The sequence below is a fragment of the Bradyrhizobium sp. USDA 372 genome (assembly GCF_053629095.1).
Genome location: NZ_JBRJHR010000001.1, coordinates 2,595,795 through 2,823,214, shown reverse-complemented (window position 1 = coordinate 2,823,214; position 227,420 = coordinate 2,595,795). Strand labels below are relative to the sequence as shown.

The 227,420-nt window shown below is 65.5% G+C and carries 200 protein-coding genes, 2 tRNA genes and 4 pseudogenes (2 of these 206 cut by a window edge); 111 read left to right on the top strand and 95 right to left on the bottom strand.

The window, feature by feature from the left end; translation table 11 throughout:
* Positions 1-56: the 3' end of a CobW family GTP-binding protein gene (locus tag AB7M16_RS13390; RefSeq protein WP_453944183.1), read on the top strand. It extends 874 nt beyond the left edge of the window; the window shows 56 of its 930 coding nt (coding positions 875-930); its start codon lies beyond the left edge, outside the window; the stop codon is at positions 54-56.
* A 77-nt stretch (positions 57-133) separates the two neighbouring features.
* Positions 134-1,003 (top strand): urea carboxylase-associated family protein, encoded by an 870-nt coding sequence (locus AB7M16_RS13385; protein ID WP_453944182.1) that lies wholly within the window; start codon positions 134-136, stop codon positions 1,001-1,003.
* Positions 1,004-1,040: 37 nt separating this feature from the next.
* Here the strand turns inward: AB7M16_RS13385 and AB7M16_RS13380 are convergent, their stop codons facing one another.
* The gene (locus tag AB7M16_RS13380) at positions 1,041-1,418 is read right to left on the bottom strand and encodes a tautomerase family protein (RefSeq protein ID WP_453944181.1); all 378 of its coding nucleotides are present in this window, start codon (positions 1,416-1,418) and stop codon (positions 1,041-1,043) included.
* A gap of 155 nt (positions 1,419-1,573) precedes the next feature.
* On the opposite strand from AB7M16_RS13380, the gene AB7M16_RS13375 reads away from it, so the two are divergent.
* Positions 1,574-2,170 (top strand): TetR/AcrR family transcriptional regulator, encoded by a 597-nt coding sequence (locus tag AB7M16_RS13375; RefSeq protein WP_453944180.1) that lies wholly within the window; start codon positions 1,574-1,576, stop codon positions 2,168-2,170.
* Between the two features lie 3 nt (positions 2,171-2,173).
* Here the strand turns inward: AB7M16_RS13375 and AB7M16_RS13370 are convergent, their stop codons facing one another.
* A complete protein-coding gene (locus AB7M16_RS13370; RefSeq protein WP_172788461.1) occupies positions 2,174-2,650 on the bottom strand; it encodes a hypothetical protein in 477 nt (158 codons plus the stop codon).
* Positions 2,651-2,664: 14 nt separating this feature from the next.
* Positions 2,665-3,165 (bottom strand): hypothetical protein, encoded by a 501-nt coding sequence (locus tag AB7M16_RS13365; RefSeq protein WP_260382238.1) that lies wholly within the window; start codon positions 3,163-3,165, stop codon positions 2,665-2,667.
* A 288-nt stretch (positions 3,166-3,453) separates the two neighbouring features.
* Between AB7M16_RS13365 and AB7M16_RS13360 the strand changes: the two genes are divergently transcribed.
* The 4 genes from AB7M16_RS13360 to AB7M16_RS13345 all read left to right on the top strand — a co-directional run bounded on the left by AB7M16_RS13360 (position 3,454) and on the right by AB7M16_RS13345 (position 12,423).
* A complete protein-coding gene (locus tag AB7M16_RS13360; RefSeq protein ID WP_453944179.1) occupies positions 3,454-5,136 on the top strand; it encodes a methyl-accepting chemotaxis protein in 1,683 nt (560 codons plus the stop codon).
* Between the two features lie 159 nt (positions 5,137-5,295).
* Positions 5,296-7,014 (top strand): AMP-binding protein, encoded by a 1,719-nt coding sequence (locus tag AB7M16_RS13355; protein ID WP_453944178.1) that lies wholly within the window; start codon positions 5,296-5,298, stop codon positions 7,012-7,014.
* A 12-nt stretch (positions 7,015-7,026) separates the two neighbouring features.
* Positions 7,027-10,332: a carboxyl transferase domain-containing protein gene (locus AB7M16_RS13350; protein WP_453944177.1), complete on the top strand. Its 3,306-nt coding sequence runs from the start codon at positions 7,027-7,029 to the stop codon at positions 10,330-10,332.
* A 237-nt stretch (positions 10,333-10,569) separates the two neighbouring features.
* Positions 10,570-12,423 (top strand): sigma-54-dependent Fis family transcriptional regulator, encoded by a 1,854-nt coding sequence (locus AB7M16_RS13345; protein WP_453944176.1) that lies wholly within the window; start codon positions 10,570-10,572, stop codon positions 12,421-12,423.
* Between the two features lie 200 nt (positions 12,424-12,623).
* Here AB7M16_RS13345 and AB7M16_RS13340 read toward each other — a convergent pair whose 3' ends face one another.
* Positions 12,624-13,145 carry a flavin reductase family protein gene (locus AB7M16_RS13340; protein WP_453947176.1) on the bottom strand — a complete coding sequence of 174 codons (522 nt, stop codon included), beginning with the start codon at positions 13,143-13,145 and terminating at the stop codon, positions 12,624-12,626.
* A 122-nt stretch (positions 13,146-13,267) separates the two neighbouring features.
* Positions 13,268-14,365, bottom strand: a complete 1,098-nt coding sequence (locus AB7M16_RS13335; RefSeq protein WP_172788468.1) for an LLM class flavin-dependent oxidoreductase — start codon at positions 14,363-14,365, stop codon at positions 13,268-13,270.
* Positions 14,366-14,616: 251 nt separating this feature from the next.
* On the opposite strand from AB7M16_RS13335, the gene AB7M16_RS13330 reads away from it, so the two are divergent.
* The 4 genes from AB7M16_RS13330 (at position 14,617) to AB7M16_RS13315 (ending at position 19,663) form a co-directional block, all read left to right on the top strand.
* Positions 14,617-15,531, top strand: coding sequence for a 2-dehydro-3-deoxygalactonokinase (locus AB7M16_RS13330; protein WP_453944175.1), 915 nt, complete (start codon positions 14,617-14,619; stop codon positions 15,529-15,531).
* 14 nt (positions 15,532-15,545) lie between these two features.
* Complete coding sequence (locus tag AB7M16_RS13325) at positions 15,546-16,178, top strand: 2-dehydro-3-deoxy-6-phosphogalactonate aldolase (protein WP_453944174.1); 633 nt, start codon at positions 15,546-15,548, stop codon at positions 16,176-16,178.
* A gap of 110 nt (positions 16,179-16,288) precedes the next feature.
* Entirely contained in the window at positions 16,289-18,025 is a 1,737-nt protein-coding gene (gene poxB / locus AB7M16_RS13320; protein ID WP_453944173.1) for a ubiquinone-dependent pyruvate dehydrogenase, read from the top strand.
* A 201-nt stretch (positions 18,026-18,226) separates the two neighbouring features.
* Entirely contained in the window at positions 18,227-19,663 is a 1,437-nt protein-coding gene (locus AB7M16_RS13315; RefSeq protein ID WP_453944172.1) for a DUF1254 domain-containing protein, read from the top strand.
* Between the two features lie 167 nt (positions 19,664-19,830).
* Here the strand turns inward: AB7M16_RS13315 and AB7M16_RS13310 are convergent, their stop codons facing one another.
* Positions 19,831-20,196: a hypothetical protein gene (locus tag AB7M16_RS13310; RefSeq protein WP_453944171.1), complete on the bottom strand. Its 366-nt coding sequence runs from the start codon at positions 20,194-20,196 to the stop codon at positions 19,831-19,833.
* 67 nt (positions 20,197-20,263) lie between these two features.
* On the bottom strand, positions 20,264-21,172 hold the full coding sequence (locus AB7M16_RS13305; protein WP_453944170.1) for a PaaI family thioesterase: 909 nt from the start codon (positions 21,170-21,172) through the stop codon (positions 20,264-20,266).
* 134 nt (positions 21,173-21,306) lie between these two features.
* On the opposite strand from AB7M16_RS13305, the gene AB7M16_RS13300 reads away from it, so the two are divergent.
* On the top strand, positions 21,307-21,627 hold the full coding sequence (locus AB7M16_RS13300; RefSeq protein ID WP_172788450.1) for a hypothetical protein: 321 nt from the start codon (positions 21,307-21,309) through the stop codon (positions 21,625-21,627).
* A gap of 240 nt (positions 21,628-21,867) precedes the next feature.
* Here AB7M16_RS13300 and AB7M16_RS13295 read toward each other — a convergent pair whose 3' ends face one another.
* Both AB7M16_RS13295 and atzD read right to left on the bottom strand, forming a co-directional pair.
* Complete coding sequence (locus AB7M16_RS13295) at positions 21,868-23,337, bottom strand: amidase (protein ID WP_453944169.1); 1,470 nt, start codon at positions 23,335-23,337, stop codon at positions 21,868-21,870.
* A 119-nt stretch (positions 23,338-23,456) separates the two neighbouring features.
* Positions 23,457-24,560: a cyanuric acid amidohydrolase gene (gene atzD, locus AB7M16_RS13290; protein WP_453944168.1), complete on the bottom strand. Its 1,104-nt coding sequence runs from the start codon at positions 24,558-24,560 to the stop codon at positions 23,457-23,459.
* A gap of 1,267 nt (positions 24,561-25,827) precedes the next feature.
* On the opposite strand from atzD, the gene AB7M16_RS13285 reads away from it, so the two are divergent.
* The 4 genes from AB7M16_RS13285 (at position 25,828) to AB7M16_RS13270 (ending at position 30,774) form a co-directional block, all read left to right on the top strand.
* Positions 25,828-28,164 carry a Tex family protein gene (locus AB7M16_RS13285; RefSeq protein WP_453944167.1) on the top strand — a complete coding sequence of 779 codons (2,337 nt, stop codon included), beginning with the start codon at positions 25,828-25,830 and terminating at the stop codon, positions 28,162-28,164.
* 301 nt (positions 28,165-28,465) lie between these two features.
* Positions 28,466-28,921 carry a hypothetical protein gene (locus tag AB7M16_RS13280; RefSeq protein WP_212259847.1) on the top strand — a complete coding sequence of 152 codons (456 nt, stop codon included), beginning with the start codon at positions 28,466-28,468 and terminating at the stop codon, positions 28,919-28,921.
* 97 nt (positions 28,922-29,018) lie between these two features.
* On the top strand, positions 29,019-29,711 hold the full coding sequence (locus AB7M16_RS13275; RefSeq protein WP_453944166.1) for a response regulator transcription factor: 693 nt from the start codon (positions 29,019-29,021) through the stop codon (positions 29,709-29,711).
* Positions 29,698-30,774 (top strand): sensor histidine kinase, encoded by a 1,077-nt coding sequence (locus AB7M16_RS13270; RefSeq protein WP_453944165.1) that lies wholly within the window; start codon positions 29,698-29,700, stop codon positions 30,772-30,774. Before AB7M16_RS13275 ends, AB7M16_RS13270 begins: the two co-directional genes overlap by 14 nt.
* 11 nt (positions 30,775-30,785) lie before the next feature.
* On the opposite strand, the gene AB7M16_RS13265 is transcribed toward AB7M16_RS13270, so the two are convergent.
* Together AB7M16_RS13265 and AB7M16_RS13260 are read right to left on the bottom strand one after the other, a co-directional pair.
* On the bottom strand, positions 30,786-31,157 hold the full coding sequence (locus tag AB7M16_RS13265) for a response regulator transcription factor (RefSeq protein WP_453944164.1): 372 nt from the start codon (positions 31,155-31,157) through the stop codon (positions 30,786-30,788).
* A complete protein-coding gene (locus AB7M16_RS13260; protein WP_453944163.1) occupies positions 31,154-32,020 on the bottom strand; it encodes a S1C family serine protease in 867 nt (288 codons plus the stop codon). Before AB7M16_RS13260 ends, AB7M16_RS13265 begins: the two co-directional genes overlap by 4 nt.
* A gap of 210 nt (positions 32,021-32,230) precedes the next feature.
* Here AB7M16_RS13260 and AB7M16_RS13255 point away from each other — a divergent pair, with 210 nt between their 5' ends.
* The 4 genes from AB7M16_RS13255 to AB7M16_RS13240 all read left to right on the top strand — a co-directional run bounded on the left by AB7M16_RS13255 (position 32,231) and on the right by AB7M16_RS13240 (position 37,861).
* Positions 32,231-33,196, top strand: coding sequence for a VOC family protein (locus tag AB7M16_RS13255; RefSeq protein WP_453944162.1), 966 nt, complete (start codon positions 32,231-32,233; stop codon positions 33,194-33,196).
* A 65-nt stretch (positions 33,197-33,261) separates the two neighbouring features.
* Entirely contained in the window at positions 33,262-34,137 is an 876-nt protein-coding gene (locus AB7M16_RS13250) for a dihydrodipicolinate synthase family protein (protein WP_453944161.1), read from the top strand.
* A gap of 171 nt (positions 34,138-34,308) precedes the next feature.
* Positions 34,309-35,412: a S1C family serine protease gene (locus tag AB7M16_RS13245; RefSeq protein ID WP_453944160.1), complete on the top strand. Its 1,104-nt coding sequence runs from the start codon at positions 34,309-34,311 to the stop codon at positions 35,410-35,412.
* Positions 35,413-35,536: 124 nt separating this feature from the next.
* Positions 35,537-37,861: a xanthine dehydrogenase family protein molybdopterin-binding subunit gene (locus AB7M16_RS13240; RefSeq protein ID WP_453944159.1), complete on the top strand. Its 2,325-nt coding sequence runs from the start codon at positions 35,537-35,539 to the stop codon at positions 37,859-37,861.
* Between the two features lie 212 nt (positions 37,862-38,073).
* On the opposite strand, the gene AB7M16_RS13235 is transcribed toward AB7M16_RS13240, so the two are convergent.
* From AB7M16_RS13235 to AB7M16_RS13225, 3 genes are read right to left on the bottom strand one after another with little or no spacing between them, the layout of a single operon-like run.
* The gene (locus AB7M16_RS13235) at positions 38,074-39,270 is read right to left on the bottom strand and encodes an acyl-CoA dehydrogenase family protein (RefSeq protein WP_453944158.1); all 1,197 of its coding nucleotides are present in this window, start codon (positions 39,268-39,270) and stop codon (positions 38,074-38,076) included.
* 13 nt (positions 39,271-39,283) lie between these two features.
* Complete coding sequence (locus AB7M16_RS13230) at positions 39,284-40,432, bottom strand: acyl-CoA dehydrogenase family protein (protein ID WP_453944157.1); 1,149 nt, start codon at positions 40,430-40,432, stop codon at positions 39,284-39,286.
* A gap of 5 nt (positions 40,433-40,437) precedes the next feature.
* Complete coding sequence (locus AB7M16_RS13225) at positions 40,438-41,292, bottom strand: enoyl-CoA hydratase (protein WP_453944156.1); 855 nt, start codon at positions 41,290-41,292, stop codon at positions 40,438-40,440.
* Positions 41,293-41,434: 142 nt separating this feature from the next.
* Between AB7M16_RS13225 and AB7M16_RS13220 the strand changes: the two genes are divergently transcribed.
* The 6 genes from AB7M16_RS13220 (at position 41,435) to AB7M16_RS13195 (ending at position 46,868) form a co-directional block, all read left to right on the top strand.
* A complete protein-coding gene (locus tag AB7M16_RS13220; RefSeq protein WP_212259825.1) occupies positions 41,435-42,043 on the top strand; it encodes a LemA family protein in 609 nt (202 codons plus the stop codon).
* A 132-nt stretch (positions 42,044-42,175) separates the two neighbouring features.
* The gene (locus AB7M16_RS13215; RefSeq protein WP_453944155.1) at positions 42,176-43,075 is read left to right on the top strand and encodes a TPM domain-containing protein; all 900 of its coding nucleotides are present in this window, start codon (positions 42,176-42,178) and stop codon (positions 43,073-43,075) included.
* A gap of 3 nt (positions 43,076-43,078) precedes the next feature.
* Positions 43,079-43,576, top strand: a complete 498-nt coding sequence (locus tag AB7M16_RS13210; protein WP_453944154.1) for a TPM domain-containing protein — start codon at positions 43,079-43,081, stop codon at positions 43,574-43,576.
* A gap of 398 nt (positions 43,577-43,974) precedes the next feature.
* Positions 43,975-44,976 (top strand): hypothetical protein, encoded by a 1,002-nt coding sequence (locus AB7M16_RS13205; RefSeq protein WP_453947175.1) that lies wholly within the window; start codon positions 43,975-43,977, stop codon positions 44,974-44,976.
* A gap of 93 nt (positions 44,977-45,069) precedes the next feature.
* Positions 45,070-46,608, top strand: coding sequence for a hypothetical protein (locus AB7M16_RS13200; protein WP_453944153.1), 1,539 nt, complete (start codon positions 45,070-45,072; stop codon positions 46,606-46,608).
* Positions 46,609-46,703: 95 nt separating this feature from the next.
* Positions 46,704-46,868, top strand: coding sequence for a hypothetical protein (locus AB7M16_RS13195; RefSeq protein ID WP_212259817.1), 165 nt, complete (start codon positions 46,704-46,706; stop codon positions 46,866-46,868).
* Positions 46,869-46,877: 9 nt separating this feature from the next.
* Here the strand turns inward: AB7M16_RS13195 and AB7M16_RS13190 are convergent, their stop codons facing one another.
* The 3 genes from AB7M16_RS13190 to putA form a co-directional block, all read right to left on the bottom strand.
* Entirely contained in the window at positions 46,878-47,525 is a 648-nt protein-coding gene (locus tag AB7M16_RS13190; protein ID WP_172788428.1) for a glutathione S-transferase family protein, read from the bottom strand.
* 153 nt (positions 47,526-47,678) lie between these two features.
* Positions 47,679-48,884 carry a CaiB/BaiF CoA transferase family protein gene (locus AB7M16_RS13185; protein WP_453944152.1) on the bottom strand — a complete coding sequence of 402 codons (1,206 nt, stop codon included), beginning with the start codon at positions 48,882-48,884 and terminating at the stop codon, positions 47,679-47,681.
* Positions 48,885-48,999: 115 nt separating this feature from the next.
* On the bottom strand, positions 49,000-51,999 hold the full coding sequence (gene putA, locus AB7M16_RS13180) for a bifunctional proline dehydrogenase/L-glutamate gamma-semialdehyde dehydrogenase PutA (protein ID WP_453944151.1): 3,000 nt from the start codon (positions 51,997-51,999) through the stop codon (positions 49,000-49,002).
* 114 nt (positions 52,000-52,113) lie between these two features.
* Between putA and AB7M16_RS13175 the strand changes: the two genes are divergently transcribed.
* Positions 52,114-52,575 (top strand): Lrp/AsnC ligand binding domain-containing protein, encoded by a 462-nt coding sequence (locus AB7M16_RS13175; protein WP_036009699.1) that lies wholly within the window; start codon positions 52,114-52,116, stop codon positions 52,573-52,575.
* Between the two features lie 170 nt (positions 52,576-52,745).
* Here AB7M16_RS13175 and AB7M16_RS13170 read toward each other — a convergent pair whose 3' ends face one another.
* The 4 genes from AB7M16_RS13170 to AB7M16_RS13155 all read right to left on the bottom strand — a co-directional run bounded on the left by AB7M16_RS13170 (position 52,746) and on the right by AB7M16_RS13155 (position 56,619).
* Complete coding sequence (locus AB7M16_RS13170) at positions 52,746-52,946, bottom strand: cold-shock protein (RefSeq protein WP_008563500.1); 201 nt, start codon at positions 52,944-52,946, stop codon at positions 52,746-52,748.
* Between the two features lie 208 nt (positions 52,947-53,154).
* Complete coding sequence (gene sorB / locus AB7M16_RS13165) at positions 53,155-53,463, bottom strand: SorB family sulfite dehydrogenase c-type cytochrome subunit (RefSeq protein WP_172788425.1); 309 nt, start codon at positions 53,461-53,463, stop codon at positions 53,155-53,157.
* A 12-nt stretch (positions 53,464-53,475) separates the two neighbouring features.
* Positions 53,476-54,675, bottom strand: a complete 1,200-nt coding sequence (gene sorA, locus AB7M16_RS13160) for a SorA family sulfite dehydrogenase catalytic subunit (protein ID WP_453944150.1) — start codon at positions 54,673-54,675, stop codon at positions 53,476-53,478.
* Positions 54,676-54,888: 213 nt separating this feature from the next.
* A complete protein-coding gene (locus AB7M16_RS13155) occupies positions 54,889-56,619 on the bottom strand; it encodes an adenylate/guanylate cyclase domain-containing protein (protein ID WP_453944149.1) in 1,731 nt (576 codons plus the stop codon).
* A gap of 389 nt (positions 56,620-57,008) precedes the next feature.
* Between AB7M16_RS13155 and AB7M16_RS13150 the strand changes: the two genes are divergently transcribed.
* On the top strand, positions 57,009-58,514 hold the full coding sequence (locus AB7M16_RS13150; RefSeq protein WP_453947174.1) for a glycosyltransferase family 39 protein: 1,506 nt from the start codon (positions 57,009-57,011) through the stop codon (positions 58,512-58,514).
* Between the two features lie 183 nt (positions 58,515-58,697).
* Here AB7M16_RS13150 and AB7M16_RS13145 read toward each other — a convergent pair whose 3' ends face one another.
* Positions 58,698-59,726 carry a YcjF family protein gene (locus AB7M16_RS13145; protein ID WP_172788422.1) on the bottom strand — a complete coding sequence of 343 codons (1,029 nt, stop codon included), beginning with the start codon at positions 59,724-59,726 and terminating at the stop codon, positions 58,698-58,700.
* Positions 59,723-61,192, bottom strand: coding sequence for a YcjX family protein (locus AB7M16_RS13140; protein WP_453944148.1), 1,470 nt, complete (start codon positions 61,190-61,192; stop codon positions 59,723-59,725). Before AB7M16_RS13140 ends, AB7M16_RS13145 begins: the two co-directional genes overlap by 4 nt.
* 182 nt (positions 61,193-61,374) lie before the next feature.
* On the opposite strand from AB7M16_RS13140, the gene trhA reads away from it, so the two are divergent.
* Positions 61,375-62,070 (top strand): PAQR family membrane homeostasis protein TrhA, encoded by a 696-nt coding sequence (trhA, locus tag AB7M16_RS13135; protein WP_453944147.1) that lies wholly within the window; start codon positions 61,375-61,377, stop codon positions 62,068-62,070.
* A 59-nt stretch (positions 62,071-62,129) separates the two neighbouring features.
* Positions 62,130-62,924, top strand: coding sequence for an SDR family oxidoreductase (locus AB7M16_RS13130; protein ID WP_453944146.1), 795 nt, complete (start codon positions 62,130-62,132; stop codon positions 62,922-62,924).
* A gap of 151 nt (positions 62,925-63,075) precedes the next feature.
* On the opposite strand, the gene AB7M16_RS13125 is transcribed toward AB7M16_RS13130, so the two are convergent.
* Positions 63,076-63,528: a MarR family winged helix-turn-helix transcriptional regulator gene (locus AB7M16_RS13125; RefSeq protein ID WP_453944145.1), complete on the bottom strand. Its 453-nt coding sequence runs from the start codon at positions 63,526-63,528 to the stop codon at positions 63,076-63,078.
* 77 nt (positions 63,529-63,605) lie between these two features.
* Here AB7M16_RS13125 and AB7M16_RS13120 point away from each other — a divergent pair, with 77 nt between their 5' ends.
* Complete coding sequence (locus tag AB7M16_RS13120) at positions 63,606-64,382, top strand: SDR family NAD(P)-dependent oxidoreductase (RefSeq protein ID WP_453944144.1); 777 nt, start codon at positions 63,606-63,608, stop codon at positions 64,380-64,382.
* A 24-nt stretch (positions 64,383-64,406) separates the two neighbouring features.
* Here AB7M16_RS13120 and mdlC read toward each other — a convergent pair whose 3' ends face one another.
* The 4 genes from mdlC to AB7M16_RS13100 all read right to left on the bottom strand — a co-directional run bounded on the left by mdlC (position 64,407) and on the right by AB7M16_RS13100 (position 69,313).
* Positions 64,407-66,029, bottom strand: a complete 1,623-nt coding sequence (mdlC, locus tag AB7M16_RS13115) for a benzoylformate decarboxylase (protein WP_453944143.1) — start codon at positions 66,027-66,029, stop codon at positions 64,407-64,409.
* A gap of 137 nt (positions 66,030-66,166) precedes the next feature.
* Positions 66,167-67,018 (bottom strand): FAS1-like dehydratase domain-containing protein, encoded by an 852-nt coding sequence (locus tag AB7M16_RS13110; protein WP_453944142.1) that lies wholly within the window; start codon positions 67,016-67,018, stop codon positions 66,167-66,169.
* A gap of 15 nt (positions 67,019-67,033) precedes the next feature.
* Complete coding sequence (locus AB7M16_RS13105) at positions 67,034-68,134, bottom strand: CaiB/BaiF CoA transferase family protein (RefSeq protein WP_453944141.1); 1,101 nt, start codon at positions 68,132-68,134, stop codon at positions 67,034-67,036.
* A 9-nt stretch (positions 68,135-68,143) separates the two neighbouring features.
* Entirely contained in the window at positions 68,144-69,313 is a 1,170-nt protein-coding gene (locus tag AB7M16_RS13100; protein ID WP_212260435.1) for an acyl-CoA dehydrogenase family protein, read from the bottom strand.
* 125 nt (positions 69,314-69,438) lie between these two features.
* Between AB7M16_RS13100 and AB7M16_RS13095 the strand changes: the two genes are divergently transcribed.
* Positions 69,439-70,359, top strand: a complete 921-nt coding sequence (locus AB7M16_RS13095) for a LysR substrate-binding domain-containing protein (RefSeq protein ID WP_172788413.1) — start codon at positions 69,439-69,441, stop codon at positions 70,357-70,359.
* A 286-nt stretch (positions 70,360-70,645) separates the two neighbouring features.
* On the opposite strand, the gene AB7M16_RS13090 is transcribed toward AB7M16_RS13095, so the two are convergent.
* Positions 70,646-71,920: a cytochrome P450 gene (locus tag AB7M16_RS13090; protein ID WP_453944140.1), complete on the bottom strand. Its 1,275-nt coding sequence runs from the start codon at positions 71,918-71,920 to the stop codon at positions 70,646-70,648.
* A 25-nt stretch (positions 71,921-71,945) separates the two neighbouring features.
* Complete coding sequence (locus tag AB7M16_RS13085) at positions 71,946-73,211, bottom strand: cytochrome P450 (protein ID WP_172788411.1); 1,266 nt, start codon at positions 73,209-73,211, stop codon at positions 71,946-71,948.
* Positions 73,212-73,604: 393 nt separating this feature from the next.
* Here AB7M16_RS13085 and AB7M16_RS13080 point away from each other — a divergent pair, with 393 nt between their 5' ends.
* Entirely contained in the window at positions 73,605-74,750 is a 1,146-nt protein-coding gene (locus AB7M16_RS13080) for a YjgN family protein (protein WP_172788465.1), read from the top strand.
* Between the two features lie 3 nt (positions 74,751-74,753).
* Positions 74,754-75,863 (top strand): M48 family metallopeptidase, encoded by a 1,110-nt coding sequence (locus AB7M16_RS13075; RefSeq protein WP_453944139.1) that lies wholly within the window; start codon positions 74,754-74,756, stop codon positions 75,861-75,863.
* Positions 75,864-75,881: 18 nt separating this feature from the next.
* On the opposite strand, the gene AB7M16_RS13070 is transcribed toward AB7M16_RS13075, so the two are convergent.
* The 4 genes from AB7M16_RS13070 to AB7M16_RS13055 all read right to left on the bottom strand — a co-directional run bounded on the left by AB7M16_RS13070 (position 75,882) and on the right by AB7M16_RS13055 (position 79,429).
* Positions 75,882-76,094 (bottom strand): hypothetical protein, encoded by a 213-nt coding sequence (locus AB7M16_RS13070; protein WP_172788409.1) that lies wholly within the window; start codon positions 76,092-76,094, stop codon positions 75,882-75,884.
* Positions 76,095-76,161: 67 nt separating this feature from the next.
* On the bottom strand, positions 76,162-76,791 hold the full coding sequence (gene upp, locus AB7M16_RS13065; RefSeq protein ID WP_172788408.1) for a uracil phosphoribosyltransferase: 630 nt from the start codon (positions 76,789-76,791) through the stop codon (positions 76,162-76,164).
* Between the two features lie 137 nt (positions 76,792-76,928).
* Positions 76,929-78,167 (bottom strand): URC4/urg3 family protein, encoded by a 1,239-nt coding sequence (locus AB7M16_RS13060; protein ID WP_172788407.1) that lies wholly within the window; start codon positions 78,165-78,167, stop codon positions 76,929-76,931.
* Between the two features lie 5 nt (positions 78,168-78,172).
* Positions 78,173-79,429 (bottom strand): GTP cyclohydrolase II, encoded by a 1,257-nt coding sequence (locus AB7M16_RS13055; protein ID WP_172788406.1) that lies wholly within the window; start codon positions 79,427-79,429, stop codon positions 78,173-78,175.
* A 347-nt stretch (positions 79,430-79,776) separates the two neighbouring features.
* Here AB7M16_RS13055 and AB7M16_RS13050 point away from each other — a divergent pair, with 347 nt between their 5' ends.
* Positions 79,777-80,904, top strand: coding sequence for a threonine synthase (locus AB7M16_RS13050; protein ID WP_453944138.1), 1,128 nt, complete (start codon positions 79,777-79,779; stop codon positions 80,902-80,904).
* Between the two features lie 93 nt (positions 80,905-80,997).
* Positions 80,998-81,804 (top strand): class I SAM-dependent methyltransferase, encoded by an 807-nt coding sequence (locus AB7M16_RS13045; protein WP_212260427.1) that lies wholly within the window; start codon positions 80,998-81,000, stop codon positions 81,802-81,804.
* A gap of 191 nt (positions 81,805-81,995) precedes the next feature.
* Here AB7M16_RS13045 and AB7M16_RS13040 read toward each other — a convergent pair whose 3' ends face one another.
* On the bottom strand, positions 81,996-82,811 hold the full coding sequence (locus tag AB7M16_RS13040) for a DUF2927 domain-containing protein (protein WP_409241888.1): 816 nt from the start codon (positions 82,809-82,811) through the stop codon (positions 81,996-81,998).
* Between the two features lie 240 nt (positions 82,812-83,051).
* The gene (locus AB7M16_RS13035; RefSeq protein WP_453944137.1) at positions 83,052-83,627 is read right to left on the bottom strand and encodes a L,D-transpeptidase; all 576 of its coding nucleotides are present in this window, start codon (positions 83,625-83,627) and stop codon (positions 83,052-83,054) included.
* Here AB7M16_RS13035 and AB7M16_RS13030 point away from each other — a divergent pair.
* From AB7M16_RS13030 to AB7M16_RS13000, 7 genes are all read left to right on the top strand, one after another.
* The gene (locus AB7M16_RS13030) at positions 83,536-83,844 is read left to right on the top strand and encodes a hypothetical protein (RefSeq protein ID WP_212260444.1); all 309 of its coding nucleotides are present in this window, start codon (positions 83,536-83,538) and stop codon (positions 83,842-83,844) included. The genes AB7M16_RS13035 and AB7M16_RS13030 overlap by 92 nt on opposite strands.
* A gap of 46 nt (positions 83,845-83,890) precedes the next feature.
* Complete coding sequence (locus AB7M16_RS13025; protein WP_172788401.1) at positions 83,891-85,438, top strand: acetolactate synthase large subunit; 1,548 nt, start codon at positions 83,891-83,893, stop codon at positions 85,436-85,438.
* Positions 85,439-85,476: 38 nt separating this feature from the next.
* On the top strand, positions 85,477-85,995 hold the full coding sequence (locus tag AB7M16_RS13020; RefSeq protein ID WP_172788464.1) for a hypothetical protein: 519 nt from the start codon (positions 85,477-85,479) through the stop codon (positions 85,993-85,995).
* Positions 85,996-86,168: 173 nt separating this feature from the next.
* Complete coding sequence (locus AB7M16_RS13015) at positions 86,169-86,507, top strand: hypothetical protein (RefSeq protein ID WP_172788400.1); 339 nt, start codon at positions 86,169-86,171, stop codon at positions 86,505-86,507.
* Positions 86,508-86,572: 65 nt separating this feature from the next.
* Positions 86,573-87,058, top strand: coding sequence for a hypothetical protein (locus tag AB7M16_RS13010; RefSeq protein WP_212260423.1), 486 nt, complete (start codon positions 86,573-86,575; stop codon positions 87,056-87,058).
* Positions 87,059-87,115: 57 nt separating this feature from the next.
* Positions 87,116-87,598 (top strand): transcription elongation factor GreA, encoded by a 483-nt coding sequence (gene greA, locus AB7M16_RS13005; RefSeq protein WP_260382282.1) that lies wholly within the window; start codon positions 87,116-87,118, stop codon positions 87,596-87,598.
* 126 nt (positions 87,599-87,724) lie between these two features.
* Positions 87,725-88,402 carry an SNARE-associated domain-containing protein gene (locus AB7M16_RS13000; protein ID WP_172788397.1) on the top strand — a complete coding sequence of 226 codons (678 nt, stop codon included), beginning with the start codon at positions 87,725-87,727 and terminating at the stop codon, positions 88,400-88,402.
* Between the two features lie 118 nt (positions 88,403-88,520).
* Here AB7M16_RS13000 and AB7M16_RS12995 read toward each other — a convergent pair whose 3' ends face one another.
* From AB7M16_RS12995 to AB7M16_RS12980, 4 genes are all read right to left on the bottom strand, one after another.
* The gene (locus tag AB7M16_RS12995; RefSeq protein ID WP_453944136.1) at positions 88,521-89,294 is read right to left on the bottom strand and encodes an SDR family NAD(P)-dependent oxidoreductase; all 774 of its coding nucleotides are present in this window, start codon (positions 89,292-89,294) and stop codon (positions 88,521-88,523) included.
* Positions 89,295-89,340: 46 nt separating this feature from the next.
* Entirely contained in the window at positions 89,341-89,736 is a 396-nt protein-coding gene (locus tag AB7M16_RS12990; RefSeq protein ID WP_453947172.1) for a (R)-mandelonitrile lyase, read from the bottom strand.
* 109 nt (positions 89,737-89,845) lie between these two features.
* The gene (locus AB7M16_RS12985) at positions 89,846-90,628 is read right to left on the bottom strand and encodes a carboxymuconolactone decarboxylase family protein (RefSeq protein ID WP_453944135.1); all 783 of its coding nucleotides are present in this window, start codon (positions 90,626-90,628) and stop codon (positions 89,846-89,848) included.
* On the bottom strand, positions 90,625-91,830 hold the full coding sequence (locus tag AB7M16_RS12980; RefSeq protein WP_453944134.1) for an arabinose transporter: 1,206 nt from the start codon (positions 91,828-91,830) through the stop codon (positions 90,625-90,627). The genes AB7M16_RS12985 and AB7M16_RS12980 overlap by 4 nt, the downstream gene beginning before the upstream one ends.
* A 99-nt stretch (positions 91,831-91,929) precedes the next feature.
* Here AB7M16_RS12980 and AB7M16_RS12975 point away from each other — a divergent pair, with 99 nt between their 5' ends.
* From AB7M16_RS12975 to AB7M16_RS12955, 5 genes are all read left to right on the top strand, one after another.
* Positions 91,930-92,829, top strand: a complete 900-nt coding sequence (locus tag AB7M16_RS12975; protein ID WP_453944133.1) for a LysR family transcriptional regulator — start codon at positions 91,930-91,932, stop codon at positions 92,827-92,829.
* A 395-nt stretch (positions 92,830-93,224) separates the two neighbouring features.
* Positions 93,225-96,803, top strand: a complete 3,579-nt coding sequence (locus AB7M16_RS12970) for a GAF domain-containing protein (RefSeq protein ID WP_453944132.1) — start codon at positions 93,225-93,227, stop codon at positions 96,801-96,803.
* The gene (locus tag AB7M16_RS12965; RefSeq protein ID WP_453944131.1) at positions 96,800-97,189 is read left to right on the top strand and encodes a response regulator; all 390 of its coding nucleotides are present in this window, start codon (positions 96,800-96,802) and stop codon (positions 97,187-97,189) included. Before AB7M16_RS12970 ends, AB7M16_RS12965 begins: the two co-directional genes overlap by 4 nt.
* A 114-nt stretch (positions 97,190-97,303) precedes the next feature.
* Positions 97,304-98,143, top strand: coding sequence for a universal stress protein (locus AB7M16_RS12960; protein WP_453944130.1), 840 nt, complete (start codon positions 97,304-97,306; stop codon positions 98,141-98,143).
* Positions 98,144-98,208: 65 nt separating this feature from the next.
* A complete protein-coding gene (locus tag AB7M16_RS12955; RefSeq protein WP_439401485.1) occupies positions 98,209-98,751 on the top strand; it encodes a 2'-5' RNA ligase family protein in 543 nt (180 codons plus the stop codon).
* A 290-nt stretch (positions 98,752-99,041) separates the two neighbouring features.
* Here the strand turns inward: AB7M16_RS12955 and AB7M16_RS12950 are convergent.
* The 3 genes from AB7M16_RS12950 to AB7M16_RS12940 all read right to left on the bottom strand — a co-directional run bounded on the left by AB7M16_RS12950 (position 99,042) and on the right by AB7M16_RS12940 (position 101,300).
* Positions 99,042-99,116, bottom strand: a tRNA-Val gene (locus AB7M16_RS12950).
* 159 nt (positions 99,117-99,275) lie between these two features.
* Positions 99,276-100,574: a coiled-coil domain-containing protein gene (locus AB7M16_RS12945; RefSeq protein ID WP_172788391.1), complete on the bottom strand. Its 1,299-nt coding sequence runs from the start codon at positions 100,572-100,574 to the stop codon at positions 99,276-99,278.
* 120 nt (positions 100,575-100,694) lie between these two features.
* A complete protein-coding gene (locus tag AB7M16_RS12940; protein WP_172788390.1) occupies positions 100,695-101,300 on the bottom strand; it encodes a DUF1134 domain-containing protein in 606 nt (201 codons plus the stop codon).
* 139 nt (positions 101,301-101,439) lie between these two features.
* On the opposite strand from AB7M16_RS12940, the gene AB7M16_RS12935 reads away from it, so the two are divergent.
* Complete coding sequence (locus tag AB7M16_RS12935) at positions 101,440-101,925, top strand: YHS domain-containing (seleno)protein (RefSeq protein WP_212260416.1); 486 nt, start codon at positions 101,440-101,442, stop codon at positions 101,923-101,925.
* Between the two features lie 10 nt (positions 101,926-101,935).
* Here the strand turns inward: AB7M16_RS12935 and AB7M16_RS12930 are convergent, their stop codons facing one another.
* The gene (locus AB7M16_RS12930; protein ID WP_453944129.1) at positions 101,936-102,766 is read right to left on the bottom strand and encodes a 3'(2'),5'-bisphosphate nucleotidase CysQ family protein; all 831 of its coding nucleotides are present in this window, start codon (positions 102,764-102,766) and stop codon (positions 101,936-101,938) included.
* A gap of 198 nt (positions 102,767-102,964) precedes the next feature.
* Between AB7M16_RS12930 and chpT the strand changes: the two genes are divergently transcribed.
* From chpT to AB7M16_RS12900, 6 genes and pseudogenes are all read left to right on the top strand, one after another.
* Positions 102,965-103,618: a histidine phosphotransferase ChpT gene (gene chpT / locus AB7M16_RS12925; RefSeq protein WP_212260414.1), complete on the top strand. Its 654-nt coding sequence runs from the start codon at positions 102,965-102,967 to the stop codon at positions 103,616-103,618.
* A 198-nt stretch (positions 103,619-103,816) separates the two neighbouring features.
* A pseudogene (locus AB7M16_RS12920) lies at positions 103,817-106,616 on the top strand (hybrid sensor histidine kinase/response regulator).
* A gap of 27 nt (positions 106,617-106,643) precedes the next feature.
* Positions 106,644-107,114: a chemotaxis protein CheW gene (locus tag AB7M16_RS12915; RefSeq protein ID WP_260382291.1), complete on the top strand. Its 471-nt coding sequence runs from the start codon at positions 106,644-106,646 to the stop codon at positions 107,112-107,114.
* 71 nt (positions 107,115-107,185) lie between these two features.
* The gene (locus tag AB7M16_RS12910) at positions 107,186-107,551 is read left to right on the top strand and encodes a response regulator (RefSeq protein WP_007600538.1); all 366 of its coding nucleotides are present in this window, start codon (positions 107,186-107,188) and stop codon (positions 107,549-107,551) included.
* Between the two features lie 75 nt (positions 107,552-107,626).
* Positions 107,627-108,823 carry a protein-glutamate methylesterase/protein-glutamine glutaminase gene (locus tag AB7M16_RS12905; protein ID WP_453944128.1) on the top strand — a complete coding sequence of 399 codons (1,197 nt, stop codon included), beginning with the start codon at positions 107,627-107,629 and terminating at the stop codon, positions 108,821-108,823.
* Positions 108,820-109,692 (top strand): CheR family methyltransferase, encoded by an 873-nt coding sequence (locus AB7M16_RS12900; protein WP_172789633.1) that lies wholly within the window; start codon positions 108,820-108,822, stop codon positions 109,690-109,692. Before AB7M16_RS12905 ends, AB7M16_RS12900 begins: the two co-directional genes overlap by 4 nt.
* A gap of 155 nt (positions 109,693-109,847) precedes the next feature.
* Here the strand turns inward: AB7M16_RS12900 and AB7M16_RS12895 are convergent, their stop codons facing one another.
* The 4 genes from AB7M16_RS12895 to ctrA all read right to left on the bottom strand — a co-directional run bounded on the left by AB7M16_RS12895 (position 109,848) and on the right by ctrA (position 112,677).
* On the bottom strand, positions 109,848-111,008 hold the full coding sequence (locus tag AB7M16_RS12895; RefSeq protein ID WP_172789634.1) for a glutathionylspermidine synthase family protein: 1,161 nt from the start codon (positions 111,006-111,008) through the stop codon (positions 109,848-109,850).
* Between the two features lie 2 nt (positions 111,009-111,010).
* A complete protein-coding gene (locus AB7M16_RS12890; protein ID WP_453944127.1) occupies positions 111,011-111,406 on the bottom strand; it encodes a hypothetical protein in 396 nt (131 codons plus the stop codon).
* A 1-nt stretch (position 111,407) separates the two neighbouring features.
* A complete protein-coding gene (locus AB7M16_RS12885; RefSeq protein WP_172789636.1) occupies positions 111,408-111,812 on the bottom strand; it encodes a DUF350 domain-containing protein in 405 nt (134 codons plus the stop codon).
* 163 nt (positions 111,813-111,975) lie between these two features.
* Positions 111,976-112,677, bottom strand: coding sequence for a response regulator transcription factor CtrA (gene ctrA / locus AB7M16_RS12880; RefSeq protein ID WP_016848562.1), 702 nt, complete (start codon positions 112,675-112,677; stop codon positions 111,976-111,978).
* A 448-nt stretch (positions 112,678-113,125) separates the two neighbouring features.
* Here ctrA and fliI point away from each other — a divergent pair, with 448 nt between their 5' ends.
* The 6 genes from fliI to AB7M16_RS12850 all read left to right on the top strand — a co-directional run bounded on the left by fliI (position 113,126) and on the right by AB7M16_RS12850 (position 119,582).
* Positions 113,126-114,451, top strand: a complete 1,326-nt coding sequence (gene fliI, locus AB7M16_RS12875; protein ID WP_453944126.1) for a flagellar protein export ATPase FliI — start codon at positions 113,126-113,128, stop codon at positions 114,449-114,451.
* A 121-nt stretch (positions 114,452-114,572) separates the two neighbouring features.
* Entirely contained in the window at positions 114,573-114,992 is a 420-nt protein-coding gene (gene fliJ, locus AB7M16_RS12870; protein ID WP_172789638.1) for a flagellar export protein FliJ, read from the top strand.
* A gap of 316 nt (positions 114,993-115,308) precedes the next feature.
* Positions 115,309-115,854 carry a sigma-70 family RNA polymerase sigma factor gene (locus AB7M16_RS12865; protein ID WP_453944125.1) on the top strand — a complete coding sequence of 182 codons (546 nt, stop codon included), beginning with the start codon at positions 115,309-115,311 and terminating at the stop codon, positions 115,852-115,854.
* A 37-nt stretch (positions 115,855-115,891) separates the two neighbouring features.
* Positions 115,892-116,953: an anti-sigma factor gene (locus tag AB7M16_RS12860; protein WP_453944124.1), complete on the top strand. Its 1,062-nt coding sequence runs from the start codon at positions 115,892-115,894 to the stop codon at positions 116,951-116,953.
* A 149-nt stretch (positions 116,954-117,102) separates the two neighbouring features.
* A complete protein-coding gene (locus tag AB7M16_RS12855) occupies positions 117,103-118,062 on the top strand; it encodes a helix-turn-helix transcriptional regulator (protein WP_172789641.1) in 960 nt (319 codons plus the stop codon).
* Positions 118,063-118,361: 299 nt separating this feature from the next.
* A complete protein-coding gene (locus AB7M16_RS12850) occupies positions 118,362-119,582 on the top strand; it encodes an NAD(P)/FAD-dependent oxidoreductase (RefSeq protein WP_453944123.1) in 1,221 nt (406 codons plus the stop codon).
* A 282-nt stretch (positions 119,583-119,864) separates the two neighbouring features.
* Here the strand turns inward: AB7M16_RS12850 and AB7M16_RS12845 are convergent, their stop codons facing one another.
* The 8 genes from AB7M16_RS12845 to AB7M16_RS12810 form a co-directional block, all read right to left on the bottom strand.
* Entirely contained in the window at positions 119,865-120,065 is a 201-nt protein-coding gene (locus AB7M16_RS12845; protein WP_172789643.1) for a hypothetical protein, read from the bottom strand.
* A 294-nt stretch (positions 120,066-120,359) separates the two neighbouring features.
* On the bottom strand, positions 120,360-122,501 hold the full coding sequence (flhA, locus tag AB7M16_RS12840) for a flagellar biosynthesis protein FlhA (protein WP_453944122.1): 2,142 nt from the start codon (positions 122,499-122,501) through the stop codon (positions 120,360-120,362).
* Positions 122,502-122,849: 348 nt separating this feature from the next.
* The gene (locus AB7M16_RS12835; RefSeq protein ID WP_453944121.1) at positions 122,850-123,152 is read right to left on the bottom strand and encodes a copper-binding protein; all 303 of its coding nucleotides are present in this window, start codon (positions 123,150-123,152) and stop codon (positions 122,850-122,852) included.
* A gap of 17 nt (positions 123,153-123,169) precedes the next feature.
* Entirely contained in the window at positions 123,170-123,625 is a 456-nt protein-coding gene (locus AB7M16_RS12830) for a cupredoxin domain-containing protein (protein ID WP_453947171.1), read from the bottom strand.
* A gap of 32 nt (positions 123,626-123,657) precedes the next feature.
* Complete coding sequence (locus tag AB7M16_RS12825) at positions 123,658-124,992, bottom strand: copper oxidase (RefSeq protein ID WP_212260449.1); 1,335 nt, start codon at positions 124,990-124,992, stop codon at positions 123,658-123,660.
* 14 nt (positions 124,993-125,006) lie between these two features.
* On the bottom strand, positions 125,007-126,434 hold the full coding sequence (locus tag AB7M16_RS12820; RefSeq protein WP_453944120.1) for a TolC family protein: 1,428 nt from the start codon (positions 126,432-126,434) through the stop codon (positions 125,007-125,009).
* A 9-nt stretch (positions 126,435-126,443) separates the two neighbouring features.
* Positions 126,444-126,725 (bottom strand): hypothetical protein, encoded by a 282-nt coding sequence (locus tag AB7M16_RS12815; protein ID WP_453944119.1) that lies wholly within the window; start codon positions 126,723-126,725, stop codon positions 126,444-126,446.
* A gap of 77 nt (positions 126,726-126,802) precedes the next feature.
* The gene (locus AB7M16_RS12810) at positions 126,803-127,195 is read right to left on the bottom strand and encodes a hypothetical protein (protein ID WP_453947169.1); all 393 of its coding nucleotides are present in this window, start codon (positions 127,193-127,195) and stop codon (positions 126,803-126,805) included.
* Here AB7M16_RS12810 and AB7M16_RS12805 point away from each other — a divergent pair.
* On the top strand, positions 127,182-127,442 hold the full coding sequence (locus AB7M16_RS12805; protein WP_172788125.1) for a hypothetical protein: 261 nt from the start codon (positions 127,182-127,184) through the stop codon (positions 127,440-127,442). The genes AB7M16_RS12810 and AB7M16_RS12805 overlap by 14 nt on opposite strands.
* Positions 127,381-128,646 (top strand): MFS transporter, encoded by a 1,266-nt coding sequence (locus AB7M16_RS12800; RefSeq protein ID WP_453947168.1) that lies wholly within the window; start codon positions 127,381-127,383, stop codon positions 128,644-128,646. The genes AB7M16_RS12805 and AB7M16_RS12800 overlap by 62 nt, the downstream gene beginning before the upstream one ends.
* 53 nt (positions 128,647-128,699) lie before the next feature.
* Here AB7M16_RS12800 and AB7M16_RS12795 read toward each other — a convergent pair whose 3' ends face one another.
* Positions 128,700-129,104, bottom strand: coding sequence for a DUF4864 domain-containing protein (locus AB7M16_RS12795; RefSeq protein WP_453944118.1), 405 nt, complete (start codon positions 129,102-129,104; stop codon positions 128,700-128,702).
* 222 nt (positions 129,105-129,326) lie between these two features.
* Here AB7M16_RS12795 and AB7M16_RS12790 point away from each other — a divergent pair, with 222 nt between their 5' ends.
* Positions 129,327-129,704, top strand: coding sequence for a PRC-barrel domain-containing protein (locus tag AB7M16_RS12790; protein WP_172788132.1), 378 nt, complete (start codon positions 129,327-129,329; stop codon positions 129,702-129,704).
* A 175-nt stretch (positions 129,705-129,879) separates the two neighbouring features.
* Here the strand turns inward: AB7M16_RS12790 and AB7M16_RS12785 are convergent, their stop codons facing one another.
* Entirely contained in the window at positions 129,880-131,346 is a 1,467-nt protein-coding gene (locus AB7M16_RS12785) for an FAD-dependent oxidoreductase (RefSeq protein WP_439364537.1), read from the bottom strand.
* A 195-nt stretch (positions 131,347-131,541) separates the two neighbouring features.
* Between AB7M16_RS12785 and AB7M16_RS12780 the strand changes: the two genes are divergently transcribed.
* Positions 131,542-132,357, top strand: coding sequence for a class I SAM-dependent methyltransferase (locus AB7M16_RS12780; protein WP_453944117.1), 816 nt, complete (start codon positions 131,542-131,544; stop codon positions 132,355-132,357).
* A 112-nt stretch (positions 132,358-132,469) separates the two neighbouring features.
* On the opposite strand, the gene AB7M16_RS12775 is transcribed toward AB7M16_RS12780, so the two are convergent.
* Positions 132,470-133,447 (bottom strand): ABC transporter substrate-binding protein, encoded by a 978-nt coding sequence (locus AB7M16_RS12775; protein WP_453944116.1) that lies wholly within the window; start codon positions 133,445-133,447, stop codon positions 132,470-132,472.
* A gap of 1,072 nt (positions 133,448-134,519) precedes the next feature.
* Positions 134,520-135,155 (bottom strand): TetR/AcrR family transcriptional regulator, encoded by a 636-nt coding sequence (locus tag AB7M16_RS12770; protein ID WP_260382305.1) that lies wholly within the window; start codon positions 135,153-135,155, stop codon positions 134,520-134,522.
* Positions 135,156-135,406: 251 nt separating this feature from the next.
* On the opposite strand from AB7M16_RS12770, the gene AB7M16_RS12765 reads away from it, so the two are divergent.
* Genes AB7M16_RS12765 through AB7M16_RS12755 form a run of 3 tightly spaced genes read left to right on the top strand, consistent with a single transcriptional unit; the run spans position 135,407 to position 139,210 of the window.
* Complete coding sequence (locus AB7M16_RS12765; RefSeq protein WP_172788138.1) at positions 135,407-135,904, top strand: (2Fe-2S)-binding protein; 498 nt, start codon at positions 135,407-135,409, stop codon at positions 135,902-135,904.
* Positions 135,901-136,956 (top strand): FAD binding domain-containing protein, encoded by a 1,056-nt coding sequence (locus AB7M16_RS12760; RefSeq protein WP_453944115.1) that lies wholly within the window; start codon positions 135,901-135,903, stop codon positions 136,954-136,956. Before AB7M16_RS12765 ends, AB7M16_RS12760 begins: the two co-directional genes overlap by 4 nt.
* Positions 136,949-139,210 (top strand): xanthine dehydrogenase family protein molybdopterin-binding subunit, encoded by a 2,262-nt coding sequence (locus AB7M16_RS12755; RefSeq protein WP_453944114.1) that lies wholly within the window; start codon positions 136,949-136,951, stop codon positions 139,208-139,210. Before AB7M16_RS12760 ends, AB7M16_RS12755 begins: the two co-directional genes overlap by 8 nt.
* 103 nt (positions 139,211-139,313) lie before the next feature.
* Here the strand turns inward: AB7M16_RS12755 and AB7M16_RS12750 are convergent, their stop codons facing one another.
* Complete coding sequence (locus tag AB7M16_RS12750; RefSeq protein WP_008561958.1) at positions 139,314-139,862, bottom strand: cupin domain-containing protein; 549 nt, start codon at positions 139,860-139,862, stop codon at positions 139,314-139,316.
* A gap of 148 nt (positions 139,863-140,010) precedes the next feature.
* Here AB7M16_RS12750 and AB7M16_RS12745 point away from each other — a divergent pair, with 148 nt between their 5' ends.
* Together AB7M16_RS12745 and AB7M16_RS12740 are read left to right on the top strand one after the other, a co-directional pair.
* A complete protein-coding gene (locus AB7M16_RS12745; protein ID WP_453944113.1) occupies positions 140,011-141,339 on the top strand; it encodes an aminotransferase class III-fold pyridoxal phosphate-dependent enzyme in 1,329 nt (442 codons plus the stop codon).
* A gap of 66 nt (positions 141,340-141,405) precedes the next feature.
* Positions 141,406-142,671, top strand: coding sequence for a D-amino acid dehydrogenase (locus AB7M16_RS12740; protein WP_453944112.1), 1,266 nt, complete (start codon positions 141,406-141,408; stop codon positions 142,669-142,671).
* Between the two features lie 149 nt (positions 142,672-142,820).
* Here the strand turns inward: AB7M16_RS12740 and AB7M16_RS12735 are convergent, their stop codons facing one another.
* Positions 142,821-143,465 (bottom strand): helix-turn-helix domain-containing protein, encoded by a 645-nt coding sequence (locus AB7M16_RS12735; protein ID WP_453944111.1) that lies wholly within the window; start codon positions 143,463-143,465, stop codon positions 142,821-142,823.
* A gap of 168 nt (positions 143,466-143,633) precedes the next feature.
* On the opposite strand from AB7M16_RS12735, the gene AB7M16_RS12730 reads away from it, so the two are divergent.
* The 4 genes from AB7M16_RS12730 to AB7M16_RS12715 are packed head-to-tail and all read left to right on the top strand — an operon-like array spanning position 143,634 to position 147,114.
* Positions 143,634-144,392, top strand: coding sequence for an ABC transporter substrate-binding protein (locus AB7M16_RS12730; protein WP_212259265.1), 759 nt, complete (start codon positions 143,634-143,636; stop codon positions 144,390-144,392).
* Between the two features lie 45 nt (positions 144,393-144,437).
* On the top strand, positions 144,438-145,091 hold the full coding sequence (locus tag AB7M16_RS12725; RefSeq protein WP_172788145.1) for an amino acid ABC transporter permease: 654 nt from the start codon (positions 144,438-144,440) through the stop codon (positions 145,089-145,091).
* Positions 145,088-145,819, top strand: a complete 732-nt coding sequence (locus AB7M16_RS12720; protein ID WP_172788146.1) for an amino acid ABC transporter ATP-binding protein — start codon at positions 145,088-145,090, stop codon at positions 145,817-145,819. The genes AB7M16_RS12725 and AB7M16_RS12720 overlap by 4 nt, the downstream gene beginning before the upstream one ends.
* Before the next feature lie 11 nt (positions 145,820-145,830).
* A complete protein-coding gene (locus AB7M16_RS12715) occupies positions 145,831-147,114 on the top strand; it encodes an NAD(P)/FAD-dependent oxidoreductase (RefSeq protein WP_453944110.1) in 1,284 nt (427 codons plus the stop codon).
* A gap of 51 nt (positions 147,115-147,165) precedes the next feature.
* Here AB7M16_RS12715 and AB7M16_RS12710 read toward each other — a convergent pair whose 3' ends face one another.
* Together AB7M16_RS12710 and AB7M16_RS12705 are read right to left on the bottom strand one after the other, a co-directional pair.
* On the bottom strand, positions 147,166-147,396 hold the full coding sequence (locus AB7M16_RS12710) for a hypothetical protein (RefSeq protein WP_453944109.1): 231 nt from the start codon (positions 147,394-147,396) through the stop codon (positions 147,166-147,168).
* A gap of 155 nt (positions 147,397-147,551) precedes the next feature.
* Complete coding sequence (locus AB7M16_RS12705; protein ID WP_453944108.1) at positions 147,552-149,141, bottom strand: gamma-glutamyltransferase family protein; 1,590 nt, start codon at positions 149,139-149,141, stop codon at positions 147,552-147,554.
* A gap of 119 nt (positions 149,142-149,260) precedes the next feature.
* Here AB7M16_RS12705 and AB7M16_RS12700 point away from each other — a divergent pair, with 119 nt between their 5' ends.
* Positions 149,261-150,034 carry an enoyl-CoA hydratase-related protein gene (locus tag AB7M16_RS12700; protein ID WP_453944107.1) on the top strand — a complete coding sequence of 258 codons (774 nt, stop codon included), beginning with the start codon at positions 149,261-149,263 and terminating at the stop codon, positions 150,032-150,034.
* Between the two features lie 149 nt (positions 150,035-150,183).
* On the opposite strand, the gene AB7M16_RS12695 is transcribed toward AB7M16_RS12700, so the two are convergent.
* Complete coding sequence (locus tag AB7M16_RS12695) at positions 150,184-150,360, bottom strand: hypothetical protein (protein ID WP_172788150.1); 177 nt, start codon at positions 150,358-150,360, stop codon at positions 150,184-150,186.
* A gap of 9 nt (positions 150,361-150,369) precedes the next feature.
* A complete protein-coding gene (locus AB7M16_RS12690) occupies positions 150,370-150,603 on the bottom strand; it encodes a DUF6894 family protein (RefSeq protein WP_025032002.1) in 234 nt (77 codons plus the stop codon).
* Between the two features lie 200 nt (positions 150,604-150,803).
* Here AB7M16_RS12690 and AB7M16_RS12685 point away from each other — a divergent pair, with 200 nt between their 5' ends.
* The 3 genes from AB7M16_RS12685 (at position 150,804) to AB7M16_RS12675 (ending at position 154,943) form a co-directional block, all read left to right on the top strand.
* Positions 150,804-152,891, top strand: a complete 2,088-nt coding sequence (locus AB7M16_RS12685; RefSeq protein ID WP_453944106.1) for a PQQ-dependent sugar dehydrogenase — start codon at positions 150,804-150,806, stop codon at positions 152,889-152,891.
* Positions 152,848-153,786: an SMP-30/gluconolactonase/LRE family protein gene (locus AB7M16_RS12680; protein WP_453944105.1), complete on the top strand. Its 939-nt coding sequence runs from the start codon at positions 152,848-152,850 to the stop codon at positions 153,784-153,786. The genes AB7M16_RS12685 and AB7M16_RS12680 overlap by 44 nt, the downstream gene beginning before the upstream one ends.
* A 131-nt stretch (positions 153,787-153,917) precedes the next feature.
* Positions 153,918-154,943: a histone deacetylase family protein gene (locus AB7M16_RS12675; protein WP_453944104.1), complete on the top strand. Its 1,026-nt coding sequence runs from the start codon at positions 153,918-153,920 to the stop codon at positions 154,941-154,943.
* Between the two features lie 30 nt (positions 154,944-154,973).
* Here the strand turns inward: AB7M16_RS12675 and AB7M16_RS12670 are convergent, their stop codons facing one another.
* From AB7M16_RS12670 to AB7M16_RS12660, 3 genes and pseudogenes are all read right to left on the bottom strand, one after another.
* Complete coding sequence (locus AB7M16_RS12670; RefSeq protein ID WP_453944103.1) at positions 154,974-155,705, bottom strand: 4'-phosphopantetheinyl transferase family protein; 732 nt, start codon at positions 155,703-155,705, stop codon at positions 154,974-154,976.
* Positions 155,706-155,925: 220 nt separating this feature from the next.
* Positions 155,926-156,099: a hypothetical protein gene (locus AB7M16_RS12665; protein WP_172788155.1), complete on the bottom strand. Its 174-nt coding sequence runs from the start codon at positions 156,097-156,099 to the stop codon at positions 155,926-155,928.
* Positions 156,100-156,238: 139 nt separating this feature from the next.
* Positions 156,239-162,683 (bottom strand): annotated as a pseudogene (locus AB7M16_RS12660) (amino acid adenylation domain-containing protein).
* 136 nt (positions 162,684-162,819) lie between these two features.
* Here AB7M16_RS12660 and AB7M16_RS12655 point away from each other — a divergent pair.
* The 4 genes from AB7M16_RS12655 to AB7M16_RS12640 all read left to right on the top strand — a co-directional run bounded on the left by AB7M16_RS12655 (position 162,820) and on the right by AB7M16_RS12640 (position 169,016).
* Positions 162,820-166,290 (top strand): ATP-binding protein, encoded by a 3,471-nt coding sequence (locus AB7M16_RS12655; protein ID WP_453944102.1) that lies wholly within the window; start codon positions 162,820-162,822, stop codon positions 166,288-166,290.
* Positions 166,287-167,081, top strand: coding sequence for a protein-L-isoaspartate O-methyltransferase family protein (locus AB7M16_RS12650; RefSeq protein ID WP_453944101.1), 795 nt, complete (start codon positions 166,287-166,289; stop codon positions 167,079-167,081). Before AB7M16_RS12655 ends, AB7M16_RS12650 begins: the two co-directional genes overlap by 4 nt.
* 102 nt (positions 167,082-167,183) lie before the next feature.
* Entirely contained in the window at positions 167,184-167,450 is a 267-nt protein-coding gene (locus tag AB7M16_RS12645) for a type II toxin-antitoxin system Phd/YefM family antitoxin (RefSeq protein WP_212259253.1), read from the top strand.
* A gap of 615 nt (positions 167,451-168,065) precedes the next feature.
* Positions 168,066-169,016 (top strand): DUF6492 family protein, encoded by a 951-nt coding sequence (locus AB7M16_RS12640; protein WP_453944100.1) that lies wholly within the window; start codon positions 168,066-168,068, stop codon positions 169,014-169,016.
* Between the two features lie 2 nt (positions 169,017-169,018).
* On the opposite strand, the gene AB7M16_RS12635 is transcribed toward AB7M16_RS12640, so the two are convergent.
* Positions 169,019-170,086 carry an endo-1,4-beta-xylanase gene (locus AB7M16_RS12635; RefSeq protein ID WP_453944099.1) on the bottom strand — a complete coding sequence of 356 codons (1,068 nt, stop codon included), beginning with the start codon at positions 170,084-170,086 and terminating at the stop codon, positions 169,019-169,021.
* Positions 170,087-170,433: 347 nt separating this feature from the next.
* Here AB7M16_RS12635 and AB7M16_RS12630 point away from each other — a divergent pair, with 347 nt between their 5' ends.
* Positions 170,434-171,870, top strand: a complete 1,437-nt coding sequence (locus tag AB7M16_RS12630; RefSeq protein ID WP_453944098.1) for a lipopolysaccharide biosynthesis protein — start codon at positions 170,434-170,436, stop codon at positions 171,868-171,870.
* Between the two features lie 239 nt (positions 171,871-172,109).
* A complete protein-coding gene (locus AB7M16_RS12625; protein ID WP_453944097.1) occupies positions 172,110-173,660 on the top strand; it encodes a L,D-transpeptidase family protein in 1,551 nt (516 codons plus the stop codon).
* A 29-nt stretch (positions 173,661-173,689) separates the two neighbouring features.
* Here the strand turns inward: AB7M16_RS12625 and AB7M16_RS12620 are convergent, their stop codons facing one another.
* The 5 genes from AB7M16_RS12620 to AB7M16_RS12600 all read right to left on the bottom strand — a co-directional run bounded on the left by AB7M16_RS12620 (position 173,690) and on the right by AB7M16_RS12600 (position 177,338).
* Positions 173,690-174,502 (bottom strand): class I SAM-dependent methyltransferase, encoded by an 813-nt coding sequence (locus tag AB7M16_RS12620; RefSeq protein WP_453944096.1) that lies wholly within the window; start codon positions 174,500-174,502, stop codon positions 173,690-173,692.
* Positions 174,503-174,802: 300 nt separating this feature from the next.
* Complete coding sequence (locus AB7M16_RS12615) at positions 174,803-175,312, bottom strand: DoxX family protein (RefSeq protein WP_260382325.1); 510 nt, start codon at positions 175,310-175,312, stop codon at positions 174,803-174,805.
* Positions 175,309-176,091: an HvfC/BufC N-terminal domain-containing protein gene (locus tag AB7M16_RS12610; protein ID WP_453944095.1), complete on the bottom strand. Its 783-nt coding sequence runs from the start codon at positions 176,089-176,091 to the stop codon at positions 175,309-175,311. The genes AB7M16_RS12615 and AB7M16_RS12610 overlap by 4 nt, the downstream gene beginning before the upstream one ends.
* Positions 176,081-176,995 carry an MNIO family bufferin maturase gene (gene bufB, locus AB7M16_RS12605; protein WP_453944094.1) on the bottom strand — a complete coding sequence of 305 codons (915 nt, stop codon included), beginning with the start codon at positions 176,993-176,995 and terminating at the stop codon, positions 176,081-176,083. Before bufB ends, AB7M16_RS12610 begins: the two co-directional genes overlap by 11 nt.
* Positions 176,996-177,032: 37 nt before the next feature.
* Entirely contained in the window at positions 177,033-177,338 is a 306-nt protein-coding gene (locus tag AB7M16_RS12600; protein WP_212259244.1) for a BufA1 family periplasmic bufferin-type metallophore, read from the bottom strand.
* 311 nt (positions 177,339-177,649) lie between these two features.
* On the opposite strand from AB7M16_RS12600, the gene AB7M16_RS12595 reads away from it, so the two are divergent.
* The 4 genes and pseudogenes from AB7M16_RS12595 to AB7M16_RS12580 all read left to right on the top strand — a co-directional run bounded on the left by AB7M16_RS12595 (position 177,650) and on the right by AB7M16_RS12580 (position 182,747).
* Positions 177,650-179,746, top strand: a complete 2,097-nt coding sequence (locus AB7M16_RS12595) for an adenylate/guanylate cyclase domain-containing protein (RefSeq protein WP_453944093.1) — start codon at positions 177,650-177,652, stop codon at positions 179,744-179,746.
* Positions 179,747-179,923: 177 nt separating this feature from the next.
* Positions 179,924-180,877 carry an alpha/beta fold hydrolase gene (locus AB7M16_RS12590; protein WP_453944092.1) on the top strand — a complete coding sequence of 318 codons (954 nt, stop codon included), beginning with the start codon at positions 179,924-179,926 and terminating at the stop codon, positions 180,875-180,877.
* Positions 180,852-181,436: a HutD/Ves family protein gene (locus AB7M16_RS12585; RefSeq protein WP_453944091.1), complete on the top strand. Its 585-nt coding sequence runs from the start codon at positions 180,852-180,854 to the stop codon at positions 181,434-181,436. The genes AB7M16_RS12590 and AB7M16_RS12585 overlap by 26 nt, the downstream gene beginning before the upstream one ends.
* 104 nt (positions 181,437-181,540) lie before the next feature.
* Positions 181,541-182,747: pseudogene (locus AB7M16_RS12580) on the top strand (adenylate/guanylate cyclase domain-containing protein).
* On the opposite strand, the gene AB7M16_RS12575 reads toward AB7M16_RS12580, so the two are convergent.
* The 3 genes from AB7M16_RS12575 to AB7M16_RS12565 form a co-directional block, all read right to left on the bottom strand.
* On the bottom strand, positions 182,734-183,027 hold the full coding sequence (locus AB7M16_RS12575; protein WP_453944090.1) for a hypothetical protein: 294 nt from the start codon (positions 183,025-183,027) through the stop codon (positions 182,734-182,736). The pseudogene AB7M16_RS12580 and the gene AB7M16_RS12575 overlap by 14 nt on opposite strands.
* Positions 183,028-183,190: 163 nt before the next feature.
* Positions 183,191-183,370 carry a hypothetical protein gene (locus tag AB7M16_RS12570; RefSeq protein WP_036035855.1) on the bottom strand — a complete coding sequence of 60 codons (180 nt, stop codon included), beginning with the start codon at positions 183,368-183,370 and terminating at the stop codon, positions 183,191-183,193.
* A gap of 45 nt (positions 183,371-183,415) precedes the next feature.
* A complete protein-coding gene (locus AB7M16_RS12565) occupies positions 183,416-183,622 on the bottom strand; it encodes a hypothetical protein (RefSeq protein WP_210342456.1) in 207 nt (68 codons plus the stop codon).
* 148 nt (positions 183,623-183,770) lie between these two features.
* Between AB7M16_RS12565 and AB7M16_RS12560 the strand changes: the two genes are divergently transcribed.
* Together AB7M16_RS12560 and AB7M16_RS12555 are read left to right on the top strand one after the other, a co-directional pair.
* On the top strand, positions 183,771-184,568 hold the full coding sequence (locus tag AB7M16_RS12560) for an adenylate/guanylate cyclase domain-containing protein (protein ID WP_439364507.1): 798 nt from the start codon (positions 183,771-183,773) through the stop codon (positions 184,566-184,568).
* Between the two features lie 157 nt (positions 184,569-184,725).
* Positions 184,726-187,797 (top strand): EAL domain-containing protein, encoded by a 3,072-nt coding sequence (locus AB7M16_RS12555; protein WP_453944089.1) that lies wholly within the window; start codon positions 184,726-184,728, stop codon positions 187,795-187,797.
* A gap of 57 nt (positions 187,798-187,854) precedes the next feature.
* Here the strand turns inward: AB7M16_RS12555 and AB7M16_RS12550 are convergent, their stop codons facing one another.
* A complete protein-coding gene (locus AB7M16_RS12550; protein WP_453944088.1) occupies positions 187,855-188,427 on the bottom strand; it encodes a hypothetical protein in 573 nt (190 codons plus the stop codon).
* 276 nt (positions 188,428-188,703) lie between these two features.
* Here AB7M16_RS12550 and ku point away from each other — a divergent pair, with 276 nt between their 5' ends.
* Positions 188,704-189,645, top strand: a complete 942-nt coding sequence (gene ku / locus AB7M16_RS12545) for a non-homologous end joining protein Ku (protein ID WP_453944087.1) — start codon at positions 188,704-188,706, stop codon at positions 189,643-189,645.
* A gap of 45 nt (positions 189,646-189,690) precedes the next feature.
* On the opposite strand, the gene AB7M16_RS12540 is transcribed toward ku, so the two are convergent.
* Entirely contained in the window at positions 189,691-189,960 is a 270-nt protein-coding gene (locus tag AB7M16_RS12540; protein ID WP_453944086.1) for a hypothetical protein, read from the bottom strand.
* Between the two features lie 246 nt (positions 189,961-190,206).
* Between AB7M16_RS12540 and AB7M16_RS12535 the strand changes: the two genes are divergently transcribed.
* The 4 genes from AB7M16_RS12535 (at position 190,207) to AB7M16_RS12520 (ending at position 193,335) form a co-directional block, all read left to right on the top strand.
* On the top strand, positions 190,207-190,683 hold the full coding sequence (locus AB7M16_RS12535; RefSeq protein WP_453944085.1) for a DUF3833 family protein: 477 nt from the start codon (positions 190,207-190,209) through the stop codon (positions 190,681-190,683).
* A 152-nt stretch (positions 190,684-190,835) separates the two neighbouring features.
* A complete protein-coding gene (locus tag AB7M16_RS12530; RefSeq protein ID WP_453947167.1) occupies positions 190,836-191,258 on the top strand; it encodes a hypothetical protein in 423 nt (140 codons plus the stop codon).
* A gap of 502 nt (positions 191,259-191,760) precedes the next feature.
* Positions 191,761-192,345 carry a hypothetical protein gene (locus AB7M16_RS12525; RefSeq protein WP_246571837.1) on the top strand — a complete coding sequence of 195 codons (585 nt, stop codon included), beginning with the start codon at positions 191,761-191,763 and terminating at the stop codon, positions 192,343-192,345.
* Between the two features lie 213 nt (positions 192,346-192,558).
* The gene (locus AB7M16_RS12520; RefSeq protein ID WP_453944084.1) at positions 192,559-193,335 is read left to right on the top strand and encodes a helix-turn-helix transcriptional regulator; all 777 of its coding nucleotides are present in this window, start codon (positions 192,559-192,561) and stop codon (positions 193,333-193,335) included.
* On the opposite strand, the gene AB7M16_RS12515 is transcribed toward AB7M16_RS12520, so the two are convergent.
* The 6 genes and pseudogenes from AB7M16_RS12515 to AB7M16_RS12490 form a co-directional block, all read right to left on the bottom strand.
* The gene (locus tag AB7M16_RS12515; protein WP_453944083.1) at positions 193,332-194,804 is read right to left on the bottom strand and encodes an HlyD family type I secretion periplasmic adaptor subunit; all 1,473 of its coding nucleotides are present in this window, start codon (positions 194,802-194,804) and stop codon (positions 193,332-193,334) included. The two genes, AB7M16_RS12520 and AB7M16_RS12515, sit on opposite strands and share 4 nt — an antisense overlap.
* Positions 194,801-196,538, bottom strand: a pseudogene (locus AB7M16_RS12510) (type I secretion system permease/ATPase). Before AB7M16_RS12510 ends, AB7M16_RS12515 begins: the two are co-directional and overlap by 4 nt.
* Before the next feature lie 136 nt (positions 196,539-196,674).
* A complete protein-coding gene (locus AB7M16_RS12505; protein ID WP_453944082.1) occupies positions 196,675-197,133 on the bottom strand; it encodes a hypothetical protein in 459 nt (152 codons plus the stop codon).
* Positions 197,134-197,384: 251 nt separating this feature from the next.
* Positions 197,385-198,689, bottom strand: coding sequence for a hypothetical protein (locus AB7M16_RS12500; protein ID WP_453944081.1), 1,305 nt, complete (start codon positions 198,687-198,689; stop codon positions 197,385-197,387).
* A 423-nt stretch (positions 198,690-199,112) separates the two neighbouring features.
* Positions 199,113-199,188, bottom strand: a tRNA-Ile gene (locus AB7M16_RS12495).
* Positions 199,189-199,525: 337 nt separating this feature from the next.
* Complete coding sequence (locus AB7M16_RS12490; RefSeq protein ID WP_453944080.1) at positions 199,526-200,500, bottom strand: Bug family tripartite tricarboxylate transporter substrate binding protein; 975 nt, start codon at positions 200,498-200,500, stop codon at positions 199,526-199,528.
* A 107-nt stretch (positions 200,501-200,607) separates the two neighbouring features.
* Between AB7M16_RS12490 and AB7M16_RS12485 the strand changes: the two genes are divergently transcribed.
* Entirely contained in the window at positions 200,608-201,570 is a 963-nt protein-coding gene (locus AB7M16_RS12485) for a TAXI family TRAP transporter solute-binding subunit (RefSeq protein ID WP_453944079.1), read from the top strand.
* 196 nt (positions 201,571-201,766) lie between these two features.
* On the opposite strand, the gene AB7M16_RS12480 is transcribed toward AB7M16_RS12485, so the two are convergent.
* On the bottom strand, positions 201,767-202,981 hold the full coding sequence (locus AB7M16_RS12480; RefSeq protein WP_212259226.1) for an ABC transporter substrate-binding protein: 1,215 nt from the start codon (positions 202,979-202,981) through the stop codon (positions 201,767-201,769).
* Positions 202,982-203,084: 103 nt separating this feature from the next.
* A complete protein-coding gene (locus tag AB7M16_RS12475; protein WP_271501963.1) occupies positions 203,085-203,978 on the bottom strand; it encodes a helix-turn-helix transcriptional regulator in 894 nt (297 codons plus the stop codon).
* Positions 203,979-204,062: 84 nt separating this feature from the next.
* On the opposite strand from AB7M16_RS12475, the gene AB7M16_RS12470 reads away from it, so the two are divergent.
* From AB7M16_RS12470 to AB7M16_RS12455, 4 genes are read left to right on the top strand one after another with little or no spacing between them, the layout of a single operon-like run.
* Complete coding sequence (locus AB7M16_RS12470) at positions 204,063-204,242, top strand: hypothetical protein (protein WP_453944078.1); 180 nt, start codon at positions 204,063-204,065, stop codon at positions 204,240-204,242.
* 17 nt (positions 204,243-204,259) lie between these two features.
* Complete coding sequence (locus tag AB7M16_RS12465) at positions 204,260-205,087, top strand: substrate-binding domain-containing protein (RefSeq protein ID WP_453944077.1); 828 nt, start codon at positions 204,260-204,262, stop codon at positions 205,085-205,087.
* Positions 205,088-205,140: 53 nt separating this feature from the next.
* Complete coding sequence (locus AB7M16_RS12460; protein WP_453944076.1) at positions 205,141-206,247, top strand: molybdopterin-binding protein; 1,107 nt, start codon at positions 205,141-205,143, stop codon at positions 206,245-206,247.
* 13 nt (positions 206,248-206,260) lie between these two features.
* Positions 206,261-208,210 (top strand): molybdopterin biosynthesis protein, encoded by a 1,950-nt coding sequence (locus AB7M16_RS12455; RefSeq protein ID WP_453944075.1) that lies wholly within the window; start codon positions 206,261-206,263, stop codon positions 208,208-208,210.
* A 13-nt stretch (positions 208,211-208,223) separates the two neighbouring features.
* On the opposite strand, the gene AB7M16_RS12450 is transcribed toward AB7M16_RS12455, so the two are convergent.
* From AB7M16_RS12450 to fdhD, 3 genes are all read right to left on the bottom strand, one after another.
* On the bottom strand, positions 208,224-208,460 hold the full coding sequence (locus AB7M16_RS12450; RefSeq protein WP_172785699.1) for a hypothetical protein: 237 nt from the start codon (positions 208,458-208,460) through the stop codon (positions 208,224-208,226).
* Positions 208,461-208,525: 65 nt separating this feature from the next.
* Positions 208,526-209,173, bottom strand: a complete 648-nt coding sequence (gene mobA / locus AB7M16_RS12445) for a molybdenum cofactor guanylyltransferase MobA (protein WP_453944074.1) — start codon at positions 209,171-209,173, stop codon at positions 208,526-208,528.
* Between the two features lies 1 nt (position 209,174).
* Positions 209,175-210,065 carry a formate dehydrogenase accessory sulfurtransferase FdhD gene (gene fdhD, locus AB7M16_RS12440; RefSeq protein ID WP_439401410.1) on the bottom strand — a complete coding sequence of 297 codons (891 nt, stop codon included), beginning with the start codon at positions 210,063-210,065 and terminating at the stop codon, positions 209,175-209,177.
* A gap of 209 nt (positions 210,066-210,274) precedes the next feature.
* On the opposite strand from fdhD, the gene mobB reads away from it, so the two are divergent.
* From mobB to AB7M16_RS12405, 7 genes are all read left to right on the top strand, one after another.
* Entirely contained in the window at positions 210,275-210,802 is a 528-nt protein-coding gene (gene mobB, locus AB7M16_RS12435) for a molybdopterin-guanine dinucleotide biosynthesis protein B (protein ID WP_453944073.1), read from the top strand.
* 9 nt (positions 210,803-210,811) lie between these two features.
* Positions 210,812-212,068: a molybdopterin molybdotransferase MoeA gene (locus tag AB7M16_RS12430; protein ID WP_172785702.1), complete on the top strand. Its 1,257-nt coding sequence runs from the start codon at positions 210,812-210,814 to the stop codon at positions 212,066-212,068.
* A gap of 47 nt (positions 212,069-212,115) precedes the next feature.
* Positions 212,116-212,349: a sulfurtransferase TusA family protein gene (locus tag AB7M16_RS12425; RefSeq protein ID WP_036011410.1), complete on the top strand. Its 234-nt coding sequence runs from the start codon at positions 212,116-212,118 to the stop codon at positions 212,347-212,349.
* 267 nt (positions 212,350-212,616) lie between these two features.
* A complete protein-coding gene (locus AB7M16_RS12420) occupies positions 212,617-214,323 on the top strand; it encodes an NADH-ubiquinone oxidoreductase-F iron-sulfur binding region domain-containing protein (protein WP_453944072.1) in 1,707 nt (568 codons plus the stop codon).
* Positions 214,320-217,088, top strand: a complete 2,769-nt coding sequence (gene fdhF / locus AB7M16_RS12415; protein WP_453944071.1) for a formate dehydrogenase subunit alpha — start codon at positions 214,320-214,322, stop codon at positions 217,086-217,088. Before AB7M16_RS12420 ends, fdhF begins: the two co-directional genes overlap by 4 nt.
* 112 nt (positions 217,089-217,200) lie before the next feature.
* Positions 217,201-217,674, top strand: coding sequence for a Cys-tRNA(Pro) deacylase (gene ybaK, locus AB7M16_RS12410; protein ID WP_271501980.1), 474 nt, complete (start codon positions 217,201-217,203; stop codon positions 217,672-217,674).
* Between the two features lie 18 nt (positions 217,675-217,692).
* Positions 217,693-218,778 (top strand): HupE/UreJ family protein, encoded by a 1,086-nt coding sequence (locus AB7M16_RS12405; RefSeq protein WP_453944070.1) that lies wholly within the window; start codon positions 217,693-217,695, stop codon positions 218,776-218,778.
* A 13-nt stretch (positions 218,779-218,791) separates the two neighbouring features.
* Here the strand turns inward: AB7M16_RS12405 and AB7M16_RS12400 are convergent, their stop codons facing one another.
* Positions 218,792-219,475, bottom strand: coding sequence for a GntR family transcriptional regulator (locus tag AB7M16_RS12400; protein WP_453944069.1), 684 nt, complete (start codon positions 219,473-219,475; stop codon positions 218,792-218,794).
* A 148-nt stretch (positions 219,476-219,623) separates the two neighbouring features.
* Between AB7M16_RS12400 and tcuA the strand changes: the two genes are divergently transcribed.
* Together tcuA and tcuB are read left to right on the top strand one after the other, a co-directional pair.
* Positions 219,624-221,015 carry an FAD-dependent tricarballylate dehydrogenase TcuA gene (gene tcuA / locus AB7M16_RS12395; protein ID WP_453944068.1) on the top strand — a complete coding sequence of 464 codons (1,392 nt, stop codon included), beginning with the start codon at positions 219,624-219,626 and terminating at the stop codon, positions 221,013-221,015.
* Positions 221,002-222,102 (top strand): tricarballylate utilization 4Fe-4S protein TcuB, encoded by a 1,101-nt coding sequence (gene tcuB, locus AB7M16_RS12390; RefSeq protein ID WP_453944067.1) that lies wholly within the window; start codon positions 221,002-221,004, stop codon positions 222,100-222,102. Before tcuA ends, tcuB begins: the two co-directional genes overlap by 14 nt.
* Positions 222,103-222,137: 35 nt before the next feature.
* Here tcuB and AB7M16_RS12385 read toward each other — a convergent pair whose 3' ends face one another.
* Positions 222,138-225,542 (bottom strand): acyl-[ACP]--phospholipid O-acyltransferase, encoded by a 3,405-nt coding sequence (locus AB7M16_RS12385; RefSeq protein ID WP_453944066.1) that lies wholly within the window; start codon positions 225,540-225,542, stop codon positions 222,138-222,140.
* Between the two features lie 238 nt (positions 225,543-225,780).
* Here AB7M16_RS12385 and AB7M16_RS12380 point away from each other — a divergent pair, with 238 nt between their 5' ends.
* The gene (locus AB7M16_RS12380; RefSeq protein ID WP_453944065.1) at positions 225,781-225,903 is read left to right on the top strand and encodes a hypothetical protein; all 123 of its coding nucleotides are present in this window, start codon (positions 225,781-225,783) and stop codon (positions 225,901-225,903) included.
* On the opposite strand, the gene AB7M16_RS12375 is transcribed toward AB7M16_RS12380, so the two are convergent.
* Positions 225,896-226,162 carry a hypothetical protein gene (locus AB7M16_RS12375; protein ID WP_453944064.1) on the bottom strand — a complete coding sequence of 89 codons (267 nt, stop codon included), beginning with the start codon at positions 226,160-226,162 and terminating at the stop codon, positions 225,896-225,898. The two genes, AB7M16_RS12380 and AB7M16_RS12375, sit on opposite strands and share 8 nt — an antisense overlap.
* Before the next feature lie 51 nt (positions 226,163-226,213).
* Here AB7M16_RS12375 and AB7M16_RS12370 point away from each other — a divergent pair, with 51 nt between their 5' ends.
* Complete coding sequence (locus AB7M16_RS12370) at positions 226,214-226,849, top strand: TetR/AcrR family transcriptional regulator (RefSeq protein WP_453947166.1); 636 nt, start codon at positions 226,214-226,216, stop codon at positions 226,847-226,849.
* A 10-nt stretch (positions 226,850-226,859) separates the two neighbouring features.
* Here the strand turns inward: AB7M16_RS12370 and AB7M16_RS12365 are convergent, their stop codons facing one another.
* Positions 226,860-227,420, bottom strand: the end of a protein-coding gene (locus AB7M16_RS12365; RefSeq protein WP_453944063.1) for an autotransporter outer membrane beta-barrel domain-containing protein. Its footprint extends 1,524 nt past the window's final position; the window shows 561 of its 2,085 coding nt (coding positions 1,525-2,085); the start codon falls outside the window, past its right edge; its stop codon occupies positions 226,860-226,862.

The window sequence follows — 227,420 nt, the reverse complement described above, 5'->3', positions numbered from 1 at the left end:
TGCTCTCGAAAGCCGAGCTTGACGGGATCATGGAGGGGTGTGTTGCGGGGGGCTGAGGCAAGGCGGTAGGGTCAACTGCTACCCCCTGGAGGCACCGCCCCCTTCTCTTGCTGCGTCGATCCGAGACCGAACAATGCCCCCAAATATCCCACCCGCCCCCGCCGATGCCGCCGCGCGCCGCGCCGCCAAGCCGGCCATCGTCTATCCCGCCGGGACGATGCCCGGGCCGGATATGGCCACGCTCGAAGCTGCCCGCCGTGCGATGATCAAGACGCACGAGCTCATCGTGCCGCCACGCGATGCCCGTGCCTTTCGCGTGGCGCGCGGCCAGTTCTTCCGCATCGTCAGCATCGAAGGCCCTCAGGTCGGCGACCTCAATCTCTGGAACGCGGACAATCTCTCCGAGCGCTTCTTCAGCGGCAAGACGCGGGCGCTCCATGGCACGCATGTCGGCATCGGTGACCGGCTCTGGAGCAATATGCCCTATCTTCGGCCGATGGCGACCATCAGTCACGATACGCTCGGCTGGTACGGCTTCGACGCGGACGGCGCCGGCATTCACGATGTGATCGGCACGCGCTGCGATCCGTATACGAATCTCCTCTTGAACGGCACGGCTTACGATTTTTGCTGCCACTCCAACCTGTCGCGTGCGCTGGCGACCGAACTGAAGATGGAGCCGCATGCGGTGGAGCATCATGTCCACGACGTGCTCAACGTCTTCATGTGCACCGGCTTCACCAAGGACACGCACCAGTATTTCATGAAGGCAAGTCCGGTCCGTCCCGGCGACTTCATCGAGTTTTTCGCGGAGATCGACCTGCTCGGCGCGTTGTCGGCCTGTCCGGGTGGCGACTGCAGCGCAACCCATTCCAGCGATGCCGCGGCATGCCATCCGCTCAAGATCGAAATCTTCGAGTCGGATCGAACGACCCTGAAGGGCTGGACCTGGCCCTCGCCGAGTGCTTATCACCGTCACCACGGGACGCATGCGGGAAGCTGAATCTCAGTCCTCGACCGGTAGTCCGTCGCCGTGCACATCATGCGAATTGCGCGATGCCGTGCCCCACCGACCAGTTCTCCTTGGGGGCGTCGAGCACGTTCACGAACACGTCCTCGGTCCGGATGCCCGGGTTCTCGCCGAGCAACTCGGCGATACGCCGGTACAGCGCCTTTTTCTGCTCGGGGGTGCGCGAGGCGAATACGGTGATCTGGATCAGCACGGCGTCCTCGCTGCGCGTCACGCCGTAAGCGTTGCCGCAGCGGAAGTTCGCTGCTTCATGCTCGGTGATTGCCATGAACGCGTCGCCCTCGGGCACGTTCAGCGCCTCGCGCATGGCGCGATAGAGACTGTCGAGGATGGCCTGGCGGTAGTCGTCAGGCTTTCCGGCACGCATCGAGATGTGGAGGAGAGGCATCGTACGTCCCTTTGCATGCGGGCCTGATCGGCCGGGCACATGGTCCGCGCCGGCCGTCGGCTTGACGAAACGGGATATCAATCCCAATTTGTTTTTGACACGATGTCGAGAAAGCATGTTCTTGACGGAGTGTCAAATACTTTGAGGAGCAACATTTGAGGCCACGCGAGTTCGACCATGACGAAGTGCTGCGCATCGCGTTCGACCAGTTCTGGCGCAAGGGCGTGCGCGGCAGCTCGCTGTCGGACATCGCGCGCGACGCCGGTGTGCAGCGCGGCAGCCTCTACAATGCGTTCGGCAGCAAGGAAGCGCTGTTCCTGCAGGCCTATGAGCGCTACGCCGGGGACTATCTGCTCGCCCTGCAAAAAGCGCTCGGGACGGGGTCTTTGCGCAAACGCCTCACCGCGTTCTTCGACCTCACCATCACCAATTTCCGTTCCGGCTCGCCGCCGCGGGGATGCCCGACCACGCGCGGCCTGATGGAGCTCGGCGCGGCGGAAGGCGAAGGGTTGGACGAAGAGGCGCGCCAGGCCTTTGCGAGCCTCGTTTCCCGCATCACCACGCTGGTTCAGGACACCTTGTCGGCGGGCGCCAAGCGTGGCGAGTTCAAGGGCAATCCGGCGGCCGCAGCGCTGCACATCATCACGGTGACGCGCGGCCTTGCCGTGCTCGAACGCGCCTATGGCGACGAAGCCCAGCTGCGCAAGATCGCCGCGCACGCGATCGATCTCGTGCTCGAGAAGGGAGGTTAGGTGTCAGCAGCAGGCCAGCGCCAGCGCGTTGATCGCCTGCGTTGTCGCATCCTCTTTCCCGGAGCCGACGAATTGGCAGACCACCGACCCGAGCTCGCCCGGCTGCTTGCGGCGCGCGACTGCCAGCAGGCGCATCAATTCCGCCTCGTCCTTGGAAAGCCGCCTGCAGGACGGCGGCATGAAGCACAGCTCGCAGGGCCGGTCGCCGCGCAGGATCCTGACGAGCGCTGCCGCGCGCGCAACCAGCAGCGGGCTGTCGGCAATGCCGGGAGCGTCCTCGGCAAAGCGATAGGCCGCTTCCCAGCAATCCGATGCGCCGGTCGCATAGGCCGCTCCGATGAAGCGGAACAGCGCCAGCGCGACGCGGGAAAAATCATCGTAGCTGTCGATGCTCGGCCGGGTCGCCAGCGCGGCTTGAAGCGGACAGAGCAGCGGCTCGCCCGCGTCCGGCTTCGGCGCAGAATCGCAAATGGCCCGCATCGTGAGTGATCTCGTTAATGCAACGTCGCGCTGCCCACGAACCAGCTCTTCATCGCCATCATCCGGTCATGCTCGAAAGATTGCACGTGACGGTCGGGCAGGATGAGGCCGGCCATGCGGAAGATCGTTGCAAGCCCCCCAACCGGCGCGAGTGCCCAATCGGCGCCGACCGGCGGCAGCCAGCGCTCGAACTGCTCGCGCGCGACATCGACGCGGTCCTGCTGGGCCGCGGCAATCGCGCGCAAGATGCCGTGCTCGCTGTCGGACATGCGCGGACAGGTGGGGCAGTGCACTTCGATCGCCGTATGCGCGGTGCAGGCAAAGATCTCGATGATGGATTCCAGCGACAGCACGGCATCGCCGACGCGGAAATGGTCGTACACCTGCTTGATATCGGCCGCCGTCGGGACGGCGCTTCCGCTGCGGGCCTTCGCGCGAAATCCCCAGATGAAGAGCCGCTCCGCCGCGCACAGCGCAGGAAGGTCGAGCTGCCTTGTGTCTGTCGATCGATGCATTGTGCCTCTCGCCTCTGGCTGCGCTCACGCCAGCGCTGGCGCGGATGATCTGCGCCGATCGTTCTGCCAGAGAGCTCTCCAAGTCAACGCGCGGAGAGGCGATGTCGAGGTGTTCTAGTTTGGAAGAATTCGTATCTCGGACGCGGTCGGTCGCTCGCCCGCAGCGATGAGCAGCGGGGCCGCCCGCCCCGCACAATTGCGGGGATGCCGGAACCCGAATGCTTAAGGCTTTGCTAAGGGGCCAGGGATAAACTGGCATATCAGCCCTTCCAATTCCTGTGAGCACCGATGATTTTCTCCCGCATCAGTTTCAAGCTGGTCCTGATTGTCGGCATCAGCCTCCTCGGCATGATCGCGCTGGCGCCGGTCGCGCTCTCGACCCTGCGCACGCAGATGGTCGCCGACCGCCAGGCCAAGACGCAGCACATGGTCGACGTCGGCTACGGCATCCTGGCGCACTACCAGAAGCTCGAGAGCGAAGGAAAACTCTCGCGCGAGCAGGCGCAGGCCGGCGCCATGACCGAGATCAAGAGCCTGCGCTACGACAAGGTCGAGTATTTCTGGATCAACGACATGACCCCCAGGATGGTCATGCACCCGATCAAGCCCGAGCTCGACGGCAAGGATCTCTCCGCGATGAAGGATCCGGCCGGCAATGCGCTGTTCATGGGCTTCGTTGACGTCGTCACCAAGCAGGGTGCGGGCTTCTACGGCTATCTCTGGCCGAAGCCCGGCTTCGACCGGCCGGTCGGGAAAATCTCCTATGTGAAGGGCTTTGCGCCCTGGGGCTGGATCATCGGCACCGGCATCTATCTCGATGACGTCGACGCCGCCTTCCGCCAGAACGCGATGACCTTCGCCTATATTTGTCTCGCGGTGCTGGTCGTGGTGCTCGGCGCCTCGTTCCTGATCGGCCGCAGCGTCACCCGGCCGCTGGCCCGGATCACCGCCCTGACCGAGCGCCTTGCCGGCGGCGACAGCGCCTTCGACGTGCCCTACACCGACCGCCGCGATGAGGTCGGCGGCCTCGCCAAGGCGCTCGCCGTGTTCAAGGACAACGCATCGGCCGTGAGCCGGATGCATGCCGAGCAGCAGGAGCTGAAGCAGAAGGCCGACGACGAGAAGCGCAAGACGATGGCCGATCTCGCCGGCAAGTTCGAGGCGAGCGTCCAGGCCGTCGTCCGCGACGTCTTCGACGAGGCGCGCGCGATGCAGCAGGCCGCGCAGGGCATGTCGGAAACCGCCAACAAGGCGAGCGATCGTGCCAGCTTCGTCGCCACCGCGTGCCAGCAGGCCTCGAGCAACGTGCAGACGGTGGCCTCCGCCGCCGGCGAATTGTCGGCCTCGATCGCCGAGATCAGCCAGCGCGTGGCACAGGCCGCGACAGTGGCCGACAAGGCCGCCGCCGACGGCCAGCGCACCAACGACACCGTGCAGGGCCTTGCCGCCGCCGCGCACAAGATCGGGGAGGTCATCGACCTCATCAACCAGATCGCCTCGCAGACCAATCTGCTCGCGCTCAACGCCACCATCGAGGCGGCTCGCGCGGGCGAAGCGGGCAAGGGCTTTGCGGTGGTCGCGAGCGAGGTGAAGTCGCTGGCGAGCCAGACCGCAAAGGCGACCGACGAGATCGGTGCGCAGATCACCGCGATCCAGGCCGAGACCAATCAGGTCGTCGGCAACATCGAGAGCATCCGCGCCACCATCATGGAGGTCAACGAGATCTCCTCGTCGATCGCCGCCGCGGTCGAGGAGCAGGGCGCCGCGACGAAGGCGATCGCGCACAGCGTGCAGGAGGCGGCCTCCGGCACCGACCAGGTCTCGCACAACATCGCCGGCGTCACCGATGCGACCGCCGAGACCGGCCAGGCCGCCGGCCTCGTGCTGCAATCGAGCGGCCGGCTGACGCACAAGCTGCAATCGCTGCAGGACGAAGTCAGCGCCTTCGTTGCGGGCGTGCGGGCAGCGTAACTGAAGCGCTGCAGGTGATCTTTTTCCGCGTCGCGGCATCGGCCGTGATGCGGAGACTGTTTTCCTTGACATGAAGTCTGCCGTGCTCGACGTGTAACGACGTCGACTGGCGGCACGTGCGTGCCGTCCCGAAAAGAAAAGCAACACGGGAAGGACGTCATGAACACGGGCCTCGACGAGAAGGACTACCTCGCCAATTTGCGCGGCCTGTGGGACAAGGCCTGGCCGACGGGCCTGCCGCGCTCGCCGAACTATCTACATGGCGAAGTTCCCCTGACGGAATATCTGCGCGCCTGGGCGAAGCGGAGTCCGGAGCGGCCCGCCGTGATCTTCTACGGCCATGTGACCACTTATGCCGATCTCGATCGGCAGAGCGATCGTTTTGCGGCGCTGTTGCAGGCGAAGGGCGTGCGCAAAGGCGATCGCGTCGCGGTCTTCCTGCCGAACTGCCCGCAATTCCACGTCGTGTTCTTCGGTATCCTGAAGCTTGGCGCGGTCCACGTTCCCATCAGCCCGCTGTCGCGCGCGTTCGAGCTGTCCTACCAGCTCAACGACACCCAGGCCGATGTGATCGTGGCGCTCGACCAGCTCATCCCCGTCGTCGAGCAAGTGAGTGGCGAGGTGAAGCTGCGCGAGATCATCGTCACCAGCTTTGCCGATGTCGTGCCGGCCGCGCCTGCCTTTCCCGCGCCGGACTCGATCCGCACGCCGCGCGTTGCGATCGCTGCCGCGACTGATCTCCTGCCGGCGCTTGCGGCAATGCCCGCACCGACGCCGCTGCCGCCGCCTCACCTCGATGATGTCGCCGCGCTCAATTACACCGGCGGCACCACCGGCATGCCCAAGGGCTGTGTCCACACCCATCGCGACATGGTCTATACGGCCGCCGCCAATTACGGCATCTCGTTTCCCTCGGACGAGAGCAGTGTGTTCCTGTCGTTCTTTCCGGAGTTCTGGATTGCGGGCGAGAATTCCGGCCTGATCTTTCCGCTGTTCTCGGGCGGCACGCTGGTTCTGCTCGCGCGCTGGGACGCCGTCGGCGCGATGGCGGCGATCGACAAGTACAAGGTCACGATCACGGCGATGCCGGTCGACAGCGCGGTCGAGATGATGGACCATCCGCGCTGGAGCGAGTTCGACCTGTCGTCGCTGCAACAGGTGCGCGTGGTCTCCTTTGTCAAGAAGCTCAACGCCGGCTATCGCAGGCGCTGGAAGGATCTCACCGGCACGATCCTGATGGAGGCGGCCTGGGGCATGACCGAGACCCACACCTCCAATACTTTCACCGCTGGCTTTCAGGACGGGGATTTCGACCTCAACAGCCAGCCGATCTTCGTCGGCCTGCCGGTGCCCGGGGCCGAGTTCAAGATCACCGATTTCGAGACCGGCGCGCTGCTGCCGCTGGGGGCAGAAGGCGAGATCCGCGTGCGCACGCCGTCGCTGCTCAAGAGCTACTGGAACAAGCCGGAGGCGACGGCGGAGTCGCTCGTCGACGGCTGGTTGCGCACCGGCGATATCGGCACGATCGACAAGGACGGCTTTCTGCACTTCCTCGGGCGACGCAAGGAGATGCTGAAGGTCAAGGGCATGAGCGTGTTTCCGCCGGAGATCGAGGCGCTGCTGGGCCAGCATCCGAAGGTGCTGGGCTCGGGCGTGGTCGGCCGCGACGATCCTGACAAGGGCCAGGTGCCGGTCGCCTATATCCAGCTCAAGCCCGAAGCGATCGGCACGGTCTCGGAACAGGAACTGCGTGCCTGGTGCGCCGAGCGCATGGCCGTCTACAAGGTTCCCGAAGTCCGCATCATCGATGCGCTGCCCCTGACGGCCACGGGCAAAGTCAGGAAGCAGGACCTCAACCCAAATCCTCCTGCCGTATAGTTGAGAGAGACGATGTCGTTCAAGAAGCTCCTGATCGCCAATCGCGGCGAGATCGCCATCCGCATCGCACGCGCGGCGGCCGATGCCGGCATCGCGACGGTCGCGATCCATCCCGCCGATGACGCGCTGTCGCTGCATGTGCGCGTTGCGGATGAGGCGATCGAGATCCCCGGTCGCGGTGCGCGGGCCTATCTCGACATCGAAGCCGTGGTGAAGGCGGCCAAGACGGCCGGCTGCGATGCCGTGCATCCAGGCTACGGCTTTCTCAGCGAGAACGCCGCCTTTGCCAAAGCCTGCGCCGATGCCGGTATCGTCTTCGTCGGGCCGAAGCCGGAGGCGCTGGAGTTGTTCGGCGACAAGGTCGCTGCCCGGCAGCTGGCGAAACGCTGCGGCGTGCCGATCATTGCCGGCACCAGCGGGCCGTCGAGCCTCGAGGAGATCACGGCATTCTTTACCTCGCTCGGCAGCAGCGCTGCGATCGTGATCAAGGCGATGGCCGGCGGCGGCGGCCGCGGCATGCGCGTGGTGGAGAACGCGTCCGATCTTGCGGAAGCCTATGCGCGCTGTCAGTCCGAAGCCAAGGCGGCGTTCGGCTTCGACGGCGTCTATGCCGAGCGGCTGATCCGGCAGGCGCGCCACATCGAGGTCCAGATCATCGGCGATCGCCATGGTGCGACCTCCCATCTCTGGGAGCGCGAATGCACCATCCAGCGCCGGCACCAGAAGCTGGTCGAGGTGGCGCCGAGCCCGTCGCTGAGCGATGCCGTGCGCGGCCGGATCATCGAGGCTGCGAAGCAGCTGGCGGGTGCGGCGTCTTACGACAATCTCGGCACGTTCGAGTTTCTGGTCGACGGCACCGCGGAGGACAGCTTCGCCTTCATCGAGGCCAATCCGCGGCTCCAGGTCGAGCACACCGTCACGGAAGAGGTGCTCGGCGTCGATCTCGTCCGCGCCCAGCTTGCGGTCGCCGCAGGCAGCACGCTGGCTTCGCTGGGTCTTGCGCAAACATCCATTCCGAAGCCGCGCGGCTATGCCATGCAGCTTCGCGTCAACATGGAAACGCTGGACGAAACCGGCGCCACGCATCCGACCGGAGGCGTGCTCGCCGTGTTCGAGCCGCCGTCGGGGCCCGGCGTGCGCGTCGATAGCTTCGGCTATGCCGGCTACAAGACCAGCGCCGCTTTCGACTCGCTGCTGGCGAAGGTGATCGTGCACACGCCAGGCGAGGCCTGGCATGACGTGGTCGCGAAAGCCTCGCGGGCGCTACGCGAGTTCCGGATCGACGGTGTCGTCACCAACATTGCCTTCCTTCAGGCGGTGCTCGCACATCCCGATTTCAGGACCAACCGCATCGCGACCGATTTCATTGACCGCAACATTACCAAGCTCGTGGAAGCATCGGATGGCGCGGCCAAGCCGCTCTATTTCGCAGCAGCCGAGCGTAGCGGTGGCCACAGCGCGGAGGTGCACGTCGCGCAAGCCGTGCCCGAAGGCGCGGTGATGGTCGCGGCGCCCCTACAAGGCACCATCGTCACCATCCAGGTGAAGGAAGGCGAGATCGTACGCCCCGGCCAGCAGCTTGCCGTGATCGAGTCCATGAAGATGGAGCATCTGGTGATGGCCGAGCAGGGCGGCCGGGTCATGAAGCTCGTCGCCGGCGACGGGGTCACGCTGATGCATGGCGAGCCGATCCTCTATCTCGAGCCCCTCGACGTCGCCGCCGACAGCACGACGGCGGAAGCCGATGTCGATCTCGATCACATCCGCCCCGACCTCGCCGAGCTGATCGCCCGCCAGGCCAACACGCTCGACGAGAACCGCCCCGCTGCGGTCGAGCGCCGTCGCAACACCAACCAGCGCACCGCGCGCGAGAACGTCGCCCAGCTCGTCGATGACGGCTCGTTCATGGAGTACGGCAGCCTCGCGATCGCGGCGCAGCGCCGCCGGCGCAAGCTCGACGACCTCATCAAGAACACGCCGGCCGATGGCCTCGTCATGGGCGTCGCCACGGTAAATGCAGAGAAGTTCGGGCCTGAAGGCGCGCGTTGCATCGTCGTCGCCTATGACTACACCGTGCTTGCGGGCACGCAGGGCCACATGAACCACAAGAAGATCGACCGCATGCTGAGCCTCGCGGAAGACTGGCGCGTGCCGCTGGTGTTCTATGCCGAGGGCGGGGGCGGCCGGCCCGGCGATACCGACCGGCTTGGCATGACAGGCCTCGACGGTCCGTCCTTCGTGCAATTCGCCCGGCTCTCGGGCCTCGTTCCAGTGGTCGGTGTCGTTTCCGGCTATTGCTTCGCCGGTAATGCCGCGATGCTCGGCTGCTGCGACGTCATCATTGCGACCAAGAACGCCTCGATCGGCATGGGCGGCCCGGCGATGATCGAGGGCGGCGGCCTCGGTGTCTATCATCCGGCCGAAGTCGGCCCTGTCTCGTTCCAGTCGCCGAACGGCGTCATCGACATCCTGGTCGAGGATGAGGAGGAGGCGACATCTGTCGCGCAGAAATACCTGTCCTATTTCCAGGGCGCGGTGACGCAGTGGGAGGCCGCCGACCAGCGCCTGCTCCGCCGCGCCATTCCCGAGAACCGCCTCCGCGTCTATGACATCCGCAGCGTCATCGATCTCGTCGCGGACAAGGACAGCGTGCTGGAGCTGCGCCGTGACTACGGCGTCGGCATGATCACTGCGCTGATCCGCATCGAGGGCAAGCCGTTCGGCCTGATCGCCAACAATCCGCGCCATCTCGGCGGCGCTATCGATGCCGACGGCGGCGACAAGGCTGCGCGCTTCCTCCAGCTCTGCGACGCCTTCGATCTGCCTGTTGTCTCGCTGTGCGACACGCCCGGCTTCATGGTCGGCCCGGAAGCGGAGAAGACCGCGATCGTGCGCCACGTCTCCCGCATGTTCGTGACCGGCGCCAGCCTCACCGTGCCGCTGTTCGGCATTGTGCTGCGCAAGGGCTACGGTCTCGGCGCGCAATCGATGATCGGCGGCGGCTTCCACGCCTCGTTCTTCACGGCGGCCTGGCCGACCGGCGAGTTCGGCGGCATGGGCTTGGAGGGCTATGTCCGCCTCGGCTTCCGCAAGGAGATGGAGGCGATCGCCGATCCCGAGGAGCGCGAGACCTATTACCGCAACAAGGTCGCCGAGCTCTACGCCAACGGCAAAGCGGTCTCGATCGCCTCCGTGTTCGAGATCGACAACGTCATCGATCCCGCCGAGACGCGGCGCTGGATCATGGCCGGTCTGCGCACAGTGCCGAAGCCCGCGCCGAGGACGGCGAAGAAGCGGCCGTGCATCGACACGTGGTGAGCGCAGTGCAGCACTAGTTGCATGATGATAGAGACGATCTATTTCCACGTCGTCATGCCCGGGCTTCCGGGCATCCACGTTCTTTCGCATTCGCGGTAACACGTGGATGGCCGGGACGAAGCCCGGCCATGACGGCGCTGGGCCATCGCGCCATACAACTGCGTCCCCGGTTCCCGATTGACATCCCCGCCTGCGGTGCCAGACTTTGCACAATAATACAGGGTGGAGACGTCCGCGATGGCCAGCCTCTCGGCCTCGAACCATGTCGCCCGTGTCTTGTCCGTCGCCAATCATGTGGCCGACGTCGATGCCTCCTCGCGGATTGCCAATTCCTGGCGACGCTGCCTCGTCAATCACAAGCTCGATCCCGCCCGCCAGGGCCCGCCGCAGACGCTCACCGAAGCCGAGATCCGTCATGTCGCCGGGCCGATGGAGGAGACGATCCGGCTCGTCACGCCCGAGCTCGACGATCTCGCCCGCGTGCTGCGCGACGCCGGCTATTGCGTCAATCTCGCGGATGTGAACGCGACCATGCTGTTCAGCCGTCTGCCGGGCGAAGCCGACGCAAGGATGTTTCTGGACTGGAAGATCTACACCGGCTCGAACTTCGCAGAGGCTTGCGAGGGCACCAATGGGCTCGGCACCGCGCTGGCCGAGGAGAAGCCGATTCTGGTGCATCGCGACGAGCATTTTCGCGCGCAATGGCACATGTTCTCCTGCGCCGTGGCGCCGCTGTTCGACCAGGCCGGCCGGCTCGCCGGTGCCATCAACATCACCTCCTGCCGCGAAGACCTGGAGCGCGCCGCGCATCAGCTTGCACTCGCGGTGACGATGGAAGCTACGCGGCGGATGGAGGGTGCGATCTTCCGCGGTCATTTCCGCAATGCCTGGATCGCAACCGTGCCCGGTGACGGCGGCAGCGGCCTCGTCGCTTACGACGACGACCGCCGCATCGTCGGCGCCTGCCGCTCGGCGCGTGCGCTGCTCGGCCTCACCGACGGCATGATCGGCTCCGGCATCGACCTGTCGCGCTACGTCAAGTTCGATCATCACGCCGCGCGTGGCACCGGCGAGATCGTCGAGCTGCACCATGGCGATGGCCGTCCGTTGGGGCAGGGCCATGTTGCGCCGCCCCTGCGTGCGAGATCGCAGGCGTCGCGCCGCGATGCGCAAGTCGATCGCTTCGACGCGTTGCATCGGCTTGCCGGCCGCGACCCCGGCCTGATCCGAAGCGTCAAGCGGCTGCGAAGCATCGGCGATCACAATCTGCCGGTGCTGCTGCATGGCGAGACCGGCGTCGGCAAGGACGTGTTCGCGCGGGCCATTCACGGTGCGAGCAATCGCGCGCGCAACAATTATGTCGCGCTCAATTGCGCGGCGATGCCGGAAAGCCTGATCGACGCCGAGCTGTTCGGCTACGAGGCGGGCGCCTTCACCGGCGCGCGGCGCGAGGGCTCGAAGGGCCTGATCGTGCAGGCCGACGGCGGCACGCTGTTCCTCGACGAGATCGGCGACATGCCGATCGGCTTGCAGACGCGCCTGTTGCGCGTTCTGGAAAACCGCGAGGTCTGGCCGCTCGGTGCGCTCAAGTCTGTCGCTGTCGATATCTGCCTGATCAGCGCCACGCATCGCGATCTCGGCCGCATGGCGGAAGCGGGAGCCTTCCGCGCCGACCTCTACTTCCGCCTGCGCGGCATCGAGGTGCGCCTGCCCGCCTTGCGCGAGCGTGCCGACCGCGGCGACATCATTCGCCAGATCGCGCGTGAGGAGGCGCCGAACTGCCGGCTCTCGGACGAGGCCTGGTCGCAGCTCGCGGCCTATCCGTTTCCCGGCAACATGCGCCAGCTCCGCCACGTGCTGCGGCTTGCCGGCTGCACGGCGGAAGATGGCGTCATCACCGATGCCGATCTCGATCTGCCGCCGTTCGGCGGACCGACGGAGCCCGACCTTGAAGCGGCCGAGCGTGCGACCATCGTCGCGGCGCTACGTAAGCATGGTGGCCGCGTGACGGAAGCGGCGCGTACACTCAAGCTGAGCCGCGCGACGCTCTATCGCAAGATCAAGCAGCTGAAGATCGAGACGGCGCAGTAGCGCTCGATTCCACGCAGCGTGCGTCCTTTCCCTCTCCCCTTGTGGGAGAGGGTGGCTCGCCGCGCAGCGGCGAGACGGGTGAGGGGTTCTCTCCGCGAGCACGTCTCTCATCGGAGTTCGCGGAGACATACCCCTCATCCGGCGCTTCGCGCCACCTTCTCCCGCAAGGGGAGAAGGTGCACCGAGCGCGCGGCGCCCCTTTACGAAAAATCCGTCCAGCTCAGGTGCCGTGCATCGAGATCGCCGATCGCGACCGTCTCGCGGATTTCTTGCGGCGTGTGGAAATTGCTGCGCAGGTACACCAGCGGCGTGGCCGCAGCGGAATGCGAGGCGCTGCGGATCTCGCCGACGAAGATCGAATGCGTCGTGGTCTCGAACTCTTGCGCCAGCACGCAGTCGAACGCGGCGACCGCATCCGCCAGCACCGGCGCGCCGGTCACGCCACGCGTCCATTGCCCGAAGGCGAAGCGATCGTCGCCGTTGACGCCCTTCTGGCCGCTGAAGGTGAGGGCGAGCAGCGCGTGATCCTCGTGCAGGAAGTTGATGGCGAAAGCACCTTCCTCTCGGATGCGGGCATGTGCGCTGGCGTTGCGGTTGACGCAGACGATCAGCGAGGGCGGCTTGTCCGACAACGAGCAGGCCGAGGTCACCGTCAGCCCCGTGCGCTTGCCGTGATCGGCGCCCACCGTGACCAGCGCCACGGCACCGGCACATTGGCGCATCGCCTGCTTGAAATGCGTAGCGTCGAAAGAATTGGCGTCGAAAGAACTGGCGTCCACCGTCACGCGGAAATCTCCGACAATAGAAGCGGGTGCGGCACGATCGCGCCGCACCCGCTATCAGGTCAAGCCGCCTTCTTCGCGGAGCCGAGATGCGCAAGGCGCGGCATCACCTCGTTCTTCAGCAGCGAGAGCGAGTGATGCCAGGCCTCCGCCTTGTGCTTGTAGTCGAAGCCGAACACCAGGAGCACACCGAAGCCGCCGACCTCGTCGTAGATCTTTTCGATCTTCTCGGCGACGGTTGCGGGCGAGCCGACGATCCAGTTCCGCTTGGCGCAATATTCCACCGTGACGTCGCTGTCGGGCACGTCAGGGGCGTGCTTCAGATAATCCTTGAAGCCGAAATGGCCGAGCAGCGGCAGGAAGTACTCGCTCATCATCCGGCCCATCATGTCGCCGGTCGAGAGCTTCCAGGCCTCTTCGTCCGTGTCGGCGACGAACACCTCGCGCACCAGCCGCCAATCCTGCCGGTTCGGCTTGCGTCCGGTCTTGGCCGCGCCGATCTCGACCGAGTCCCAGTGGCTGCCGACATAGGCCGGATTGAGGTTGAGGCTCATCGGGATGAAGCCGCGCTCGCCGGCGAGCTTCAGCGTGTCCGAGTTCTTGGATAGGCCCGCAACGCCGATCGGCGGATGCGGCGCCTGCAGCGGCTTGATGTGGGGCTTGAGGAAATCGAACATGGTGTCCGGCTTGGTCACCGTCCAGTACTTGCCCTTGTGGGTGAAGGGCGCCGGCTCGGTCCACAGCTTCAGGATGATCTCCAGCGCCTCGCGCGTCATGTCGCGGTTCTGTCCGCTCATGCCGTCGACGTTGAACATCGCCCAGTCGCTCGGAAGGCCGCTCGCCGCGACGCCGAAATTGAGCCGGCCCTCGGAGAGATGGTCGAGCATGGCAACGCGGTTGGCGAGCTCGGCGGGGTGGTGATAGGGCAAGAGGAAGCCGCCCGGCCCGATGCGCAAGCGCTTGGTCTGCATCAAGGCCTGCGCGATCAGAAGGTCCGGCGTGGGATTGGGTTCCCAGGGCGCGGTGTGGTGCTCGCCGACCCAGGCCTCCTGGTAGCCGAGCTCGTCGAGCCAGCGCATGACCTGCAGGTCCCAGTCGTTCCCTTCCTTCAGCCCGCACTCCGGCGGATGCGAGGGCATCGTGAAATAGCCGATCTCCATGGGTTTCCTCATCTGATGTTGACGCGTCTTGTCGCGCGTTGACGGAGTTGAGTGATGAAGCCTGTTGAGTGATGAAGCTTGTTGAGTGATGAACCTTGAGCAAGCGGTGTGCCAGCGCGGCGGAGCCTCGAATTGAAGAGAAAGGACTGGTTTGCCCGCGCAATAGCCGGTATCTCGACGGGAGCCTGCTGGACATCGTCTCATCTGTCGCGAGACGGCGTCTTGGCCATGAGACGAGGACGAGACCTGATATGACCGAACCCGCTTATGTCGCGGTGGATTGGGGCACCAGCAGCTTCCGGCTCTGGCTGGTCGATCGCGCTGGGCAGGTGATTGCCGAGCGCCGCAGCGGCGAGGGCATGCTGGCGGCGGCGAAGACCGGCTTTCCCGCCGTGCTGCAAGCGCATCTGGCCGCGGTCGAAGCGCCGGATCATCTGCCGGTTCTGGTCTGCGGCATGGCCGGCGCCAAGACCGGCTGGGTCGAGGCCGGCTACGTCGACACGCCGGCACAGCTCCTGGCCGTCCTGAAACAGGCCGTGCGCGTGCCGGGCGAGGCGCGCGACATCCGCATCCTGCCGGGCATCGCCCAGCGCGACGCTAAGGCGCCGGACGTCATGCGCGGCGAGGAGACGCAATTGCTCGGCGCGCTCGGCCTCGATGCCGCGGGCGAGGCGCTGGTCTGCATGCCCGGCACGCATTCGAAATGGGTTCGCGTGAAGGACGGCGCGGTCGAACGGTTTTCCACCTTCATGACCGGCGAGCTGTTCAGCGTCGTCTCGCGCGAGACCATCCTGTCGCTCGCAGTCGCCGGCGCTGATGACGCCGAAGATATTGCGAGCTTCAAGGCGGCCGTGACAGCCGCGTTCGAGGCTCCGGCCTTCGCCGCCAACCTGCTGTTCACGGCGCGCGCGCGCCAGCTGCTGTTCGGCGGCACGCCCGCCGCGGCGCGCGAGACGCTGTCGGGCACGTTGATCGGCGTCGAGCTGGCGGCAGGGCTTTCCGGCGCAGTACCGAAAGAAGGTGTCACGCTGATTGCCTCGGGCCGGCTTGCAATGCTGTATCGGCTGGCTTTCGAGGCGTTGTCGATGACCGCCAAGCCGGTCGATGCGGATGAAGCCGTCCGTCGCGGTCTGTCGATGGCGGCTGCCGCGATCTGGACGAAGTAGAAGGACTGCGAGAGATGAGTGTTCCCTTTCCGCCGATGCAGCGGCCGCTGGTCGCGATCCTGCGCGGCATCAAGCCCGAGGAGACCGAGGCGATCGTCGGCGTGTTGATCCAGGCCGGCATGACCGCGATCGAGATCCCCCTGAACTCGCCCGATCCGTTCCGCTCGATCGGGCTTGCCGTGAAGCTCGCGCCATCAGGCGTGCTGATCGGCGCGGGCACGGTGCTGACGACGGCAGACGTTGATCGCCTCAACGACGTCGGCGGCAGGCTGATGGTCTCGCCCAATGTCGACACCGAGGTGCTGGCGCGCGCGCATCAGCACGGCATGGTGACCATGCCCGGCGTCTTCTCTCCGACCGAAGCGCTGCTGGCGGCGCGCTCGGGCGCGTCGAGCTTGAAATTCTTTCCGGCGAGCGTGCTCGGCGCTGCCGGCATCGCCGCGATCCGCGCCGTGCTGCCGGCAGGCGTGATGATCGCCGCCGTCGGCGGCGTCTCCGACCAGAACTTTGCCGAATACATCAAGGGCGGCGTGACCGCATTCGGGCTCGGCTCCAGCCTCTACAAGCCCGGCATGAGTGCAGCGGATGTCGCAGCTCGCGCAGAGGTGACAATTGCCGCTTACGATCGGGCAATTCAGAGCGATTGAAATCGACAATAAACTAGCCGTGATCCTGACCTGGCTTATTCTGCCATATGGTGGCGCGATGCCGACATGCGCGCATCATCTTATGCGACTGGCTGAATCAGGAGACCGACATGGCGATCAACAACGTGGCCGACCTGTTCGTGGCAACGCTCGAGCAGGCCGGCGTCAAGCGCATCTACGGCATCGTCGGCGACAGCCTGAACGCGCTGACCGAGGCGCTGCGCCGCCGCGGCACGATCGAATGGATCCATGTCCGGCACGAAGAGGTCGCGGCCTTCGCAGCGGCCGGCGAAGCCGAGATGACCGGCAGCCTCGCGGTCTGCGCGGGCTCCTGCGGCCCCGGCAATCTGCATCTGATCAACGGCCTGTTCGATGCGCATCGCAGCCGCGTTCCCGTGCTGGCGATCGCGGCGCAGATCCCGACCGCCGAGATCGGCGGCGGCTATTTCCAGGAGACGCATCCGCAAAACCTGTTCCGCGAATGCAGCCATTATTGCGAGCTGGTCTCGGACCCGAGCCAGCTGCCTTACGTGCTGGAGAACGCGATTCGCGCGGCGGTGGGCTTGCGCGGCGTTGCCGTCGTCGCGATGCCCGGCGATGTCGCGTTCCGTAGTCCTCCGAAGCGCGCGCTGTCGACGACGCGCAGCCTTGCGCTGGCTTCGCCACAGGTCGTGCCGCAGGCGGACGAGCTGAAGGCCCTCGCCGATCTTCTCAACGGCGCCGAGCGCATCACCCTGTTCTGCGGCCGCGGCTGCGCCGGCGCGCATGCGCCTTTGATGCAGCTCGCCGAGACCCTGAAGAGCCCGATCGTGCACGCGCTCGGCGGCAAGGAGCATGTCGAATACGATAACCCCTATGACGTCGGCATGACCGGCTTCATCGGCTTCTCCTCCGGCTACGCCGCGATGCACGCCTGCGACGCGCTGGTGATGCTCGGCACCGATTTTCCCTACAAGCAGTTCTTCCCTGATGATGCCAAGGTCGCGCAGATCGACATCCGCCCGGAAAATCTGGGACGGCGCTGCAGGATCGATCTCGGGCTCGTCGGCGACGTCAAGCTCACCATCGAGGCACTGCTGCCGCTGCTCAAGACGAAGCCACAGCGCAAGCATCTCGACGAGGCCGTCGCGCATTACAAGAGAGCCCGCGAGGGTCTGGACTCGCTCGCCAAGGGCACGCCCGGAGCCAAGCCGATCCACCCGCAATATCTCGCCAAGGTGATCAGCGACCATGCCTCCGACGATGCCGTCTTCACCGCCGATGTCGGCACGCCGACGGTGTGGGCGGCGCGCTATCTCGACATGAACGGCCGCCGCCGCCTGATCGGCTCTTTCGTGCACGGCTCGATGGCCAACGCCATGCCGCAGGCGATCGGCGCGCAGGCCGCCCAGCCCGGGCGCCAGGTCATCTCGCTCTCCGGCGACGGCGGGTTCACCATGCTGATGGGCGACCTGATCACGCTGACGCAAGAAAAGCTGCCGGTGAAGGTGGTCGTCTTCAACAACGGCGTGCTCGGCTTCGTCGCGCTGGAGATGAAGGCCGCGGGCTTCGTCGATACCAATGTCGACCTGGAGAACCCGGACTTCGCCGCGATGGCGCGCGCGATGGGCATCTTTGCCAGGCGCGTCGAGGATCCCGGCGAGCTTCCGGGCGCGATGAAGGAGATGCTGGCGCACAATGGGCCGGCGCTGCTCGACGTCGTCACCGCCAAGCAGGAGCTGTCGATGCCGCCGACCATCACGGCCGAGCAGGTCAAGGGCTTCAGCCTCTGGGTGCTGCGCGCGGTGATGAACGGGCGCGGCGACGAGGTGCTGGACCTCGCGAAGACGAATCTGTTGCCGCGGTAAGGGGTGATGAAATTAAGATTCAGCCCGTCGAAAATGACCCAAAGCCGACTTGGCGCGGCTCGGCCGACGACCGCCAATGACCCCGGTAGACACCTGTTGATCTGAATCAATGGAACGGTTTGTTTCAAGCGTCTATTTCGGCGTGCTTACCTGAACCCACTACCTCCCACGGTTGTCTAGGAGACGGAAAGGGTGGACAGTATGAACGCGATTGATCGACGTATTTTTCTCGCTGTTAGCTTTGCCGTATCGATTTGCTTCGCGGCCACCGTACCGTCGCGCGCGCAATCCGTATCGCCCGCGGAAGCGCAGCAGATCGCCACCGATGCCTATGTCTATGGCTATTCGCTGATCACGACCGAAGTAACCCGCGTGCAGATGAGCAACGTGCCAAAGGTCGAGGGATTCACGAGTCCGACCGGTCAATTCGTCAACGTTCCGCGCTATCCGCCCGCGGATTATCGCGGAGTCTCCGCGCCCAATGCCGACACGCTGTACTCGGTTGCCTGGCTCGATCTTGCAGAGCCGCAGGTGTTCAGTCACCCGGATATGGGCAATCGCTTCTATCTCTTCGAGATCACTGATCTTTGGATGTCGGATTCCGAGCACTCGCCGAGCAAGCGGACGGCCAGCGGAAAGGCCGCCAATTACCTGTTCACCGCTCCGGGCTGGAAGGGCGAGGTACCGGCCGATATGAAACACTTCCCAATGGCGACACGCTACATGGTCATTCTCGGCCGCACCTATGCCGACGGTAGCGAGGCTGACTACAAGGCCGTCAACGCGCTGCAGACACAGTACAAGATCACGCCGCTTTCCGCTTGGGGCAAGCCGTACACGCCCGTGGCACCGTCGGTAAATCCCAGTCCGGGCTTCAGCATGACCGACAAGCCGCAGACGGTCATTCTCGCCATGGGGACGGAGGGATACTTTAATCTGATGGCCAAGCTGATGGCGGCGGCGGCTCCCGCGCCAGCGGCGGATGCACCGATGCTCGCGAGCATGGCGAAGATCGGTATCGTGCCCGGCAAGTCGTTCGAGATGAGCAAGCTTGATCCGGCAATTCAGCAAGCGCTGAAGGACATTCCCCAGACGGCTCTGAAGAAGATCGAGGCTAATAAGGACAACCTCGGTGGGATAGTTGACGGCTGGTCGATTACCAAGGGGCTCGGTACCTACGGCCCTTCCGATTACATGAAGCGAGCGGTGGTGGCAGCCTTTGGCTGGCCCGCTAACCAGGAGCGCGACGCCGTCTATCCGAACACCGAAAAGGATTCGACAGGACAGAAGCTGAGCGGCGCAAACAAGTACACCTTGACCTTCCCGAAGGATGCGACACCTCCCGTCAACGGTTTCTGGTCGTTCACCATGTACATGATCGACCAGGGCTGGTGGTTCGTCCCAAATCCTCTCAATAGGTTCACCGTCAGCATGCGCGACAATCCGAAGTTCAATGCCGACGGCTCACTGACCCTCTACTTCCAAAACGAGTCGCCGGGCGCAGACAAAGAAGCCAACTGGCTGCCGGCGCCGAAGGGCGACTTCGTCCTGATGCTGCGGATGTACTGGCCGAAGGACACTCCGCCTTCGATCATCGATGGGAGCTGGAAGGTGCCGCAGGTAGTCAAGGTCAACTGAACAAACACAACAGAACTCGGTCGGCGCGGAAGCACCGCGTCGGCGGAGACTTTTACGGCCGCTTATCCATCGCGACATATTGCGCCGCCGCACGAACTCAGCCGCTATAGGGGCGAAGCGGACATTGCGTTCGTTGCATCACGCCGCCGGGTTTATGGGTACACGGCCTAGCCGCGCTTCGGCGAAGGCGCGGGCAGCTGCTCGTGGCGGCGTTGGAGGCGTTGCCAGTGCAGCACGATGCCGATCAGCAGCGCCGGCACGAAGCCGAGCGCGATCAGGAAATGCGGCAGCTCCTTCGGCGAGATGAAGGCGATGGCGATATCGGAGATCAGCCACAGCGCTGCGAACATCACCGCAAAATCCGTTCGCGGGCAGCGCAGGTAGTAGAACACGGCGGTGACGACGATGGCGGGTCCGATCGCGATGCCGATCATGATCGCCGTCAGCTCCTTCGGCGTCAGCGCGTCGAGCACCATCGACGCCAGCAGCCAGAGTGCGGCGAACATGGCGACGATGTCGAGCGGATGCCGCAATCCAATTCCTCTCGCGAAGGCGCGCTATCGTTGTGGCCGGACCTGCGGCCGTCAAGTCAAAATGAGCTTATTCCTCGTCGCTTCCAGGCGTCGGACGCAGCATGAAGTGACCGAAAGCGGTGGCGATCGGCCTCTCCGCATCGTCCTGCCAGGCCCGCGCCTCGAAGGCGACGATGCGTCGGCCCTGCTTCACGATCGAGACGTCGGCAAACGTGTCGAGTGCGCGACCGGAGCGCAAATAGTTGACGGTGAGGCCGATCGGCTTGGGCGGTGCGGCAGCGCCGAGCTCGCGCGCCACCCCGATGATGGCGGTGGTCTCGAGGAAGGCGCCGGTCATGCCGCCGTGGATCGCGGGCAGGATCGGATTGCCGATGATCTGCGGCGAGAACGGCATCGTCAGCGTGCCGTCATCGTTGATGCGGATGCCGAGCGCGCGTGCGAACGGGCTGCGCGCAAACGGCCCGTCCGGATCCTCCGGCGCCTCCAGCGTCGGGATGCTGCGCGCATCCATCCGGCGGTCGGCGAGCATGTTGGTGCGGTTGGCACCGATCATGAAGCAGGCGGTTGCGGTCGCGACCGGATCGTCTTCGGACTCCTGATAGGCCGTGGAGCGCACGAAGGCGATCGAGCGCGTGGTGCGGTAGCAGACCGAATGCGCCTTGATGTCGAGACCGGGCGTCGCCGGCTTCTGGTAGTCGATACGCAGATCGAGGGTTGCGATGGCGCGCGTGCCGTCGAGCGCAAGTTGCACCGCCATGCCGCAGCTCTCGTCCAGCATCGCAGTGACGACGCCGCCGTGCAGCACGCCGGTCTCGGCGTCGCCGACGAAGACCGGACGATAGGGCAGGCTGGACCAGGCCTCGGCCGGCGCGAAGCGGTCGAGCTGGAGCCCGCTGATGTGGCCATAATCGGAGCGGCGGTCCTTGATGGCCTCGGCGAGTTCCTCGAAGGCAAGCGTGGTCGGTAAGGTGCTCATGGGGACGTTCTAGACCAGTGCCGGGCCGCGCAAAACCCCGAATGGGCCCCGCACGGGGCGGTTTGGTCTCGACAGGGCGGGCCGAAGCGCCGATGGTGGACGCTTCGTTCGTCGATGACCTGCAAGGAGCGCCCATGGCCGACCCCGAAACGCCCGCCACCAATCAGGGGCCCGTCACCATTTCGAGCTCCAGCTCGGAGCGGGCGCCGATCATCTATTTCGACGGCGCATCCTGCTTCGGCCACCACAACGGCGCGATCCAGATCGAGCTCGCCGCGAACCTGTTGATGCCGGTCGGCGCCGCCGTCAGGGTCGACGTGGTCCAGACCGCGCACTTACGTTGCAGTGTGGCTGCGGCGCTGGCACTGCGCGAAGCCCTCGACAAGGCGCTGGCGATGTATCAGCAGGGTCAGAAGCAGCCGGTGGCGGAGGAGATACCGGCAGTGAAGAACTGAAGGCGGTTGCGATCGCGTGTCGTGCGATCGCACACTTGCTAAAGCGGAATGGCTTTAGGTTGAATCGATGCCACGGGCTCGCTGCAACCTCTCCCGCTTGCGGGAGAGGTCGCGCCGAAGGCGCGGGTGAGGGCTTTCTCCTCTAGGGGATTGTCCCGTCGCGGAAACACCCTCTCCCGCAAGCGGGAGAGGGAGTGCACCTCCGCTGCAGCGATCGAACTGATCTCATCACGCTCTAATTTAGCTCACATGCACCTTCGGCTTCTTGCCGCCGTTCCACTTGCCGTCGAGCGCGCGCTCGATCTGGGCGGCGAGCTGCAGCAGCAGGCCGTCATTGGCCTGCTTGGCGATGGCCTGGATGCCGAGCGGCAGGCCGTGGTCTTGCGCCGCCATCGGCATCGAGATCGCGGGCATGCCGCAGAGATTGGCGAGCGGCGTGAAGGCGAAGAAGCGCCAGAGGTTGTCGAACCAGTCGCGCACATCGGGGTTGTCGGAGATGGTGAGATATTCCCTGGTGCCGACCTTCGGCGTCGGCAGCGCCGTGATCGGCGTCAGGATCACGTCCCATTGCTCGAAGAAGCTGCCGAAGCCGCGCGAGGTCGTGTTGAACACGGCCTGCATCTTCGCCCGCTCGGCGAAGCTGGTGTGACGCCCGGCCTCCCAGATGCGGATGTTCATCGGCTCGATCAGATCCTCCGGCGGCTTTTCCAGTCCGCGCGCGGCGAGCATGTTGGAGATCACCACCGCGAAGTTCGAGATGTAGCAGGTGGTCTGCGCCTCGAAGGCGGCGGGGAGGTCGATCTCCGGCAGCGCGTAGTCGACGTGATGGCCGAGGCCTTCGAGGAAGCGTCCGGTCTTCTCCAGTTCAGTGGCGATCTCGGGCGTCGCGGTGTAGTTGCCCCATGTGTGAGACAGCGCGATGCGAAGCTTTGCCGGGTCGCGCTTGATCATCTCGCAATAAGGCTGCGCCGTGGTCCAGAACGGCATGAACTCGCCGGGCGCAGGCCCGCGCGCATGATCGACGAAGGCGGCAGTGTCGCGCACGCGGCGCGACTGGCAGCCCTGGATCGAGACGAGGCCGGTGAGGTCGGACATGTGCGGCGCCAGCGAGAACACGCCGCGCGAGACCTTCAGGCCGATATTGCCGTTGACGCCGGCGGGAATGCGGATCGAGCCGCCGCCGTCGGTCGCATGCGCGATCGGCACCACGCCCGCGGCGACCATCGCGGCGCTGCCTGCCGACGAGCCGCAGGTGGTGTAATCGGTATTCCAGGGATTGCGGGTGACATAGACGGCGGGATTGTCGGCCGACGAGCACACGCCGAATTCCGGTGTCGTGGTGCGTCCGATCAGGTTGAGCCCCGCCTGGCGGAATTTACCGGTGAGGAACGTATCGGCGCTCGCGCGATTGCCGCGCATCAGCAGCGAGCCCATTTCCTGCAGCCGGCCCTTCATGGTCGGCCCGAGATCCTTCATCAGGAAGGGCAGGCCGGCGAAGGGACCTGCGAGATTGGCGCCGTCCTTGGCGGGATCGGCGATCACGTCCTCGAACAGCTCGACCACGCCCGACAGCGCCGGATTGACCTTGGCAACGCCGGCGGCGGCCTGGCGCGCCAGCTCCTTCGCCGTCAGCTCGCCCTTGCGGACACGCCCCGCCAGCGCGACGCCATCGTGCTGCGCCCATTCATTCCAGCTCATCGGCAAAGTCATGAAGTCAAAGTCCCCTTAAGGTGCGGCGTCACCTTTTTCGCAAGGGACCGCGTGAATCAACCGAGCCGCCGCGAGGGGCAGGGTTGCATGGGATGGAGGGGTCGCAGAGGCAGGCTGTATCAATCCGACAGTCGTGCGATCACTGCAACCGGTCCGCCACCGGCGGGCCCCTGATGCTCGGCGCCGCCGGAGACATAGACCGCGCCGGTGCCGGCAAGGCCCGCGATCAGGCCGCCGACCGCGGCGCGGGCGTGGCGGGTCGAGCTGATGTCGGTGTCCTCCAGCATGGTGTGGCGAAGGCCGCGCACGCTGCCGTCAGGCGAGGCCTCGGCCTTGGCGAAGATGTTGACTAGCGCGCGGCCCGGCCGCGGATTTGCACCAAGCCCGACGCTCTCCAATGCCGCGGTCACCGCCGCCGCATCGATGGCATCCTTCATTACCGCATGCCCGATCTCGAACGCACTCGCTGAAGATACCGAATTGCCGAGCACGATGACGACGTTGTGCATCAGCTCGATCCCCGACGAGGTCGAGGCGACCTTCGAGAACAGGTCGTAGCGCCGCAGCACGTCCTCGTCCCTGATGTTGGAGGCGATCTCGCCGAGCGCGGCCGCAACGCCGAGCGCGGAGGCGCCGCGCGAATAGGCCATCGAGCTGTAAGAGCTCGTCGTCGCCGTCGTGTTGCCGCGCGCATGTGCCGCCGCGCCGCGGTCGCTGGTCAGCAGCGGGCATTTGATCTGCACGAAATGGACGTCCGCGGGATCGCTGATGCCGGCATCTGCCATCGCAGCCTTCACGGCCCTGGCCGTCTCGGTGATCTGCGCCGAGCGCCCGAGCTCTTCCGGCAGAAAATCCCGCGTGTGCGCCATGCCGATGCTCAGGCGCTTGCCGGACAGGCCCGCCGGGCGCTCGGCCTCGCTGCGCGTGAACACCGTGATGTGCGGGCTCAGCACGCCCTCGGTGCCGCCGGACATCACGAAGGCGATGCGCTGCTCGACTGCCTCCGGCGACAGGCCGAGCTTGGGCGCCAGCGCCGTGCATAGCGCGGCCACCGCGTATTCCCGGGTAAAATCATTGACGCCGCCATTGCCTTCGGTCTTGCCGAGAACGGCGAGGATCGCGTGGGGTTCGATCGCGCCGGACCCGATCAAGTCCATCAGGCCGGAGACGTCGCCGGGGCCCGTGGTGGCGATCCTGAAGACGCCGACCGATGTCGTACGCATGATTGGTCCTTGGAATTCGGTGGTCCGGCGAGCCCACCAGCCGTGGAACGGGGGTGATGTCAAGGTGCAAGTGCGTAGGTCGGATTAGCGAAGCGTAATCCGCCTCTTCTGTCTCCGCGGGGACCAAAGCGGCGGATTACGCCTTCGGCTAATCCGCCCTACAAGATCTTGCGTTGCCCGACGGGCAAAACACCCGATCGGCTGGTCAATCCGCATGCGCGAAAATATTCGCCTTTACAGAATTTCCGATTTGTCGCATTCTCCCGCCACCTCATCCCGGTCAGAGGGGCGTATCGCGATCGTCACGAACGTGGGGTGAGCCGTGGTGGACGCTCGTTACACCGGCGCGAAGGGTTTTGCAGGGCGGGCAACCGTGAGCGAAATACCTCGCGCACACGACCGGTGTGATCGGCGTACGGCAAAACCGTGTCGTCCTGACGCCCGGGGTCTGTGCGTCAAGTCTTGCGGTGATGTGGCGGTCCAACCGGACGCGCGCGTCAGCTATCGGCAAGGCGACGGGGGCAATAGTGCAACGCTCCCCGGGGAGAGCTCGGCATAAGCCGTAAAACCACTGCGCAGGGAAGGCCGGTTGTTTGGCTTCACCTGTATGCCGCTGTGCAGCCTCTTGTAGCGCAACCTTCGCACAGTGGACCGTGGGTGCCCGGCCGGCACCCGGTCTTCCCTGCGCCCTCTGACAGAGGGTGTCGTGACCAGGCAAAGCTCGGGCCTATTCCGCCGCGAGGATGCAAAGGCATGTCTGCGCGTTGAATGTGGATTGGAAGCTGGCGATGCGGCCCCTTGTTCCCGTCATTGCGAGGAGCGAAGCGACGAAGCAATCCAGAATCCCTCCGCGGAAAGACTCTGGATTGCTTCGCTTCGCTCGCGATGACGAGGAGGAGAGTGTGCGCGACATATTCCGCTCTCGTGCCCCGAACGCCATCAGCGCGTTTACGCGCGTCTTCGACGCGCTATGGCAGCGTCCCTTCGACGGTGCGCTGCAGAGCCGGGGCCCATCTCGCCGTATTCCCGTGCCGCCTCTGGGTCCCGGCTCTGCACCGCATCGCTGGCGCGCTGCGCTGCGTCCGGGACACGAGAGCGCGGCCTCAAATCGACGAATGTGGCGAGATCGCATCGGTCGGGCAAAAAAATCCTCTGTCGACGATTGCGCGCCGCACCTTGATGAATCAACCTTGGTTGGTCCATAAGCGGCGTCCCGCGGCCGGTGGTTCGCCCCTGCGCCCGCGTGCTAGGATAGAGGGAATCTCGCGTGGCCAACATCAACCAGAAGATTGCGCAGGAGCTTGGGGTTCGCGCCGAGCAGGTCGAGGCGGCGGTGACGCTGCTCGACGGCGGCGCCACGGTTCCCTTCATCGCCCGCTACCGCAAGGAAGCGACCGGTGCGCTCGACGACGCGCAATTGCGCACCCTGGAGGAGCGCCTGGTTTACCTGCGCGAGCTCGAGGACCGTCGCAAGGCCATCCTCGAATCGGTCCGCGAGCAGGGCAAGCTCGATGCCGCGCTCGAGGCCTCGATCATGGCGGCCGACAGCAAGGCCCGCCTCGAGGACATCTATCTGCCGTTCAAGCCGAAGCGCCGCACCAAGGCGGAAATCGCCAAGGAAGCCGGCCTCGAGCCGCTCGCCAATCAGCTCATGGCCGAGCCCGGCAATGATCCGAAGGTCGTGGCGGAAGGCTTCATCAACGCGGAGAAGGGCGTCGCGGACGCGGCTGCTGCACTCGATGGTGCGCGCGCCATCCTGGTCGAGCGTTTCGACGAGGACGCCGACCTGATCGGGAGCTTGCGCGAGGAGATGTGGACCAATGCGCGCATGGCCTCCAAAGTGCGCGACGGCAAGAAGACCGAGGGCGAGAAATTCGCCGACTATTTCGATTTCTCGGAGCCGCTGACGAAACTGCCCTCGCACCGCATCCTCGCGATGTTCCGCGGCGAGAAGGAAGAGATCCTCGATCTCCAGATCCAGGCCGAGGCGGAAGCGCCGCCGCCGGGCGTGCCGAGCGCCTATGAATTGAAGATCATGAAGCGGTTCGGCATTGCCGACCTCAAGCGCGCCGGCGACCGCTGGCTGATCGACACCGTGCGCTGGGCCTGGCGCACCAAGATCCAGGTGCATCTCAATATCGATCTACGCATGCGGCTGTGGAACTCGGCCGAGGCCGAGGCCGTGCGCGTGTTCGCCTCGAACCTGCGCGACCTGCTGCTGGCCGCGCCCGCCGGCACCCGCGTCACCATGGGGCTCGATCCCGGCTACCGCACCGGCGTCAAGGTCGCCGTCACCGACGCGACCGGAAAGGTCGTCGATACCGCCGTGATCTATCCGCACGAGCCGCAGCGGCAGTGGAACGAGTCGCTGGCGACCCTCGGCCGGCTCGCGATCAAGCACCGCGTCGAGCTGATCGCGATCGGCAACGGCACCGCCTCGCGCGAGACCGACAAGCTCGCGACCGAGCTGGTCAAGGGGCTGCCCGAGCTGAAGATGAACAAGATCGTAGTGTCGGAAGCCGGCGCATCGGTCTATTCGGCCTCGGCCTTCGCCTCGGAGGAGCTGCCTGGCCTCGACGTCACCCTGCGCGGCGCGGTCTCGATCGCGCGGCGCCTGCAGGACCCGCTCGCCGAGCTCGTCAAGATCGAGCCGAAGGCGATCGGCGTCGGCCAATATCAGCACGACCTCGGCCAGGCCAAGCTCGCCAAATCGCTCGATGCCGTGGTCGAGGATTGCGTGAACGCGGTCGGTGTCGACGTCAACACCGCCTCCGCGCCGCTGCTGGCGCGCGTCTCGGGCGTCGGCTCCGGCCTCGCCCAGAGCATCGTGGCGCATCGCGACGCCAACGGTCCGTTCAAGTCGCGCAAGGCGCTCAAGGACGTGCCGCGGCTCGGGCCGAAGGCGTTCGAGCAGTGCGCGGGCTTCTTGCGCATCCTCGGCGGCGAGGATCCGCTCGATGCCTCCGGCGTGCATCCCGAGGCCTATCCCGTGGTGCGCCGGATTCTCGAAGCGACCAAGAGCGACATCAAGGCGCTGATCGGCAACGGCGACGTCGTGCGCACGCTGAAGCCGAAGGATTTCGTCGACGAGACCTTCGGTCTGCCGACCGTGACCGACATCCTGCGCGAGCTCGAAAAGCCGGGCCGCGACCCGCGCCCGGCGTTCAAGGCTGCCGTGTTCAAGGAAGGCGTCGAGGAGATCAAGGACCTCAAGAAGGGCATGATCCTCGAGGGCACAGTGACCAACGTCGCCGCCTTCGGCGCCTTCGTCGACATCGGCGTGCACCAGGACGGCCTCGTGCACATCTCGGCGATGTCCAAGACCTACATCAAGGACCCGCGCGAGGTGGTGAAGCCCGGCGACATCGTCAAGGTGAAGGTGCTGGACTTCGAGGTCGCCCGCAAGCGCATCTCGCTGACGCTGCGCCTCGACGACGAGGTCGGGCCTAAGAAGGACGCGCCGGGCATGCAGCGCGACAACAATCAGCGCAACGCCAGCCGCATGACCTCGTCCGCGCCGCGCAAGCAGGAGTCTTCGGGCGGCGGCGCGCTCGCCGAAGCGCTGCGCCGCGCGGCGGAGAAGAACAACGGCAAGCGGGCGTGACCGCTTAACCTCTCCCCGCTCTCTGCGGGGAGAGGTCGGACCTCGCTCCATCCACATCGTCATTGCGAGCGCAGCGACTTGTCCGCCGAAGCCTTCGGCGAAGGCGGAAGCAATCCAGAATCCCACCGCGGAAAGACTCTGGATTGCTTCGCTGCGCTCGCAATGACGAGGTGAGAGTAGCGCCTCCTAACTCCCGCGTCAGAATCTGGCGCGTTTGTAAGTTGAAGATGCCGGTCCCTTGTTCTCATCTGATCGTCCGCGGGCGGCGCCAAGGCGGCCGCACTGCAAGGAGGACGCTTCGATGAACAACAGGCTTCTCAAAGGCCTCACGGCGAGCGTGATCGCGGCCATGATGGCGGTCGCGTCACCGGCGCTCGCGCGCGGCGGCTTTGGCGGTGGCGGCCATGGCGGCGGCGGGCATGGTGGCCATTTCGGCGGCGCTGGGCATTTCGGCGGTGGCATGCACGCCGGCGGCTTTGGCGGTATGCGGGCTGGCGGCATGGGCGGTGCGCGCTTCGCTCACGTCGGCGGTTCCGGCTTCGGCGGCGCCCGCTTCGCGCATGCGGCGATCGGGCCGCGCTTCGCCGGCGCGGGCTGGCATGGCCATCACGGCTTCCGCCATCACCACCATTTCCGTCGGTTCGCCGTCTTCGGCGCCCCCTATGTCTACGCCGGCTACAATGACGGCTGCTGGCGCAGGAGCTGGACGCCCTATGGATGGCAATGGGTCAATGTGTGCGGAGACTATTGGTACTAGCATCGCCGTGCCGCACCATTGTCGCGATCGCCACCGGGCGGTTCCGTCCAGCCCCGGAACGGGATAGTCTGGTGGCGATTGTCGCGCGGAGTTTTGCATGACCGGAGGTCACCGTCGCATCCTGGTCGTCGAGGACGATCCGGAGACCGCAGGCCAGCTCGTCGAGGAGCTGACGGTTTCGGGCTACGACGTCGACCTCGCCGCCACGGGGCGCGAAGCCCTCAGCCATGGCGCCGCGCGCGACTATGCGGTGATCACCATCGACCGCATGCTGCCCGATATCGACGGCATCAGCGTGATGCGCCAGCTGCGCCACGACGGCGTTGCCGCCCCCTTCCTGATCATCTCCGCGCTCGGCGAAGTCGACGACCGCGTGCGCGGCCTGCGCGCCGGCGGCGACGACTACCTCGTCAAGCCGTTTTCCTTCACCGAATTGCTGGCGCGGCTCGAGGCGCTCGGCCGCCGCAGCGAGACCATCGCCAAGGAGACGCTGCTGCGCGTCGGCGATCTCGCCGTCGACCTGATCGCGCGCAGCGCCTCTCGCCGCGGCCGCAAGATCCCGCTGCTGCCGCGGGAATTTCAGCTGCTCGAATATCTCGTCCGCAACGAGGGCCGCGTCGTCTCCCGCGCGATGCTGCTGCAGCACGTCTGGGACCTGCATTTCGATCCCTCCACCAACATCATCGATGTCTATGTCGGCCGCGTCCGCCGCAAGGTCGACGATGCCCAGGCCTATCCGCTGATCCACACCATCCGCGGCATCGGATATTGCCTCCGTGCTCCTGGTTAAGACGCTTCGCTCCTCGACCTTCCGCCTGGCGCTGATCGCGATCGCAGCGTTCGGAATGATCGTCGCGGCGATCATGGCGTACGTCTATTTCGGCACCTTGGCCTATGTGGAGAGCCGGCTCGGCACGGTCGGCGATCATGACGGCTTCACCGGCATGATCGAGCTCGCGATGGCCGCCGTCGCCGCGCTCCTGCTGGTGCTCGCCGGGCTCGCGGCCGTGCTGGTGACGCGGCGCACCGTGGGGCGGATCGAGCAGATCAATGCCACCAGCCGCGCCATCATGCTCGCAGGCCTCGACCAGCGCATCCCCTTGCGCGGCAGCAACGACGAGTGGGATCGCGTCGCCGAAAACCTCAATCAGATGCTCGACCGTATCGAGACGCTGATGGGCGAGGTCAAGCAGGTCAGCGACAATGTCGCGCACGATCTGCGCACGCCGCTGACGCGGATGCGCGGCCGGCTGGAAAAGGCCTATCACGCCCCGCGCAACAGCGAGACGGACGCGGCACTGATCGGCGACACCATCGCCGATCTCGATGCCGTGCTCGGCATGTTCGCCTCGATCACGCGGATCTCGGAGATCGAGACCCGCGCCCGCACCGGCGCCTTCCGCATGCTTGATCTTGCCGAGATCGCCGCCGAGGTGGTCGAGCTCTACGATGCCGCCGCCGAGCAAATTGCCACGCGCCTCAGTTTCGACGGCGACCGCGAGGTCGCGATCACCGGCGACCGCGACCTTTTGTTCGACGCCATCGCCAATCTCGTCGACAACGCGATCAAGCACGGCCGCAAGGGCGGGCAGGTGATCGTGAGCTGCCGCGGGACCGATGGCGGTGCGGTGATCTCGATTGCCGACGACGGTCCTGGCATTCCCGCCGAGCAGCGCGATCATGTCTTCAAGCGCTTCTACCGGCTCGAGCAGAGCCGCTACACGCCGGGCAACGGCCTCGGTCTCAGCCTCGTCGCCGCGGTCGCGCGGCTTCATGGCGCCGAGATTGCGCTGCATGACAATGCGCCGGGCCTGAAGGTCGAGCTCTGCTTCCCGCCGATTTCGGCGAAGTGAGGCTCGGTGACTCAGAGCTCGATCACGCCGCGGCGTGCCGCATGCGCGACTGCATCGGTGCGACCGGTGGCATCGAGCTTGTCGAGCAACGAGCCGACATGGAATTTCACGGTGTGCACGGAGATGCCGAGCTGCCGCGCGATCATCTTGTTGGAGGCACCCTCGGCCATCAGCGCCAGCACGTCGAGCTCGCGCTGCGTCAGCGCGATGTCCGCAGGGCTGATGCGCGGATCGCGGGCGACAATCGTCGCCGCGGCGGCTTCGCCGGGCGCAGCGAGGCGCAGCCCGGCGACATTGCCGAGCAGGGCCGACAGGCGATCGGTGAGGGCGGGATCGTCGATCTCCAGGGCGAGTACGATCTCGGCCGTCTTGTCCTCGCTCACGCCTCCGGCCTCTCGCCGACCGTGACCTTGAAGCTGACCGGCTCGCCGCCGCGGCGCGCGGCGACCTCGACCACCGCGCCGACGCTCGCAGGTCCCAGCGCCTGCGACAGCGCGCGCACGCCCGACAGCTTTTGATCGTTGACCGCCACGATCACGTCGCCCTGTCGGATACCGGCCGCGGCGGAAGGCCCGGCCTTGTCGACATTCATCACCATCGCGCCGATGCCGTCGTCGAGGCGCACCGGCTGCAGCCCGAGGCCGAGATAGCCGCGCGCGATGCGGCCGCGGCTTTCCAACTGCGGCGCGACGCGCTCGATCGTTGCCGTCGGTATGACGAGCACCCGCCGCGGCCCCAGCACGGCCATGCCGAAGGCGTCGCCCGATGCGTTGAGCGCGAGGCCACCCTGCTGACCACGGCTGAGGCGAACGTCGAGCTCGATCCGCGCATCGATGTCGCCGCCGCGCAAGGAGCGCCAGCTCTTGCCGGACGCCGATACCATTCCGAGCGCCGCGCTCGGTGTCTCGCGGTTGGTGGCGACAACGATCGACAACGTGCCAAGCGGTGGGACCGTGGTGGCAAGCTTGACCGGCGTGACCGCGGCCTCGGTGCGCAGCAGCGCAATGTCGGTCGTGTGGTCGCGCCCGGCGATCGTGGCGGCGGCCCGGCTGCCGTCGGCGAGGCCGATCTCGACCGCGCCCTCGTCGGCCAGTGCCTCGTCGGCGGTGACGATCAGGCCGCTCTTCCAGGCAAAGCCGGTGGCGCGGGAACGATGCGAATGCACGGAGACGACGGACGGCGCGGTCCGCGCCACCAATTCCGCGAGCGCGGACGACAGTGAGGACAGGGGACTAAGATCGGTCATGGCGGGCTCCTGTAAGTTGCCCTCAATCTGGGATGCCGCGGGCGATTGCGAAACTGGCCGGGTGGCCAGGAGCAGAACGAGGACCAGAACAGGGGATAGCGGCGGACCTCCGTAGGACCACGGCCGACGAACATGTGATTGGGAGCGCCTCACGGGAACGTGTAGCAATCCCGAAATTGCGCCCCGTGGCCTCTAGGATTTCGAGCCCTCATGACAATCGACCTCACCCGCCGCACCCTGCTGCAACTCGCCGGCGCCACCTCGCTCGCGATGGCCGCCGCAGCCGCAGCCCGTGCCGAGGGCACACCGCAGGGCGGCGGCCCGACCTTTGCCAGCCGCACGCCGATGCGGGTCGGCATGGTGACGCTGCGGGTGAAGAACCTCGACAAGGTTGCCGATTACTACCGCGACGTGATCGGCCTCACCGTGATGGAGCGCTCGGCGGCCACAGCCAGGCTCGGCACATCAGGCCTCACGCTGCTGGTGCTGGAGGCCCGGCCCGATGCCGCGATCGAGCCGCGCAGCGCCGCCGGCCTCTACCACACCGCCTTCCTGATGCCAACGCGCAAGGATCTGGCGCGCTGGCTGGTTCATGCCGCCTCGCACCGCGTGCCGTTGTCGGGCTTCGCCGATCACCTCGTCTCCGAATCCGTCTATCTCGACGATCCCGAAGGCAACGGCATCGAGGTCTATGCCGACCGCGATCCCTCGCAATGGCAGTGGAGCGAGGGCAGCGTGAAGATGGCGACCGACGAGCTCAACATTCCCGACCTGCTGTCGCTGACCAATCCGCGCGTCCCTGATTACGCCAAGGCGCCGGACGGAATGCGCATCGGCCACATGCATCTGCGCGTCGGCGATCTCGCGCAGGCCGAGAGCTTTTATCACGGCACGGTCGGCCTCGACCCGACCCGCAAGCGCAACGGCGCCGCGTTCCTGTCGTCGGGCCGCTATCACCATCACCTCGGAATGAACGTCTGGCAGAGCCAGGGCGCCGGCCAGCGCGACGAGTCCGCGACCGGCCTTGCCTGGTTCTCGCTGGTGATGGCAAAGCCGGAGCTGCTCGCCGCGCAGGAAGAACGGCTGCGCAAGGGCGGCGCGAAAGTCACGCCGCTCGCGGACGGGGTGGAGGCGGTCGATCCCTGGGGCACGCGGGTGCGTCTGCTCAGGGTTTGATCGCCGGCGCCGGCATTGGTAAGAGCAGTCAGACGCAAACCAATCGACCGGGATCCGCGCCGACAATGTCCGAATTCCACGGTGTCTTTCCGTACCTCGTCTCGCCCGTCGATGCCGATGGCACGGTGCGGACCAACGTGCTGGCAAAACTCTGCGACGACCTGATCGGCGCCGGCGTGCACGGGCTGACGCCGCTCGGCTCGACCGGCGAATTCGCCTATCTCAACGCCGCGCAACGCACGGCGGTCGTGCAGACCACGATTGAGGCCGCGCAAGGCCGCGTGCCTGTTGTCGCCGGCGTCGCCTCGACTTCGACGGCGGATGCGGTGGCGCAAGCGAAAGCCTACCAGGCGTGTGGGGCCGACGGCATCCTGGCGATCCTGGAGGCGTATTTCCCGCTGGCTGATGCGCAGGTCGAATCCTACTTCCGCGCCATCGCCGATGCCGTGGACATTCCCGTCGTCATCTACACCAATCCGCAATTCCAGCGCTCCGATCTCACCCTCGACGTCATCGCGCGTCTCGCCGAGCATCCGCGCATCGGCTACATCAAGGATGCCTCGACCAACACCGGTCGGCTGCTCTCGATCATGAACCGCTGCGGCGACGCCTTGCGCGTGTTCTCCGCCTCCGCCCACATTCCGGCGGCGGTGATGCTGATCGGCGGCCGCGGCTGGATGGCGGGACCTGCCTGCATCATCCCGCGCCAGAGCGTGATGCTCTACGAGCTCAGCAAGGCCGGCCGCTGGGACGAGGCGATGGCGCTGCAGCGCCGGCTCTGGCGGATCAACGAAGCCTTCGCCCGCTTCAATCTCGCGGCCTGCATCAAGGCCGGCCTTTCGATCCAGGGCTATGACGTTGGCGAGCCCATCCCGCCGCAGGCACCGCTGACGGCCGAGGCGCGCAAGGTGGTGGAAGCGGCGTTGCGCGAGCTGACATAGCTGTTTGCCACGCGGCAATATGCCCCGGCACCCCTGCGGGAGCCAAAAAGGCCCTTACCTGCCCAACCGAGAAACTTCCGTCCGTTTGCGACGTTGCTGCGTCAGCGACCTCTGTCGCCTACGCATGCGCATGTCAGAGCCCGCGTTCAGCACAAGACACGGTGGTCACCAATGAATCGTCGCTACGCGATTGCCGCGGCCGCCTTCGCCGCCCTGCTGCTCGCCGTCACGGCAGCGAAGATCCTGCATGTCCCGATCTCGTATGTCCCATGGGCGGCGCCCTCCGCACGTGCCGTCGAGCAGCGCGGCCCGCTGTCGGATGGCGAAAAGGCAACCATCGACATCTTCGAACGCGTATCGCCGTCGGTCGTTCAGGTCGCGGCCAGGTCGGCGGCAAGTCCCCTCATGGGCGAGGAGAGCCAGGGCGGTGGCGCTTCCGGCACGGGATTCGTCTGGGACGGCGAGGGTCACCTAGTGACGAACAATCACGTCATCGCCAATGGCGGCGAGATCGCCGTGCGCTTTGCGTCGGGTGAAGTGGCCCAGGTCGACCTGGTCGGCACGGCGCCCAATTACGATCTCGCGGTGCTGCGCATTCGCAGCGTGCGCCAGCTTCCGTCGCCGATCGCTCTCGGCAGCTCGAGCGACCTGAAGGTCGGGCAATCCGCCTTCGCGATCGGCAATCCCTTCGGGCTGGATCAGTCGATGACCTCCGGCATCATCAGCGCGCTCAAGCGCCGGCTCCCGACCCATGGCGGCCGGGAGATCGCCAACGTCATCCAGACCGATGCCGCCATCAACCCCGGCAATTCGGGCGGGCCGTTGCTGGATTCCGCCGGCCGGCTGATCGGCGTCACCACCGCGATCATATCGCCGTCCGGCTCGAACGCCGGTATCGGCTTTGCGGTGCCGGTCGATGTCGTGAACCGGATCGTGCCCGAGCTCATCCGCAACGGCCGGGTGCCGACGCCCGGCATCGGCATCGTGGCCGCCGGCGAGGATGTCGCGACGCGGCTTGGCGTCGAGGGGTTGATCGTGGTGCGCACGGCCCCCGGCAGTCCTGCCGAGCGGGCAGGCATTCGTGGCGTCAACTTTTCGACGGGCGCGGTCGGAGACATCATCACCGCGGCCGAAGGCAAGCCGGTGCGCCGCCTCTCCGATCTGACCGATGCGCTGGAGCAGGCCGGGGCCGGGAAGACCGTTCGGCTCACGGTCAAGCGCGGCTCCGACAGCCGCGATGTCAATGTGGGCATCGTCGATATCGACCGGTCCTAGCCATCCAATCCGCGCCTGCAAGGGGCCTTGATGCGCATTGCAGATGTGCCGGTGCTCGGTTGTCTGGCGCGCAAAATCGGTTAAAACCGCCGCGGTCGTTTTCCGGTCTCGAGGATACAGCGGAATGAACATTCTTCCCGGCAATTTGCGTTTCGGAGCGGGGCAGCCCGTCAAGCGTTTGGAAGATCAGAGGCTACTCACCGGGAAGGGACAGTTCATCGACGACAAGCCGGCGGACGGCGCCTTGTGGTTGCACGTGCTCCGCTCGCCGCACGCCCACGCGAAGATCGTCTCGATCGACACCAGTGCCGCGGCCTCGATGCCCGGCGTCGCCGCGATCTACACCGGCGCGGACCTCATCAAGGACGACATCGGCACGATCCCGACGCTGAACATCTTCAAGCGCCCGGACGGCAAGCCGATGACTGTGCCGCCGCGCCGGCTGCTCGCCCACGAGGTCGTGCGCTATGCCGGCGAGGCCGTGGCCGCGGTGGTGGCATCATCGCGCGTGGAGGCGCAGACCGCGGCTGAGGCGATCTCGGTCGAATACGACGTGCAGCCCGCGGTGGTCGATCCCGTCGAGGCGGTGAAATCAGGCGCGCCCGTGGTGTGGCCGGAGGCGCCCGACAACATCGTCGGCGCCATGGCTTACGGCGATGCCGCCAAGGTCGACGAGGCCTTTGCCAAGGCGGCGCACACCGTCGAGCTCGACATCGTCAGCCAGCGCCTCGTGCCATCGGCGATGGAGCCGCGCTCGACTATTGCCGAGATCGACAAGAAGTCCGGCCGTCTCCTTCTGCACGTGCAGTCGCAGACGCCGGCCTCGACCCGCGACGTGCTGGCGGAAGCCGTGCTCAAGCGCCCGAAGGACAGCGTCCGCGTGCTGGTCGGCGACATCGGCGGCGGCTTCGGCCAGAAGACCAATCTCTATCCCGAAGACGGCATCGTCGCCTATGCCGCGACCAAGCTGAACGAGAAGATTCGCTGGCGCGGCGATCGCACCGACGAATTCGTCGGCGGCACCCACGGCCGCGATCTGACCTCGACGGCCTCTTTCGCGCTGGACGAGAAGGGCAAGGTGCTGGCCTATCGCGTCAAGTCGATCGGCTGCACCGGGGCCTATTCCTCGGGTGCGGCGAACATCATCCCGCTGGTGCTCGGGCCGTTCGTGCAGACCGGCGTCTACGACCTGCCGCTGGTGCACTTTGAGGTGAAGACGGTGATGACCCACACCGCGCCTGTCGGCGCCTATCGCGGCGCGGGCCGGCCTGAGGCCGTCTTCATCGTCGAGCGCCTGTTCGACGCTGCTGCTCGAAAAATCGGCATGGATCCGCGTGCGATCCGCAAAGCCAATTACATCAAGCCGGCGCAGCTGCCCTACACCAATGCGGCCGGGCAGGTCTACGATTCCGGCGCCTTCGCGCACATGCTCGATCGCGCCGTGAAGCTTGCCGACTGGGACGGCTTTGCCGCGCGCAAGAAGGCGGCGAAGAAGAAGGGCCTGCTCTACGGCCGCGGCCTCACCTCCTACATCGAGTGGACCGGCGGCCGCGCCCACACCGAGAAGGTCAGCCTGCACGCGACCTCGCAAGGGCGCGTCGTTCTGCATTCCGGCACCATGGCGATGGGGCAGGGCTTGCAGACCACCTACACCCAGATGATCTCCGACTCGCTCGGTATCCCCATGGACAAGATCGACGTCGTGCAGGGCGACACTGATCTGGCCATGGGCTTCGGTAGCGTCGGCTCGCGCTCGCTGTTCGTCGGCGGCACCGCGGTCGCGGTATCCTCCAACGATCTGATCCAGAAGGCGCGCGAGAAGGCGGCGAACGTGCTGGAGACCTCGGTCGAGGACATCGAATATCAGGGCGGCATGCTCACCGTGGTTGGCACTGACCGCCGCATCAGCCTGTTCGATCTCGCCGAGAAGGAGAGCGGCGCCAAGCTCAGCGTCGATTCCGAAGGCGAGGTCGATGGTCCGAGCTGGCCCAACGGCACCCATATCTGCGAGGTCGAGATCGACCCCGAGACCGGCGTCTCCAAGGTCGTGCGTTACACCACCGTCGACGACGTCGGCGTTGCCGTGAACCCGATGCTGGTCACGGGGCAGATCCATGGCGGCGTCGCGCAGGGCATTGGCCAGGCGCTGTATGAGGGCGTCTCCTACGATGCCGACGGCCAGCTGCTGACCGCGAGCTACCAGGATTACTGCATCCCGCGCGCCGACGACGTGCCGCCGATCGTGGTGACGCTCGACGACACCGCGCCCTGCCGCACCAATCCGCTCGGCGCCAAGGGCTGCGGCGAATCCGGCGCCATCGGCGGCCCGCCTTGCGTCACCAACGGCGTGATGGACGCGCTCGCCGAGCTCGGCATCGCCCAGCTGAATACGCCCCTGACGCCGCAGAAGATCTGGCAGGCGATCCGGGACGCGAAGGCGGTGGGGTAAGCGCAACGCTGTGTTGCGCTAGCTGTCGCAACAAACTCAGCTGTCGTCCCGGGGCGCGCGCAGCGCGAGCCCGGGACCCATAACCACAGCGAGTAGCCGTGGCGCGAAGCTGGCAACTCCGAGTCCCCATAACCACAGCTCCCTGTGGTTATGGGTCCCCGCCTTCGCGGGGACGACACCGAGCGAGTAGCTCTATCCGCGCCGTCTCGCCCTCAAATCCCCAGCATCATCTTCGCGATGATGTCGCGCTGGATCTCCGAGGTGCCGCCGAAGATGGTGTAGGCGCGGCCGTTGAGATATTCCGGCATCACCGTCAGCATCTCCTCAGGCGTCGCCGGCTCGTGGTTGAGCTTGTAGAGCGGGCGCATCGACTCGACGGCGAGGGCGTCGTGGCCGATCACGTCGGCCCCGAGCCGCGTCACGGCCTGGCGGATCTCGCTGTTGCGCAGCTTCAGGATCGACGACACCGCACCGGGATTCTGGCCGGTCTGGAGTGCCGACAGCACGCGCAGCTCCGTCATCTCCAGCGCGTCGATATCGACCTCCACCTCCGAGATCCGCGTTGCGATGTCGGGGCTGTCGATCGCGCGGCCCGTGAGGTCGGACTCGGCGAGATCCGCGATCGCCTTCAATCCTTCGCGCAGCTTGGCCGAGGCGATGCCCGCGCCGCGCTCGAACTCCAGCAGATATTTGCCGTAGGTCCAGCCCTTGCCTTCCTCGCCGACGCGGTTGGCGACGGGCACGCGGACGTCATCGAAGAACACCTGGTTGACCTCGTGGTCGCCGCCGATGGTCAGGATCGGGCGCGTGGTGATGCCCGGCGTCTTCATATCGATCAGGATGAAGCTGATGCCGTCCTGCTGCCGCGGCCCGTCGCTGGTGCGCACCAGCGCGAACATGCGGTTGGCGTGATGGGCGTGCGTGGTCCAGATCTTGGTGCCGTTGATGATGTAATCGTCGCCGTCGCGCACCGCGCGGGTCTTGAGCGACGAGAGATCGGAGCCGGACCCCGGCTCGGAATAGCCCTGACACCAATAATCCTCGCCGGAGAGAATCCGCGGCAGGTAGAAATTCTTCTGCTCCGGCGAGCCGAAGCCGATGATGACGGGCCCGACCATCTTGACGCCCATCACGTTGACATTGGGCACGCCGGCGCGGGCGCATTCGGTCTCGAAGATCCAGCGCTGCGCCGGCGTCCAATCGGGGCCGCCATATTCGACCGGCCAGCCCGGCGCGCCCAAGCCTTGGGCGTGCAGCGCGCGCTGCCAGGCCATGCCGATATCAGGATCGGAGAACACCGATGGCGTCAGCGCGGTCGCGCGCTTCATCTCCTCGGTGAGGTTCTTGGCAATGAATCCGCGCACCTCGTCCTGGAAGGCGCGCTCCTCGGCATTGAACGACAAGTCCATGATGCGCTCCTTGTTAGGCCGAGTTGCCCCTGCGGCCCAGCTCGGCGTGGCGGGCATAGTGATGCGCGGTGCCGCCGAACAACGTGTCGAAGGCGACCAGCCGCTTGAAATAGGCGCCGACCTCGAGCTCCTCGGTGACGCCCATGCCGCCATGGAGCTGGATCGACTGCTCGCCGACGAAGCGCGCGCATTTTCCGATCTTCGCCTTCGCGCCCGACGCCGCCCGGGCCCGCTCGATCGCAGCGCTATCGGCCTTCAGCGCAGCCCGCAGCGCCATCGAGCGCGCCTCGTCGACCTGCATCGCCATGTCGGCGAGGCGGTGGCGGATCACCTGGTTGGCGGAGAGCGGCCGGCCGAATTGTTTTCGGATCTTGGTGTAGTCGAGCGTGGTGTCGAGCAACGTCTGCATGATGCCGACAGCTTCCGCCCCCAACGCGGCCATGGCGCGATCGACCGCCCATTCGATCGCGGGCAAGGCGTCGCTGCCGTCGCCGAGCAGGGCGTCTTCCGGCAGATGCGCCTCGAGCAGCTCGATGTTGCAGGCTCGTCCGCCGCCGAGGCGCGGATAATCGCTGATGGCGAGGCCGGGCGTCGTCGCCTGCACGAGGAACAGGCCGATCCGCCCCTGGGGTCCCCGATGATCGTGGATATGGGCGGAGACGATGATCTCGTCGGCGGCATGTCCGTCAAGTACGGCGATCTTGCTGCCGGAGAGGCGCCAGCCTTGTCCTGTCTTGTTGGCGCTGGTCGTGACCCTGGCAAGATCGAACCGGGCGGCGCGCTCGGCATGCGCAAAGGCAAGCTTCAGCGATCCATCCGCCACCTTGGGCAGGCTCGCCTGCTTCTGCTCGCTGGTGCCGCATCTGGCGATCAGCGCGGCCCCGAGCACGACCGTTGCGACATAGGGCTCCGACACCAGGCCCCGGCCAAAGGCCTCCATCAGGATGCCGATATCGACCGCGTTGCCGCCGAGCCCGCCATACTCTTCGGGAAGCGGCAGTGCCAGCCAGCCGAGCTCGGCGAATTGCTTCCAAACGGCCGGGCTGAAGCCGAGTGGGTCATTCGCCATCTTGCGGCGATGATCGGCGTCATAGCTTTCGGCCACGAACCGTTCCGCGCTTTCGCGCAGCAACTTTTGCTCGTCACTGAGATTGAGATCCATCGCGTCTACTCCGCGGCGGCCGGCGGCTTGCGCACGGAGGGATGCAGGCCGGATGGATCGACGATCATGCCGAACTCCTGGAGATTGTGCGCGTGGCAGAGCTGATGCAGCGCGAAGGCCTGGTCGATCGCGGCCGGCTGGCCCATGACGTCGACCGAGCGGTTGACCGCCTCCTTGGTCAGCTTCAGCGCAAAGGACGGTTTTGTCGCGATCCTTCGCGCCAGCTCCAGCACGCGCGACGACAGCTCGGCGCGCGGCACGATTTGGTTGACCATGCCGAGCTGGTGCGCCTCCTGCGCGCTCCAGCTATCGGCGGTGAACAGGAACTCCTTGGCCTTGCGCGCACCCAGCTCCCAGGGATGCACGAACCATTCGACGCCGCAGACGCCCATGGTGACGACGGGATCGCAGAACTGCGCATCGTCGCTGGCGACGATGAGGTCGCAGGCCCAGGCCAGCATCAACCCGCCGGCGATGCACTTGCCGTGGACCTCGGCAATGGTGGGTTTTGCCAGATTGCGCCAGCGCCGCGTGATCTGGAGATATATTTCCTGCTCGCGGGCGAAGCGGCCGTGGGCGTTCGGCTCGGCGAAGCCGCCCCAATTTCCGATCGGCGGGAAATCGACCCCTGCGGTATTCTTGTCTCCGGGGCGCAGGTCGTGGCCGGAGGAGAAGTGCGGCCCGTTGCCGGCGAGAATGATCACCTTGACTGCGTCGTCCTGCACCGCCGCATCGAACGCGGCGTTGAGGTCGTAGGTCATTTGCAGGTTCTGCGCGTTGCGCGCCTCGGGCCGGTTCATCACGACACGGACGATCGCCGGCTCCGGCCGTTCCACGAGGATGGTCTCGAACGAGGACATCGCGTTCCCCCTGGCGTTTCCGCTTTTGTTTTGCGGAGTTGACTATGTCGGCCCGTGCGAGGCAAGAGGCTTGCGTCAGCCGGCTGCTTTTCTCGGGCGCGCAATCTGGTAGTTTGCGATGGATTCCACCGGGAGAAATTTAATGCGCAAGATCCTGACCGTGCTGGCCGCCCTGGCCTCGCTGAGCCTGACCAATTGCGGCTACAACGCGATCCAGAGCGAGGACGAGCAGATCAAGGCCAATTGGTCCGAGGTCGTGAACCAGTATCAGCGCCGCGCCGACCTCGTGCCCAACCTCGTCAACTCGGTGAAGGGCTTTGCCCAGCAGGAGAAGGACGTGCTGCTCGGCGTCACCAATGCGCGGGCCAAGGTCGGCAGCATCCAGGCGACGCCTGAGGTGCTGAACGATCCCGCCGCGTTCCAGAAATTCCAGGCCGCGCAGGGCGAGCTCTCCAGCGCGCTGTCGCGGCTCCTGGTCGTCACCGAGAACTATCCGCAGCTGAAGTCCGATGCCTTGTTCAAGGATTTGATGTCGCAGCTCGAGGGCACCGAGAACCGTATCACGGTCGCGCGCAACCGCTACATCAAGGCGGTGCAGGACTATAACGTCACCATCCGATCGTTCCCGACCAACCTCACCGCGATGGCGTTCGGCTACAAGGAAAAGCCGAACTTCACGGTCGAGAACGAGAAGGCGATCTCGACCGCGCCCAAGGTGGACTTCAATCCGGCACCGGCGCCGTCGAAGTAAGCGCGTTCGGTCCCGATGCGCGTCCCACCCACCACTGTCATTCCCCGCGAAGGCGGGGAATCCAGTACGCCGCGGCCTCTCCGCATCCCGCCGGCGTCTCTGGAATACTGGATCGCCCGGTCCAGCCGGGCGATGACAGCGAGGGTGTGGTGCGCGGTCCTCGCCATCGCACTCCTCCTCACCTTTGCCTTCCCCACCCACGCCGACGTCGCCGTCCCCCAGCTCACCGGCCGCGTCGTCGATCAGACCGGCACGCTCTCAAGCAGCGACATCGCCACGCTCACGCAAAAGCTGCGCGATTTCGAGAACCGCAAGGGCAGCCAGATCGCCGTCCTGATCGTCCCGACCACGCAGCCGGAGACGATCGAGCAATTCTCGATCCGGGTCGCGGAGGCCTGGAAGATCGGTCGCAAGAAGGTCGACGACGGCGCGATCCTCGTCGTCGCCAAGAACGACCGGCATTTGCGCATCGAGGTCGGCTACGGTCTCGAAGGCGTGCTCACCGACGTCACCTCGCGGCGCATCATCGACGAGGATATCACCCCCAAGTTCAGGAGCGGCGATTTCGCCGCGGGCATCAGCGCAGGCGTCGACCGCATGACGCGGGTGATCGACGGCGAGCCGCTGCCGTCACCCTCGCGCAGCGTCAACTTCGCCCACAATCTGGACGACCTCGCGCCGGTGTTCGCGGTGGCGCTGTTCGCCTCGATCGGCGTCGGCGGGTTTTTCCGCGCGATCCTGGGGCGGCTGCTCGGATCATTGGTGACCGGGGGCATCATTGCAGCGGTGACCTGGGTCATCCTCGGCTCCGCTGCTCTCGCCGCGGCCGTCGGCGTGCTCGGCTTCATCATCGGATTTATCGCCGATCTGTTTTCGGCGATCACGCCGGGCACAGGTCGCTCGCGCGGCGGCTCGTGGTCGAGCGGTTCCTCGGGTGGCTGGAGCAGCGGATCTTCCAGCAGCAGCGACAGCGGCAGCTTCAGCGGCGGTGGCGGCAGTTTTGGCGGCGGCGGTGCCTCGGGGAGCTGGTAGGACATGAGCATCAAGCGCATTGCCACGCATCTTGTGCAGCATCATTGGCGGGCGAAGCAGATTTTCCCGCAAGCCGTGCTCGACCGCATCGAGCAGGCGATCAAGCGCGGCGAAGCCACCCATTCCGGCCAGGTCCGCTTCGTCGTCGAAGGGGCGCTCGACGGCCGTCCACTGTTCCGCAACCAGCCGGCCCGCGCGCGCGCCCTCGATGTGTTCTCGCATCTGCGCATCTGGGACACCGCGCACAACAGCGGCGTCCTGATCTATCTCCTGCTCGCCGACCGCGACGTCGAGATCATCGCCGATCGCGGCATCGATGCGAAGGTTGGCGCGGACGGTTGGGAGACGATCTGCCGCGCGATGGAGGCCGAGTTCAGGTCGGGCCGGTTCGAACATGGCGTCATCAATGGCATCGAGGCAGTGTCGCGCGAGCTGGCAAGGCATTTCCCGCCGCAAGGGCCGCATGCGAACGAACTGCCGGATGCTCCGGTCGTGATGTGACGGAGTGTGATGTGAGAGGGGCGGGAGCCACTCCACAACCGTCATTGCGAGCGTAGCGAAGCAACCCAGGCTGCCGCCGCGGAGGAATTCTGGATTGCTTCGCTGCGCTCGCAATGACGCTGGAGGAGCAGCGCGCTCAACGCTCTCCGTCATCCTGAGGCGCGAGCGTAGCGAGCCTCGAAGGATGAGCGGCCCAGCGCCCATTCCGCCTCCGTTCATCTTCCCCCGATTACGAATTGTTTCACGCCCGCCACACCGGTTCCACTTTCCCGGCCCAATTCGGCCCCGGATAACTTCCTAAAATTTCGGTAAGCGGGTCCCGAGGTAAGGATTTCGCAAGCAATGAAAGTTACCAAAAGGTCAACCGAGACTGGAGTATTTGAGCCGTGAGCGAACCCATGCCCGAGCAGGCTGCCCAGGATTCCGGTGCTGTCGACGCCACAGCGCCGCAGGTCCTCGAGGTTGCCGCCGGTATCGACGCCCCCTCGATCGCCCCCGACCACGAAGCACCGCCCAAACCGGATCCCATCAAGCCGGATCCGGTCAAGGCGGACGCCCCGAAGATTGAGCCGCCGCGGATCGAAGTGCCGAAGGTCGAAGCCAAGACTGAGGTCAAGACTGAGGCCAAGCCCGAGCCGAAGCCCGGCAAGCTGATTGTCATGGCGCCCTCGAATCGTTCGTGGGACCGTGAGGACTTCGCCCCCCATGTGAAGGCGGACGAACCGCGCGAGGCCGGCAGCAAGCGTCGCCTGTCGGCCATGGCCGCGGTGGTGGCGATTGCCGCCAGCGTCGGCGCGATCAGCGGCGCGCTTGCGACCGCCGGCATGATGCATTTCGCTGCTCCAGCCCAGGCGCCGGTCCAGGTCGCCGACACCAATGCGCTGGATGCCTCCGTCGCGCGGATCGATGCCGACCTTGTCGCACTGAAGGCCAATGTCGAGCAGAGCTCGAAGTCCGGCCTGAGCCAGTTCAACCGCGCCAACGACCGGCTGGACAAGCTCGAAAAGGCGCAGGCCGAGCCGCTGGCCAGGATCGCAAAGCTGTCCGAGACCGTCGACAAGCTCCGCGCCACGCCGCCTGCCGCGCCCGCGCAGGCCGCAGCAGCGATGCCCAAGGAGACCACCGGCTCGATCGCGCCGACCCAGCCCCAGACCCAGGTCGCGACCGCGGCGGCCCCGGCGCCCGCAGCTCCCAAGACCGAAGTCGGACGTCTGCCGACGATCGAAGGTTGGCGGCTGCGCAACGCCAGCAATGGCGGCGCGCTGATCGAGGGCCGCGACGGCCTCTACGAGGTCTATCCCGGCGATCCCATTCCCGGCGTCGGCCGTGTCGATGCGATCCGCCGCCAGGATGGCCGCTGGGTGGTCGTCACCAGCAGGGGGCTGATCACCGGACGCTGAGCGTCCGGTATCCGACTTTCGAAGAGGCGCTTCACCGCGATGTGAGGCGCCTTTTTGCTTGAATAGGCATCCCTGCGCGGTGTTACCTCAGGCATGGGTCGCTTCTTGCGAATTCTCGTTGCTGCCGCCGCATTGCTGGGCGGTGTCGTTCCGCTCTTCGCAGCGGACAGCACTGCGCTGACCCGCGGCACCGCGATCACCGACCCCGCTCTCCTGCGCAAGTTCGACCAGACTAATGCGCTGACGATCTCGCGTCTTTTGTCGCCGGAGCGGAATTCCGACGTTCCGCTCACGACCGAGCTGATGTTCGCCTCGCTGCCGCAGCTGAAAGCGATTCTGCCCGCGATCGATGCCGAATTCGAACGGTACGCCGCCTGGTACAAGGCGACCTATCCTGGCGAGACCATCGGCGTCGGCGAGGGTTTCGACGCGCAATTGTTCGATCGGGCCAATCTGAAATCGCGCGAGGCGCGGTTCGTGCTCGCCGGCATCGTCAATCGCATGGACCGTGCCTATGTCTCGCAAGAGTCCTGTGGCGAGATCCGGCTGATCTTTCGTCTCGCGCGGTTCGACAGCGGGCCGGATGGCAGCAAGACCGCAACGCGCCTGCCGATGACGTTCAATCTCGTGATGAAGGCGCGCGACGCGCGCCGGACGGATGCGAACGGCAAGCCGGTCAGCTGCGCCGAGATCGCGCGGCGCTGGCTCGACAATGGCGACTGGCAGGGCTTGATCGGCAGCCGCTTCCCGCCTGACGACGCCATGCTCGACCAGATCGAGACCAATATCCAGGTCTCGGTCGCGCCGAAATCGGCGCTGCACGATTTCCGCTCGGATTATCTTCTGAAGGTGTTCAAGTACGACGCCGCCACCAGTACGTTCGGGGAATCGACGCTGGAGAACCAGATCGACCGCGACCGCATTCTCGCCGACGATGCGCTGCGGCGCGACTTCAAGGCCTGGCTGCTCGCGCCCGAGAACTTGCGCGAGTTCGATCGCGGCACGGTGCTGATCCCGGAGAGATTCCTGGCCAAGGCCGCAATGGTGCCGACCCCAGCCGGCCTCGACGCTTCGGCCTTGCAGCCGGAGTTCGGCTTGATGCAGGGGGAGGGCAAAGGCGATCCCGTCTTCACTGACAATGACGTGGTTGGCGCGCTGAAGCAGGCGGCCGCCCGCGGCCTCGACCTGCAGAACGTCCGTTCGGTCGCAGGCTTCCAGCGCCGCCTCAACGACATCACCTGTGCCGGCTGCCACCAGACCCGAGGCATCGGCGGCTTCCATTTCCCGGGCGTCGATTGGCTTGCGGACAAGCCGTCTAATTCCACCATCGTGCCGGCCTCGCCGCATTTCTTCGGCGACCAGCTCCGCCGCCGCGACATCCTGACCGCGTTCGCGGCCGGCAAAAGCCCTGATTTCTCACGCGGATTTGCCGATAGGCCGCAGACCCGCGGCAGAAGCGAGCTGGCCGGCAGCGAATATCAGGACGGCTGGGGCGCGCATTGTTCCCTGCAAGATCCGGGATCGGGAACGCCGGACAAGAGTTTTACGTCATGGAGCTGTGCTAACGGTCTGACCTGCCAGGCCGCCGCGGCCTCGCGCCGCATCGGCATGTGCTTCATCAAGACGCGTTAGCGCGTGATCCGGACCCGGAGGGCCGCGCCAGCGCAAGTGTGTAGCCGTTTTCGGAAAAGATCACGCGCAAGCTAACAGATCGATTTGGATGACCCATGACGGACACGAGCGAAGCCAACAAGATGCGCAATCGCGAGATTGCGCGCAATGAGGAAGCCAAGCAGATCACCGGCAGCGCGCGTGTCAGCATCTGGGCGGTCGCGGTGGCTGTCATCATCGGCGGGATTCTGCTCACGCTGGGCTGGCTGTCGCTGAGGTGATCGGAGCCGTCACGTCGCGTAATTCGTCATCCGCTTGCCGGGTAGCAGCTCGTAGGCCGGCTTCCAGCCCGGCAGCGCGGCCATGCGGCCGAGCCAGGCATGGATGGCCGGATGGCTCGCGGCGAAATCGAAGCCGTGCTCATCGCTCGGATAATGCAGATAGGCCATCATCGAGATGTCGGCGACCGTCGGCCTTGCGCCGATCGCGAAAGCATTGTGCTGGAGATGACCGTCGAGGATACCGAGAAAGTCTTCGAGTCGCCGGCGAAAATGCTTCAGCACCTGCGGGTCGTTCTTCTCGGTGAAGGCGCGCATGAAGCGGTAGGTCGCCATGTAGCCGGTGAGCTTGTGGTTGTCCCAGAACAGCCAGCGCAACAGCTCGAACTTCTCGTCCTCCGTCTCGGCGCCAAAGCGGCCGTATTGCTCGGCCAGTTTCAGCAGCAGCGGCGCGGTCTGCGTCATCTTCACGCCGTCGACCTCGAGCACGGGAATCTCGCCCATCTCGTTGACGGCCTTGCGCCACTCCGCCGTGCGCGTGACGCCGCCGGCGAAATCGGTCCAGACCGGCTCGAACGTCTCGCCGCAGAGCGTCAGCATCAGCGCCAGCTTGTAGCTGTTGCCGGATTCGGGGAAGTAGTGAAGGCGATAGCTGGGCATGAGACCTCGCGGCATCTGTGTGTTGCCGGTTGTTATAGCGAGATAGTCCAGCATCGTCATTGCGAGCGCAGCGAAGCAATCCAGCAATGCATCCGCGGAGACACTCTGGATTGCTTCGCTGCGCTCGCATGACGGGGTTAGAGCGGCGCGCTCCTAGCCGACAGCCCCCGACGACCTCAGCTGCTTGATCGCCGCCTCGTCATATCCCGCCCCGCGCAAAATCTCGTCACTGTGCTCGCCGACGGCCGGCGGCTTGCGCGGCTGCACCTTCTTGGCGCCGTCGATCCAGATCGGGCTGTTGATGGTGAGCATGGTGTCGTTCTCGAACGGCACCAGCACCTCGTTGTCCAGCATCTGCTTGTCGCTCGGGATGTCGTCCAGGATGGCGACGACGCCGAACACGAGGCCATTGCCGTCGAGGATCTTTCGCCATTCGGCGAGATCCCTGGTGGCGAAGGTCTCGTCTAGGATCTTGATCAGCTCGACCGAGCGGGCGTGGCGGTCGGCCTTGGTGACAAAGCGGGGATCGGCGATCAGGTCTTCGCGCCCCACGCACTTGGCCAGCGTCGGAAACTGCTTCTCTTCGTTGAGCAGCGACAGGATCAGCCAGCGACCGTCCTTGCACTGATAATGGTTGGCGACCGCGTTGAGCGCGCGCTCGCGCGGACGCCGCTCGCCGAACTTGGCGCCGCAGAGTCTTGCCTGCGCCAGCACGCTCGCCGCCCACACCCCGTTCGCCATCAGGTTGGAGGCGACGTGCGAGCCCTTGCCGGTCTTCTCGCGCTGATACAGCGCGGTGACGATCGCGCCGTAGAATGCCATGGCGCAGGGATGATCGCCCATGCCGGCGACCGAGCGCGCCGGCGTGGTGTCGGTGTCGGCGCGGACGAGATCCATCAGGCCGGAGCGCGCCCAATAGGCGTTGCTGTCGAAGCCGGGCTTGTTGGCTTCCTCGCCCTTCTCGCCATAACCGGTGAAGGAGGCGTAGATCAGCCGGTCGTTGAGATGAGCGAGATGGTCATAGGTGATGCCGAGCTTGATGCGCACCGGCGGCGGCATGTTGGTGATGAAGACATCGGCCTCCTCCACCAGTCTATAGAGCACGGCCTGTGCCTCCGGCTTCGACAGGTCGAGCGCGATGCTCTTCTTGTTGCGCGCCTCCAGCAGCCAGGCGAAATTGTGCTCGCCTGAGGGATAGCCCGGCAGGTTCGGCAGGTTGCGATAGGGGTCGCCAGTGCCGGGCGGCTCGATCTTGATGACGTCAGCACCGAAATCCGACAGCACGGTCGCGGCCGCGGGCGCTGCGATGAAGCTCGCGCAGTCCAGAACCTTCAGGCCGGCAAAAATGCCCTTCTCCATCGCAGCGTCGCTCCCTCGCTTCAGTCGTTTCCCGCGCGCTGGAATTGGCGCGGGCAGGTAGTGGGAGCATTAGACCGATGTTTTGCCGGGATGCAACGGCGCCTGGCGCAGGGCCTCACTCCTCTCCCGCAAGCAATGCGGCATTGCCGCCGGCCGCAGCCGTGTTGATCGTCACGGTCTGCTCGGTGGCGAAGCGCGCGAGGTAGTGCGGGCCGCCGGCCTTGGGGCCGGTTCCGGACAGGCCGCTGCCGCCGAACGGCTGCACGCCCACCACGGCGCCGATCATGTTGCGGTTGACGTAGATGTTGCCGACCTGGACGCGGTCGATGATGGCCTCGATCGTATCGTCGATGCGGGAATGGATGCCGAGCGTGAGCCCGTAGCCGGTGCGCGCGATCGATTGCAACACACGCTCGAGGTTTTCCGCGCGGTAGCGAACGACATGCAGGATCGGGCCGAACACCTCCTCGGTGAGTTGACCAGCCTCCTTGAGCTCGAAGATATGTGGCGCGACGAAGCAGCCATCCGGCGCGTGGCCTGCAAAGTGCAGCCGCGCCTCGCGCTTCATCCGCGCGACATGCGCATCGAGGCGTTGCTTGGCCTCGTCATCGATCACTGGACCGACGTGAGTCGCAGCATCTGCGGGATCTCCAATCCTGAGTTCGCGCGCGGCGCCCGCGATCATCTCGATCATGCGGTCGGCGACATCCTCCTGCACGAACAGGAGCCGCAGCGCCGAGCAGCGTTGGCCGGCGGAACGGAACGCGGAGGTGACGACGTCATCGGCCACCTGCTCGGGCAGCGCGGTGGCATCCGCGATCATGGCGTTGATGCCGCCGGTCTCTGCGATCAGCGGCACGATCGGCCCGTCCTTAGCCGCGAGCGTTCGGTTGATGCCGCGGGCAACCTCGGTCGAGCCGGTGAAGACGATTCCGGCGACATCAGGATGCGCGGTGAGGACGGCGCCGATACGGCCATCGCCGGTGACGAGATGCAGCGCGCTTCTGGGGATGCCGGCCTCGTGCAGCAAGGCGACGGCCTCGCGCGCGATGCGCGGCGTCTGCTCGGCGGGTTTTGCCACCACACTGTTGCCGGCCATCAGCGCCGCGGTCACTTGGCCCAGGAAGATCGCCAGCGGAAAATTCCACGGCGAGATTGCGACGAACACGCCACGGCCGCACATGACGAGCGCGTTGCTCTCGCCGGTCGGGCCCGGCATGGTCGTATCAACGCCGAACAGCTTGCGGCCCTGCGCGGCGTAATAGCGGCAGAAGTCGGCGGCCTCGCGCAGCTCGGACATCGCGTCGTCGAGCGTCTTGCCGCCCTCGGCTTGCAGCAGCGCGATGAAACGGGCGCGGCGGCTTTCCAGGAGATGCGCGGCCTGCTCCAGCGCCGCCGCGCGTGAGCCCGCCGGCGTCCGGCTCCAGCCGGCAAAGCCGGCGCGCGCAGCCGTCACCGCCGCATTGGCTTGATCCGGTGTTGCGTCAGCGACAGGCTTGAGATCGACCACCTCGGCCCTGACATCGGCCAGCAGCTGGTCCAGTGCGGCCCGCTCACCGAATTCGACGCCGCCCGAATTGCGTCGCTCCGGCGCGAACAGATCTGCCGGCAACGGTATGTTGGCATGAGGTGCCTGTTGCGGCCGGCCAATGGCATCCGCCGGGCGCTGCAGCAGCGCCGAAACCGGCACGCGATAGTCGGCCGCCTGCGCCACGAAGGACGAGTTGGCGCCGTTCTCCAACAGCCGTCGCACAAGATAGGCGAGCAGATCGCGATGGCTGCCGACCGGCGCATAGGTGCGGTAGGCGATGTCAGGATGATCCTTGGCGAGTTGCTCGTACAGCGCTTCGCCCATGCCGTGCAGGCGCTGGAACTCGAAACCGCCGCCATCTTGCGCGAGCTCGAGCACGGTCGCGACCGTCAGCGCGTTGTGGGTGGCGAATTGCGGGAAGATGCGCGGCCGCAAGGCGAGAAGCTTCGTCGCGCAGGCGATGAAGTTCAGATCGGTCATCGCCTTGCGCGTGAACACGGGATAGCCGTCAAGCCCGCGCTCCTGCGCGCGCTTGATCTCGGTGTCCCAATAGGCGCCCTTGACGAGGCGCACCATCAGCTTGCGGTCATGCGCGCGGGCGAGTCCATCGACATAGTCGATCACGGTGCTGGCGCGCTTCTGATAGGCCTGGATCGCCAGGCCAAATCCGTCCCATCCGGCAAGTGACGTATCGGCGAGCGTCGCCGCGATCACGTCGAGCGACAGCTCCAGCCGGTCGGCCTCCTCGGCATCGACGGTGAAGTTCAAATCGTAGGTCTTGGCGCGCTGCGCGAGATCCAGCAGTTGCGGCACCAATTCGCGCATCACGCGGTCGCGGCTGATCGCCTCGAAGCGCGGATGCAGCGCCGAGAGCTTGACGGAGATACCGGGCCGGTCGGGCAGGGCATGGTTGCCCGCCGCCTTGCCGATCGTCTCAATCGCGCTGGCATAGGCGTCGAAATAGCGTTTGGCGTCAGCGGCCGTGCGCGCACCTTCGCCGAGCATGTCGAAGGAATAGCGCGGCTTCTGGCCGGAGCGCGGCCGGCCCCGCTCCAGCGCCTGCTCGATGGTCTCGCCGAGCACGAAATGATTGCCCATCAGCCGCATCGCCTGGCGCGTCGCGGTGCGCACCGCCGGTGCGCCGAGCCGCTTCACCAGCCGGCCAATGGTGCCGTCGGGCGTCTCCCCCGGCTGGATCACCCGGGCGGACAGGCCGAGTGCCCAGGCCGAGGCGTTGACCAGGAACGCCGTGGACTTGGTCTCGTGATGGATGAAATCGCCTTCGCCGAGCTTGTCCTCGATGAACTGGTCGGCGGTGCGCGCATCAGGCACGCGCAGCAGCGCTTCCGCCAGCACCATCAGCGCCAGCCCCTCCTTGGTCGAGAGCGCGAACTCCCGCAGCATGTCCTCGACCCCGCCGAGCCGGTCGTCGCGCTTGCGGATGGCCTCGATCAGCCGCGTCGCGGTGCGGTCGATCCGCGCCTCCTGTGGTGGGGCGAGATGCGAAGCCGGCAGAAGCTTTGCGGCGATCTCGGCGTCATCGGGGGCGTAAGGCGCTAAGAAGGGCGGCGGGATGTTCGGCATGGCGTGTCCTGTGGCTGACATCCAGGATAAGGCCCGCGTGACCGCAGTTCGATAGACAATCTAGCCAATTTGCCTTAGAAAATGAAGATAGGAAACAGCTTGGCCTCATAAAGTATGGAACTGGACCGAACCGACCGGAAAATCCTCTCGATTTTGCAGGAGGATGGGCGCATCGCCAATGTCGAGCTCGCCGAGCGCATCGGGCTGTCGCCGACCTCGATCGGCGAGCGGCTGAAGCGCCTGCAGCGCGAGGGCTTTGTCGAAGGCTATGGCGCGCGGCTCAATCCGCACCGGCTCGGCCTTGGGCTCCTGGTGTTCGTCGAGGTGCTGCTCGACAAGACCACGCCCGACAATTTCGAGCGGTTCGCACGGGCCGTGAGGCTCGCCCCTGAAGTGCTGGAGTGTCACATGGTTGCCGGCGGCTTCGACTATCTTGTGAAGGCGCGGCTTGCCGACATGACCGCCTATCGACGCTTTCTCGGCGAGACCCTGCTGTCGATGCCGGGCGTGCGCGAGACGCGGACCTATGCGGTGATGGAGGAGATCAAGCGCGACGCACCGCTGCCGGTGGGTTAGCGAAGTGCAGTCGCGATTGTCATTGCTGTGGTTCGATAAGCGGTCTTCGCAGGAAAAATAGCTATCCTTGTGCAATCGCAACGCCTGTCGTCGAATGCACCGGCCGTCTTCTTAAATTTTTTTGGCCCGCTCCCGGACAAATCCGGGAGGCAGCAAAGGCTGGCGCGGGCTTATACTTTGAGGTTCTCCGCGGAGGTCTTGCCCCGGTTTGCGATCTCTTCGTATTCCACCGTCTGCCCCTCGTTGAGGGTCGACAGACCGGCCTTCTGCACTGCCGAGATATGCACGAACACATCCTTGCCACCCGACGCAGGCTGGATAAATCCATAACCCTTCGTCGGGTTGAACCACTTGACCGTACCTTTAGCCATCACGACTTCTCCGCGGGTCTTCCTCCGAGATCTCGAACCGCCAGTCCCCGCCAACCGGCCGGTTCGGTCCTAACAGGATACGCGGAATGTGGCAGGCTTGGTAGCTCAAACCACATCGCCATTTCGCCGAATTCCGCTCAACTTCGCGGCGTTTTTGCCGCTTTTGCCCGTTTCGCGGTCAAATGGCCGGCACGCGTGCCGGCGTCCGTCAATACGTCGCAGCCAGATAATCGACGATCTTGCCGACATCGGCATCGTCGATCGGTGCGCCATAGACCTTGATCATCTTGGTCACCGCGGCCTGCCAGAAGGCCCTCTTGTCCTTCATCGGCGGCTGCGTGGCGACGTAGTCGGACGAATGGCAGGCGCCGCAATTGCCCTGCACGACCTCGAGATTGGGACCGGGCTTGAAGGCGGCGACCTCGTCGGGGGTCTTGTAATTGACCGGCGCTGCAAGTGACGAGCCCATCAGTGCGGCGGCGGCGAGCGTGATGGCGAGGAGAACGGTGCGCTGCATGATCAGTCTCCTTCAGGCCACGCTGACGCGGACGGTTTCGACGACGTTGCGCAAATAGCCCGCCGGGTTCCAGCGCGGCGTGTCCGGCTGGGTCTCGCCGCCATTGCCGGTGGCGCGGACCTTGAGCTCGTGGCTGCCGGCCGCGAGCTTCATCGGCAGCTTCCATTCGCGGAAGGCGTACTTGCCGAGATCCTTGCCGAGCTTGGCGCTGACCCAGGTCTTGCCGGCGTCGGTGGAGACCTCGACCGCCTTGATGCCCTTGCCGCCATCGAAAGCGATGCCGCGCAGGGTCACCGCTCCCGCCTTCAGCTTGGCACCGTCGGGGATGCTGGTGATGAAGGAGCGGATGGTGAAGCGGTTGATCGGGATGGTCGCCTTCGGCGCAGTGCCCGGCTCGACCGCGTTGTTCGGCGTGTCGGGGATGCGATAGGCCGACTTCATCCAGAAGCCGTCATAGACATTGTCGATGACGGTGATCTCGTTGAGGTGCTTGACCCAGTAGGTGCCGTAATAGCCGGGCACGATCAGGCGCAGCGGGAAGCCGTTGAGGAACGGCAGGTCCTCGCCGTTCATGCCATAGGCCAGCATCACCTCGCCGTCGCTGGCATGATCGATGTCGAGTGCCTTGACGAAATCCGGTGTCTTGTCGTTGACCGGCCCATCCATGCCGTTGAACGTCACCTGCTTGGCGCCGGCCTGCACGCCCGCCGTCTCGAGCACCGTCTTCAGCGGCACGCCGCGCCAGCGCGCACAGCCCATCGCACCGTTGGCGAGCTGGCCGCCGGCGACGCGCGGCTCGAAGAAACCGCGGCTGTTGCCGGAACATTGGTTGACGGCGACGAGCTCTGTCGCCTTCATCTTCCGGATGTCTTTCAGCGACAGTTTCAGCGGCTTGTCGACCTTGCCCTTGACCTCCAGCGTGAACTTGTCGGGGTCGAGATCGTAGGGCAGGTCGGAGAGGTGATAGCGCACGAAGAATGCGTTGTTCGGCGTGATCGGGCCGTCGTTGAACACCGCAAACGGTGTCTCGAGTTGCGGCGGCCGGCTGGTCAGGCCGATCATCGGCCGCTTCTGCGGATACTTCACCAGCGGCCGTTCGCCGTTGGCGAAGGGCAGGGTCACGGTGTCGAGGGCCAGCGCCCTGGTGGCGTCCAATCCTGCCGCCAGCGCGGCGAGGCCCGCACCTTTGAGCAGGTCGCGTCGATCGAACATGTGGTCTCCTCCCGGAGCTTTTCTTCTGACCGCGGTCATCACCGCGAGACCCGCGCTCATCTGTCGCCTCGATTTGGATGATGTCAATTCGTGCTTTCGCAGCAAGCCCATGCCGCTGCGTTGCAGCAGGCCGGTGTTGCGCTTGTAGGAGATTGAGCCGAGCTGCTGTAGCGCAGGCGGGAGAGGGAGCGCACCTCGCGCTTGGCTTGCGCCTTAAGCCGCCACGCGCTCGCTGCGATTGACCAGCCCCGCCAGCTCCCTCGCATTCGCCACCACGCGCACCGCGAGCACCTCGTCGCGGCCGCGGATGGCGACCTCCTGCTGCGGCAGGGCGTCCTCGGCAATATCGGCGGTGCGGCGGATTTCTTCCGAAACGATCGCCTCGCAGGCCAGCGTCTTGGTCATGTCCTGCAGGCGGGCCGCGACGTTGACGGCATCGCCGAGCGCGGTGAAGACGATGTGATCGCGATAGCCGATGTCGCCGATGATGACCTCGCCGCCGTGGATGCCGATGCCGAAGCGGATCGGCTGGCGCAGATCGTGGCTCAGGAGGTCGTTGAGCGCGTCGATATGCGTGGCGATCCCGGCTGCGGCCTTGAGCGCCTGCCGGCACGCGGTTTGCGGGTCGGCCGCGAGGCCGAACAGGGCCAGCATGCCGTCGCCGACGAACTGGTTCGGCTGGCCGCCGTTCTCGATGACCGCCTGCGACACCGCGCCGAGGAAGCGGTTGACGATGAAGACCGTGTCGAACGGCAGCCGCTTCTCGGCCAGCTGCGTCGAGCCGCGCATGTCCACGAACAGGCTGACGAGATAGCGCTCCTGGCCGATGCTGGCGGATGTCGAGGCCTGCCCGTCCGCTCCATGCGTGTGAGGCGTGAAGAGCTGGAAGAAGGAAAGGTCGGAGGTCGGGCGCAGCTGACAGGCCAGCCGGATCGAGGGATCGGCGGTGCCGACGCGGGTGAGCACGAAGGCCTCGCGCTGCGACGGTGTGGGAAGGGTGTCATGATCGCCGATGATGCGAATGCGGCAGGTCGAGCAGCGGGCGCGGCCGCCGCAGACGCTGGCATGCGGCACGTTGTGGCGCAGGCTCGCTTCCAGCACGGACAGGCCCTTGGGGACGCGCACCGTCTTGCCGTTGCCGTAGGACAGCGCGATCATGCCGCCGCGACGTTCGCGCAAGGCGCGCGCGCCGCGCGCCAGCAGCACCAGTCCAAGCAGTCCGAAATAGCCGACGGTGAGACCGCCCGCGATGCGGTCGAGCGTGTTGCCTTCCGCAGCCGTGCCGACCTGGCGGCGGGTGAGATTGTGCGTACGCCATTCGCCGTCGTCACTGTCGGCGGCGACGCTGCGGCCGCCCTGGTAGATGCCGAGCAGTGACAGTGTCGGGACCAGCACGGCGGCCGCGAGCAGATAGGGCGCCGCACGCGTGAAGAACGGCTTCAGACGAAGCCAGAAATAGATGCCGATGCAGCCGTGCACCCAGGCAATGAGAAGCAGGATCGTCATCTGCCAGAGTCGGCCCGGCGCCGCGACGAAGAACAGATAGAGCTCCTGCGGATAGAGCTTCTGGTGTCCGTACAGCGTCTGTCCGAGCCGCACGCCGATGACGTGGCCCATGACGAGCACGGGGATGCTCAAGCCGAGCACGAGCTGGAGCGGCTCGATCGTCCGCCAGCGGAACTGGCGGCGCTGATACAGTGCGTAGAGGCCGAGCCCCATATGGGTGAGTGCGGCCGTGTAGAACACGATCGCGACCGGGAGGAACTGCCAGAACAGCGTGTGGTAGTAGACCCCGGCCTCCATGGCATCGACCGAGATGTTGCCGAGCGCATGGTTGAGGAAATGACTGACCACATAGGCGAACAGGATGATGCCGCAGACGAGCCGCACCTGCCGCACGCCGGTGGCGCGGACGACGGACATCTGTCTGGGAGCGGTGGCCATGATTCGGTTGTATCAGTTCATGGAGGAGAACAGCCAGCGTAGCCTTTAATTCCCGGTGTGGACAGGTTGTAAGGTCACATGCGCGGCAAAGGTTACCAAACCGTAGGGTGGGCAAAGGCGCGCGCTGGCGCGCCGTGCCCACGATCTCTATCCTCAATAACCGTGGGCACGCTTCGCTTTGCCCACCCTACGGCCCCTGTGGTTATGGGTCACGGGTCTGCGCTGACGCTTGCCCGGGTCACAGCGGTATTTGCGGCACGCTCCCCACATTGACTCCCCCTCCCAAGTCGGGGAAAAGCGCGACCGTGACGATCGCTCCCGACATCTCTGCGAAGCCAGACGGCGCCGAACGCCGTCTCATCCTGATTGCTGCAGCGATCATCGCCGCGATGACGCTGCTCCGCATCGTCTACGCCTCCGTCATCGAGCTGCGCACCGACGAAGCCTATTACTGGACCTGGTCCAAGGAGGCTGCGCTCAGCTTTCTCGATCATCCCCCCGGCATCGCCTGGCTGATCCGCTTCGGAACCGCGATCTTCGGCGACACCAATCTCGGCGCTCGCTTCGGTGGCATCGTCGCGATGCTGGTGACGCAGCTGCTGCTCGCCGACATCGTCCGCCGCCTCACCCATGATGCGCGCGCGATCGTGTTCGCGGTGCTGATGCCGGAAGCCGCGCTCTATTACGGCCTGCTGATGGCCAAGGTCGCGCCTGATGTCGCCATGATCCCGTTCGCGGTGGCGATGATATGGTCCCTCGTGCGGCTGGCGCAAAGCGGCGACGGACGCTGGTGGCTGGCGGCGGGCCTGTTCGCGGGCCTCGCGATGCTCTCGAAATTCACCGTGATCATGTTCGCGCCGGCGGTTGCCGCTTTTCTGCTGGTGCCGGATTGGCGCTGGCGCTGGCTGCGCAGTCCTTACCCTTATCTCGCCGTCCTGGTCGCGATCGCCGTGTTCTCGCCGGTGCTGATCTGGAACGCGCAGCACGACTGGGCCTCGTTCCGCTTCCAGGGCGTGCGCGCGACCGCCAATTACGGCCTCTCGCTGCGTACGATCGGCGATTACATCGGCCTGCAATTCGGCCTGGTCGGCTTCGTCATGCTGCCGGTGGTGTTGACGGGCCTGGTGCTGACGGCATGGCGCGGCTATCGCACGCGCGAGCCGGTCGCGATCCTGTTGTCGACCGCGGTGCTGGTGCCGTTCGTCTACTTCTTCTTCAAGTCGCTGACGCTTCGCGTCGGCGACACCTGGCCGATGTTCATGTGGCCGGTCGGTTTTGCCGCCACCGCGGTCAATCTCGTCACGATGAGGAAAGAGGGATGGTCCGCCCGGATGCTGGAATCCTCGCTGTTCTGGGTCAGGACAGCGATCGTCTCAGGCATCGGCTTCACCATCATCGTGTTCCTCTACTACGTCGCCGCGCCCTGGAATCTGCTCGGCAAGCTCGACCCGATCGGTGCCGAAGCCGGCTACGAGCAGGTGGCCGCGCGCGCGCAAGCTGCGCTCGACGAAACCGGCGCGACCTGGATCGCGACCACGGACTACCGCACCTACGCCATGATGCGCTGGCTGTTCCGTGGCCGCGTGCCCGTGATCGAGATCAACGAGCGCGGCCGCTTCCAGGATTTCCGCGATCCCGGCATGGACAAGATCAAGGGCCACGCCGGAATCTATGTCGGGCGCGAGCCGGACGATCGTTCATCGCTGTGGGAGAGCATCCCCGCCCAGCGCCAGCAGCTCGGCCAGGTCGACCGCCGCTGGCGCAGTGTCGTGACGGACACCTATGTGCTGGAGAAGCTGACCGGCTGGACCCCGGAGCTGTCACCGCCCAAGGACTCGCCGCTATTTTTGTGGCGCGTGCTGGCGGGAGAATTCGAAGCCCGTTCGCGCGCATAGGGCGCTTTCTCTTACCCTCCCCTGGAGGGGGAGGGTCGATCGCGCGCAGCGCGAGCGGGGTGGGGTGATCTCTCCACACGGGGTACTGCCGGATGTGGAGGCACCGTCACCCCACCCCGTCTCGCATCGCTGGCGCGCTGCGAGCCGACCTCCCCCTCCAGGGGAGGGTAAGAAAGAGAGCCGCTACTCCTCACCGTCCTTCTTCCGCAGCAGATCGGTCGCCAGATCCGACAGCTTCGGCGGCGGCAGGGCCGCGAAGGGCAGCGGCCGCGTGACATCGATCGCGGCCAATCCCAGCCGCGCCGTCAGCAATCCGTTCAGCACGCCTTCGCCGAGCCGCTGCGACAGCTTCGCCGCGATGCCGTGGCCGAGCATCTGCTGCACCAGGCTGTCGCTCGCGGCCATGCCGCCGGTGATGGCGAGATGGGTTATGACGTGGCGGAGCAGGCGGATCATGCCGAGCGCGCCGGGACGGCCGCCATAGAGATAAGCGAGCTGGCGGATCAGGCGCAGCGCCGCCACGAACACGAACAGCACGTCGATTGCGGCGCGCGGCGAGACCGCGGTGACGATCGAGACCTTTTGCGCCGCTGACGACACCAGCCGTCGCGCTTCCGCGTCCAGCGGCGACATCAGCTCGCGCTCGGCGAGGCGGATCATGTCGGCGCCGTCGATGATCTCGCCGGCATGGCTCTCCAGCGTCGCGCGGGCGCGCGCCAGCTGCGGGTTCTGGTGCGCGATCTTGAGCAGGTCCTGCACGATGACCCGGCTCTCCTTGCGATCGTCGCTGGCCAGCACGGCCGCAGCGCGCTGATGCAGCTTCTCGATGGTCGCAAGCCGCGCCAGCCCGAACGCCTCGCGCCCGATCACCACCGCGAGCGCCAGCGCGGTGACGCAGGCGAAGGCAAGACCGACGAAGCCGAGCGTTTCGTTGCGCGCGAACAGATCCTCGATCAGATGAACTACGCCGAGCCCGGTGCCGAGCAGCGTCAATCCCGCGAGCCCCGACCAGAACAGCGTGCCCCAGGGAAAACCGCGCCGCGCCGGGAGTGCGGCTTGCACCGGCACCGGCAGCATCGCGGGATCCGGCTCCGGCGTGATCTGGATCGTCGCGCGGGCGAGGCGGCTGGTCTCGTCGGCCTCGGTGACGACGACGCCGGGATCGTCCAGACGGAACGTCGCCGGCCGCCGTGGCTTCGATCGGTCGGTCATGACAGCTTGTCTCCGATCAGGAACTGCAAGGCACGGTCGAGGCGGATGTGTGGCAGCGTCGGCTCGTCGGCCCCCTCGCGTTCGAGCCTCGGCGGCCGGAAGCGCAGGAAGCGGAAGTCGCTGTTCCCCGCCGCCTCCCTCGCGAGCCCGCGGAACGCATCCGTGCTGTTGAACAGCGGTTCGGGATCGACGGGCAGATCGCCCGGAAAGGTCGCAACCTCGGTGTTGCCGTCGAAGAACTCGCCACCGGCGCTTTCGCCTGCGGCCGGTGTTCCCAGGATCGACGGCAACTTGTCGCGGCCCCGCGCCATCTGCGCTTCGCGCGTGGCGCGGACGGCGGCGAGCGCGACGACGTCGATCGCCGCGCCGGTGTTTTCCGCGCGGGCGACCGCGCGCGACACGGCGCGGCGCAGCACCGCCTCGAGCCGGTCGTGGCTGGAATGATGCAGATGATCCGCCTTGGTGGCCGCGAACAGGATGCGGTCGATGCGTGGCCGGAACAGGCTGGAGAGGATCGTGCTGCGGCCGATGTTGAAGCAGTCGAGAATGCCTGATAGCGCGGCTTCGAGATCGTGCAGCGCCTCGGGGCCGGAGTTGAACGCGGAGAGCGCATCGGCCAGCACGATCTGGCGGTCGAGCCGCGCGAAATGATCGCGGAAGAACGGCCGCACCACGACGTCCTTGTAGGCCTCGAAGCGCCGCACCATCATCGCCCACAGCGATCCCTCGCCCGCCTCTCCGCCAGCGGGCAAATCCAGCGGCGCAAAGGTCAGCGCCGGCGTATCGGCGAGATTGCCGGGCATCAGGAAGCGGCCGGGCGGCAACAGGCTCATCGCAAAGCGCTCGTCGCGGCAGGCGCGCAAATAATCGGTGAAGAGCTTGGCGGCCGTCAGCGTCGCCTGCTCGTCCTCGCGCGCCTCGGGCTTGAGCGTTGCGAGATGGGTGTGCCACTCGGCCGCGAGATGCGCGCGCGGCGCCTCGCGCGACAGGGCCAGGCTCTCCGCCGACCATTGCTCGTAGCTCTTGTGGAGCAGCGGCAGGTCCAGCAGCCATTCGCCGGGATAGTCGACGATGTCGAGCGTCAGCGTGCGATCGGCGCCGTTCGGGCGCTGGTAGTCGATCACGAGCCTGAGCTCGCTGATGTCCACGGTCGAGTTCGGCCAGCGCCGTTCCTCGATCAGGGCGCGCAGATGGCTTTCATAGGCAAAGCGCGGCACGGCATCATCCGGTTGCGGCGCCAGGTGCGCTCGCGCGATCCGGCCCGAGGCATAGGCCTCGAACACCGGAAACCGGCCGCCGCGCGTCAGCCCGTGGATCAACGCGGTGATGAATACGGTCTTACCGGCGCGCGACAGGCCGGTGACACCAAGCCGCACCGTCGGGTTGAAGAAGTGCTCGCCATAGTCGATCAGCGCCCGGGCCGACAGCCGCGCCTCCTCGACCATATCCTGGAAACTGAATGCCATATGAACGTGGGGGATCTCGGGCGAGGGATACGCAAATTGGACTAGTCACAAAAGTGGCAATTGCCTGAGGAAATTCAAGCTTTCATACTTCCACCGCCTTTGTCGGCAAATCAGCCGTTTGAACGATGCGCCGATCCCGAGAGACCCATCCAAGAGGGCATTGCCACGCTTTGCGGATTGCCATGACCGTCTTCCAAATGAAACAGTTCGCGTCCAATTCCGTCCACGCCGCAGCCGACGCGATCGGCTGGGATTACGATCGCGCCGAGCTGATCGCCGACGGCATCGTCCACGCGATCGGTGTTCTCTCAGGCCTCATCGCCGCAACCGTGCTGGTGGTGCTGACGGCGGTCTATGCCGACGCCACCGACATCGTCGGCGTCTCGATCTATGTCGCCGGCCTGCTCTCGATGCTGGTGCTGTCGGCGACCTATAATCTCTGGCCGGTCTCGCCGGCCAAATGGCTGCTGCGCCGCTTCGACCATTCCGCGATCTATCTCTTGATCGCCGCGACCTACACGCCGTTCATCCTGGAGCTGAAGGACAGCGTGTTCGCGCTGGTGCTGCTCGCCGGCGTCTGGTGCGTGGCAATTCTTGGCATCGTGCTGAAGCTGCTCTATCCCGGCCGGTTCGACCGCGTCTCGGTCGGCATCTATCTCGCGATGGGCTGGAGCGGCATGATGCTCTACGATTCCGTGGTCAGGGCGTTGCCCACGCTGGTGCTGGGCTTCATCCTTGCCGGCGGCTTGCTCTACAGCTTTGGCGTGATCTTCCACGCCTGGCGGCGGCTGCGCTTCCAGAATGCGATCTGGCACGGCTTTGTCTTGGCCGGCGCGGCATGCCATTATACCGCGGTGCTCGACCTCGTGTTGAGCTGACCCGCGACGCGGAATAAGCGGCGCGTTAAAAAAGCGACACAAGACAGAGGAGACGTCGCATGCAGGTGACCGGCAAGGTCGTGGTCGTCACGGGCGGCGCAAACGGCATCGGCAAGGCGCTGTGCGAGGCCTTTCACAATGCGGGTGCGGCCAAGGTCGTGGTCGCGGACATGGACGCCGCCAATGCGAGAGCGGTCGCCGCCATGGTCGACGGCGCCGCCTTCAAATGCGACGTCGCGCAGGAAAAGGACATCGTCCACGTCATCGAGGAGACCGAGCGGCAGTTCGGGCCGATCGCGCTGTTCTGCTCCAATGCCGGCATCGGCGGCGGCTTCGATCCGATGTCGGAGAATGCCGGTGGCGCGTCCGACGAGCCGTGGCAGCGCAGCTGGGCGATCCACGTCATGGCGCATGTCTATGCGGCGCGGCATCTCGTCCCCCGCATGAGGGCGCGCGGCGGCGGCTATTTCCTCAACACAATCTCGGCCGCCGGCCTGTTGTCGCAGGTGGGCAGTCCGGCCTATTCGACGACGAAGCACGCCGCGGTCGGTTTTGCCGAGAACCTCGCGATCTCGCACAAGGCCCACAACATCAAGGTCTCGATCCTGTGTCCGCAGGGTGTCGACACCAACATGCTGCGCTCGATCCCCAAGGGCCCGCAATCCGGCGACGGCGACCTGACGCCCGAGCAGGTGGCGAAAGACGTGCTCGCCGGCCTCGAGCAGGAAACATTCCTGATCCTGCCGCACCCGCAAGTGCTCGGCTACATGCGCAAGAAGACCGAGAACTACGACCGCTGGATCGGCGGCATGGCCAAGATCCAGGCCAAGATGCGGGACGAGTTCGGGAAGTAGACGCCGCGATTGATGCTGTCATGCCGCGCCTAGTGCGCAATTGCGCACGGGGGGCGGGGCATCTCAGTACGCCGCGGCGTGTCGGCTCAACACAACCGTCTCGGCGTACTGGATCGCCCGGTCAAGCCGGGCGATGACACCGATAGTGTGGCTACACCGCCGCTTCCTCCACCCGGCTCTGTCTGAGCGCCTGCGCATAGAGCATCATGCCCTCGCGCACAGTGCGCTGCTCGGCCGGCGTCAGCGCCGCCAGCGCGCCGCGCACCTGCTGGCGGCCGAACGCATGCAGTGCTTCCTGCGTGCGCCGCCCCTTTGCCGTCAGCGACAGCCGCTTGCTGCGCGCATCCGCCTCGTCCGGCATCTCCTTGAGCTCGCCGCAATCGATCAGCTTGCGCACCAGGCGGCTGACGCTGGATTTCTCCAGCCGCAGGAAATCGCCGAGCTCGCCCGAATTCATCGGACCGCGGATGCCGATCTCCAGGATGGTGTGGACCGCGGAGGGCGGATAGCCCGAGGCCGCCACCGTGGCGTCCATGAAGCCGAGCTCGCGCACCATCAGGCGCGAGGCGGCGCGGATGTCGTCGATCAGCAAGAGTTCGACCATGGCTTGACTCGGCCCATATCGTTGTATCATACAACTATATGCGCGCAACGGCGCGCGCAAGTGTTTTGGAGTGGACCATGAGCGGAGCTTTGCCGGCAGGTCATCGGATGAGCGGCAAGGTCTGCTTGGTCACGGGCGGCGGCAGCGGCATCGGGCGCGCCACGGTGCTGCGGATGGCATCCGAAGGGGCGGAGGCGGTCATCGTCGCCGGCCGGCGCGAGGCCGAGATCGAGGCCACCGCCGCCGCGTGCCGCGAGCTCGGCACCGAGGCGATCGCGCTCAAGACCGACATCACGAAGGACGACGAGGTCGCGCGCCTCGTCGGCACGGCCGTCGAGCGCTGCGGCCGGCTCGACGTCGCCTTCAACAATGCCGGCTTCCAGGAGCGCCGGGCGCCGCTGGAGGAACAGGGCACGGAGATCTACGACAGCGTGTTCGACACCAATGTTCGCGCGCTGTTCCTGTGCCTGCGCCATCAATTGCCGGCGATGCTGGCGAAAGGCCGCGGCAGCATCGTCGTCAACGCCTCCGTCAGCGGCGTGCGCAACCCCAATCCCGGCTTCTCGCTCTATTCGGCCTCCAAGGCTGCCGCGATCTCGCTGACGCGCTCGGCGGCGATGGAGAACGCGCCGCGCGGCATCCGCATCAACGCCGTCGCGCCCGGCCGCGTCGTCACCGACATGATGCTGCGCGCCGGCGTCGGCGATGTTGCGACGGTCAGCGCCGGCCTGCCGTTGCGGCGGATGGGCAGCCCGGAGGAAGTGGCCGAGGCCGTGGTGTGGCTGTCGTCGGATGCGTCGTCCTATGTCGTCGGCCACGTGCTCGCCGCGGATGGAGGATTTCTGGCGTCGTGATGCCGTAGCCGGGATGACCGCGCGTCAGTGTTTCTGCCCGTACAGCACCGGTACCGCGGAATCCACGACGACCTCCACGAGGCACGTCCCCTCGTGCGCTATCCCGCGCTTCAGCGCTTCGCCCAGCTCCGCCGCCTTCGTCACCCGCATCGCATGGCAGCCCATGCCCTCGGCAAGCCGGACGAAATCGATCCCCGGCAGCTCCAGCCCCGGCACGTTCCGCACCTGCATCACCTGGCTGAACGAGCGCATCGCGCCGTAGCCGGAATTGTTGATGACGACGACGGTGAGCGGCAGCTTGCGCTGCGCCGCGGTCCAGAGCGCCTGGATCGAATACATCGCCGAGCCGTCACCGATCAGGCACACCGTGCGCTGCTTCGGCTTGCCCAGCGCCATGCCGACCGCAGCCGGCAGGGAGTAGCCGAGGCCGCCGCTCGACATAGTGTAGAAACTGTCCTGGCCGCGCATCGGCATGAATTTTTGCATCGCCGGCCGGTGCGAGGGCACTTCCTCGACCAGCGAGGCGCCGTCGGGCATCGCCTGCGACAGCGCATGCAGCAGGAATTCGACCGGCAGCGGATCGGCGGCCTGCGGCGCCGGCGGCAGCGTGCGGCCTTTTGGCGTGACGCGCTTGCTCTCGGGCAGCAGGTCGAGCAGCAGGCTCAGCGCTGGCTTCATCGTGGCGATGACGCTGGTGCCGACCGGCGTCACCGCGGCAGCATCCGCATCATCCGTGATCTGGAAGATGCTCGCGCCGCCGTCGAAGATCGCGGCGTGGCCCTCGACGTGGAAGGTGAACACCGGCGCGCCGATGACGACGATGAGATCGTACTCGCGCAGCGCGTCGGACAACTGGGCCGGCGAGGCATGTAGAAAGCCCGCAAATTGCGGATGCCGCTCGGGGAAGGAGCAGCGGGCCGAGAACGGACTGACCCAGACGCTCGCCTTGGCCTTCTCGGCAACGCGCACCATCAGTTCGACCGCGCCGGCGCGATCGATTCCGGGGCCGACGACGAGGGCAGGGTGCTTTGCCGAGCCGAGCGCAGCCACCAGCGCCTTCATCGGCTCCAGCTCTGGCCCGATCTCGCGACTGACCTTGCGCGCCGCGATCGGTGCGCAGGCATGGGCCCAGTCGTCGATCGGGATCGACACGAAGGTCGGCCCGCACGGCGGCTGCATTGCGGTGTAATAGGCGCGCGCGATCGCGGCCGGCACGTCCTCGGCCCGCGCCGGCTCGACGCTGTACTTGACGTAAGGCCGCGGAAACTCCGAGGCGCGCTCGGCATAGAGGAACGCCTGCAAGGGAAGAATCGAGCGCGCCTGCTGGCCCGCGGTGATCACCAGCGGCGTCTGGTTGCGGTGCGCGGTGTAGATGTTGCCGAGCGCGTTGCCGACGCCGGCGGCCGAATGCAGGTTGACGAAACCCGCATTGCGCGTCGCCTGGGCGTAGCCATCGGCCATGCCGACGGCAGAGGCTTCCTGCAGCGCCAGCACGTAGTCGATATCGCCGGGCCAGTCGCTGAGGAACGGCAGCTCGGTCGAACCAGGGTTGCCGAACAGCCTGTCGATGTCGAAGGCGCGCAAGAGGTCGAGCGTTGCCTGCTTGACGGTGACGGACTTGCTGCCGGTCTTGCCGTTCTTGGCCATGGTTTCCGTCCCTGTTTATTGGCGCATTACTAGCCCCGCCCGTCATTGCGAGCGAAGCGAAGCAATCCAGAATCTCTCCGCGGAGGCAGTCTGGATTGCTTCGTCGCTTCGCTCCTCGCAATGACGAGGAGAGACTATTACCACACCGCCGTGCCCTTCATCGTCGGCTGCGCTTCCGCGTTCGCGGTCCAAAGCTCCATGCTCTCGCCGCTGTCATTGGCGTTGACCGAGAACTCCGTGCCCTCGAACAGCGGCTGCAGCCCGCGATAGGTGAACTTCTTCGGCGCCTTGCCGCCGCGCAGCTTCGCCGCCATCTCGACGATCAGCGCCGCCTGCAGCGGGCCGTGGAAGATCAGGCCCGGATAGCCCTCGACCTTGGTGACGTAATCGCGGTCGTAATGGATGCGGTGGCCGTTGAAGGTCAGCGCGGAGTAGCGGAACAGCAGCACGGGATCGGACACATGCGTTTCGCGATGCTGCGCCTGCGGCGGCGGAGGCGGGGCCTTGCCGCCCGCCGGCGCGCTGCCCGTCATCTCGCGATAGACGATATCCTGTCGCTCGCGGATGGCCGTGCCCCTCGGCGAGGAGATGCTGTGCTCGACCGAGACGAAGCACAGCGTGCCGGTCGATCCGGTCTTGATCTGCACGTCGGCGATGCGCGAGGTCCGCGTCGATTCATCGCCGACCTGCAGCGGCTGCAGGAACTCGATCTCGCCGCCCGCCCACATCCGGCGCGGCAGCGGCACCGGCGGCAGGAAGCCGCCGCGGGTCGGGTGGCCGTCGGGGCCGAGCATCGACATCGGAAACACCGGCTGCGCCAGGCACCAGTGCACCGTGAACGGCGCAACGTCGCCCGCCTTGGGCTCGCCGACCTCCTGGAACAATGTCGCGCGCAGGCCCTTCACTAGCTGCGCGGTGACGACGTCGGTGGCCTCCTGGCTGCGGCCGATCCATTGCCGCAAATGATCGATGTCGAGCTTCTCGGTCATGACGCCTCGCTCTGTTTATTTGGACTGGGGACGCTCGCCGATGGCGGGCACGGCGCCGTAAGAGCGCGTCTCGCCGACGACGATCGGCGCCGGCGCGGGATAGCTGACGCGGCCGTTCGGCGTGTCGACCTCGATGCGGCGCAGATGCGGATGGCTGGTGAGGTCGGCCATGGTGTTGACCTCGGCAAAGGCGATGTCGGCGTCCGACAGCCGCTTCAACAGCTCATCGCGCGTCATCCTGCCGAAGATGTCGGCCACGGTCTTGTCGGTGAAATCCCGGTTACGCACGCGCTCGACCATGTTGGCGACGCGGGGATCGGCCGGCAGGTCCGGGTGGTCGAGCACCTTGGCGCACAGCGTCTTCCACTCGCGCTCGCTCTGGATCGAGATCAATATGTCCTTGCCGTCCCTGGAGGTGAACACGCCATAGGGCGCGATCGAGGGATGGCGCAGGCCCATGCGCTTGGGCGGATTGCCGGCCTCGGCATTAAGCAGCGGCACGGTGCACCAGTCCGCCATCACGTCGAACATGGAGATGCGGATGTCGGCGCCCTTGCCGCTGCGCCCGCGCGCGATCAGCGCCTCCAGGATCGCCGCATGCGCGGTGGCGCCGGTCGCGACGTCCACGATCGACATGCCGACGCGCGAGGCGCCGTCGGGATTGCCGGTGATCGAGGCAAGGCCGCTCTCGGCCTGGATCAGGAGATCATAGGCCTTGCGATGGGCGTAGGGGCCCTCGTCGCCATAGCCGGTAATTGTGCACGAGATCAGCTTTGGATAGTCCTTCAGCAGCCGCTCGCGCGAGAAGCCGAGCTTGTCCATCGAGCCCGGCTTCAAGTTCTGGATCAGGACGTCGGCACCCGCGATCAGCTTCTCCAGCTCGGCGCGGCCTTCCTTTGTCGTGAGATCGACCACAGCTGATTGCTTGCCGCGGTTGAGCCAGACGAAATAGCTGCTCTGGCCCTTGGCCGCCGCGTCATAGCCGCGGGCGAAGTCGCCTTCGGGCCGCTCGATCTTGATCACCTCCGCGCCGGCATCCGCCAGGCGCGATGAGCAGAACGGCGCCGCCACCGCCTGCTCGACCGCAATCACCCTGATCCCGTCAAGTGCTCCCATGGCCCGACCTCAGTACGAGCGCGGCATGCCGAGCACGTGCTCGGCGACGAAGGACAGCACGAGGTTGGTCGAGATCGGCGCCACCTGATAGAGCCGCGTCTCGCGGAACTTGCGCTCGACGTCGTATTCCTCGGCAAAGCCGAAGCCGCCATGGGTCTGGATGCAGGCATTCGCCGCTTCCCAGGACGCATCCGCCGCCAGCATCTTGGCCATGTTGGCCTCCGCGCCGCAATCGAGCCCGGCTTCATATTTGCGCGTGGCTTCCTTCACCATCAGTTCGGCGGCACGCATCGAAGCATAGGCCTTGGCGATCGGAAACTGGATGCCCTGATTCTGGCCGATCGGCCGGCCGAACACGGCGCGCTCCTTGGCGTAGTTCGTCGCCTTCGCGATGAACCACTTGGCGTCGCCGACGCATTCGGCCGCGATCAGGATGCGCTCGGCATTCATGCCGGACAGGATGTAGCGAAAGCCCTTGCCTTCCTCACCGATCAAATTCTCCGCCGGCACCCTCATATCGGTGAAGAACACTTCGGTGGTGGCGTGGTTCATCATGGTGCGGATCGGGCGGATCTCGAGGCCGTTGCTCTTGGCCTCGCGCATGTCGACGATGAAAACCGAAAGGCCATCGGTGCGCTTCTTGACCTGATCCTTCGGCGTGGTGCGCGCCAGCAGCACCATCAGGTCGGAATGCTCGGCGCGGCTGGTCCAGATCTTCTGGCCGTTGACGATGTAGCTGTCGTTGCCGTCCTTGCGCGCGAACGTCTTCAGCGAGGAGGTGTCGGTGCCGCTGGTCGGCTCGGTGACGCCGAACGCCTGCAGGCGCAATTCGCCGCTCGCGATCTTCGGCAGGTATTTTGCCTTCTGCTCGGCATTGCCGTGCCGCAGCACCGTGCCCATCGTGTACATCTGGGCGTGACAGCCGCCGCCGTTGCAGCCCGCGCGCTGGATCTCCTCCAGGATCGCCGCGGCCGCCGACAGCTTCAGGCCCGCGCCGCCGTATTCCTCGGGGATCAGCACCGAGAGATAGCCGGCCTCGGTCAGCGCATCGACGAACGCCTTGGGGTAGGCCATCTCGCGATCGAGCTTGCGCCAGTATTCCCCGGGGAACTGCGCGCAGAGTTTGGCAACGGCCTCGCGGATGTCGGCGTAATCTTCGGTGTGGTGTTCTTGACTCATGGCGTTTCCAATTCTTAGCGGCAGTTAAGATAACGCCGGCCAACCCACGGGCGTTGTGAAAACAATGCCCGCCCCCTATGCTCATTTGTTATAGCGTATGGAGTAGCCTTCCAGGATTGGCAAGCATGGATTTCCGGCAGCTCAGGACCTTCAGTTGCGTGGCGGAGCTCGGCAGCCTGTCCAAGGCCTCCGACACCTTGCGCGTGGCGCAGCCGGCGCTCTCCCGGCAGATCAAGCTGCTGGAACACGAGCTGCGCACTGAACTCTTCACGCGCAACGGCCGCGGCATGGTGCTGACCGAGGCCGGCCGCCTCCTGCTCGCGCGCACCTCCGGCATCGTGCGGCAGATCGACCAGATCCGCGACGATATCCAGTCGGCCAAGGGGCCGCCCTCGGGTCAGGTCGTGCTCGGCCTCGTTCCGACCGTGAGCTGCGTGCTGTCGGCGCGCTTCGCACGGCGCTGCGTCGAAAAATTTCCCGGCATCTCGCTGCGCATCGTCGAAAGCTACAGCGGCCATCTGGTCGAATGGCTGCATCGTGGCGAGATGGACCTCGCCATCCTCTACGGCCGCTCGGCCGATCTGCATCTCAACGTGCAGAGCCTGGGGCGCGACAACATCGTCGCGGTCGGCCCGCGCGGCTGCGGGCTGGCGCGGAAGAAGAATGTCGACATCGGCTGGCTGCTGCGGCAGCGGCTGGTGCTGCCCTCTCATTCCCACGGCCTCCGCGCGCTGATCGAGCACGCCGCGGCCCAGCGCAAGATCAAGCTCGACGTCCAGCTGGAGGCGGATTCGTTCCGCGTGCTGACCAGCCTGGTCGAGGAGGGCCTCGGCTTCGCGCTGCTGCCGCCGTCCTCGGTCCACGGCGAGGTCGCGGACGGGCGGCTGGAAACCGCCCCCGTATCCAAGCCGATGACGCGCGAGCTCATCTTTGCTTCTCCAATCGACCGCCCGGCCTCGACGGCCTCGCTCGCCATCACCGCGCTGTTGCGCGAGGAGGTCGCCGCCTGCCGCAAGGACGGCGTGTGGGACATCAAGTTGAGTTAGATGGCGTGTGGTAGAACAGCCAGGCGCCGACTTGCCTTCGCATCTGGCGCGAGCTGTCATGCCGGAATTTTATAGCTGGGGGAGGTGTGATAGCCGAGCGTTAGGGACGACGTGCTCCTAGCCCCACCCTCGGTGTCATTGCCCGCGAAGGCGGGCAATCCAGTATTCCAGAGACAGCAGTGCTTGAACCGAGAAGCCGCGGCGTACTGGATGCCCCGCCTTCGCGGGGCATGACAGCGGAGTTTTGGAGAGGCGCCTTGCCTCAAAGAACTCCGCAGAGCGGCGCCTACCCCGGTATCCTCACCGGCAGCGTCTCATATCCCTTGATGAAGCTCGAATAGATCCGCTTCGGCTCGCCGACCACCTCGATGCGGTCGAACCGCTTCAGCATCTCCTCCCAGATGATCCGTAGCTGCAGCTCGGCAAGGCGCATGCCGACGCAGCGGTGGATGCCGAAGCCGAAGGACAGGTGCGTGCGCGGGCGCGGGCGGTCGATGATGAACTCGTTCGGCTTCTCGAACATCTCCTCGTCGCGGTTGCCGGAGACGTACCACATCACGACGCGGTCGCCCTTCCTGATGTGCTTGCCGCCGATCTCGGTATCGGCAAGCGCCGTGCGCCGCATATGCGCCAGCGGCGTCTGCCAGCGGATCACCTCCGGCACCATGGAATCGATCAGCTCCGGGTTGGCGCGCAGCTTGTCGTATTGTTCGGGATTCTCGTTCAGCGCCAGCACCGAGCCGGTCATGGTGTTGCGCGTGGTGTCGTTGCCGCCGACGATGAGCAGGATGATGTTGCCCATGAGGTTGTCGGGGTCCATGTGCCGCGTGGCCTCGTTGTGGGCCATCAGCGACAATAGATCGTTGCGCGGCGCCGAGTTGACGCGCTCGTTCCAGAGCTTGGACATGTAGGCGTAGCACTCGTCCATCTCGCGGCGGCGCTCTTCGGCGCTGGCGACGATGCCGCTCTTGGGCAGCGCGGTCGAGACGTCCGACCAGCGCGTCAGCTTGCGCCGCTCTTCCCAGGGGAAGTCGAACAGGGTCGCCAGCATCTGCGTGGTCAGCTCGATCGAGACCCGCTCGACGAAGTTGAAGGTCTCGTTGCGCGGCAGATTGTCCAGCACGGTCTGCGAGCGCTGCCGAATGAGTTTGGCCAGCTCGTCCAGATGTGTCGGCGTGAACATCGGCGATACCGTCTTGCGCTGCGCCGAATGCCGGGGCTGGTCCATCGCGATGAAGCTCGGATAGTCGTAGCCTTCCGGCACGTCGCGGATCGAGATGCCGCCGAGCTTGGAGTCCGATGAGAAGATGCCGTGATTGGTGTCGACATGTATGATGTCGTTGTATTTCACCACCGACCAGTACGGCTCGATCGGCGCATTGGTGCAGTAATGCACCGGCTCTTCGTTGCGCAGCCGCTCGAACCAGGGCCACAGCGTATCGTCCTGGAACAACCGGGGCGCGCCGGGGTGGAACTGCGACAACGGCGTCGCATAGGCCTCCTCGCGGGCCCTGCGCACGCGTTCGGCCTTGTCGGATTTGACCGGCGCTTGGATGTTCATGATCGTGGCTCCAGTTGCGTTCGACTCACGCCGCAATCTTCACCGGCAGCGTCTCGATACCCTTCACGAAACTCGAATAGACCCGCGTGGGTTCGCCGACCACGTCAATATGGTCGAATCGCTTGAGAATTTCCTCCCAAATAATCTTGAGCTGAAGCTCGGCAAGCCGCAGGCCCACGCAACGGTGAATGCCGAAGCCGAAGGACAGGTGGGTGCGTGGGCGCGCGCGATCGATGATGAATTCGTAAGGCTTGTCGATCGCCTCCTCGTCGCGGTTGCCCGAGACGTACCACATCACGACCTTGTCACCCTTCTTGATCTGCTTGCCGCGGAACTCGAAGTCGGAGAGCGCCGTGCGGCGCATATGCGCCAGCGGCGTCTGCCAGCGGATCACCTCCGGCACGAAGCTGTCGAGCAGATCAGGGTTCTCGCGCAGCTTGCGATATTGGTCGGGATGCTGGCTCAGCGCGAGAAGCGAGCCCGACATGGTGTTGCGGGTGGTGTCATTGCCGCCGACGATCAACAGAACGAGATTGCCGAGGAAGTTCTTTGCATCCATGTCGCGCGTAGCAGTGCCATGCGCCATCATCGACAGCAGGTCGCTCTTCGGCGGCTGTTCGATGCGCTCCTTCCAAAGGCGGGAGAAGTAGGCGGCGCATTCGGCGAGTTCGGCCTGCCGCTCGTCCTCGGTCGCGACGAGACCGTCGGGGCCGGGAATCGTGGTGGCGACGTCCGACCAGCGCGTCAGCTTGCGGCGGTCCTCCCAGGGGAAGTCGAACAGCACCGCCAGCATCTGCGTCGTGAGCTCGATCGAGACGCGGTCGACCCAGTCGAACACCTCGCCGCGGGGCAGATTGTCCAGGCACTCGGCCGAGCGCTTGCGGATGTTGATGGCGAGATTGTCCAGGTGCGTCGGCGTGAACATCGGCGCCACGGTCTTGCGCTGGGCTGCATGGCGCGGCGGATCCATCGAAATGAAACTCTCGCGGCGCAGATCCGGATCGATGTCGCGGATGGTGATGCCGCCGAGCGAGGAAGCGGAGGAGAACACCGCATGGTTGGTCTCGATCTCCATGATGTCGTTGTAGCGCGTCACCGACCAGTACGGCCCGAACATCGAGTCCTTGCAATAGTGCACGGGATCTTCCCGGCGCAGCCGATCGAAATAGGGCCAGAACGTATCGGTCCTGAACAACTCAGGGTCGCCCGGATCGAATTGCTCCAGCGGCAGCGACGTTGCGCGCGCGCGCAATGCGTCGAGCTTGGCCGCGCTTTCGATGGTCCCGTGCATGACCGTTCTCCCTGGGTATGAACCGCGCGTCGTTGAATTCTGCGCTGCGGTATTTGATTTGCAATTACAGCCGGTTGTCTGCGCCGGGGCAAGGGAGAGTTTTGCCACATCCAACCCTTGAGCGTAGGCCGAATGGAAGCGCGTAGCCTGGATGGAGCGCAAGCGAAATCCGGGAATCGTGCCGCTGCCGCTGTCCTGGATTGCGCGTCGCTCCATCCAGGCTACGGGACATCGACGAGCGTGATCCCCCGCACACCGTTTTGTCGTGGAAGCATGGCAGAAACCGACCGGAATCGAGCTGAATCGAACCCGCCCATCTTGGGGATCGACTAACCTCTGATCTATAGTTTGACCGGAACAGATCCGCATCCCGAGGTTGCTGCCGTGAACGACATGCAATGGACCCCGATCGGGTCCGAACCCTTACCCCCGCCGCTGCCGCCGACGCGGGTCGATTTCTCCGGCAATCGCTCCGAGTTCCGCAAACTGGTCACCAAGGGTGCCTTGCTGGAGCTGGTCACCTTCGGCTTCTACCGGTTCTGGCTCGTCACCGACATCCGCCGTCATCTGTGGACGCACACCGCGATCGACGGTGATGCGGCCGAATACACCGGGCGGGCCAGGGAGCTCCTGGTCGGCTTCCTGTTCGCGCTCGCGATCCTGGTGCCGATCTATCTCGCCTATTTTCTCGTTGGCATCGAGTTCGAGCGCTGGCAAGGCTTCGCCTCGACGCCGCTGTTCATCGCCTTCTACGCCTTCGGCCAGTTCGCGATTTTTCGCGCGCGGCGCTACCGCCTGACGCGCACGGTCTGGCGCGGCGTCCGCTTCTGGATGGACGGCTCGGGCTGGGCCTACGCGTTTCGCGCCATGCTGTGGGGCTTGCTGGTATTCCTGACGCTCGGCCTGGCGCTGCCCTGGCGCGAGGCTGCGCTCGAACGCTACAAGATGCGGCACACCCATTACGGCGATCTCCGCGGCGACTTCGAAGGCGACGGCTGGACCTTCTTCAAGCGCGGCTGGTGGCTATGGCTGCTCAGCCCGATCGCACTCTTCATCTTCCCGCTCGCACCGTTCTTCTACGCCGAGTTCAAGGCGCGCGAATGGCGCTGGTGGCTCGACGGCATCCGGATCGGCGGTGTCGGCCTGTCCTCGAACCTGCCGCACGACGCCTTCTACGGCCTGTACTGGAAAGTGATCGGCTGGTGGATGCTGCTCACGGTCGCGTTCGCGGCCTATATGGGCGGCAGCGCCTTGCTCGTCGTCACGCTGACCGGCGTTCCGGCCGAGGAGATCTTCGCCGGCGACAATGCGACGAAGAGCATCCCGATGGTGGCGATGATGGTGATCGGCTATTTCGCGCTCGCCCTTGCCATCAACATCGTCATGCGCGTCTATCTTCAGCGCGATCTCTGGGCCAAGGTGCTGGAGACCGTCGAGGTGCACAACATCGGGACCGCGGCGGACGTGCGCGGCAGCGGTCAGCTTGCCAGCGCGCTCGGCGAAGGCTTTGCCGACGGACTCGATGTCGCGGGATTCTGAGCTGTGAGTGACGTGTTTGCCGAGACCCCGGCGCAGTCGGCCAAGCCGACCATCTTCTTCGACGGCGTCTCGAGCCGCAGACGGCAAGTGACGCTGATCCTCGGCGATGCGCTCGAGATCGCCGAGGACGGCGCGACGCCCGTTCGCTGGGCCTATGCCGACATTCGCCGCTCCGACGGTCCCCCTGGAATCCTGCGCCTGGCTGCGACGTCAGCACCGCCTCTGGCCCGGCTGGAGATCCGCGATGCCGCGCTCGCCGCCGAGGTGGTCGCCCGCTGCACGCGTCTCGACGAGCACCAGACGACGCGCCGCGGTGTCGCCAAGATCGTGGGCTGGTCGGTTGCCGCCGCCGTCTCCATCGTCTGCGTCGTCCTGTTCGGCGTGCCGCTCGCCGCTGACCGGCTCGCGCCGCTGGTGCCCAAGCCCGTGGAACGGCGCATTGGCGATGCCGCCGAGGTCCAGATGAAGACCATTTTCGGCCGCAGCGTCTGCGAAGACCCCGCGGGCAAGGCCGCCTTCACGAAGCTCGTCAACCGCCTGCGCGATGCGGCCGGCCTCGACGATACCATGACGGCCGGCGTGCTGCCGACCGCGGTGCCGAATGCCTTCGCGCTGCCCGGCGGCAAGGTGTTCGTGCTGAAGGGCCTGCTCGACAAGGCCGAGAATCCCGACGAGCTTGCCGGCATCCTCGCCCACGAGCTCGGCCATCTCAAGCATCACGACAACATGCGCGGCCTGATCTATAACGGCGGCACCTCGTTCCTGATCGGCCTGTTGTTCGGCGACATCACCGGCTCATCGGCCGTGATCTTCGCCTCGCGCAGCCTGGTCGAGGCCTCCTATTCGCGCGAAGCCGAGACCGGCGCCGACACCTTCGCGATCGAGACAATGCATGCGCTCGGCCGTTCGCCGAAACCTGCGGCCCAATTGATGTTCCGCATCACCGGCAAGGAAGGCGGCTCCTCGCTCGCCACGATTCTTGCCAGCCATCCGCTGACCGAGGACCGCCTCGCGCGCATGACGACGGAGGATCGGCCCGTCAGCGGCCCACCGCTGCTGACCGACAAGGAGTGGCAGGCGCTGAAGGGCATTTGCGGCAGTGGGAAGGTGTGAGGGCCCGCTCTCAGCGCATCACTTCGCCGGCGCGGCAGGTGGATTCGATCCGGTCGTGACGCTCGGCGCGTTGTTCGGATTGGTCGACGTCGCCTGCGGACCCACCTCGCGTCCGTTGTAGAAGAAGACGGCGGCGACCACGGCGATCACGAAGATCGCGCCGATCGCCCAGGCCACCGGGCTGTTGCGGCGCGCTCTGTCGGCCCTGCGGTCATCATTCTGATAGGTCATCGTGCTCTCCATGCTAGAGCAGGAGAACCTCGCGCGATGGAAGCTGTTCCTAAAGCGCGCGCAGCGCTTACCGCGTTCCGTAGGCGCGGTCGCCGGCATCGCCGAGGCCCGGCAGGATGAACCCGTTGTCGTCGAGCCCTTCATCCACCGCCGCGGTCCAGATCGGCACGTCCGGATGCAATCCGCGCAGCCGCTCGAGCCCTTCAGGAGCTGCGATCAGGCAGGCAAGGCGGATGTCCCTGGCGCCGCGCTCCTTCAGCCGGTCGATGGCGGCGACGGCGGTGTTGGCGGTGGCGACCACCGGCGTCACCACGATGGCGAGGCGCTCGCCGAGGTCAGAGGGCGATTTGAAGAAATACTCCACCGCCGCGAAGCTGTGCGGCTCGCGGTAGAGGCCGATATGGGCGACGCGAGCGGTCGGCACCAGGTCCATCATGCCGTCGACGAAGGTGGTGCCAGCGCGCAGCATCGGCACGAACACCAGCTTCTTGCCGGCGATCTTGGCCGAATGCATCGTCGCCAGCGGCGTCTCGATGACGGTGTCGGCGAGCGGTAGGTCGCGCGTCACCTCGTAGCACAGCAGCATGCCGATCTCCTTGATCAGCTCGCGGAACGACTTGGTCGAGATGGACTTGTCCCGCACCAGCGTCAGCTTGTGCTGCACCAGCGGATGATCGACGATCGTGACGCCTTCCATAATGAGATGCTCCTGAAATTTCACCGAGGCGTCGTTGCGAGCGCAGCGAAGCAATGCAGGATCCCTCCGCGGTCGGACACTGGATTGCTTGGCTGCGCTCGCAATGACGCGCGTGGTCGAAAATCTCTATCCATTCTCTAAAACACCGTGCCGTCGCTGATCACCTTGAGCGGCGGCGATCCATCGCGGCGGCGTGCAAAGGCGATGGCGCGGCCGGCGGCCCAGGTGCCGCCTTCGAGAATGCTGGCGAGCGGCAATGTCTCGGACGTACGGCCGAGCTTGACGCGAACCAGTTCGGCAAGGCGATCCAGCAGAGCAACGGTCAGCGCGCGCCACTCCACGACGAGCAGCGAGTCCACCGCATGCGCGCGCTCGGCATCCGCGGCTTCGCGCAGGCGCAGCACCTCATGGTCGACGAACAGGCCGCCATTGCGATATTCGGCAAGCCCGGTCAGGCCGTCGATGTCGGTCACCTCGAAGCCGGCGCGCTGCAGCGGCTCGATCAGCGAATAGCTCAGCCATTGCGATAGTTTGTGCAGCGGCACGAGGCCCGCAGTGCCGTCGTCCGCCTTGATCGCAGGATGGCGCCAGCAATCGCCGAGCGGGACGCCCGCGAGCTCGAGCCGCGACGGCCAGATCGGCCCGAGCTGGTTCAGCACCGCGGACAGGATCGCGGGCGCAGCAACAGTGCCGCCGATCGCCCGCGCCGCGATATGATCGAACAGCCCGCCCGGCCGCGGCGTATCGTGCAAGCCGAACACGTCCGCACGCTCCGAGACCTGCTTGCCCAGACGACGCAGCAGGTCGGTGCGTCCCTCCAGGCCGAGCAGCGGGTTGACGTCGCTCACCTGAAAGGCGGAGGCGATGGAGGCGAGGGGCAGTCTTGCGAGCACATCCGCATCGGCCCTGAACGGCGCCCTGGCATCGTGCGAAAACAGCCCGCTCGCGAACATGTCGAGGCTCGCGATCGCAAGCCCTTCCGATCGGCCTACTTCTGCTCCCGTCACGGCGTCGCGATAGCGCCACGCCGCGCCGGCGCCGGCGTCGAGCAGCACGCTGACGATGGCGAGGTCGAACTCGGCGCGCGCCCGCGCCGCGCGATCCGGCCAGGACGCAGCATCGGCAAGCCGGGCCCAGCGGTCGACGCCGCCGAGCACGAAGTGCCGCCAGCGCGCATGGAACGGAATGTCGAGCGTCGGATAGGCTTTACGTGTCACCGCGAGCACGGCATCGGCAACGCCATCCATGCGGTCGAGATCAACGGTGAAATGGGTGAGCCCGCCGGCAAGGCCGAGCTCGAGTATCTGCCCGGCGCGCGCGCGAACCGCCTTTGCGGTGAGCAGTGCGCGCGCCTGTGATTCCAAAGCGTCCGCCATCGCGATCAGTATTTTTCCAGCGAACGCCCGACCACGCCGTTGACGTCCTTCTCCGGCGCGATGTCGGTGGAGTAATAGCCGGCAGCTTTCTTCGCGGCGATCTCGACATGAGCATCGGCCGGAATCAGCTCCAGCGGGATCGGCACGCGCTCGACGATGTCGATGCCTTGCGAGGTCAGCGCATCGTATTTCATGTCGCTCATCGACAGGAAACGGTCGATGCGCTTGAGGCCGAGCCAGTGGATCGTATCCGGCATCAATTGCTGGAAGCGCGCGTCCTGGACGCCGGCCACGCACTCGGTGCGCTCGAAATAGGCGGCGGCCGCATCGCCGTCCTCCTGCCGCTTGCGCGCATTGTAGACCAGGAATTTGGTGACCTCGCCGAGCGCGCGGCCCTCTTTCCGGTTGTAGATGACGAGCCCGAGCCCGCCCTCCTGCGCGCCGCGCGCGGATTCCTCAATGCCGTGGATCAGATAGGGCCGGCAGGTGCAGATGTCGGAGCCGAACACGTCGGAGCCGTTGCATTCGTCATGCACGCGGCAGGTGATCCTGGTGCGATGGTCCGGCAGTTTTGTCACGTCGCCGAACAGATAGACCGTAGTGCCGCCGATCGGCGGCAGGAACACCTTCATGTCCGATCGCGTGACGAGTTCGGGGAACATGCCGGCAGTCTGCTCGAACAGCGTGCGCCGCAGTTCGGTCTCGCCGGTGCCAAAGCGCGCCGCAAGGCCCGGCAGGTACCACACCGGATCGATCGCGATCTTCACCACCGAGACGCTGCCATTGGCGTGCACGACCTCGCCGTCGGCGCGGAGCCGCTTTGCGGCGATCGCTTCACGGATCTCGGGCAGGTCGAGCCGCGCCCGCGTCACTGCGATGCTCGGGCGGATGTCCGCGCCCTCGGCGATCTCCTTGCGAAAATTCTCGGCGACCAGGTGCCCCCAGGGATCGAGCGCGACGATTTTCGTGGGATCGCTCCATTGCGGGAACGGGCCGATGGTCGCGGCCGGAAAGGTGTTGGTGAGATCGGGCCTTCGAATCGGATCGAGCGCGCCGGCGGAGACCGCGAGCGCCCGGTACATCGCATAGGAGCCGCCATGGCTACCGATCACGTTACGGTCTCCGGCGCGCGATACCGTGCCGATGATCGGCCCGCGGGCGCGCGCATCAGTGGCGCCCCAATGGATCGGAAAGGCGGCCTTCCTGCCCGGCTCCGGATGGGAGGTCAGGCGGATGTGGTCGGTACGGTTGGCACGGCTCATGTCCAGGCTCCCAAAAAGCCAACGGCCCGCCGCTCGGACGGGCCTGGCTCGCTTGCGACGCCGAACCGGCGGCGCAAGCTCAATCCAACATATTGTAGCGGCCGGTGACGACAGACAAGTTAATCGTGGCAGGGCGCAGGGGCCGCTCGCGGCCAAATTCCGGGCATCGGGAGGGCCGTCAGGCGTGCCGGCATCCGATGCCGCGCCTCATCGAGCTTGCCGCCGCGCTCGGGAGGCCAGTTTAAGGAATTGAAATAGTTCTGTTTTTCGTGTTTTCAAGGAGGTGTTGCTTCGTGCGGCGGGCTTCAAGTTCGGCGCACCGCGCTTTCCCTGCCTTGGAGACTGCCATGCCTGCCGCCAGCTACATCGATCCCCGCAACGGAAAGCTCTATCCCCTGGACCAGCCGCGCTGGTGCTCGGACGAGCGCACGCCGCTGCTGGTGACGCCGGGGGCGGGCATCTCGCGCCAGGACATCGATGGCCGGACGCGGTCGCTCTGGCGCTATCGGGCGGCGCTGCCGGTCGAGATCAAGACCCCGATCACGCTCGGCGAGGGTTGCACGCCGCTGGTCCAGCAGGAATGGGGCGCTCTGCGCCCGCTGTTCAAGCTCGAATGGTTCAACCCGACCGGCAGCTTCAAGGATCGCGGCTCGGCGGTGATGCTGTCCTTCCTGCGGCAGATCGGTATCGACGCCATTCTGGAGGATTCCTCCGGCAACGGCGGCTCATCGATGGCCGGCTTGGGTGCGGCCGGCGGCATGCGCGTCAAGATTCTGGCGCCCGCCTCCACGTCGCCGGCGAAGATCGCGCAGGTCCGCGCCTACGGCGCGAGCGTGCAACTCGTGGAGGGCCCGCGCGAGGAATCCGAAGCCGAGGCCATCCGCCAGTCGAGCCAGACCTTCTACGCCAGCCACAATTGGCAGCCGTTCTTCCTCGAAGGCACCAAGTCGCTGGCCTACGAGATCTGGGAAGATCTCGGCTTCCGCGCGCCCGACAACGTCATCGTTCCCGTCGGCGCCGGCAGCAGTCTCCTCGGTTGCGCCTTCGGCTTCCGCGAGCTGTTGAAGGCCGGGCAGATCTCGAAGCTGCCGCGCCTGTTCGCGGCGCAGCCGCTCAACTGCTCGCCGATCGATGCAAGCTTCAAGGCCGGCGTCGATACGCCGGTCGCGCGCGAGGTGAGCAAGACCGTCGCGGAGGGCACCGCGATCAAGTCTCCCCTGCGCCTGCGCGAGATCGTCGCCGCCTTGCGCGAGAGCGGCGGCGGCACCATCGCGCTCACCGAGGACGAGATCGTCGCCGCCCTGCGCCGCCTCGCGCGGCAAGGCCTGTTCGCCGAGCCGACCAGCGCCAGCGCAGCTGCGGCCCTGGACAAGCTCGCGGCTGCCGGGGCCATCAGAGCGAACGAGACCACGGTCGCTGTTCTCACCGGCACGGGCCTGAAAGCCGCGACCACTGTCGCCGATCTCGTGCAATAGAGCCCTTGTGCCGCGGAGCCACGCTAACGCGTTGAACCTTCGGTGTGCGTCGCCAGCCTCATGAAGGTTGAGCTCACGCAAAGGGAGAGTTCCATGACCGCGCAGGATCCGTTTGCAGGTTTCAAGGCCATCCAGAAGGAAGCTTGGTCGCTGTTCACGCCGATGGAGGTTTTCACGACTCCGACCGCGGCCAAGCTGGTCGGTTTTGCCGGCATTGCCGCCGGCCAAAAGCTGCTCGACGTCGGATGCGGCACCGGCGTTGTCGCGATCACGGCCGCGCGCCGCGGTGCGAAGGTCAGGGGTCTCGACCTCTCGCCGGTTCTGATCGAGCGCGCCCGCGAGCACGCAGGGCTGGCGAATCTCGATGTCGACTTCGTCGACGGCGACGCCGAGAGCCTGCCCTATGGCGACAGCGAGTTCGACGTGGTGCTCAGCCAGTTCGGCCACATGTTCGCGCCGCGTCCGGACGTCGCGATCGGCGAGATGCTGCGCGTGCTGAAGCCCGGCGGCACCATCGCCTTCTCCACCTGGCCGCCGCATCTCTATGTCGGCCGCATGTTCGCGCTGGTCGGCCGCCATCTGCCGCCACCCGAGGGCGTCGCATCACCGGCGTTGTGGGGCGATCCGAAAATCGTCGCCGAGCGTCTCGCGGGGAAGGCGAAGGAAATCTCGTTCGAGATGGACATGATGACGCCGTCCACGCTCAGCCCGCAGCATTTCCGCCGCACCATGGAAGCGACGATCGGGCCGTTGATCAAGCTCGTCGCCCAGTACAAGGACGAGCCGGACAAGCTCAGCAGCTTCCGTGCCGAGTTCGAGGCGTTGATCTCGGAGTATTTCGACGCCGGCAACAACGTGATGCGCCAGCAGTTCCTGATGACGAAGGCCAAGAAGGCGTGAGGCGCGATCGAGGGTGAACGCGAGGTCTTCTGAGGATGAGGTTAATCAGCGTCAGTGCTCGTTGACACTGCTGCCGCGCACTCCGCCCTCATCCTGAGGAGCCCGCCCAAAGCGGGCGTCTCGAAGGATGGCCGCAGGGAAAAAGCTCTCAAATGCGACTGCCCTCCCTTGCAAGGGGAGGGCAGTGCGCTTCACTCCTTCAGGTCATTCACCCGCTTCACCCAGGCGCGCACGTCCTTGAGCACGGCGGGCAGCACCGCCTTGACCTCCGCCACGGTCATGCCCGCCTTGATGCGGGGATCGTACAGCAGGTTGAGGATGTACTGGTCGTAGACGTCGAAATAGCCCATCGAGACGTTGTCGTTGAACATGGTCCACGGCACGCTCGTGGTGTCGTTGATCGGCCCGAGCGATTGCAGCAGCTCCTCATAGGCGCAGTCGAGGAAGGTGAAATCGCCGTTGTCGACGGTGAGGATGACGTCGGAATGCTCGATCTCGAAATTGTCGTTCTTGCGGAAGCCGGACAGGCATTGCGGATCGAGCGAGGAGCGGATCTCGCGCGCCTTCTCGGCGCCGTAGAAGCTCGAGATGGTGCGGAAGAGATCGCGGTCGCGCACCAGCTTCACGCGCACGTTCGCCGCTTCGTTGGTCTCGATCATGGCGATGTCGAGATGCTGCACGCGCTTGCCGATGTCGGCCACGACCTTGGCGAGCTGCGTCTTGCGATCGGCGCGGTCGCTCTCGGCGTAGACGCGCACCGGCCCGTCGAACTTGCGGATGCGGTCGACGCGGCCGGCAAGATGGTATTCGGCGCCGAACGCCGTCTTCAGGAAGCCGTCGACGATCTCGCCGTCGGTGAAGCTCTTCTTCTCGGCGCGCTGGCGCGAGGAGATCGCCGGCAGCTCGCCGGCCGCAGCCATGGTAGCGGTGTCAGGCGCACAGGTGAGCGTCACGAGCACCAGCAGGGCGAAGCGAAGGCCGGGCGAGGGCGGGACAGATGCGCTCATCGTCCTGCGACGCTGCCGCATTCGCGCCCCGCGCACAAGACCGCAAATTCACGCGCCCTGCGGGTTCCGGCCGTCGTCGGGCCCTCCTCAACCTCTCCCGCTTGCGGGAGAGGTCGCCGCGTAGCGGCGGGTGAGGGTTCTTTCCTCTGGGGGATTGTCCCGTTGCGGAGAGACCCTCTCCCCAACCCTCTCCCGCAAGCGGGAGAGGGAGCGCACCTCGTGCGTGCGGGCAATTGCGCTTCAGTTGTTCAGCACCACCACCGTGGTGCCGATCGAGACGCGGCTATAGAGGTCGGTGACGTCGTCGTTGGTCATGCGGAAGCAGCCCGAGGAGACGGCCTGACCGATCGTCTCCGGCTCATTGGAGCCGTGGATGCGGTACAGCGTCGAGCCCAGATACATGGCGCGGGCGCCGAGCGGATTCTCGACGCCGCCCTTCATGTGGCGCGGCAGGTCCGGCCGGCGCGCCAGCATCTGCGACGGCGGCGTCCAGTCCGGCCATTCCTTCTTGGCGGTGATCTTGTGCACCCCGCCCCAGCGGAAGCCGTCGCGGCCGACGCCGATGCCGTAGCGCAGCGCCTGCCCGTTCCCGAGCACCAGGTAGAGCCGCCGCTCGGAGGTGTTCACCACGACCGTGCCTGGTGCGTAATTGCCGTTGTACATGACGGTGGTGCGGGGAATCGGGCTCGCACCGTGGCCGAGATAGCCGGTGGAACTGGTGCCCGTGAAGTCTATCATCCCCGCCGCGGATGCGTCGGCTGCGCCAGCCAGCAACAGCGCCATTGCGGTCATCGGTGCGGCAAAAAACCGGATCATCATTTCCCCCAGAAAAAAACGATTCAACCGAAGCCAGAGGCCATATTTGCGCGCGTTCCGCAAGCCACGGGCCCGTGAGGGTCGCATCGTTAACGACTGGCGTTACCAAATCGCAACTGCGCCAATTTGCTGGAAAGCGTTAGCCAAATCCGCGCCTCGTCACGCGGGGCAGGGCCGCAATGCCCGCTATTGCTTTGACGGGCCGCGCGAACAATGATTGACCGAACGGATTACTGGAAACGACGGTTGCGGGAGCAGACAGAATGAACGGTGCGGAAAGCCTGGTGCGGACGATGGTCAAGGGCGGGGTGGACGTCTGCTTCACCAATCCCGGCACCTCCGAGATGCATTTCGTCGCGGCGCTCGACCGTGTCCCGGGCATGCGCTGCGTGCTCGGCCTGTTCGAAGGCGTGGTGACGGGTGCGGCCGACGGCTATTTCCGCATGAAGGGCACGCCTGCCTCGACCCTGCTGCATCTCGGTCCCGGCCTCGCCAACGGCCTTGCCAATCTGCACAACGCCAAGAAGGCCAATTCCGGCATCGTCAACATCGTCGGCCAGCACGCCGTCTACCACATCGGCTACAACGCGCCGCTGACCTCCGACATCGAAGGCCTGGCCCGGCCGATGTCGTCCTGGGTCCGCACCTCCCCGGATTCCAAATCGGTCGCCGCCGACGGCGCCGCCGCGATTGCCGCCGCCAAAAGCGCGCCGCCGCAGATCGCGACCCTGATCCTGCCCGCCGATACCGCCTGGAACGAAGCCGACGGCATTGCCGAGGTTCCGGCCGAGCAGCAGCGCGCGAGCTATTCGCCGCAGGCGGTCGAGCAGGCCGCAAGAATCCTGCACGGCGACGGCGAAGGCACGCTGCTGCTGATGACCGGCAGCGCGCTGAGCGAGCATGGCCTCGCGCTGGCCGAGCGCATCGCCGGCAAGACCGGCTGCACCGTGATGGGCCCGACCTTCCGTCCGAAGATGGCGCGCGGCCGCGGCCGTTTCTCGATCGACCGCATCCACTACGTGATCGAGAACGCGCTGCCGATGCTGGCCAAATTCCGTCATATCGTGCTGGTCGAGTCCGACGATCCCGTGGCGTTCTTCGCCTATCCGAACAAGCCGAGCATGCTCAAGCCGCAGGGCTGCGAGGTGCATCGCATGACCTCCTGGGGCGAGAATTCGGTCGCAGCGCTCGAGGCGCTCGCCGGCGCCGTGAAGGCCAGCACCAGGGACGTCAAGCCGCAGGCTTTGCAGGAGCTGGTCAAGCCGACCGGCGCGCTCACCTTCGCCTCGATCGCGCAGGCCATTGCCTGTGCGATCCCCGAGAACGCCATCATGGTCGACGAATCCCTCACCACCGGCCGCGGCTTCTTCCCGCCGACGGCGGCGGCCGCCCCGCACGACTGGCTGCAGAACATGGGCGGCTCGATCGGCTTCTCGACCCCGCTGTCGATCGGCGCGGCGATCGCCTGCCCGGACCGCAAGGTCATCACCATGGTCGGCGACGGCAGCGCGATGTACACGATCCAGTCGCTGTGGACCCAGGCGCGCGAGAACCTCGACATCGTCACCATCGTGTTCGCCAACCGCATCTACCAGATCCTGCGCGGCGAGTTCGACAATGTCGGCGCCGGCGAGCCCGGCCAGCGCGCCAACGACATGCTCCGCCTCGACCGGCCGACGCTGGACTTCGTGGCGCTGGCCAAGGGCATGGGCGTGCCCGGCCGCGCCGTCACCAACGCCGACGAGTTCAACAAGGCGCTGGCGGAAGCCGTCGCCGAGCCCGGCCCGCGGCTGATCGAAGTTCAGATGTAGGGCGGCAACAGACAGAGCGCCATGAGCCCGGAGGCACGATGCAGACCGAGCTGAACAAGGTGATCGCGGCGCTCCGGGACTTCTACGCCCAAGAGGCTTTCCTGTTCGAGAAGGATGTCGGCGAGCGGGCGGTCACGCACCGCTTCGCCGTGCATCTGGAAAAGCAGTTTTCGGGCTGGTCGGTCGATTGCAATTACGACCGGCTCGGCGAACGCACGCTGCATCTGCCGCACGGCACCATCATCTCGACCGACGACCATCTCGGCAAGTCGATCTACCCCGATGTCGTCGTGCATCAGCGCGAGATCCCGAACAATCTGCTCGCGGTGGAAATTCGCAAGGCGAGCAATCACACGCCGCTCGATCACGATCAGCACAAGCTGCGGGCGCTGACCGACGTCCATGTCTGGTTTCCCTATTGGATCGGCTTGCTGCTGGTGCTGGACAGGCCCCATGTGACGATGTCGGAGGTCTATGTCTCCGGCGCCGTCGACGAGGCACTGTCGCGCTGGTTCGCGACGCGGCTGGAGGAGACCGGCCTCGGGGCGCGCGCATAGGAGGGCGCGGCGGCGCAGTGACGCGCGCTGCGATGTCAGACGATAGGCCATGCCGGTAATGTGATCCCCACCACAGTTCCGGCATGGGATAGGACCTATTGTCTACGGACTTGCACGCGTCGATGCCGGAGGCCTACGCTGGCCCATTCGGATCAGGCATATTGGAGGTTCTGATGCAGAAATCATATTTGCTGGCTGCGACGGCAGCGCTGGTGCTCATGGTGCAATCGCCGCTCGCACTGGCGCAGGGCGCTCCCGCCACGGGCGGAACCGCCGCGCCTGCCGCGACAAGCACTGCGCCGGCTGCGACGACGACAGCGCCGAGCGCGACCACCGACACGTCCAGCCAGCCCACTGACGGCAAGAAGAGCGCATCGAAGAAGCCGGCGAAGAAGAAGATGACCCGGCAGCAGGAGATCGATCATTCGATCGACACCGGCACCGTGCCGGCGCGCTACCGCAGCTCGGTGCCCAAGCAGTACCAGCAGTACATTCCGTTCGACAAACGGTAACGGATCGCACGGCGGCGCGACGTGAGCGAACGTGGTGCCGCCGATCATTCGACCCGGGGGGAATGATGAGTGACGAGGTGAAGGATGCCGGCCTTGTGGCCATGATCAGCAGCATCCTGGGAGGCAACAAGCGCGCAGACCATGTTGCACCGCCGCCGCTCGCCGAGGTTCCGCCGATTGTGCCGGCCGATCCCGTGGAGCCGGTCGAGAGGTCCAGGTCCGATGCGGCCGCGGCCAAGGCCGAGCGCGCGCCCGATGCGGCGCCGGCGGCCACCAGGCCGGCCGAGCCGCCCGAGCCAATCGCAACCACGCGGGACGGCAAGCGCCTGCTGCCGGCGGAGGCAATCGCGGATCTCGTGCTCGGCGAGCTGCGCAAGCTGGAAAACTTCCCGAGCTCCGGCGTTTCGGTTACGGTCTATGGTTACCGGCACTGGAACGCGATGCTGACCTTCGCGCCGTTCTCGACCAGTTTCCAGAACGCAACCCGGTTCCGTCAGGCCGTGCCGGACCTCGTCTTCAAGCTCCGCCGTTTCGTCGAACTTGAGATATAGTCTCGGTCGTCGGCGCCACACGGCGTCGCCAACGAAACAGTTCGACAGGATCTTCAATTGAGCGTCGCCTTCACCAAGGAAGAGAGCGCCGAAACTGCGTCCGAGACGCTGTTGCCGGACCGCCCGATCTCGCCGCATCCGAACCTCGTGACGGAAGCAGGCTTCAAGGCGCTGCAGACGCAGCTTGCCGAAGCGCGCGCGGCCTACGAAGCCGCGCAAGCCATCGAGGACGTCAACGAGAAGCGCCGGCAGTCGGCCGTGCCCCTGCGCGATCTCCGCTATCTCACCGAACGCTTGCGCACGGCCCAGGTGATGACCGATCCTGTCGCGACCGAAATCGTCGCCTTCGGCAGCACCGTGAGCTTCAGTCGCGCCGACGGCCGGGTGCAGACCTACCGCATCGTCGGCGAGGACGAGGCCGATCCCAAGGCCGGCTCGATATCGTTCGTCGCGCCGGTCGCGAGGTCGCTGATGGGCAAGGCGGTCGGCGACGTCGTCGGCTCTGGCGCGCAGGAGATCGAGATTCTATCGATCTCGTAGGGTGCGCCAACCCAGGTGCGGTTGCGTGGCAAAGAGCGCCATCGACAGCATCAAGCCCATTGGCCTAAAGCATGATCCGGAACAGCGCGAGGCCGTCGTCTCCGCCAAACAAAGCTTGATGATTGGATGAGACGGTTTTTGTCGGGAGCGCTGCCGTTCTACGCGCTGGCTGCCCTCGCCATGTGCATGTACCTCGTACTTTACAGGACGAGCCTGTTCGACTTGAACGCCATCGTCCATGGCGCGACCGGGTCGGCATGGTTTCCGGCCTTCATGTTCGTCTGCGTGCTGGTGGAAGCGGTCTTTCCGTATTTCGGCTATTTTCCCGGCACCGCCCTCATCCTGATGTCCGTGGCGCTCAGTCCGAAGGCCGTGGATGGCTCCGTCTTTGTCGCGGCGTGGCTCGCCATCATCCTGGGCGCCGTTCTCAGCTACGGACAGGCTCGTTTCTTCCGGCCGTTCCTGCAGCGGGTGGCCTCGAAGGCGGCCCTGCGCCGATGCGAGTCCTTGTTCGACGCCTATGGCCCCTATGCCCGCATTGCCTTGTTCGTTCATCCCAACGCCTGCGCGATGTATTTCACGGCGCTCGGACTGCTCGGCCGCAGCCTGAGGCGCGAGCTCGCTTATCTCGGCGTGGGTGCGGCGGCGGCGGTGGGCATTCTGTTCCTCATCGTGACCAGGCTGGTGTCGTCCATCGGCCCCACCGACGATGGCGAATTGCAGGTGCTGCTGGCCGCCGCGCTGGTTGCCATCGGGACACTGATCGGTCTCTACACGGCCTGGCGGCCACAGCGCGCGGCGTGAAATGCCGCTCTCCGCCGTCATTGCGAGGAGCTCTTGCGACGAAGCAATCCAGAGTCTTTCCGCAGAGGGATTCTGGATTGCTTCGCTGCGCTCGCAATGACGAGGATTACATCGTGCGTTACACCTCCGGCAGCGCAACGCCCGTCAGCTCGCTCAATTGGCCGATGAGCTGGTCCTGAAATCTCGGATCGGTCGCCTCGCGGGCCGGCTCTTGCTGCTCGAGATGATGCCAGTAGCGTCCGCTCACCCGCGCCGCGTGATCCTCGCTCACCGCCAGCCAGGTCTGGGTCCGTTGCCCCGTGTCGATATCGACCGGGGCGCCCGCGCCGCCCATCTTCGTGCGCACCCAACCGGGATCGACGGCGTTGCAGAGGACGTTGGGCCAGCGCCGCGCCAGCGCGTAGGCGAGCGCGACGACGTGCAGCTTGCTCTCGGCATAGGCCTTGGCCGCATTCCAGGCCCGCTTGGTCCAATCGAGGTCGTCGAGCGAGCCCTCTCCGCCGCGGTGCAATCCGCTGCTGAGATAGATCAATCGGGCGGGCCGCGCGATCAGGGCCGTCAGCATGAACGGCGCAAGCGTGTTGATGGCCAGCGTCTTCGCATGGCCTTCCGGCGTCGCGCCGCGGCTCGGCCGCGTGTAGACGCCGGCATTGTGGATGACCGCATCCATGCGCCCGATCGCGTTGACCTGGTCGGCGATGCTCCGCGTCTCCTCGGCGCTTCTGAGATCGCCGATCACCAATCCCCGGGCGCGCGAAGTGAGCCCGCCGAGGGCCGCAGCACGATCGGCCGAACGCGCGTGCAGCACGACGTGGTGGCCCCGATCGAGGAGCGATTGCGCCGCCGCCCGGCCGAGGCCATCCGTGCTGCCGGTGATGAAGATAATTGCCATACGCGCGTTCTCGACTTTGTCGCGCGCAGTGTACCGCGCTCTCGCATCATTTCCGATACTGTTCGTCGCTCACCTTCTCCAGCCAATCCACATTCCTGCCTCCGGACGATTCCTGAATGGCGATGTGGGTCATCGCCGTCGTCGGCGACGCGCCATGCCAGTGCTTCAGTCCCGGCGGAAACCAGACGACATCGCCGGGCCTGATTTCCTCGACCGGGCCACCCTCGCGCTGCACCCAGCCGAGCCCGGCCGTGACGATGAGGGTCTGACCGAGCGGATGCGTGTGCCACGCAGTCCGGGCGCCGGGCTCGAACGTGACCTGGCCGGCGCCGACCCGGGCCGGCTCCGGGGCCTGGAATAGCGGGTCGACGCGCACGGTGCCAGTGAACCAGTCCTGGGAGCCCTTCTGCGAGGGGCGCGATCCGTTTCTCTTGATGTCAATGTCCATGCGAATCTCCTGTGTTGCTTCAAACGCGCGCGCCTGCGAAAATGCGAGAGCTACGCTACCCGCGATGAGTACGTCTCGTCGTGTGATCACGGCATGTCTCCGCTCAGTGTGGCCGCTTCTCGATCACGCCCTTGATGACCGGCGCCGCGGAGAATGCGTTGGGCCAGCCGGCGTAGAAGGCGAGGTGGCCGAGTACCTCGCCCGCTTCCTCCCGCGTCAACCCGTTATCCATCGCACGGTTCAGATGGTAGGTGATCTGCGCGACCTGGCCGGTCGCGATCAGAGCGCTCACGGTGACGAGGCTGCGGTCGCGCGGCGCTAGCGCCGGTCTGAGCCAGAGATCGCGGAACAGCACGTCGGTCGTGTACTGGACCAGGCTTGGCGTGACCTGCCCGAACTCCTCGCCGACGCGGGTCGCCCGCTGTTTCTCCGCAGCCTCGTCGAGCGGCAGCTGTGGCCCCGAAGCCGGGGGGAGTTGATCCGCTCCGATGTTGCGATTCCTGAACACCGCTCTCGTCGGCGGAATCGCATCCATCGCATTCGCCCAGCCGGTGTAGAACGCCAGGTGCGTGATGATCTCCGATATCTCCGACGGCTTCACGCCGTTGTCGAGCGCGAGTGCCAGGTAGTAGGGAAGCTCGACGGTTCGATCGCGCGCGATCAGCGCGGCGACGGTGACGATGCTGCGGTCCCGGCGCGAAAGCCCCGGTCTGTTCCACAGATCGCCGGCGACGAACTTTTGCGCATAGCCTTCGAGTGCTGGAGCGACGGCGCGGACGTCTTCCGGCTTTAAAATGGCATTTGCTCCTTCGATGGACGGCTGTCCAGCGGCGGCCGCGCGGGCGAACAGGCAGAATGAAAACAGGGTTGCAGCGAGCATTCTCATGGTGGGGATCCTTCTGAGGTTGTGGGGTGTGCCATCAGCCACATCGCCACCAGCGCGGCTCCGAGCACGGTCATGGCGCTCGCGAGAAACGCCATGTTCAGTCGCGCGCCGCCGGCGATCACTCCGAGCGCCGGGCTCGCGAGCCCTTGCGCCAGATCCAGGAACGCCGTGTAGGCGCCCATGGCGAGGCCGCGGTTCTGGGCCGGAACGCGTCGCACCGCTTCGACGCCGAAGCCCGGATAGACCAGCGAAAAGCCGAAGCCGGTGAGCGCGGCGCCGGCAAGCGCCATCTCGGGCCGGTCGGCGAGCCAGATCAGCGCCTGGCCGGCGGCTTCGATCACCGCGCAGACGAGCGCGACCTGGGCACCGCCGACCGCGTCGGCAAGGTGACTGAACAACACGCGCGCGAGGATGAAGGCGACCGCATAGAAGGTATAGGCAAGCCAGCCATAGGCCCATCCATGAACAGCGAACAGCAATGCAGCGAACGTGGTGACGGCACCGAACCCGACGCTGCCGAGGGCCGAGCCGAAGCCGGGCAGCCATACCGAGGCGATGACTTGCCCGAACGAGAGACGGGCGTGGTGCACCGGGGCGACGGCGGGAAGCGGCATGACGAGCAGCAGCGTCAACAACGGAGCCATCACAGTGGCAAGCGCGATCGCGGCAAAGCCGTAGGCGGCATGCAGTGCGGAACCTGCGGGCGCACCAATCGCGAAGGCGGCGAACATCGCCGATCCCACCCGAGCGATGACCTTGCCCGTGCTGCTTGGATCGGCGAGCGCCAGGCCCCAGCTCACGGCGGCGGTGATGATGAAGCTCTCGGCCGCCCCGAGCAGGGCGCGGCCCAGCAGCAATATCGAAACCGACACCAGCGGGGCTTGGGTGAAGCCGAGCGAGACCAGGTAAAACAATCCGGAGACTGCGGCACCTATGAGGCCCACGATCACGCCGCGCCTTGCTCCGCAACGATCCGAGAAGTGGCCGGCCCACGGCCGGAAGATCAGCGAAGCTGCAAACTGGCTGCCGGCGACGAGCCCGACCACGAATGTATCGAGCCCCAATCCCTCGTGGACATGAAGCGGCAGGACCGGCATCGCGACGCCAACGACGAAGAACGCGACGAACACCACGCCCATGATCGGAATCAGGGTCGCCGTGGCGCGGAGCGATGCGACGGGCTGCGTGGCTGTAACCGTCATGGTGACTCAAAGCTCCTGATGGCTGCTGAGAACCTAGGGCCTTCGCTCGCCTGCGATTAGGTGATAGATTCCGAATGCAGTCATTAGCTGGGCTTATGAATGAATCGGGACGACGCCAGCGATCTCCTCGCATTCCTCGCGGTGGCGCGAGAGCGCAGCTTCACGCGCGCCGCGGCAAAGCTCGGCATGACGCAATCCGCTCTCAGTCAGATCATCCGCAATCTGGAGGAGCGACTCGGGGTTCGCCTGTTGAACCGGACGACGCGGAGCGTCACGCCGACCCAGGCCGGCGAGCGGCTGTTCCTGAGCGTCGGTCCGAAGTTCACCGAGATGGACGCCGAACTTGCGGCGCTGAGCGAGCTGCGCGAGAAGCCGGCCGGAACCGTCAGATTGACGGCTACGGAGTTTGCCGCTTCCGAGATCCTGCTGCCGGCGCTGGCGAAGCTCTTGTCCAAATACCCTGATATCCAGGTCGAGATCATCATCGACTACGGCCTCACCAACATCGTGGCGCAGCAGGTCGATGCGGGCATCCGCCCCGGCGAACTCGTCGCCAAGGACATGATCGCTGTGCGCGTCAGCCCAGATCTTCGCATGGCCGTGGTCGGATCACCCGCCTATTTCGCCGATCGTAAGCGGCCGAGGACGCCCCAGGATCTGACCCACCACAATTGCCTCAACCTGCGTCTGCCGACCCATGGTGGCAGCCTCTATGCCTGGGAGTTCGAGAAGAACGGGCGGGAGCTCAATGTGCGCGTGGAGGGCCAGCTCGTGTTCAACAGCGCGGGTCTTCTTCTGGATGGTGCGTTGAAGGGCCTTGGCCTCGCCTACCTCACGGAGGGACATGTGCAGCCCTACCTGTCCCAGGGCCATCTGGTCCGCGTGCTTTCGGATTGGTGCCCGCCATTCTCGGGATACCATCTCTACTATCCCTCCCGGCGCCAGCCTTCACCGGCCTTCTCGCTGCTCGTGGACGCGCTCCGCTATCGCGGCAGGTAGGATGTCTTCTGACTCCAGCACAAATGGCATGTCCCAGGGACGTGGCCTTTGCGCCAGAGGTTTCCCTCCAGCTCGGCGGCGGCATTGGTCACGACATGGTTACGCGGCCCACGCCGGCCGCCGGCATTTTGCGAGCGCCGTTGCACTTGGCGCAGCATTGGGGCCCGAGACTCCTCAAGGCCTGCTGCCATGCGGCACAAAACGCGTCGGCCTGCAGCGGTAATTTGTGGAACTCGTCGCTTCTTGGATCGCGCAGGCGAATTGACGCGTAGTCGATCGAAAATCAACTCACGGTACCTCTGGTCGAAAGCACCTGATGGTGGAATAATTCCCGACACATTCTTGATTAGATTTTGACGTCGGCCGCGAACCGGCTGGCGACGTGGATTTTCATCATGGCCGCGCTTCCTCAGGACGTTGTGGCGGATTTGCAGCAGGAGAACGCGCGGCTCCTGGCCGAATTGCGCGCCGCACAAGATCGCGAGACCGCCACCGCGGACATTCTCAAAATCATTGCCAGTTCGCCATCGGAGGTGAAACCGGTATTCGATGCGATCGCGAGGCGCGCAAATGCCTTGCTCGGCGGCTTTTCGACGACCGTATTCCGCTTCATCGACGGCAATGCCCACTTGGCGGCGTTCACGCCGACGAATCCTGCCGCCGACGAAGCTTTGAAGAAGATGTTTCCGCGTCCGATCGCCGATTTCGAGAGTTTTGCGAGGGCAGAGGCCGGTAAGGTGGTGCCGACGCCCGATACTGAAGCGCTGACGAACGACATCAAATTCATCGCGCGCGCCCGCGGCTTTCGCAGCATGTTGTTCGTTCCGCTCGCGACCGGCGGCGTGGTGATCGGCATGATCAGCGTCACGCGAGCCGAGCCGGGGGCCTTCGCTCCGCATCATGTGCAGCTTCTGCAGACCTTCGCCGACCAGGCTGTCATCGCCATAGAGAACGCGCGGCTGTTCGACGAGGTGCAGGCGCGTACCGACGACTTGCGGGAATCGCTGCAGCAGCAGACCGCGACCGCCGATGTGTTGAAAGTCATCAGCCGCTCCGCGTTCGATCTGCAAACCGTTCTCGACACGCTGACGGAATCGGCGGCGTGGCTGTGTGGTGCCGACATGGCGGCAATCGTCCGGCACGATGGCGATGGTGGCTACTATCATGCAACTCGCTACAATTTCTCGCCCGAGTGGGCCAAGGCCTCGGCGGGCGTTCGGCTCAATGCGGGACGCGGTAGCCTGGTCGGGCGCGTCCTGCTGTGCGGCAAGGCTGTTCAGATCCCGGACGTCCTGGTCGATCCCGACTATGCCTATCCCGAGCAACAGAGGGCCGGCGGTTACCGCACCCTCCTGGGCGTACCCTTGCTCCGGTCCGGAGAAACGATCGGCGTGCTATTCCTGGGCCGCAAGACCGTGAACTCGTTCACGGACAAGCAGATCGACCTGGTCTCCACTTTCGCCGATCAGGCCGTGATCGCGATTGAGAATGTGCGGCTGTTTGATGAGGTCCAGGCGAAGACGCGCGACCTCGCCGAATCGCTCCAGCAGCAAACCGCGACTGCGGATGTGCTGAAGGTGATCAGCCGCTCGACCTTCGATCTGCAAACCGTGCTCGACACGCTGGTCGAGTCGGCGGCCCGGCTGTGCGAAGCGGAGATGGCCTTCATCATGCGCCGCGAGGGCGATGAATATCAGGCCGGAGCAGCGGTCGGGTTTTCCGAGGACTACATCGCCTTTCTGCAGGCTCATCCGATCGCCCCCGGCCGGGGCACGGTCACGGGTCGAGCCGTCCTCGAACGCCGTCCGGTGCAGATCCTCGACGTCGCTGCCGATCCCGAATACGGCCTGCAGGCGTCGATCACGATGGCTGGTCAACGCACGGCGCTCGGTGTTCCACTCCTGCGCGAGAATGAGCCGATCGGCGCGATCGTGATCGCCCGCAAGCGCGTGCAGCCCTTCACCGAAAAACAGATCGAGCTCGTCGCCACGTTTGCCGACCAGGCGGTGATCGCCATCGAGAATGTCCGGCTGTTCGAACAATTGAAAACCAGGACGCGCGATCTGTCCGAGGCGCTGACGTACCAGACCGGCAGCGCCAATATCTTGAGGGTCATCGCTTCCTCTCCGACCGAAGTCGGACCGGTGCTCAAGGCGATCGTGGAAAGCGCATGCGGGCTTTGCGAGGCATATGATGCTTTGGTCGTTCTGAGGGATGGCGACGATCTCGTCATCCAGGCGCACCATGGCGAGGTTCCCGTGGTGTGGAGCCGACGACCGATCAGTGTCGAATCGCCTACCGGCCGGGCGATTATCGATCGTCGCACCGTTCATGTGCACGACTTGCTCGGGCCCGAGGGGGAGCAATACCCGACAGGACGCGAATATGCGCTTCGCTCCAACGTTCGGACCGTTTTGAGTGTGCCGCTCTTGCGCGAAGGCGAGAGCATGGGGGCGATCGTGCTGCGTCGTATGGAGGTGCGCCCATTCGACGACAAGCAGATCACCCTGCTGCAGACTTTTGCCGATCAGGCTGTTATCGCCATCGGCAATGTGCGTCTGTTCGAGCAGTTGAATGAATCGCTGGAGCGGCAGACGGCAACGTCGGAGGTGCTGGAAATCATAAGCGCCTCATCGGGCGCACTCACTCCGGTCTTCCACAAGATGCTGGAGAATGCGACGCGAATTTGCGGCGCCGGTTTTGGCACCATGAATCTCTACGAGGAGGGCGGCTTTCGCACGGTCGCATTGCACAACGCGCCGCAACCTTATGTCGATACCCGGCTCTACCAGAACATTCGCCCACATCCCGCGAGCGGGCTCGGCACCGTCGAGAAGACTCATCAGACGGTTCATATCGACGACATCAGGACGCAGCCGCCCTATATCGAAGGCAACCCCAACGTTCGCGCACTCGCCGACCTCGCCGGCGCAAGGACCGTCGTCATCGTGCCCATGCTCAAGGAAGATGAGCTGATTGGCACCATCACGATCTTCCGCCAGGAAGTTAAATCCTTCACGGACAAGCAGATCGAGCTCGTGTCCAACTTCGCACACCAGGGCGTGATCGCGATCGAGAATGCACGCCTGCTGAATGAACTGCGCGAGCGCACCATGGAATTGTCGCAATCGCTCGAGGAATTGCGAAATACGCAGGATCGGCTGATCCAGACCGAGAAGCTTGCCTCGCTCGGGCAACTCACCGCCGGCATTGCGCACGAGATCAAGAACCCGCTCAATTTCGTCAACAATTTTGCTGCGCTGTCCTCCGAACTGACCGACGAGCTCGGCGACGCGCTGCGCTCAGCCGGCCTGGGCGAGGCGGAAAGGCAGGAGATCGACGCGCTGATCCACATGCTACAGGGCAACCTGGAAAAGATCGTGCAGCACGGAACGCGCGCCGATTCCATTGTCAAGAATATGCTTCTTCACTCCCGCGAAGGGTCTGGCGAACGCCGCGCAGCCGACATCAACGCCATCCTCGAGGAAAGTCTCAACCTCGCCTATCACGGAGCCCGCGCGGAAAGAGCCGGCTTCAACATCACGCTTGAAAGAAAGCTGGATCCGTCTGCGGGCGCGCTCGAGCTGTATCCGCAGGAAATCACGCGGGTGTTCCTCAATCTGGCTTCAAACGGTTTCTACGCGGCAAGCAAGCAAAAGGACGCCGCCGGTGACGGCTTCGAGCCAAGGCTGCGCGCGACGACCACAGACCTCGGCGGCGCCGTCGAAATCCGCATTCGCGACAATGGCACCGGCATCCCGGCCGATGTCAGAGAGAAGATATTCAATCCGTTCTTCACCACCAAGCCCGCCGGCGAAGGAACGGGCCTTGGCCTTTCGATCTGCCACGACATCATCGTGAAGCAGCACGGCGGCAGCATCGAGGTCGATACCGAGCCGGGCGAATATACCGAGTTCATCATTACGCTGCCGCGCACGCAGGCGGCACCGTTGCAGACGGGAGGCAGAAGTTGAGCGTCTATATAATGGTCGTTGACGACGAGCCCGATGTCGAGGCGCTGTTCCGCCAGCAGTTTCGGCGCGATCTGCGCGCCGGTCGTTTTCTGATGGAGTTCGTATCCTCGGCACCCCTGGCATTGCAGCGCGCGGCCGAGATTGCGGATGCCACCCTGATTCTGATCCTGTCCGACATCAACATGCCCGGAATGAGCGGACTGGAGATGCTGCCTATCGTGCGCTCGGCCCGCCCCGATGTGCCTGTCATCATGATCACGGCCTACGGTGATGCCGAGACCAAGCGCAAGGCGCTGGAGAAGGGCGCCGCCGACCTATTGACCAAACCAATCGACTTCGCGGCGCTGCGCCAGGAGATTGATACGAGGCTTGAGCAGGCCGCATGATTGCAACCATTGTGACAAACTGAATCGCTCGCAAAGTGGAAACTTCGCAGACGCTACCCCAATTGAAAGCAGGCGTCCTCCGTCAATGTTCGTCAGAAAAATCGGGGATTCAAAATGAAGACGCTCCTGGTCCCGCTTCAGAATATTCCGATGATGACAGCCACGCTCGCTGTGGCCTTGGATATCGCGCGACGTTCCGGCGCCTATATCGAAGGTTTTCCACTCCGGTTCGGCATCCCTCAATATGCGGCCGCCGAATTGGCCACCGGCATTCTCCTGGATTCGTATCAGGTGAAGAGCGAAGCCGAATTGAACGACATGCGCAACTTCTTCGAAGCATTCATGCTCAAGCATGTTGTTCCTCGAGCCACCGCAGGCTCGAACCCGCCGTGCTTCGGCTGGCTGGAGAACGCGCCTGAGGGCGAAGACTTTATCGGAAGTTATGGGCGCGCTTTCGATCTGATCGTGATGGCGCGGTCTGACGTTGATGCTGCGGGCCCTCACCGCCGCGCGATCGAATCCGCGCTGTTTGAGAGCGGCAGGCCCGTTCTGCTGACGCCGTCGAATGCACCAAGAAGCGTCGCAACAAACATCATGATCCACTGGAACGGGAGTACCGAGCAAGCTCGGGCAAACGCATTTGCCATGCCGTTGCTTCGTCTGGCCGAAAGGGTATCGGTCCTAACAGTTGTCGGCGGCCAAGCGGTGCCCGGACCGTCTGCCGGTCAGATCGCTCGGCAACTCCAATACAATGGCATTGCGGCCAGCTTGATCAGCGTCGAGCTGGAGGGGCGCGAAACGGGGGAGGCGGTCCTCGATGCCGCCAGAGCACACGGTTGCGATCTATTGATCAAGGGAGCCTTTACCCGCACGCGGCTGCGGCAGATGATATTCGGTGGGGCGACCAGCTATATCATGGAGCACGCGGATATCCCCGTTCTCATGGCTCACTAGCGCACAAAAGGCATGGTTCTTTCGTCGCTGGTGAGACAATCTATTGATTCACGGAGCGACAGCGCGTGGCTTTGGCTATCAACATTCGGTCCGACGATCCCTCGGCAAAGCAGATTGAAGCCTTGTGGGATGAAGTTGCCGCGTTTGAGAGCCAGCCTTCAATGAGGGCTCTCGGCTATCGCCCGCATTTTACATTCGCCATCTATGATGCGCCCGAGATTACCGCGGAGATCGCGTGGGACACCATGCTCCGCGCGGTAGGAGGCGAAGGGCAACTACTCGTCGCGTTCAAGCGAATTCGTTGGTTCGCAGGTCCGCCGCTGGTGCTCTGGGCGGAGCCGGAATTCGATGAAACGCTCGTCAGGTGGCACGCTTCGATCAGCGCTGCGATCGATCCAGCCTTTTGTCGGCTGCACTATCGGCCGGGAAACTGGCGACCTCATTGCACGCTCGGCACACAAATCGCCGACGCAAAGCGTGATGACGCGATCGCTTTCGCGCAGTCATTCAACGGGAGCATCAGCGTGCTGTTCGATGTCGTGGATTGCGTTTCTTTTCCGCCCGTGCGGGTGGTTGCAGAACAGCGCTTGCCGGTTCGGGCTCCGTGAGCCGACGTCCCGCTCATCGATGCATCCGGCCGCTCCAGCCGCGACGATTATCCGTAAGGCCTCTCCCGACGATGCCATCCTGCCCCTGTTTTGCCCGACAAGTCAAACGCGACTTCGGAAAAGGCGTAACCCCTTGATCCCGCTGATGCCGCCTACTGTGCATGGGGTTGTTTTCGAATTTTGACAGAGCGGAAGCAAGACTCCCAGTCCGTCTACGCTCTTCGAGCTACGCCGGATACGCTTCGCAAATATTGGGCGTGGCTGGGCCACGCGATGCCTTTGGCGAAGCGTGGTGGGCGCACAAGGGATCGAACCTTGGACCTCTCCCGTGTGAAGGGAACGCTCTCCCGCTGAGCTATGCGCCCGGGACCATCATGCAGGCGGCCGGACCTTTCGGCCGGCCGGCACATTGGAGCCCGCGATTTAGAAGTGCCGGCCGAAGGTGTCAAGTTTTCAGGCGTCGCGGGGGGCGGAAAACCTTCGGCAGGTCGGCCCATTTGCTAGGGAAGCCGGATTTTGGCTGGTTACGCGCCCTGCTGGCGGGCGCGGGAGGCGTGGGCCTGGAGCGCGCGGATGCGCTCGGCGAGCGTTCCGCCGCCTTCGGGCAGGCGGGCAGCCGGAGCGCCGTTGGTTGCGGCGTCGTTGGCCGGGCGCGGCGCGGGCTTCGGCGGCTGGCCGGCCTCGGCCGCGAGCAGCGCCTCGATCGGCGAGTTCGGGCCTTCGAGCTGCATCGCGAGCTTGGCGACTTCGGCCGCGATGTCGTTGATGCGTTCGCGCAGCAGCGCGTTCTCCATCCGCTCCGTCGCCCAGGAACTCTCGGCCTGCTGCTGGATCGCGTTGATGTCGCGCTGGAGTTTCGCGCGCTCGTCGCGCGCGCTGCGCAGCTGCTCCTCCAGCGTGGCCTTTTCCGCACGCAGCTGCTCCATCGCAGCCGACGACTTGCCGCCGCTGAGGCCCGCGATCTCGACGCGCAGCTCCTTGATGGTGCGCTCGTTGGCCTCGTTGGCCTGGCGCAGCTGGTTGTTCTCGTAGTCGCGCTCGGCGAGCAGCTTGCCCTGCGTGGCAAGGCGTCCTTCGAGATCTGCGACGCGGCTCGATAGCATTTCGGCCTCCTTGACCTGCACGATGAGCTGGCGGTCGAGCTCGGTGACGCGCTGGCTCAGATTCTCGACGCGGCCGCGCGCCTCGTTGAGCTCGCGCGAGGCGGTCTCGGATTCGGTGCGCTCCTGTGCGAGACGCGCTTGCGTCGCGGCAAATTCCTTCTCGGCATCGCCGACGCGGTGCTTCAATTCCTCGATCTGCGTTCGCACCGCGACCAGCTCGACCTGGCGGCTCTCCGCCATCATCGAGCGGTCGGACAGTTCGGAGTTGATCTTGGCGAGCTCGGCCTGCTTGTCAGCCAGCGCGATCTCGGCCTGGCGCAAGGCTTCCGTCTTGGCGCTGAACTCCTCCTCGGTGGCGCGGAGCTGCTCCTTCACCGCCTTCTCGCGCGCCTCCAGCGCGAAGATCGTGGCGTTCTTCTCGCCGAGCTCGATCTTCATGCGGTTGATGGCGTCGCTCTTCTTGCCGAGCTCGGCCAGCTGGCTCGTGGTCTTGTTCTTGAGCTGCTCGACGCTCATCTCGAGCCGCCGGGCGGACATGGCGAACTCGGCGCGGAGCTGGTCCTTGTCGGCCTGGATCTCGGCCATCGACAGCGGGGTGGCGGCCTCTAACCGGCGCGTGGTCAGGCGCACCGCGCGGTTATGCACCAGCGGCACGATTGCGAGCCCGCACAGCATGGAGAGCAGGAAACCGATCGCCAGGTACATGATCGGTTCGACCATGGGCCAGAACTCCCAAGCTTAAGGAAAAATTCACCAACGACAATGCCATGGCGGGCCGGCAAAAAGCCAGCCCCGCGCTGTCGTTAACCTTGATCGGTGGGCAGTGGGGAGGGCGGGGGCCTAGAACGGGTTCCAGGTCGCGCGCGGGGTGTATTTGAGATAGCCGATATTGGCGCCCAGCCGCAGGCCGAGCCCCGAGCGGATCGGCACCAGCACGATGTTGTTGGCGGTGAGCGCCGTCATGCCGAAGCCGCCGATGATGTAGGCCGAGCCGTCGATGCCGCCGAAGCGCTGGTAGATCGCGTTGGTGGCGGGCAGGTTGTAGACCAGCGTCATGGTGCGGGCGCCGTCGCCGCCCCAGTCGAAGCCGAGCGAGGGGCCCTGCCAATAGACGCGCAAATCGCCGGCATTCTTGGTGTAGAGCGTGCCCTCGCCATAGCGCAGGCCGGCGACGAAGGCGCCGGAGCCTTCCTCACCCAGGATGTAGCCGTTCGGCAGGCCCCACTGGCTGACCGCCTTCTCGATGATCGAGGCGAGCCCGCGCGAGACGTTGCCGAAGAAGCGATGGCCAGCGGTGACGAGCTCGTCCGGCCCATAGGTGTTGGGCGTCGGGGTCCGTTGCGGCGGCGGCAGGTCAGGCGGCGGCGCCTGCTGGGCGGACGCCGGCACGATCCAGCCGATCATCCCGGCAAGCGCGAGCGCAGCAAGGCGTGATGCGAAAGTCATAAAAGAACCCCTGGTACCGAATCCGGTCGCTTCCTTAACCTGACGCCAACAGGCACGGCTCTAGGTTGCGCCGGATGTCCCCTCGACTCGGATGTTATCCGCAGCAACTATGACGGCACAACGGCAGGAAGATAGCCCTTTGCGCCCCGGAATTGCCTTGATCGCCCGCCGCCTCTGCCTGCTTGCGGGCATCTGGATCGTCGGCGCGGGGGGGCCGGCAGGGGCCGCCACCACCGAGCGGATCGTCGTCAACCGCTTCACCGGCGTCGCCATCGAGGGCTTCGACCCCGTCGCCTATTTCGTCGCCGGCGCGGCCGTGCAGGGGACGGCGGAGTTCGAGGCGAACCTCTGGGGCGCCGTCTGGCGCTTCCGGAACGAGGGCAACCGCGCCTCTTTCCAGGCCCATCCCGAGATCTACGGACCGCAGTTCGGCGGCTATGATCCGGCCGATATCGCCCGCGGCGTCACCGTTGCCGGCAATCCGCATTTCTTCGCGATCGTGGCGCAGCGGCTCTATCTGTTCAGCCGGGAAGACAATCGCGACGCCTTCGTCGCCGATCCCGATCGCTTCCTCTATGAGGTGGGCAAGCGCTGGCCGGCCCTGCAGGAGAAGCTCGGGCAGTAAGCGAGCCCGGTCAGTAGCAGCCTACCGCCTGCGGGTCGCCCCAGGCGATGAATTCCGGGATGATGAAGCCGGTATCGCTGCGCTGGCCGAATCGGAGCTCGCCGCCCTTGCCATCGGTTACCTTGCCGCCGGCCGCGGTCACGACTGCGCAGCCGGCCCCGACGTCCCATTCCGAGGTCGGCCCGAAACGGGGATAGATGTCGGCGCTGCCTTCCGCGATCCGGCCGAATTTCACGGCCGAGCCGCACGTCATCCTGACCGCATTGGGCCTGTTGTCGATGAACGCCTCGCTTCTGGCATCGCCATGCGAACGGCTCACCGCCGCGATCCAGGGCTCCCCTCGCGTCGGCAGCTTGCGGGTGCGGATCGGCTCGGCGCCGGCGATCGTCGCGCCGTTGAACCTCACGCGTTCGGCGCCGTGGCCGACGATGCCGCGCCAGAGCAGGCCGAGCGCGGGGGCGGACACGATGCCGAGCAGCGGTACGCCTTCCGTCACCAATGCGAGATTGACCGTGAATTCGTCGCGGCCGGCGACGAATTCCTTGGTGCCGTCGAGCGGATCGATCAGGAAGAAGCTGCTCTGAAACGGCGGGGAGGCGAGCCCGGTCCGCTCCTCCGACAGCGTCGGAACATCGCCCGCGAGCTGCGCGAGACCGTCCGCGATGATGCGGTCGGCGGCAAGGTCAGCCTCGGTCACCGGCGAGCCATCCTGCTTGCCGTCGATCCGCATGGCAGCGCGGTTGACGGCAAGGATCGCCTCGCCCGCCTTCACCACCAGCGCGGTCAGCGGCTCCATCAGGCCAAAGGCGGCCGCTCCGTCAATGATCCGCTTCACCTGCATGCCTCATCTGTCGGCAAAATCGTTCCTCGTCCACTGATTCGCCCCGATCGATTCGCTTGGGCTTATGGCCGCCTCGAGCCGATCGCAAGCTAGCTGCCGCGGGGTTGCGAATGTTAGAACCCGCAGCATCCGTCAAGCATGCGTGATTCGCGGCGTCCAGCGCCGTGCAATTCCAGGAACCCTCCAGGACCCCATTATATGTCTGACGCTTCGTCGCCCGCGACCGCTACTGCTCCCGATATGCTCGAACTCGCCGCGCTGTTGTGCTCGCGGGTCTGCCACGATCTCATCAGCCCCGTGGGCGCCATCGTCAACGGGCTCGAAGTGCTCGACGACGATCCCAAGCCCGAGGACCGCGAGTTCGCGCTTGACCTGATTCGCAAGAGCGCCAAGACGGCCTCCGCCCGGCTTCAGTTCTGCCGTCTTGCCTTCGGTGCGGCCGGCTCCTCCGGCGCGCAGATCGATCTCGGCGATGCCCAGACCATGGCGAAAGGCCATATCGAGGACGGCAAGTGCTCGATCACCTGGAATCTGCCGCGGCTGCTGCTGCCGAAGAACCGCGTCAAGCTGCTGCTCAACATGCTGGTCGTCGCCCAGCACACGATCCCGCGCGGCGGCATGCTGACGGTCGATCCGGTCGGCGAGGGCGAGGCGATGAGCTTTCGCATCACCGCGACCGGACACAATGCGCGCCTGCCGCAGAACATCTCCGAGCTCCTGAGCGGCGAGCGCGGGCCGGCTGCGGATGCGCATGCGATCCAGCCTTATTATACGCGGCTGCTCGCGCAGGCCTGCGGGCTCACCGTGACGCTCAGGCCGGAAGGCGAAGCGATCATCGTTATCGCTTCGTAAACGCGAAGCGTCGCTCGCGAAGCGTTAATCCAATCTTTACGAGGCGCTTCGGCTTGTCCGGAGCGCCTTATCTCTTTGTTGGTTCCGTTCTTTTGCACATACTCAACCAATATTAAACGCTTTGCGGTGAAGCTGGCCCCATTCCGAAATGGCGCATCACGCCTCGTGCGCGCCCTTCCTGTATGAAGGCCTGTTTTCATGGATGATCTGTTGCGGGAGTTTCTGACGGAGACCAGCGAGAGCCTGGACACCGTGGACAATCAGCTGGTGAAGTTCGAGCAGGAGCCGAACAACGCCAAGATCCTGGATAACATCTTCCGCCTGGTCCACACCATCAAGGGCACCTGCGGCTTTCTCGGCCTGCCGCGGCTGGAAGCGCTGGCACATGCCGGCGAGACCCTGATGGGCAAATTCCGTGACGGCATGCCTGTCACCGCCGAGGCGGTGACGGTGATCCTGTCGTCGATCGACCGCATCAAGGAGATTTTGGCTGGGCTGGAGGCAACCGAGGCCGAGCCTGAAGGGAACGACCGCGATCTCATCGACAAGCTGGAGGCGATGGTCGAGCAGGGCATGGCCGCCATGTCAGGCTCGGCGCAGCCGATGCCGGCCGGCACCCCCGTTGCCGACGCGCCGCCGCTGGCGCCCGACGCCCCGGCCGCGGCGCCCGCCAAGGAGATGACCACGGGCTCGCTGGTCGAGCAGACCCTGGAGCGTCCGCTGCGTCCGGGCGAGGTCTCCCTCGACGAGCTCGAGCGCGCCTTCCGCGAGACCGCGATCGAAGCGCCGGTCGCCGCGCCCGTGGCCAAGACTGAGGTCAAGGCTGCACCTGCGCCGGCTGCCGAAGCCGCCGTTGCCAAGGAAGCCGCAAAGGCGCCCAAGGAGAAGGCCGCGAAGAAGTCGATGGCCGACGAGATGGCGGGCGAGGGCGACCGCATCGCCAACCAGTCGATCCGCGTCAACGTGGATACGCTGGAGCACCTGATGACCATGGTCTCCGAGCTGGTCCTGACCCGCAACCAGCTCCTGGAGATCTCCCGCCGCAACGAGGACACCGAGTTCAAGGTGCCCTTGCAGCGCCTCTCCAACGTCACCGCCGAGCTGCAGGAAGGCGTCATGAAGACGCGCATGCAGCCGATCGGCAATGCCTGGCAGAAGCTGCCCCGCATCGTCCGCGACCTCTCATCCGAACTCGGCAAGCAGATCGAGCTCGAGATGCACGGCGCCGACACCGAGCTCGACCGCCAGGTGCTCGATTTGATCAAGGACCCGCTCACCCCACATGGTGCGCAACTCCGCCGATCATGGCCTCGAGACCCCCGCCGAACGCCTCGCCAGCGGCAAGGGCGAGCAGGGCACCATCCGCCTCTCCGCCTATCACGAGGGCGGCCACATCATCATCTGCATCGCCGACAACGGCCGCGGCCTCAACACCGAGAAGATCAAGGCCAAGGCGCTTTCCTCAGGTCTCGTCACCGAGGCCGAGCTGGAGAAGATGAGCGAAGCCCAGATCCACAAGTTCATCTTCGCGCCGGGCTTCTCGACGGCCGCCGCCATCACCTCGGTGTCGGGCCGCGGCGTCGGCATGGACGTGGTCCGCACCAATATCGACCAGATCGGCGGCACCATCGACATCAAGAGCGTGGCCGGTGAAGGCTCCTCCGTCACCATCAAGATCCCGCTGACGCTCGCCATCGTCTCGGCGCTGATCGTCGAAGCCGCCGGCGACCGCTTTGCGATTCCGCAGCTCTCGGTGGTCGAGCTGGTGCGGGCCCGCGCCAACTCCGAGCACCGCATCGAGCGCATCAAGGACACCGCGGTGCTGCGCCTGCGCAACAAGCTGCTGCCGCTGATCCACCTGAAGAAGCTCCTCAAGATCGACGACGGCGCCGCCAGCGATCCCGAGAACGGCTTCATCGTGGTCACCCAGGTCGGCAGCCAGACCTTTGGCATCGTCGTCGACGGCGTGTTCCACACCGAAGAAATCGTGGTCAAGCCGATGTCGACCAAGCTGCGTCACATCGACATGTTCTCCGGCAACACCATTCTGGGCGATGGCGCGGTGATCATGATCATCGATCCCAACGGCATTGCCAAGGCGCTCGGCGCCGCCGGCTCCTCGGCCCATGACATGGGCGACGAGAACGGGGCGCATCACATCGGCTCCGGCGAGCAGACCACCTCGCTCTTGGTGTTCCGCGCCGGCTCGTCGCAGCCCAAGGCGGTCCCGCTTGGCCTCGTCACGCGCCTGGAAGAGCTGCCCGCCGACAAGATCGAGTTCAGTAACGGCCGCTACATGGTGCAGTACCGCGAGCAGCTGATGCCGCTGGTCGCCATGGACGGCGTCACCATTGCCAGCCAGGGCGCCCAGCCGATCCTGGTGTTCGCCGACGACGGCCGCTCCATGGGCCTCGTCGTCGACGAGATCATCGACATCGTCGAGGAACGCCTCAACATCGAGGTCGGCGGCTCCTCCTCCGGCATTCTCGGCTCGGCCGTGATCAAGGGCCAGGCCACCGAGGTGATCGACGTCGGCCACTTCCTGCCGATGGCGTTCGCCGACTGGTTCACCCGCAAGGAGATGAAGCCGTCGCTGCACTCGCAGTCGGTGCTGCTGGTCGACGACTCAGCGTTCTTCCGCAACATGCTGGCGCCGGTGCTGAAGGCCGCCGGCTACCGCGTCCGCACCGCGCCGACCGCGCAGGAGGGCTTGGCTGCCCTGCGCGCCCAAAACTTCGACGTGATCCTGACCGACATCGAGATGCCCGACATGAACGGGTTCGAGTTCGCCGAAGTCGTCCGCTCCGACAACAACCTCGCCGCGACGCCGATCATCGGCCTCTCGGCGCTGGTGTCGCCGGCGGCGATCGAGCGCGGCCGGCAGGCCGGCTTCCACGATTACGTCGCCAAGTTCGACCGTCCCGGTCTGATCGCGGCGCTGAAGGAGCAGACCGCGGGCGCCGCCGGCGCCTCCGAGCTGAGCCGGGCCGCGGCGTAAGCAGGACAGGGATCAGGAGACACCGAGATGAGCAAGAAGACCCAGTCCGCTGAAGGCGCCATGGTCGAGTACGTCACCGCGATGATCGGCGGCCAGCTGTTCGGCCTGCCGATCTCGCGCGTCCAGGACGTGTTCATGCCCGAGCGCGTCACCCGCGTGCCCCTGTCCTCGCGCGAGATCGCGGGCGTCCTCAATCTGCGCGGCCGCATCGTCACCGTGGTCGACATGCGCGCCCGCCTCGGCCTGCCCAAGGCCGAAGACGGCAAGGTGCCGATGGCGGTCGGCGTCGATCTGCGCGGCGAATCCTACGGCCTGCTCATCGACCAGATCGGCGAGGTGCTGCGCCTGCCCGAGGCCGGCATGGAGGAGAACCCCGTCAACCTCGACCCCCGCATGGCCAAGCTCGCCGGCGGCGTCCACCGCCTCGACGGCCAGCTCATGGTCGTGCTCGACGTCGATCGCGTCCTCGAGCTCGCGCCCGAGATGATGGCGGCCTGATACGGCGGCACTGCCGCCGGCGGGCTCGCAATTGGAAGTATCCCCGCAAAGGGGAGGAAGCAGAGGTTCACATGCGAACGTGTCTCGTCGTTGATGATTCCAGCGTCATCCGCAAGGTTGCGCGCCGGATCCTGGAGGGGCTCGACTTCCAGATCCTCGAAGCCGAGGACGGTGAGAAGGCGCTGGAGGCCTGCAAGCGCGGCCTGCCCGATGCGGTGCTGCTCGACTGGAACATGCCGGTCATGGATGGCTACGAGTTCCTCGGCCATCTCCGCCGCATGCCCGGCGGCGACCAGCCGAAGGTGGTGTTCTGCACCACCGAGAACGACGTCGCGCATATCGCGCGCGCGCTGCACGCCGGCGCCAACGAGTACATCATGAAGCCGTTCGACAAGGACATCGTGACGGCGAAATTCCAGGAAGTCGGCCTGATCTGAGCGATCGCCCGGAGGCTGAACGGATCCTTCGGCGCTTGTTTTCAACTGAACCGTTTCAGTCTGAGTTGGTGAGTAATGAGTGTTGCGTTCGCAGGTAATTCGACCACGGGCACGTCGCGCGAAGCCGGACCTTTGCGGGTAATGATCGTCGACGATTCCGTCGTCATCCGCGGTCTGATCTCGCGCTGGATCGGTGCCGAGCACGACATGGAGGTCGCGGCGTCGCTGCGCACCGGGCTCGAGGCGGTCAACCAGCTCGATCGCATCAATCCCGATGTTGCCGTGCTCGACATCGAAATGCCCGAGCTCGATGGCCTCTCGGCACTGCCGCAACTGCTCGCCAAGAAGCGCGATCTCGTCATCATCATGGCTTCGACGCTGACCCGCCGCAACGCGGAGATCAGCTTCAAGGCGTTGTCGCTCGGCGCGGCCGATTACATTCCCAAGCCGGAATCGACGCGTGAGGCGTCGGCCGCAGACATTTTCCATCACGACCTGATCCAGAAGATCCGCCATCTCGGCGCGCGGCTGCGTCGCAAGTCTGCGGTTGCGAGCCCGCCGCTGGCGCCCGCCAGCCCGGCTCCCGTTGTCCGCGGTCCTGTTGCGCGGCCTGCCGCGCCTGCGCCCGCTCCGGCCGTGCATGCCCCGTCGTTAGGATCGCTAGCGACACGTCCGTTCTCGACCCAGGCGCCGAAGGTGCTGCTGATCGGCTCCTCGACCGGCGGTCCTCAGGCGCTGATGGCGCTCGTCACCGAGCTCGGCCCCGTGATCGATCGCTTCCCGGTGCTGATCACCCAGCACATGCCACCGACCTTCACCACCATCCTCGCCGAGCATCTGGGGCGCACGAGCCGCCGGCCGGCGGCCGAGGCGGTCGACGATGAGCCGGTGAAGCCGGGACGGATTTACCTTGCTCCGGGCGGCAAGCACATGCGTGTCGCGCGCAGCGGCGCTGACCCGGTGATCGCGCTCGACGACGGCCCCGCCGTGAATTTCTGCAAGCCTGCGGTCGATCCGCTCTTCACCTCCGCCATCGACGTCTGGCACGGCAACATCCTCTCCGTGATCCTGACCGGCATGGGCTCGGACGGGATGCGCGGCGGCAAGGACATCGTCGCGGCCGGCGGCAGCGTGATCGCGCAGGACGAAGCCTCCAGCGTGGTCTGGGGCATGCCGGGCGCGGCGGCCAATGCCGGCATCTGCGCGGCGATCCTGCCGCTCAACCAGATCGGCGCCAAGGTCAACCGCCTGTTCGCGGGAGACCGCTCGTGACACCCGCAGATTACGACTATCTGCGCAAGTTCCTGAAAGAGCGCTCCGGTCTCGATCTCTCCGCCGACAAGCAATATCTGGTCGAGAGCCGGCTGCTGCCGCTCGCCCGCAAGGCAAGCCTTCCCGGCATCCCCGATCTCGTTCTGAAGATCAGGAACGGCGACGGCCGGCTTGCGACCGACGTGGTCGAAGCGATGACCACCAACGAGACCTTCTTCTACCGCGACAAGATTCCGTTCGATCATTTGCGCGACACCATCTTGCCGGGCCTGATCCAGGCGCGCGCGGCGCGCAAGTCGCTTCGCATCTGGTCAGCGGCCTCCTCGACCGGGCAGGAGCCCTATTCGATCGCGATGTGCATGAAGGAGATGGGCGCAGCTCTCGCCGGCTGGCGCGTCGAGATCGTCGCCACCGACCTGTCGCAGGAGGTGCTGGAGAAATCCAAGGCCGGTGTCTACAGCCAGTTCGAGGTGCAGCGCGGCCTGCCGATCCAGCATCTGGTGAAATACTTCACGCAAGTGGGCGAGCTCTGGCAGCTCAACGCCGACATTCGTGCCATGGTGCAGTTCCGCCAGCTCAATCTGCTGCAGGACTTCTCCCATCTCGGCACCTTCGACGTGATCTTCTGCCGCAACGTGCTGATCTATTTCGACCAGGACACCAAGGCGGTGATTTTCGAGCGCATGGCGAAGGCGATGGAGGCGGACGGCACGCTGCTGCTTGGCGCCGCCGAATCCGTCGTCGGCATCACCGACGCGTTCCGCCCGGTCGCCGATCGCCGCGGTCTCTATCAGCTCAACCCCGCGCGTTCCGGCCGTCCGATGGGCGGATTGATGCCGCAGCCGCTGAAGCTCGCCGCGGCGAGGTGAGATGCTTCTTGTCATTCCGGGACCGCGCGTAAGCGCGGAGCCCGGAATCCATAATCACAGGCGGTCGTAACAGGCACGCGGTTAGACGAGAGCCATTCCATCCGCCTGGGGTTATGGATTCCGGGCTCGCGACTGCGTCGCGCCCCGGAATGACATCACAAAATCGCATGCGGCAAAAACCGCGAGCGGTTGCCTGTGATCGGGCTCTCGTCCTCGCGGATCGACAGCCCGCAGGGCTCGTGGTTCACCAGCCAGCTTCCGATCACCGGATAAAAGCCCGAAAAGTTCGGCAGCGGTGACAATGCCTGGCGCACGAAACCTTCGGCGCCGTAGGGCCCTGCCTGCTCGTCGAGCTGCATGCCGCCGGACACCAGCGTGACATTGGCGCCTTCGCGCGACAGCAGCGGCTTGCGCACATAGGACGAGCCGAGCTCGGCGGCGCGCGGATCATCCTCGAAGAAGGCCGGCAGCAAATTGGGATGATTCGGAAACATCTCCCATAGCAGCGGCAAGATGCCCTTGTTGGAGAGCACCGCCTTCCACGGCGGCTCGATCCAGCGCGTCGGCGCATCCTTCAGCTTGGCGCCGAAGGCGTCCTGGAACATCCATTCCCAGGGATAGAGCTTGAAGGCGAGCGCGATATCGTTCTCGTCAACATCGACGAAGCCGCCGGCCTCGTCGCGCCAGCCGACCTGTTCGATGTCGAGCAGCGTCGTCGAGAGTCCGGCCTGGCGCGCGGTGTCTTCGAGATAAGCGAGCGTGCCGGCGTCTTCCTCGTTGCCGGTGATCCCGGTAAGATGGACGGGACGACCGCCAGCGATTTCCTTCCAAGCTGCGATCAGCCGCTCATGGATGGAGTTGAACTGGTCGGCGCGCGAGGGGATGACGCGGCGTTCGATCGCCTGTTCGAGCCAGGTCCATTGGAACACCGCGGCCTCGAAGATCGAGGTCGGCGTATCCGCGTTGTATTCGAGCAGCTTCGCCGGCGACTTGCCGTCGAACCTCAGATCGAGCCGGCCGTAGAGGCTGCGGTCGTCGCGCTTCCAGCTCTCGGCGATCAGGCTCCAGAACGCTTCCGGAATCTTCAAGCGCTGCAAGAAGCGCTCGTCGCCGATGACGCGGCCGGCAAGATCGAGGCACATCGCGTCGATCTCGCCGGTCGGCGTCTCGATGCCGCGCTCGATCTCGTCCAGCGTGAAGCCGTAATAGGCGCGCTCATCCCAATAGCGCTCGCCGTCGATGGTGTGGAAGACGAAGCCGCATTGCGCCGCGGTCTCTCGCCAGTCGTCGCGCTCCAAGCAAGTGATGCGTTGCATGGTCAACCCCCGCCGGAGAAGCCATGGCCGAACGAGCCGAAGCCGCCACGGCTCACGCTGCTGTGGCCGGAATCCGACGACGTGCCCGACGAGGAATGGCTCGATGAATCGCTCTCGAAGAAGCTCGATCGCGACGACCAGCGCGAGCTGCTGCCGCCCGACGAACTGCTGCTGCTGCTGCTGGTGGTGCAAGTTGTGGTCGTCTGCCCCGGCACGGCGCCGGGGGAGGGCTCGCAGGTCTGCCGCGGCATCAAGGTGTACGCGGTGGTGCCGACGGCGATCGTACCCATCACCAGCAGCGCGACGTGGCCGGAGCGCTTCATCGGCGGCCGCGAGGGCGGCGGCTCGGCCACCGGCCGGCGCTTGCCGAACTCGTTCTTGGCGGGTTTGTCGGCCATGTCAGTAGATCATGCTGGCGGCGTTGAGCAGCCCCGCGGCGAGCGAGGACAGGCCGAGCCAGATCGCCGGGGCAAGCTCGCCGGCGGAGATCCGCTCCGAGAGGTTGGGGACCGGGACCTTGATGAGGAAGAACACGATGACCTGCACGATCAGCGCGATAGTCGCCCAGATCAGGCAGTCCAGCACGTTCGCCGAATGCGCGATGGCGCTGACCAGCGGCGCCACGAAGCCGAGCAGGCTCAGCCCGAGCGCGATCGCCGCGGCCGGCTCGTTGTCGCGGATGAGCTGGAACTCGTTATGGGCCGTGATGCGGGTATAGACGAACAGATAGGCCACGATCGCGATCAGCCCGGTGCAGAAATAGACCAGGAAGGCGGGCAGGCCGGCGAGTGATTGCAGGATCATCGTTCCCCCATCGTGCAGCGACCATTCGTCGGCAGGGGAAGGCTAGTGGTTCAAACGTTAAGCTTCGGATGAAGCCTCACCCCCAAAAACGAAAACCCCGCCATTTGCGGCGGGGCCCAGGCTGGGAGGAGCGAGCCTGACTGGGCTCGCGAAACTCCTAAGATCAGGCGGGGATGCGCTCGTCGGCCTCGTGCGGCTCGCGCAGCACGTAGCCGCGGCCCCAGACGGTCTCGATGAAGTTGCGGCCCTCGGAGGCGTTGGCGAGCTTCTTGCGGAGCTTGCAGATGAAGACGTCGATGATCTTCAGCTCGGGCTCGTCCATGCCGCCATAGAGATGGTTGAGGAACATTTCCTTGGTGAGGGTCGTGCCCTTGCGCAAGCTGAGCAGCTCCAGCATCTGATATTCCTTGCCGGTCAGATGCACGCGCTGGCCGCCGACTTCCACCGTCTTGGTGTCGAGGTTGACGACGAGGTCGCCGGTCTGGATGACCGACTGGGCATGGCCCTTGGAGCGGCGCACGATCGCGTGGATGCGGGCCACCAGCTCGTCCTTGTGGAAGGGCTTGGTCATGTAGTCGTCGGCGCCGACGCCGAGACCCTTGACCTTGTCCTCGATGCCGGCGAGGCCGGAGAGGATCAGAATCGGTGTCTTGATCTTGGAGACCCGGAGCTGCTTGAGCACGTCGTAGCCGGACATGTCGGGCAGGTTGAGGTCGAGGAGAATAATGTCGTAATCGTATAGTTTACCGAGATCGACGCCTTCTTCCCCCAAATCGGTCGTGTAGACGTTGAAGCTCTCCGACTTCAGCATCAGCTCGATCGACTGCGCGACGGCGCTGTCATCTTCAATCAGCAAAACGCGCATGCCAGTTCCCCATAGTCGCCGCTCCTGGGCGTCAGGTCGGCCGCATTCGCGGCACTCAACAAAACGCCTTTGAACAACTGATTCGGATCCTGACAACAGATGGTTAACAAAGTCTGATTCTGGAACGCAAGTCCCCCCGGTGCAATTTTTGTCGAATCGCCCTAAGGTCTTGCGGGAGAAGCAGCTTTCGTTACCCGATTCCGTTCAAGCTCCACTTTAAGAGACGGGCCTAACCGACTCCCGCGACTCAGCCTTCTTCTGAAGGGGAGTCACGCTCAGTCTCAAAGACAGTGACGCAATGATTAATGATGCGGGTAAACACGAAGTTAAGCGCCGTTCAGAAATATGGCGAAACTTAAGGTTTCCACCGTGATGTCCCGGGATCACCAAAGGCGACCATCTCATGAGGCCCCTCATATGAAGGCGCGCTGCCGATGAAGGCCCCCCTATGAAGGCGCTGGCCGAACAGATCGGCGACATCGACGGCATCAACATCTATGGCCGCGTCGTCGGCGTTCGCGGTCTGATGGTCGAGGTGGCCGGCCCGATTCATGCGATGTCGGTCGGCGCGCGGCTCGTGATCGAGACCGGCGCCAACCGCACCATTCCCTGCGAGGTGATCGGCTTCTCCGGCAACAATGCCGTGGTGATGCCGTTCGCCGGCCTCGAGGGCGTGCGCCGCGGCTGCAAGGCGGTGATCGCCAACGCCGCCAATCAAGTGCGACCATCCGCGGCCTGGCTCGGCCGCGTCGTCAACGCGCTGGGCGAGCCGATCGACGGCAGGGGGCCGCTGCCGCAGGGCTCTTCGCCGATGCCGTTCCGCAATACGCCGCCGCCCGCACATTCGCGCAAGCGCGTCGGCAGCCCGCTCGATCTCGGCGTGCGCGCCATGAACACCTTTCTCACCTGCTGCCGCGGTCAGCGCATGGGCATCTTCGCAGGTTCCGGCGTCGGCAAGTCGGTGCTGCTGTCGATGCTGGCGCGCAACGTCGATGCCGATGTCAGCGTCATCGGGCTGATCGGCGAACGCGGCCGCGAGGTGCAGGAATTCCTTCAGGACGATCTCGGCGAGGAGGGCCTTGCGCGCTCGGTCGTGGTGGTCGCGACCTCCGACGAGCCGGCGCTGATGCGCCGCCAGGCGGCGTACCTCACGCTCGCGGTCGCCGAGTACTTTCGCGACGAGGACAAGGACGTGCTCTGCCTGATGGACTCGGTGACGCGCTTTGCCATGGCCCAGCGCGAGATCGGCCTGTCCGCCGGCGAGCCGCCGACGGCCAAGGGCTACACGCCGACCGTCTTCACCGAGTTGCCGAAGCTCTTGGAGCGTGCCGGGCCGGGACTGGGCGAGGGCGCCATCACCGCGATCTTCACGGTGCTGGTCGACGGCGACGACCATAACGAGCCGATCGCGGATGCCGTGCGCGGCATCCTCGACGGCCATATCGTGATGCAGCGCTCGATCGCCGAGCGCGGCCGCTACCCCGCGATCAACATTCTCAAATCCGTCTCGCGCACCATGCCGAAATCGGCCGATCCGCAGTTCTGGCCGGTCATCCAGAAGGCGCGCCAGGTGATGGCGACCTATGCCGACATGGAGGAATTGATCCGTCTCGGCGCCTACCGCGCCGGCTCCAGTCCCGAGGTCGACGAGGCGATCCGCCTGAATGAGCCGCTGGAAGCTTTCCTGCGCCAGCGCAAGGACGAAAAGGCATCGCTCGCGGAGGGCTATCGCCAATTGGCGCAAATCCTCGGCAATTTGGAAACGGAACGCTAACTTTGTCCGGTCATCATCCGATCCCACAGAGTAGCAGAGCCGGTCTGGGCCCCCTTCGGGCCCGTGGGGTGACCGGTATCGTCCCACGTGCAGCGGGGGGACTTCTGGGGAGTACGAGTCGATGAAGTCACGAGATACCCTCATCCGCCTGAAGAAATTTCAGGTCGACGAGAAGCGCCGCCGGGTCACCCAGATCGAGACCATGATCGCCGACTTCCAGCGCATGTCGGTCGATCTCGAACGCGAGATCCAGACCGAGCAGGAGCGCGCCGGGATCAACGATCCCTCGCACTTCGCCTACCCGACCTACGCCAAAGCCGCGATCCAGCGCCGCGAGAACCTGACCCGTTCGGCCGACGAGCTCAGGGGCCAGCTCGAGGAGGCCAAGGCCGCACTGGCCGAGGCCTTCGAGGAGCTGAAAAAGGTCGAGCTGCTCGACGAGCGCGACCAGGCCCGCGAGCGCGCCGAGGAGAACGCCCGCGAGCAGGCCGACCTCGACAGTATCGGCCTGATGCGTGCCCGCATCGGCGCCGTCGCCTGAGCCGCTAGCGCCAGACCATCCAGAAATTCCAAAACCCGGACCCGCAAGGTCCGGGTTTTCGCATGTGCTGTCCACAGTGTGGCGCCGCGCCCCTTGGTGGTCGGCTTGGCCGCGCGCTATGGTAGCGGGGATGAATGCTGTGCCAGCGACGGCGGTGACCACCTCTCCCTTGGGAGAGGTCGGCGCGGAGCGCCGGGTGAGGGGTAACGGTCTCCCGTCAGCCCTGCGCCCCCTCACCCGATTTGCTGCGCAAATCGACCTCTCCCCGTCGGGGAGAGGTGAAGGGAAGCGACTGGGCCGCGTTTCAGGGGGCTGAATGCTGACGCCAGCAGAGCTGGTCGGGTTGATCGAGGCGGTGGCAAAGGGCGATCAGGCCGCGTTCGAGCGCCTCTACGCCGCCACGCGCGCGAAACTCTATGGCGTCGTGCTCCGTATCTTGCGCAGGCAGGATCTCGCGGAGGAGGTCATTCAGGAGACTTACGTCAAGATCTGGAACAGCGCCGGCCAGTTCAATCCGGCCCTGTCGTCGCCGATCACGTGGATGGCCTCGATTGCGCGCAACCGCGCGATCGACATCGTGCGGAAAAAATCGGAAACCTCCATCGAGGAAGAGCCTCAGGCAATGGAGGTGGCGGCCGAAAGTCCCGATCCGCTGGCGCGCCGCGAGATGACCGAGGAGCTGAAGCGGCTCCTGGAATGCATCGGCCGGCTCGAGCCGGACCGTCAGAGGCTCGTGCTGCTCGCCTATTACAACGGCTGGAGCCGCGAGCAATTGGCGGAGAAATTCGCCGCGCCCGTCAACACGGTGAAGACGTGGCTGCGGCGCAGCATGCTGGAAATCCGGGAGTGCCTCGGACTGTGATCGCTTGGATGATGAGGGTGGTTCTGGACTGCAATTGATGGCCTACACGGAGGACCATATCGCGCTCGCCGCGGAATACGCGCTCGGTACGCTCGGCGCCGACGAGCGCGCGCAGGTCGAGACCATGATGGCGGTGGACCCGGCGTTCGCCGAAGTCGTGCAGGCCTGGGCCTATCGGCTCGGCGTGCTCAACCAGATGGTCGGCTCGGTCGAGCCGCGTCCGATCGTGTGGGAGAACATCAGGGCGGAGATCGCGCGCACGGCCGCCGCGCAGGAGCAGCCCGCGCGCGTCGAGGCTTCGCCGCCGCCGCCGCCACCTGTGCCCGACTCGTTCTCGCTGGGACCTGCGGAGCCTCCGTCCGAGAGCTCGCAGCCGCTGGAGACGCTGCATCCCGAAGCCGGGCCAATCGAGGCGCCGCATCCCGAGCCTGATGCGCTTCCGGACATCGCGCCGCAATTCATCCCGCAGGTCCATGCTCCGGATGCCAACGTCGTCCGTGCGCCGCAGCCGCCGGTGGTCGACGACAGCAATGTGATTCGTCTCGAGGGCCGGGTGAAGCGCTGGCGCAATGTCGCATCCGCAATCGGCGCGCTCGCCGCCGCGCTGCTCGTGACGTTGTCGCTGCAGATCTTCCTGCCCGAGGCGCTGCCGGGCGCCTTGCGTCCCGCGCCGCGCATCCAGACGGTCGAGGTGAAGACGCCGGCGGCGCCGCTCGCCGCCTCCGCGCAATATGTCGCGCTGCTGCAGGGCCAGGGCGGTGGTCCCGCCTTCATCATGACGATCGACGGCGCGACGCGGAATTTCACGGTGCGGAAGGTCGGCGCGACACCGGAGCCCGGCAAGAGCTTCGAGCTCTGGCTGATCTCGGACAAGCTGCCGCGCCCGCGCTCGCTCGGCGTCATCGGCGCCAGCGATTTCACCGCGCGTCCGCTGCTCGCTTCCTACGATACCGAGGTCATCAACGGCGCGACCTACGCCGTCACCGTCGAGCAGGCCGGCGGCTCGCCGAACGGCCAGCCGACCTCCGCGCCGGTGTTTTCCGGCAAGCTGATCGAGACCGTGCCGCCGTCCCAACCGCAGGCGCCCGCGCAAAAATAGGGGCCGTGGCGACTGTCGCTACGGTCCGTCCCACCGTCGCATCCCGACAAATGCCCCTGAATCCGCCCCCGATTTGAACCTCCGCTCGGTCCGCGGCGTCAAATTCCCGGAATTTGCACGCGGTGATGCCGGAAAGGGCGAGAAATCAGATGGATGCAGCGAGAACGCCGGGCATCTTCGTTCACCAATATACCGGCCTGCCGCACGGTGCGGCCTTCGAACATTGGCGCGAGCGAGCCGTCGGTCCGTGTGGCCTCGATATCGGGCCGAGCCATGGCGACAGCATCGATTGCCGGCTACAGATCAGCGTCGTCGACAACATCGCGCTCGCCATTGCCGAAGGCGCCTCGGCGCAATATTCCCGCACGCAGAGCCACCTTGCCGACGGCAGCGACGATCTCGTGCTGATTTCGGCCCATGCGGGGCTCGTCCGCGTCGGGCAGAACGGCCACACCGTCGAGCTCGCGCCCGCCCAGATGGTGCTGGTCGACATGAGCGTGACCGGGACCGTCGGCCACACCGAGGCAGACCGCTTCACCACCATTCGCATGCCGCGCCGTGCGCTGCTCGACATCAGCCCGCGCGCCGAGGACAAGCTCTCGCAGGTGCTCATCGACGGCGCGGTCGCCGAGACCATCTTCCGCTACCACGCGCTCGCCGCCAATCACGCGCCGCATCTCGATGCGGTCGGCCAGCGCCTGACCGCGCAGCACATGGTCGATCTCGTCGGTCTCCTGCTCGGCACCGATGCCGAGCACGCAAGCCGCGCCCGCGGCCGCGGGCAGGCGGCGGCCCGCCTCGATCTCATGCGCGCCGACGTGATGGCCGCACTCGGCCGCAACGATCTCTGCCTCGCCGAAGTTGCGACGCGCTCGGGCTTGAGCCCGCGCCAGGCCCAGCGCCTGTTCGAGCAGGCCGGCACCACCTTCACCGAATTCGTGCTGGAGCAGCGCCTGCTCCAGGCGCGCAAGCTGCTCGGCGATCCCCGCGCCAGGATGCGCAAGATCAGCGACATCGCGCATTCCTCCGGCTTCTCCGATCTGTCCTACTTCAACCGCGCCTTCCGCAAGCGCTTTGGCGCGACGCCGTCGGAACTGCGCGAGGCGTAGATCGCAGGTTCGTGGGATGGGCGTCATTGCGAGCGCAGCGAAGCAATCCAGTCTGCCCCAGCGGAAAGACTCTGGATTGCTTCGCTGCGCTCGCAATGACGGTGTATGTCGCACCAGGTCGTCCTCAAGCTGCGCTCCGCTTCGCTCCACCCATCCCACGGCCGCGTTGCGCGAAGCGTAGATCGCGATTTCGTGTTGGCGGCGCGGGCGCTGCCGCATTTGGTCGCCGCCCGCTGTTGCGCTAGTCTGTCTCTGCGGGCAGGCCGCAGGTAATCCTCGGGAAAGTGCAGTAGGCGGAGATGGCGCGTATCGTCGTGCTCGGCGCCGGGTTTGCAGGCTTGTGGGCGGCCATCGGCGCTGCGCGCAAGCGCGAGGAGATCGGCGCAAGCGAGCGCGACATCGAGATCCATCTCGTCGACCGCAATCCCTATCACAACATCCGCGTGCGCAACTATGAGGCCGATCTGGCCGAGGTCGCGCTTCCGCTTCCGCAATTGCTCGATCCGATCGGTGTCAGCCACGGCCTCGGCGAGATCGAAGCCATCGATCCGGCCCGGCGCGAAATCTCGCTCGTCACCAGCGCCGGCGAGGAGACGCTGTCCTATGACCGCCTCGTGCTGGCGCTCGGCAGCGAGGTGATGCGCCCCGACATTCCCGGCCTTGCCGCGCATGGCTTCGACGTCGACAGCTATGCCGCGGCGCTCCGCCTCGAAGATCATCTGGTTTCGCTCGGACGCAGCGCGCCGTCTGTCGGCCGTTCAACGGTGGTTGTGGTCGGCGCCGGCTTCACCGGCATCGAGGTCGCGGCCGAAATGCCGGCGCGGCTCGCGCATGCGGGCATCACCGGCAGCCGCCGCATCATCCTGGTCGATTCCAATCCGAGCGTCGGTGCCAGCATCGGCGCGCATGCGCGTCCCGTCATCGAGACGGCCCTGACCTCACTCGACGTCGAGATGCGGCTCGGCGTGCGCGTCGCCTCGGTCGAGGCGGCCGGCGTCCATCTGAGCTCGGGCGAGTTCATCCCGGCGCAGACGGTGATCTGGTGCGCGGGCATGCGTGCAAGCCCTTTGGCGGCGAGCTTTCCGGGCGGGCGCGATCGCCTCGGGCGTCTGTTGGTCGATCCCTTCATGCGGGTTGCGGATGTGCCTGGCGTGTTCGCGGCCGGCGATGTCGCCTCGAGCGTGATCGACGGGCTGCATCCGACCGTGATGTCCTGTCAGTTCGCCCGTCCCATGGGCCGCTTCGCCGGCCACAACGTCGTCGCCGATCTCGTCGGCCTGCCGATGCTGCCGCTGCGGATCGACTGGTACGTCACCGTGCTCGACCTCGGCGGCTGGGGTGCGCTCTATACGGAAGGGTGGAATCGCGAGGTCCGCGCCACCGGCGCTGCGGCAAAAGCGACCAAGGAGACCATCAACCGCAAGCGCATCTATCCGCCGCTGACTGGCCGCAAGGACGAGCTGTTCGCCGCGGCCGCGCCGACCGTGCAGGCGCCGCCGCCGACGTATGGGGCGGGGTAGTTTGACAGGCAGGGCCCTGCCGCTTGCTCCGTCATTGCGAGCGCAGCGAAGCAATCCAGAATCTTTCCGCGGAGGCAGTCTGGATTGCTTCGCTGCGCTCGCAATGACGAGTTTGACGCGCGTGCGCTCGCAATGACGAGGTACCCCAGACATGGGAAAGCGCCCGTGGGGGGCGGGCGCTTTCTGTAGTCGACTTGGGGTTGGGGTCGTCTACATATCCACGTGGCGACTTTGGGGGGCTGGTAAAGAGCCGCGTGAATTCACAAAACTCGTCAGATCTCCTTAGCGAACGAGGGATGCGTTCGAGCTGGTGACAACGACCGGCTTGCCGGCCTTGATGACGCGGGCGGTCTGGGTCAGGCCTTCGTCCGAACCCGAGCGTGCCGTGATGCCGAGGCCTGCCAACGCGATCCCTGCGACGAGGGCGACGACCACAACTTTCAAATGGGTCGCGCGATCTGCGCTGTAGATCGAGTGGTTCATGGAAGCCTCCTGCCGCCATCTACCCGAAGTAGTCGCCGGCCGCTTCAGGCAGGTTCATACTTCCGGTGCCCAACAACCTAGTATTGGGTGGATTCGTTCCCAAGAGGCCATCACAAGAGCGTGATAGGACGTGAAAGATCGCGATCAAAAGCGACCTTCGATCGTCGTTTTATACAATTATTTCAAAGCTGTAATGTGCCTGTGGCCCGACTTTTGGGCGCTTGGTCGACAAAGCGCCAGGAACTCAAAAACCATTTGCCTGTGACTGAAAAACACACGGCTTCTTAAGGCAAATCAGATGCTTCCGACCGTTTTCAGCCTCGCCCTGGGGTGGATTTCGGCCTGCGACAGCACGGTGGTCTGGGCCCGGAACCGTTCCACCAGGGACCGCACGAAGGGCCGGATGGACGCGGAGGTGACCAGCACGGGCGCCTCGCCCTCGCGGGCGGCGCGCTCGAAGGCCTCGCGCACGGCGGTCATGAATTCCGACAGCTTCGACGGCTGCATCGCAAGGCTGCGCTCCTCGCCCTGGCCGATGATGGATTCGGCGAAGGCCTGCTCCCATTTCGCCGAGAGCGCTATCAGCGGCAGATAGCCGGCGTAGGAGGTGTTCTGCGCGCAGATCTGCCGCGCCAGCCGCGCGCGGACGTGCTCGACCATGGTGGCGGGGTTGCGCGAAAAGGCGAGCGAATCCGCGATGCCTTCGAGGATGGTGGAGAGATCGCGGATCGAGATGCGCTCGGCGAGCAGCAGCTGCAGCACGCGCTGGATGCCGGAGACCGTGACCTGGCCCGGCACGATGTCCTTGACCAGCTCGCTCTGCTCCTTCGGCAGCTCCTTGAGCAGCTTCTGCACCTCGCCGTAGGACAGCAGGTCCGACATGTTGGCCTTGAGCAGCTCGGTGAGATGGGTCGACAGCACGGTCGCGGCGTCGACGACGGTGTAGCCCTTGAGGGAGGCCTCTTCCTTGAGGCTGGCATCGACCCAGGTCGCGGGCAGGCCGAAGGTCGGCTCGGTGGTGTGGATGCCGGGCACCTGCACCTGGCTGCCGCCGGGGTCCATGACCATGAACTGGTTCGGCCAGATCTTGCCGGTGCCGGCGTCGACCTCCTTGATCTTGATGATGTAGGTGTTGGCCTCGAGCTGGACGTTGTCGAGGATGCGCACCGCCGGCATCACGAAGCCCATCTCGATCGCGAGCGAGCGGCGCAGCGCCTTGATCTGCTCGGTGAGGCGGTCGGTGCCGTCGGGCCCGTTGACCAGCGGCAGCAGCGCATAGCCGAGCTCGATCTTGAGGTCGTCGATCTTGAGCGCGGCGGAGATCGGCTCTTCCGCCGCGGCAGCGCCCGGAGCGCCCGGCGTTCCCGGAGCGGGGGCGGCCATGGCGGCCTGCTCGGCCTTGATGGCGGTCTTCTTATGGTTGCGGGCGTGCCAGGCCAGCGCGCCGGCGCCGGCGCCGAGCGCGAGGAAGGGAATGGTCGGAATGCCCGGCAGCGCCGCCAGCACCAGCATCACCGCCGAGGACATCGCCAGCGCCTGCGGATAGCCGGAGAACTGCTTCATCAGCGCCTTGTCGGCAGCGCCGGAGACGCCGGCCTTGGAGACGAGCAGGCCGGCCGCGGTGGAGACGATCAGCGCCGGCACCTGGGTGACGAGGCCGTCGCCGACGGTCAGCAGCGTGTAGGTGCGGCCGGCGTCGGCGAAGGACATGCCCTGCTGCGCGACGCCGATGATCATGCCGCCGACGACGTTGATGAAGACGATCAGGAGGCCGGCGATGGCATCGCCTCGGACGAACTTGGAGGCACCGTCCATGGCGCCGAAGAAGCCGCTTTCGTCCTCCAGCTCCTTGCGCCGTTCCTTGGCGACCTTCTCGTCGATCAGGCCGGCGGAGAGGTCGGCGTCGATCGCCATCTGCTTGCCGGGCATGGCGTCGAGGTGGAAGCGCGCGGCGACTTCGGCGATACGGCCCGAACCCTTGGTGATGACGACGAAGTTGACGATGATCAGGATGGCGAAGACGATGATGCCGATGACGAAATTGCCGCCCATCACGAAGTTGCCGAAGGCCTCGATGACGTGACCGGCCGCAGCCGTGCCCTCGTGCCCGTGCGACAGGATCAGGCGGGTCGAGGCCATGTTGAGCGACAGGCGCAGCATGGTCGAGATCAGGAGGATGGTCGGGAAGGCGGAGAATTCGAGCGGCGCCTGGATGAACAGCGACGTCATCAGGATCAGGATCGAGAGCGTGATCGAGATCGCCAGGAACAGGTCGAGCACGATCGCGGGCAGGGGCAGGATCAGCACCACCAGGATGGTGAGGATGCCGAGCGCCAGCGCGATGTCGCCGCGCTTGAGGACGGTGAGGATGTCGTTGAGGGAGGGGATGCCGGGCTTGGCGTTGCCTACACCCTGTCCCGCGGTGACGTCGACCATGGTAGCTGCCTCCCCGCGCGACTGCCGTCCGCGCGCCCCAAACGTCTGCGCGGCAGCCGAAGGGCCGCCGTTCCGAAAGTGAGGCACCGCACTGGCGTCCACGGGGTTCCTCCCGTTCTACGCGGCCGACGACACTCGACTTCACCCGGCAATTTTTGCCCGGTGTATGGTTAGCAAAGGGTTAACGGAGGGGTGGAGAAGGGGTGGACCGGGGTGTTTCGGGATCCGGTTGGTGTCATTCCGGGGCGATGCGGAGCATCGAGCCCGGAATCCATCGGGTCGCAGGTATGGTGGTGAAATGGATTCCGGGCTCGCGCCAAGGGGCGCGCCCCGGAATGACAGCGGAAGCTACTTCGCCTTCTCCATCTTCGTCACCGTGTAGCCCGACGACGCCTCCTCGGCCTCGAAGGTCACCTTGTCGCCGACCTTCACCTGCTTGAGCATCGCCGCGTCCTTGACGCGATAGACCATGGTCATGGGGTCATCCATGCCGAGGCTCTTTGCCGGTCCGTGCTTGAGCGTGATCTTGCCGGCGCCTTCGTCGATCTTCTTGACCTCGCCGCTGATCGCGGCGCCTTCGGCGGCGAGGGTTGCGGTCGCAAGGCCGACGGTCAGCGCCAGCGCGGCCGTGATATTGATGATGCGGTTCATGGGAATCTCCTTTCGCGTTACTTCACGGTGACCTGGCCGACCATGCCGTACTCGCGGTGGTCGGGAATGAGGCACGAATATTCGAACGTGCCAGGCTTGCTGAACTTCCAGAGGATCTCGGTCGTCTTTTTTGGTGCAAGCCGCACCGCATTGGGATCGTCGTGCTCCATGTGCGGATGCTTCTTCATCTCGACTGCATGCGCGAGATTCTCTTTCGTCGTCGCGAGCAGGAATTCGTGGTCTTCCTTGCCGACATTGCGCAGCACGAAACGGATCTGCTCGCCGCGCTTCACCTCGATCTTTGCGGGCGTGTAGTCCATCTCGTTCATCAGAATCTCGATGGTTCGTGCGGGCTTCTTGGGATCGCCGGGCTCGCCGGCCGAATAGTTTCCGTGCCCGTGCTTGTCGTGAGCAAAGGCCGGTGCGGTCGAAAGTGAAGCCAGCGCGAGGGCGAGCTTGATCGTGGTCTTCATCGTGGTCTCCAGTTGGTGGTTCATCGAAACGCTCACATCTTGTGCTTCATCGGCGCCCTGCCGGGTTTGTGCCGTGCCGGCTCCGTGGCGGGTGCGGCCACTTCGTAGGCGACGGTGCCTTGCGGGAACTTGTACGGACCGGGATCGCGGTAATCGTCGCGCGCGAGGTCTTCGCGGATCTTCATCACCGTGAACATGCCGCCCATCTCGATCGGGCCGAACTGGCCGGTGCCGGTCATCATCGGCAGCGTGTTGTCGGGCGCGGGCATCTCCATGTTGCCCATCGCCATGCCGGTCGAGCCCATGGCCATGCCGTCAGGCGCGAGCTTGCCGACGGCCTTGGCGAGGTCCTTGCGCGACACGCCGATCAGGTTGCGCACGTCGTGTCCCATCGCGTTCATGGTGTGGTGCGACTTGTGGCAGTGGAACGCCCAGTCGCCGGGATTGTCGGCGAGCACGTCGAACACCCTGATGGCGCCGACCGGCACGTCGGTGGTCGTCTCCGGGATCTGCGCGCTCTCGGCAATCCAGCCGCCGTCGGTGCAGGTCACCGCGAAGCTGTGGCCGTGCAAATGGATCGGATGGTTGGTCATGCTGAGATTGCCGATGCGCACGCGCACCTTGTCGCCGAGCCTGACCGGCAGCGGATCGATGCCGGGAAAGACCCGCGCGTTCCAGGTCCACATGTTGAAGTCCGTCATCTCGTTGACGTGCGGCAGATAGGTGCCGGGGTCGACGCGATAGGTGCTCATCACGAACACGAAGTCGCGGTCGACGGCGCGGAAGTTCGGATCGCGCGGGTGCACGACGACCATGCCCATCATGCCCATCGCCATCTGCACCATCTCGTCGGAGTGCGGGTGGTACATGAAGGTTCCGCTCTTCTTCATCTCGAATTCGTAGACGAAGGTCTTGCCGGGCTCGATGTGCGGCTGGGTCAATCCGCCGACGCCGTCCATGCCGCTTGGGATGATCATGCCGTGCCAGTGCACGGTGGTGTATTCGGGCAAGCGGTTGGTGACGAAGATGCGGAGCTTGTCGCCCTCGACGGCCTCGATGGTCGGGCCCGGCGATTGCCCGTTGTAGCCCCACAAATTCACCTTCATCCCTTCCGCGAACTCGCGCACCACCGGCTCGGCGACGAGATGGAATTCCTTCCAGTCGCCGTTCATGCGGAACGGCAGCGACCAGCCGTTCAGCGTGACCACGGGACGATAATCCGGGCCGCTGGTGGGGTGCAGCGGCGGCTGCATCACCACCTTGTCCATGGTGGCGGCTTCCGGAATCGAAGCGGCCTGGACGCGGCCTTGAATGGCCGATGCGCCGACCAGCGCGGCGGTGCTCAAAAATCCTCGGCGGGAAAACATCTCAGCCTCCGTCTTTAGTGTCCGCCGCCTTCGGCAGGAGCTGCCGCGGCGATAGTGGTTGAATTATCGCCGCCGGCGGCGGGCGCGCCGCCGCCGTTGACGGCGGTCTGCAAATCGGCCTGGGCAAGGAAGAATCTCTGCCTGGCGTCGATCGCGCCGCGCAGCGCCGCGAGGCGCTGCCGCGCTTCGGTGAGCAGCGCGAAGATGTCGACCTGCATGCTGGAGAAGCGCAGCTGCATCTCCTCGGTGATGATCTTGCGCAACGGGATGATCTCGCGCTGGTAGTGGCCGGCGATGTCGTATGTGGAGCGATAGACGCGATAGGCGTCGCGCGCCTCGGAGCGCACATTCACGGCCCGCTCGGCCAGGCGGTTGAAGGCGAGATTGTAGGTCTCGGCGGCCTGGCGCACGCGCACCTCGCCGCCGTCGAAGATCGGAATCTGGAATTGTATGTCGAAGCCGCGCTCGCGGAACGGCGGCCCTTCCGGATCCTGGGTGCGGCGGGAGATGCCGGCGAGATCGAGCAGCGTCACGAAGCGCGTCGCCTCGGTGAGATCAAGCGCCTTCGCCAGCGCGGCCAGCTCCAGCCGTGCGATCTGCAGGTCGATGCGATGCGCCACCGCATCGGCTTCGATCCTGGGAAGCGCGAGCGGCCGACGCGGCAGCGGCGGCAATTGATTGGGCAGGCGGAAGTCGAGACCGTCGTCCCACAGCCCCATCAGGCGCGCCAGCCTTTCGCGCGCGCTTCCCGCCGCCTGCCGCGCGGCGGCGAGGTCGGCGGTGGTTTCGGCGTAAAACACCTGCTCGCGGGCCTGGTCGAGCTTGTTGAGCGAGCCGGTCTCGCCGAGCTTGAGCGCGAGCTGTGCGGTCGATTCCGCCGTCGCTTTCGCGTCGGTCAGCAGCCCCACCATCTCGTTGGCAGCGACAGTGCGGACATAGGCGCGGCGCATGTCCGCGGCGAGCCGCAGCGTCGCCAGCGCGGCGCGCAGCTGCGCGCCGCGAAAGCGCTCCCGGGCGATCTCGGAGCGGAACGGCAGGGTGGCGAGCGCGAGGATGTCGCCGACCACCTGGCGCTCGATCTCGCTGGCGCCATTGCCGGTGATGCGCGAGACCGCGAACACCGGATTGGGCGGCAGGCTCTGCTCGACCAGGTCGGCCTCCGCCAGCGCCAGCTCGTTATAGGCAGCCTGCAGTCCCTTGTTGTTGAGCAGTGCGATCTGCACGGCGGCGTCGACGCTGAGGGTGCGCGAGAGCAGCTGGCGGAAGCGGGCGTCGACCGTGGCGGCGCCCTCGGCCGAGCGCACGAAGGCGACGTCCTTGTTGATGGTCCGGCTCGTCAGATCCGCGACTTCAGTCATGCCGCCGTCGGGCGAGAACGCGGCGCAACCGGACATGCCGAGCGCGGCGAGCAGGAGCAGGGCTCGCGCAAAATGCTGTGACATGGCGCGCCCCTAGCGGTCTTGCTTCGGCCGCGGCGTCACCGCCTCGTTGCGGTCACGCCACGGCGCCGGCGTCGCCGGCCGCAGGCTGGTATAGGGCGCGGTGGTCGAGCGATAGCCGATTGGGGCCACCTTCGCCGCCGGATCGGCGGGATCCGCGCTGGCTATCTGCGTCGTTGCCGGCATGCAGCCGGACAGTGCCGACGCAGCAAAGGCCAGCAGCAGCCAAATGAATCGAGCGTGTCGTTCACCCACCGCGGATGCGGCGGATGTCGCCCCGGAAAGCGCAAGCATGTCTTCATTCCTGATCTGAAAGACCACAGGTTCGCGCGCGCAAAAGCGCGTGTCGAAACCGACGCCGTCGTGTCAGATCAGGCGATGGGGGGACGATAGTGCTGGGGCGGCGCGGCGCTGTGCAGGCTGGGCACGATCTCGGGCGCACAGGTCGACATCGGCTGGACCGGCGTGGCGACGCTGGGCAGATCGGCCGGCAGCGCACTGACGCACATCATCGCACAGCACGGGCCCACTGTTCCCTTGCCGTCGTGATGATTCGGAAGAGGTGCGTCCTTCGCGGCAGTCTGGGAAGGGGTGCTCGCATGCTCGTGCGGAACATCGCCATGGCTCGCAGCCATGTGATGATGCACCGGGACGAGGTCGGCCAAGGTCTCGTCGCCAAGGCAGGGCGCAGCACTGCCCCAGGCAAGGCTTGCGGCTGGCGCGAGCACGCAGAACAGATAGGCGAGGGCGATGATTCGCCCCACCCTGATCCGCACCGATCGCGTCAATCGCAACAACATCCCGCCGATAGGCTCCTCGCGCGGCAATGTTGCACGCGCTTATTGCAACCTAATGTCAAAAGACGCATTCGCCAAGAACTTATTACCGCAGCGCACCGCGCATGCCCAATATCGCGGCACGCTGGTTGACCATGCGACGGTCCGCGAACATGGTCCTGACCGTGCACGCGCCAAATCATCCAGGACAAACACCTGCTTCCTTCACCCCTGACTCCCGTCAGGCCTGGGTGCGACTCGTCCTTGCCCTCGTGATCGGCTCGATCGGCGCCGTCGGCATGTGGGCGGTCGTGGTCGTGATTCCCGTGGTGCAGACCGAATTCGCTGCCACGCGCGGCGCGGTGTCGCTGGCTTTCACCCTGATGATGTTCGGCTTCGGGCTTGGCGGCGTGATCGCCGGCAAGATCACCGACCGGTTCGGCATCGTGCCGGCGATGGCGATCAGCATCGCCTTTCTCGGCGTTGCCAATGTGCTCGCGGGCCTGTCGGGGCAGCTGTGGCAGTTCGTGGCGGCATATTTCCTGATCGGGCTCGGCACATCCGCGACCTTCGCGCCGCTGATGGCCGAAGCCTCGCACTGGTTCGAGCGCTATCGCGGATTGGCCGTGACCATCGTCGCCAGCGGCAATTATGTCGCCGGCGCGATGTGGCCGCCGATCGTGAGCTGGGGCACGCAGGAGATCGGCTGGCGCTACACCCATATCGGCATCGGCATCGTCTGCGCCGGCCTGATGACGGTGCTGGTGCTGATCCTGCGCGCGCAAATGGGCCGCGACACCGTCCACGATCATGCCAACGCACCGCCGCCGCGGGTCGATCTCAGGCTGTCGACGAATACGCTGACGGTGCTGCTCTCGATCGCCAGCATCTCCTGCTGCGTGGCGATGGCCATGCCGCAGGTGCACATCGTCGCCTATTGCGGCGATCTCGGTTATGGCGTCGCGCGCGGCGCCGAGATGCTGTCCTTGATGATGGGCTGCGGCATCGTTAGCCGGATCGGTTCGGGCTACCTCGCCGACAAGATCGGCGGCATCCGCACGCTGCTGGTGGGATCGCTGGCGCAGGGCTTTGCGCTCGTGTTCTATCTGTTCTTCGACAGCCTGACCTCGCTGTATCTGATCTCCGCGATGTTCGGCCTGTTCCAAGGCGGCATCGTGCCGAGCTACGCCATCATCGTGCGCGAGGCGATGCCGGCGAGCGAGGCCGCGACCCGCGTCGGCATCGTGATCTTTGCGTCCGTGTTCGGCATGTCCTTCGGCGGCTGGGTGTCAGGCGTCATCTTCGATGCCACCGGCTCCTATGCCGCGGCGTTCGCCAATGGCGTCGCCTGGAATGCGCTCAACATCGGCATCGTCGTGCTGCTCTTGATCCGCGCGCGGATGGGCTCGGTCAAGGCCGGCCCGGGCTTTGCCACTTGAAGTTTGAGCATGATCTTTTCGGAAAACCGCTACACACTTTTCCGGATCATGCTTTAAACGGCCTGTCCCGCCTTCAGCAGCGAGCAGCCGGTGATCATGTAGCTGCCGTCGCCCTGCTGCTCGAGCGTGTAGAGCGCCTCCCAGGCCTCGCCATTGGCATCGACGATATGAACGCGCTGGGCGATCCAGGTGCCATCGGTCTTGCTCTCGCCGAATTCGAAACTCTTGTGACGATAGACCGGTGCGTAGCCGTTCTGCACCATGGACATGAAGATGTCGGGTGCGGGGAAGATCTCCTTGATCGCCGGTGCCGCATGGGAATAGGCCGCCGTCGCATCGTCGCGAACGAAGGCCTGCTCCTGGGCGCGGATCACGCTTTGGGCGGCCGCGACATCGCCGGCAAACGCTGCGTGATGACAGGCAACGATGAGAGCGACCAGCAAGGCTGCGATGCGCATGACAGGCTCCGCGTTGAGATCCCGGCGGAGGCGATCCTAGCACATCTGCGCCGACAGGGCGCGCACTCAGATATCACGCGCTGGGCTTGCATGCTCCAGATGCCCATTCATCCGGGACGGCGAGACAAACCGCAGGCAGTTGCGACATGTTCTCCTAAGGCAGGAACGGCTCCGCGATGGCCGAGTTAAGCCGGCAAAACCACCTTATCAAGGAGCAACGTCATGGCCCGTGCAACAGCCCATCCGGATCATCACTGCATCTCAAGCGAGGACATTGAGGGAACCGAGGTCTATGGAGCAGATGGGACGAATATCGGCGAGATTGATCACCTCATCATCGACAAGATGTCAGGCCGCGTGGCTTATGCGGTCATGAGCTTTGGTGGATTTGTGGGCTTGGGTCACAGCCACTACCCCATTCCCTGGGGCGCTCTGACATATGACAGGTCGCTTGGCGGTTTTCGAACCAATATCACCGAGCAACAGCTGAGGGATGCGCCCGAGTTCAGCGATGACTCCTGGGAAGATCGAGACTGGGAACAGCGAACTCACCGGTATTATGGAACGCCAACCTACTGGGAAGGGCGAGGTGGCCTATAACGCCAGCTGCGCGTCAGGACAGCTGAACTGACGGCACCAACATCGGCAGGTCGTGCAAGTCGCCGATCGGGCAGAAGCTGATTGACTTGTCCTCACTGGATCGGAGGACTCGACTTCGCAATGCCTAGTGCTTTCGCCTTGGAGAATGATGGGTTTCGCTGGCGCTCTACCCATCCTACGAGCTGTCCAGCAGCGCTGCCATGCGGTGTCGGTCGATGATGTTGGGATCCGGCGGGATTTGATAGCCGTCCATTTCAGCCAGTTTTGCGGCGACGCGCGGTCTGGTGACGACCTCCTGAGGCAGCGCAACGCACATTGCGATCTCAATGATGCCACGGAGCACGTCGGCGTCTTGAGACGACGCAATGAGAAGCTTGGCCATGACCGGGTTGGGTGCGGGCAGCGGCGTGCCCGCTTCCAGAGCATTCATCTCAGCGATCCGCGCGCGGTCCGCGGCGATCTGGTTGCGGTAAAACGGACCGACCTGGATTTCGGTCTCGGCGTCGTATTCCCGGGAGAACGCTTCGGGATCGTCGAGGTGTCTGCGGGCAACATTGCGAAGGACCTGTGCGTGCAGGAGGCCGACGCTCAAGCCTCGACCGGCGGACGGGTTGGTGCACGCCCATGCATCGCCGACAGCAGCGAATCCCGTGATGACGGGACGGCCATCGACGACAAATCGCCGGTACCGGTCGATAACTCCCGCCATCAGAAGAACGGGCGTTATTGGCTCGCCGTCGAGCCAATGGGCTTGCCGTGGGCACGCTGAGACGACGCGATGGAATGTCGCCGTATCGCGCAAGGCGCGCATCGCCTTGTTTCTCGACGAGGTATACAAGGTGACCGACCAGGTGTCGTTGTCGCCGTCCAGGGTCAGGATCGAGAACAAGCCCATCGGAGTGAGCGCGCGTCCCATCCTGCGAGGCCGCTGTTGCCCCGAGAAATATCGCGTAAAATAGACAAAGTTGCTGTCTTCCGCTTCCTCGAACGGGCTGCGGGCACCCGCGCCGCTGATCCAGTCACAAGCCGTGCTTCGCCGTCCCATGGCGTCGATGACCAAATCAGCGCGAATCTCTTCGCCGGATGTCGTGCGCACCCCCGTGACGTGCGGCACACCCGCGACCGCCGATGCGCCAATGATCAGTTCGCGAACCTTGGTCCCCCGACGAATAGCCACGTTAGGCGCGGCTTGCGCCATTGCAGCTACGGACCATTCTATAATTGGCCTTCTTCCAGTGACGAAGCGCATGGCCTCGTCGCCGGGACGCGGTGTCTTGTCCGTTAGCGTCGGGGGAAGAGATCGACTGTCGAGAAAGTCCACCCAAACGCATCCGGCGCGCAGCAAATCATCCGTCAATCCCGGCAATTCCAGATCGCTGATCATCCGAAATCGCGAACCGAGGCTGTGTGGTTGCCTGAATTGTGCAACTCCCGGACGTGCCCACGTGTCCCATCCCTCGGCAGCGGCCACAGGGTGACCGGCCGGATCAGCCTCCAGGACCGTGACGTCGTGGCCGTCGCGACCAAGCATCGTCGCAACGCTCAATCCAATCACGCCTCCGCCGCAAATGACGATTTTGCTCATCTTCTTCCCCACCTGTTCGAGCTCGGCGGGCCGCAGAAGCGGCGATGAAATCGTCATCGTCTCTTCCCGGCGAACGACAACGATGCCCACCCACGTGGGCACGGGTACTCAAGAGATTGAGTCGGTGTGGCGAACCGGAGGTTCAAAGAAAGGCGCCAGAAGCGGCCTCGCCCCTTGCAGCTCCTCGTCCAATAGGTCAGCATCAACGCTGCGAGCGTGCAATGCTTTCCACTAGTGATCATAGGGGAAGTCATGTCGGTCGAAGAACATTGGCAAATGGATGCCACCGCGCCGGAACTTTACGATCGGTACCTGGTACCAGCGATCACTTCACTATGGGCCGGCGACCTGCTCGACCGCATCGCGCCAAAGTGCGGCGACAGCGTACTCGACATCGCCTGTGGAACTGGGGTCGTAGCGAGGTTCACGGAGCAGCTTGGCCTGGCGAGACGCGTCGTTGGCCTTGATCTCAATAGTGCCATGCTCGCGATTGCGCGCTCGAAGTCTCCACAGGTTGAATGGATCGAGGGGAGCGCGCTCGACCTTCCATTCGATGCAGGCAGTTTCGACGTGGTGCTTTGCCAGCTCGGGCTTCAATTTTTTCCAGATCGGCCTCTCGCGCTAAAGGAAATGGTGCGGGTGCTCAAGCCCGGAGGCCGCGCAGGCTTCAGCGTTTACAGCGCAATTGAGAACACCCCCGCAGCGTACGCATTTGTCCAGGCGCTCGATGAGTGCCTCGGAGAAGAGGCGTCACGCACCAAGCGTGCTGAGCATCTCTCTTGCGATGCTCAGGAGATTGCCGATTGGACGAAGCAGGCGGGCTTTGATCTTGTCGATGTGGCCACGGTCACCAAACAGATCAAGTTTCCGTCAATGTTGGATTATGTTCGCTTTCAGCTCACGGCAACACCAATGGCTGGGCTCCTGAAGGACAAGGAGGTACCTGAGCGGGAGCGCCTAATCGTCTCGATTTCCGATGATGCAGCCTCTCGCCTTGATCGTTCGATGTTGGCAGGTGGCAAGCTGACATTTCCGCAGCAATCCTTCGTAGCGATTGCTTCCCTCTAGTGAGCCCCGCTTGGGTTAAAATGAAGGAGATCGCTGCTTCCGTCTCCTCCGAGGACCGAACTGTCATGAGCCTCGCAACGTGACGCAAGGGGCCAGTTCAGACATTTCGATGCTATTCAATCACCTCATCCGCACGAGCAATGAGGACCGATGGCAAGTCGGCTCCAATGAGACGTGCCGTCGCAAGGTTGAGTACCAGCTCGTATTTTGAAGCCTGCTCGACAGGGAGGTCGCCCGGCTTTTCCCCTTTCAGTATCTTGTCGACAAAGAAGGCGACGTAACGATACATGCTGTTGAAGTTCGGTCCATAACTCATGAGCCCGCCAGCTTCCACGTTCGCTCTGTTCGCAAACATGGTCGGTAATCGGTGCTTGATACCCAGTTCGGCGAGCGCCCGACGGCGAGCGTTTGTGATCGGGGACGATGGGACAAGCACCGAAGCAACCTTTTCGTTCACCATCAGGTCAAAAGCTCGGTTGAAATCGTCGGCCGTGCTGATCGGCGCTCCCACCAAATCGATGCTCTTGCGCTTAGCCGCTTCTTCAAGGACGGACAGTACACGGGCATGCGTCGGCGTGGTCAAATTCCACAGCACCCCCAAACGCTTCGTCCCCGGTTGCGCCTCGACAAGGATTTCCAATCCTTTGGCAGCCATTTCTGTAAGGACCATCGATACCCCGGTAACATTGCCACCCGGGTGCGCCAGACTGGCTACGTGCCCAATTCCGACTGGGTCGGCGTGCTGCGCAAAAACGATCGGGATCGTCCTCGTGGCCCGCAGTGCGGGTTCAACCTGCGTCGACGCCGGCGCGATGATAATGTCGACATTCAACTTCGAAAGCTCTTCGGCAAACCTATCCAATTCAGCAATCGCGGCGGCCCATCGAAATTCGATCAGCAGGTTGCGGCCTTCGTGATATCCGAAGCGCTTAAGTCCAAGGCGCAAGGCTTCGATCTGGTCAGTCCAATCCTCGGACTTGCCAAGACCGAGAAACCCGATGCGAGGAACACTCCCGGTCCGCTGCGCCAGCCCCACGACTGGCCACCCGATCACGCAAACCGCCGTGGCAATGAACTGCCTCCGGTTCATCCCTGACTCCAGCTGTACTTAAAAGCCATCGTAGAGACTGGCAGTTCATCCAGAAGGGCCATGTCCGTTACTGTCATAGGCCGGGCTCTGGCGCATTGCACGATCAGTGATCTTGGTTGGGGACCCATTCCTCAGCGGTTTCATCCCAATGATGGGTATCGTCGAAATGCTTCCAGAGTGGCTGCCTTTGCTTCCTTTCGTCCTCCTGCCGGTTTGCCTGTACGCCGACAACGAGTGTCATAGCCAACATTACCCATTCGCGAGTGCGAGAATTCCATTTGATTGCTGAGAGCATGGGAGGCCTCCGTCAAAGCAAGAACTTGTCTTCACACTAGGCCGCGCCATGAGCGAGGAGATGTAAACTACTTCACAAGCAGTCAATATCTTCGACAGAGGTGACGGTGATGCGGTGCAGCGAACGAGAGGCAAAGCGTCGGCTTGCCTTCCAGTTTAAGAAGAGTTGCGGCCTGCGGCCCCTGGCGAGGACTCATGGCAGGGGATGCCCAGGCGGCTCGAAAAGCCAGTCCACCTTCCATTGCGGCGGAGCAGATCGAAGCCCGCAACCTGTTGGCGCACGAGCGAGCTTCGGTTGGTTCGGCACCGCGCCTGCATGTGCGAGATGGAATGGGCCTGGTATCGACGCAGCGATGCCTGCAACAACTGACTCACCCACCGATGTTGCTGCAATCGTGATTGTCACCATGGATATGACGACTACAACGAAGTAGGGCACAACGCTGTTTGAAAAGTGCTTCGTCATGAGTTGAGTCCTCACAACCGAAATAAACGACCGTGCAGCGACAATCTCAGTTCGTGGCAGATGGTTATTTGTATCGTTGCTCGCAGCAAATGGCGTGCTCGTCGCCTTTGTAGGGCAGACGTGAACAATGTTGTAGCAGCGATCCAGACCTGGTCTGGCGCAAAAACACGCGCCCATCGTGCGTAGGCGCTCCTGAAAAGAGCGCCTTCATAAATCAGAGATCGTGCTGCCGGTTTTCACATGATCTTGGATTGTGGTTTGCGACCCGCGTGGCGAAGCGCTTCGCCCGCGGCGTAGGTCGCTCTGCACGCCCTACCGCTTCCGCTTCGTCGCGGGCTTCGTCTTCGACGAGCGAGCCTTGGCCTTGCTGGGCGGCGGCACCCGCAAGCCGTCGACGAACACGTCGAGCAGGCGCAGCGCCGTCGCCTGCCAGCCGGGCTGGTCGTGCACGTAGCACATGCCGAAGAAGGCGCGCAGCAGGTCCTCCGGGCTGAGGTCGGCGCGCATCTCGCCAGCTGCGACCGCCCGGTCCAGCAGCGAGCCGATCGCCTTGGTCAGACGCTCGAAGGAGAAAGCATGCAGCTCCGACCCGCTCTGCACCGCGAGCGCCAGCGCCGCCATCATCCCCTTCTTGGTCGCAACGAACTCGACCCCCGAATGCAACCAGCGCCGCAGCGCCTCGACCGGGTCCTTCTCGTTCTTCAGCAACTCGGCAAGCTCGCTGAACTGCTCGACCTCGCGCCGATACACCGCCTCGAACAAGGCCTCGCGCGTCGAAAAATGCCGATACAGCGTGCCGATGCCGACGCCGGCCCGCTTCGCCACGGCTTCCAGGCTCGCCTCGGGCCCGCCCGCGCTGAACACCAGCTTGGCCGCTTCGAGCACGCGCTCGCGATTGCGCACGGCATCGGCGCGGGGCTTTCGGGTCTGGTCGGTGTGGTCGTCCATGGCGCGCAATGTAGATCACGAATTGGTTAGATTGAACCCTCGCCGGACCCATGCAGGGCTGCATCGCGTTGGCGGCGCACGCGGTTTTGACGAATTCCAAATATTTCCGGGCGGCTCTTGTTAAACGGAGGGTGCCTCCGTATCTTCGCTCGTGCGCCGGCCGCATCATGTTCGGGCGGCGCTATTCGACGGCGGCCACGGCGGTGGCGCGCTGCGCGATGACTCATGTCCATATCTGATCGGAGCCTTGTATGAACCACTCCATCAGCCTCACCGTGAACGGTGCGCGGCGCGACTTCGTCCTCGACGATCCGCGCGTCACGCTGCTCGATCTCCTGCGTGAGCGCCTCGATCTGACCGGAACCAAGAAGGGATGCGACCGCGGCCAGTGCGGCGCCTGCACCATTCTGGTCGACGGCAAGCGCATCAACTCCTGTCTCGCGCTCGCCATCAGCCACGACGGCGCCGACATCCTCACCATCGAAGGCCTCGCGCGCGGCGACCAGCTGCATCCGGTGCAGGCCGCCTTCATCGCCCATGACGGCTTCCAGTGCGGCTTCTGCACGCCCGGCCAGATCATGAGCGCGATCGGCATGATCGGCGAAGGCCAGGCCGGCAACGATCCCGAGCGCGTCCGCGAATGCATGAGCGGAAATTTGTGCCGCTGCGGCGCTTACGCCGGCATCGTCGATGCCGTGCTGGACGCGCAGGCCGGGATGGACGAGACCAATCAGAGGCGCTCCGCATGAAACAGTTCGATTATGTCAGGCCGGCCACGGTCACTGAAGCCGTTGCTGCCGCGGCCCAGCCGGGCGCGGTCTACCTCGCTGCCGGCACCAACCTGCTCGACCTGATGAAGGGCGGCGTCAGCCGTCCGGACCGGCTGGTCGACGTCACGCGTCTCGATGGCCTCGACCAAATCGAGACGCTCGCGGACGGGTCGTTGCGCATCGGCGCGCTGGTGCGCAATGCCGATCTCGCCCATGATGCGGAGTTCGCGCGGTCCTATCCCGCGGTGGCCGAAGCGCTGCTCTCCGGTGCGTCGGCTCAGTTGCGAAATGCCGCCACCGTCGGCGGCAACCTGTTGCAACGGACGCGCTGCGCGTATTTCTACGATACCGCCAGCCGCTGCAACAAGCGCGCGCCCGGCTCCGGCTGCGACGCGCGCGACGGTGAGACCCGCAGCCATGCCGTGCTCGGCTGGAGCGAGAGCTGCATCGCCACGCACCCTTCCGACTTCTGCGTGCCCCTGGTCGCGCTCGATGCCATCGTCGAGATCGAGGGCAGGGGCGGCCGGCGCGAGGTTGCGCTCGACGAGTTGCACCGCCTGCCGGGCGATGCGCCCGAGCGCGAGTCCGTGCTCGAGCCCGGCGATCTCATCGTCGCGGTGCGCCTGCCGCCCGCCGCACGCGGCTTTGCCGCGCATGCGCGCTACCTCAAGGTCCGCGAGCGCACCTCCTATGCCTTTGCCGTCGTCTCGGCCGCGGCTGCGCTGCGGATCGAGAACGGCAGAATCGCACAGGCGCGGCTCGCGCTCGGCGGCGTCGCCGCAAAGCCCTGGCGCGCTCGCGCAGCGGAAGGCGTCCTCAAGGGCGTCGCGCCCACGGCAGACGCATTCCAGGAGGCGGCCTGGCGCGCGCTCGAGGGCGCAAAGCCGTCCGGCGACAACGCCTTCAAGATCGAGCTCGCGCGTCGCATCGTCGTGCGCGCGCTGACCTTGGCCGCCGCCGGCACGCCCGCGCGAATCCCCGCGCTGCCGGCCTCTCCCTTTGCCTCGACCTCCGGAGCCATCAATGTCTGAGCTCAATTTGACCAGCGCTCCCGCCCATCTCAGGCACGGCTCGAATATAGGCCAGCCGCTGACCCGCCGTGACGGCATCCTCAAGGTGACGGGGCAGGCGACCTATGCCGCGGACAATCATCCGCCCGGCATGCTGTTTGGGGTGATCGCCGTCTCCAGCGTCGCGCGAGGCCGCGTCGTCTCGCTCGATGTCGCTGCCGCAAAACGCCATCCCGGCGTCGTCGACGTCATGACGCCGGAGAATAAGCCGGCGCTCGCGATCGATCCGGAGATCAAGACCAATCCGTTCGTGTTTCGGATGGAGGCGTTGCAGAGCAACGAAGTCCGCTACGCCAACCAGCCGATCGCCGTCGTGATCGCCGAGACGCTTGAAGCCGCGACCGAAGGTGCCGCGCTGCTGGCACCGCGCTACGAGACGCTGCCTCCGCTGGTTGGACTCGACGCCGGCGAGAGTTTTGTGCCGCCCGTCGTCGGCGTCGGAAACCCGACCGAAAATCACCGCGGCGATGTCGAGGCCGGCCTTGCCGCAGCCGAAAAGCAGATCGATGCGACATACGAGACCCCGCCGCAATATCATAACGCCATGGAGCCGCATGCTGTCGTGGCGCACTGGGATGGCGGCAGGCTGTCCGTGGACATGCCGACCCAGGGCCTGAAGCTGTCGCTGGCGCGCATCGCCGAGCTGTTCGGCATCGCGCCCGACAAGATCCACGTGCGCAGCCCGTTCCTCGGCGGCGGCTTCGGGTCGAAGGGGCTCATGGGCGGGCCGCCGGTCCTCGGCATCATGGCGGCAAAGCTCGTCGGCAGGCCAGTCAAGCTGGTGCTGCGCCGTGAGCAGATGTACGGCCCGGTCGGTCACCGCGCGCCGACGCGTCAGCGCCTGCGGCTCGGCGCTGATCACGAGGGCCATCTGACCGCGCTCGACCACCATGCCAGAACGGTGTCGAGCACCTTCGACGATTTCTACGAGCCCGCCGCCGATGCCTCGCACACGCTCTATGCGGCGCCGGCGATCCGCACCTCGCACGATGCCGTGCGCGTCAACACTGGCACGCCGCTGTTCATGCGCGCGCCCGGCGAGGCGACCGGCTCGATCGCGCTGGAGAGCGCGATCGACGAGATGGCCTGGGCCTGCGGAATGGATCCGCTGGCCTTCCGCCTGAAAAACTACGCCGAGGTCGAGCCGATGACGGGACGGCCCTTCTCCTCCAAGGCGCTGCGGGCCTGCTACGAGCAGGGCGCCGCGCGCTTCGGCTGGGCGAAGCGTCCGCTGCAGCCGCAGCAGATGCGCGACGATGCCGGCCTCCTGGTCGGCTGGGGCATGGGCACGGCGACCTTCCCGGCGCTGATGTTCCAGGCCGAGGCGCGTGCGGTGATCCGGCGTGACGGCGCCGGCGTGATGGAGATCGGCGCGCACGACATGGGGCAGGGCGCCTGGACGGCGCTGGCGCAGATCGCGGCCGATTCCGTCGGCCTCGACATCGACCGCCTCGACTTCAAGTCCGGCACGTCCGACCTGCCCGACGCCGGCATCGCCGGCGGCTCGGCGCACACGGCAACGGCGGGCGCGGCGATCCACAGCGCCGGTGCGGCCGTGATCGCAGAGCTCGCCGATCTCGCCACCAGCGACGAGCGCTCGCCGTTGTTCGGCGCCGGCAATGCCGGCGTGATCGCGCGCGAGGGCAGGCTGATCCGCCGCGACGACGAGAGCCGCAGCGAGAGCTATGCCGAGATTCTCGCGCGCGCCGGCGTTGCCGAGGTCGAGGCGCGCGGCACCGGCGCGCCGAACCCTGCGGCGATGGAGCAATATGCGATGCATGCCCACGGCGCGGTGTTCGCCGAGGTGAAGGTCGATCCCGAACTCGGCCAGGTCCGCGTCAGTCGCATGGTCGGCGCCTTCGCCGCCGGACGCATCGTCAATCCGCGCATGGTGCAGAGCCAGCTGTTCGGCGGCATGATCTGGGGCCTGTCCTTCGCGTTGCACGAGGCGGCGATCACCGACCGCCGCAGCGGGCGGATCATGAATGCTGATCTCGGCGAGTACCACATCCCGGTGAATGCCGACGTGCCGCCGCTCGACGTCATCACCGTCGAGGAGCACGATCCGCACGTCAACGCGCTCGGCATCAAGGGCGTCGGCGAAATCGGCATCACCGGCAGCGCCGGCGCGGTCGCCAACGCGGTCTGGCACGCGACCGGCGTGCGGGTGCGCCGCTTTCCGATCCGGATCGAGGAGTTGCTGACTCAGCTTTGAAGCGCGATGAAATGAGGCCAAATCGCTGCAACGACGGAGGTGCGCTCCCTCTCCCGCTTGCGGGAGAGGTGAACGAGTCGCGCCGGATGCGTCGATCTCGCCTTCAGAACGTCGGCGGCGTGCAGGCCGAGATCACCTCGCACGGCTTGCCGCCGACGCAGCGGAAGCGATGCGGGCGGCGGCTCTCGAAATAATAGGCATCGCCGGGATTGAGGATGCGGCGCTCGTCCTCGACGGTGACTTCGAGCTTGCCTGAGATGACGATGCCGCCTTCCTCGCCGTCATGGACGAGATGCACGCGCCCGGTGTCGCTGCCGGGCTCGTAGCGCTCTTTGAGGATCTGCAGGCTGCGGCCGAACAGATTGTCGCCGATTTGTCGGTACGAGATCGGCTTCTTGCCGACCTCGGTGAGCTCCTCGGCGCGGTAGAAGATCTTGCGCCTGGACTCCGGTTCCAGCGCGAAGAACTCGGCGAGCCCCATCGGGATGCCGTCGAGGATGCGCTTGAGCGCGCCGACCGAGGGGTTCATCTGGTTGGATTCGATCAGCGAGATGGTCGAATTGGTGACGCCGGCACGCTTGGCCAGCTCGCGCTGCGACAGCTTGTGGCGCGCCCGGATGAATCGCAGCCGTCCACCGATGTCGACGCTCATGCCCTGGTCCCGTGTTGCAGGTGTTGCGGATCGCGCAAATATGGACCGGCAGCCCCAGCTAAATCAATGGCTTGCAGGTCACCAGAAAAGGACTTGTTGCGGTTTCCAAGCCGTGGCTCTGCTAGCGGGTCAGCAAAGGAGCGCGGCCGTGACCCTTCATCAGATTCCGAACACCATCAAGACCGACTCGTTCTGGATGCCGTTCACGGCCAACCGGCAGTTCAAGAAGGCGCCGCGCCTGTTCTCCTCGGCCGAGGGCATGCATTACACCACCGTCGACGGCCGCAAGGTGATCGACGGCTCCGCCGGCCTCTGGTGCGTCAATGCCGGCCACGGCCGCAAGCAGATCGCCGCCGCGGTCGAGCGCCAGCTGATGACGCTGGATTTCGCGCCCACGTTCCAGATGGGCCACCCGCTGGCCTTCGACTTCGCCGAGCGTCTGGCCGAGATCGCGCCGAAGGGCCTCGATCGCATCTTCTTCACCAATTCCGGCTCCGAGTCGGTCGACACCGCGCTAAAGATCGCGCTGGCCTATCACCGCGCCAACGGCCAGTCGAGCCGCACCCGCCTGATCGGCCGCGAGCGCGGCTATCACGGCGTCGGCTTCGGCGGCACGTCGGTCGGCGGCATGGTTGCCAATCGTCGTGCCTTTGCGACCCTGCTGCCGGGCGTCGACCACATCCGCCACACCCACGATCTCACCCGCAACGCCTTCGCCAAGGACCAGCCCGAGCATGGCGCCGAGCTCGCCGACGATCTCGAGCGTCTGGTCGCCTTGCATGGCGCCGAGACCATTGCCGCCGTCATCGTCGAGCCTGTGCCGGGCTCGACCGCGGTGCTGCCGCCGCCGAAGGGCTATCTGCAGCGCCTGCGCGAGATCTGCGACAAGCACGGCATCCTCCTGATCTTCGACGAGGTCATTACCGGCTTCGGCCGCCTCGGCACGCCGTTCGCCGCCAACTTCTTCGGCGTCACGCCGGACCTGATGACGACGGCCAAGGGCATCACCAACGGCACCATTCCCTGCGGCGCCGTGTTTGCGAGCCGCAAGGTGCATGACGGCATGATGGTCGGCCCCGAGAATCAGATGGAACTGTTCCACGGCTACACCTATTCGGCGCATCCGACCGCATGCGCCGCCGGCATCGCGACGCTCGACATCTACAAGGACGAAGGCCTGCTCACGCGCGGTGCGTCGATCGCCGAATATTGGCGCGATGCGCTGCACTCGCTGAAAGGCCTGCCGAACGTCGTCGACATCCGCAATTGCGGCCTGATGGGTGCGGTCGAGCTCGCGCCGCGTGACGGCATCGTCGGCGCGCGCGGCTATGACGTCATGGTCGACTGCTTCAACACCGGCCTTTACTTGCGCATGAGCGGCGACAGCTTCGCAATGTCGCCGCCGCTCATCGTCGAGAAGAGCCACATCGACCAGATGGTCTCGATCCTCGGGGACGCCATCAAGAAGGTGGCCTGATAATTGCTCTCGCCGCCAGCGAGTTGTGTCCTTGCAGCGGCGAGCGCCGCGGGAGTTTGACGAAGCGTGAAAGTCCTGATCCTCGGCAGCGGTGTCATCGGTGTCACCTCTGCCTACTACCTCGCGCGTGCCGGCCATGAGGTGACGGTCGTCGACCGTCAGCCGGAGCCGGCGCTGGAGACCTCTTTCGCCAATGCCGGCGAGGTGTCGCCCGGCTATTCCTCGCCCTGGGCCGGCCCCGGCGTGCCGGTGAAGGCGGTCAAGTGGCTGTTGATGAAGCACGGCCCGCTGGTGATCCGGCCGAAGCTCGATCCCGTCATGTGGGTCTGGCTGCTCAAGATGCTGCGCAACTGCACCAGCGCGCGCTACGCGATCAACAAAAGCCGGATGATCCCGATCGCGGAATACAGCCGCGACTCTTTACGCGATCTGCGCCGCGACATCGGCATCCAGTATGACGAGCGCTCGCAAGGCACGCTGCAGCTGTTTCGCTACCAGGCCCAGCTCGACGGCACGGCCGAAGACATCGCCGTGCTCAAGCAGTACGGCGTTCCTTTCGAGGTGCTGAGCCGCGAGGGCTGCATCGCGGTCGAGCCGGCGCTTGCGGGCGTGAAGGAGAAGTTCGTCGGCGGACTTCGCCTGCCGCAGGACGAGACCGGCGACTGCCACATGTTCACGCAGGCGCTCGCCAAGCACGCCCAGGCGCTCGGCGTCCGCTTCATGTTCAACACCTCGATCGACCGCATCGTCACCGAGGGCGCGCGCGTCAGCGGGGTCGCGACCAGCGCCGGCCTGCTGCAGGCGGACGCCTACGTGCTCGCGCTCGGCAGCTGGTCGTCGCGGCTGGCGGCGCCGCTCGGCATCTCGCTGCCGGTCTATCCGGTGAAGGGCTATTCGATCACGGTGCCGATCAAGGACGCCTCCGGCGCGCCGGAATCGACCGTGATGGACGAGAGCTACAAGGTCGCGATCACCCGCCTCGGCAATCGCATCCGCGTCGGCGGGACCGCGGAGATCTCGGGCTATTCGAGCAAGCTCTACGACGCGCGCCGCGACACGCTCGATCATTCGCTGACCGACCTGTTCCCGCGCGGCGGCGATCTGTCCAAGGCGACGTTCTGGAGCGGCCTGCGCCCGATGACGCCGGACGGCCCGCCCGTGATCGGCCCGACCCACTACGCCAACCTGCACCTCAACACCGGCCACGGCACGCTGGGCTGGACCATGTCCTGCGGCTCGGGCCGCGTTCTCGCCGACATGCTGTCCGGCAAGAAGCCGGAGATCGACGTCAGCGCGTTGACGGTGGAGCGGTACAAGCACCGGTTTGGCTAAGGCTCTATCCCCTCGTCATTGCGAGGAGCGAAGCGACGAAGCAATCCAGAATGCCTCCGCGGTGAGGCTCTGGATTGCTTCGCTTCGCTCGCAATGACGGCGTGTAGATGTCCCGGGATTTCTTCAGTCCGCCGCGTGCGTTGAAGCAGCTACCCCGCCCCCGTCACGCAATTCACCCACAGCACCACGGCCTTCGCATCCTGCGCCGGATTGGAAAACCGGTGCGGCCTTCGGCTCGCGAAGCGAAAGCTGTCGCCTGTTTTCAGCGACCACGTCTGGGTGTCCACCGTCAGCATCATCTCGCCTTCGAGCACCAGCCCTGCCTCTTCGCCGTCGTGGGTGTAGAGCTCATCGCCGGTGGAGCCGCCGGGCTCCAGATGCACCAGGAACAGATTGAGCTTGTTGTCGCTGCTGGCCGGGCTCAGCAATTGTTTGGACACGCCCGTGCGCCAGAGCTTCAGCTCGGGCCGTTGCAGCCCGCGTGTCACCACCTGATCCGATGCGCCGTCAGCGCTCGGGCTCGCGCCGAACAGCGCGGCGATGCCGACGCCGAGCACGTCGGCGAGGGTCGCCAGCACCCGCAGCGACGGCGACGACAGCCCGCGCTCGATCTGGCTGAGAAAGCCGATCGAAAGCTCCGTGCGCGCGGCGACCGTCTCCAGCGAGAATTGCCTGACCCGCCTGAGGTCGCGGATGCGGCGGCCGACCGCGACGTCCATCGCCGGCTCGGCCGGCTTGGCCTTCACCTTAGCCGGCCTTTTCTTGGCCGGCTTTGCGGCGGCCGGTTTGCGCATTCTTTTGCCACCGCTCACGTCAAACCGCTTCCTTCATGTGCATGAAAACCGCTTGCATCGTCCGCGAAAGTATGACCAAAATTTCATATTAGTGAAAATAGGCCGAAACGGCCCGGCCCGCAACGTCTGATCGCGACATGCGCCGGCCAGGCCCAAAAGGGGGATGCGATGAAGCGTTTTGTTCAGGCCGCAATCGCGGCGCTCGCCATTGCCACAGCCGTGCCGGCTTCGGCGCAGCAGGTGCTGAAGGTCGGCTCGACACCGACAGGCATTCCCTTCACGTTCCTCGACACCAAGACCAACACCATCCAGGGCATCATGGTCGATCTCGTCACCGAGATCGGCAAGGACGCTGGCCTCAACCTGCAGATCGAGCCGATGGCGTTCTCGGCGCTGATCCCGTCGCTGACCTCGAGCAAGATCGACATCATTGCGGCCGCGATGTTCATCACCGCGCCGCGCAAGGAGGTCGTCGACTTCTCAGACCCGATCTACACCTATGGTGAAGGCCTCGTGGTGCCGAAGGGCGATGCCAAGGCCTACGCTGCGCAGGAGGACCTGAAGGGCGAGACGGTCGGCGCGCAAGTCGGCACCGCCTTCGTCGATGCGCTGAAGAAGTCCGGCCTGTTCGCGGACGTGAAGGCCTACGACACCATCCCCGACATCCTGCGCGACGTGAACACTGGCCGTCTCAAGGCCGGCTTCGCCGACTATCCGATCCTCGCCTACAATCTGAAGCAGGGCGGTTTCCCCGACGTGCGTCTCGTCGACAGCTACAAGCCCGTTACCGTCGGCTCGGTCGGCATCGGCGTGCGCAAGGGTGAGAGCGCACTGCTCGGCAAGATCAATGCCTCGCTGGCGAAGCTGAAGGCCAACGGCACCATCGACAAGATCCTCGAGAAATGGGGCCAGAAGGCGCAAGGTTGATTGCCAAGACCTGACCGCAAGACCTGATCGATCGAAGGCTGCCCGATGAAAGGCTTCTGGCGCGACGCCGTCGAGTTCTTCCCGATCCTGCTGAACGGCGTCGCCCTGACGATCATCGTCACGGTGGGCTCGCTGCTGCTCTCGACGGTGCTGGGCCTCGTCTGGGCGATGATGCGGGTCTCCGGCATAAGAGCGCTGTCGATGCTCAGCGCCAGCCTGATCAACGTGATCCGCGGCATCCCGATCATCGTGCTGTTGTTCTACCTGTACTTCGTGATGCCGGATCTCGGCGTCACGCTGTCGGCCTTGCAGGCCGCCATCCTCGGCCTCGGCATCGCCTATTCGGCCTATCAGGCCGAGAACTTCCGCGCCGGCATCGAGGCCATCGACAAGGGCCAGATCGAGGCGGCGCAGTCGATCGGCATGGGCTGGTGGCTCACCATGCGCCGCGTGGTGCTGCCGCAGGCGGTGCGCATCGTGCTGCCGCCTTACGGCAACGTCATGATCATGATGCTGAAGGATTCCTCGCAGGCCTCGACCATCACGGTCGCCGAGCTCGCGCTGCAGGGCAAGCTGATCGCGTCCTCGACGTTCAAGAACACCAGCGTGTTCACGCTGGTCGCCCTGATGTATCTCACCATGAGCATTCCGTTGATCCTGCTCGTCCGTCACTTCGAGAAGCGGGCCGGCAAGCGATGATCGAGCTGAGCGACGTCCACAAGAGCTTTGGCAAGGTCGAGGTGCTCAAGGGCATCACGGCGAGCGTCGAGAAGGGCGAGGTGGTCTGCATCATCGGCCCCTCCGGCTCCGGCAAATCCACCATCCTGCGCTGCATCAACGGGCTCGAAAGCTACGACCGCGGCGAGATCAGCGTCGAAGGCTTGAAGGTTGACCGCGACGCGCCGTCGATCGTGAACATCCGCACCCAGGTCTCGATGGTGTTCCAGCGCTTCAATTTGTTCCCGCATCGCACTGCGCTGGAAAACGTCGTCGAGGGACCGCTCTTCGTGAAGAAGGAGCCGCGTGCGCAAGTGCTGGAGCGCGGCCGGACGCTGCTCGCCCAGGTCGGGCTTGCGGAAAAGGCCGACGCGCATCCGCCGCAGCTCTCCGGCGGCCAGCAGCAGCGCGTCGCCATCGCGCGGGCGCTCGCCATGCAGCCCAAGGCCATCCTGTTCGACGAGCCGACCTCGGCGCTCGATCCCGAGCTCGTCGGCGACGTTCTTGGCGTCATGCGCAAGCTCGCCGACGACGGCATGACCATGGTCGTCGTCACCCACGAGATGGGCTTTGCCCGCGATGTTGCCGATCGCGTGCTGTTCATCGACGGCGGTGTGATTGTCGAGCAGGGGCCGGCGAAATCGGTGCTCAATCAACCGCAGCACGCGCGGACGCAGGACTTCCTGCGCCGCGTGCTGCATCCGCTCTGACCGGACTCGCCATGACGCGCCTGCCTCTGCCGCCCTCGCTCTATGCCGATACTGCAGTCGCGCCGGTTGCCACGCCGCCGCTCGACGTCGACAAGAGCGTCTCCGTCGCGATCGTCGGCGGCGGGTACACCGGCCTCTCCACCGCGCTGCATCTGGCGGAGCAGGGCGTCGAGGCGCTGGTGCTGGAGGCGCAGGAGCCGGGATGGGGCGCGTCCGGCAACAATGGCGGTCACACCAATCCCGGACTGAAGCATGATCCCGATCAGATCGAGGCCGATTTCGGCACCGAGCTCGGCCGCCGCATGATCGCGTTCGCCTACGGCACGACCAACTTCACGCACGATTTGATCCGCCGTTACCAGATCCCGTGCGAGGCGCGGCAGAACGGTACGCTGCGGGCGGCTTACAATGACAGCAGCGCCGCCGCGATCGAGAAGACCGCGCAGCAATGCATCCGCCGCGGCCTGCCGGTGACGTACCTCGACCGCGCGCAGCTCCGCGACATGACCGGCACCGACCGCTACATCGGCGCCATGCTCGATACAAGCGGCGGCGATCTGCATCCCCTCAGCTACGCCCGCGGGCTTGCGCGGGCCGCCATTTCGGCGGGCGCGACGGTTCATGGCGAGACGCCGGCGTTGTCGCTGCGCCGCGACGGCTCGCGCTGGCGCATCGAGACGCCGCGCGCGGTGGTTCATGCCGACAAGGTCCTGCTCGCCACCAACGGTTTTACCGACGATCTCTGGCCGGCGCTCCGCCGCACCATCGTGCCGGTGTTTTCCTCCATCGCCGCCACCGCGCCGCTCTCCGACGCGGTCGCCCGTTCGATCATGCCGACGCGCCCCGTTCTCTACGAGAGCGGCCACATCACGGTCTATTATCGCATCGATCAGCAGAACCGCCTGCTGATGGGCGGACGCGGCCCGATGCGCTGGATCAAGTCGCCGCATGACGTCGCCTATCTCATGCGCTATGCGGAGCGGCTCTGGCCGCAGCTCAAGGGCGTTGCCTGGACCCACGGCTGGAACAGCCGGCTCGCCATCACCAAGGACCATTATCCCCACGTGCACGAGCCGGCGGAAAGCGTTCTGATCTCACTCGGCTGCAATGGCCGCGGTGTTGCGCTCTCGACCGCGATGGGCGCGCAGCTCGCCCGCCGCCTGATCGGCGGCGCCAAGGCCGAGATCGACATGCCCATCACCGGCATCAAGCCGATCCCGATGCATGCGTTCTGGCCGGTCGGCGTGACCACCGCCGTGATCGCGGGCCGCGTGCGGGACCGGCTCGGCATATGAAAAAAGCGTCGCCCGTGAGGAGCGACGCCTTGTGTGAATTCCGGATCGGCTTTAGCAGCGACCCTGCTTCCACAGTCCGGGCGGGCAGCCGTAACCGCGCCAGCCCACTTTGCGTCCATGCGACCAGCCGGGCGGCGTGCCATGGTAATGATGGCCCATCTTATGGCCATGACCATGGCCATGACCATGACCGCCACCATGGCCGCCCTTGGCCAAAGCAGGGCTGGTGAATGTGAACCCGGCCGCAATGACCAGCGACGCAGCGAGCGCAAGTTTCTTCATATGTCCTCCAGGGGTGAGCGCACTTGTCCGTTCAATGAACGACGTTCGGCTGCCTAAGTTCCCCGCGAATGTGGAGGAGTCGTGACGCTCGCCTTGATGCGTAATGGCGCAAATGCTCAACGCGCGCTGGCACGATCTTTCTTCGATCCCCGCGGTCAGCTCTCCGCCACCGCATCGGCCCACGGCTGGAAAATCTCGACCGCGCCGGAATTGAGCTCGCCCTCGCGCATCACGACGCTCGGGAAGGCGAACTTCTGCGGCACCGCCTGCAGCCGGCTCTCTTCATAGTCGAAGCGCGCGGCCAGCGCCTCGCGCACCTCCGCCGGCAGGCGCGCATCGCCGATCACCACCGCGCCTTCGCTGGCGTCGATGCGCGGCTGGTGGATGGCGGCGTCCAGGTCCATGCCGTAATCCATCGCGAAGGACACGAGCTGCATCACCGCGGGCAGGATGCGGCGTCCGCCGGAGGCGCCGATGGCGAGGCGCTTGCCGCCCTTGGTTTCGGCGATGACCGGCGTGTAGTTGCAGAGGCAGCGCTTGCCCGGTGCAAGCGAGTTGGTGGTACCGGGCGTCGGGTCGAACCACATGATGCCGTTGTTCATGGTGATGCCTGTGTGCGGTGTCACGTAGCGCGAGCCGAACGACGAGAGCAGCGTCTGCGTCACCGCCGCGATGTTGCCGTGACGGTCGACCACCGAGAAATGCGTGGTGCAGGCCGGCGCCAGATATTCGGCGCCGAGCGAGCGCTTGCCGTCGGCATCGCCCATGTCCTTGAGCCGCTCGCGGAAGGCGGCCTGCAGAGCGAGCGCAAATTCGACATAGGCGCCGGCATCCGGCGCGACTGCGGGCGTCAAGCTCTGCTGCAGCAGGCGCAGCGCATGTGCCATGGTCGGCCCCGCGGTGAGCTCGGGGGTCGCGAACACCCTGCCTTCGCGATAGGGGATCGCCAGCGGCTCGCGCAGATGGGCGCGGAAGGCAGCGAGATCCTCCACCGACAGCGAGCCGCCGTCGGCCTTGATGTCGGAAGCAATGCTCCTGGCGAGATCGCCTTGGTAGAAATCGCGAGCGCCCGCGTCGGCGAGATGTGACAGCGTCGCCTTCAGGGCGTCCTGCGGCAGCCGCGTCTCGAACTTGATGCCCCATGGCGCGGTCGGCGGCAGGCCGTCCTTCAGATATGCGGCCGCGCTCGCGGGATAGCGCCTGAGATCGGCTGCCGAGCCCGCGATCGTCACCGTCGTCCACCAATCGACCAGCAGGCCTTCGCCGGCGAGCCGAGCTGCCGGCGCGATCAGATCCTTCCACGGCATCTTGGCGTAGCGGCGATGCGCCTCTTCCATTCCGGCGACGACGCCGGGCACGGCAATCGAGCCGGGGCCGTGAATGTTGCGATCGCCTTTCACCCTTGGCCAGGGAAACAGGTCGGAGGCGGCGCCTTCGCCGCTGAGCGAATAGTCCTCAGTGCGCAGGCTCTGCGGCGCGCACATGCCGTAGTCGATCACCTCATAGCGATTTTCCTTGGCGCGGTAGAGCACCATCGCACCGCCGCCGCCGATGCCGCTGTTCCAGGGCTCGAGGACGTTGAGGGCAAATGTGGTCGCGACGATCGCGTCCACGCAGTCGCCGCCGGCGGCCAGCACCTGCGCCCCGACTTCAGCCGCCCGCCGCGATTGCGAGGCAACGATGCCGCCCTGGGATGTGACGGCGGGCTTGCGGACGGTTTGGTTGAGACTGAACTGCTGAGGCATGGTGTTGTCTTGATGCTTGTCGATGGCTTCGCTGCGTTGAATGCGAGGCTCCGCAATTGGCGAAGCGCGCGGACAATGGCACATTGCCGCCAACGAGAACATCCAAAGGGAGGCGCGGCATGGCTGGTGTGAAACAGGCGCGGGATGGCGCGGTCGGGATCCTGACGCTCGACGAACCGGCCAGCCTCAACGCGATGACGCCGGACCTGCTCGGCGCGCTCGCCGCTGCCGTGACCGAGATGACGCAGGACGAGGACATCCGCGCTCTGATCCTGACCGGCGCGGGGCGCGGCTTCTGCTCGGGCCAGAACCTGAAGGCCTCGGAGGCACTCGGCGAGGACATCGCGGCCGGCGTGATGCGCTTCTACTGGCCGGCCTTCAAGGCGCTGCGCGAATGCCGCGTGCCCGTCCTCGTCGCCGTCAATGGCGTTGCGGCTGGCGGCGGTTTTAGCCTGGCCATGGCCGGCGACATCATTGTCGCGGCGCGGTCGGCGAGCTTCATCCAGGTGTTCAGCCGCATCGCGCTGGTGCCGGATCTCGGCTCGACCTGGCTGCTGCCGCGACTGATCGGCCGGCAGCGCGCGCTCGAGCTGATGCTGCTCAACGAGCCGCTGACGGCGGAACGTGCCCAGGAGATCGGCCTGGTGCGGCAGGTCGTCGACGACGCCAAGCTGATGGACGAGGCGTTAGGTCTGGCCCGCCGCCTCGCCGAAGGACCGACCCGCGCTTTGGTGGCCACGCGCGCGCTGGTCGAGGAGAGCGAGCACGCGACCTACCAGGCGCAGTTCCGCCGCGAGATCGAGCTCCAGGCCACGATCCGCAAGAGCGCGGACGCCATCGAGGGCCGCAACGCGTTCGTCGAAAAGCGCAAGGCGAGGTTTACGGGGAGGTGAGGTGGGGCACACTTTCTCCCCTCGTCATGCCCGGGCTTGTCCCGGGCATCCAGCGTCCTCGTATCGGCGCCCCCAAAACGTGGATGGCCGGGACGAGCCCGGCCATGACGAAAGATAAAAATGTCTGCAAAGGCGCGCTAAGCGCTGCCTCAGCGCATGCGATCCAGCCGGCTGGCCTGATACTTGGCGCGCCATTTCGGGCCCGGTCCGCGCATGTAGTGCAGCTCGGGGCGATAGGGGTTGGCCGCGACGCGGATCAGCGTCTGCCATCGGGTGGCCACGAAGCTCAGGGGCTGACGCAGCAGGCTCAGTGAAGCGAGCAACATGGCATCACCTCAATGCGGCTTGCCGAGCATGGCGGTGAAGGGGAGATCGAAGATCTCCTCGCCAGCGTCGTCGCTGACATGGATCACCCAGTCGCGCCAGTCTTCGGCACCGGGGGTCTGGATCATCGAGTTCATGATCTGAGCGGCGCGGTCGCGCGCCTCGGTCAGATTGGCGACGGCGGCGCCGTAGCGGTCGATCAGCGTGCCCTCGGTGTTGGAGCAGTGAAAATAGACCTGGACCATAGGCGCCTCCTGTAGAAAGCGATCGGGACGGCAAACCGATACCACCCCAAGCATTCGCGAAACATTCGGGTCGAGCCCGGTAAGGAAATCTACGGATATTGGTCGGACCCAAGGTCGTTACAGGTTTAATCACAGGCGGGTGATGACTGGACGGCGCCGCGGCGGCATGGAACAACGTCCGCGGGAAGGCGGGGGTCACCGTGAACCAGCTCACATTCGCGCGCGAACGCCGACATCTGCGCTTGCTTGCAGCGATTGTCTTTCCGGCGGTTTTGGCCGCCGCGCCGCTCGGCTTGGCCCCGGCCTCATCCGAGCCGGTCAGGAAGAGCGGCTATGCGATCGGCACGGAAGCCTGCGGCAGCGGCGAACTGGCCTTTCCCAGGATCCACATCGACATGAAGGCGGGATTTTGCGCCGGCCTCGTCGCCAGCGAAGAGGACCGCCTCAAATTTCCGCGCGCGATCGTGCAGGTGCCCGGCCGCGACCTGTTCGTGGTCGCCGACATGGGCGGCTGGGGCCACACCGACGGGCGGCTGCTGCTGCTCGATCCGCGTGCGCCGCAGGGGCAACGCTTCAAGGATCTGTTGACGGGGATAGAATATCCGTTCGGCCTCGTCGTCGGCCCGGACAGGAAGCTCTACGCCTCGACCGCGGAGACGATCTTCCGGTTCGATCCGCTTGCCGACAACCCGCGCAGCACGGTCGAGACCATCATCCGTCACATGCCCGGCCGCCGGATCACGCTGCCGGATGGCAAGAGGGTCGATGAGAGCGCGCATCCGCTCAAGCAGTTCGTGTTCGATCGCGACGGCCGGCTGTTCGTCAATCTCGGCTCGCACAGTGACGACTGCATCACGCCTGCGCCGATCACAAAAGCCTGCGCGGCGGCCGAGGGCGCGTCCGCGCTGGCCTCGATCTGGCTGTTCACGCCGCCGGCAGGCGGTGTCTTTCCGGCATTGAAGCCCGGCGATCCCGACCCGCCGCACACCGTCTATGCGCGCGGCTTGCGCAACTCGATGGCCCTGGTGCTGCATCCGAATTTTCCGGATGCCGGCTACGCCTTCCTGCAGGGCGAGAACGCCCGCGACCTGCCCGACATCTTCAAGCCGAACGAGGAGATCAACGCAATCGAGCAGGGCAGGCACTATGGCTGGCCCTATTGCTACGATTTGTCGACGCCGAGCCCCGAATTCAGGCTGGTGCTGCAATCGGGGATCTACAAATCGCTCTGCTCAGCCAACGCGCTCTACAAGCCGCCGCTCTCGCTGATGCCGCCGCACGGCGCGCCGCTCGCGATGCTCTATTACCACGGCGCCAAATTCCCGGAGCTGGAAGGCAAGCTCTTGGTCGGCCTGCACGGCTATCGTCCGACCGGCAGCCGGCTGCTGGTCTATGACGTCGACGAGCACGGCTTTCCAAAACCCAGTGCGGCCCCGGTGCGCTATCACGTGAGTTGCGCGGCCGACCCGACCCGCAGTTTCCAGACCGACGCCGGCGAGGTCGCGGCCGCGCCGTTCGAGGAACTGATCGCAGGCTGGCATCGCGTCAACGGCGCGCGGCCGCAAGGCGCGCCGGTCGGCATGACGGTCGCGGAGGACGGTGCGATCTGGCTGGTCGAGGACAAGAACCAGACCGTGATCCGGATCGATCGCGCGGCCGGCGAGCGACCTCAGCCGCTCCCCTGCGATACGCGCAGCCAGGCGATGATCGACCAGCTCGCAGCTTTCGTCGCCAGGGACGCGCAGAACAGCGCTCGCCTCACCACCTTGCGCAAGGGCCTCGTCCAGAAGCATTGCGTCGGCTGCCATTCGGATTTCGGCCTGAATGCGGGGCAATCGGATGCGGAGAAGGACAGGGTGGTGCTGCACTTCATGCTGGCGCAGGACGGCTGGATCTATCCTGGCGATCCCGACGCCGGCAGGCTGCGCACGCGCCTGCGCGGCCTTGGCGCCGAGAAGCTGATGCCGCCCGGCGGTGAGAGCCTCCCGAAGACCGAGCCCGGCTATTCGCGCCTGCTCGATACCGCGGACCTGTTCGTCGCCAAAATGGTTCCGGGCACGCGGATGCGGATCAAGCCGGGCCCGCCGCAGCGGAAGTTTTTCAGCAAGGCCAACAAGGAATGCGGCGAAATACCGGCCGGAAAGGTCGTCGTCGTGACACAAAGGAGCGCTGTAGACAAATCCGGCTTCAGCCGATTCTTCCGGCCGGCCGATCCCTATCTGAATGGTGAGTGCACCGACGGCGATGGCTATTACATCCGGCAGGAACTTCTGGTGCCTGTGCAGTAGCATCCTGCTGGTCGCGACGCAGCCGGCCGCCGCCGAAACGAAATTGTTCGACAGCGCACAGGTGACGCCCGCCAGCGAATACACCTTCGGGATCGAAGGGCCGGCCGCCGATCTCGACGGCAATCTGTTCGTGGTCAATCTCGGCAAGCCCGGCACCATCGGCAAATTGCCCGCGGGCGGCGCCGCCTCGGAGCTGTTCACGACGCTCCCCGGCGGCAGCGTCGGCAATGCGATCCGTTTCGATCGCAGCGGCACCATGTTCATCGCCGACTACAAGAAGCACAACATCTTCGCGATCCCAAAGGGCGCGACCGAGCCCGCGGTGTGGTTTCACTCCGACCAGATGAACCAGCCCAACGACATCACCATCGCGCGCGACGGCACGATCTATGCGAGCGATCCGAACTGGAAGGGCCGCGAAGGCCACATCTGGCGCATCGTCAGGGGAGCGGACGGGACGGCGCAGGGGCAGGTGATGTCGGCGCCGCGCGCGATGGGCACCACCAACGGCATCGACCTCAGTCCTGACGGCAAGACGCTCTATGTCGGCGAGTCCAGCAGCGGCCAGATCTGGTCCTATGCGATCAGCGGCAACGAGCTCACCGCGGCAAAACTGGTCAAGGCATTTCAGCCCGACACGATCGACGGCCTGCGCACCGATGTCGCCGGCCGCCTCTACGTCGCACGCATTCTCAAGGGCACGATCGCCTTGATGAAGCCGACCGGCGCGGTCGAGCGCGAGATCCCGCTGAAGGCCAAGGAGCCGACCAACCTTGCCTTCGGCGGCAGCGACGGCAAGACCGTCTTCGTCACCCAGCGTCAGGGCGGCTTCATCGAATCCTTCCGCACCGACCAGCAGGGCCGCGAGCACTGTCTCCAGCGCGGCCGCTGCTGAGCTTCGCAAGCGCTCTGCTTTCGGCGCAGGGCAGCGCGACGATGGGCGGCATTCTTCTTGCTTGCATCCGGCGGCCGTGGCGATCAAGACTCTGCGGCACGTCCAGTAGCATGCGACCACGGAGTGTTTGAGTGAAAGCCGTCCATACCGAACTGCATCGCAGCCACGATCCGCAATTCTTCCTGGTGCGCGGTGTCGTCAAGCGCACCACCGAGCAGCCCGAGCGCGCCGACCGCCTGCTCAAGGGGTTGAAGGACGGCAAGCATCAACTGGTCGAGCCGACCAAGTTCGGGCCCGGGCCTCGCGCGCGAATTCACAGTCCGGAATACCTGTCGTTCCTCAGCGAAGCCTGGGACGCCTGGACCGCGCTCGGCGATTCCGGCCCGGAGATGATCGGCAATATCCATCCCGTGCGCCATGCCGCGACTTATCCGACCCATATCGTCGGCAAGCTCGGCTGGCACACCGCCGACACCGCGGCGCCGATCGGCCCGGGCACCTGGGCCGCGGCCTGCGCCGCCACCGACGTTGCGGTCACCGCCGCGCAGATGGTGATGGATGGCGAGGACGCCGTCTACGCGCTCTGCCGTCCGCCCGGCCACCACGCCTATCGCGACATGGCCGGCGGCTTCTGCTTCCTCAACAACAGCGCGATCGCGGCGGCGCATCTGCAGCAGAAGCACGAGCGCGTCGTGATCCTCGACGTCGATGTCCATCACGGCAACGGCACGCAAGGTATCTTCTATGCCCGGCCCGACGTCTACACGATCTCGATCCATGCCGACCCCGCTGCGTATTATCCCTACGTATGGGGCTATGCGCATGAGCGCGGCGAAGGTCCGGGCCTCGGCACCAATCTCAACATTCCGCTTCCCATCGGCACCGGCGATGACGGCTATCTCCAGGCGCTGGACATCGCGCGCAAGGCGACCGAATCCTTTGCCCCCGGCGCCCTCGTCGTCGCACTTGGTCTCGATGCCTCCGAGCACGATCCGCTGAAGGGATTGGCCGTCACCACACCCGGCTTCCGCCGCATCGGCCAGGCCATCGCGAAGATGGGCCTGCCGACCGTGTTGGTGCAGGAGGGCGGCTATCTCTCGGATATCCTCGGTGCCAACCTGACCTCCGTGCTGGCGGGCTTCGAAGACGCGCGGTGAGATCGCTTCGCCTCTTCCTGCTCAACGCGCTTACTCAGCCGCTTCGCGGAGCGGCCAGGCATGGCGGCTGATGGGAAGGCCGCCGTGCGCGCGGGAGCCGTCGGCGATCGCGAGGCGATGCGAGGGCGATGGCGAGCACAGCGAGAAGCGCCAGCCGTCCGGATCGTCGACGATGTCGGGCTTGAAGCTGATCTCGATGGCCTCGCGTGACACCTGCATGGCGAAGGCGTCGAGCGGCAGATTGAGCCCAAAGCCCCTGGCCTTCAGATAGGCCTCCTTGAGCGTCCAATAGTCGAAGAAGCGCTCGATCGCCGCGGGCTCCGGCAGTCCGCGCAAGGTTTCGACCTCCTCCGGCGCAAAGAAGCGAAGCGCGGTGGACAGCGGCGCGATGCGCCGCGATACGGTTTCGACGTCGACCCCGACGGCCTCATGCCGCGACACCACACAGGCGACGCAGCCGTCGGCATGCGACAGGCTGAAATGCAGCGCGGTCGCGGTGGCCGGTGCTGCGACGAACGGCCGGCCATAGCGGCCCGCGCCGAACGACCAGTCGGTGGGTGCGACGTTGGAAGCGACCTGTGACAGCGCCAGGCGCAACATGGCATGTGCGAAAATGTACTGCCGCCGATGCCGCTCGAACACGAAGCGATCGGCCCGCGCCCGTTCGTCGACCGAGAGCAGGCGTCGGCACGCCTCGATCGCGCCCGGCGCGTCAATGGTCTCGATCAGTCCGACAAAGAGTTCGATTCTGTCGTCTGCCATCAATTGGGCCCATGGCGTCAGGAGAGGCCAAATCCCCCGGTCCCGACGGAAGAAGCAACTGCGCAAGAATCAGCCGAGAGGACCGTTCCTAGCGGTCCACCCGGGCGATTTCTTGTCGATTTGCAGGCCGGTTTACAGGCGCAAGCTTGTGCGAGCCCCCAAGCTCGACAAGCAAGCGGCCGATCTGCGAAGACTCGTACGGCGTCCCCGACCGACGAATTTATTTCTTCTTCTTGGACTTCTTCTTCTTGGACGCGCGCAGAGCCTTAAGGCTGGCTTCGACATCCTTCAGCTCGGTCTGGAGTTTCTGCTTCTCGAAATTGAGCAGGTCCTGCAGCGCCTTACGGTCCTCCGCGCTGAGCGAGGTCTTCTTGGTAAATTTGATGAAACCCATAACACTCCCCGGGTTGAAAATAATCGTCCAAATCAAACCCCGGGAATAATCTTGCGCGCTGGTGCCAAATAATCAAGATGCAACTTGATCATTCACAGCTTTGCCGCGTGAACCCGTATTCTTGCGCGATGCAGCGGCGTCAGGCGGCCCTGCGCGCGAGCAATCTGCCGAGCGGTGCGTTGGGCTGGGCGATCGCCGCCGTCAGCAGCGCGACGAGGTCCTCCATCCATTCTCCGACCACGCGGCCCTCCAGCAAATCGCGCTTGTAATTGCATGAGCCGGTGATGCCGGTCGGGCGCTCCTTGAGCATCAGTGACAGCCAGGTCTGGTCGATCGGCAGCACCGGCTGGCCCTCGCGCGCCACGTTGCCGATCGATTCCGTCGCGAGATCCGGGAGATCGAGCGGTTGGCGCAGCGGATTCTGCAGCGTGAAGTAGAGCTGGAGCAGCGAGGCCGGATCGATCCCCTCCTGCTCCAATCGATCGGCCAGGACGTTGAACGGCAGCTCCTGCCGTGCATGCGCGTCGAGCACGCTCTGGCGCACCCGCATCAAGGCCTGGACGAACGACAGATCCGGTGTGATTGTCGTGCGGACGATCACCGTGTTCTCGAACGGGCCGATGATTCGGTCGGTGTCCGGCTGGGCACGATTGGCCATGGCGGTCGCGATCGCGATGTCGGTGCGGCCCGTCCGGGCCAGCAGCATGGCCTTCAGGCCGGTGAGCAGGCACATGAACAGCGTGCAACTGTGCTGGCCGGCGAACGCCGTCAGCCGGGCGATCAGCTCGTGCTCGAGGCTGACCGGATGATGCCCGGTGGAGGCGCCCGGGCTCGATTCGCCGTTGAAAAGGGGGCCGGCTCCACGCAAATTCTGGGTCCAGTCTTCAGCCTGGCGGCGTGCCGCGTCGGTGCCGCACCACCAGCGCTGCCAGCGTGCGACATCCGAAAAGGCCGGCGGCGGCTTCGGCAATGGCGCGGACGGATATCCGGCCAGCGCCGCATAGCGGCTCGACAATTCCTCGAACAGCACGCCGATCGACCAGCCGTCGACGACGGCGTGATGCAGCGTCAGCAGCAGCACGTGGTCGTCGTCGTGGAGCCGCAACAGCCGGGCGCGCAACAGTGGCGCGCGCCTGGTGTCGATCGGGATATAGGTCTCCTGCTCGATCAGGAGATTGATCTTCCTGAGCTCGAGCGCCTTGCGCCGCTTGTTGTTGTGGGGATGGCCGTCGCCGATGGTCTCGACCGTCATGATTCGGCCGAGCGTGCGCGGCGCGGCGATGCGGCTTTCGGGCTCAATCGCCGTTCCAGGCGAACGCGGTGCGCAGCGATTCGTGCCGGCGCACCACGTCGTCGATCGCCTTTGCCAGGGCAGCCGAGTCGAGCGGGCCCTGTAGACGGAAGGCGAAGGGCAGGTTGAACTGCGGCAGCCCCGGCAGATTCCGTTCGATGTGCAGCATCTGGTCCTGCCCGATGGAAGGCGCGGGCGGCCCGCCCGCAGCTGATCGTGGCAGGCTTGCGGCAGGCTTGCGCGGCTTCGTGGCCACGGCCTCGTCGATCCGCCGCGCCAGCCCTTCGATCGTCGGCGCCTCGAAGATGGTCTTGATCGGCAGCGATACGCCGAGCGCCCGCGCGATCCGCGCCATCACCTGGCCGGCCAACAGCGAATGGCCGCCGAGGTCGAAGAAATTGTCGGTGACACCAATGCTCTCGGCCTTCAGCAGTTCGATCCAGATGTCGGAGAGCACCTTTTCGGTGAAGCGCCGCGCCGGGACGGCCGCATCCGGGCCGGACGTTTCCGGCGGGACGTGCGCCAGCAGCGCGGAGCGGTCGATCTTGCCATGGGCGTTGAGCGGCACCTGATCCAGGAACAGGAAGGCGGAGGGGATGGCGTGGCCGGGCAACCGGCTCTTCAGGAAGTCGCGCAGCTCGCTGGCGCTGCTGCGGCTGCCGGGCTTGGCGACGACATGGGCGATCAGCCTGATATCGCCGCTCGCCTCGCGGCGCGGTTCGACGATGGCGGCGCGCACGCTTGGATGCTCGGCCAGCGCGTTCTCGATCTCCTTGAGCTCGATGCGATAGCCGCGGACCTTGACCTGATGGTCGGCGCGGCCGAGGCATTCGATCGTCCCGTCGGCGCGGCGCCGGGCCAGATCGCCGGTCCGGTAGAGCCGGCTGGCGGCCTGGCGCGAGAACGGATCGGGCAGAAAGCGCTGCCGGCTCTGCGCGGGATCGTTGATGTAGCCGCGGCCGATTCCTGCGCCGCCGATGCAGAGCTCGCCGGTCACGCCGATTGGTTGCGGTTGGAGGTGCGCGTCGAGCACGTAGAGCTGGGTGTTCGGCAGCGGCGCGCCGACCGGAACGTTGGCCGTCGCGATCGCCGGCGCCTCGGTCAGGCGATGCAGGGAGACGTCGTCGGAGCATTCCGACGCGCCATAGGCATTGATCAGCGGCACCCTCGGGCAGCGGGCAAACCAGGCGCGGCAAAGGTGGACGGGCAACGGCTCGCCGGTGGAAATCAGCAGCCGCAATCTGGAGAAGGCGCGCAGCATCGGCGCCTCGTCCATGCGATCGAGAATGACGCGCAGCAGCGAAGGCACGATCTCGAGCACCGTGATGCCCTCGCGCTCGATCTCCCGCGCCAGCAGGATCGGGTCCTGCACGATCGCGTTGCCGCAGACATGGACGCGCGCGCCGACCATGGGACCGGCGAGGAATTGCCAGACCGAGATGACGAAGCTCTGAGGCGCGGTCTGCGCGATCACGTCCTTAGGCGAGAGACCGAGCTCGGAGATCAGCGAGGCCAGATGGTTCGACAGGCCGCGCTGCTCGATCATGACGCCCTTCGGCGCGCCGGAGGAGCCGGACGTATAGACGAGATAAGCGAGGCTCGCGGCGGCGCGCCGCGCGGCGCGGGCCGGCTCGTCTGCCCTTGGCGCGAGCGCGTCGTCGAGCTCGGCCACCTGGATACGCTCGACCAGCGGTTCGAGCAGGGCCTCGACCATGGCAGACTGAGCCCGCCCGGTCAGCAGCACACCGGCACAGCTGGATCCGAGGATGGTCGAAAGCCGTGCCGTCGGCTGGTCGGGATCGAGATTGAGGAAGGCCGCGCCGACGCGCTGTACCGCGATCATCGCGGCGAGCAGGTCGGGGCCGCGCTCCGCGAGCAGGGCAACCACGCTCTCGGCGCCAACGCCCTCGCGGGCCAGCCAGCGCGCGGCCGCCCGGCTGCGGCGTCCCAGCTCGCGATAGGTCAGGGACGTGCGACCGTCCGACACCGCGACGGCGTTCGGCGTCTTCCTCGCCTGGCGGTCGAAGCGTTCGCTTAAGTTGCCGCTTGTGGTGAAATCGGCCGGCGTGCCCCGGCCTTTCGCCAGCAATTGCCGGCGTTCGGCTTCGGTCAGGAGCGGCAGGCGCGAGATGCGCTGCTCCGGATTGGCGATGACGGCCTTGAGCAGCGTCTTGAACTGAGCAGCCATGCCTTCGATCGTCGCGGCATCGAGCAGATCGGTGGCGTATTCGAAGAAGCCGGTGAAGCGGCCATCGGCCTCGACCAGTTCGAGCGTGATGTCGAAGCGCGCCACCCTGGGATCGACTTCCAGCCGCCGCGTCGACAGGCCGGGAAAGCGCGCCGCCTCGATCGAGGCGTTCTGGAGGATGAACATGATCCGGAACAGCGGATTGCCGTCGCTGCGGCGCGCGACCTGCAATGCGCGCAACACCTCCTCGATCGGAAGGTCCTGGTTGCGGTAGGCGTCCAGCGTGACCTGCCGCACCCGCCGCAGCATCTCGCCGAAGCTCGGATCGCCGCTGAAATCGTTGCGCAGGATCAGGGTGTTGGCGAACAGCCCGATCAGGCGTTCGCTCTCGATCTGGTTGCGGTTGGCGATCAGCGATCCCGTTGCGACATCCTCATGCGAGGTGTGGCGGAACAACAGGCACTGGAAGGCGGCGAGCAGCGTCATGAACGGTGTGACGCCCTGGTTCTGGCTCAGCGTGCGCAGCTCGGCCGACAGGGATTTTGGCAATTCGAGATAGTGGCGCGCGCCGTGCCCGCTCCACACCTCAGGCCTCGGCCTGTCGGTTCGGAGCGGCAGCATGGTGATGCCGTCGAGCTGGGCGCGCCAATAATCGAGCTGCTCCCTGGCCGCCGGCGTCTGCGCCCAGCTTTGCTGCCAGAGCGCGAAGTCGCGATATTGGAAGGCGGGCGGAGGCGGTGCGGCCGGATGCTTCTTGCGCGCCGCGGCATAATGGACGGCGAGCTCCTCCCAGAACAGCCGCTGCGACCAGCCATCGGTGGCGAGGTGATGGACGTTGACCACCAGCGCATGGCTGTTCTTGCCGAACGACAGCAATGTGGCCTTCAGGGGCGGCTCGTGCGCCAGGTCGAACTGATGTTGCGCAAGCTTGAGCGCCTCGCGCCGGATTGCCGCAGGCCGCTTGTCTGCCGGGCATGGCTTGAGCTTGATGTGCGCCAATCGTGGCGGCGACGACAGCACGAGCTGCACCGGCTCGCCCTGGCGCTCGATGAACACCGAGCGCAGCGCCTCATGGCGCGTTGAGATCACAGCGAGGCTCGCAGACATCGCGGCGGCGTCAACGCGGCCCTCGAGAACGGCGATTTCGACGACGTTATAATTGTACCGGGTCGGGTCGAGCCGCGAGAGCACGTACATCCGCTGCTGTTGGAACGACAGCGGTGCGTCCGTGCCCGCGGCGCGGCGCCAGGCCGGCAGCGCCGTCTCGCGCCGGCTTGCGGCGGTCTCGATCCGGGCCGCGAGCGCTGCGACCGTCGGGCAATCGAAGATGTCCTCGAACGAGAAATCGACATTGAAGCGGTCGCGCAGGCGCGAGCGCATCTGTGTCACGGCGAGCGAATCTGCGCCGAGCGCGAAGACGTCCTGGTCGGCGCCGACCTGCGGCAGTTCCAGCAGGCCGGCCCAGATCTCGGCGAGCTGGCTTTCGATCGCAGTGCGCGGCAGCCGGGTCTCGCGACCTGCGTCCGCGGTTGCAATCAGCTCGGCGAGGGCATTGCGCTTGACCTTGCCGCTGGCGCCCTTCGGCAGCGTGGCCACACTGCGGATCAGGCTCGGCACCTTGTAGGCTGCAAGCCGCTTTCGTGCGAATTGGCGCAGCTGGTCCGAGGTCGCCTCGGCGTTCGGCCGCAGCACCACGATTGCTGCGACGTTCTCGCCGAGCTTCTCGTGCGGGACCGCGAACACGCCGGCCTCCAGCACCGCCGGATGGCCGAGCAGGACGTCCTCCACCTCCAGCGGCGAGATCTTCTGCCCGCCGCGATTGATGACGTCCTTGATGCGGCCGACGATGAAGAGATAGCCGTCATCATCGAGATAGCCGAGGTCGCCAGTCCTGAACCAGCCGTTGCGGAACGCGGCCCGTGTCGCCGCCTCGTCATTGTAATAGCCGCGGCTCATGTTCGGCCCGCGCAGCATGATCTCGCCGTGCGCGCCGCTTGCGAGCATGCGGCCCGTCTCGTCCATGATCGCGATCTCCGGGCCGGCGGCGCGGCCGACCGATCCGACCTTGCGCAGCTCGAACGGATTGGCCGCGATCTGCGAGGCCGCCTCGGTCATGCCGTAGGTCTCGAGCACGGGAACGCCGAACGTCGCCTCCAGCCCGGCGAGAATCGCCGGCGCGAGCGAGGCCGAGGCCGACCGGATCACGCGCAGCGACGACAGTCGGGCGCGGTCGGGGTTCGCTTCCGCCGCCGTCAGCAATGCACGATGAATGGTCGGCACCGCCGTGTACCAGGTCGGCTGCAGCTCCCGCATCCAGCCGAAGAAGGACGCTGCGTCGAAACCGTCGGTGCAGATCACGCTGGAGCCCGCAGCCAGCGCCGTGAGCAGGCCGGAGATCAAGCCATGGGCATGAAACAGTGGCAGCACATTGAGCAGGCGATCATGCGTCGTGAGCGACAGCACATGGCCGGCATTGTAAGCGGAGAGGCAGACATTGCGGTGGGTCAGCGGCACCATTTTCGGCCGCGCCGCCGTACCTGACGTCAGCAGGATGAACGCATCGTCGTCGCCGCGCGAAGCGCCGTTGGCTCTTGCCGCCCCGATCGCCGGAGCGATGAACGTGCAGCCGCCGAGATCGTGGGCGGGCCCCGCCACGAAATCGATCACGGCGATATCGAGCGCCCTGGCGACGTCACGGCTCGCCGAGTTCATGTCGGCCCGGGTCACGAGCGCCGTCAGCTTCAACTCGCTGAAATAGCGTTGCAGCTCGTCCGCCGTCAGGTCGGGGTTGACGGGGACGCAGGCGCAGCCTGATGCGACCGCGATCAGCGCCAGCGCAGAATCCGCGCCGCGCGGCAGCGCAACCGCGATGCGGTCTGCGGGGCCGATGCCGAGTTCACGCAAGGTCTGGACCAATTGCCGGATCGACTCGGCCAGCGCGCCATATTTGAGCGCCGGCCGGCCGGGAGCGAGGAGTGCGGGGGCGGCCGGCGTCTTGCGGGCATAGAATTCGAGAAGGCCGCTGATATGCGCGAATATCTTCGGTTCGGCCGTGGTGCCGGCGAAGGCTTCGTCCGCTCCGGTTGCAATACCCGACAACGCCATTCCCTTTTGGTCCGATTAAGTTATTCTTCCAAGAAGTTAGGGAATGCGTCCAGTCCGAGGTGAAGTTTGGCCCCCAAAATCTTTGGTTGAGGGGCCTCCAAGCCCTTCGACGGAGTGATGGTCGGGCAGAATCACCATGCTGGAGAATGAGCCGGGCACGAGTTTGGAAGGCGGGCTGAAACGCTGGCTCGAAAGTATCGGCCTCGGGCACTACACCGATCTTTTCGCGCAGCACCGTCTCGATCTCGACGTCATCGCGGATCTCACCGAAGCCGATCTGGTCGAGCTCGGATTGCCGCTCGGCGATCGCAAGCGGCTCCAGCGGGCGATGGCGGCGCTGTTTCAAGCGGAGACCACGGAGGCGCCAGCCGCGGCGGCGCGTCCGCAAATCCGGGCGGAAGTCGGAGCCGAACGGCGCCAGCTCACCACCATGTTCTGCGACATGGTGGATTCCACCTCGCTGTCCGCGCAGTTCGATCCGGAGGACGTCCGCGACATGATCGCGGACTTCCGCGAGACCTGCGTCCGGGTGGTCAAGCAATACGAGGGCTTTGCCGCCCGTTTCGTCGGCGACGGTATCCTGGTTTATTTCGGCTATCCGACCGCACATGAGGACGATGCCGAGCGCGCGGTGCGCGCCGGACTCGAGATCGTGCGGGTGCTGTCGACCGCACGCGCGGTCGAGCCGCGCGGTGCGCTCAGCCATTCACCCGCCGTCCGCATCGGGATCGCGACCGGCCTCGTCGTGGTCGGCGATCTGGTCGGGCAGGGTACCGAAGAACGCGATTCCGCGGTCGGGGAAACCGTCAATCTCGCGGCGCGCCTGCAAGGCCTGGCGCCGCCCAACGGCGTGGTCATTTCCGCTTCGACACAGTCGCTGCTGAAGGGGAAGTTCGACTACCGCAATCTCGGCGTCCACGACTTGAAGGGAATTCCCGAGAAGACACAGGCCTGGCACGTGGTGCGCGCCTCGCGGGTGGAGACCCGCTTCGCCGCCGCGATGGGCACGCGGCTGACGCCGCTCGTCAACCGCGAGGAGGAGATCGCGCTGTTGATGGGGCGCTGGCAGCAGACCAAGGACGGCGACGGCCAGGTCGTGGTCAAGTTCGGCGAGCCCGGCATCGGCAAGTCGCGCATCATCCAGGAGATCTTCGAGCGGGTATCGGGCGACCGCCATGGACAGGTCTCGCTGCAGTGCTCGCCCTACTACACCTCGACCGCGTTCCATCCGTTCGTCGCGCAGCTCAAGTTCACCCTCGGCCTCGATCGCGAGGAGTCGTCCGCGCTGTCGCTGGCGAGCCTGGAGAACGCGATCGCCGCCGCTCATGGCGACATCGAGCAGGTCACCCCGCTGTTTGCCGCGTTGCTGTCGATACCGACCGGAGACCGCTATCCGCCGCTCGAGCTGTCGCCGCAGCAGCAGAAGGATGCGACCGTCGTGGCGCTGGTCAACCATTTCCTCGGCCTTGCGCGCGAGATGCCGCTCGTGATCGCGTTCGAGGATCTGCACTGGATCGACCCGACCTCCCGCGAGGTGATCGACCTCCTGGTCGACCGGGTGCAGAACCGGCCGATCCTGGCGATCATCACCGCGCGCTCGGAATTCCAGCCGAGTTGGAACGCGCATTCGCACGTCACCACCCTGGTGCTGAATCGGCTGAGCCGGCAGCTGCGCACGACGCTGGTCGAGCGCGTCGCGGGGCGCGAGATGCCCAAGGAGGTCGTCGAGGAGATCATCGTCAAGACTGACGGCGTGCCGCTATTCCTGGAAGAGCTGACCAAGACGGTGCTCGAATCCAATCTGCTCACCGAGCGGCACGGGCGCTATGTGCTGTCGGGACCGTGGCGGCAGCTCGCAATCCCCGCCACCCTGACCGACTCCCTGATGGCGCGGCTCGACCGGATGGGACCCTCCAAGCGGATCGCGCAGATCGGCGCCACGATCGGCCGCGAGTTCTCCTACGAGACGCTGCACGCCGTCGCCAACACGCCGGCCGAGCAGATCGAGGCGGCACTCAATCATCTGGAGGAGGCGGGGCTGATCATGCGCCGCGGCCATCCGCCGGACGCGCTCTACTCCTTCAAGCATGTGATGATCCAGAACGCCGCGCATGCGAGCCTGCTGCACAGCGAGCGGCGCAAGCTGCATGCGCGGATCGCCCAGGTGCTCGCCGAGATGTATCCGGAGAAGACCGAGCGCGAACCGGAGCTGCTCGCCCATCATTTGACCGAGTCCGGCCAGAGCGAGGGCGCCGCCAGCTTCTGGCTCAAGGCCGGCAAGCAGGCGGCCAAGACCGGCGCCAACCTGGAAGCGATCGGCCATCTCCGCCGCGGCCTTAACGTCGTGCAGGCCAATACGCGCATGCAGGGCGCGGACGAGATGGAGCTCGAGCTGCGTATTGCGCTCGGCAATGCGCTGATCGCCGCCAAGGGCTACGCGGTGCAGGAGGTCGAGGAGAACTACATCCGCGCGCTGGAGCTCGGCCGTCAGCTCGACGACGACGAAAAGGTCTTCGCTGCCACGCGCGGGCTCTGGGTGTGCCATTTCATCCGGGCCGATCTCACCCGCGCGCACGATCTCAGCGTCGAGCTGTTGAAGTTCGCCAAGTGCGAGCGCCTGAACGAGCGGACGCAGCCGGCGCAGCAGACCGGCTATCTGATCGAGGCGCACCGCGCGATCGCGATGACCATGTTCTATCGCGGCCGCTTCGCAGCCTCGCAGCACCATCTGCACCGCTGCATCAACCTGTTCAGCCCCGATCTGCACTCCGACCTGATGGAACGGCACGGCATCGATCCCGGGGTCGTCTCGCTGTCCTATCTCGGTTATCTCTTGTGGTTCCTCGGCCGGCCCGACGCCGCGCGCCAGCACAGCGAGCAGGCGATCGCGAACGCCGAGAAGATCCGCCACCCGTTTACGCTCGCCTTCGCGCTGGTGTTCGGCGCCTATCTCCGGCAGCATTTGCGCGACGTGGAAGGCACGCGCGACCACGCCAACCGCGCCATGATCATTGCCACCGAGCACAATTTCCTGCACTGGAAGCAGCAGGCGGCGATCCTGCGCGGCTGGGCGCTGGCTCAGCTCGGCGAAGCCGACGAAGGCCTCGCTCAGATGCGCTTCGGCCTCGACGAGTACGAGGCGATGGATTCCTGGCTCGCCGGCTGCTGGTTCCGCTGTCTGCTCGCGGAAACTTACGCCAAGGTCGGGATGCGCGACGCCGCCTTGCGCGCGCTGGATGGTGCGCTTGCGACCGCAAGGCGGACCGGCGATCACTTCTATCTGGCCGAGGTCTATCGCCTGCAAGGCGAGATCACGCTGGCGGGTGGCGACCCGGCGTCGGTACAGGAGGCGGAGGACCTGTTCAGCCTGTCGCTGGAGATCGCGCGCAAGCAGGGTGCGCTGTCCTGGGAGCTCCGCACCGCCGTTTGCCTCGCGCGCCTGTCGCATCAAGCCGGCAAGCGCGAGCACGCAAGGCTCCTGCTCACGCCGATCGTTGGCAAATTCAGCGAGGGCTTTCATACGCAGGACCTGAAGCAGGCGATGCAGCTCGTCGAGGAGCTCGGTATGGACGCGCCGGTGCGCGAGCAGGCCGGTCATGTGACATGAGCGATCTTGCCGCCGCGCGTGCGCGCTATGTGGAGCTCATCGCCAGGCGCGAGCGGATTGCCTCAAGGCGTCTGCTCGATGCGCTCGCCGCCGTCCCGCGCGAGAAGTTTCTGCCAAGGGGACCGTGGCGCATCAAGGGCGAGGCGGCGCGCAGCTACCGGCTGACGCCCGATGCCGATCCCGTTCATCTCTATGACAACGTGCTGGTCGCCATCGATGCACGCCGCAAGCTCGACACCGGCCTGCCGAGCCTGTGGGCGCATTTGATCGACATGCTCGACGTCAAGCGGGCGGACCGTGTCGTGCAGATCGGCTGCGGTCTCGGCTATTTCTCGGCGGTGCTGTCGATCATGGTCGGCGAGAAGGGCCGTGTCCATGCGATCGAATGCGACGAGCGGCTCGCGGCCCGAGCGGCGAGCTATTTGCGCGACTATGGGAACGTCACCGTCGTCCACGGCGATGGATGCAAGGACGTGGGCGAGCCCGCCGACGTGATCATCGTGCATGCCGGCTTCTCGCATCCGCATCCGCTCTGGCTGCGGTCGCTCCGTCCGCGCGGCCGTCTTCTGGTGCCGCTGACCCAGCGCGACCGCGAAGGCGCCGCCCTCAAGATCAGGCGGAGGGCCAGGGGTTTCGAGGCAGAGGCGATCCAGCAGATCCGGATCTTCCCCGGCCAGGGCCGCGGCGTGAGCGCCCTCGACGACCGCGTCGCCGACTGGTGGCAGCGCGCCTCAGCCCTCGCAACGCTCCGCTTTCGCGGGCTGGAGCAGGGGCTGCCGTCGGATGAATAAGTTATTGATCAATAACAGTTTTATATCTTTCCGGCGTCTGCCATTGAACGCGCAATATATGTGAATTACATATTTCACAGCTTCAATGTGGTTTGGTGAGACATGCGGGATCTAAAGGAGTTTAGCGCGCAGGACCTGCAAAGACGGTTGGGCGAGGTCCAGGACGCGGCTCTTGTTGCGCCGATCGCGATCACACATCGCGGTCGCCGGCGGCACGTCATGATGTCCATCGATGAATTCAACCGCCTCGAACAAGCCGCCAGCGCAAGGGTCTACAGGATCGGAGAGCTGCCCGGCGATCTCGCGGAAGATCTGGCTAATGTCGAGATGGATTCCCGGCATGACCATCTCGACAAGTTGCTGGATTAGGTGACGGCTTGCGCGAGCAATTGCCGACACCCGAACCGGGCATGGTCGTTCGCTTCGATTATCAGTGGGCCGATCGCAAGCAGCCCCGGAAAGATCGGCCGGCCTGTGTCGTTCTCGTCAAGGTGCGGCCTGACCCCCGACCGCATCGGGAGGGTGATGAGCCTGCCCGTCTCGACGAAGTCATTTACCTACCGGTCAGCACCAAGCCGCCCCGCGCAGATCAGGCAGCTGTTCGTATCCCCGATCAGGTTCGACGTCATCTCGGGCTTCCCGGCGAATCCTGGATCGTGATCTCCGAGTGCAACGTCCAGTTCTGGCCGAACGATTTGTCGCGGGTTCCAGGATCTGGAAGGTGGCTATACGGATTTCTGCCTCCACGCTTCTTCCGTAGCGTTCGCGACCGGCTCCTAAGAGTTGAAGAGCCAGCGATTGAAGATGGGGAATGTGCGCTATCTGCCGCCGCGCACGAGGTCGTAGGTGTCCGACGGAACTCGAAGCAAGGCTGCCGTCGGATGGATAACACTTCGTTTCATTTTACCTTGATTCCGTTTGTGAGTTTCCCCGGTTTCACGGCGCCGCTATCAGTGCGGGCTGATGGCCATTTGAGCGTGCTCCATGCATTCCGTCGCCCTGCTGACCGCCAGCTACGCCAAGGATATCGAACGTTTTTCGCTGCTGAGCGAGAGCATCGACACCTGGCTGACGGGCTACACGCGGCATTATGTGCTCGTTAACGATGAGGATGTGCCGCTGTTCGCGCGCTTCGCGTCCAACAAGCGGGTCATCGTTCCGGCCTCGCGGTATCTGCCGAAATGGCTGTTCGCGCTGCCGCCGCCGCTTCAGTTCATCAGCAAGCGGCGCGTCTGGCTATCGCTGCTGTCGTCGCCCGTGCACGGCTGGCACATCCAGCAGATCCTCAAGATCGCTGGCGTCCTCAATGCGCCCGAGCAGCGCCTCTGCATCCTGGACTCGGACAATCTGTTCTTCCGCGAATTCGACGTCGGCCAATATGCCGGCGGCGAGCAGACGCCTCTCTTCGTCACGCGCGAAGCGATCGGTGCCGACCACCCCCTGCATGGTCTGTGGCTGCGCACGGTCGATCAGTTGCTCGGCATCAAGCAGCGCACCTTCCCGGCGGACGATTATGTCGGCAACGCGCTGGTCTGGGACAAGGACACCGCGCGTGCGATGACGGACGCGATCAAGTCGGCGACGGGCCTGAGCTGGGCGCTGGCGCTGTGCCGGAAGAAGAAATTCTCCGAGTATTTGCTTTACGGAAACTTCGTCGCGACCTCGCCGGAGCACCTGGCGCGGCATCGGGTCACCGAAGACAGCATCGCGGTCTCGCACTGGGACGACACGCCGCTCGACCGCACCGCGATCGAAGCGATGATGCGCACGGCCTCGCCCGAACAGGTCGCGCTTTGCATTCAGTCCTATTCGTCGACCTCGATCGATGACATCCGCGACGTGTTCCGTCTCTCGTCAAGCGACCGACGCGCGCCGAGCCTGGCTCCCGATCACATCGGCGATGTAGCCGCGTTCGAAACGCCCAAGACACGCTGATCTCAAGCGTCTTTCGTGAACTTGCTGATGACGTCCATGAACGGCTTCGGCTTGAACTCGCCGTCGAGTGGCAGCGGGCGATTCGGCTGCTTGTCCGCGCGGGCGAAGGTGCCGTTGATCCAGCTGTAACGGTCCGAGAGGCCCCAGGTCAGGATCGAGCGCACCGGGCCGCTCGCGGAAACGGCGGTCAGCAGGTCGTCGACGCGCTTGGCGACGACGGCATCGCGCTCCGCAGGACTTCCCGCCAGCTTCTGGTCGTCGACGTCGAGCTCGGTGATGAGCACCTCGAGCCCCCAGGAGCGCAGCTCGGTGACGAAGTCGGCGAGCCCGTGCGTGTCGATCTCGAGCTCGGCATGCAGATGCGATTGCAGCCCGACGGCGTGGAGCGGAACGCCCTGATCGAGCAGGTCCATGATGAGGTTGCGATAGGCCGCCCGCTTGGCGATGAAGGAATCCTTCGCCGATTCGATGTCATATTCGTTGATCGCAAGCTTGACGAAGGGATCGGCCGCGGCCGCTGTGCGGAACGCCAGCGCAATCCAGCTCTTGCCGAGATGCTGCGTCCAGAACGTATCGCGCCGGTCGGTGATCCCCTTCGGATTGTCCGGGATCGGCTCGTTGACGACGTCCCACGACGTCAGCTTGTCCTTGTAGTAGGAAACGACGGTGCCGATGTGGTCGAGATAGGCGCGCTCGACGCTCCTGCTGTCCTTGATCTGCTTGGTCCAGTCCGGAATGTCGTGATACCAGGCGAGCGCGTGGCCGCGCATGGTCAGATCGTTGTCGCGCGCGAAATCCAGGATCGCGTCGGCGCGCTCGAAGGCGAAAGTATGGGCGTCCGGCCGCAGCATCGGCCATTTCAGCTCGAGCACCGGCACCACCTGCGTGCAATAGGTGCTGATGGCCTCGCCGAGCCGCGGATCGGCTTGCAGGTCCCACAGCGTCGCCGCAGCGCCAAAGCCGGGACGGCGCTGGGCGCGTTTCGAGGCCGGCACCGCGGACGCAGATGCGCCCGCAGCAAGGGCCGCGGCGCTGCCGAGGAGAAATTCGCGTCTAGCGAGCCTGGTCACGTTGGGACGTTCTTTCTGCAACCAACGCGCCTTCGTACCAAGCGGTGCGGTGAACCGCCCGGGTTTCATGGCGTTCGGTTAACTCTGCAGCAGGGCGGGTAAAAAGGGACCCGGAAGCGAAAAACGCCCGAAAACATGGTTTCTTTTCCCTGATCCATCCGCCCGTGCAGCACAGCGCAAATTTAACGCTAACGCGCGAAAGCCGCTCCAGCGCCGCATTCGCCGCCCGATCTGCAGACTTATGTGACACTCTTGAGAGATGCTGCGGCGCAGTTCGTTCGCCCGCCAAGATCCAATTGGATCGAGCCTCGCCACACTCGCAAGACCGCTGACGGTCCCGTGCTCGCATGCTGAACCGCCATTTCTCGATCTATCTCGTCGCCTACATCCTGCCTGCGGCGGTGGGCTTCTTTGCCGTCACGGCCTATACGCGGCTGCTGAGCCCGGCGGAGTACGGCGTCTATGTCGTCGGCATCAGCCTTGCGGGCATTCTGGGTGCGATCTTCTTCGCCTGGATCAAGCTGTCGGTGTCGCGCTATCAGGCGATGTCGGCGGAGGTCGATTTTCGCGGCACGGCGATCGTCGCCTTTGCCCTGACTGTCGCCGTGCTCTGCGCCACCACGCCGTTGATTGTCCTGTTCCGCAGCGATGTCAGCGTCGAGCTGCTGCTCGCCAGCATGTTCGTCGCGATCATGGCCAATGCGGTCGATGTCGGCCAGGAGTTCGAGCGCGCCAAATTGCGGCCCTACCGCTTCGCGGCGATCTCGATCGTGCGCAGCGTCTCCAGCGTCGGCTTCGGTCTTCTCGGCATCTGGCTCGGCTGGGGTGGATTGGGACTTCTCGCCGCATTCGGTCTGGGCTCGCTCGCCGGCATCATCCTCAATCTCGTCGGCGACCGCACCAGGATTGCGCGTTTCCAGCGCAGCCAGTTCATGCAGCTGGCGCGCTATGGCCTGCCGCTGACGCTGGCCGGCCTCTCCGTCGCAGTTTATTCGGCCTGCGACCGGCTGATCGTCGCCTATCTGCTCGGCAAGGACGCTGCCGGCATTTTCGGTGTTGCCGCCGATCTGCCGCGCCAGTTCATGGTCATGATCGCATCCAGCGTCGCCGCGGCGACCGTGCCGCTGGTGTTCCGGTCATTGTCCGAGAATAACGGCGAGACGACGCGCGAGCGGCTGACCGAAAGCCTCGAGCTCCTGCTCGTCGTCGTGGCGCCCGTCGCGGTCTGGCTTGCGCTCGCGGCGGACCAGGTGGCCGGCACGCTCGTCGGCATCGACTTCCGCGCCGGCGTCTCGGCGCTGCTGCCGACCCTGGTGCTCGCGCGGCTTTTCGGCATCGCCAATCAGTTCTACGTGCAGATCAGCTTCCAGCTCGCTGAGCGGCCGTTCATGCTGGCGGCGCAATCCTTTCTCACGCTGGTGATCAGCGTGATCCTGATGTTCGCGCTGATCGGCGGCTACGGCCTGTACGGCGCGGCGCTGGCGACGCTGGCAACCGAGGCGATCGGCTTCCTCGTCGCACTCGTCCTGATGCATCGGGCCCATCCAGTCCCGTTCGAGCTCAATCGCCTCGCCGGCGTTGCCGCCGCCGCAGCCGCGATGGCGGCGGCAATTCTGCTGGCGCGCTCGCAAGCGGGCGGCACCGGCCTCGTATCGCTCGTCATCGTCAGCCTCGCCGGCGGCCTTGCCTATGCGGCTGCGGCCTGGCTGCTCAATGTTGCGAACGTGCGAACCTTGTCGCTGCGTGTACTGCGAACGCTGAACCGCAAGGCGTTGGGCGTCTAGCCGCGCCGCCGTGGGCGGCTGATCGGACATTCTGCCGCAGCGGTCGAGACCAGCTTCGGGCCAGCCTCGGCTGAAGGCCGCCTTCCGCCTGGGCGAGGCGTCGTATATGAGAGATTTGCCGCCGGAAGTGCCGAATCTCGCCACAGAGGGAACGTAAGGCGGCTGCGATTTCTTAATGCAATGACTCCAATTTGGCACGTGAGCGACACCAGCCGACTGGCAGTTCGACCGAGGATGGCATGAAAAACCGATCGACGACGGCGCAATCCATCAGGGCGGTGGGGCGCCGGGGGCCTGCCGGAATCATGGCGCTCGTGGCGGCGGCGACCCTTGCAGCGGTGGCCCCGGCGATTGCGGCCAAGCAGCAGCGCCAGGTGGCCGAGGCGGTGGCGCAGCGTGTGGCTGGCGAGCCGATCATGGCGATCGTGTCGATCAAGAGCCAGCAGGTCACGTTCTACGATGCCGATGGCTGGATCCTGCGCGCGCCGGTCTCGACCGGCACCACGGGCCGCGAGACGCCGGCCGGGGTGTTCGCCATCGTCGAGAAGGAAAGGGAGCACCGCTCGACGATGTATGACGATGCTTGGATGCCGCATATGCAGCGCATCACCTGGAACGGCATCGCCCTGCATGGCGGACCGCTGCCCGGCTACGCCGCCTCGCACGGCTGCGTGCGCATGCCGTTCGGCTTCGCCGAGAACCTGTTCGACAAGACCTATCTCGGGATGCGCGTGATCATCTCGCCGTATGACTCGGTCCCGACCGACTTCTCTCACCCCTCGCTGTTCGTGCCGAAGCCGGAGGCCATCGCGGCCGTGCCTGCTCGGGCCGACAAGCTCTCCGCCGAGGCCGAGGAGGCCACAAGGGCAGCCGACGAGGCCAAGAAGGCTGCGTCCGCCGCCGCGAAGGAAGCCGCCTCGCTCCCGGCCGCGCTGCGCAAGCTGGAACAGCAGAAGGCCCGCGCCGATGCCGAGCTTGCCTTCGCCGACAAGACGCTCGCGAATGCCAGGAACGATCAGGCCCGCGCCAAGGCCGAGGAGCTGAAGCAGAAGGCGGCAGCCAAGGCTGCCGACGCGGCGACGCAGCTCGACGCCGCCAGGGCCGCCGCGCAGCCGAAGCGCGATGCGGTGGCCGCGACCAAGGAAGCCGCGAAGACCGCTGCGGCCAGAAAAACCGAGGCCGTCAAGGCGGCGACCGACGCAAAGCTCGCCGGCGAGCCGGTCTCGGTCTACATCAGCCGTTCGACACAGAAGCTCTACGTACGGCGGAACACGCACAAGCCGGCGCCCGACGGCGGCGGCGAGGTGTTCGACACCAGCATCGAGGTCCCCGTCACGATCCGCAATCCCGAGCAGCCGATCGGCACGCATATCTTCACGGCGATGGCGAAGACCGGCACCGGCTTGCGCTGGAGCGTGGTCACGATCGAGAACGGCGACGAGGCACGCAACGCGCTCGACCGCATCACCATCCCGCAGGACGTGTGGGACCGCATCGGGCCGACCGCGTTGCCGCGCTCCTCGATCATCATCTCGGACGAGCCGCTGAGCAGCGAGACCAATTACCGGACCGAGTTCGTCGCGGTGCTGAGCAACGAGCCGCAAGGCGGCTTCATCACGCGCAAGCCGACCGCGCCTGCGATGATCGCGAGCGATGACGGCTGGGACAATAACGGCTTCGGCTTCTTCTTCCAGCAGCGCGATCCGTACGTCCAGCCGGCCAACCCGCGTCGGCGCAGCCAGTACCAGTATTATCAGCCGGCGCAGCCGATGCAGCGGGGCTTCTGGTAAGGACGTGCCGCGTCGATCGATGCCTGCGGCTACGGGCGGGCCTCGATCACGATCGCCTGGATCTTGCCCTCGACCGGACCGGAGCCATGGCGCGTCCGGATCGTCTCGGCAACGATATCGGTTGCGGCCTGAAGCTTGCCGGCATCCCGTGCCTCGATCTCGCTGCGCAGCGGCGTGCCCTGGCAGAGCGCAACGGCGACATATTCGGCTGAAGGCGCACGGCTGATTTCCGATCGGGTTTCGATCGAGATGTCGCGGAAGCCCGCTCGTTCGAGATCGCCCCTGATGACGGCCTTGTCGTGATAGCCGTGCGGCGTCCGGATCATGAAACGCGGCGGATCGTCGGGAAACAGCCTTCCGAGCGCGGCCGTGGCTTCATGCGTCAGCACGTTGTCCTCGATGCGATCCCAGACGTTGAACACGAACGTGCCGTCGCCCTTCAGGACGCGCTTGACCTCTCCATAGGCCTTGATGCGCTCCGGAAAGAACATCGCGCCGAACTGGCAGCAGACCACGTCGAACTCGGCATCGCCGAAGGGCAGGGCCATCCCGTCCGCCTGGCGCCAGGTGATGCGATCGTCATCCGCCTGGCGCTGCGCTGCGACCGCGAGCATCGGCTCGTTGAGGTCGGTTGCAACGTAGCGAACGCCGCGCGGCAGCGCCGCCGCCACGGCACGCGTCACGGCGCCGGTGCCCGCGGCGATCTCGAGCAAGACGGAGGGGGAGCGTGCGGCGATGCGTTTTGCGATGTCCTCCGCATAGACGGCGAAGATCATCGGGACGAGATACTCGTCGTAGATTTTCGGAATCGAGCCGGCGAAGACCTTGTCAGTGTCGGGCATGCTAGCCTCGCTGAAGGTTCGAACACGAGGTGCAGGCTACCACGGTTTCCCGCCAGGGCTAGCACCTCGCGGTCGATAGCGGCCTGAGCGGGATGTAGCTACGCTCATCACACCCACAACCGTCATCCCTGCGCAACTGCGAAGCAGTTGTCGCTGGAGGTGCGAGCCTTGCGATGCGCTCGCATCGCAAGGTGAGCCTCGAAGGATGGGCCGCAGACGCTTGCAGCTCATCCTTCGAGGCGCGCAAGGGCGCGCACCTCAGGATGACGGTCGTGCTCGTGGATATACAAGATCGCGTGCCTATCGCCCGTGCGACCGCGCACGACAAACAAGATGGTCGAGCGAGATGAGCCCGGGCCCGTAAGCCATGATGCCGAGCGCCATCGCCGCCCAGGTGAGGTGGATCGGCCAGCCGTCGGGCACCGTGAGCTCGACGATCACCGTCATGAACAGCAGCCCGAGCGCTGCGAACCGCGTGCCGAGCCCCAGCACCAGCAGGATCGGGAACATGATCTCGCCGCAGCCCGACAGGAAGGCCATCACCGTCGGTGCCGGAAAGTGATAGGGACCGCCCGGCAGATGCAGCATGAATTCGTCGCTGAACAGCGTCACCGCGGTGTCGTTGAGCTTGAGGAAGCCGCCCCATTTGAGCAGGCCCGAGCGCCAAAATGGCACGGCCAGCGCGAGGCGCAGCACCAGCTGGACCAGCGATGGCGTCGCGAGCGTCTGCACGAGATGATTGGCTCTGTCGATGATTGCTCCGGGCGAGGGCAGGCCGCTGGCGGTCGTCATGTGCTGGTCCGTGATCATGATGGGTCTCCGCAACAGAGCGAGGTGAAGGCGCCGGCTTCCATCAGCCCGGCGATGTTCGCGGCGATGTCGAATTCGCTTGCAGCCTCCAGCGCCGCCGCCGCGGCCTCGCCGAGCGGTCGCCCTGACATGAGAAGGTGCGCGAAGACCGCGCCGCCGGGTGGCAGGCGGCGCACGGCGACGTCGAACTCGCCTCGCGTGATCAGGGCATCCTCCGGCGTCGAGGCATCGATCCGCATGACCGGTGCGTTGTCGCGGTTGGCCGCAAAGATCGTCACGGCGGCGTAGTCCGAACGCAGGCATAGTGCGGCCGGGTGCGGAATGAACACCAGATCAGCCAAGCGATCGGGTGTCACCGCCACGAGCCGGGCCGGCGCCAGCGGCGCGGCGTCGGCGGCGTGATAGGCATCGAGCCAGGCCCGTTCGAGACGCGCGACGTCGGCGAGCCAGGGCATATCTTGCGCATGCTCGTAAGCTTCGATGAACTCCGGGAAATCGCGGCCGTATTCGAACAGCAGCGGCGATGTCGGCGGATGGCTGCGCACATGCAAGCGCGCCATCGCGCGGAAGAAATCGGTGCCGGTGATGCGCTGCACCGCCGGATAAATCGCGGCCAGCGCGTCGATCAGGCTGACCGTGACGTTGTTGCGGTAGACGTCGTAGCGCCGGCCAGCGGCTTTGCCGTTCGGGCCGGTGACCAGCTCAGGCGTGCTGCGTGCCGGATCCAGCAGCGCCGGCGCGAACGATTCAGCAAAGGAAAAGCCGGGTTCAGGCAGCATGACGGTCTCCTGCCATTGCTGCGGACTGACGGCGGTCGAGGATCGCCTGTGCAGCAGCGGCCTCCGCTTGCAGCACCGGCCAGTCCGGAATCTTGCTGTCCCATTCGATCAGCGTCGGCACCGGCCCGCGGCGTTGGATGACGATTTCGTAGAGCTTCCAGACGGCATCAGTGACCGGGCCGTCGTGGCTGTCGATCAACAGCAGGTCACCTTCGTCGTCGGCCTGCTCGGCATGCCCGGCGAGATGAATTTCCTCGACACGCGACAGCGGGAAATCAGCGAGGTAGTCGAGCGCCGAATATCCATGGTTGGTCGCGGAGACGAACACGTTGTTGACGTCGAGCAGCAGGCCGCAGCCGGTGCGCTCCGCAACGGCGCGGATGAATTCGGTCTCGCGCATCGAGGATTCGCGGAAGGCGAGATAGGTCGACGGGTTTTCCAGGAGCAGCGGTCGACGGATCGCCTCCTGCACCTGGTCGATGTGATCGCAGACGCAGGCCAGCGTCGCCGCGGTATAGGGCAGGGGCAACAGATCGTTGAAGAAGCTGGTCTCATGCGTCGACCAGGCGAGATGCTCGGATACCAGCGCGGGCTGATAGCGCGCGACCAGGCCGCGGAAGCGCGCCAGATGCGCCTTATCGAGCGGCCGGGGGCCGCCGATCGACATGCAGACGCCGTGCAGCGAGAGCGGATGATCGCGGCGGATCGCCTCCAGCGCGCGATGCGGCGGCCCGCCGGCGCCCATGTAGTTCTCGGCGTGGACCTCGAAGAAGCCGCGCCGAGGCTTCGCCTCGAGGATTGCGGGGAGGTGCTCGGGCTTGAAGCTCGTTCCGGCAACGCCGCCGATCGGCGTCGCGAAGCGGAGCGGCAGCGCTGCTGGCAGGGCCGGCTTGATTGTGCTCATCGTGCTGCTCCGTTCGCGCTTGCTGTTGCGCCGGCCGTTACACCGGCTTGAGCGAACCCTTCTTGCCGCCCGGCAGCTCGATGCTGGTGCAGGTGCCGCCCTGGACGAATTTCCAGGCATTACCCTGGTAGTCGGCGGTCGAGGTGCCCTGGCAGGTCGTGCCCGGTCCCGCCGCGCAATCGTTCTGGCCCTTCAGGGCGACGCCGAAGCACTTCTCCTTCTTTGCGGCGACGGCGGCATCGGCTTCGGCCTTGGTCAGGGGGCCGGCGGAGGCAAGGGTCGCGAGCGCGGTCGACACCGCACCGGCGAGGACGAGGGAGGTCACGGCATGTTTCGCAGACATCGAGGTTCTCCTGTTCGAAGTGGCATCGCCTGGGCGGGGATGCGCGCATGGTCTCCTTCGCTCCGCGCGCCGCCCGCGTTACGGCGGGCTGCTCACGAATCCGTGAGACCGAGTGGGTCGGGCGCACGGGCGGTGCGCTTGGGTGGGGATTAGCGGGCAAGTGGGCGACCAAATCCAATGCCTTGGCGCTATCGACACGTTAGAGCGAGAGCATTGGATGCGTCCTACCAAACTTGGCAGAGGTAACGGACGGTAGGAAATCTGCGTAGAGCGATGACAGGAGCCGTGCCCACCCAAAGGCGGATACAACCATGAACGTCGATCCCGGACGCCAACTTCGTGCGATCGCAAGGATGACGGTGAGCATCCGCCTTGCTGTGTCCGCGCTGGTCCTCACGGCGATCCTGCTGACCGCGGCGCTTTCCAGCCTGCTGTGGTGGCGCACGGCGGAGGCGGCCAGCCGGCAGCTCGCCTCGACCATCAACGAGCAGATCGTGGCGGCGGTGCGCAAGGAAGTCTCGGCCATCGTCGACGAGGCGCGGGCCGCGCACACCGCGATCCGCACCCTGTTCCTCCAGAACGTGCTCGACACCCGCGAGGCCGACAAGCGCGAGTTCGTCTTTCTCTCGCAATTGCAATCGCAGGCGACGATTTCCTGGGTCGCGTTCGGTTGGCCCGACGGCTCCTTCTTCGCCGCGCACAAGCTCGGCGATCGGCGCCTGGAGATGATGGAGATCTCGCTGACGGATCATCCGGGGCAGCGCCGCGTCGACGAATATGACGTGGTGCCCGGCGACATCGAGTTCGCCAACCGGCGCTTCGAGCCGACCGATTTCCGCGTCGCCGATGAGGCCTGGTTCAGGGCCGGGCTCGGCGCGGACGACCCGCAATGGTTCAGGGTGATGGACCACGCGACCGGCGAGCGCCCGTCGATCGCTTTCGCCGGACCGATCGACGTCTACCAGGAACGGCAAGGTGTGCTTGCCGTCATCATCGAATATACCAGGCTCGCGCGCTTCCTGTCGCAGCTGGAGGTCGGACGCACCGGCACCGCCTTCATCGTCGACGGCAGCGGCGAGCTCGTCGCAGCGCCCGACAAGGACGCCGACGAGCTCCATCCGGCGCGCGGCGACACGACGCTGCTGCCGCTGCCGCGCGCAGCGCTCGACCAGGCGGGCGAGGCCGGCCGCAAGGATGCCTGGCGGAGCCGGCTCACCTCGGGCGGCGCGGCCTATGAGGTTGCGCTGACGCCGCTGCCGTTTCCCGGCTGGTCGCTCGCGACCGTTATCCCCGAGGCCGAATTTCTCGGACCGGTCGAGACGACATTGCATCGCCTGATCCTCGGCGTCGCCGTCGGCGCCGTGCTCGCGGCGCTGGCCTCGGCGATGCTGGCGCGGTCCGTCATCGCCGCGCCGCTGTCGCGCGTCGTCGGCGAGCTGCGCCATGTCGAAGCCTTCGCGCTGGAGCAGGTCCGTCGCCATCCGTCGCGGCTCAAGGAGATCGCGAGCCTGTCGGGTGCAATCGCGGAGATGGCGGCCGGCCTGTCCGCCTTCCGCAAGTTCATCCCGGCGGATCTCGTCCGCGGCCTGCTGCGCCAGGGTGTCGAGGCGCGGCCCGGCGGCAGCATCCAGGAGCTGAGCGTGATGTTCATCGACATTGCCGGCTTCACCGGACTGTCGGAGCGGCTCGGCGATCGCGTGGTGCCGCTGCTGTCGCGCTATCTCGACCTCACCTCGGAGATCATCGTCGCCAACGGCGGGACCATCGACAAGTTCATCGGCGATGCCGTGATGGCGTTCTGGGGCGCGCCGCAGCCGCAAGACGATCACGCCGCGCGATGCTGCCGCGCCGCGCTCGCCTGCCGCCTTGCGGTCGAACAATCGGGCCTCGTCGACGATCTCGGCCAGCCGCTCCAGATCCGCATCGGCATCAATTCCGGCCGCATGCTGGTCGGCAATATCGGCTCGGAGCTGCGGCTGAACTACACCGTGATCGGCGATGCCGTAAACGTTGCGAGCCGGCTCGAAGGCGCCAACAAATCTTACGGCACGCAAATCCTGATCGGCGCGGCGACCGAACGCCTGGCGCGCGGCGCCGTCGTCACGCGCGAGGTCGACAGCATCGCGGTTTACGGACGCGAGGAGGGGCTGTCCGTTCACGAGCTGATCGGGATGGTGAACGATAATGCGGCGGGCAGCGGCACGATCGGCTGGATCGCGGATTACGAACGAGGTCTCGCCGCCTATCGCGCGCGCCGATTTGCCGACGCACTCGCCGATTTCGAGGCCGTGCTGAGGCAACGCGGCGACGATCGTCCGGGCGAGCTGATGCGTGACCGCTGCCGCCGGCTCGCTGCAGCTGCGCCCGACGTCACATGGCGGCCTGTGGCGGCATTGACGTCGAAATAGCCGCGCGGATTTTGCGACGTCATGCGCGTGCCGCGCATTCCGCAGGCCGAGCCCTTGAGCTCGCCGGGGCCCTATTGTAAGGGATCGCCTGGGTCTGCAGTTCACCCAGGCGTCAGCGTCCCGCTAAGCTTCTGCGTCATCTCAAGGCCGGCGCACCCGAGGCGTGGAAGGCGCGACATGACCGCAAATCCGGATGCATTGCCGTTCGCCGGGCCTGCTCCGGTCTCGGTGCAGACCTCCCGCGGGATCGTCCAATGCGCGGTCGCAGGCGAGGGGCCCGCCATCCTCGCCATTCATGGTGGCATGGGCGGCCACGACCAATCCTGGCTGCTCGCGCGTGCGCTCGCCTCGACGCTCGGCGACAAGCGGGTGGTGGCCGTGTCTCGCCCGGGCTATCTCGGCTCGCGCCTGGAGCTCGGTGCCTCGCCCGACGAGCAGGCTGATCTCTATCGCGAGCTGCTCGATGCGCTCGGGATCTCCAATGCGGCGGTCGTCGCGGTCTCGGCCGGCGGCCCCTCGGCGCTGCAATTCGCCGCGCGGCATCCCTCGCGCTGCCGCTCGCTGGTGCTGGTGTCGGCCTGCACGGGACGACTGCAAACGCCGCCGGACATCGCCGGGCGGCTGCGCATGATGCGCCATCTTGCGCGTCTTCCCGGATTGCCTCGGCTCCTGAAGTGGCGGGCTGAACGCAATCCGCAATCCGGTGCGCGCCGCGCGATTCCCGATGACGCGTTGCGCGAGCGAACTTTGCGCCATCCCGAGGCAGGTCTCTTATTGCGCACCTTGCAGTCGAGCGTGCTCGAGCATCTGCACGCCAGGATCCCCGGGACCGTCAACGACATCGCGCAATTTGCCGCGCTGGAGCAATTGCCCGCAGGAACGGTCTCGGCGCCTGCTCTCGTCGTGCACGGCCGCGCCGACGACGTGGTGGCGTTCTCGCATGCCGAGAACGCCTGCCGCGCAATCCCGCAGGCGAAGCTGCTGGCGCTCCCGGATGGCGGTCACGTCTCGCTGTTCACGCATCTGGACGCGGTGCGCAACGAGGCCGCTCCGTTCCTGGAGGGGCGCGCCGCTGCTCCGCACCCTCATCGCATCAGGGATCTCCATGAAGGCAACGCTGCTCAATCCTGAAAGCTACACCCGCTCGCCGTGGAAGAATGGCGGCGGCATCTTCACCGACATCGCCGACGCTCATCGGGCCGATGCGCCGCGGAAGGACTGGGACAGCCTGCTCTGGCGCTTTGCGTCGACGCCGATTCTTGCGCCCGGTCCCTTCTCCCATATGCCCGGCATCGACCGCTTGCAGATGGTGGTCGAGGGACGCGGGCTGGTGCTGAAGTCGCCGAGGCGGGAATTCGACGAACGTGAACCTTTTACGACGGTGCGTTTCACCGGCGAGCTCGAGATCGTGACCGAGCTCGAGGCGGGTCCCGTCGAGGTCGTGAACCTCATGGCGCGGCGCGGTGCGGCGGAGATCGACCTCCTCGCGCTGAAGGAGCCCGGCGAAAGGCCGCTCGCCACCGGCACGCATCTGGTCTACGCCCCGCGCGGCGAATGCCGCATCCGTCTCGACCATGAGGATTTTGCGATTCCCCGCACCGGCACGCTGAAGCTCGAGCTGGCCGGGCCGTCGCAGTTCGTGCTCGTCTCGGGCCTGGCGGTGCTGGGGTCGATCCGGCTTCTGGGGTAGAACTTCAGACCAATGCGCACAATCCGTGCAACTGGCTAGGTTGACGCCGCCCGGCCGGCGCACGATATCTGCTTCGTTAAAGACCGCACCCCGAGGGGCAGGATATGAATGCGCCAGATACATGCGCCCCCACGCAGGCCGACGGCGTCATCGACTGGCTGACCAACGGTACGCGCGACGAGCGCTACATCGACGACATCTTCGCGCAGATGTGCATCCGCCTGCAGCAGGTGGGCATTCCGGTGCAGCGCGCGACGCTCCATGTGCTGATCAATCACCCGCAATGGCTGGGCGCCCGGATGATGTGGTCCGACGGGATGCGCGAGGCTGAGATTGCGCTGGTCGATTACGACGTGCGCGAGCGGTCCGAATATATCGGCAGCGCCGCCAACGAGATCCAAGACGGCGCCGCCGAGGTGCGCGAGCGGCTCGCGCAGGATTCCGCGCATCGCCGCAAGCACGCCCCTTTATGACGAGATGCGGGCCAAGGGCCTGACCGACTATGTCGCCTGGCCGCTCTATCATACGCTCGGCAAGCGCCACATCGTCACTTTCGCGACCGCCCGGCCCGGCGGCTTCGAGGACGCCCACATCGCCGGCCTGAAGAAGCTGCTGCCGGTGCTGGCGCTGGTCAGCGAGATCCGCGTCAAGAATCGCCTGGCACGCACGCTGCTGGAGACCTATGTCGGCACGCATGCCGGCGAGCTGATCCTGGCCGGCGCCACAAGGCGCGGCAGCGGCACGACGGTGCGCGCGGCGATCATGATCTGCGACCTCAGGGACTTCACCAAGATCTCCGACAACTGGCCGCGCGACGACGTGATCGACCTGCTCAACGACTATTTCGACGCGATGTCGGAGCCGATCGCGCGGCACGGCGGCGAGATCCTCAAATTCATCGGCGACGGGCTGCTCGCCATCTTCCCGCTGCATCAGCCGAACGCCTGCGCCAATCTGCTGCACGCGGTGGGGGAGGCGAGGGGAGCCATGGCCGCGCTCAACGAGCGGAACAGCGGAAGCGGCCGCGCGCCGCTGAATTACGGCATCGGCGTCCACGTTGGCGACGTCATGTACGGCAATATCGGATCGGCCAGGCGGCTCGACTTCACGGTGATCGGCCCGGCCGTCAACATGGCCTCCCGCCTGGAGACACTGACCAAGACGCTCGGCAGGAACGTGCTGCTGTCACGCGATTTCGCCGAGCTGGTGGAGAAGCAGTTCGCGCTGGAGCATGTCGGCAGCCATGAGGTGCGCGGCTTCAACGCGCCGATCGAGCTGTATGCCTATCCGGCTCGCGCTACTTCCGGTTAGTTCCCGTGGCGTTCGGCAGGGCCTGCTGGCCGCCCTGGGTTTGCCTGGCCGGATCGTTGTCGCCCGGCCTCATCGTTGACGACTTCGCCGGTGCATTCGCGCCGCCGCTGTTGGCGTCCGACGAGGTATTGAGGCTGGAGGCGCCCGCGCCGGTGGTACCGCCGGTGCCGGTCGAATTGATGCTCGAGCCCGTCCTCGACGCACCCGCGCCGCTTTGCGCGAAGGCGGAAGGAGACGAGGCGAGAGCCGCGATGAGCCCTGCGATGACGAGTGCTTTCATGTCCGCTCCTGTGCTCGGCCCCAGGCGGCCCCGACCCGGCGGTCCGGGGGCGGGGCTTTGAGCCGGGGCCGCCATTTGCCGGAATAGTGAGACGCCGGCGAAAGGCCAATGCGCGGCAGCGCGTGGTCGTTCCAAATCCTTCGGCGGCCGCAAACCCGCTGAACTACGCCGACCAGCGATCCTGCTCTTCCTGGTGCGCGTGCTCGTTCAGCCGGTCGGCGATCTCGTCCGCAATCTGCTCGGTCTCGGCCGAAGCCACCGGCTCGCCCTTGTGGGTCTTCAGCTTGTCCTTGTCGGCTTCAATCGGAAAATCGTCGGGTGTCAGTCCGGTCGTCTTGTTCATGGCGCGCCTCACTGCATCCAGTTGCGGAAAACACACGAGGCGGCGTCAGGCGCCGCCGACCGCCCGCGTGATGGTGCCGCTCCCGCCGCAGGTCGCGCAAGGCGCGCCATCGATGCGCCCCTTGCCGTGACAATCGGGACAGACGTCTTCGCCGGTGCCCTTGGTTCCGGGCGGGGCTTCGTCACCGGGATTGAGCGCTGCTTGCGTCGGGATCTTTGCGTCTTGCGCGTGGGCAGCCTTCGTCTTGGTCATCTGCGCCTCCTCGAAAACACCGCAACGCGCCTTGCCGCAGAAAGTGCCAATCGGTTGGCCAGAGAACCGAGCGCCTATTGCCGATGCGGAACTCTCCGAATAGGCTTGGCGCACATCGTCCAACGGTCCTTCCATCGGCCGCGCCTTCATGCCCAAATTCCTCCGCATCGGTGTCCATCAGTCCAACGTCTCCGGATACACGTCGAAGGCGTGGTGCGTCAGGCGGGTCGGCTCGGCGGTCTTCCTGAAATGGGGCGCGGTGGAGGTGCATGGCACGGGCGCCGCGCGCAAGGTCTATTGGTCGCGCCTGCCGCAGGAGAAGACCGTCCGTTGCGGCAGTGCGCAAGCCGCGCAGGACTACACCAAAGCCGCGATCGCGCGGCGCCGCAGCCATCGCTATGAGCCGCTGACGGGCGCGATCGCGAACCGGCGGCCGTCGGCCGCACGCGGCGCCGAGCTCAAGCAGGCGCTCGCCACCATCCTGATCGTCGACATCGTCGGCTCCACCGCGAAGGCGGCCAAGCTCGGCGATGCGCGCTGGACCAAGGTGATGGGCCATTACTACGCGGCGGTCCGCAAGGAGCTGAAGACGTGCGGCGGCAAGGAAGTCGTCACCACCGGCGACGGCGTGCTGGCGACCTTCAGGAAGCCCGCCGCCGCCATCGCCTGCGCCAGCGCGATCCAGAAAGCCGTGCGCACGCTCGGCCTCGAGATCAGGGTTGGCCTGCACACCGGCGAATACACCATCAGCGGCGGCGAGATGGTCGGCCTCGCCTTCCACATCGGCACCCGTATTGCCGCGAAGGCGCGCGCCGGCGAGGTCCTGGTGTCGAGCGCGGTGAAGGAGCTGATGACGACGCAAGCGGCGATCGGCCTGCGCGATCACGGCGTGCACCGGCTGAAGGGCGTGCCGGAAAGGTGGAGGCTGTGGCGGGTGGAGGGGTGAGGGCGGCTCTTTGCCGAGTCCCGAGGTTTCATTTCGGGAACCGAGATGATCGACGTCCCAGTGTTTCCGACATTCCGTTAAACCTAAAAATACCAAGCGCCTTTACGGGTCCTTCGCCACTCCTGCCCTAGCCTTCACGGCGGCTGGGGCAAATTTGATGGGCTTATTCGCGCGGCTTCGCGACTCCTTCTCCGTGGGCGACACGAGCGATCCGCTCGGCCGTGCGCTTCTGGTCGAACAGTTCCGGGTTTTGCGCAAGCAGGTGCCCGTTCTCTACGCCATGCTCTTGGTCAACAGCATCAGCGTCGGGCTGGTCCTTCCCAACACGATATCGGCGTGGCTGCGATTTGCCTTGCCGGCCGCCCTTCTGGCGGCCTGTCTGTTTCGGCTCGCCCAGTGGCTGCGGCTCAAGAAGGCCGATTTCACCGCCGAGGAGGCGTATCTCGAGCTTGCTAGAGTTCGCACCGCCACGGTGGTGCTCAGCTCCGGCTTCGTGATCTGGATCCTGGCGCTGTTCATGGTCGTCGATCCCGGTCTGCGCGCCTCGGTCTCGCTGCTTCTCTTCATGGGCTGCGTCGGCACCGCCTACTGCCTCGGCAGCTTTCCGCCCGCGACGCGGCTGACGATGATCATCGCCGGCGCACCGATCGCCACGCTCCTCTTGCTCTCGGGCGAGGGGATGCTGGTCTCGGTCGGGATCAATCTCCTGGTGTTGCTCGCTCTGCTCGCCCGGATGATCAACACCAATTTCCGTTCCTTCGTGAAGCTGGTCGAGACCCACGGACGGCTGTCCGAGGAGGGTGACCGCGCGCGGGCCGCAGAGCAGACCGCGACCGCCTTCGCCGAGCGCTTCGACCGGGCGCTCAACAACATGTCCCATGGCCTCTGCTTCTTCGACGACGATCAGCGCCTGATCGTCTGCAACAGGCAATATCTCGAGATCTACGATCTGGATCCGAAGCTGGTCCGGCCCGGCATGAAGCTGACCGAGATCGTCGATCTCCGCTATTCGGCCGGCAGCGCGCCGAAGATGTCGAAGCAGGACTATCTGGTCTGGCGCAACAGCGCTCCGGTGAGCGCCGAGAATTCGGATACCACCGTGGAATTGACCAACGGCCGGATCGTGCGGATCAAGCATCGCCCGATGGAGGGCAAGGGCTGGGTCGCCACCCACGAGGATATCACCGAGCGTCATCGAACCGAGATGGCGCTTGCGGAAGCCAAGACGGCGGCCGAGCAAGCCGAAGCCGCCGCCCGCGCGGCTCACACCCATCTGACCGAAGCCCTCGACGTCGTCCCCGAAGGACTTGCCGTTTTCGACAAGGACGATCGCCTGGTGCTCTGGAATCATCAATACGCCGAATTCTACACGGCGAGCCGGGAAGCCCTTGCGGCCGGCACGCCGTTCGAAACCATGCTTCGAACCGGCCTTGCCGCGGGACAATACCCGGACGCCGCGGGGCGCGAGGAGGCGTGGCTCGCCGAGCGCCTCGCGCACCACGCGCTGCCGCACCATTCGCACGAGCAGCATCTGGCGGGCGACCGCTGGGTCCGCGTCGAGGAACGACGCACCAGCGACGGCGGCAGCATCGGCGTCCGCATCGACATCACCGACCTCAAGCGCCGCGAGGCCTCGTTCCGCCTGCTGTTCGAGGAGAACCCGCTTCCGATGTGGGTGGTCGACGCCAAGCGGCGGCGCCTCATCGCCGTCAATGGCGCGATGTGCCGGCACTACGGCTATTCCCGCCACGACCTGCTCGCGATGTCCGAACGTCAGCTCGAATATTGCGAGCGACAGGACGCCGAGCAGGACTACGAATTGCACAGGACCGCCGACGGCGAGGCGATTCAGGTCGTGATCGAATCCCGGCCGCTGGTCTATGAGGGCCGTCCGGCCCATGTCTGCGTTGCCTTCGACGTCACCGAGCGCAATCGGGCGCAACAGCGGGTGAGCTATCTCGCGGGCCACGACGCGCTCACGGAGCTGCCCAACAGGGCCGCGCTGGGTGAGCATCTCGGCGATGCCATCGAGCGCGCGGAGATCACGGACGGCGCCTTCGCGGTGCTCTGTATCGATCTCGACCACTTCAAGGCGATCAACGACCGCTTCGGTCATGCCGTCGGCGATGCCGTGCTGCGCGAAGCCTCGCGCCGGCTGCAGGAGGCCGCGCAGGGAGCTTACGTGGCGCGCGTCGGCGGTGACGAGTTCATCGGCGTCACCGATGAGCTGCCGCTGCCGGCGACCGCCGAGCTGCTCGCGACGCGCATGCGGGCGCAATTCGAGCGCCCGATCGAGGTCGACGGCCACGCGCTCAAGATCGACCTCTGTGTCGGCGTTGCGCTCTATCCGCGCGATGCGGACAACGCCGCCTCGCTGCTCGCAAACGCCGATGCCGCGCTCTATCGCGCCAAGCACGAGGGCAGGGGAGCCATCCGCCTGTTCACCAGCGCGATGGACCAGCAGCTGCGCGACCGCCGCGCGCTGGAGCACGATCTGCGCCTCGCGGTGGAGCGGGGCGAGTTCTATCTCGAGTACCAGCCGCAGCATCATCGGGACGGCACGCTGATGGCTTACGAGGCGCTGGTGCGCTGGCGGCATCCGTTGCGCGGTGTCATTCCTCCGGGAGAGTTCATCCCGATCGCGGAGCAGAGCGGCGCCATCGCGCAGATCGACGATTGGGTGCTGATGGAGGCGTGCCGGGAGGCGGCGTCATGGGATCAGCCGCTGCGGGTCGCCGTCAACGTCTCCGCGGCCCAGTTCCGCCGCGAAAACCTCGATGCGCAGGTCCGAAGGGCGCTGCGCGACAGCGGGCTTGCCGCAGCGCGTCTCGAGCTCGAAATCACCGAAGGCGTCCTGATCGAGGACGTGCCGCGCGCCAGGCGGACCATGCAGTCGCTCAAGTCGCTCGGCATCCTGATCGCGCTCGACGATTTCGGAACGGGATATTCGTCGCTGTCCTATCTCGAAGCGTTTCCTCTCGACCGGATCAAGGTCGACCGCTCCTTCGTCGCCGCTCTCGGCCAGAGCGAGCGCTCGCTCGCCATCGTCCGCGCCGTGATCGGCCTCGCCCACGGCCTCGGCGTCCCCGTCCTCGCCGAAGGCATCGAGACCGAGGCCCAGATGTCGCTCCTCATCCAGGAAGGCTGCGACGAGATGCAGGGCTATCTGCTGGGGCGGCCGCGGCGGCTGGAGGCGGCGGCGGAGAAGGTGAGGCGGGCGGCATCCTGAGGGATGCACGCGGATTGGAGTTTCAGTCGACTTTGATTCCAGGAGGTGAGGAGCGCGTCATCGGAGCGGACAATTGGTGGTCGTGACGATAAAGATTCCACGACGCATCCGTTTTGAAGCAACGATGTCGCAACTCGATCCGACGTGGCGGAGCCACTCCGAAGCTCCACCGTCCTCGGCAAGGGTATCGCTTGGGTTCGAGACGAGGTAAGCGTTGTTTTCCATGCCGACCATGCCCCAGCTTTCCCAATCCAGCATGACCGCGTCTTTGTCTGCGAACCACCCTTCTGCCGCGTCGCTGTGCGTGTGCGACCAAGCTAAGAACCGAAGTTCATCCTTGACTCGCGGCAGTGCCCAGAATGTCCCGCCGATCAGCGTGAGCATCACCGCAAGCGAGATGACGATCGAGCGCGCGCGGTTTGACTTCCTCTCGACGGCTGCCCAGATGCAGAGCCCGATGCAAACCAAGGCCACCGCGGGCAAGTAGAGCGAGATGAGAAGGAGAAACGTGCGAAGGCTCTTATCCCACGCAAACGGAGCTGCAGTCCCGACTGCGGCAATTGCGGCAATGAAGGGCAGCCACCGCAGGGTGCGTGATTTTTCTTCGGGGACTTGAGCAAACGAGGTCATGGGTCTCAAGTTTAATTACGATGATCGTCCAGCACTGTCACCGTAATTCCGGGCTCGGCGTCCCCTCCTCGCCGAAGGCATCGAGACCGAGGGCCCAGATGTCGCTCCTCGTCCAGGACGGCTGCGACCAGATGCAGGGCTATCTGCTGGGGCGGCCGCGGAGGCGGCTGCGGAGAAGGTTAGGCGGGCGGCGTCTTAATTGTCGCTCCCGATGTCGGAACCCGGGCCGGCCGTTCGTCTTGAATCCGTGTCGCCTCGAACCGGAGTTCTGCGTACATGGCCCCGCGCGCCAATTGGAAAGGCTTCCTGAGACTGTCCCTCGTCACCTGCCCCGTGGCGCTCTATCCGGCCACGTCCGAGAGCGAGAAGATCTCGTTCAACCAGCTCAACCGGCAGACCGGCCACCGCATCAAATATGTGAAAGTGGACACGGAAACCGGCGATGAGGTGCCGAATGAGGACATCGTCAAGGGCTACGAGCTCGAGAAGGGCCAGTACATCGAGGTCTCGAAAGAAGAGCTCGAGGAGATCGCGCTGGAATCCACCCGCACTATCGAGATCGACGAGTTCGTCGACAGGTCGGATATCGACCCGCGCTATTTGATCCGCCCCTATTACATCCGCCCCGACGGCAAGGTCGGCCACGACGCCTTCGCGGTGATCCGCGAGACCATCCGCGAGATGAACAAGGTCGCGATCGGGCGGGTGGTGCTGACCAACCGCGAGCACATCATCGCGCTGGAGCCGATGGACAAGGGCCTGGTCGGCACCCTCCTGCGCTACCCCTACGAGGTGCGCAGCGAGGCCGAATATTTCGACGAGATCCAGGACGTGAAAGTCACCAAGGACATGCTCGATCTCGCCCGGCACATCGTCAACCAGAAGGCCGGACGCTTCACACCCGACAAGTTCGAGGATCACTACGAGACCGCGCTGATCGAGCTGATCAACGAGAAGCGCGCCGGCAAGGTGATCCGGCCGAAGGAGCGGCCGAAGGGCGAGAACGTCGTCGACCTCATGGAGGCGCTGCGGCGCAGCGTTGGCAAGGAAGCCGGGAAGCAGGCCGCGCCTGCGAAGGCCGACAAGCCCGCCAAGAAGCCGAGGAAGGCGGCGGCCGGCCAGAAGGAGATGCTGATGCCGATCGCGGGCAAGAAGGCGGCCGCCAAGGAGTCGTCCGCTAAGAAGCCGGCGGCAGGGGCGCGGCGGAAATCGGCATGAAGCATCTTCATCGTCCGCGGTACGCGAAGGTCCTTGCCGGAGGCCTCAAAGGCCCTCGTCAGGGCACTCCGGACAGGTATCGCCGATCGAATCGAGGACATCGTTGATCTCAGCGACGGCCTGATCGGCGGAGACGCCGTCCGGTGGATCCTGGCGCGCAAGCTCGACCGCGCGTTTCCGCGCGTGCGGGTCGGCACGATCCTTGGCCCAGCCGTGCTCCTCGCATTCGCAAATCGCGCCGGCGTCGTGCAGCACATGGATCGCCCATCCCCGTAAGGTCCGGATCGCCGGCCGTCTTTCCCTGATCATCAGCATGCGAGGTCACTCCTGCGGGACGAATCCGTGCCCCCGCTCGCTCGTTCCCGGCGGTTAGCACGGGTCAGGGATTCCCGAACGGCGGGGCTGATCTTGTCCACGTGTTCCGGCGGACTGTGGAGAAGGCGAAGTGTTGACGCGGGGTCTGCATGCGCCGCAAGCACGCGACCGAGCCAGGCGGGTCCCAGCTGGGGAACCCGGTGCCGAGAGGCGACTTATGTCGCCATCGGTTTCGGAGGAAAAGCCATGGCCATTGATGCGTTCGCTGGCACCACGCCGGTGTTTCTCCCTGAGCAGTTCTTCGTCGGCCGCTTGGAAGGATGGGCGGTGGTCGAAAGCCTCATCGGCGGGCTGTTGAAGCGGGCAACGATCACGGCGCATGGCGAGTTGGACGCGGACACCGACACCGTCGTCCTGACCGAAACCTACACCTTCGATGACGGCCACAGCGACACGCTGCGCTGGACGATTCACAAGCTGGGCGAAGGCCAATACACCGGCCATGAGAACCGACTGGAAGGCGAAGCCACCGGCGAGCAGGCCGGTTGTGCATTTCATTGGACCTACACGCGCGACACGCCCCAGGGCGACGGAAAGTCGTTCAAGCTGAACTTCGATGATTGGCTCTATGCGATCGACGACCGCGCCTGCATCGTGCGCGGCAGTGCAGGGCGCGCAGGCATTCCGTTCGCAACGGCGCATGTGACTTATCGGAAGCTTTAGTTAGGGCGACGCGGCTGCAGCCCTGCTCCCCTGCGCGCCCTTCTTTCTTGAACTTAACATTTTTGAATCGCGAAGGCACCGAAGCAAAGTACGGTGGGCGTTTCCCGGGAGGGATCTTCTGGCGCTGATTGATTCAGAGCGGGGGCGTGGGCGTGAATTTCCAGGTTACTGTTTTGAAGATCCTGGTGAGCTATCCGGACGGCTTTGCCGTCATGGAAGACCTCAAGCGCGACATGGCCATCCTGGCGACCAGTGGCCGCGATTGGGCCGACCGGACGAGGCGTCTCGCCAGCCGGGTGCCGGACCTCGACATCTTTTCGCAAGCCCTGGTCGAGCGCATCAGCGGTGGCTGGAGACTCACCTCCAAGGGGCGAGACGTCTTGGAGTTCATGGAAGCCCGCCCGGCACCAAGCCAGCCAAGCCTCGCGTCCGTGGTCAATGAGACGTCCCCACCGGTGTTCGAGCGTGCTCCCGTTTCCCCGCTGCCGCAGCCAGCTGACCGTGCCAAGCGGCGGCGCGAGCGCCGAGAGCGCCGCCGCGAAGCCCTCGAACGGGCGAGGGCGAACGCGTCCTGAAGCGGGATTGAGGTCCGCACCGAACATCTCTGCTCGTGCCAAGACAACAGCAGCAGTTTTGGAATGCTCTCCAGTGCCACCACGCTACTTGACGAAATCGATACTCCGGCACTTCCAGTCATCGAGCGGAAGTTCAAACGATAAGAAACCTCATCGGGCACGGCAGCCTTAACTCGCTTCGCTTCTAATGTGTGTCGCTGGCTCTCCTACTGAAGCTCGCCGCAACAGTCCGTCGTCGCTTCCGCTGCGCTCCAGCTATGCCGGACACCGCGCTTCGCCCTTCGGGCCTCTGCGTGGCTGTGCCACGCGCCGGTGATCGGCAGCTTTTGGTGGTGCAAGGCGGACGTTCGAACACGCAAGTTGCAGAGAGGTCCAAGAGCGGACCAAATCGCGCCGCTGCGCGCTTAATGGGCGTTTAACGCTTTTGCGCAACAGATGGGTCACCAGCGCGGAATTAGTCCTAGTTACGAGTGCGAGCCGAGCTCCCAGGGAGGGGAATCGGATGGGACTGCTTTTTGTTGGAGTGCTGGCAGGAGTCCTGATCGGCTTTGGCTGGTTCGCGCCTTCCCGAGGGTATTTCCTTGGGTGTGCGTCACGACCCTGTTTCGACCGGGTTGCGGTCGCCCGATCCCCGCAGCCAACGCCGACGGCACTGGCGCCGGATCCCGTGATCGTCAAACCGAATTCTGCAACTCCGGGAAGGTCCGGCAAGAAATCATCACCAAAGAAGAGCGGATCGGTCGACCTCGCCAAAGCGGCGTCACTGCGGACGAGGACCAGCGTCCCAGCATCCGAACGGCCCGCGGAAGACTCAGATCCTGTCCTAGAAAAGGCGAAGGTCACCATCGCGACGAAGATGGAGGATCCAGGATCGGCCGAATTCACCGAAATGAAGCGCACGATGCGAAAGAACACGCTCGGACGCCCCGTGGATACGATTTGCGGGCGTGTGAAAGGAGGAAGCGCATCAGGGGGCGAGACCGCAGAGAGACCGTTTCTTTATCTCGTGAAGGAGGATGAAGCATATGTCGTCGACGGCAAGTCGGGGTCGGCGGCGTCAACGGCCTATAGAAATATCTGCAATTAGGGAATGCGTCGGCTGCGGCAGCGCGCGGTCCGCGCCGAAATGAATTTGAGCGGAAAGAATTTCCACCCAGGCGCCAGTTAAACCGCAGTGGACAAGGCACTGGCGGCGGCACTGCGCCGCTCTCGTGATGATCATTCAGGATGAATGCAGCAGCAGGGGACAAGCAATAGGGAATGGGAATATCGCGGAAGCTCTTTTTATCTCGAGGAAATCATGGACGACATAACCAACTCCTCAAAGCGGCTCGATGGGTCACTTCACTTGCCGGTTCTGGTGCTCGTCGAACCGCTCCTGTTGCCTCGCACATGTATTCTGAACGTCCTCAGGCGGGAATTGGCGGAATTCGAGATCCTCGACATGGCAACGGTCGAAAGCCTGGACTGCACATCAACCCGCGATGTTCGTCTGGTGGTGCTGAGTATCGCAGACAAGCCCATCGACGATCCCTCGGTTGAGGGAAGTCTCGCCTTCGTTGCGGAGTGTTGTCCCAACGCCGCCCTTGCAATTCTGTCAAACCATGACGACGAGCCGACCGTGCAGGCCGCGATGCAGCGGGGTGTGCGCGGCTTTCTTTCTACCTCGCTGCCGATCGAGATTGCCATAGCTGGCCTGCGCCTTGTCCTTGTCGGCGGCGTCTACAGGCCGTTGCCCGTCGCCGGGATGAACAGGATACCGGATTTCGAGCCGCCAGATGCGCGCGGGCTTGCGCGCGCATCTCTTGTGAACGAGGGAGCCGGAGTGACTATCGAAAGGAGCGTGCCGGATCTCACGCCTCGTGAGCAACAGGTTCTGGCGGAATTGGCGCTCGGCCTGCCCAACAAGCTGATCGCCGCCAAATTGAACCTGTCGGAAAGCACAGTCAAAATGCACATCCAGCACATCATGAGGAAATGTGCTGCGCACAATCGGACGGAAGCCGTGCTGCGCTGGCGCGGCCGGTTGCCGTCGCAGGGGCACGACCCCGGCGCAGGTCCGATGCAGGAGACTTAGTCCTCTCTGAATGCATTACGGAAGCAGTCGAGCAGGGGCCTGAGCGCGTAGAGAGCCACGGTACCGCGCCCTGTCGTGATGAACACTTGAACCGGCATGCCGGGGACGATCTGGATGTCGTTTGCGACGATCTGCGCGTCATCGATCCGGATTTTGGTCGCGTAGTATGGCTGGTCCGTGCGCTTGTCGAGGAGCCGGTCTGCGGACACGTGCACGACAGTTCCGATCAGGCGAGGCACGCGACGCTGATTGTACGGTACGAGGTGAACCTCGGCATTGAGGCCGGGATGAACCACATCGATATCCTCGGGCCTCAGGCGCGCGGTCACGATGAGACGGTCTTGCCGGGGTACCAGGTCCATGAGCGGAGCGCCCGCTCCGATGACGCCGCCGGCTGTATGAATCCGCAAATCGGTTATCACGCCGTCCTCTGGCGCCTTGACCTCTGTTCGCGATAGCTGGTCCCTGGCCGCAAACAACCGCTCGCGGAGCTGGAATATCTGGTTCTGTGCTTCACGAAGCGACTGTGCGATCTCGTTCTGCCTCTCGCTCTCGAGCTTGAACAATGTGGCCTGCTGTTCGCTGATGACTTGCGCGGCGCGGGAAATCTGCGCGGCGATCTCGCCGCGGCGGCCCTCAACGTCGGCCAGTTCCCGCTGCAGGTTCAGAAGTCGCGGCCGCCGTTCGAGCCCCTTGTTGACGAGGGTCGTGACCATATCCAGTTCCTCCCGGACGATGCCGAGCCGCTGCCCGGTGGCGCTCTCCTGTGCCGTGAGACCTTCGATCTCCTTTTCGACTTGACGCCTTCGTTCGCGAATGACCGCAAGCTGCGACTCGTGGACCTGCAGGCGCGCCTGGAAAATGAATTGCTGCGCCGACAGTGCAGCGGCGGCCACTCCGCTCTGCCTGCTGTCCTGTTCCAGCGCGTCCGGAATTGCGATCCTCTCGAATCTCTGCTGCTCGGCCTGAAGCCGAGCGGCACGAGCAGCTGCATCCCACAATTGGCCTTGAAGGCTCTGCACCTCCGAGCTCGCCCGGGTGTCCTCCAGCGCGATCAGCGTTTGGCCGCTGCGCACGATGTCGCCATCCGAAACCAGGATCTTGCTGACGATACCGCCTTCCAGATGCTGGATCGTCTTGCGACTCGATTCCGATTCCACGACGCCGGACGCGATCGCGGCGCTTTCGAGAGGCGCGAGGCTCGCCCATGTACCAAGCCCCAGCATGAAGCAGAGCACCAGCAGATTGCCCGCGACGGTGATAGCGCGAAGCCTTCCGCGTGGCGAGGTCGGCGTAGGCGTCGAGCACCATGGAAATTCCAGAGGCTCGAAATCGTCGATTGCGGTTACCACGACGCCAGATCGTCGGGTCGGCGTGGGGCGCGACGGCCCTCGTACGAACCGGTCCCAGATCATGGGAAGTCTGGCGACGGCAGGATGCTTCCAGATGGTGAGAGAATTCCAGATCATGGCGCAACCTGTGAAGTAACCTGGGGTCGGCTCAGGTGCCGTTCAAAGATGTCCTCGCTGTCGCCGAACGCGGCGACCGCACCGTCTTCCATGATGGCAATCTTGTCCGTGGCGGCGAGGAGACCCATCCTGTGAGTGACGACGACAAGGATGACGCCCGCGAGCTTCATGCGCTCGATGGCATCCAGGAGCATTCGCTCGCCCCCGTAGTCGAGGCTGGCGTTGGGTTCGTCGAGAACGATGAGGCGTGGACTGCCGAAAAAGGCGCGGGCAAGACCGAGGCGCTGCCGATACCCGCGTGAGAAGATGGTTTCACTGTGAACCACCGTGTCGTAACCCTGCGGCAGGCGCATGATCGCCCCATGGATTCCGGCGAGCTTGGCCGCTTCGACGACCTTTTGCCGGTCCGCATCTTCAAGGCGTGCGATGATGTCGTTGATGGTGTCGCCGATCAGATTGATGTCCTGGGGGAGATATCCGAGGCCGTCGCCGTTTCGGGTCTCGCGAAGCAGCGAGACGTCGGTATTGTCGAGGAGAACACGGCCATGCGTCGGCATCGACAGCCCCGCGATCACCTGGCCGAGCAAGGACTTGCCCTGACCCGGACGGACCGATAATGCCAAGGCATTCTCCGGGCATGAGGCTGAAGGAGACGCCGTTCAGCAGAAGATGATCGGTCCCGGCAAGCCACACGCCCACATTGTCGACGACGAGGCCAGTTCGCGCCAGCGGCGGGAAAACCCCCGCGCTCTCCTGCCGGGTGACGGGGAATGCGGCGAGAAGCGCGCCGAGCCGCTGACAGGCGCTCACGGCCGTCACGAGTGATTTCCAGCCTGCGACCGCACTTTCGACCGGTGCGAGCGCCCGGCTGAACATCAGCGTAGAAGCAAAGATGATTGCCGGACTTTTGCCGTGATCGAGGACGAGCCACGCGGCAGCCCCCATGATCAAGACCTGCGACAGCGCGCGAACGGGCTTGGCGACGAGAGAAACGATCTCGCCTCGCCGGAGCGCCACATCGTGCTCTCTGCGCGCGTGCTGCGCGTCACGGTGGATCATGCGCGCGGCGCTATCGAACATTCCCATGGCGCGGATCATGTGGATGTTGCCCGCGGCAGTCTGAAGGCGACCGTAGCTTCTGGAGAGCGCGGCGCCGGACCTGAGCAAAACGTCTTCCGTGACCAGCTCTCCGGCGACCGTGAGTGCGAACAGGAAGGCGACGCAGCAGGCGCCCACCACGCCAAGCAGGGGATGGATCAGAACGAGGACAAGGAGGAACAAGGGCGCCCAGAGCGCGTCGAACAGCATCGTACATGAGCCGGACTCGACGAACTGGCGCAGCACGGTGAGGTCCCGATATGCGCCCGACGCTTGCGTCCAATCGCTGCGAAACGCCGATTCGAGGCCGGCCGAAAGCACGCAGGGACGAAGGCGATCGTCGAGCCAGGCGCCGAGGCGTCCAAGGACGGCGCGCCGCAATGCATCGAACACGCCGCCGACGACCACTGTGATCGCGACGATGAGCGTGAGCAGGAGCAACGTGTCGCCGCTCCGGCTCGACAACACCCGGTCGTAGATCTGAAGAAGATAGATGGAGGGCGCAAACAGTAGCAGATTGTAACTGCAGCTATATGCGAATACGAGACCTAGCGGTCCCACGCAGGACCGGAGGGCTGTGTGCAGTGGCGTCCGGATCTGCGGCAGGATGGGCAACCGAATGGGCGGCATCAGCATGATCGTCACCGCCTGAAATCGAGGTCCGGCGCACTTGAGGTCAACGCAATCCGGCAAACGCATCGGTAGATCTTTGGCGCGAAATCCGGGACCGGCGGCCGCGGCAGCCGGTCCCGCCAGTCGGACGAGCGGCTCGTCAGAGCGTGTCGAGATGGAAGGTCACTCCGCCACCCCATGCGAAGTTGCCGTCTCCGCCATCGCCGCCGATGCCGGCGACCACTTCCTGGTGCTGGTCCACCGCGAGCTTGTTGATCTGGGTGGCATCCGTATTGGCGTAGACCTTGGAAGTATCGTAGCCGCTGTAGGACTTCTGGCTGCCGTTCGACTCGGCGTCTCCGCCATGAGCCTTGGAGAACACCGAGGCCTTGGCGTTGGCGCCGCCGGCATCCCAATCCGCCGTCTGCTTGACGTGATCGCCGGTGCTCACGTGCACGTCGGCGCCTTCCGCCTTGTTGGTCGGATCGTAGTTGACAGTCGGCTTGCTGATGATGGCTCCCTTGAAAGTACCGTCGCCGCCATTTCCGGCACTTTGACCACTGGTGTCGATCGATTTGACCTTGATCGTATCCGAGATGTTGATTGCCTTTGGCATCATTTGAGGCCTCCGTCGTTTTGTTGGCTGTCGTGCAACATCCATCCCGATCAGGCGGACGCGCACGGCAAGTCTGATCCGCCCGTGCGCGAGAGCGATAGATGTCAAATCGAACATCATCCGGTTTGGTGGGCCTACCTACGAAAGTACGACATTTCGTCAGGGGAGGGCGCCTCTGCGCGGGATTTGCATGCGGCGAGTGGCGAGGCCGCGTGCCGCGATGCGATCGGCCATGTGAGCGATGCGACGTTTCGCTACGCCACCAGGTGAAGATCCGACAGGAGATGCGCGGCATCGCCACCTGGCGCGAGGTTGCCGTAGCCGCCGTCTCCGCCAACGCCGGCGATCTGGGTCGCACTCTGGTCGATGTGCACGTTGTTGACCTGATCGGCCACGGCCGTCGAATGTGGACCTGCGATTGCTATGTTGATGGGTGCATAGATCGCGACGCTGACGTCGATCAGACTGCCCGCAAAATAACCGTTGCCGCCATTGCCTGCGCTGTTCGAACCGGTCGCGATCGTATCGGACCCGCCCCACAGATGATGGGAGAGAGGGCTTGCATGGCCGCCCGCTGCGGCGTTGTCGTTGCCGCCGTGCCCGCCAATGCCAGCGATCTGAACCGCGGATTGATCCACGGAGACATCATTTATCTGGACCGCGTAAGCACTGGAGCCATAGCCCGCGATTGCGATGTTGATCGGGTTGTACACGACAAACGAGGTATGGACGAGTTCCCCGTAGAACATGCCGTCACCGCCATTGCCGGTCTGGTTTCCGCCCGTTTGAACGTCAAAGACGCTCGATCCCCAACTGGGGTCGAGCGTGATGACGCTGCCGCCGGCGGCCACATTGCCATGTCCGCCACTTCCGCCGACGCCCGCGATCTGCGTGGCCGATTGGTCGATGTCGACCGTGTTCGACTGACTTGCATGTGCAGTGCCGCCCGAGCTCGCCAACGCGATATTGATCGGATGATAGATCACCACGGGAGCGTCCACGATCGCACCCGAGAAATGGCCGCTGCCGCCGTTTCCGGCGCTGTTGTCGCCACTCGCAATCACGCCGGAGCCTGAAAACGTACCGATGCTCCCACCCGCTGCAATGTTGTCATTGCCGCCATGGCCGCCGACGCCGGCCATTTGAAAAGCGGATTGATCGACATGCAAATCGTTGGACTGGTTGGCCAGGGCGACCGAGCCGTATCCCACGCTGATCGAAATGTTGATCGGTTCGTAGATCAACAGGGACGCGTGAATGATACCTCCGTAAAAATGGCCATCCCCGCCGTTCCCTGCCGTGTTCGCCCCACTCTCGACCGAAACAATGCCCTTCTCGGCAAAGGATGCGCCGGCAGCAGGCTTCGTGGACGAAACGTCCAGGCCCGCTGCAGCGTGGTTGCCGGCGTGGCTGCCCATCTCGCCCCCCGATGGGGGATGTTTGGATTGAACCGGGTCGGAGTCTTTATGCTGGGTATGCGCGCTCGCGGCGTATGCTCCAGGACCGGCAAACGGGCCGGGACGATGGACCAGGGCGCCACCGCCGACCGCGTCAGCCATGAACGGAGCTCTGGGTGCAGGGCCCAATTCGCCCGCGCCATCGTACCCATCGTGGTGATGAGAGGCGTGATGCAGCCGGATTGCATCCGACATCCGCGTAAAATCCATCGTAGCCTCCCTCATCGCGATCGCTCCGCGCGATCGGACGGGTTCTGCACTCCGGAGAGAATGTCGTCCCGGGAAGGTCGAATGCCCAGCCGTCAGTTCGGATATAGCGCTCGTCTGGCAGCCGCAACATCGGCTACATCCGTTCGGGTGCGGTTACAGCCTTTGCATCAATTCCCCCGGTCCCCGCACTCATCTCGCCTGCGGCCAAAATGAATCCGGCGCATTGCCGGATTTGAACCGTATTGCGACCTGGGTCGCGGCCAAACTGTGCCCCAAAAAAATCGTGGGTTTTGTAAGTGCTGCGCCTGATTTCACTGGTGGGCCCGGCAGGACTCGAACCTGCAACCAGACCGTTATGAGCGGCCGGCTCTAACCATTGAGCTACAGGCCCCGCCGCGAGGCGGCCGCAGGTAGCGCGGCCGGCAACGGTGCGCGGTTCGTTTACAGGGCCTGAGGCGGGGGTGCAATGCTGGCTCTCGCGGATCGGAACGCCGGCACGGGCCTCAGGGGCGCTTTCGAATAACCGAAATTGGCGATGATGCCTGTATAACCCTGTTTTGCCCGACGAAGCAAACCGCCTTTTCGCAGGTTTTTTCGAGGTGGGCGGTAATCCCTTGAGATCACAGGCCTAGTCTACTGTGCATGGGGTTGTTTTCGCAACTTTGTTCGAGAGGGCCTTTCGGCCCTCTCGAATGTGGTGCGGGCGCGCTAGGTGGCCGGGCCGCCGCCTAGTCCACCGAGACCCCGGCGAACTCGACCACCTTGCGCCACTTCTCGGTCTCGTCGGCGACAAGCTTGCCGAACTCGGCTGATGTCATCGGCTTGGGCAGGCCGCCGACTTCGGTGAGGCGCGCGACCAGCTTCGGGTCCTTCAAGGCTTCGCCGACGGCCTTGTTGAGGATCTCGATCACCTCGCTCGGCGTGCCCTTCGGCGCGGAGATGCCGTAGAAGCCGACCGATTCGAAGCCCGGCACGGTCTCGGCGATCGCGGGCACGTCGGGCACGCTCGGCCAACGCTGCGGCGAGGTCACGCCCAGCGCGCGGACGTTGCCGCCCTTCACCTGCTCCATCGCCGAGGGCAGATTGTCGAAGATCAGCTGCACCTTGTTGGAGATGATGTCGGGGAAGGCGATGGCCGAGCCGCGATAGGGCACGTGCACCATGTCGCACTTCGTCATCACCTTGAACAGCTCGGCCGACATGTGCACCGAGGTGCCGTTGCCGGAGGAGGCATAGGAGATCTTGCCGGGATTGGCCTTGCAATAGTCGATGAACTCCTGGACCGTCTTCGGCGGAAACGCGTTGGAGACGACCAGCATGTTGGTGAGCTGCATGATGCTGGCCACCGGCACGGTGTCGCGCAAAAAGTCGAACGGCAGCTTTTTGTAGAGCGAGGTCGAGATCGCGTTGTTGGGCGCGACGAACAGCAGCGTGTAGCCGTCCGGCGGCGAGTTGATCGCGGCGGCGGCGGCGATGTTGCCGCCGGAGCCGGTGCGGTTCTCGACGATGAATTGCTGGCCGAGCCGGTCCGACAGCCATTGCGCCATGATCCGCGCCACGATGTCGACCGGGCCGCCGGCGGCAAAGCCGATCAGCCAGTGCACGGGACGGTCGGGATAGCCGGCGGCTGCGGGAGGGGTGGCGCCGAACAGCGTTGCAAGAACGACCAGCCCGAAAACACCGTGACGCAAAATTCGCAACATGACGCCTCCCATTGTTCTATTGTCTTTGCGCGGCATGCTTTCACAGAATCAGGTCGCTGCCTACATCGCCGCAAGTCGGTGTTGACGCAGCTCCGCCAGGAGCGACCATGAGATTCGCGATGATCATTCTCGGTGCGGCGCTGCTCGCCAGCCCCGCCGCCGCCCAGACCGGAGGCACGGCCGTTCCGACCATGACGATCAGCTTGGGAACAGCGACGCCCGGCGGCGGCTTCCCGCTCTATGGCAACGCCTTCGCGGAGGTGATGAACGCGGCCGATCCGCATCTCACCATCGCCCCGCGCAACACCAAGGGCAGCAACGAGAACATTCCGCTGCTGGAGAAGGGCGAGCTCGATCTTGCGCTGGTCGCGGGCGAGCCGGCCTACGAGGCCTTCGCCGGCATCGGCCGTGCGCCTGCGCGCCTGAAGATTCTCACGGCGATCTATTCCAACCCCGGCATGTTCGTGGTGCGCGCCGACAGTCCCTACACGACGATTCGCGATCTCGTCGGTCGGCCCGTCGCGTTCGGCGCCAAGGGCTCCGGCCTGCCGATCCTGGCGCGCTATGTGCTCGATGGTCTCGGGCTGAAGCAGGATGAGGACTTCAAGGCGATCTATCTCGACCGCGCCGGCGACGGCCCCGCGATGGTCGAGGACGGCCGCGTCGCTGCGCTCTGGGGCGCCGGGATCGGCTGGCCCGGCTTTGCCGCGGTCGCCGCGAGCGCATCGGGCGCGCGCTTCATCGCGCCAGTAGCGGACGAGATCGCGCGCATCCGCGCCAAGCATGCGTTCCTCAAGCCGCTGACCGTGCCGGCGGGCTCCTATCCGAAGCAGAACGAGCCGATCGCCTCGCTCGGCTCCTGGAGCTTCATTCTCACGCGCGAGGATCTACCCGACGAGGTCGCCTATCGCCTCGCCAAGACGCTGCACGGTATCGAGGCGACGTTCTGCAAGAAGCTCGCGCAGGCCTGCGAGACCACCGCCGCAAACACGGTCGCGGCGGCGCCAAAGGCGGAGCTGATCCATCCGGGCGTGATGAAGTATTTTCGTGAGATCGGGGTGGTGAAGTAGCGAACTTTCGACGACGCGCTTTCTCCCTTCTCCCCTTGTGGGAGAAGGTGGCGCGAAGCGCCGGATGAGGGGTTCTCTCCGCTCGTGAAGTTGTTCGTGAGGATAGATACCCCTCACCCCGGCTTCACTTCGCGAATCCACCCTCTCCCACAAGGGGAGAGGGTGCACCGTCAGCGCGGCTAAGATCTCGCAACCCTCACTTCTTCACCATCGCACACGCCGGGTCGGGCGGCCCAAACGCCTTGTCGCCGGAGATGGTGGTGAGGATCTTGTAATAGTCCCACGGATATTTGCTCTCCTCCGGCGTCTTCACCTGCACCAGCCAGAGATCGTGCACCATCAGATTGTCCTCGCGAAGCTTGCCGTTGCGGGCGAAGAAATCCTCGATCGGCTTCTCGCGCATCTTGGCGGCCACTTTCAGCGGATCGTCGGTGCCGGTCTCCTTGATGGCGTTGAGATAGTGCATCACGCTGGAATAGACGCCGGCCTGCCACATCGTCGGCATCCTGTTCATCTTGGAGAAATAGCGCTTCGACCATTCGCGCGTCTTGTCGTCCATGTCCCAGTAGAACGAGGTGGTCAGCAGCAGGCCTTGCGCCGCCTGCAGGCCGAGGCCGTGGATGTCGGTGATCAGCGCCAGCAGCGCCGCCATCTGCTGGCCGCCCTTGAACACGCCGAACTCGGCGCCTGTCTTGATCTCGTTCATGTTGTTGGGGGGACCGGCGGCAATGCCGATGATCTTGGCCTTGGAGGCCTGCGCCTGTAGCACGAAGGAGGAGAGATCGGGCGTTGCCAGCGGCGGCCGCACCGAGCCCAGCACCTTGCCGCCATTGGCGGTGACGACGGCGGAAGCGTCGCGCTCCAGCGAATGGCCGAAGGCATAATCGTCGGTGATGAAGAACCAGCTGTCGCCGCCCCGCTTGACCACGGCGTCCGCAGTGCCGACCGCGAGCGCGCGGGTGTCGAACACCCATTGGATGGCGTAAGGCGAGCAGAACTTGCCGTGGAAATCCGCGGTCCCGGTGGAGTGGGTGATGAACAGCCGCTTCTTCTCGTTGGCGACGTTCTGCACCGCGAGGCCAACCGCGGAGACCGGCACGTCGACGATCAGATCGACCTGGTCGACGTCGTACCAGCGCCGCGCGATCGTGCCGCCGATGTCGGCCTTGAGCTGGTGGTCGCCGATCACGATGCTGATCGGCTTGCCGAGCACCTTGCCGCCGAAATCGTCGATCGCCATCTGCGCGGCGGTCACCGAGCCCTGGCCGGTCGGCGCCGAGGCCGGGCCGTTCATGTCGGTGAGAACGCCGATCTTGACGACGTCGTCGGAAACCTGCGCCCTGGCCGCGCCCGGCAGCAGCGCTGCCGCAAGTGCGGCCGCGACGGGCAGTCCAAATCTCGTTGGATACACGTTTCTCCTCCCCTGATCCGGCGCGTTGGCCGGTGTTGCTTGTTCCGGGTATGGCCCGGCTGAATTGGTTTCTTTTGCAACTAATAGGGGGCAGGCGTCAATGTCAGGCTGCGAAGCGGATCAGTCCTGCGGGCGAGGGATCGTAACCGGTCAGCTCTTCCGCGCGCTGGCGCAGCCGCCGCTCGTTCATGAAGCGGAGCAGGGCCTGCATGGCCGGGCGGAAATAGCTGCGCTGCCGCATCGCAAGATCGAAATTCTCCCAGACCAGCGGCACGAAATCGAGGCCGGCCGAGCGCGCCGCGGCGCGCGTCGCGATGCCGCAATCGGCCTGGCCGGCGCGAACCAGCTCGGCAAGATCCGGGCCGGTCAAAGCCGGCGTCTCGATGCGGCGCAGGTCCCGCATCGAGGCGCCTGCGCGCTTCAGCAGCACGTCGAGCAGCATCTGCGCGCCCGTGCCCTGTTGCCGCGTCGCCATCCGGGCGCCGGCTGCGAGCACGTCGGTCAGGCTGTGCAGGTGCTGCGGATTGCCGTGTGGCAGCACGAGGCCTTCTTCGCGGCGCACGAACGCGACCAGCACCGCATCATGCAGGTCCGGCGTGGTCCGCAGCGCTTCCATACTGGCATCGCCGGCGAGATTGTCGGAGGCATCCAGGGCGTGGAAGTGCACCGCCGCGGCCATCACCTCGTTGCGCTGCAAGCGCTCGAGCCCGCGCGCGCTGCCCTCGCTCATCGATCCGAGCCCGGAGCCGGATTCGCGCAGGCTCCAATCCAAGAGCTCGTCCTGGCTGCCGCCGACGACCGGCGGCGGCTCGGCGATCAACATGCCGGCCGGACGCGCCAGGCCCGACAGGACCCAGAGATCGAGCTCGTGCCGTGGGAAGAGCCATTTCCCCGTCACCTTGCTGCAGGGGATCGCACCGGTGGTGACGAGTTCGTAGAGCTTGCGTTCGCCGAGCCGAAGGTAGTCGGCGGCTTCGCTGGTGGTCAGGAATTCCATCCTGCATTCCTATGCAAATTCTTGCTTCTTTTTGACGTCCGACGCAGGTGGAATTCTGCATTTCAGATTTTTGTCGCGGGAACCATGCCCGATCATCTCGCTGCTTTGCAACACATCCGCACGCGCGATTTTCGCTTTGGTGAACGATCCCAAGCGATCGTTCGCGCGCTACGTCTCGATGAAATTGCCGAAATTTCCCGACTGCCAGCGCAAAAACGCGTCACGAGTGCGGCGCAATCGATCATCATCATGATCGCGTCATAACCTGAGGGAACCCGCTCATGGGCCGCCTGTCCGTTGCACTTGCGCTCCTCTGCGGCCTTGCCGCAGGCATTGCGGCGTCATCCGCGGAGGAGCGCAGAATCGTCCTCGCTTCGACGACGGCGACGCAGGAGTCCGGGCTGCTCGACTATCTGCTGCCGATCTTCCGCGACAGGACCGGCATCGACGTCACCGTGATCGCGCGGCGCGCCGACGAGGTGCTCGATGGCGCGCGGCGGGGCGAGGTCGACGTCGTGCTGATGCACGCGCGGCCACAGGAGGAGAAGTTCGTTGCCGACGGCTTCGGCGTGAAGCGCTACGACGTGATGTACAGCGACTATGTACTGATCGGGCCGAAGAGCGATCCCGCGGGCGTGAAGGGCAAGGACATCGCGACGGCGCTGAAGGCGATCGAAGCCAAGGGCGCGCCGTTCGTGACGCGCGGCGATCGCTCGGGCACCCACGCCGCGGAGCTCGCGCTTTGGATCGTGGCCGGCATCGACATTGCCGGCGCCAAGGGCGCCTGGTATCGCGAGGCCGGGCCCGGCATGGCCGCGGCGCTCGAGGCCGCGCGCGCCGCCAATGCTTACGAGCTGGCGGATCGCGGCAGCTGGATCGCCTTCAGGGATCGCGGCGATCTCGACATCGTCGTCGAAGGCGACCGGCGGCTGCTCAACCAATATGGCGTGATGCTGGTGAACCCTGCGAAGTTCCCGAACGTGAAGAAAGACCTCGCGAAGACTTTCGTCGACTGGCTGACGTCGCCGGAGGGACAGACGGCGATCGCCGGCTACAAGGTCGACGCGCAGCAACTGTTTTTCCCCAATTCGGACAGGTCGGGCGGCTGAAGCCGGCATCGCCGGCGGTTGCCAAACCGGACGATGCATGGTCCTCATGGCGCATGACCCAGCGCCTGCCGCCCTCGCTCACGCCGCTCGACACCGCGCTCGCCGCGCTGTTGCGGGGCGTTGATCCCGTCGCGCCGGTGGAGGTGCCGCTGGCGGAGGCGATCGGCTGCATCGCGGCTGGCGATCCGCTGCTCGCCGCCCATCCTTCGCGCGACATTGCGGCCGTAGACGGTTGGGCGCTATCGGCCAACGATCTCGTCGGCGCGTCCGCTTATTCGCCCGTGCCGCTGACAACGGCCCCTGCATGGGTCGAGGCCGGTGACACGATGCCGGCGGGATGCGACTGCGTGCTCGATGCCGACGCCGTGGAGATGTCGGGGCCGCTTGCCCAGGTGCTCGCAGAGGGGGCGCCGGGGCAGGGTGTCAGGCGCGCCGGCAGCGACATTGCCGCGCGCATGGCCGTGGGGGCTGCAGGCCATCCCGTCGGTGCGGCGGACCTGCTGCTCGCGCGCGTGTCGGGCGTGGAGAAACTCGCCGTGAGGCGGCCACGGCTGCGCATCGTCAATGTGCCGGGTGGAACAGTCGCGGCGCAGATGATTGCCGGGATCGCGCACACGGCGGGACTGGATGTGGAAGCGCGTCAAGCGCGTGCGCGCGATGAAGCGTCGATCGCCGATGCGCTCGATGCGTCGTCTTGCGACGTTCTGCTGACCATCGGCGGTAGCGGCGTCGGCCGCCAGGACGCTGCCATCGCGGCCCTCGCCCGGCGCGGCGAGGTGATGGCGCACGGCCTTGCGCTGCAGCCGGGACGCACGGCGGCGGTCGGACGGCTGGGACGGGTTCCCGTCATTGCCTTGCCCGGCTCACCCGATCATGCGCTTGCAGTCTGGCTTGCACTCGTGCTGCCGCTCGTCGAGCGTTTGTCGGCGCATCGGCCGCGCCGAAAAGTGTCGCTGCCGCTTGCGCGAAAAATCGCCTCCAGCGTCGGCCTGACGGAGATCGCTTTGCTGGCCGAGGAACATCGTGCCTGGATGCCGCTTGCCGTAGGCGAATGGCCGCTCCAGGCGGTCGCCCGTGCGGACGCATGGCTGCTGATTTCCGCCAGCGACGAGGGATTTGCGGCTGGTGCATCGATCGATGCCGATCTGATGCCGGCGTGATATGGGTTCTGGTATGACGATGATCCCGAAATCACCGGACCGCAGCGCGCTCGAGCAGGAGCAGTTTCTCAAGATCCTGTCGCGCGAGGAGGCCTTGGGCCGCTTCGAGGCGGCCTTGTTCCCGCGCGCGCTTCAAACCGAAACGCGCAAGCTCGCAGCTGCGCTGGGCGCGGCCCTCGCCGAAGATGTCACGGCGCCGATCGACGTGCCGCCGTTCGACCGCTCCAATGTCGACGGCTTCGCCGTGCGCTCTGCCGACCTTGCGGCGGCCGGCGAGGGCGCGCCGGTGCGCCTCGCGCTGAATGGCGAGACCATTCATTGCGGGACCGCGCCGATACTGCAAGTGGCGGCCGGAACCGCAACGGCGATCGCCACCGGAGGTCCGTTGCCGCGCGGCGCCGATGCCGTGGTCATGGTCGAGCACACCCAGCCGGCCGGCCAGGATGCGATCGATGTCCGTCGCGCCGTCTCGCCGGGGCTATTCGTCTCGTATGCCGGATCCGACATCGCGCGCGGCGAGGCTTTGCTGCGCGCCGGCACCATTATCGGCTCGCGCGAGATCGGCATGCTGGCGGCTTGCGGTGTCGCCGAGGTGAGTGTCGTGCACAGAGCGCGGGTTGCCGTCATCTCCACCGGGGACGAGCTGGTTCAGCCCGGCCAGGTGCTCGGGCCCGCCGAGATCTACGATACCAACGGCGCCATCGTCGCGGCCGCGATCGACGAAAACGGTGGCGAGGCCGTCTTCCTAGGCGCCATTCCGGACGACGAAGCCAAGCTCGAAGCCGCCATGCGCGACGCGCTTGCGGATGCCGACATGCTGGTGCTGTCGGGCGGCACGTCGAAAGGCGCGGGCGACCTCTCTCATCGCATCATCGGCCGGCTCGGCGCGCCCGGCATCATCGCCCACGGCGTTGCGCTCAAGCCCGGCAAGCCGCTGTGCCTTGCGGTGTGCGACGGCAAGCCTGTCGTGATCCTGCCGGGCTTTCCAACCTCGGCGATGTTCACCTTCCACGACATGATCGTGCCGGTGCTGCGCAGGATGGCCGGACTGCCGCCGCGCTCCGATGCCAAGGTGAACGTGACCGTGCCGGTGCGCATCGCCTCCGAGCTCGGCCGCACCGAATTCGTCATGGTTTCGCTGGTCCAGGGCAGGGCGGGTCTCATCGCCTATCCCTCCGGCAAGGGGTCTGGTGCGATCACGTCCTTTGCGCAGGCGGACGGCTTTCTGCGCATCGACGCACTTGCCGACCAGATGCCGGCCGGCACCGAAACCGAGGTGACGCTGTTCACGCCGCATGTGCGCGTGCCGGATCTCGTCGTCGTCGGCAGCCATTGCACCGGCCTCGATCTCGTCACCGCACAGCTCGCGCATGCCAGCCTGACCGTGCGCTCAATCGCGGTCGGCAGCCTTGGAGGATTGGCGGCGGCCAAGCGCGGCGAATGCGATCTCGCGCCGATCCATCTGTTCGACGATCGCAGCGAGACCTACAACACGCCCTATCTCGTCGAAGGACTCGAGCTCGTCGCCGGCTGGCGGCGGATGCAGGGCATTGTCTTCCGCAAGGGCGACAAACGTTTCGAAGGCCTGAGCGCAAAGGAGGCTGTTGCGGCTGCGCTCGCCGACCCCACCTGCATCATGGTCAACCGCAACCAGGGCGCCGGCACGCGCATCCTGATCGACCGGCTGCTCGGCGGCGTCCGGCCGGAAGGCTATTGGAACCAGCCGCGTTCGCACAATGCGGTTGCGGCGGCCGTGGCGCAGCACCGCGCCGACTGGGGCATGACCATTGCGCCGGTCGCCCACGCCGGCGGCCTCGGTTTCATTCCGCTGGCCGAAGAGCATTACGATTTCGCGCTGGTGACCGCGCGCAAGGATCGGCCGGCCGTGCGGGCCTTTCTCGATGCGCTCGGCTCGAGCGCAGCGCGCGCCGCACTTGAGCGCGCGGGTTTCCGGCCTGCGTAGATATCAGCGAGGGCTACGGTTGCGACGCCTGGTCGGTGGCGCTGGCGGCCTGATCGGATTGCTCGCGCCTGCGCTTCCGTTCCTCGGCCTCGGCCAGCGCACGCTGCGCGGCGGCCGGCAACGGCTTCGGATCGGGCGGAACCTCGACGGTGTCAGGCTTGCTCAGCTGCTTCGTGCGATCGATCACATCCGAAACATCGAGCGCAAGATCGACGACATCGAAGACGACATCAAGGAGAGAGTCGGCCATGGTTCATCCCGGGGACAACGTACCGATCATTGGTCGTTCCCCAGCTCGGTCGGGTTCACGGCAGCTCAACGCAGCGGCTTAGGATGGTCATCCAGCGCCGCCAGCCGCTCGGCCTCGGCAATGTCCTCGACCGTGTTCGCATTGAAGAACGGATCGACCGGCTCGGTCGGCCAGGTCACTGTCGCGAGCGGATAGCGCGCGGTCCAGCGGTCGATCTTGCGGAGGTCTTCGACCACGAGGGCGTGGCGCAGCTCCTCACGCAAGGCGACACGCCACAGGCCGATCACCGGATGCGACTGCTCATCTGATGCAGCGACCGCGAGCTGTGCGTTCTCACGCGCGCGCGCCTCATGCAGGCGCACGACGAGGTCGCGAGGCAGGAACGGGCAGTCGCCGGCGGCGCTGAGCACCCATTCGATCTCCGGCCGGTTCGCCGCGGTCCAGTCGAGCGCCGCGAGGATGCCGGCGAGGGGGCCGGGGAAGCCGGGCACGTCGTCGGCGACGACCTGCAAGCCGAACGCGGCAAAGCGGGCGGGATCGCCGTTGGCGTTGAGGATCAGCCCGCTGCACTGGGGCGAGAGACGCGCGATCACGCGTTCCAGAATGGTGCGGCCACCGATGGTGCGCATCGGCTTGTCGCCGCCGCCCATGCGCCGCGCCAGCCCGCCGGCGAGCAGCACGCCAAGGGTCGGCGGAACACGCACAGCGGACATGTCAGTCGTCACCGCCTTCACCCTTGCGCTTGTGCTTGGCCGATTCCTCTTCGACATAAGCGAGGTTCTGGTCGTAGACGATGCGCTCTTCGCCTGCGAGCGCGATGAAGCGCTTGCCGCGGGTGCGTCCGACCAGCGTCAGGCCGACCTGTCTTGCGAGATCGACACCCCAGGCGGTGAAGCCGGAGCGCGACACCAGGATCGGAATGCCCATGCGCACGGTCTTGATCACCATCTCCGAGGTGAGGCGCCCGGTGGTGTAGAGGATCTTGTCGGAAGCGTCGACGCCGTGGCGGTACATCCAGCCCGCGATCTTGTCGACGGCGTTGTGGCGGCCGACATCCTCGGTGTAGCAGAGCGGCGTGCCCTCCTTGCACAGCACGCAGCCGTGGATCGCGCCGGCCTCCAGGTAAAGCGAGGGCATGGTGTTGATGGTCTGCGTCATCTGGTAGAGCCAGGAGGTGCGCAGCTCCGCCTTGGGCAGCGCGACGCTCTCGACCGCCTCCAGGAGGTCGCCGAAGGCGGTGCCCTGCGCGCAGCCGGACGTCTGCGTGCGCTTCTTCAGCTTGGCCTCGAAATTGGTGTGGTGTGAGGTGCGCACGACGACCACCTGGAGGTCGTCGTCGTACTCAACCTCGGTGACCACGTCATTATATTTCAGCATGTTCTGGTTCAGCAGGTAGCCGAGCGCCAGATATTCGGGGTAGTCGCCGATCGTCATCATGGTGACGATCTCCTGGGCGTTCAAATAGAGCGTCAGCGGCCGCTCCATCGGCACCTTGATCTCGACCCTGGCGCCGGCCTGGTCGGTGCCGGTCACGCTCTGGGTCAGGCGCGGATCGTCCGGATTGGGGACGATCAGGGGCACCGGGGCTTTGTCGATCTTCATCATGGCGGCGAGGTTAGCATGACATTCGGGTCAAGCCGATATAAGCATGGCCGGGAATGGGCAAAATGCCTCCGCTCGTCATTGCGAGCAGAGCGAAGCAATCCAGAATCCTTACGCGGCGGCAGTCTGGATTGCTTCGCTGCGCTCGCAATGACGCGGAGGGGGCCGCGGTTCCAGAAGGGACCTGGGTCGTTCGCGGACACGGAGCTGGAATGAAAGTCATCGGCCTTGCAGGATGGAGCGGTGCGGGCAAGACCACGCTGTTGACGCGGCTGATTCCGCATTTCAACGCGCAAGGCCTGCGCGTCTCCGTGATCAAGCATGCGCATCACCAGTTCGACGTCGACGTGCCCGGCAAGGATTCCTGGCGCCATCGCGAGGCCGGTGCGGCGGAGGTGCTGGTTGCTTCGTCGAAACGCTGGGCGCTGATGCATGAGCTGCGCGGGGCGGCGGAGCCGCGGCTGCCGGAGCTGCTCGAGAAACTCTCCGCGGTCGATCTCGTCGTGGTCGAGGGATTCAAGCGTGAGCCGCATCGCAAGATCGAGGTGCATCGTGCCGCCAACGGCAAGCCGCTGCTGTTTCCGGACGATCCCGGGATTGCCGGGATCGCGACGGACGTCGCGATTGACACGCGGCTGCCGACTGTCCATCTCGACGATATCGAAGGCGCCGCGGCATTGATACTACGGGCGGCGATGCCGGTCGAGGAAGCGGTGGCAAGAAGCGCCGCGATACGCTGACGAGGCACCATGGCGCAACTGTCGGACGATTGCTTTGCCTTCGGTGGCCCGATGATGTCGGTCGACGAAGCCGTTGGCCTCATCACGACGCGCGTCAGTGCGATCGTCGATCTCGAGACGGTTGGGCTCGCCGACGCGGACGGACGCGTGCTCGCGGGCGATGTGGCCGCGCCTCTGCCGCTGCCGCCCTTCACCAACTCCGCCGTCGACGGCTACGCGGTGCGCAACGCGGACCTTCCGGCAAGGGCGGAACAGGCGTTCCCGCTCGACGGTCGCATTCAGGCCGGCGGCCTTGCGCAGGCGCCGATCAAGCCCGGCCATACCGCGCGCATCTTCACCGGCGCGCCGATGCCGCCGGACGCGGAGACCGTCTTCATGCAGGAGGACGTCCGCATCGATGAGTCCGGGAAGATCGTGTTGCCGCCGGGGCTGAAGCCCGGCGCCAATGTGCGACCCGCAGGCGAGGACATTCCCCAAGGACACGTCGCGCTCCGCGCCGGCCAGCGCCTGCGGCCGCAGCATGTCGCGCTTGCCGCCGCGTTCGGCCTGACGAGGCTCGACGTCGTCAGGCGCATCCGTGTTGCCGTGTTCTCGACCGGCGACGAACTGGCTTCACCCGGCGAGCCGCGCGCCGCCTCGCAATTGTTCGATTCCAACCGCTTCATGCTGATGGCGATGCTGCGGCGGCTCGGCTGCGAGGTCAGCGATCTCGGCATTCTGCGCGACGAGCGAACGTCACTGGCGAGCGGCCTGAAGCGGGTTGCAGGCGACCATGACCTGATCCTCACCACCGGCGGCGTCTCGACGGGGGAGGAGGATCACGTCAAGGCGGCCGTGGAGAGCATCGGCTCACTGGTGCTGTGGCGGATGGCGATCAAGCCGGGCCGTCCCGTGGCGATGGGGATCGTCGCCGGCACACCGCTGATCGGACTGCCCGGCAATCCCGTCGCGAGCTTTGTCACCTTCGTCCATGTGGTGCGGCCGACGGTGCTGGCGCTGGCGGGTGGGCTGCCGGAGCCGCTGTTGCCGATTCCGGTGCGTGCTGCGTTTACTTACAAGAAGAAGGCCGGGCGGCGTGAATATGTGCGCGCCTCGTTGCGGCGCGCGCAGGACGGCGGGCTCGAGGCGATCAAGTTCCCGCGCGAAGGGGCCGGGCTCTTGTCCTCGCTGGTCGAGACCGACGGCCTCGTCGAGCTCGGCGAGGACATCACGAATGTCGAGCCGGGGCAGGATGTCGGCTTCCTGCCCTACGCCAGCCTGATCTGAGGCCTCCCCGCGTTGACGCAGCCGTTCCACGCCGCCATGGTGCGGCCATGACCAGGACGACACTCGATCTCACCGGGCTGAAATGCCCGCTGCCGGCGCTCAAGACGCGCAAGGCGCTCAAGCCGCTCAAGGCAGGCGACCAGCTCGAAGTTCACTGCACCGATCCGCTCTCGGTGATCGATATCCCCAATCTGATCCGCGAGACCGGCGACAAGGTCGAGATCACCGAGCGCAACGAGGCGCGCATCGTGTTCCTGGTCGAAAAGAGTGACGCCCCGTAGAAGGGAAATGTTCACGGCGGCGGCCTTTGCGCTCCCGCCGCGCCTCAGGCGAAGTCGATAGGACTTCGCAATCGCAGCATGAGACGCCTTTATTGATCTTCCGGCCAATTCGGGCTTGGCTCGGCCTTGCTCAAGAACGCAGGGCCGTGCTGGGCTGTGTTGAGCCGTGCAGCGTAACCACTTCCGCGAGCGTGATAATTTTCTTGGCATCTGGCATGCCAGAGGATAGAAGTGGAGTCCTGATAAGGACGAGATCGAGACGAATCGATGAGCCACGAGGACGTGCACAAGGTCCGCTCCTTCGAGCATCCCGGTGAGGGACGCCGACGCGCCAAGGCGACCCCCAAGGGGCGGCAGGTCGATCCCACGGCCGCGCACGAGATCGAGCTGTTGCTCGGCGACAGGCCGCGGCGGCGCGATCTCTTGATCGAGTATCTGCACCTGATCCAGGACAAGTACCACCAGATCTCGGCTGCGCATCTGGCCGCGCTCGCCGACGAGATGAAGCTCGCCTTCGCCGAGGTGTTCGAGACGGCGACCTTCTACGCGCATTTCGATGTGGTGAAGGAAGGTGAGCCCGACATTCCCCCGTTGACGATCCGCGTCTGCGATTCGCTCACCTGCGCGATGCTTGGCGGCGAGAAGCTGCTCGAGGATCTGCAGAGCGCGTCAGGTCCCGGCATCCGCGTCGTGCGCGCGCCCTGCGTCGGCCGCTGCGACACAGCGCCGGCAGCGGAGGTCGGGCACAATTTCGTCGACCACGCGACGGTCGGCAACGTCATGGCGACGGCGAAGGCCGGCGACACGCACGCGCATCTGCCCACATATACCGAGTACGATGCCTACGTCGCCGATGGCGGCTACAAGCTGCTCAATCGCCTGCGCTCGGGCGAGCTGTCGAAGGACGATCTCCTGAAGGCGCTCGACGACGCCTCTCTGCGCGGGCTCGGCGGCGCCGGCTTCCCCACCGGACGCAAATGGCGCGCGGTGCTCGGCGAGCCCGGGCCGCGGCTGATGGCGATCAACGGCGACGAGGGCGAGCCCGGCACGTTCAAGGACCGCTATTACCTCGAAACCGATCCGCATCGCTTCATCGAGGGCATGCTGATCGGCGCGCATGTGGTGCAGGCGAGCGACGTCTATATCTATCTGCGCGACGAATATCCGGCCTCGCGCGAGATCCTCCAGCGCGAGATCGCAAAGCTCCCGCCTGGCGGCCCGACGCTGCACCTGCGGCGCGGCGCCGGCGCTTACATCTGCGGCGAGGAATCCTCGCTGCTGGAGAGCATCGAGGGCAAGCGTGGCCTGCCCAGGCACAAGCCGCCTTACCCGTTCCAGGTCGGCCTGTTCGGTCTGCCGACGCTGATCAACAACATCGAGACGCTGTGGTGGGTGCGCGACATCGTCGAGAAGGGCGCCGACTGGTGGCAGGGCCATGGCCGCCACGAGCGTCACGGCCTGCGCAGCTTCTCGGTTTCGGGACGCGTCAAAAATCCCGGCATGAAGCTTGCGCCCGCGGGTATCACCGTGCGCGAGCTGATCGAGGAATATTGCGGCGGCATGGCCGACGGCCATCGATTCTACGCGTATCTGCCGGGCGGTGCGTCCGGCGGCATCTTGCCGGCATCGATGGACGACATTCCGCTCGATTTCGGCACGCTGGAGAAATACGGCTGCTTCATCGGCTCGGCTGCGATCGTGATCCTGTCGCACAAGGACAGCGTGCGCGCTGCCGCATTGAACCTGATGAAGTTCTTCGAGGACGAGAGCTGCGGCCAGTGCACGCCGTGCCGCGTCGGTACCCAGAAGGCGGCGCTGCTGATGCAAAGGCCGGTCTGGAACCGTGCCTTGCTGGAAGAATTGAGCCAGGCGATGCGCGATGCTTCGATCTGCGGGCTCGGGCAGGCGGCATCGAACCCGCTGTCCTCCGTGATCAAATATTTCCCTGACGAGTTCAAGGAAGCGGCCGAATGACCAAGATTACGTTCGAGCTCGATGGCAAGCAGGTCGAGGCCAAGCCCGGCGAGACGATCTGGCAGGTCGCAAAACGCCAGGGCCGCGACATTCCGCATCTCTGCTATTCGCCGGCGCCGGACTATCGCCCCGACGGCAATTGCCGCGCCTGCATGGTCGAGATCGAGGGCGAGCGCGTGCTCGCCGCGTCCTGCAAGCGCACGCCGTCGGTCGGCATGAAGGTGAAGACGGAATCCGCGCGTGCGGTGTCGGCGCAAAAAATGGTGATGGAGCTGCTCGTTGCCGACCAGCCGGCGCGTGAGACGTCACACGATCCGGATTCGAAGTTCTGGCACTGGGCCGAGACCACTGGCGTCACCGAGAGCCGCTTTCCAGCCGCCGAGCGCTGGGCGACCGATGCCAGCCATCCGGCAATGCGCGTCAATCTCGATGCCTGCATCCAGTGCGGCCTGTGCGTGCGCGCCTGCCGCGAGGTCCAGGTCAACGACGTTATCGGCATGGCCTATCGCAATGCCGGCGCCAAGATCGTGTTCGACTTCGACGATCCCATGGGCGAGTCCACCTGCGTTGCCTGCGGCGAATGCGTGCAGGCCTGTCCGACCGGCGCGTTGATGCCGGCCGTCATGCTCGACGAAAACCAGACTCGCGTCACCTATGCCGACAAGAAGGTGGATTCGCTCTGCCCGTTCTGCGGCGTCGGCTGCCAGGTCACCTACGAGGTCAAGGACGAGAAGGTGATCTATGCGGAAGGCCGCGACGGCCCCGCCAACCACAATCGTCTTTGCGTGAAGGGTCGCTTCGGCTTCGACTACATCCATCATCCGCATCGCCTGACGAAGCCGCTGGTGCGGCTGCCGAACGCGAAGAAGGATGCGAACGACCAGGTCGACCCAGCCAATCCGTTCACGCATTTCCGCGAGGCGAGCTGGGAGGAAGCGCTCGACATCGCCGCCAAGGGCCTCGTCAAGATCCGCGACGAGAAGGGCGTGAAGGCACTCGCCGGCTTCGGTTCGGCCAAGGGCTCGAACGAAGAGGCCTATCTGTTCCAGAAGCTGGTGCGCACCGGCTTCGGCTCCAACAACGTCGACCATTGCACCCGCCTGTGCCACGCCTCGTCGGTGGCGGCGCTGTTCGAAGGCCTCAGCTCGGGCGCGGTGTCGGCGCCGTTCTCGGCTGCGATGGACGCCGAGGTCATCGTCGTGATCGGTGCCAATCCGACCGTGAACCATCCAGTCGCCGCGACCTTCATCAAGAACGCGGTCAAGCAGAACGGCGCGAAGCTGTTCGTGATGGATCCGCGCCGGCAGTCGCTGTCGCGTCACGCGACCAAGCATCTGCAGTTCAAGCCGGGCTCCGACGTCGCCATGCTGAACGCGATGATCAACACGATCATCACCGAAGGCCTGACCGACGACCAGTACATCGCCGGCTACACCGAAGGCTTCGAGGACCTCAAGGAGAAGATCAAGGAGTTCACGCCGGAGAAGATGGAGCCGATCTGCGGCGTCCCGGCGCAGACCTTGCGCGAAGTGGCGCGCACCTATGCGCGGGCAAAATCCTCGATCATCTTCTGGGGCATGGGCATCAGCCAGCATGTCCACGGTACCGACAATGCGCGCTGCCTGATTGCGCTCGCGCTGATCACCGGCCAGGTCGGCCGTCCCGGCACCGGCCTGCATCCGCTGCGTGGCCAGAACAACGTGCAAGGCGCTTCCGATGCCGGCCTGATCCCGATGTTCCTGCCGGACTATCAGCCGGTGGGGCGCGACGACATGCGCGGCGCCTTCGAAAAGCTCTGGCAGCAGGATCTCGATCCCGTCCGCGGCCTGACCGTGGTCGAGATCATGAACGCGATCCATGCCGGCGAGATCAAGGGCATGTATATCGAGGGCGAGAACCCTGCGATGTCCGATCCCGACCTCCAGCATGCGCGCCATGCGCTGGCCATGCTCGATCATCTCGTGGTGCAGGATCTCTTCGTCACCGAGACCGCGTTCCATGCCGACGTGATCCTGCCGGCCTCGGCCTTCGCCGAGAAGGACGGCTCCTTCACCAACACCGATCGCCGCGTGCAGCTGGCGCGTCAGGTGATCAAGCCGCCCGGCGATGCGCGTCAGGATCTCTGGATCATCCAGGAGATTGGCAAGCGCATGGGCCTGCCGTGGAATTATGCCGGTCCCGGCGACGTCTTCACCGAGATGGCGGAGCTGATGCCGTCGCTGAAGAACATCACCTGGGAGCGGCTGGTGCGCGAAGGCGCGGTCACTTATCCCGTCGACGATCCGAACAAGCCCGGCAACGAGATCATCTTCACCACGGGCTTCCCGACCGCGAGCGGCCGCGGCAAGATCGTGCCGGCCAAGGTCGTCCCGCCGGACGAGATTCCCGACGACGAATATCCGATGGTGCTCTCGACCGGCCGCGTGCTGGAGCACTGGCACACCGGCTCGATGACCCGCCGCGCCCAGGTGCTCGACCAGATCGAGCCGGAGGCGGTCGCGTTCATGTCACCCAAGGACATGCGCAAGAAGAAGCTGGTACCCGGCGATTTCATTCGCCTGGAGACCCGCCGCGGCGCCGTCGAAGTCAAGGTCCGCTCCGACCGCGACGTGCCGGAGAACATGGTGTTCATGCCGTTCTGCTACGCCGAAGCGGCGGCGAACCTGCTCACCAACCCGGCACTGGACCCGTTCGGCAAGATCCCGGAGTTCAAGTTCTGCGCAGCGCGGGCCGAGCGCGCCGAGATGCGGGACGCGGCGGAGTAGGGGCCTCCGCCGTCATTGCGAGCGAAGCGAAGCAATCCAGACTGCCTCGCCGGCGGGATTCTGGATTGCTTCGTCGCTTCGCTCCTCGCAATGACGGTGCTACATGTGACGCATGTCCAAAGTCACCCCCGCCACACGCGCACTTGCAGCCGCCGGTGTTGCCTTCACCGTTCACACCTATGACTATGATCCCGACGCCGAGAGCATCGGGCTCCAGGCAGCGGCCGCGCTCGGCGAGGATCCGGCGCGCGTCCTGAAGACGCTGATGGCGCTGGTCGACGGCAAGCCGGTCTGCGTGGTCGTGCCGTCCGACCAGGAGGTCTCGATGAAGAAGCTGGCGGCGGCGGCGAGCGGCAAGTCGGCCCAGATGATGAAGCCGCCCGAGGCCGAGCGCGTCACCGGCTACAAGGTCGGCGGCATCAGCCCGTTCGGACAGCGCAAGCCTGTGCGCACCGTGATCGAGCAGAGCGCGCTCGCCCATGACCTGGTCTATCTCAATGGCGGCCAGCGCGGCCTGCAGGTCCGGCTGAAGCCCACCGATGTGCGGGATGTTCTGAAGGCGGCCGTGGCGGATGTGCTGGCGTGAGCGCGATGGAGCGGGATCATGAGGCGGCCGCTCCTGGCGTGGCTCGCGGTGCTGCTCGGCCTCGCGCTTCCGGCGGAGGCACATGAGGTCAACCTCATCACGGCACGGGTGGCGCTGAGTCCCGATCGCACGGTGAGCGCCGAGCTCGGATTGAAGGGCAGCGACGTCGATCGCCTGATCGGCACGAAGATTTATGATGCGAGGCGGGATGCGGTCGATCCCGCCGCCGTCGAAGCGGCCAAGCCCGCGATCCTCGCCTATATGGGCACGCATCTGGCTGTTGCAGGAGGTGCCAGGGCCTGCGCCGCCGGAAATGCAGCGATCCTGGCGGACGGTGACGGCATCGTCTATCGCAACAGCTTTGCCTGCGCGAACGTGACCGGCGACATTGTCTATCGCTCCACGGTGCTGACGGAGAAAGACAGGGCCGCGCGGCAGGTGGTGCTGATCGCGCAGGGCCGGTCCGAGACGCAGGCCTTGCTCGACGCCGACAACACGACGGTGACCCTCTCGACGGCGCCGCCGTCGCTGTCCTCTACGATGCAGCGTTATCTCGTCACCGGCGTCGAGCACATCTTCCTCGGTTACGATCACGTCGCATTCCTGGTCGCGATCGTCTTGTGGGCACGCCGGCTCTTGCCGGTCGTCAAGATCGTGACCGCCTTCACCATCGCTCACTCCCTGACGTTGTCGCTGGCGGCCCTGAATGTCCTGGTCATCCCGAGCCGCATCGTTGAGCCCGCGATCGCGGCCTCGATCGTGTTCGTCGCCGTCGAGAACTTCTTTTCGCGCGACATCGACAAGCGCTGGCGGGTGGCTTTTCTGTTCGGCTTGATCCACGGCTTCGGCTTCGCCGGCGCGCTTCGCGAGATCGGCCTGCCGCCTGATGCGATCGTTCCGGCGCTGGCCGCCTTCAATGTCGGCGTCGAGATCGGGCAGATCGCGATCGTCGCGCTGCTGCTGCCGGTACTTGGCGTGTTGGACCGCGTGACTGCGGCCGGCCGGGAGCAGCCGGCACGAGCGGCAAGGCTGGTTTACGTCACGTCCGCAATGATCGGTGTGCTCGGCGGCTATTGGCTGCTGACGCGTGTATTCGAGGCGTGATCGGGCAGACGACTTACTGCTTCTGCAGCAATTTCAACCGGCAGCGCAGCGCCTCGCGGATATGCGCACGCGCCAACTTCTCAGCCTTGTCGCCGTCGCGCCCGGCGATGGCTGCAATGATGGCCTGGTGCTCGCCGTGACTCGTCTTGGGACGGCCTGCCACCGTGAAAGTGGTCGGGCCAAGCAGGGCGATCCAATCCTGCAATTCCCGCGAGGCGTTGTCGAGATAGCGGTTGCGCGCCGCGCGGCAGATGGCCTCGTGGAAGGCGCGGTTGAGCCGCGCCATCTCGGCGGCGCCGGCATCGGTCACCTCGACAAAGGCCTGCTCGATATCGCGGAGCGCGTCGATCTCCGGCGCTGAGGCGTGCTCGGCGGCAAGGCGCGCGGCGGCGCCTTCCATGATCTCACGCATGGCGTAGAGCTCGAGCACCTCGGAGATGTCGAGATTGCGGACGATCAGCCCGCGGCCGCCGGCAGGCGCGACGAAGCCGCGTGCGGCGAGCCGGCCCAGCGCCTCCCTCACCGGCGTGCGGCTGACCTTCAGCCGCTGGGCGACCTCTTCCTCGCGCAGGCGGTCGCCGGCGCGGTAGCTGCCGGCCTGGAGCGCCTCGCACAGCGAGCGGAACACGGCTTCGCCGAGCGCAACCCCGCCTCCGCGCGCGATCGTCCCACCTGAATTTGCCGGGCGTCTGGCCATTGTCCCTCGATGCGTCTTCTGCCCATGCAGATGCCGCTTGCGCGACTTATGTATATCTTTGTATACAAAGGTACGCAATGGCGGATCGGCGCGATCGAGACCGCCGGCTGGCAGAATGTCTCCAACTTCGCCGCATCGGGCAGATGGGATGAGCAGCAAATACGACGTGCTGGTGATCGGTGGCGGCAATGCGGCCCTGTGCGCGGCGATCAGCGCGCGGCGCGGCGGAGCGTCCGTCCTGGTGCTCGAAGGCGCGCCCAAATTCTACCGCGGCGGCAACACTCGCCACACCCGCAACATGCGCTGCGCCCATGACGCGGCGACCGAAATCCTGACCGGCCCCTACACCGAGGAGGAGTTTTGGGAGGACCTGCTGCGCGTCACCGGTGGGCAAACCGACGAGGTGCTGGCGCGCCATATGATCCGCGAATCCAAGGACATCCTGAACTGGATCGTGGAGCAGGGCGTGCGCTGGCAGCCTTCCCTCGGCGGTACGCTGAGCCTCGGCCGCACCAACTCCTTCTTCCTCGGCGGTGGCCGGGCGATGCTGAACGCGCTGTATCTGACCGCGGAGCGGCTCGGCGTCGCCGTCGAATACGACGCCGAGGTCACCGACCTCGTGATCGAGGACGGCATGTTCCTCGCCGCGCGCCTCAAGCGGCCGATCAAGGGCGAGACCGAGATCCGCGCCACCTCGCTGGTTGCAGCTGCCGGCGGGTTCGAGGCCAACATCGAATGGCTGAAGCAATATTGGGGTGAGGCCGCCGACAATTTTTTGATCCGCGGCACGCCCTATAACCGCGGCTCGATCCTGAAGATGCTGCTCGACAAGGGCGTGCAGGAGGTCGGCGATCCCACCCAGTGCCATGCGGTCGCGATCGATGCCCGCGCGCCGAAATTCGACGGCGGCATCATCACGCGCCACGACTCCGTCGTGTTCGGCATCGTCGTCAACAAGCACGCCCAGCGCTTCTACGACGAGGGCGAGGACATCTGGCCGAAGCGCTACGCGATCTGGGGCCGGCTGGTCGCGGCGCAGCCCGACCAGATCGCCTATATCATTTTCGACTCGACCGTCGTGACCAGCTTCATGCCGACGCTGTTCCCGCCGATCGCCGGGCAGACGATCGCGGAGCTCGCCGGCAAGCTCGAGCTCGATCCGGTCGCGTTGGAGAAGACCATCACCGAATTCAACGCGGCGGTGCGGCCCGGGACCTTCGACCACACCATTCTGGACGATTGCGTGACGGAGGGCATCACGCCGCCGAAAACACATTGGGCGCGCCGGATCGAGACGCCGCCTTTTCTCGCCTATCCGGTGCGGCCCGGCATCACCTTCACCTATCTCGGCACGCGGGTGAACAAGGAGGCGCGGATGCTGATGAAGGACGGCATGCCGTCCGCCAACATGTTCGCGGCCGGCGAGATCATGGCGGGCAACGTGCTCGGCAAGGGCTATGCGGCCGGCATGGGCATGACCATCGGCAGCGTGTTCGGGCGAATCGCAGGACGGGAAGCGGCGAAACATGCACGGAACTAGGATTTTGGACGAAGCCGACCGTCTGATGACGGTCTGTAATTCCTGCCGCTATTGCGAGGGCCTGTGCGCGGTGTTTCCGGCGATGGAGATGCGCCGCGCCTTCTCCGATGGCGATCTCAACTATCTCGCTAATCTCTGCCATGCCTGCGGCGCCTGCTACGTCGACTGCCAGTTCTCGCCGCCGCACGAGTTCAACGTCAACGTTCCCGAGACGCTGGCGGTCGCGCGCGCGGAGTCCTATGCGGCCTATGCCTGGCCGCGTGCGCTCTCCGGCGCCTTCGCGCGCAATGGCCTCGTCATCAGCATCGTCGCCGCGCTCAGCATGGCGGCCTTCATTCTCGGCTTTGCCGCCTTGAATGACCGCGGCGTGTTGTTCGGCGTGCACACCGGGCCCGGCGCCTTCTACAAGCTGATGCCGCACAACGCGATGGCTGCGCTGTTTGGCGCCGCATTCCTTTACGCGATCCTCGCACTTGTCATGAGCGTGCGCGCCTTCTGGCGCGACATCGGCGCGCCCATCGGCGACCGTGCCGATGGCGGCTCGATCTTTCAGGCAATCCGCGATGCCGGCGAGCTGCGCTATCTTCATGGCGGCGGCGTCGGTTGCTACAATGAGGACGACAAGCCCACCGACCGGCGCAAGCTCTATCACCACCTGACCTTCTACGGTTTCATCCTGTGCTTCGCAGCGACGTCTGTTGCGACGCTTTATCACTATCTGCTCGGCCGCGAGGCGCCGTATCCGTGGTGGGACCTGCCCGTGGTGCTCGGCACGCTCGGCGGCATCGGCCTGATCGTCGGGCCGATCGGCCTGTTCGCCGCCAAGATACGGCGCGATCCCGCGCTGCTCGACGAGTTCAGCTACGGCATGGATGTCGGCTTCATCGCCATGCTGTTCCTGACCGGCCTCACCGGAATGCTGCTGCTGGTGCTGCGCGAGACCGCCGCGATGGGACCGCTGCTCGCGCTGCATCTCGGCGCCGTGTTCGCATTGTTCATCACCATGCCCTACGGCAAGTTCGTGCACGGCATCTATCGCTTTGCCGCGCTGGTGCGTTACGCGCAGGAGCGGCGGACGGCGGCGTGACCCGCGCACCGCCCGCTCGGGGCCCGGTGAACCTCCTACGCCACGTCGCGCTCTGGCGCTGATGCCTGCTCGCGGGCCATTGCCGTCGCCGTGACGTAATCGGTCTTGCCGGTGCCGAGCAGCGGCATCTTGTCGACCACCATGATCGTCGCGGGCACGGTCAGCTCGGACGCGCCGATGGTCTTGGCCTGGGCCTGCATCGCACTGCGTTCGGCATTCTTCTCGGTGGTCAGCAGCACGATGCGCTCGCCCTTGCGCTGGTCGGGGATCGAGACCGCGACGGATGCTGCCTGCGGCCACAACGTCGCCGCGATGGCTTCGACCGCCGACAGCGAGACCATCTCGCCCGCGATCTTGGCAAAGCGCTTGGCGCGGCCCTTGATGGTGATGAAGCCGGCCGCGTCGATCGATACGATGTCGCCGGTGTCGTGCCAGCCGTCGGGCAGCTTCTCGAGCACGCCGGGATTTTCGGCCCTGAGGTAACCGAGCATCACGTTCGGGCCGCGCACCGACAGGCGTCCGCCTTCCTCGATGCCGGGGACCGGATCGAGGCGGCTTTCCATCAGCGGCGAGAGGCGCCCGACGGTGCCGGGACGGTTGGCCATCGGCGTGTTCATCGCCAGCACCGGCGCCGTCTCGGTGACGCCGTAGCCTTCGAGGATGCGGATGCCGTAGCGCTCCATGAACACCTGCCGCGTGCGATCCTTGACCGCCTCGGCGCCGGCGATCACGAGGCGCAGGGTGCGGAAGTCGTAGGCATGCGCCGAGCGCGCATAGCCGGTGAGGAACGTGTCGGTGCCGAACAGGATCGTCGCGCCGGTCTGGTAAATCAGCTCGGGCACGATCCGGTAATGCAGCGGCGACGGATACATGTAGATCGGAATGCCCGCCAGCAGCGGCATCATCATTCCGCCGGTCAGCCCGAAGGAGTGGAACACCGGCAGCACGTTGAACACCTTGTCGTTGGCGTTGGCGTCGACCCGCGCCAGCGCCTGCGCCGCGTTGGCGAGGATGTTGCGGTGGGACAGCACGACGCCCTTCGGCGTGCCTTCCGAGCCCGACGTGAACAGCACCACGGCGGGATCGTTGGCCTGGCGGGGAACGCGCGGTGTCGTGCCGGCCAGCAGGCCCTTGATCTTGTCGGCGATGCCGATCGAGGCGCGGACGTCCTCGAGATAGACCACACGCGCCTCCGCGGAGATCGCGGCCATCAGCTTGTCGAGCTTGCCCTTCTCGATGAAGGCCTTCGAGGTCAGCACCGTCTTGACCTGCGCGGCCTTCATGGCGGCGAGCACGTTGACCGGGCCGGCCGAGAAGTTGAGCATCGCCGGCACCCGGCCGCTGTTCTGCAGCGCCATGAAGACGACGGCGACGCCCGCGGAGTTCGGCAGCAGCACGCCGACATTCTCGCCGACGGCGGTGCCGCTCTCCAGCTTCCGGCTCAGCACCTGCGCGCCGAGGATCAGCTTGCGGTAGGTCAGCTTGGTGCCGAGCGCGTCCTCGATGATGACCTTGCCGGTATCGCGGTCGCGATAGGCGTGTCCGAGTGCCTCGAACAGCGTGTGATCGAGCATGGCGTTCTTGACGAGAGCGTCGATCATGACGTCCTGCAGCGCGGCGCCGGCCGCGTTGCGGCGTGCCTTGCCCTTGAGCGCTTCGTCGACCGGAAGCTTGACCGGCGGCAGGATGGTGACCGTCACGCGCGGAAACCACGACCGCTTGATCTGGCTCGAGTTGAGATAGCTGAGATAGGAGCGCTGCGCGCCTTCGATGCGGACCGGCACGACCACGGCGTCGGCCTTGTCCGCGATCATCGCGGTGCCGTCATACACCTTCATCAGCGAGCCGGAGACGGTGATCCGTCCTTCCGGGAAGATCACGACGGGCTCGCCTGCGGCGACGAGCTTGATCAGGTCGCGCGCGGCCAGCGGCTTGGTCGGGTCCATGGTGTAGTGCTTGACGACGCGCAGGAACGGCTTGGCCCACCAGGCCTTGGCGATGCCGGTGTCGACCGCAAAGCTCGCGTCGATCGGCAGCACGGCGTGCAGCAGCGGGCCGTCGATCAGGCTGACATGGTTGGGCGCGATCAGCATGCGCGTGCCCGGAGGCGGCAGGTTCTCGAGCCCCCGCACCTCGGTACGGAACAGGGCGCGGAACAGCAGCCCGCCGGCATCGCGCACGCCTTCCTTGCCCCACTTGGTCAGCACGAACCACACCGCGCCGAAGCTGGCGACGCCGAGGCCGAAGAAGATCCAGCCGACATGGAGACCGGCCGCCTGCAGCAGCGCGACGAACAGCGAGCCGACCACCATGAAGGCGGCCTGCAGCACGTTGCCGGCGGCGATGATACGGGCGCGCTCGGAAGGTTCGGACCAGGCCTGGACCGCGGCAAAGGACGGAACGACGAACAGGCCGCCGCCGAACGCGAAGGCGACGAAGTCGGCCAGCATGCGCAAGCCGGCGAACGAGGTGGCGAAGCCGAGCGCGGTGATGTCCTGCCCCTTGGCGGTGACGCCGATCGCCCAGGCGAGATCGAGGCCGGCAAAGCCCATGATGATGGCGCCGATCGGCACCAGCGCCAGGTTCGGGCGAACATGGCTGAGGCTGGCGGCAAACAGCGAGCCGATGGCGATGCCGATCGCGAAGACGGCAAGGCACAGCGTCACCACGCCCTCGGTGCCGCCGACGACCTCCTTGATCAGCGCCGGCAGCAGCGACAGCACGATGGCGCCGACCAGCCAGAACCAGGAGACGATCACGGTGCCGTCCCACAGCCGATGATCGGCATGCAATGTCTTGAGCAGGCTCACCGTCGAGGTCCAGGGATTGGCATCGACGGGCAGCTCAGGCGCGGAGGGCGTCGTCTGCGGAATGCGGGACGCGAACGCCCAGGACAGCACGGCCAGCACGACCACGGCCGATGCGACCCAGCCCATATGCGCGGAGCCGGCCACGAACTGGCCGCCGGCGACGGTGCCGAGCAGGATCGCCATGAAGGTCGCGCCTTCGACCAGCGCGTTGCCGGTCGCGAGCTCGCCGAGCTCCAGCTGGTCCGGCAGCATCGCGTACTTCACCGGGCCGAACAAAGCGGCGATGGTGCCGAACAGCGCGAGCGCTGCGAACAAGAGCGGCACCGAATGCAGGAAGAAGCCGGCAGCGGCGAAGGCCGCGGCAAAAATCTCGGCGAATTTGAGCCGCCTTGCGACGACGGATTTGACGTATTTGTCGGCGAGCTGGCCGCCGAGCCCGGACAGGATGAAGTAGGGGAAGATGAAGACGGCACCTGCGACCGTGACCAGCGCATCGCCATGGCCGGTCGCCGCGCTGTAAAGCAGGATGATGACGAGTGCGTTCTTGAGCACGTTGTCATTGAGCGCCGAGAAGAATTGCGCCCAGAACAACGGCGCGAAGCGGCGTGACGACATCAATTCCCTGATCATGACCAGTCCTGTTCCAAAAAGGCAGCCTGAGATTGTTGCGTTGTCTGTGAAACGTCACGACCGGAAGCGCATGGGGCGAACGATTGCGCGGCAACGAAGTTGCTGGCCTGCTCTGTCCCCTCGGTTCCTCCGATCCTGTTGGTCTTCAATTGGTCTCGTTAGGTTCGCAAATATCTGGTCGAGGTCGCGGCGGACCCGGGCGGCAGCAGCCTCACTCGCCCGGATATGGCGCCGGGCGATGAAGGAAAAGCTGAACCGCATCGCTGAAATCCGCCGGATCGGCCGCGCAGGTCCAGACATGGTGAGTCCATTCTTGCAGCCGGCGCTTGCATTCGAACCGACCCGCGCGCGCCTCAAGTGAGATGGGCGAGGTGGCGAAACGGCGAGAGGCGGCCGAGCAGGCTGAACCGCCGCCGCTCCTGACGCGCATGGGCGCGGCTCGCTCGCCACATCCGGAAGGTCGCCCGGCGCTCGGCGAGCACGCCCGCAACGTCGCAGGCATTGGCGATGCGATTGATCGGCGCCATGGCGAACCGCAGCAGGGCGCGGCCGAGCCCGGTCACGAGGGCGGCGGCGTCATCGGCGAAGGTGGTGACGATATCGACAGCAAGGGTTTGCATTTTCCAGGTCTCCAGGTTAAATTGAACAATGTTCACATGAGTAGCTTGAAAATGAACAATGTTCAAGAAGAATCGCGACGCGACCAGAAAAAATTTCGGCGCCGGCTGCAAATCGTCGAGATTGCCCGCGGCATTATCTCAGCTAAGGGGCTGAGATCATTGAAGGTTCGGGACGTGGCGGAGGCGGCCGGCTGCTCGGTTGGCAGCGTCTATAACGAGTTCGGCGACTTCGACGGGGTCATCCTGACGGTGAACCGGGAAACGGTTCAGGCGCTCACGACCCGGCTCCGGGGTGTTCCTGCCGAGGATCCGGTTCGCCAGCTCTATGGGCTCGCCGAGACCTATCTCGACTTCTTCGCCGCGCACGCCAATCTGCTACGCTCCCTGTTCGAGCATCGGATGGAGGACGATCGCCCCTATCCGGACGATATCCTCCAGATGGTGATGGATGCGTTCGCGCTGATGCATCCGCCTTTGGTGCGGCTCTTGCCGGATGCGGATGACGTGAAGATCGCGCTGCTGTCGCGCACGCTGTTTTCCGCCGTGCATGGCATCATCTCGCTCGGCCTCGAGGAGCGTATGGTCGCCGTGCCGTCGCAGATGCTGCGCCAGCAGATCGAACAGTTTCTCGACACCCATCTCAGAGGTCTCGGCATTCTGCCGGTCGGTGCAGGGCTGTCTCGATGAGGCGCCGCCGCTACCAGGCGTAGCGCAGGCTCGCGGTGCCGGAATAAGTGGTGCTGTGGGCGGCGAGCTCGCCGTCGAACTTGGCCGACAGGGCAACACCGTTCGAGAACTTCAGCTCGGCACCGGCGGATGCGAGGGCCGCGTCTTTCGCCGGCGTCGCGCCATTGACGATGAAGCTGGCGCCGGGCAGAGCCTGGAAGGCGGCGACGAGCGTCGGATCGCTCACCCAATCATGGGCCCAGGCCGCGCGAGCCCGTAGCGTCAGGACGGCACTCGGCGAGACCAGCATCGCCCGGTCGAAGCGTGTGCCGAGCTCACTCCTCGTGTGGGAGGCCGTGCGTCCCTGATAGGTCAGCCCAAATCCGCTGCCGGCCGGATCGGTTTCGGTATAGGTCGGCGTGCGAAATGCCTGCGCCTGCGCAGCCGCGTATGGCGTGAAGCCGCCGATCGGCGTCGCGAAGCGATAGCCGCCCTCGATGCGGCCGCCCACGGTCTGAGCGTCGAACTTTGCGGTGAGCTGGTTGCCGAACGGTGCCAGGCGGTCCGTCGACATCCAATGATTGGCCACGGC

Coding starts and splice junctions, on each gene's coding strand:
- sorA (WP_453944150.1), bottom strand. CDS start 54,675: ATGTTCGATCGACGCGACCTGCTCAAAGGTGCGGGCCTCGCCGCGCTG.
- poxB (WP_453944173.1), top strand. CDS start 16,289: ATGGCGATCAACAACGTGGCCGACCTGTTCGTGGCAACGCTCGAGCAG.
- AB7M16_RS12625 (WP_453944097.1), top strand. CDS start 172,110: ATGAAAAACCGATCGACGACGGCGCAATCCATCAGGGCGGTGGGGCGC.
- bufB (WP_453944094.1), bottom strand. CDS start 176,995: ATGAGCACAATCAAGCCGGCCCTGCCAGCAGCGCTGCCGCTCCGCTTC.
- AB7M16_RS13350 (WP_453944177.1), top strand. CDS start 7,027: ATGTCGTTCAAGAAGCTCCTGATCGCCAATCGCGGCGAGATCGCCATC.
- AB7M16_RS12595 (WP_453944093.1), top strand. CDS start 177,650: ATGAACGTCGATCCCGGACGCCAACTTCGTGCGATCGCAAGGATGACG.
- AB7M16_RS13280 (WP_212259847.1), top strand. CDS start 28,466: ATGAACAACAGGCTTCTCAAAGGCCTCACGGCGAGCGTGATCGCGGCC.
- sorB (WP_172788425.1), bottom strand. CDS start 53,463: ATGCAGCGCACCGTTCTCCTCGCCATCACGCTCGCCGCCGCCGCACTG.
- AB7M16_RS12505 (WP_453944082.1), bottom strand. CDS start 197,133: ATGATGCCAAAGGCAATCAACATCTCGGATACGATCAAGGTCAAATCG.
- AB7M16_RS12735 (WP_453944111.1), bottom strand. CDS start 143,465: ATGCGCAAACCGGCCGCCGCAAAGCCGGCCAAGAAAAGGCCGGCTAAG.
- AB7M16_RS12555 (WP_453944089.1), top strand. CDS start 184,726: ATGGGCTTATTCGCGCGGCTTCGCGACTCCTTCTCCGTGGGCGACACG.
- AB7M16_RS12665 (WP_172788155.1), bottom strand. CDS start 156,099: ATGGGTTTCATCAAATTTACCAAGAAGACCTCGCTCAGCGCGGAGGAC.
- AB7M16_RS13250 (WP_453944161.1), top strand. CDS start 33,262: ATGTCCGAATTCCACGGTGTCTTTCCGTACCTCGTCTCGCCCGTCGAT.
- AB7M16_RS12785 (WP_439364537.1), bottom strand. CDS start 131,346: ATGACGATTTCATCGCCGCTTCTGCGGCCCGCCGAGCTCGAACAGGTG.
- chpT (WP_212260414.1), top strand. CDS start 102,965: ATGTCTGACGCTTCGTCGCCCGCGACCGCTACTGCTCCCGATATGCTC.
- AB7M16_RS12500 (WP_453944081.1), bottom strand. CDS start 198,689: ATGGCTGACGCGGTCGGCGGTGGCGCCCTGGTCCATCGTCCCGGCCCG.
- AB7M16_RS13145 (WP_172788422.1), bottom strand. CDS start 59,726: ATGACCGACCGATCGAAGCCACGGCGGCCGGCGACGTTCCGTCTGGAC.
- AB7M16_RS12940 (WP_172788390.1), bottom strand. CDS start 101,300: ATGACTTTCGCATCACGCCTTGCTGCGCTCGCGCTTGCCGGGATGATC.
- AB7M16_RS12715 (WP_453944110.1), top strand. CDS start 145,831: ATGACGCGCCTGCCTCTGCCGCCCTCGCTCTATGCCGATACTGCAGTC.
- upp (WP_172788408.1), bottom strand. CDS start 76,791: ATGGAAGGCGTCACGATCGTCGATCATCCGCTGGTGCAGCACAAGCTG.
- AB7M16_RS12780 (WP_453944117.1), top strand. CDS start 131,542: ATGTCGGTCGAAGAACATTGGCAAATGGATGCCACCGCGCCGGAACTT.
- AB7M16_RS13205 (WP_453947175.1), top strand. CDS start 43,975: ATGCCCGAGCAGGCTGCCCAGGATTCCGGTGCTGTCGACGCCACAGCG.
- AB7M16_RS13295 (WP_453944169.1), bottom strand. CDS start 23,337: ATGACTTTGCCGATGAGCTGGAATGAATGGGCGCAGCACGATGGCGTC.
- AB7M16_RS13315 (WP_453944172.1), top strand. CDS start 18,227: ATGAACGCGATTGATCGACGTATTTTTCTCGCTGTTAGCTTTGCCGTA.
- AB7M16_RS12655 (WP_453944102.1), top strand. CDS start 162,820: ATGCTGGAGAATGAGCCGGGCACGAGTTTGGAAGGCGGGCTGAAACGC.
- AB7M16_RS13125 (WP_453944145.1), bottom strand. CDS start 63,528: ATGGTCGAACTCTTGCTGATCGACGACATCCGCGCCGCCTCGCGCCTG.
- AB7M16_RS12915 (WP_260382291.1), top strand. CDS start 106,644: ATGAGCAAGAAGACCCAGTCCGCTGAAGGCGCCATGGTCGAGTACGTC.
- AB7M16_RS12850 (WP_453944123.1), top strand. CDS start 118,362: ATGGCGCGTATCGTCGTGCTCGGCGCCGGGTTTGCAGGCTTGTGGGCG.
- AB7M16_RS12910 (WP_007600538.1), top strand. CDS start 107,186: ATGCGAACGTGTCTCGTCGTTGATGATTCCAGCGTCATCCGCAAGGTT.
- trhA (WP_453944147.1), top strand. CDS start 61,375: ATGACCGTCTTCCAAATGAAACAGTTCGCGTCCAATTCCGTCCACGCC.
- AB7M16_RS13155 (WP_453944149.1), bottom strand. CDS start 56,619: ATGGCCACCGCTCCCAGACAGATGTCCGTCGTCCGCGCCACCGGCGTG.
- AB7M16_RS12670 (WP_453944103.1), bottom strand. CDS start 155,705: ATGGCAGACGACAGAATCGAACTCTTTGTCGGACTGATCGAGACCATT.
- AB7M16_RS12845 (WP_172789643.1), bottom strand. CDS start 120,065: ATGAACCACTCGATCTACAGCGCAGATCGCGCGACCCATTTGAAAGTT.
- AB7M16_RS13210 (WP_453944154.1), top strand. CDS start 43,079: ATGAGCATCAAGCGCATTGCCACGCATCTTGTGCAGCATCATTGGCGG.
- AB7M16_RS13040 (WP_409241888.1), bottom strand. CDS start 82,811: ATGAGCGCATCTGTCCCGCCCTCGCCCGGCCTTCGCTTCGCCCTGCTG.
- AB7M16_RS13215 (WP_453944155.1), top strand. CDS start 42,176: ATGACAGCGAGGGTGTGGTGCGCGGTCCTCGCCATCGCACTCCTCCTC.
- AB7M16_RS13045 (WP_212260427.1), top strand. CDS start 80,998: ATGACCGCGCAGGATCCGTTTGCAGGTTTCAAGGCCATCCAGAAGGAA.
- AB7M16_RS12540 (WP_453944086.1), bottom strand. CDS start 189,960: ATGCTGATGATCAGGGAAAGACGGCCGGCGATCCGGACCTTACGGGGA.
- AB7M16_RS12765 (WP_172788138.1), top strand. CDS start 135,407: ATGAACCACTCCATCAGCCTCACCGTGAACGGTGCGCGGCGCGACTTC.
- AB7M16_RS13090 (WP_453944140.1), bottom strand. CDS start 71,920: ATGAACATCCAAGCGCCGGTCAAATCCGACAAGGCCGAACGCGTGCGC.
- AB7M16_RS12885 (WP_172789636.1), bottom strand. CDS start 111,812: ATGATCCTGCAATCACTCGCCGGCCTGCCCGCCTTCCTGGTCTATTTC.
- AB7M16_RS12975 (WP_453944133.1), top strand. CDS start 91,930: ATGAATCGGGACGACGCCAGCGATCTCCTCGCATTCCTCGCGGTGGCG.
- AB7M16_RS12370 (WP_453947166.1), top strand. CDS start 226,214: ATGAACAATGTTCAAGAAGAATCGCGACGCGACCAGAAAAAATTTCGG.
- AB7M16_RS12985 (WP_453944135.1), bottom strand. CDS start 90,628: ATGAGAATGCTCGCTGCAACCCTGTTTTCATTCTGCCTGTTCGCCCGC.
- fdhF (WP_453944071.1), top strand. CDS start 214,320: ATGACCAAGATTACGTTCGAGCTCGATGGCAAGCAGGTCGAGGCCAAG.
- AB7M16_RS13190 (WP_172788428.1), bottom strand. CDS start 47,525: ATGCCCAGCTATCGCCTTCACTACTTCCCCGAATCCGGCAACAGCTAC.
- AB7M16_RS12930 (WP_453944129.1), bottom strand. CDS start 102,766: ATGCAGGTGAAGCGGATCATTGACGGAGCGGCCGCCTTTGGCCTGATG.
- AB7M16_RS12960 (WP_453944130.1), top strand. CDS start 97,304: ATGAAGACGCTCCTGGTCCCGCTTCAGAATATTCCGATGATGACAGCC.
- mdlC (WP_453944143.1), bottom strand. CDS start 66,029: ATGGCCAAGAACGGCAAGACCGGCAGCAAGTCCGTCACCGTCAAGCAG.
- fdhD (WP_439401410.1), bottom strand. CDS start 210,065: ATGATGAAGATCGACAAAGCCCCGGTGCCCCTGATCGTCCCCAATCCG.
- AB7M16_RS12615 (WP_260382325.1), bottom strand. CDS start 175,312: ATGATCACGGACCAGCACATGACGACCGCCAGCGGCCTGCCCTCGCCC.
- AB7M16_RS13025 (WP_172788401.1), top strand. CDS start 83,891: ATGAACGGTGCGGAAAGCCTGGTGCGGACGATGGTCAAGGGCGGGGTG.
- AB7M16_RS13330 (WP_453944175.1), top strand. CDS start 14,617: ATGACCGAACCCGCTTATGTCGCGGTGGATTGGGGCACCAGCAGCTTC.
- AB7M16_RS13060 (WP_172788407.1), bottom strand. CDS start 78,167: ATGGCGGACGCTTTGGAATCACAGGCGCGCGCACTGCTCACCGCAAAG.
- AB7M16_RS12650 (WP_453944101.1), top strand. CDS start 166,287: ATGAGCGATCTTGCCGCCGCGCGTGCGCGCTATGTGGAGCTCATCGCC.
- AB7M16_RS13335 (WP_172788468.1), bottom strand. CDS start 14,365: ATGGAGATCGGCTATTTCACGATGCCCTCGCATCCGCCGGAGTGCGGG.
- AB7M16_RS13095 (WP_172788413.1), top strand. CDS start 69,439: ATGGATTTCCGGCAGCTCAGGACCTTCAGTTGCGTGGCGGAGCTCGGC.
- AB7M16_RS13300 (WP_172788450.1), top strand. CDS start 21,307: ATGGCCGACCCCGAAACGCCCGCCACCAATCAGGGGCCCGTCACCATT.
- AB7M16_RS12980 (WP_453944134.1), bottom strand. CDS start 91,830: ATGACGGTTACAGCCACGCAGCCCGTCGCATCGCTCCGCGCCACGGCG.
- AB7M16_RS12490 (WP_453944080.1), bottom strand. CDS start 200,500: ATGTTGCGAATTTTGCGTCACGGTGTTTTCGGGCTGGTCGTTCTTGCA.
- AB7M16_RS13100 (WP_212260435.1), bottom strand. CDS start 69,313: ATGAGTCAAGAACACCACACCGAAGATTACGCCGACATCCGCGAGGCC.
- AB7M16_RS13365 (WP_260382238.1), bottom strand. CDS start 3,165: ATGCATCGATCGACAGACACAAGGCAGCTCGACCTTCCTGCGCTGTGC.
- AB7M16_RS12375 (WP_453944064.1), bottom strand. CDS start 226,162: ATGCAAACCCTTGCTGTCGATATCGTCACCACCTTCGCCGATGACGCC.
- AB7M16_RS13245 (WP_453944160.1), top strand. CDS start 34,309: ATGAATCGTCGCTACGCGATTGCCGCGGCCGCCTTCGCCGCCCTGCTG.
- AB7M16_RS13070 (WP_172788409.1), bottom strand. CDS start 76,094: ATGACCTATCAGAATGATGACCGCAGGGCCGACAGAGCGCGCCGCAAC.
- AB7M16_RS13345 (WP_453944176.1), top strand. CDS start 10,570: ATGGCCAGCCTCTCGGCCTCGAACCATGTCGCCCGTGTCTTGTCCGTC.
- AB7M16_RS13220 (WP_212259825.1), top strand. CDS start 41,435: ATGCGCAAGATCCTGACCGTGCTGGCCGCCCTGGCCTCGCTGAGCCTG.
- AB7M16_RS13185 (WP_453944152.1), bottom strand. CDS start 48,884: ATGGAGAAGGGCATTTTTGCCGGCCTGAAGGTTCTGGACTGCGCGAGC.
- tcuB (WP_453944067.1), top strand. CDS start 221,002: ATGCACGGAACTAGGATTTTGGACGAAGCCGACCGTCTGATGACGGTC.
- AB7M16_RS13150 (WP_453947174.1), top strand. CDS start 57,009: ATGACGCTGCTCCGCATCGTCTACGCCTCCGTCATCGAGCTGCGCACC.
- AB7M16_RS12695 (WP_172788150.1), bottom strand. CDS start 150,360: ATGTTGCTCGCTTCACTGAGCCTGCTGCGTCAGCCCCTGAGCTTCGTG.
- AB7M16_RS12890 (WP_453944127.1), bottom strand. CDS start 111,406: ATGGCCGACAAACCCGCCAAGAACGAGTTCGGCAAGCGCCGGCCGGTG.
- AB7M16_RS12430 (WP_172785702.1), top strand. CDS start 210,812: ATGGCGCAACTGTCGGACGATTGCTTTGCCTTCGGTGGCCCGATGATG.
- AB7M16_RS12835 (WP_453944121.1), bottom strand. CDS start 123,152: ATGAACCGCATCATCAATATCACGGCCGCGCTGGCGCTGACCGTCGGC.
- AB7M16_RS12620 (WP_453944096.1), bottom strand. CDS start 174,502: ATGCCCGACACTGACAAGGTCTTCGCCGGCTCGATTCCGAAAATCTAC.
- AB7M16_RS12970 (WP_453944132.1), top strand. CDS start 93,225: ATGGCCGCGCTTCCTCAGGACGTTGTGGCGGATTTGCAGCAGGAGAAC.
- AB7M16_RS13235 (WP_453944158.1), bottom strand. CDS start 39,270: ATGGACTTGTCGTTCAATGCCGAGGAGCGCGCCTTCCAGGACGAGGTG.
- AB7M16_RS12815 (WP_453944119.1), bottom strand. CDS start 126,725: ATGCTTGCGCTTTCCGGGGCGACATCCGCCGCATCCGCGGTGGGTGAA.
- ybaK (WP_271501980.1), top strand. CDS start 217,201: ATGTCCAAAGTCACCCCCGCCACACGCGCACTTGCAGCCGCCGGTGTT.
- mobA (WP_453944074.1), bottom strand. CDS start 209,173: ATGTCCGCTGTGCGTGTTCCGCCGACCCTTGGCGTGCTGCTCGCCGGC.
- AB7M16_RS13120 (WP_453944144.1), top strand. CDS start 63,606: ATGAGCGGAGCTTTGCCGGCAGGTCATCGGATGAGCGGCAAGGTCTGC.
- AB7M16_RS12860 (WP_453944124.1), top strand. CDS start 115,892: ATGGCCTACACGGAGGACCATATCGCGCTCGCCGCGGAATACGCGCTC.
- AB7M16_RS13255 (WP_453944162.1), top strand. CDS start 32,231: ATGACAATCGACCTCACCCGCCGCACCCTGCTGCAACTCGCCGGCGCC.
- AB7M16_RS12945 (WP_172788391.1), bottom strand. CDS start 100,574: ATGGTCGAACCGATCATGTACCTGGCGATCGGTTTCCTGCTCTCCATG.
- AB7M16_RS12905 (WP_453944128.1), top strand. CDS start 107,627: ATGAGTGTTGCGTTCGCAGGTAATTCGACCACGGGCACGTCGCGCGAA.
- AB7M16_RS12420 (WP_453944072.1), top strand. CDS start 212,617: ATGAGCCACGAGGACGTGCACAAGGTCCGCTCCTTCGAGCATCCCGGT.
- AB7M16_RS12485 (WP_453944079.1), top strand. CDS start 200,608: ATGAGATTCGCGATGATCATTCTCGGTGCGGCGCTGCTCGCCAGCCCC.
- AB7M16_RS13140 (WP_453944148.1), bottom strand. CDS start 61,192: ATGGCATTCAGTTTCCAGGATATGGTCGAGGAGGCGCGGCTGTCGGCC.
- AB7M16_RS13385 (WP_453944182.1), top strand. CDS start 134: ATGCCCCCAAATATCCCACCCGCCCCCGCCGATGCCGCCGCGCGCCGC.
- AB7M16_RS12690 (WP_025032002.1), bottom strand. CDS start 150,603: ATGGTCCAGGTCTATTTTCACTGCTCCAACACCGAGGGCACGCTGATC.
- AB7M16_RS12770 (WP_260382305.1), bottom strand. CDS start 135,155: ATGGACGACCACACCGACCAGACCCGAAAGCCCCGCGCCGATGCCGTG.
- AB7M16_RS12725 (WP_172788145.1), top strand. CDS start 144,438: ATGAAAGGCTTCTGGCGCGACGCCGTCGAGTTCTTCCCGATCCTGCTG.
- AB7M16_RS12710 (WP_453944109.1), bottom strand. CDS start 147,396: ATGAAGAAACTTGCGCTCGCTGCGTCGCTGGTCATTGCGGCCGGGTTC.
- flhA (WP_453944122.1), bottom strand. CDS start 122,501: ATGGTCGACGTCACCGCGGGACAGGGTGTAGGCAACGCCAAGCCCGGC.
- AB7M16_RS13200 (WP_453944153.1), top strand. CDS start 45,070: ATGGGTCGCTTCTTGCGAATTCTCGTTGCTGCCGCCGCATTGCTGGGC.
- AB7M16_RS12385 (WP_453944066.1), bottom strand. CDS start 225,542: ATGATCAGGGAATTGATGTCGTCACGCCGCTTCGCGCCGTTGTTCTGG.
- AB7M16_RS13195 (WP_212259817.1), top strand. CDS start 46,704: ATGACGGACACGAGCGAAGCCAACAAGATGCGCAATCGCGAGATTGCG.
- AB7M16_RS13230 (WP_453944157.1), bottom strand. CDS start 40,432: ATGGATCTCAATCTCAGTGACGAGCAAAAGTTGCTGCGCGAAAGCGCG.
- AB7M16_RS12460 (WP_453944076.1), top strand. CDS start 205,141: ATGACCCAGCGCCTGCCGCCCTCGCTCACGCCGCTCGACACCGCGCTC.
- AB7M16_RS12465 (WP_453944077.1), top strand. CDS start 204,260: ATGGGCCGCCTGTCCGTTGCACTTGCGCTCCTCTGCGGCCTTGCCGCA.
- AB7M16_RS13085 (WP_172788411.1), bottom strand. CDS start 73,211: ATGCACGGGACCATCGAAAGCGCGGCCAAGCTCGACGCATTGCGCGCG.
- putA (WP_453944151.1), bottom strand. CDS start 51,999: ATGCCGAACATCCCGCCGCCCTTCTTAGCGCCTTACGCCCCCGATGAC.
- AB7M16_RS13175 (WP_036009699.1), top strand. CDS start 52,114: ATGGAACTGGACCGAACCGACCGGAAAATCCTCTCGATTTTGCAGGAG.
- AB7M16_RS12865 (WP_453944125.1), top strand. CDS start 115,309: ATGCTGACGCCAGCAGAGCTGGTCGGGTTGATCGAGGCGGTGGCAAAG.
- AB7M16_RS13000 (WP_172788397.1), top strand. CDS start 87,725: ATGAGACGGTTTTTGTCGGGAGCGCTGCCGTTCTACGCGCTGGCTGCC.
- AB7M16_RS12515 (WP_453944083.1), bottom strand. CDS start 194,804: ATGATCTGGAATTCTCTCACCATCTGGAAGCATCCTGCCGTCGCCAGA.
- AB7M16_RS12680 (WP_453944105.1), top strand. CDS start 152,848: ATGGCTATTACATCCGGCAGGAACTTCTGGTGCCTGTGCAGTAGCATC.
- AB7M16_RS12550 (WP_453944088.1), bottom strand. CDS start 188,427: ATGACCTCGTTTGCTCAAGTCCCCGAAGAAAAATCACGCACCCTGCGG.
- AB7M16_RS13055 (WP_172788406.1), bottom strand. CDS start 79,429: ATGAGCCGTGCCAACCGTACCGACCACATCCGCCTGACCTCCCATCCG.
- AB7M16_RS13110 (WP_453944142.1), bottom strand. CDS start 67,018: ATGACCGAGAAGCTCGACATCGATCATTTGCGGCAATGGATCGGCCGC.
- AB7M16_RS12470 (WP_453944078.1), top strand. CDS start 204,063: ATGCCCGATCATCTCGCTGCTTTGCAACACATCCGCACGCGCGATTTT.
- AB7M16_RS12535 (WP_453944085.1), top strand. CDS start 190,207: ATGGCCATTGATGCGTTCGCTGGCACCACGCCGGTGTTTCTCCCTGAG.
- AB7M16_RS12895 (WP_172789634.1), bottom strand. CDS start 111,008: ATGCAACGCATCACTTGCTTGGAGCGCGACGACTGGCGAGAGACCGCG.
- AB7M16_RS13380 (WP_453944181.1), bottom strand. CDS start 1,418: ATGCCTCTCCTCCACATCTCGATGCGTGCCGGAAAGCCTGACGACTAC.
- AB7M16_RS12380 (WP_453944065.1), top strand. CDS start 225,781: ATGAAGGAAAAGCTGAACCGCATCGCTGAAATCCGCCGGATCGGCCGC.
- AB7M16_RS12425 (WP_036011410.1), top strand. CDS start 212,116: ATGACCAGGACGACACTCGATCTCACCGGGCTGAAATGCCCGCTGCCG.
- AB7M16_RS12730 (WP_212259265.1), top strand. CDS start 143,634: ATGAAGCGTTTTGTTCAGGCCGCAATCGCGGCGCTCGCCATTGCCACA.
- AB7M16_RS12775 (WP_453944116.1), bottom strand. CDS start 133,447: ATGAACCGGAGGCAGTTCATTGCCACGGCGGTTTGCGTGATCGGGTGG.
- AB7M16_RS12755 (WP_453944114.1), top strand. CDS start 136,949: ATGTCTGAGCTCAATTTGACCAGCGCTCCCGCCCATCTCAGGCACGGC.
- AB7M16_RS12720 (WP_172788146.1), top strand. CDS start 145,088: ATGATCGAGCTGAGCGACGTCCACAAGAGCTTTGGCAAGGTCGAGGTG.
- ku (WP_453944087.1), top strand. CDS start 188,704: ATGGCCCCGCGCGCCAATTGGAAAGGCTTCCTGAGACTGTCCCTCGTC.
- AB7M16_RS13020 (WP_172788464.1), top strand. CDS start 85,477: ATGCAGACCGAGCTGAACAAGGTGATCGCGGCGCTCCGGGACTTCTAC.
- AB7M16_RS12455 (WP_453944075.1), top strand. CDS start 206,261: ATGACGATGATCCCGAAATCACCGGACCGCAGCGCGCTCGAGCAGGAG.
- AB7M16_RS12795 (WP_453944118.1), bottom strand. CDS start 129,104: ATGCGCATCGCAGCCTTGCTGGTCGCTCTCATCGTTGCCTGTCATCAC.
- AB7M16_RS12585 (WP_453944091.1), top strand. CDS start 180,852: ATGAAGGCAACGCTGCTCAATCCTGAAAGCTACACCCGCTCGCCGTGG.
- AB7M16_RS12475 (WP_271501963.1), bottom strand. CDS start 203,978: ATGGAATTCCTGACCACCAGCGAAGCCGCCGACTACCTTCGGCTCGGC.
- AB7M16_RS12610 (WP_453944095.1), bottom strand. CDS start 176,091: ATGCTGCCTGAACCCGGCTTTTCCTTTGCTGAATCGTTCGCGCCGGCG.
- fliJ (WP_172789638.1), top strand. CDS start 114,573: ATGAAGTCACGAGATACCCTCATCCGCCTGAAGAAATTTCAGGTCGAC.
- AB7M16_RS12790 (WP_172788132.1), top strand. CDS start 129,327: ATGGCCCGTGCAACAGCCCATCCGGATCATCACTGCATCTCAAGCGAG.
- AB7M16_RS12805 (WP_172788125.1), top strand. CDS start 127,182: ATGATTCGCCCCACCCTGATCCGCACCGATCGCGTCAATCGCAACAAC.
- AB7M16_RS13370 (WP_172788461.1), bottom strand. CDS start 2,650: ATGCGGGCCATTTGCGATTCTGCGCCGAAGCCGGACGCGGGCGAGCCG.
- AB7M16_RS12565 (WP_210342456.1), bottom strand. CDS start 183,622: ATGACCAAGACGAAGGCTGCCCACGCGCAAGACGCAAAGATCCCGACG.
- AB7M16_RS13360 (WP_453944179.1), top strand. CDS start 3,454: ATGATTTTCTCCCGCATCAGTTTCAAGCTGGTCCTGATTGTCGGCATC.
- mobB (WP_453944073.1), top strand. CDS start 210,275: ATGAAAGTCATCGGCCTTGCAGGATGGAGCGGTGCGGGCAAGACCACG.
- AB7M16_RS12820 (WP_453944120.1), bottom strand. CDS start 126,434: ATGTCACAGCATTTTGCGCGAGCCCTGCTCCTGCTCGCCGCGCTCGGC.
- AB7M16_RS12450 (WP_172785699.1), bottom strand. CDS start 208,460: ATGGCCGACTCTCTCCTTGATGTCGTCTTCGATGTCGTCGATCTTGCG.
- AB7M16_RS13105 (WP_453944141.1), bottom strand. CDS start 68,134: ATGGGAGCACTTGACGGGATCAGGGTGATTGCGGTCGAGCAGGCGGTG.
- AB7M16_RS13325 (WP_453944174.1), top strand. CDS start 15,546: ATGAGTGTTCCCTTTCCGCCGATGCAGCGGCCGCTGGTCGCGATCCTG.
- AB7M16_RS12525 (WP_246571837.1), top strand. CDS start 191,761: ATGGGACTGCTTTTTGTTGGAGTGCTGGCAGGAGTCCTGATCGGCTTT.
- AB7M16_RS13355 (WP_453944178.1), top strand. CDS start 5,296: ATGAACACGGGCCTCGACGAGAAGGACTACCTCGCCAATTTGCGCGGC.
- ctrA (WP_016848562.1), bottom strand. CDS start 112,677: ATGCGCGTTTTGCTGATTGAAGATGACAGCGCCGTCGCGCAGTCGATC.
- AB7M16_RS13015 (WP_172788400.1), top strand. CDS start 86,169: ATGCAGAAATCATATTTGCTGGCTGCGACGGCAGCGCTGGTGCTCATG.
- AB7M16_RS12400 (WP_453944069.1), bottom strand. CDS start 219,475: ATGGCCAGACGCCCGGCAAATTCAGGTGGGACGATCGCGCGCGGAGGC.
- AB7M16_RS13170 (WP_008563500.1), bottom strand. CDS start 52,946: ATGGCTAAAGGTACGGTCAAGTGGTTCAACCCGACGAAGGGTTATGGA.
- AB7M16_RS12855 (WP_172789641.1), top strand. CDS start 117,103: ATGGATGCAGCGAGAACGCCGGGCATCTTCGTTCACCAATATACCGGC.
- AB7M16_RS12760 (WP_453944115.1), top strand. CDS start 135,901: ATGAAACAGTTCGATTATGTCAGGCCGGCCACGGTCACTGAAGCCGTT.
- AB7M16_RS12600 (WP_212259244.1), bottom strand. CDS start 177,338: ATGTCTGCGAAACATGCCGTGACCTCCCTCGTCCTCGCCGGTGCGGTG.
- AB7M16_RS12590 (WP_453944092.1), top strand. CDS start 179,924: ATGACCGCAAATCCGGATGCATTGCCGTTCGCCGGGCCTGCTCCGGTC.
- tcuA (WP_453944068.1), top strand. CDS start 219,624: ATGAGCAGCAAATACGACGTGCTGGTGATCGGTGGCGGCAATGCGGCC.
- AB7M16_RS12570 (WP_036035855.1), bottom strand. CDS start 183,370: ATGAACAAGACGACCGGACTGACACCCGACGATTTTCCGATTGAAGCC.
- AB7M16_RS12560 (WP_439364507.1), top strand. CDS start 183,771: ATGCCCAAATTCCTCCGCATCGGTGTCCATCAGTCCAACGTCTCCGGA.
- AB7M16_RS12995 (WP_453944136.1), bottom strand. CDS start 89,294: ATGGCAATTATCTTCATCACCGGCAGCACGGATGGCCTCGGCCGGGCG.
- AB7M16_RS13240 (WP_453944159.1), top strand. CDS start 35,537: ATGAACATTCTTCCCGGCAATTTGCGTTTCGGAGCGGGGCAGCCCGTC.
- AB7M16_RS13225 (WP_453944156.1), bottom strand. CDS start 41,292: ATGTCCTCGTTCGAGACCATCCTCGTGGAACGGCCGGAGCCGGCGATC.
- AB7M16_RS12830 (WP_453947171.1), bottom strand. CDS start 123,625: ATGAAGACCACGATCAAGCTCGCCCTCGCGCTGGCTTCACTTTCGACC.
- AB7M16_RS12405 (WP_453944070.1), top strand. CDS start 217,693: ATGAGGCGGCCGCTCCTGGCGTGGCTCGCGGTGCTGCTCGGCCTCGCG.
- AB7M16_RS13305 (WP_453944170.1), bottom strand. CDS start 21,172: ATGAGCACCTTACCGACCACGCTTGCCTTCGAGGAACTCGCCGAGGCC.
- AB7M16_RS13340 (WP_453947176.1), bottom strand. CDS start 13,145: ATGCGCCAATGTGCCGGTGCCGTGGCGCTGGTCACGGTGGGCGCCGAT.
- AB7M16_RS13130 (WP_453944146.1), top strand. CDS start 62,130: ATGCAGGTGACCGGCAAGGTCGTGGTCGTCACGGGCGGCGCAAACGGC.
- AB7M16_RS12520 (WP_453944084.1), top strand. CDS start 192,559: ATGGACGACATAACCAACTCCTCAAAGCGGCTCGATGGGTCACTTCAC.
- AB7M16_RS12750 (WP_008561958.1), bottom strand. CDS start 139,862: ATGAGCGTCGACATCGGTGGACGGCTGCGATTCATCCGGGCGCGCCAC.
- AB7M16_RS13080 (WP_172788465.1), top strand. CDS start 73,605: ATGCAATGGACCCCGATCGGGTCCGAACCCTTACCCCCGCCGCTGCCG.
- AB7M16_RS12640 (WP_453944100.1), top strand. CDS start 168,066: ATGCATTCCGTCGCCCTGCTGACCGCCAGCTACGCCAAGGATATCGAA.
- AB7M16_RS13275 (WP_453944166.1), top strand. CDS start 29,019: ATGACCGGAGGTCACCGTCGCATCCTGGTCGTCGAGGACGATCCGGAG.
- AB7M16_RS13260 (WP_453944163.1), bottom strand. CDS start 32,020: ATGACCGATCTTAGTCCCCTGTCCTCACTGTCGTCCGCGCTCGCGGAA.
- AB7M16_RS13010 (WP_212260423.1), top strand. CDS start 86,573: ATGAGTGACGAGGTGAAGGATGCCGGCCTTGTGGCCATGATCAGCAGC.
- AB7M16_RS12575 (WP_453944090.1), bottom strand. CDS start 183,027: ATGAAAGCACTCGTCATCGCAGGGCTCATCGCGGCTCTCGCCTCGTCT.
- AB7M16_RS12825 (WP_212260449.1), bottom strand. CDS start 124,992: ATGTTTTCCCGCCGAGGATTTTTGAGCACCGCCGCGCTGGTCGGCGCA.
- AB7M16_RS12700 (WP_453944107.1), top strand. CDS start 149,261: ATGGCTGGTGTGAAACAGGCGCGGGATGGCGCGGTCGGGATCCTGACG.
- AB7M16_RS12705 (WP_453944108.1), bottom strand. CDS start 149,141: ATGCCTCAGCAGTTCAGTCTCAACCAAACCGTCCGCAAGCCCGCCGTC.
- fliI (WP_453944126.1), top strand. CDS start 113,126: ATGAAGGCGCTGGCCGAACAGATCGGCGACATCGACGGCATCAACATC.
- AB7M16_RS13035 (WP_453944137.1), bottom strand. CDS start 83,627: ATGATCCGGTTTTTTGCCGCACCGATGACCGCAATGGCGCTGTTGCTG.
- AB7M16_RS12800 (WP_453947168.1), top strand. CDS start 127,381: ATGGTCCTGACCGTGCACGCGCCAAATCATCCAGGACAAACACCTGCT.
- AB7M16_RS12630 (WP_453944098.1), top strand. CDS start 170,434: ATGCTGAACCGCCATTTCTCGATCTATCTCGTCGCCTACATCCTGCCT.
- AB7M16_RS12645 (WP_212259253.1), top strand. CDS start 167,184: ATGCGGGATCTAAAGGAGTTTAGCGCGCAGGACCTGCAAAGACGGTTG.
- AB7M16_RS13050 (WP_453944138.1), top strand. CDS start 79,777: ATGCCTGCCGCCAGCTACATCGATCCCCGCAACGGAAAGCTCTATCCC.
- atzD (WP_453944168.1), bottom strand. CDS start 24,560: ATGCGTACGACATCGGTCGGCGTCTTCAGGATCGCCACCACGGGCCCC.